The sequence below is a fragment of the Helicobacter winghamensis ATCC BAA-430 genome (assembly GCF_028751035.1).
GTDB lineage: Bacteria > Campylobacterota > Campylobacteria > Campylobacterales > Helicobacteraceae > Helicobacter_D > Helicobacter_D winghamensis.
In genome coordinates, this window is the sequence record NZ_CP063533.1 from 922742 (window position 1) to 1153427 (window position 230686).

Genomic DNA, 230686 nt, shown 5'->3' on the forward strand with positions numbered 1-230686 from the left:
GTTTTAACACAAGCACAAAAGGCAACAACACAAAAAAAGAAAGTTTTAAAAAATCAAGCAATTTATAGCCATTTCTCTTAGGGGGATTTTTGTTAATTAAATATGCCATCATTAAAATCAGTGCAGGCTTCATCGTCTCTGATGGCTGAAAGGTAAAATGCACAAAAGGTATCTCAAGCCACCTTTGCGCTCCCAAACGCGTATCGCCAAAAAATTCCACCGCCACAAGCAATAAAATATTAATCCAATAAAACCCAATAATTAACCACGATATTTTCTGCACTGGAATCAAAAATACCACTACAAAAACCAACAATCCCACAAAAATATAAATCAATACCTTATTGCCTAAAAATACATTATTTTCATTAATTAAATACCAAGAGAGCAAAATAATAGGCACAATCAATAAAGGCAGTGTAAAATCAAAATATGCTAAAATCTTGCGATTAAAACCAAACAAAACAAAACCTTGAAAAATAAAAAATTTTTAGAATTTTAACATAAAGAACCCCCCATGCAACAAGATTTTAACCAAAATCCGCAAAATTTAAACACTTTTGCAATAACAGATAAAAATCAAGGAATCCGCGCAGATATTTTTCTCTCTAAAACCTTAAATCTCTCCCGCTCCAAAGTGCAAAATTTAATCAGCAAACAAGCAATCCTTCTAAACTCCAAACCCCTAAAAAAATATGGAACCATATTAAACGCCAACGACACTTTGAAGCTAATCTCTCAAGCAAAAGCTAAACAAGATTCCAACTCGCAGCATTTGCAAGACTTAAATATCCCTATTATATACGAAGATTCTGATCTTTTAATTCTCAATAAACCCGCCAATCTCATTGTGCATAGAATTGATGAAAACGATACGCAATTTACCCTTGTAGATTATCTCAAGCAAAAAGGCTTTGCGCTTTCAAATTTAGGCGATTCTTATCGCTTAGGAATTGTGCATAGGCTAGATAAAAATACAAGTGGAGCAATAGTAATTGCCAAAAACAACGCTACACACGCACATTTAAGTATGCAAATTAAATCCAAGCAAATGGGGCGCTATTATCTTTGCATTATTAATCAACCTTTGAAAAACCCACAAACCGTAGAAATACCAATAATGCGTCACCCAAAACAACGCTTAAAATACATTACCACTACAAATAATGTTAATGCCAAAACTGCCAAAACAGCCTTTTTTATGATTCCAACACTTCTAGATTCCAATTTTTTAAAAACAGAAAATCCAAAAAAAGAGATTCCAACTTTAATAGGAGCGAAACTTTTCACAGGCAGAACTCACCAAATCCGCGTGCATTTAAACTCTATTAATCGCCACATTTTAGGTGATGGATTCTATGGTTATAAGGGCAATTACACAGGCAGAATTCTTCTCCACGCACATTTTTTACATCTCATACATCCTAAAACACAGAAACTTTTAGAATTTCATGCGCCCATTCCTGATGATATGCAAAATTTTATTAAGACGCATTTCAATCTCCCAATCCACCAAAATGCAGAATTTTTTAAGATTCCTCTACCCTATATTTACAAACAGCAATTTCACACAATTTAATGCAATTTTTGTGTATTTTATGCTAAAATCTCAAATTTCAAGCCCAAAATATCTAGGAATATATTATGCAAAAAATTTTTCCTTTAAACATTCTAGGTGGAATCCTAAGCTTATTTTTTTTTCTATTTAGTGGTTGTAGTAGTGCTGTTTTTAACACAAAAACAACCATTAATAGCAATATTAATCCCCCAAGTGATATTCGTGTTTTAAGTGATGTCAATACCATTGCTTTTGAATGGAAACTTGTGCAAGATCCAAGCGTAATGGGATATTACATTTATCGCAAAGAAACCAATGAACAAGACTTTAAAAAAATTGCCACATTAGAGTCTCGCTTCAATACACATTATGCAGACAATGATCTAAAAGCTGGCACACAATATATCTATTACTTTACCACTTTTGATAAAGATCGCAATGTTTCTTCATATTCTCCAGCAGTTAGCGCCACAACACTTTCAATTTCTGCCATAACTTATGTAGAAGCCATCAGTAATTATCCTCGTAAAGTCAAGGTGCTTTGGAATCCTCATCAAGATCCACGCGTTGTTGGCTATATTATTCAACGCAAAGATAAAAATGGAGCTTGGAAAGAAGTGGGAAATGTAAAAAGTCGCTTATTGGTAGAATTTTTAGATACAAAACTAGAAGATGGAACAACCTACACTTACCAAGTTTTAGCCTATAATGCAAAAAATTCTCTCTCTATTCCATCTTCAATTGTAAGTGCCACAACCAAACCAAAGCCAACACCTATTACAAACTTGCGTGCCACACTTAATGAGCCAAAGAAAATCACTCTAAACTGGGATTTACACCCAAACCAAGAGGTTACTTCCTACAAGATTCTACGCTCTGGATTTATTTCTAGTATATTTAGCACCATTGCAACAATCCCTAGCAATACAAACACCTATCAAGATATAATTAAAAAAGATGGGGAACGCTATCAATACAAAATCGTTGCCACTGATAAAGATGGAATTGACAGCCTTGAGAGCGAACCAATTACCGGAGCAACGCTGGCTATTCCAAATGCGCCAAGCATTACTTATGCACGCATTGAAAATGGCTCTGTTGTTCTTAAATGGGTTCCAACTGATGATCGTGCTAAAGAATACATTGTCTATAAAAAAGATTCTGTTTTCTTTGGCGAAACTTTGCGCTATAATCAAGTTCTAACGCCAGAATTCATAGACAAAGAAGTTAAAGCAGGCGAAAAATACTATTATCGTATAAGTGCCGTCGATGAAAATGGCTTGGAATCCAAACCTTCAGAAGAAGTTACACTCTCTTTACCAAAATAGTATGCCTCATTTTAAAACATCAAAGCTAATACTTCCAAATCTCCCCCATAAAGTTGCACATAGTGCGGGGGAATTTGAATTCCTAGAGCTTTTTATTTCTAAAAATCATCCAAATTTTTCTCTTTTACAACTCCGTTTCACTCCTAAAAACAGCACGCAAACCAAAGAGTTTTTTCTAGAAATTAAAAGAAATCAAAAAGAAATTCTTGTGCGATTTGACAAATACTCACGCATTGCGCCCATTGAAATTATTAAAAATGCCCTTGAAATCCTTATGCAAATGCAAGATTCCATTCTTACACACAATCTAAATCGCCGAGCAATTAGCCCAGAATTTAAACTCCCATTTATTAAAGAAATCAACGATTTTTTAGACTTTCATACGCTTTTTTCTAAAACCTGTCAAAAATCTAAATGTAACTTTAAAGAAATTTGGTTAGAAATCGGCTTTGGTAGTGGCAGACATTTACTCCATAATGCAAAAAATTACCCTGATATTTTGCATATCGGACTTGAAATTCATCATCCTTCACTAGAACAAGTTGCACGCCAAATAGGCATCCAAAATTTAGAAAATATCCTTATTTTAGCCTTTGACGCACGAATTTTCCTAGAGTTACTTCCTTCTAACGCACTCCATAAAATTTTCGTGCATTTTCCTGTGCCTTGGGACAAAAAACCCCATCGCAGAATCTTTAGTCAAGCTTTTGTTGCGCAATGTGCTAGAGTTTTAAAGCAAAATGGACACTTACAACTACGCACCGATAGCCTAGAATATTTCATTTTTGCCAAAGATTTAATGGAGCATTTCAAAAATTTCTTTAGAATAGAAACACGCAAAAATGCACAAGAAGCCATTGTTAGCAAATATGAAGCGAGATGGCTAAGAGAACAAAAAGATATTTATAACCTTGAATGCTATGCGCTTCAAATCTCCAAAAATCAAAGATTAGATTTTGATTTTGCATTTAATGCTACACTTTTGCCTAACAATCTAAGTCTTCAAAAAATACGCCAAAGCGACTATTTTCTAAACCTTGAAGATCTATTTTTAGGCAATAAAAACAAGCTTTTAAAAATTGCTTTTGGAGATTTTAACTACCCAGAAACACGCTATGTTTTACAAGATTCCAATTTACATTATTTCAAAAATAATCCACTGCCCACAGCAATTAATCACAGAGCGCACAACCTTTTAAATGCGTGCATTACGCACAATAAGGAATCCTTATGAATCCTGTCATACAAGCACAAAACATTAATCTAGGCTATAAAAACGAAATCATTATTAAAAATGCAAGTTTTAGTATCTATCCTAAAGAATTTGTGTTTGTTAGCGGACCTAGCGGAAGTGGTAAAAGCACTCTTTTGCGTTCAATGTATGGGGATCTACCCTTAAAAAGCGGCTCTCTTGAAGTCTGTGGCGTGGAAATGTTTAAGGCAAATAAAAAAAACATAGAGATTTTACGTCACCACCTAGGAATCATTTTTCAAGACTACAAACTCATTAAGGATTTTAATGTAGAAAAAAATGTAATGCTACCTATGGTTATAGGAGGCTTCACTAAAGAATCTTGCCAAGCCCAGACTGACAGACTGCTTGCACATATTAAACTTTCCCATAAAGGCAGTAAATATCCTATGGAGTTAAGTGGTGGAGAACAGCAACGCGTAGCAATGGCGCGTGCTTTAGCACATAATCCACTTTTAATCCTAGCTGATGAACCCACAGGAAACTTAGATGATTATTCCTCTGAAGTAATATGGAATCTCCTAAGGGGAGTTAATGTGCAGCTAGGCATAACCGTAGTTGTTGTAACACATAGAATCCCAGAAACATTAGGGATTAATTATAGGCATTTTCACATTGAAGAAGGGGTGATTTATGAACTCTCTTAAAAATCATTTAAGTCTAATTATCCCACTTGTTGCCTTACTTTTTGCGCTAGAGAGTATTTTGCTAGTTAATCGCACATTAAGTGATTATGAAAACAAACTTGGTAAAAACTACGCAATCATTCTAGCAAGCAAACAGGAATTATCTCTAGAATCCTTGCGCAATAAAATCACAGAAGCACAATCTTTAAGCAAAATTGATACGCAAATTGTCCTAGACAGGCTTAAAAACAACATAAGTCAAGCAAATTTAATTTTACTTAAAAAATCCTTACCATACTTCTATTCCCTAACACTTAATACCTATCCTAGCGATTCACGCTTAATTGCTATCCAAAAATCTTTAGAAAGCTTTGATGATATTGTTCGGATTGAAACCTTTACTAAAAGCCATAATCAAATCTACCAACTTCTACTTATCATCAATGGTAGCATTATGATTTTTTCAAGTCTTATTGCGTTAATTAGCCTGCTTTTAATGTTTAAACAAATTGAAATTTGGAAATTCCAACATTTAGAGCGAATGGAGATTATGACTCTCTTTGGCGCACCTTTATGGATGCGCTCCCAAGTGCTATTCCGCCTAGCTTGTATAGATACAATTCTTGCAACACTAATCGTTGCTAGTGGTTTATTTTATATTGCTCAAAATCCTTCCTTACTAATATTTTTTCAAGAGCTAGGATTAAATCCGGAGATTTTCTCCCCCATTTTAGATTCCATTGTTTTACTTCTTACAGGGCTTACACTCTCTTTAATCTCTGTATGGATTGTAAGTTTGCAACAAAAAGATTAACTAGGATATTAAATGCGTGCCTTTCTTATCGTATTTTTCTCTCTTGCATTGCTAAACGCCCAAACAGATATTCACAAAAAAATCTCACAAAACCAAACCGCACTAGAAAGCAAAAAGAAAAAAGAAGCGCAAATTAACGCCAAACTCCAAGAACTAGGCGACACAATCAACAAACAAGAAAAAGAAAGTAAAAATTTAGAACAAATCATTCTCTTAAGCGAAGAAAATATCTCCAAAAACCAAAAAGAATACGAAGCCAAAGAAGCCCTTATCAAAAATCTATCAAACAACCAAAACTCCCTTTTTCAAACACGCAAAAAAATAGAAACAGAGATTACTAACTTAATCTTAAAAGACATTTCTTTTGTGATTTTACTAAACGACTTTCAACCAGAATCCATTCAAGACTTCATCACAGAAGAAAGCTTTAAAACCTTAAGCAACGCCACAAAATCTCACCTAAAAGAACTAAGCATTAAACAAAGCGAAACAATCGCCACACTCCAAAATCTCCAAAAGGAAATCACTGCGCTAAAACGATTCATTGACACAGAAAACAAAAAGCGTCAAGAGTTAAAAGAACTTCAAAATAAGCAAACAACACTCATTGCAAACTATCAAAAAGAAATCACAAAATACAACAACGAACTTCAAAAAATCATCAAAGAACGCGATGCAGTGCAAGAAATCTTAGTTAATCTTAATATCCTAAAAAGTCAAGAAGAAGAAAAGCGCAAAAAACGCGAAGCCTTAGCACAAGCAGAAGCTAAACGCCAACAAGAAGCTAAACAAAAGTTGGAATCCAAAACCGCAAGCACAAGCGATAAAACCAAAAATACGATTCCAACTTCACAACCCAAATCTGCCACCAAACCTTCCACAAAAGAACCCATTAAATCCTCTGATGGCTTTGATGTCCGTCAAGTAGCAAACTCTTACCACGATATTAGCACCACAAAATACAAAGGCGCAAAAACCATCGCCCCCCTTGATAATTTCGCCATTGAAAAACGCTTTGGACCTTATTTTGATCCTGTGTATAAAATGAAAGTCTTTAATGAATCTATTACCCTAACCCCAAAAGGCGATGACAAGGTAAAAAGTGTGCTAGATGGCAAAGTTGTGTTTGCCAAAGATACTCCTATTTTAAAACGCGTTGTAATCATTGAACACAAAAACAATATGCACACTATTTATGCGCAACTTGATAAAATTGCCCCCACAATCAAGCCCGGACGATCAGTAAAAAAGGGCTACACCATAGGACGCGTAGAAAATGCACTCAAATTTGAAGTTACACTAAAAGACAAACACATTGATCCCCTTGAACTCATAAACACAAAAAATATTTAAATTTTATAAATTTTTTCCCCATCCCTTATCTTTTAAATAAAATATCCGATATACTACACAGATTAATATTTTTGCAAGGAGGCAATATGAATGTAAATGAACTTGGAATGAATCTTGCTAACACTCAAAATAGTGCAATGTATTCTAAGCAAAATCAAATGCAGGCTCCCACAAAAACACAAGCTATGCAAAAAGAAATGGAAAGCCTAAATGAAGAGCAAAAAATACAAGAGCAAAAAGAAAAGTTAAATGAACTTGCACAGCAGTTAAACAGAGAGTTAAACCCACTAAACACAAATGTTACATTTGGTTTTAGTGAAGATATTGAAGGGCTTTATGTAACTGTGAGCGAAAGAGATACCAACCGCATTATACGCAAGATTCCAAGCGATGAAGCAATGGAATTAATGGCAAAAATGAAAGAAGTTGTTGGCATTATCTTTAATAAACAAGCATAATTTTATAAGGAGATTGTTATGGCTTTAGGATCTATGGCTGTATTAGGTATTGGTAGCAACTTGAGCTGGGATGTTATCAACCAGATGAAAGACCAAGAAGTAAAATGGAGAATTGACCCAATCACTCAAAAAATAGAAGCAAATATGAAGCAACAAACAGAGCTTACTTCTCTTATGACAATGATGACTTCATTAAACTCTAGTTTTAAAACTCTCTCTGATTATAGTACCTATCAACAACGCAACACTTCCGTAGAAGGAAATGGCGTTAAAGCAACTGCAGGAGAAGGTTTAGCAATCCAAGATATTAAAATCAATGTTAATCAACTCGCACAAAATGATGTCAATCAATTAGGAATGCAGTTTGCCTCAAGGGATGCGGTTTTTACAAACAAAAACACAACAATTGATTTTTATCACGATGGCACAAATTATAGCATTGATGTAAAAGCCGGCGCAACACTCTCAGAAGTTTCCCAAAGTATTACTGACGCAACAGGCGGTAAAGTTGCAGGTATTATTATGAAAACAGGTGGGGATAATCCCTATCGTCTCATGATTCAAAGTAAGGATTCTGGAAAAAATAATAAAATCTATTTTGGTAGCACGCTAGAAAGTGCTGCAGCTCCGGGTGGTAAAATCACAAAAGGAACACTTGAGGTTGAAATTGGCGGGAAAAAGCTTTCAGTAGATTTAAGCAAAATTGGCAGTGATTTTGGCAATGAAGCAAAAGATAATGCGAAACTAATGCTGGATGCAATCAATAAAGAGTTAGAGAAACCAGAAAATAAAGATCTGAAAGACAAGATTGATAAAGGTGAGATTACTATTGACTTAAATAATAGCGGAAAGGGCTTGCTATTTAATGACTCAACCGGAAATCCCATCAAAGTGAAAGTAACTGATGCTATGGTGCAAGCAGCAGATGGAACAAGCGAAACAAAAACGGATTTAGGTTTTACTAAAACAGAAAGTAGCACAAAAGATTTAATCACGGGAAGCAAAAGTGTAACAGGTGGTAGTCTCAAAGGAACAATCACTATTAATGGTGAAAAAATTAATTTAAGCACTCTTGGTCAAGCAGGTGCTACAAGCGAGCAAAATGCTCAAAAAATTGCAGAAGAAATCAACAAAAATGCACAACTCAAAGATAAAGTTGAAGCCAAAGTAGAAAATGGCAAACTCATCTTAAATAGCAAAGATGGCAAAGAAATTAGAATCGGGGCAGAAGGTAAAGACGATAAAGAAAAGTCAGAAATTTTGGAATCTATCGGCTTAAAATCTGGAACATTCACTTCTTCTCAAAGCTTCTTAAGCGAGATGAAGATTGAAAATATCCAAAAAGCACAAAATGCAGAATTTACTTACAATGGAATCAAAATTGAGCGCGATAAAAACAATATTGATGATGTTGTTTCTGGATTATCCTTAGAACTTACAGCAGTAACTGAAAAAGACAAAGAAGTTACCGTGCGTGTCTCAAGAAATGATGAAGGAATCTCAGAGGCAATGGAAGCACTTGTAGAAAGCTACAATGAAATGTATAACAAAATTCAAGAGCTTGTAAAATACGATGAAGAAACAGAAATTGCTGGCGTGTTTAATGGAAATAGTGAAATCCGTAGCATTGTGCGTCAAATTAATACCTTAATTACTTCCAATGATGTCAATGGAAAAAATCTTGTGGGCTATGGAATCTATATGAATGAAGATGGCACATTAAAATTTGACAAAAGTAAGTTTGATACCGCTTACAAGGAAGATCCAGATGCGGCAATCTCTTTCTTTAGAAGCTCTACAAGCACCATTAAAGGTGAAAGCGTAGAGGTTGATGGCGTTTTTACAAAGTTGCGCAATACAATGGATGGATTAATCACAGGCGATAAATCCACGCTAAAAATCTTAGAAACAAAACTCATTGATGAGCAAAAAACTTTGGACAAAGACAAAACCTCTACACAAGAAAGTATTGATTTGCGCTATGAAACTATGGCTTCTAAGTGGTCAGCATACGATCAACTCATTGCAAAAACACAACAACAATCACAAGTTGTTACGCAAATGATCCAACAATCTATGAATTCATAAAGGCTTAAGTAATGAAGGGGAATTTGGCTTATAACTCATACCAACAAAACTCGGTTGCGGTAGAATCTCCCGCAAGACTTGTGGAGATGCTATATGAAGGAATCTTGCGCTTTGCTTCTATGGCAAAGCGTTGTATTGACTCACAAGATATTGAAAAAAAGATTTATTATATTAACCGCACCACAGACATTTTTGTGGAGCTATTAAACTCACTAGATTATGAAAAAGGTGGGCAAGTTGCGCATTATCTAACAGGACTTTATACGCACCAAATCAAACTTTTAACGCAAGCAAATATGGAAAATAGTAAAGAAAAAATTGATATTGTAATCAAAGTAACAAAAGGCTTATTAGAAGCTTGGAAAGAGGTAAATCATGAATTGGCTTAATGAGTTAAAAGTAGCATATTTAAATAAGAATGATAATAAAATGAGTGAATTATTAGATAATCTACCAACATTAAAAACGCGTGATGAAATGTTTGAAGCTCTAGCAATTATGGAGCAAATCACAGAATATGCAAAAGCGCAAAAAGAGAGATTAGGCGATGAAATGCGCAAACTCAAACAAACTAAAAATTTTCTCCCTAAAGAAGAAAAAATCTCTAGACTTAATTTATCTTTTTAAAGTTTTGGGTTAAAATTTCTCTTTTTTTGGAGAGATTTTATGCAATGGAAACCTATTGATATTGAAGATAAAGAATTATTAACAAGCTACTTCACTTCAAACCATATTTTAGTCTCAGATCTTACTTTTACAAACCTTTACCTTTGGCATTATGCAAGGCATATTAGCTATATGATTTTAAATGATTGCCTAGTGATTAAAACACAATACCCAGACCAAAATCCTTTCATTTTCTACCCTATCCACAAAAACAACAATTTAGATTCCAAAAAACAAACAATCTTGCAGATTATGGAATCCTGCAAGGGAAAGGGCTTAAAGTTTTCTATCCATTCTCTAAGCCAAGCAGATAAAACAGAACTAGAACAGCTTATGCCAAATATCTTTGATTTTATTTACAGGGAAGATAGGAGCGATTATATCTACTCTATTCCGGAACTTATTGAGCTAAAGGGTAAGAAATACCACAAGAAAAAAAACACATTTAAATCGCTTTATAGAACGCTATGCCTTTAGTTATGAAGCCCTAAGCGCGCAAAATGTTAATGAACTTATCAACACTTATCAAGCTTGGTTTGGAAAAATTAGTGATAACGCAAGCGATGGATTGCGCAATGAATATGTAGGAATCATAGAATCTTTAAAAGAATTTGAAAATCTTGACTTTCAAGGTGGAATCTTACGCGTAGATGAAAAAATCATCGCCTTTAGTTTTGGTGAACCGCTAAACAAAGATACAATCGTTATCCACATTGAAAAGGCAGATATTGAGTTTCAAGGCGCCTATCAAGCAATCAATAGAGAATTTCTAGCAAATGCGTGGAGTAACTATAAGCTTGTTAATCGTGAAGAAGACCTAGGCATTGAAGGCTTAAGAAAGGCAAAACAATCCTATCAGCCACTATATCTACAGGAAAAATTTGATGCCATCTTAAAAGAAAATTAAGAGTCTCTACTCTGTTAGAATCTAAAAAAATTTAGATTCTTTAAAACTTTTAATCCACTCTATCCTCTTTAACTGCTACAAAAATCACAGAGTGCAAAGTTCTTCTTGTGTATTCTGTAAATATGCTCTGTTGTGCATTGGAAAAGTCACTACAAACAAGATAATGTTTCTGTCCAATTTTCACAATTTGATTGATTTTTTTAAGATTTTTAAAATCAATCACATCATTATGCAAAAACTCATCAAAATTTAAATCACTTTTTGTAGTTGCCAAAACATTCTTATTATCATCAAACACGACACTAAAAATTTCACTTTCTTCTGAAATAATTTCAGATTCCTTAGGTAAGACTCCATTTAAAAACTCTTGAATTTTGGCAAAATCAAGCACAAATAAGATTCCACCCACAAAACGATGCGTAGAATCTTTTAAATAGCGATACATTAATATTGTAGGCTTATTCTCATATAAAGATGTTGATTCAAAATTTGATACAACTACTCCATCTGAACCTGTCGCGCCACAAAAATTAACCTTCTTTTTATTTAAAGTATTATCATCAAGCCCATTTAGCAAGATTGTGCCATCTTTATCAAACAAAATAATATTGTGAAAATAAGTAAAATCTTGTTCTAAAGATACTAAATGTGCCTTAATCTCAATATCTGTTGCATTTTCTTGTGCGCTAAGATATGTTACTAAATCCGCATTTTCACTAACTTGCTCCACATCTCTAATGGCTTTTGCAAAAAGTCTATCTAAACTAAATACGAGATACTTAGAGTAATACTCTACGATATTAAAAAGCGCATTATAGATTCCTTTTTGTAGTTCCCCTGTTGATTGAATACATAGAGTATTCATCTCTTCGCTTAAGATTCTAATGTTGTTTAAAATTGGATTTAGTGCGTAAGAATGGCTTTTTGAAGCAATAATTTCACCATTAATTACCACATCCCCAAGCTCTTCATTGATATTTTCACCTTCAGCAATTACGCGATCAAGTTCTTCTGTTACAAGCAAAGAATTCTCCAATAAAGAATCATTGATTTCTCTGCTAACTTGACGCTTTGCGTCAAATGCTGCGTATAAAGGCACAATCCTGCAAACACTGCACATTTTAATTGCACTCTCTAAATGTTCCAATCCATTGATTGCATTAATAGCTACCATACAAGTTTTAGAGCGATTCTCTAAAAAACTATATTCCCCGTGCTTGCTTAAAGATAAAATCTGACCGATAGGAAATATACGCACATTATCTGAAAAAACAACGCGCTCTCTCTCATTTATCACAACCAAATTCCCCTGTGGCAAACGATAAGGAAACTGCTCTAAAATCCCTTTGGCTTTCTCTTGGATATTTACAACTAATACTAATGTTATATTGGTAGCAGACTCTCTATTTGCACGCAATGGAACCACAAAAAACAATTCTGGCTTATCAGATTCTTCTGCTGTGTAATAAAAATCAACCTTCTGACAATATTCCGCATAAGATTCTATACTACCGGTTTCTAGCACATTTTGAAGCTTTGTTTTTGGATTATTCTCTTGATCTTCTGCATATTTTATACGCTCAAGCAAAGTTCCATCACTGCTATACAGAAAAATATCTTTATAAGATTGTTCAGAATTCTTACAAAATTTTTGTAAAATATTTAAAATCTTTTCTAAAGATTCTTTGGATTTTTCCTTTTCTGTTGCATTGGCAAAATCCACAGAAAGATTATGTAATATTCTGTTTTTAGAAAGCTCTAAAACACTTTCATGGCAACCCTTAACAAAACTTCCAATCATTCCCCCTACCAATTTTGCTGAAGTTAATGCCTCCTCATAAGCATTATGAAAATTTTGCTTCATAATTGTATGGATTAATTCATCTTGAAGATTTTCAAATTTTTCTTGAGTTTTCTCCATATAATCAAATAAATTTTCAGCAATATCAAGGGAGCTGATTTTTCCTGTTAAGGTTGTTTTACTTAACAAAGTGTTTAATGATGAAAATTGCGATTGATAGCGTTGCACCATTGGAACATAATTATTTAGAATACTAATGACAGATTGCTCCATTTATTAATCCTTATAATAAAATTCTGTAATTATAGCAACATATTTATAAATGATGCCTTTTTTAAAACTTCAATCTAATGCTAAAACTACAAGCAAAATCAATAAACTAAAAGAATACAAACAATATGAAACTAAAAAACAAAAAGGATTCCAACAAAGGGAATCCTTAAGTTAGAATTTTAAAGCTCTGGTTTTGGTGTTTTTTCCGTAGAAGCTGGAAGTTGTGGATAGATTATTTTTGGCTTTTCACCCGTTAATGCATTCAAGAAAGTTGCAATTTGCTTTGCTTCTTTATTAGAAATTTTAATCCCTAGTTGCGTACTTCCCATCTCTTTAATAGCATCTGTCAAGCTCCAAATTGCTCCATTATGAAAATATGGTGCAGTTTCAGCAACATTACGCAATGTTGGAGTTTTTACCATTCCATTTTCATCACCTTTAAAATTTCCAATATTTGCAAACTTGTATTTATTAACAACCTCAAATGCCTGCATTGTTCCACCGAGATTTGGACCTGAATGACAAGCTGTGCAACCCTTATCCATAAAGACTTCCAAACCCTTTTTCTCTTCCTTGCTTAGTGCATTTTCATTACCCTTTAAGAACGCATCATAACGCGAAGGAGTAATTAAAGTACGCTCAAAAGTTGCAATCGCATCAGCAATATTATCAAATGTTAATCCTTTTTTGCCATAGATTTTTTCAAACTCTGCTTTATATTCTGGCATAGAGAAGATTTTTTCCACCGCAAGTTTTGCAGGAGTTGCCATCTCAGGCTCCGCTTCAATAGGACCTTTTGCTTGATCCGCTAATGTCCCAGCACGCCCATCCCAAAATTGGACATTATTTAACACAGAATTATAAACCGTTGGAGAATTCAAATGGCTAGGATTTGCTGTCCATTTATGTCCAACAGCCGCTGAAATTCCATCCGCTCCACCCATACCTAGATTATGACAGGTATTACATGAAATTAAACCACTTTTAGATAAACGCGGCTCAAAATATAGCTTTTTACCAAGCTCTGCCTTTTCTTCAGAAAAAGGAGTAAATTTCAAATTCATCTCTTTAAAAATTGCTTCCACTTCATCTTGATTACTAGGCAATGGTGCAAGCCCATTATCCCTTGCACTTTGAAGCAAGCTAGAACCCGCTGCATTTAGCGTCAAGGCAGAGGCAACAACAAGCGTAGATAACGACATAGCAAATCGCTTCATCAAAAACTCCTTAATACAAATTAATTATCAAACAATCAGATAATCGGGTCAGTATTGTATAAGCTTTTCGCTTGAGAAACATTAATAAAAATGCCATTTAAAAGCCAAATTTTATAAAGAAAAAATAAATTTAACCAAAATGAGAAGTTTTGTAGCATTTTACCCACAGAGAGAATCCTCTTGGGTTAAATATTTTAAAGCGTGTAATCCTGTAAGAGATTAAAATTTAAATAGCGATAGATTTGCTTCCCTTTGCCTGCAATCTTTTTAGGAATTAAGTTTAAATACTCTTGCTTACTTGGAATCCTTCCCAGCAAAGCGCAAGCTGCTGCAAGTTCTGCACTCCCTAGATACACTTGCGCCCCTTTTCCCATACGATTATCAAAATTTCTTGTAGAAGTTGAAAACACCACAGCATTATCTCTAACGCGCGCTTGATTTCCCATACATAAGCTACAACCCGGAATCTCAATTCTAGCCCCAGCTGCCCCAAAAAGAGCATAATATCCTTCATCTGTGAGTTGTTTTGCATCCATTTTAGTAGGCGGTGCTACCCAAAGTGTTGTAGGCACCATTCCTTCTCCGCGCAAAACTTCACCAAGTGCGCGATAATGCCCAATATTTGTCATACAGCTTCCTACAAACACTTCATCAACTTTGTGAGAGCGTTTAGAGTCGCTTAAAATCTCACTAAGTGTTGCGACATCATCAGGATCATTTGGGCACGCTAAAATCGGCTCCGTTACTTCATTTAAATTAATCTCAATCACAGCTGCATATTCTGCATTAGAATCTGCTTGTAACAATACAGGATTATCAATCCACTCTTGCATTTTTTGCGCCCTTCTTTGAAGTGTTTTTGCATCTTGATAACCTGCTTCAATCATCGCATTAATGAGCGTAATATTAGACTTTAAATACTCAATAATAGGCTCTTTATTTAGCGCAACACTGCACGCTGCTGCACTTCTCTCTGCACTTGCATCACTAAGCTCAAAAGCTTGCTCGACTTTTAAATCTGGCAAACCTTCAATTTCTAAAATTCTACCGCTAAAAATATTCTTTTTACCCTTTTTTTCAACGGTTAATAATCCTTGCTTAATCGCATAATATGGAATCGCATTGACCAAATCCCTAAGTGTAATACCCGGTTGTAACTCTCCACTAAAGCGCACAAGCACAGATTCTGGCATATCAAGTGGCATAGAGCCTGTAACTGCTGCAAAGGCAACCAAGCCACTCCCTGCTGGAAAACTAATTCCAATAGGGAATCTTGTGTGAGAATCTCCACCCGTTCCAACCGTATCAGGTAACACCATACGATTTAACCAAGAATGGATTACCCCATCTCCTGGACGCAACGCAACTCCCCCACGACTACTCATAAATTGTGGCAAGGTTGCGTGCAATTTCACATCAGCAGGCTTTGGATAAGCGGCGGTATGGCAGAAACTTTGCAATACAAAATCTGCACTAAAACCTAAAGACGCAAGCTCCTTTACTTCGTCTCTTGTCATTGCTCCCGTTGTATCTTGACTTCCCACCGTGCTAACGCGTGGCTCACAATAAGTTCCAGGCAAAATTCCCTCTACCCCACAAGCACGCCCTACCATTTTTTGCGCCAAACTAAAACCTTTCGCACTAGAATTTGGCTGTGCAGGCTTTGCAAAAATCTCTTCTTTTGGCATACCTAACGCTTCTCTAGCCTTAGCTGTTAATCCGCGCCCAATAATAAGGTTAATTCTCCCGCCAGCACGGATTTCATCAGCCATTGTGTTTGGCTTTAAATCAAATTTAGAAACAACTACGCCATTTTTATGAATCTCCCCTTTAAAAGGATAAATCTCAATCACATCACCTTCATTTAGTTCCGTTACAGGAGCAACAATTGGCAAACAACCACTATCTTCACAGGTATTAAAGAAAATCGGTGCAATCACCCCACCAATCACTAATCCACCAGCCTTTTTGTTTGGAATATATGGAATCTCACGCCCCATATGCCACACAAGAGAGTTGCAAGCCGACTTCCTAGAGCTTCCAGTGCCTACAACATCACCCACATACACTAGTGGATAACCCTTTTCTTTAAGCTTTTCAATTCTGCTAAAAGCATTTTGCGTTCTAGTCTTTAGCATTGCTTGCGCGTGCAATGGAATATCGCTTCTTGTAAATGCATCTCCAGCCGGGCTTAAATCATCGGTGTTTGTTTCTCCGTCAATCTTAAACACAACTGCTGTAATTTTCTCATCTAATGCAGGTTTGCTTAAAAACCACTCCGCATTTGCCCAAGATTCCAAAACTTCCTTAGCATAGGCATTACTTTTAGAGATTTCCACCACTTCATTAAATGCATCATACACAAGCAAAGTATGCTTCAAGGCATCGGCTGCCGCTTTTGCAAGCGTGGAATTGCTAGACTTTAACGCTTTAATCAAAGGATTAATATTATACCCTCCAAGCATCGTGCCAAGCAACTTAATGGCTTCAACACTTGAGATTCCATCAATCTTTTCCTTGCCCTCAACTATGGAATCCAAAAATTCTGCTTTCACTTGTGCTGCTTCATCAACGCCAGGACTTACGCGATTTGATAGCAAATCTACAAGATCTTGCACCCTCTCACCCTTTTTTAACAATGCAATTACTTCTAGCGTTTGCTCCCTAGTTAATGGTAAAGGGGGAATGTTTTGTTTAGCTCTCTCTTGAACTTGTTTATTATATTCTTCAAAGAAACTCATACCTACTCCTTGCAAATATTTAAGTTTGTTAAATAATACAAAAATTCTATCTCATTTGCGTTAATTTAGATAAATATTTTTTAATCTTTTTTATGTAAATGTGTAAAATTGTATTTTATTCTACTTTTTTTAAATACTTTAGATTTTTTAAATTTACTGTAAGTTTTTGTATTTTACAAAAAGCATTTCATCTTTATTAACTTCAAGAAAGGAATTTTTATGAAAATTATCCATTCTATTACCGAAACAATTGGTAATACTCCACTTCTAAAACTAGAAAAACTCTCCAAAGAATGCGGGGCAAATATTTTTGCAAAATGTGAATTTTTAAATCCTACTAGCTCTATAAAAGACAGAATTGCATTAGGAATGATTGAAGATGCATTGCAAAGTAAAAGAATCACAAAAGATACAATCTTAATTGAACCAACAAGTGGTAACACAGGTATCGGACTTGCTTCAGTCTGTGCGGCAAAGGGTATCAAACTCATCTTAACAATGCCAGAATCTATGAGTATAGAACGCCGCCGCCTTATGTCAGCACTTGGTGCAGAACTTGTGCTAACTTCCAAAGAAAAGGGAATGAAAGGCGCAGTAGAGAAAGCTGCAGAAATTCAAGCAAGCACACCAAATTCTATGATTTTACAACAATTTCAAAATCCTTCAAACCCCAAAGCACACAAAGAAACAACTGCGATAGAAATTTTAGATGCATTGGAGAATCAAGTAGATATTTTTATTTCTGCAGTTGGAACAGGTGGCACCTTAAGTGGAGTTGGCTCCGTCTTAAAACAACGTAATCTCAATACAAAAATCATCGCTATCGAACCTATAAATTCCGCTGTATTAAGCGGAGAAGCACCAGGACCACACAAAATTCAAGGAATTGGAGCAGGATTTATTCCAGATACATTAGATAGAAGCCTAATTGATGATATTTTAAAAGTTGATGTAGAATGGGCATACAAAGAAGCACGCGAAATTGCCAAAAATGAAGGGATTTTAATTGGAATTTCAAGCGGTGCAAATCTATGGGCAGCACGCGAAATTGCCAAAAGCAATCCAGGAAAAAATATCGTAACCATTCTTTGTGATACAGGGGAACGCTATTTAAGCACTGAGCTTTATGAAGAATAATTTACAGAATAAAAATTTGAAAAATGGAATCTAAACTTTGTAACATTATCACAAAGCTTTATAAAAATCTTTTGTATAATTTCAATGCCCATTTGAAAAATATCACCAGTATTAAAGAATCTTTGAAAGCTGGCAAACTTCCTAAATGCCAGCTTAACTCTATAACTTAATATTATCATACCTAAATTCCAATCTCCATAATTTTTTTTAAGATTCTTAAAATAGCAATTTCTAACAGTAAACTTTTTATAATTATTATCTATAAAAATTTTATAAGGTATATACTCTTTTGCCTATTCAAAACTCAAAAAAATTAAGAAATTTAAAAAATCAAAAACTGCAAAAATTAAAGCCTAAAATATAGGTTAGTATTTTAAATACTAACTTTTAAAAAATCATACAAAGAAAAGCTAAAATTTATTTTTATTTTGTTACCTTACTGCCTTAATATAATCTAAAAATAATAAACCAACCTTTTTGTAAGCAAGGAGTATTTATGCGAAGTAAATGGGTGGAATCCCGACAAAACGATGCAATACGCACACAACTACATTATGCAAAAAAAGGCATTATTACACAAGAAATGGAATATGTCGCAAACATAGAACATTTAAATCCAGAAGTTGTGCGAAAAGAGATTGCCAAAGGACGATTGATTTTGCCTGCAAATATTAATCACACAAACCTAGAACCTATGGGCATTGGAATCGCAACGCGCACAAAAATTAATTCAAACATAGGAAGCTCTGCACTTGCAAGTTCTATTGATGAAGAAGTGCAAAAAACACTTATTTCTATCAAGTATGGAGCAGATACAATTATGGATTTAAGCACAGGGGGGGATTTAGATTCCATTAGAGAAGCTGTTATCAAGCACTCTAGCGTGCCAATAGGAACTGTGCCAATTTATCAAATTTTACATGATGTCAAAAACGATATTAACGCACTCACCATTGATAAAATGCTAGAAGTTATGGAGCGACAGGCAAAACAAGGAGTGAGTTATTTCACAATTCATTGCGGATTTTTACTAGAGCATATGCCGCGCCTTGCAAAGCGTAAAATGGGAGTTGTTAGTCGCGGTGGTAGTTTAATGGCGGCTTGGATGATGCACTATCATAAGCAAAATCCTTTCTATGAAGCCTTTGATGATATTTTAGCAATTTGTCAAAAATATGATGTATCCTTAAGCCTTGGGGATTCCTTACGACCGGGCTGTTTAGCCGATTCTAGTGATGAAGCGCAACTAGGCGAACTTAAAGTGTTGGGCGAACTCACACTTAGAGCTTGGGAAAAAGATGTACAAGTAATGATTGAAGGACCAGGACATGTGCCACTAAACGAGATTGAACGCAATGTGGAATTACAAAAAGAACTTTGCCACGAAGCACCTTTTTATGTGCTAGGACCACTTGTTACAGACATAGCCGCTGGATACGATCATATTGCTTCAGCAATAGGAGCAGCAATTGCCGCTTGGAAGGGCGTTGCAATGCTATGTTATGTAACTCCAAAAGAACATTTAGGCTTACCAAATGCAAAAGATGTGCGCGAAGGGATTATCGCTTATAAAATCGCAGCGCACGCAGCAGATATTGCAAGAGGTAGAACCAATGCAAGACTTAGAGATGATGCAATGAGTAACGCGCGCTATAATTTTGATTGGAATAAGCAATTTGAGCTTGCTCTAGATCCTGAAAGAGCGCGTGAATACCACGATGAGAGTTTGCCTCAAGAAGTGTTTAAAGATGCGAAATTTTGCTCAATGTGCGGACCTAAGTTTTGTAGTTACAAAATTTCACAAGATATTATAGAAAATACTAAAGAGAAGGAAGTAGTATGAACCAAGAACAACTAATTAATTGCTTAAAAGAAGTGATTTATCCAAATTTTGAAAAAGATATTGTAACCTTTGGATTTGTTAAAGAAACGCTTACAGAAGGTGATTCCGTGGCAATTCGCGTAGAAATTCCATCAGCTTCAAGTGAAGTTGCAGATAAGTTGCGTGAAGCCATCACGCAAAAGCTAAATGCACAAGGTGTTACGAAAATCAACTTAGATATTAAGCAACCAAAGCCGCAGGCACAAACACAAAAGCCACAAGGCACGAAAAATTTGGCTCCACAGATTAAAAATTTTATAATGGTAAGTAGTGGAAAAGGAGGTGTTGGTAAATCCACGACAAGCGTAAATCTAGCAATTGCTCTAGCTCAACAAGGAAAAAAAGTTGCATTGCTTGATGCAGATATTTATGGTCCAAATGTCCCTAGAATGTTAGGCTTAGAAAAAGATAAACCAGAAGTAGATCAAAAGCTTAAAAAACTCATTCCGCTACAAGCCTATGGAATTGAAATGATTTCTATGGGCGTTCTTTATGATGAAGGGCAAAGCTTAATTTGGCGCGGTCCTATGATTATTCGCGCGATTGAACAAATGTTAAGTGATGTTCTATGGGGAGAGCTTGATGTTATGGTGATTGATATGCCACCAGGAACTGGCGATGCACAACTTACTTTAGCACAAAGTGTGCCCGTAACAGCTGGCGTTGCTGTATCCACTCCACAAAAAGTCGCCCTTGATGATGGCGCAAGAGCCTTAGATATGTTTGCAAAACTTAAGATTCCACTTGCTGGGATTGTAGAAAATATGAGTGGTTTTATTTGTCCAGGCTGCGGTGAAGAATACGATATTTTTGGAAAAGGCACAACAAGTGAAGTCGCAAATGCGTTTAATACACAGGTGTTAGCACAGATTCCTATTGAACCTATTGTGCGTGAAGGTGGTGATAGTGGAAAGCCTATTGTGTATTTCCACCCAGAGTCCAAATCGGCAAAAGAATATTTAAAAGCTGCAAAATTATTATGGGATTTCATTGAAGAAGTCAATACAAAAAAACTTGCTGATAATGCAGAGATTCAGCCAATTAACACAGGCAAATCCGCCTGCTCATCTTAAGCTATCTTAAAAAAAAAGGGGGGGGGGGGAGAACTTAATCCCCCCCTTTTTTTTCTTAATCCTTATTATAGCTTTTTCACCACTTCACATTAAAAGCTAAAGAGCCCAAATGCGATGCTCCGTTATCTGCAAATAACGCACTATAATTTAAAGAAAAGTATATGTTTTCATTCACATCATATATAAGCCCTGTCTGTAAAAATCTATAATTATCTGGAACTTTAAAAGAGTCCTCATCTTCTCCATATCGAGCTTTAATCTCACTATTAAAAAGTCTATACATTCCAACTTCTAGCACACCTGAGATATTACCAATTTTATGAAGCGCACGCAAAGTCACATCAGCCCCATAAAAATTTTCACTCCTTTTTTGACTTTTTGTTTGAAGCTCAAATGCATCAACCCTTAAACCATCATACTTTACTCCAGCTCCTAGAGATAATATACTCTCTCCATAATCAGATTGCAAACTATAATCATAGTTTATAATGGACTCTACTGCATAATTCCATACTTTTGCACTATCTTGAAAATATTTATCATTAACGATTTTATGCATATCTGCTTTGTAACTACCAAACTTAACTTGATTATTCCAAGAAATCTTGTGTGAGCCATTCTCATAAAAATATCTCTTATAACGCAATCCAGCAAATACACCCTTGACATCTCCAGCAACATCACGGTACGCATTAGAGTCTGTAATATTAATATCCCCATTAGAATCTTCATATCCTAAAAATCCACCAATAATTCCATAATCACTAAAATAATGCCATCCTGTTACAATCCCATTGGTGGAAATTTCTGCATTTCCATTTCTAGAAGACAAATCAAAATCATCATATGCATAATAAGGAACAACAAAAATATGTGCAACATCTGTTGGCTTAGAGTGCATTTTTTCTTCTTCATATCTTATGAGTTGATTCATAGAGATATTGCGTCTTTGTAGATAATTCACAAGGTAATCTGCAAAAAATCCTCCAGCCATCGCCGTAGCAAGTGGATCAATAATAAAAGTACCAGCCTGTGGATTATAGATAACATTAAAAGTTCTAGTGCCACTTTTATCAACAATATCTTTTGGAGTAGCATTTGCGCTTGTTAAATTACCTTGTTCCTTTAACAACACAACATTATCAACCTTAAAATAAACATTCTTTTGATATTGATTTGCATCAATTAAAAGTGTGGCATCAGAAAAATCTACAACACTTGCTCCATCTCCCCCAAGAATAATCCTAGAATCTCCGTCATTCCCAACATTTCCTAAATTTTCGTGTTCTTTTAAAGTGATTTTTTGAGCACTTTTAACATACCATTTTTCAATTTTAATTATATCTTTTGTGTTATTATTAAATAAGTGAATTCCATTATTGTTGGTCTTGATTACTCCTGTATTCTCTACTCTCTCAATTTTACCACCATCATTTTGAATTCCATTCTCTAGCGTTCCAATATTCACAAAACTCTTTAAGTCTTTCGTATTTTTAAAATCTCCAACAATATCTTTATTGACAAAATTATCAATATTACCTATGTTTTCAAATTTATCAAGTCCAGCTGAATTTGTAATGGTTGTGATGATGCCATTCCTTGAGCTTGCGTTTCTAACGCTTTAATAGTGCCTGAATTTGTTAAGGAAGCAATGTTAGCAGAATCTTTTACAGAAATTATTCCAACTTCTCCAGTATTCTTAAAATCAGGAATCTTTGCGTTATCACCCAGTAAGACTTCGCCCACTTTTCCACCATTCATAACACTTGAAATCTCTGCATTGCCATCTAATTCAAGCTTACCCAACTCACCCCACGCCTCTTTCCATTTCCAGCAGCTTCTATTAAAATTCCATTATCTTTTCCACTAATTTTACCACTAGATTTTAAAATATTAATTTTTGTATCACCCTGGATTTGAATACCAGCCTTTCCTTCTCCTTCAATTGTCCCTGTATTACCCAACAGATTGATTGTGGATTTTCCAGCGACAACAATACCACAATCGTAACCCTTAATTTCTCCTTCATTTATAAATTCTTTCAAATTAGCATTATCCGCCATCCAAATCGCAAACTTGCCGCTAATTTTTCCAGCTTTTGCATTGTAAATCATCTCCGCTTCAACATTCTTTCCCAAATGAATCCCATCGTTACTATTGGTTGCCGTTGCGCTAATTGTTCCTGAATTTTGAATTTCACTAATTAAAATTTTACTATTGTTTCCTACAAAATTCATTCCATACTCTTGACTCTGTATCAAGCCAAAATTTTTAATTCCAACATTAATTGTTTTTCCTCCAGCATCCCCACCTACAATACTGACCCCAAACGCATCTACACTTTGGTTATCTGGTATAGCTGCAGCAGTACCCCTAATAGTTCCATAATTAACAAGAGAAACACTCCCTCCTATATTTGAATTTTTACTGCCAATTTCAACTCCGCCACCACCAATAGTTTCTGCATTTTTTTTGATTGATAAATTCTAGCTCAATATTACGATTGCCATTTGATAAAACAGCTCCGCCAGCATTTTTACTAATTATACCGCTATTATTTATACTTAAGTTTCCTTGATTTTCGACCTCTCCTGTTAATGTAACACCTTGTTTGATAGTCAGCTTTGCTTGGTTTTTATCATCATTTATAATATTTCCACTCTTATCAATATCAATAACGCATTCTATACCACCACTACACACACTTCCTGTAAAATCTGCACTTGCACTAGTTATCAAAACAGAAGCACAAGCAACAGAAATAAAAAAAACATCTTCATAAAACAAATCCCTTAAGGTTTTAAAATTTAATATTGAATTATAGAATCGTATTTAACTTTGACTGAGAGATAAGAATATATAGAAAATTTACTTTAAAAAATTAGTAAGACTTAAGCTTTATGGCTTATCACTACTTCCAATATTATCTAAAAGTTCTATAATAGCTGCTTCTAGCATTGTATAAACTTCTTCAAAGCCATCTAAATCTTTGTAATAATAAGGATCAGGTATATCTCTACCTTGCAAGCCAAAATCGCCCATTAAGGCGAGATTTTGGAATCCTAATCGCTTCAAATCGGTATAATTTTGCCCATCCATTGCCACCACCAAATCAAACTCCAAATCACTATACGCATTTACCCTTCTACCGCGCAAAGTAGAAATATCAATGCCGTGCCTTTTTCCAACAATAATAGATCTCTCACAAGGTGGCTCATCAATATGCCAACCACTAGTCCCCGCAGAATCAATTTTGAGATTTAAGTCTCTTTTTCTAGCTAACTCCCTTGCGATTCCTTCTGCTAATGGTGAGCGACAAATATTACCCAAACATACAAACAAAATGGATTCTATCACACTTGCATTCCTATCCACTTTTCTGCAATTCTTACTGCATTGGTTGCCGCCCCCACGCGGATTTGATCTGCGACACACCAAAGATGTAAAATGCTTTTATCATAATTATCTACACGAATTCTACCTACATAAGTTTCATCGGTATCTGTGGCAATCATAGGCATTGGATATTCCTTTGCTTGTGGATCATCTAATAACACGACAGATTCTGCATTTCTAAGCACTTCTTGTGCATCTTCTTTGCTTACTTCCTGCTTAAATTTAATCGTAATTGCTTCACTATGACTACGCAAAACAGGCACACGCACACAAGTTGCACTCACTGCAAAATCGCTGTGCATAATTTTATTTGTCTCATTAACCATTTTCATTTCTTCTTTAGTATAATCATTATCCATAAACACATCAATTTGTGGAATCAGATTTAACGCGATTCTGTGTGGAAATGCCTTTGGCTCACAAGAATCAAGACTAAAGTCGAAAAACTTCTGCATTTGCATAACAAGCTCTTCCATACCCTTTTTTCCAGCTCCAGATACCGCTTGATAAGTGCTAACATCTACGCGTTCAATTCCAAACTTCTCGTGCAATGGTGCTAAAACTTGCACCATTTGGATTGTGGAGCAATTTGGATTTGCAATAATTCCTGTTTTTTCCCATAACAAAATATCATTAGGATTGACCTCTGGCACAACTAAAGGCACATCTTTTTGCATTCTAAAATGACTTGTGTTATCAATCACTACTGCCCCAGCCTTTGCTGCACTAGATGCAAACTCTGCACTCACACTTCCACCTGCTGAAAAAAATGCAATCTCAATATTTTCTTCATCAAAAACAGAGTGTGTGAGTTCTTTAACCTTATATTTTTCACCTTTAAACTCAATCTCTCTCCCCACACTTCTAGCACTAGCCAATGGCACCAATTTATTTAGTGGCAAATTACGCTCTTCTAAGATTCTAAAAATCTCTTCACCTACGGCACCTGTCGCACCCACAACTGCAATATTATACTTTTTCATTATCTCTCCTTTAAAATTTAATATTATAGCGTTCCATCTTGCTTAATAAAATATCTTTTTTAAGCCCTAGCAACTCTGCTGCACCATCCACATCAGAATCACAACTCTTCAAAGCTTCACAAATAAGCTCTTCTTCTAAATTAGCGATTTTTTTCTTACCCCCACTCTCTCTTGAGCTTAAAAATAAATCTTCTGGCATAATTGTATCTTCTTCGCATAAAATTGCCGCTCTCTCTATCACAGATAGTAATTCCCTAATATTCCCGGGCCACCGATAAGAGAGCAATTGCTCTTTTGCCCCATTGCCCCATTTTTTAATTCCAATTCCATATTGTGTATCCACTTGTGCTAGTTTCCATTCACAAAGTGGAATAATCTCTTCCACGCGCTCACGCAAAGGTGGAATATTAATAGGAATGGTTTGCAATCTAAAATACAAATCCTCCCTAAACTCCCCTTTTTTAATCTTTTTTTTAATATCTGCATTTGTTGCTGCAATGAAGCGAATGTCTATTTTAATAGGCTTGCTACTTCCAAGTCGCACCACTTCCTTTTCTTGCAACACGCGCAAAAGCTTTGCTTGAAGCCCCATAGGCATTTCACCAATTTCATCTAAAAAAATGCTTCCACCATTTGCCGCTTCAAACTTCCCTGCTCTCCCCTCTGTTGCGTCTGTAAAAGCCCCTTTTTCATAGCCAAAAAGTTCAGATTCCAATAAATTTTCCGGAATTGCTGCCATATTTAATGCAATAAATGGTGCGCTAGCCCTTAGAGAATTTGCGTGGATAAAGTTTGCAAACAACTCCTTTCCTACTCCACTCTCCCCCAATAAAAGCACAGAAGCATCAGTTTTAGCAGCTTTACTTGCAAGTTTTAATGCACCTTCAAGCGCTGGAGAAGTTGCGATAAACTGCTTATTCTCTGCTGTTTTTATGGATTTTGGCTTTGCTTTAGTTAGCACCTCTTTAGCCTTTTTTGCTCTATAGATTGCTTCAACTAAAGTTTCAATCTCAAAAGGTTTGGTTAAAAAATCCTTAACACCAAGTCGTATGGAATCAATGGCTTTATTTAAAGTCGCATTTCCTGTGATTATCAAAGCTTCATAACGCCCATTTAGCGTGCGCAAAAATTCGATTCCATCCATTTGAGGCATATTAATATCAGTAATCACCAAATCAAAGGAATCATCAAGCTTTTTTAGTGCATCTTTAGCGCTTTTAAAGCTTACCACTTCAAATTCTTTATATTCCCCTAACGCGATTTCTAGGGATTTACGCATATTAATATCGTCTTCAACAACGGCTAATTTCATCTCTACTCCTTTGCTCCCTTAAAATCTTCTACTCTTTTTTAATAAGCGCGTAAATTGTTGCAATTCCATTTTCATACTCAATTTTAATGCGCGAAGGTGGAATTGCAAGCAAGGTTAAGGATTTACCTTGTAAATTCTGCACTTCACTTCGATCCTCTAAACGCACTCCCCAGTTAAAAAAGCATTCTAAAATCTCTTCTTTATAGTAAGCTAAAAACTCTCTTTCGCTTTTTGTTCCGTGTGGAATCTCACATTTTTTATAAGGATTTCGGACTTTATCTAGCATTTTAGCGCTTACCATTGCTGGAGAAAAATTATATTTTTCATTTAAAACAATTCCATTTTTAATTACAACTCTATAAGAGAAAAGATATTCTGAAGCCCACGCAGATAGCCCACAAAACACAATTCCCCATAGAATCCTAAGCATTATTCTAGCAACCCAAACTCATTCTCATCATCTTGCTCTTCTTCTTTAGGACATCTTGCAATGGAAACCACCTTATCATCATCTACATTAACAATAATCACGCCACTTGTTGCGCGTCCTGCTTTACGGATGCTTTGCATATCCACACGAATCATCTTGCCACTGCTTGTTAGCACCATTAAATCCATATTTTCATCTACATTAACAATCCCTACAAGCTTTCCTGTTTTTGGTGTAAGCTTCATTGCTATCACGCCTTTGCCTCCACGATTTGTAATGCGGTACTCATTGACTTCTGTGCGTTTTCCAATTCCTTTTTCGCTCACACTTAAAATCTCTTCATTTTCACTGGCAACAACCGTAGCGCCGATCACATAATCCTTTGGCATTTTAAATTTAATTGCCGTTACACCACGCGCTACGCGTCCAATCTCACGCACATTATCCACTCCAAAGCGCACGCACATTCCTTCATAAGTTACAACTAAAATTTCTTTAATATCAGAGCTAATAATTTTTGCAGTAACTAACGCGTCATTCTCATCTAAGTTAATCGCTCTAACTCCAACACTTCTAATGTTTTTAAACTCACTTAAATTTGTGCGTTTAATGATTCCATTTTTTGTAAAAAATGCAAGCGATTTGTTAGAATTAAAATCTTTTGTAGTAATGGTTGCCATAATTTTTTCATCAGGGGCTAAGTTGATAAGATTTACAACAGCCTTACCAATTGCTGTTCTGCTTGCCTCTGGTATCTTATACACTTTTAACCAATACAACTGTCCCTTATCTGTGATAAACAAAATCGTATCGTGTGTATCTGAGACAAAGAAGCTTTCAATAAAGTCATCATCATGTGTATTTGCCGAAATCTTACCCTTGCCTCCACGATTTTGCTTTTCATAAGTGCGCACTGGCACGCGTTTAACATAACCCCTATGACTCATTGTAACCACCACAGGTTCATTTGGGATTAAATCTTCTACATCAATGCTTTCATAATCTTCTTCAATGGTTGTTAAACGCTTGGTAGAAAACTTCTCTTTAATCTCTAACAATTCTTCTTTTATGATTCCATTTAACAAACTCTCACTTCTTAAAATCGCGCTTAAATGCTCAATTTCTTTTAGCAACGCTTGGTATTCATTCTCAATTTTATCACGCTCCAAGCCTGTTAAGCGTTGCAAGCGCATATCTAAAATCGCTTGAGCTTGAATCTCACTTAGGCTAAATTGCGTTATTAAACCTTCTTTTGCAACTTTTGGATCACTACTTGCACGGATTAATGCAACAATTGCGTCAATATTTTCTAATGCGATTCTTAATCCTTCTAAGATATGCGCTCTAGCTTTCGCTTTTTCTAACTCAAAAATTGTGCGGCGAATTACCACACTTTTACGATGCGACAGGAATAAATCTAGCAATTCTAAAAGCGTGAAAACCTTTGGCTCTTTATTGTAAATTGCAAGCAAAATGATTCCAAATGTGCTTTCCATCGGTGTAGATTTAAAGAGATGATTAAGCACAATTTCACTCATTGCCTCACGCTTAAGCTCAATTACAACTCTAATCCCCTCTCTATCAGACTCATCACGCACTTCAGCAATCCCATCAATTACCTTTTCTTTCGCAAGTTCAGCAATTTGCTCCACTAAACGCGCTTTATTAACTTGGTAAGGAATCTCATCAATAACAATAATATCTTTTGTTTTTGTTTTTTCAATATGCGTTTTTGCACGAATCTTAATGCGTCCCCTACCGCTCTCATAGGCTTCTCGGATTCCACTTTTCCCATAAATAATCCCACCTGTTGGAAAATCTGGTCCTTCAACAAATTGCAAAATCTCATCTAAACTTGCTTTTGGATTGTCAATTAAATACACAAGCGCGTCAATGATTTCATCAGTTCTATGTGGTGGAATATTTGTTGCCATACCAACAGCAATTCCATTAGAACCATTAATCAGCAAGTTTGGTAAGCGACTAGGTAAAATATCTGGCTCTTGCAAGGTATCATCATAATTTGAAAGAAAATCCACCGTGTCTTTATCAATATCACGCAAGACTTCTTCAGCAGCTTGTGTCATTCTAGCTTCTGTATAACGCATAGCAGCAGCACTATCCCCATCAATACTACCAAAGTTTCCTTGCCCATCAACAAGCTCTAAGCGCATAGAAAAATCTTGCGCCATTCTAACAAGAGCATCATAAACTGCTGTATCGCCGTGTGGATGATATTTACCAATCACATCACCCACAATCCTAGCACTTTTTTTATACGCCACGCGTGAAGTTACGCCAAGCTCATACATCGCATACAAAATCCGCCTATGCACAGGCTTTAACCCATCTCTTGCATCAGGCAATGCACGCCCAATAATTACACTCATAGAGTAATCAAGATAACTCTCTTTAATGGAATCTTCAATATTAACATTTTGAATATCTTGATTTAAATTTAGCAAGTCAGACATCACTTCCCCTTGATAAAAAATACTAAAATTCTATACAACTTTGACTTTAATCTTGCTAAGGCGTGCTTTGTAAATCTAAGGGAGTATTACAAAACGCTTCAAGAGCTTGCTTACCCTTTAAAACAGAAGTTTCCCGTTCTATTTGACACAAAAATCCTAAAATCTCTCTATGCGTTAAGATACCAAGAGGACGCGTTTTGGATTCCATTGTTTTAAGCCCTAAAAACTCATTCTCCACAAATAAGGGCATTCCACGCAACTTTTCCTTATCTTTTTGTGGTAATTCTAAAAACTCCTTAAAAGCAATCTTTTCTCTTAAAAATTGCGACCAATCGTGTTCGCTAAAATACGAAATTTCCAAGCGTTCATCAAGGGGCAAATCAAGAGGTAATAATAAAAAATTAAAATAACTCTCCTTAAAACTAAGTTCCCTAAAATTTGGCTCCGGCAAAACATTGCAATAAATATCTGTAAATCTCTCTGTTTCAAGCACGGCTAAATCTAAATTATCATCAATGGCTAAAATCCTAGCGTGCGATAAACACGCAATTGGCTGTCCGAGTACTTCTGTATGGTATAGTGTAATATCTTTTGCCTTTTTGCCTTCAAACACAATGCTAGCACTTGTTAGCACCAGCCCATCATTAATAATTAACCCATAGCCTTCATTGTATTGCTGGACACTTTTATTTGGCACATCAAATTCCGCAATAATCTTCACGCCATATTGCAACCAATCTGGATATTTTGCATTTGCATTAAGCAACATAAGCATTATTCCTAAAATTATCTTTGCCATTGCTATCCTTTTTGGGATTTTTTAAACCATAAAATACTACAATAAAAGCCTTAATTTTACACAAAGGTTTTAAAATATGGAATTAAAAGCATTCGATCTTACAAAAGAGGAATTAGAAAAATTACAATACGCACTTATTCGCACAGAAAAAGGTGAGATAAAAATTAAACTTTTTCCAAATGACGCTCCAAACACAGTGGCAAACTTCGCGCACTTAGCACAAAGTGGCTTTTATAATGGCTTAATTTTTCATCGTGTAATCCCCGGATTTGTCGCACAAGGGGGTTGCCCTGAAGGAAGTGGTAGAGGCGGACCCGGATATAAAATTGCTTGTGAGTTAGACAATAATCCACACAAGCACCTAAAAGGCACGCTTTCAATGGCACACGCAGGAAGAAATACAGGCGGAAGTCAGTTTTTCATCTGTTTTGCTCCACAACCCCATTTAGATGGTGAACATACGGTATTTGGACAAATTAAAGATAAAGAAAGTCTAGCCGTGCTTGATAGCCTAAAGCAAGGCGATAAGATTTTAGAAATAAATATTTCCAAACAATAAAAGGGTTATCCCTTTTATTGTTTATGGTTTTATCTCGCTAGAAACACACAATTTCTACATTATTGTTAATATTCTCTAAAATATCTTTTTTTATCTCATTATTATAAGCACCGGCGCATAAAACCACCAATGATATATCGCAATCTTTCAAAATTTTAGGAGAATATACCCTAAAATTTGTCCCATAAAGTCTTTTTCCTTGCTTGTTTGGATTATTATCCAATATGGCTACAACTTTAGAACTATCTAGCCCATTATAGAGCAGATATTGCGAAAATAAATGCGCCCCAAAGAGATAGATATTCTTGGAAGTCTCTTTAAAAATCTGATTTAATCCATCTATTGCACTTTCATAATACTTTTGCATTTGTTTAAACATTTGCTTATTTTTTTCAAATTCATTACCCAAGAAAATATCTTTTATATTTCCATTCTCCACCTTTTGCGTTGCATAAAATACAGAATGATCTTTGAAATATTTTTTCTCTAAAATTTTAAAAGAATTTTTAGCCAATAAAAATTCAATAACTTCTTCAGTTAAGAATATAGTATGTTCAAAATTTAAACAATTAGTCCATTTGTTTTCTAGCCATTTTTGCATATTGGGCAAAGTAAATATCATATACCCCCCCCCCACTAGAGATTTACAACAATCTTGTAAAAAACTATGTGGTTGATAAATATGCTCAAATGTATGGCTATGCACGATACAATCAAACTCTCCAATCAACTCCTGTTTGCCAAAAAATCCATCAATATACTCCACTCCTTCATTTTTAGAAGTTGAATTAGGCTCAATAATTGTCCATTTTGGCTTAGAATTAATATCTGTGTTTTTAAAAACCTCTAAGGAAAGCTTTCCGTGTCCGCCACCAATTTCAAGAATACTATTCGGTGAAAACTTTACGATAAATTTTGCAAACTCTCTATGATGCTCCTCCCATAAATCCCCAATAGCACCAGCATCATGTCCATTTTTATAAAGAATTTCCAGTGGAATAAGCTTAGATAGTGCAATCACACCACTTTCTTTGAAAATTACCCATTCTTGTATCGGCACCAAATCCAAATCCTTATTAGCATCATCCATACACCCAGCAAATAAAGGATAAGGTTTTGATGATAGCACTTCATAATCATTTGTATCTGTTATGGGGCATTTCTCTCTTTTTATGTATTGTAGCATTATTCACTCTCCTTAATATATTTTTCTAAATCCGTAGGCGTTCCAATGCCGTGCATTTGCTCAAATTCCATCAAAAAGCAACCAATTCTAGCACCATTTTTTATAGCATAATTATATGTTGGTGCTGTATAAAACTCATTATTAACGCGCTCATTTCTCGCTATCATATCTATAGCCGAATCCATAAACAAGCTTCCTTTAGAAAATAGATAAATGCCTACTGTGGCAATATCAGAGATAACTTCTTTTTCTTTTACTTCAGTGATTAATTCCCCATTCATCCTTACAAACGACCATTTAGGGCTTTTTTCCTTATCTTTAAAACATAAAATAGAGCCATCTAAATTGCGATTTTTGCAATCATTGATATACTCATTTATATCAATATCTATGATTTGATCAGAATTTGCTATCATTAGTGGCGTGTTATTATTGATTAGTTCCCTTGCATACAATACCGAGCAGGCTGTTCCTTCTGTTAATGACTCTACACTAACAAAGCTTACATTATAATCTTTAGATATCTTGTTGCAGAGTTCTTTTTCTTGTTCTAGGTGTGTTTTTTGCAATATAATTATATAATGTGCATTATCAACATTTAAATTTTCTAAAACTCTCACAATCATAGGCTTACCTAGCACATCTATAAATGGTTTTGGTTTTTCATATCCCTCTTTAGCAAAGCGACTTCCAGCACCTGCTGCTGGTATCAAAATATTTATTTTACCCATTATTTTCTCCATACTTTCCTAGATATTTATCATTTTTAACTGCTGGGATTTTTACTACTACATTTTGAGTATCTTCTAATGCTTCAAAATCTGTATCTTCAAATGGCTCTATAGTTATGATATCGCCTTCTTTATATATCGCACCATTCATTTTTACTTTTCCTTTGATGATTGCGGTAATTTCAGTGGCTACTTTATGGTAATGCCTCTCTTCATAATCACCCTTTTTGTAGCTTTTTACTCCAACTTCTACTTGATCTGTTTTTAATACATTTGGCTCAAAATCACCAATAAACCAACCACGAATCATATCGTTTAAATTATCCATTTTCATTTTTTGCCTTTTTGTTTTTATGTTCTTTTTTGATTTTTGCTATATCAAACCATAATTTTATATATCCGCCTTTATGCCAATTTTTATGAGCTTTTATTAAAGCTTCGCCAAGTTTATAGCTTAGATGATTTTTACATTTTAGTGCATCTTGATAATCGGAATAAGATTCAAGTGGTGGGAGTTTTAAATTTGAATATCTAGATAATAATTTTCTATACAATGCTTCATCTTTTTGATGTTCTTGTTTTATCTTTAATAATACAAAAGGTAGCTTAAATAAAGAATTCTCCACCATTGCTCTACCAAACTTATAAGAAAGTTGATTTTTTATGCGTTTTTTTGCAGTATCACTTTTTAAAATTTTCTCACAACGCAACACTTCAAAAAAATAACCAAAATCGCGTAATCCTATGTCTCTCCAATGTTTTTTGTCTTCTTCTAATGCTTTATCAAGAAGCACCATTTTAGGGTTCAATGAAATCCTAAAATAAGGCATTATAGGACGCCCATTGATAAGCTCTAAACCTAAAAATTTAAGGTATTCAGCTTGTAAAATATGATTCAAAGAACCATTAAATGCTCCAGCTTTATCTAAATTAAAGTAACAAAGAATAGCGCTTGGAAAAAATTTAAAAAACTCCAAATGCCTATATTGTTTTGCTTTATAAAACACACTTAAAAATTCTATCATTGCATAGCGCTTTCCTAGTGCAAAATACTCATGACTACTCATATTATTTCTCTTAGTTGGAATCACTAATTGCTTATCTGATAAAGTTTGTAAAAAACTAATACCAAAATTCTTAACATATTTTATATCAGGACGCACCATAATAATATAATCATAGTAGAAACAATTTTTCTTTTCATAATCTAACAGCAATTTCAAAATACGAGAATAATTAAACGCTAATTTTGTGCTAGTTTTACAATCCAGCTTCATTGGATATTTAGATGAAAATTCTTCTTCATTTGATAAACAGACGCCTTTTACATTAGGTAATTTTTTAATCTTTTTTAACATTTCATTTGTAATTTTTTTACCACACTCTCTATTTAAAATTTTATAAATATTTGGACATCTCTCTTTAAATTCAGAATTATTAGCCACAAACTCTTGCGGAGCAATATCTACAATATTTTTACTATACTGAATTCTAAACCATCCAGGAATTCCGCCAGTTAATCCCATCCAAGCTTTATAAGTATCCCATGAAGCAATAAATACATCTACTTTCAACGACTTAAACTCGCCAATAATATCTCTTAAATTATCTATAAAATCCTCACCTCTAAAAGCCCCACTTATACACAATGCAACTCTAGCCATTTGCCACCTCATACAAATATGCTCTAAGCTCTGAGATTTTATTATTTTCATCCCACTCTATGATATCTACACCCTCTAATCTTGTATTATCCAAAATCAATATAAACTCTATAAAACTAGTTTTATTATCAACATATATATTTTTAGCACTAAAGCTTAATTTTTCATAACTGGTAAATATATCACTGACCGCTTTTAAGCATTTATCCTTACTCTCTAATCTCTTTACCACCGGATCTTCTAATGCGAATTTATCGGCAAACATCTTACTTAGAGCTTCTAAATCCTTAGCATTGAAATTTTCAATATAATCTTGCGTTAATTGTTTAAGCATTTTTAATCCTTTCATATTCTCTAATTTTTTCAATACTATAAAAAGTGTGATATAAACTCTTATCTATTTTGTAAATCCCTACACTTTTATCCATCAAAATAAGCTCATTCAATGTTGGAGAAATAAAAAATTGTCCATTTAAATGGACATCTTTTTCTACCATCATTTGACTAGCTTTTACAAAATCTTTACCTTGTCTATAATAATAAAAACCAGCAATAGCGTTCTTACTAATAGGATTTTTTTCTAATGCTTCAATAACATTTCCATCCTTATCTAATCTAATATATGCCCATCTTGGATGAATCGATTCAAAAGTTATAACACCAGCATCATAATCTTTAAAATGCAAAATTGCTTGAGTTAAGTCTATTTCAAAAAACTGATCTGCATTTGCAATGATTAATTGCTCACCATTGTCTATATATTCAATTGCTAATAATGCACTACAAGCCATTCCTTGTGTCTGCTCTTTAATTGTTACAATTTTACTATCATCACCAGCTGAAACCTTAATGGCTTCATCTAAATGAAATTCTCTAACATCACTTTCTTTTAAAATAAAAATAAATCGCTTTTCTTTAAAAGCTTGATAATTCTCAATTAGCATCTCAATCATTGTTTTACCGCAAATTTCAGCAAATGGCTTAGGAAATACAATCTCATTTTCTTTAAAAAAACTACTCTTTCCAGCCAATGGTATTACGATATTTATCATAGCTCTTCCTTTTCAAATTTTGCAATATGTTCTTTAATATTTTCATAATTGACATCACTAACTTCTTTTACTATCATAACATTTGCCCCACTTGCCCTAGCCGCCTTTATACCATTTTCATTATCTTCTACTATCAAACAATCTTTAGGCTTTAATCCCATTTTTGCAATTGCTTTTTGATACATTTCGGGATCTGGTTTTCCATTTTTTACATCTTCATTAGATACATAAAAATCAAAATAATTATTCAAAGCAGCCTTTTGCATCATTACATCAATTGTATTAAAAATAGAATTTGAACAAACAGCCATTTTATAACCCTCTTTATACAATTTAGCAAGAGCATATTGATGATAAAATCTAGGCTTACAAGAACGATAAACTATCTCCATTGTATATTGCTGTTTCATATGATTAATAAAGTTATGCAGAGCTTTTGGCAAGTTTCTATCTATTGATAAAATTTCTAATTTCTTTTTTGTCGGCAATCCATCAAAAGTTGTTAAATGCTCAGCATAGCTAATCTCTAAACCAAATAACTTTAAAGCCCTATTGAGTGCTTCATAATGCCAATCTTTTGCTTCTATTAACACGCCATCCATATCAAAAATTACAGCTTTTATTTTATGCATTAAAAAACCTCCTAGCTTCTATTACTTTATCGGTGCATAACATTAAATTCGCTCCGTTTAATTTAACTTCAATCTCTTTATACTCTTGCCACTCTTTTTGATAATCTCTCTTATGAAGATCTGGCGAAACAATACAAATTTGTTTATTATTATTTAAATGCTCTTTAATAATTTGTTCATTAATCCAATGACTATGAAACTCATCTAACCATACACCTTTTGCTTCATTATAAAACGATGGATTTTTTTCATATTCACTTTGTCTAGTAAATAGATTAAAACCTAATTTAATATAACCAAGAGCGTCTGGAATAGACATATCAAAAACAAAATAATTTTGAATATTATATTTTTCAAGCATAGTTTTTAAAATACTTTGTAAGCCGTCTGATTTAATATTTAAAGCTAGGGTTGAGTTTGAATTAATATTATAACTAGAATATAGGTGAAAAAATTCTTCTAAACTTAGAGAATCTTTTGTAGCAATATCGTGTGAGATAACAAGTAAGCCATTATAATCTCTTATATCAGTTTCTACCCCCCCCCTACACCTACAAGATGATTATCAAGCGGTAGATTGGAGCAAAAATCAAACTCTTTCTTAAAGGCAACTATTTGATTTTTTTGCCATTCTGATTCCCACCACCCACGATGCGCTATAATTTGCATAATCACTTCCCAAATTAAAAACTTTCGCGCAAATTATAGAGTATTTTTATAAAAATAAACCTAAAATTTAGCGCAACACAAGAAAAAATTTGCTACTTTTCTTTTTCTATGGTGAATCTTAAAAATTTTATATAGGAACACAATGCAAGAAACAATTGATTTAATTGCAAAATATGGGTATGTTATTTTATTCCTTTACTCTTTAGGCGGTGGTTTTGTAGCACTCATTGGCGCAAGTGTATTAAGTTTTGCCGGGAAAATGGATATTACACTAAGTATCCTTGTAGCAAGTATTGCGAATTTTATAGGGGATTTAATGCTTTTTTATATGGCGCGTTACCAAAAGGTTATGATGCAACCCTATTTAGCAAAACACCGCAGAAAATTAGCCCTTGTGCATATCTTAATGCGCAAATACGGCTCTTTTATTATTGTGATTAAAAAATATATTTATGGGCTAAAAACGCTCGTCCCAATTGCGATTGCTCTAACGCCCTACTCTCTTGCAAAATTTAATCTCTACAACGCATTAGGTGCGATAATTTGGGGGATTAGTATTGGACTTTTAGGGTATTTCTCTGGTGGTATCTTAATAGAAACTTTCACAATGCTAGGGAAATATCCATTTCTAGCCCCTGTTTTTATTGCAATTTTACTCGGCGGTCTATGGCTTTGGCTAAGTCGCGCTACAAAAAGGAAATAAATGGTATTACGCAATTGTATTAAAGAAAGAGTTTTAATCCTAGATGGTGCAATGGGAACAGAAATCCAAAAGCACAATATACAAACTTGGGGTGTTAATGCAAAAGGTGAAAAACTAGATGGTTGCTCAGAAGCACTCAATCTTTATGCAAAAGACATAATAAAAGCGATTCATACAAGCTATTTACAAGCTGGTGCAAATATCCTAAAAACTAACACTTTTGGCGTAATGCCTTGGGTTTTAGCAGAATATGGATTAGAAGAGCATTGCAAAGAAATTGCAAAAACTGGAGTAGAACTTGCAAAAGAATGTATTAAAAAACACTCTCCTTTAAAAAATCAAAACAATGCATTATTTGTTGCTGCATCTTTAGGTCCCGGAACAAAACTTCCAAGTTTAGGGCATATTACTTATGATTCAATGGAAGAAGGCTATGCATTATGCGTAGAAGGCTTTAAAGAAGCGGACGCAGATGTGATTTTACTAGAAACCGCACAAGACCCCTTACAAATCAAAGCCGCCCTTAATGCAATAAAAAATACAGCACCAGAAATCCCTATAATGGTATCTGTAACCATTGAAACAACAGGCACAATGCTTATAGGCACAGATATTACAACGCTATTTCACATTTTAGAACCTTACGATTTACTTTCTTTGGGAATTAATTGTGGTTTAGGACCTGATTTAGCACACAAACATTTAGTTACCCTTAGCGAAGTTTGTAAATTCCCAATTTCCATACATACCAATGCTGGACTCCCTGAAAATCGTGGCGGTGTTACTTACTATCCGATGGATGCAGAAGAGTTTAGCACCATTGAAAAAAGCTTTTTAGAGATTCCGGGTGTCGCCTTTTTAGGGGGTTGCTGTGGCACAACGCCAGAGCATATACGCCAACTTGTGCAAAAAACACAATCCATAATCCCAAAAGCTCCAAAATGCACTTATCAACCAAGCATTACTTCATTATTTGAAGCAAAAGAGTTAAAGCAATTTCCCGCACCCTTGCTAATTGGTGAGCGTTCTAACGCAACAGGTTCAAAGGCTTTTAGAGAATTGCTTTTAAATGAAGATTACGAAGGAGCTTTAAGTGTTGGTAGTGCGCAAGTTAGAAGTGGTGCGCATTGTTTAGATTTAAGCGTAGCCTTTGCCGGCAGAGATGAAAGTAAGGATATGCAAGAGCTAATTACACGCTATGCAACAAAAATTACACTTCCATTAATGCCGGATTCCACACAAGTTAATGCGCTTGAAATTGCATTAAAGCATATTGGTGGTCGTGCGATTATTAACTCCGCAAACTTAGAAGATGGAATTACAAAATTTGACAAAGTCGCAAGTTTAGCAAAAAAATTTGGTGCAGCACTTATTTGTTTAACTATTGATGAAGAAGGAATGTGTAAAACCTTTGAGCGTAAAATTGCGTGTGCTAAAAGAATGATGGAACGCGCAATCACAATCCATAATTTACGCGAAGAGGATATTATTTTTGACCCTTTAACCTTTACAATTGGAAGTGGCGATGCGGAATATTTTGATGCGGGAATGCAAACACTAAATACCATTAAAGAATTAAGTAAGCTTTATCCAAAAGCTGGAACAACACTTGGTTTATCTAATATTTCTTTTGGACTTAGTAAAGAAGGAAGAATCTGTCTAAATTCTATTTTCTTGCACCACGCAATCAAAAATGGACTAACAAGCGCAATTGTCAATGTTTCACATATTATTCCTTATAATAAACTAGAAGCAGATGATATTAAAGTGTGTGAGAATTTAATCTTTAATACAGAACTCTCTAGCGCACCCCTTTATGCCTTTATTAAGCATTTTGAATCCAAAAACACCCTAGACCTACCAAAACAAGAACAAGATGTGCATTTAAGCATAGAAGAGAGAATCCAAAAATACTTAATAGATGGTGAATTAAATGCAATGCTAGAGCTTCTACCAAGTGCAAAAGATTCTATAAGCCCTGAAAAAATCATTAATGAAATTTTAATTGATGCAATGAAAATTGTAGGAGAACGCTTTGGAAATGGCGAAATGCAACTCCCTTTTGTCTTACAAAGTGCGGAAGTGATGAAAAAAAGCGTGGATTATTTAAATGCATTTCTACCCAAAAAACAAAGCACACACAAAACAACCATTGTTTTAGGCACGGTAAAAGGCGATGTGCACGATGTGGGTAAAAATCTCGTGGATATTATCCTAACAAACAATGGTTTTAGTGTGATTAACATAGGAATCAAAGCAGAGTTAGAAAAATTTTTAGAAGTTTTACAAACACAAAAGGTAGATTGTATCGGAATGAGCGGACTCTTAGTAAAATCCACACTTGTAATGAAAGAAAATTTAGAAGCACTTAAAAAACTTGATATTAAAATCCCTATTATGCTTGGTGGAGCAGCATTAAACCGCAATTTTGTAGAAGAATATTGTAAGCCAAATTATGATGGCGTAATTTTTTATTGCAAAGACGCCTTTGATAGTGTTGCGGCGATGCAAATTATCCAAAGTGGCGATTTTAGCGATTTAACGCTACCTAGCCAAAAAGGCACAAAAAATAAGGAAGACATAGAAGAAAACAAAATTACAAAACAAGAAGCAAGACTAAAAAAGAAACTAGATTCTACCCTAGATTCCAAAAAAGAATCTATCAATAAACCAACAAAATGCGAAATTACATTTGAATATGCAACGCATACCCCACCTTTCTTTGGCGTAAAATCTTTAGAGTTAAACGCTAATGATTTAGATTCTGTTTTTGACTATATTGATAAAGACTTACTCTTTAAACACCGCTGGGGATATAGCAAACTCAAAAAAGAAGAATACCAAATCCTAAAAGCAAAAGAATTAGAACCACTTTTAAAATCCCTAAAAGAAGAATTTATCACAAAAGAAATCTTTAAACCTGTTGTTTTATATGGCTATTTTCACACACGCACTATTGCGCCCAAAAACTTAGAGGATGGATTGATTTTAGAAGTTAGTGCTACAAAAGATTTTATAGATTCTGAACAATTTTTATTTCCTAGAAGCACGAAAAAGCCTTATTTATGTCTTAGTGATTATTTTAATCCACAGGGCGATATTTGCGCAATGCATTTAGTTTCTAGCGGAAACAACTTTGCTCCTTATGAAGCGGAACTTTACAAAAATGCACAATACCACAAATACTATTTAGCACACACTTTAGGAATGGATCTAGCTGAGGCATTAGCAGATTTTATCCACGCAAAAGTTAGAGACGCATTACAACTTGACGCAAAATGCGGACAACGCTACTCTTTTGGCTATCCTGCGTGCCCAGACCTTGCTTTAAGTGTGGGATTATTTAATCTCTTTAAACCAGAATCTTTTGGTATCACGCTAAGCGACACTTATCAAATGTCGCCAGAAGCGACAACATCCGCACTTATTGTTCCAAATAAGGAAGCAAAATATTTTGCAATCTAACCAAAAATTCCTTTTAAAGAACTAGGGTCAAAGTTTTCAAAATCAAAACTTTGTCCATTTGGTGCGCTAAATGGTAAGCTTGCTTTTTCTATTAATCCGCTAATTTGCCCCATTTTATCCATAATTTCTTGGTGCTTGTTTGCAAGATTTTCTCCCAAATCTCCTTCCATTTGGCTAGGAAGTGGCAAGGATAACGACACGCTCTCCCCGGCTAAAGAGGTTGTAAGCTCCTTTCCAAAAAGAGCTTCTCCCTTAAATTGCGCCGCCTTTGCACTTACATCTAGGGCATTTAAATCACTTCCACTGCTTTTAATTTGATTGCTTAGAGCATTTAGTGTAATATCAGCAATTTGCATTGCGCCTACCATTTCATTTGCACCTTTAATTCCATCGGTAAATTTGCGAATTTCTAATACATTTTGAGAAAGATTAGGAAGCTCTTGTGCTTCTTGTGTAGCTTGAGAAGCAACTTGTTCTTGCGTAATTTTGGATTCCACATTTAAAGTCGCTTCTGGCGTTTTATAGGCATTCCCTAATCCATAGGGATTGATTGTTGATAACATCATAACTCCTTTTAAGTTTTCTAGGAGTTAAGCATTTACTATTCCACTTTTTGTGCTTCCCTACTTTCTAATTCATTAATATTTAAGCGCACAAATTTATAACACAGAAAAATTACCAAAGGCCACAAAAGAATTAACAAAATTGTATAAAACATCTCAAAACCTCCTTAATAAGAATGCTCATCTAAATCACTAGTAGAAAGCTTTTTAGAATCCATAACTCTCCACACATACACAATATACCCAAGCACAAAAGGCACAAGCAAACTTACATAGCCCATCACACTAAGCGTGTAATAACTAGAGCTTGCATTTGCAATGGTTAGCGAGCTTTGTAAATCTGTAATTGAAGGATAAAATGCACTATTTCCCAAGCCTACATTTAAGAAAACTGCCATTACGCTAAACACCACGCCAATGCCTAGCAAAAAAATCCCTTTTGTGCATTTTAAACTTCCATAAATTCCACCAAGCACCAAAACAACACCTACAAGCAATAAGATTAAGAGTATAGGATTATCCAAAAAATTTTGCAAATACACATAAGGTTGCAAACTCACAACCCCGGCACTATCCACAAAAAACCCATCTTTTAAACAAATCCAAACGAGAAACCCTAAAAAGAAAGGTAAAAATAAAAGTGTATTAATCACAATATCTTTTCTTGCTTTTTCTACAATTTGCGCGTTATCAATAGCATTAATAAAATAACTCTCCGCTAAGATTCTACTTAAAAACACAAGCGCGATTCCTAAAAGATAGTTAAAAGGATTAGCAAGCTGCTCTAACCCCCTAAAAGCACCTCTCCATTCTACAAAGCGGTTTTCATCTAGCACAAATTCTGAGCCTGCAAAAAATGTGCTAACAGCTACACCTATCAAAAAAACACCCAAAATTCCATTGATTTTTAAAAATACTTCATAGGTTTTACTTCCTAAAAAATTGCCTTCTTTTTTTCTATATTCGTAACTAACAGCTTGTAAAATGAAGCAAAATAAAATTACCAGCCACACCCAATAAGCCCCACCAAAACTTGTGCTATAAAAGAGCGGAAATGCCGCAAAAGCTGCTCCACCAAATAACACAAGCGTCGTAAAACCAAGTTCCCATTTTCTCCCCAAGCAATTAATTAGAAGCGTTTTTTCTTGATCATTGCTTGAGAGCCTATCTATTAACCCCTGTCCTCCCTGCACAAAAAACATAAACACAAGCAATCCCCCAAGCAAACTTAAAATAATCCACCAATACACTTGCAAGCTAGCGTGTTCTAATCCAAAAAACATTGATTCTCCTTTTAGTGCGCAAAGCCTTTTTTGATTTGTTTTGCCATAATTCCAAGCTCCGCAATAAGCAAAGTGGTAAAAAGCACAAGAAAAATAAAAAATGAAATTTGCACATTAATATGTGAAAGCTTCGTTGCAGCAATATGCACAGGCATTAAATCTTGAATCGCCCAAGGTTGTCTGCCAACTTCAGCCACAATCCACCCTGCTTCTGCGGCAATATAACCTAATGGAATTGCTATCACGCATAACCAAAGGATTTTTCTAAATTTTTCTATTTTGCTTGCCATTGCCAAATACAACACTATAATAAATAAAATAAAAAAGAAGCTCCCAAGCGCAACCATTAAGTGAAAACTATAAAATGTTAAAGCAACTGGTGGCACTGCTTGTTCTTTATTCTCCAAATATCCATAGCCAAAGTTGTGCATATTTGCTTGTAAAATCTCTTTTGATTCTTGCATTAACACTGTGTTATTCTCTGCTTTTGCCGCCTTATAATCTTTGAGTGCTTGCACAGCTAATTGTCCGCTTTGAATCCTAGCATCCATTGGCGGAATCCCTTTTTCTTCATTTCCATAAAGCAAATCATCAATCCCCGCAATAAAGCCTTCTGTATCCCTTTGTCCTAGAATTGAGAGCGCATAAGGAATCGTAAAGTCAAACAAAAACACACTTTCGTCATCACCGGGCTTTTTGTTAGGATTTAAGATTCCAAATGCTACAAGCCCAGCTCTATGTTCTCCTTCATAAATCCCTTCCATTGCTGCTAATTTCATCGGCTGTTTCTGTGTAACTTGATAAGCACTCTCATCACCACTAAAGAATAAGAAAATTGAAGTTAAAAGCCCAAAAGAAGCCCCCACAACTAAGCTTTTTTTTGCTTCTATAAAATGCCTACCTTTTAGTAAATACCAAGCGCTAATCCCCATTACAAAAAGTGCAGAAATTACATATCCACTAGCAACCGTATGTAAAAACTTAGACACTGCCACAGGCGAAAGTGCTACATCTAAAAAGCTTGTCATTTCATTTCTAGCAGTATCTGGGTTAAACATCGTGCCAACAGGGTATTGCATCCAACCATTTGCCACTAAAATCCAAAATGCGCTTAAATTACTTCCAATTGCTACAAGCCAAGTAGAGATTAAATGGAATCTTTTTGAAACACGATTCCAACCAAAGAACATTACCGCAAAAAATGTCGCTTCCAAGAAAAAGGCTAAAATCCCTTCAACTGCCAAAGGTGCGCCAAAAATATCCCCCACAAACCAACTATAATTCGCCCAATTTGTGCCAAACTCAAACTCCATAATAATACCTGTTGCCACACCAATGGCAAAGTTAATTCCAAAAAGAGTTAGCCAAAATTTTGTAATCTTTTTCCACTCTTCATTGCCTGTTTTTACATAAATGCTCTCCATTATTGCGATGATAAAGGATAGCCCAAGCGTTAAAGGCACAAATAAAAAATGATAAATCGCAGTTAGTGCAAACTGCGCCCTGCTCCAATCCACACTTAATTCCATTTTATTCCTTTGTAAGATTTTCTAAAACAAATTTACTCTTTGCTTCTTGTGTTCCAAGGCTTCTCAATGAAGTATCGTAAATAAAAACTTTAAGCACGGCAAACATCACAAAGAGTTTAATAAAAATTACAAGCCACAAGGTTTTACCAAGCTTCATATTGCGGAATCCTTCCACATACATTCCTAAAATGTTTTTAAACATAGTAATCCTTAAGAGTTATCAAAAAACTTCGGATTTTAGAGAAAAGTAACTTTTTAACCGCTTAATACAAACAAAAATCAAAAAAATCTTGACTTTGTAAAATTTTTAGTTAAATTTTATTTGACTTTTTTGAAAAAATGCGTGAAATTTACCAAAACTAAAATTCCGATTCCAACTCCATAAATCACAAAAATAAACAACGCACACTCCGCCATTGTGCCAAACTTTAGCGATGGGATTAAATACCAACCATTAGCGTAAAGAGAAATCCACCATTCTTGCAAGGGGGATAAATTTTGGATTCCATTTAACACAGGAAAATCCACTCCGCAAAAACCACTAGGAGCAAAAAGACTTGGAAGCCAAGTATCAAGCGGCAAATTAAAATCAAATTTTGGATTTAACGAACACCCCTTTAGCCCAAAGATAAAAGTTTCACTCTCCAAGGCATTTTGGATTCCAATTAATCTAAATGCCGCTAAAATCCCATTAATTAGCCCATACACACAAAATGCGATTCCAACATATCTAAGCACGCAAAACATTGCAAGCAAACATCCAAAGCCCAAAACCACAAAAGCATAGCGGATATACACACATTGCTCACAAGGTTGTAGCATTAAATACTTTTGTAAAACAAAATGCGAAAATGCCACAAACAAGAACGCCAAAATCCCTAGAAAAAACCAAAATTTATTCTGTATCATTGTGTTTTTTTAACTCTTGGCTTATAAAGGTTGATTAAATAAGTGGCAAAAATTGCAATCGCCCCACCAATAAGCGTTAAAACACTAGGAATCTCTCCTAAAATAAAATAACTTGTTAATAGCGCAAACACAGGCACTAAAAGCGGATAAGAGCTTGCCTTCTCTGCACCAACTTGCGCAATCCCCATATAATAAATGCTTGTTCCAATGGCAGTTGAAAGCACAGCGATAATCAAAAGCATACACCAAAAGCGCAAATCAAAGTTAAAAATTTCTAGCATTTGTGGCTGAATCAAAAAAATAGGAGAAAACAACACTACACTAAAGAGTGTGATATAAAAATTAATCGCAATTGGATGGATTCTAATGCGCTGGCACACTAGCGTTAAAACTGCCCAATCTAGCGCACAAAGCACAAAAAAGACATTAAATTTACTAAAAAGTGTTTGTAGATTCCCTAAATCTAGCAAACAAATCCCGGCAACAATACCTAAAAACACCCCCAAAATCTCATTACCCTTAACACTCTTATTTACACCTTTTTGAATTTTGTATAATCCAAAGGTTAAAAGATACACAAACACAGGGGTAATTGTTGTTACAAGCACTCCGCCCTTACCCGCACTTCCATAATTTAAACCCACGAAAAACATTAAAGAATACAAGCAATTAAATACCGCTGCGGCAAGTAAATATTTAAAAGCCTTGCCATCAATTCTTAGTGGAATTTTAAGCATAACTACAAGTGGAATGGAAGCAAGAAGCGCTAGAAAAAATCGCCAGAAAGTTACTACATCAGCACTTGTATAAGTTACAAGCACCTTGCTACTAGGCCAAGAAGACCCCCAAAAAAACATCGCTATCACAAGCAAAATAGAAAATATAACTCCCCTAGACATTCGCTCTCTTAAAAATCAAATAGCGCATTATAACAAATCTAACGGAGCAAAGTTTGTGTAATGCGTTCAATTTGTGCCAAAAATTCCATAATTGCATAAGTATTAATTGCTACATTGCTTCTTGCTTGTGTGAGTGATAATTCCGCATCTAAAAAATCACTTGTGCTATCAATCCTTTGCGTGTAGCGATTTTTTGAAATCCTATAATTCTCCTCTGCCTGTTTTAGCGCAAGTTTAGCAATCTCTAGGGCATTAAGCGCTAGATTATAACTTTCTAAAGCGCTAAAGAGTTGCAATTCTAAATCCTCTATTAACGCTATGCGTTGTGATTCAAAGGCAAGTTTATTTGTCTTGGCGCTTTCTATATTGTATTTATCACTAAATCCATCAAAAAGATTAAGATTAAAGGCTAGTTGCACACTTGCTTCATCTTTATAGATTCCATCTCGCCCACGCAATGCATAATCATCTCCATAACGCGTATAATCCCCTATGAAATTCACTTCTGGCAAAAACTCTCCTTTAGCGCTTTGCACCAAATACCCCTTACTTTCAATAATTTTATCTATAAAAAGCAATTCTGCGCGCCTTTGAATCATCTCTTTTTTAAGATTTTCAAAATTTAGATTCCATCTTTTTGGCTCTAATTCTTCTAAATCCTTTAAAGTAATCTTTGTGCGCGTGTAACGCTCTAAATCCCTTAACGCATAGTTTAACGCACTTTGATAACTTAGTAAATTTTGCAAGGTGTTATTAAGCTCTACTTCAATTTTTAATAAATCGTTTTTTTGGATTAATCCTACACGATAAAACTCTGCATTCTCACGCCTTTGCTCTTCTAAAAGCACTTTTGATTGCTCGGCAATCTCTACATTTTTTGCTTGACGCAACACATTAATATAAGCGCTCTTAACAAGCAAAATCACATCTTCTTTTGTGGCTTCTAATTGATAATCTTGCGATTGCAACAATGCCTTAGCACTCTTTAAATTATATACATCGCTAAAACCATTAAAGAGATTATATTGCACACTTCCCCCTAAATTACCACTTGTTTTTTTATCCGCCCTTTGGAAGCGATTGCTTCTTTGTGTGCCATAAGTTAGATTAAGGCTGGGGTAAAAAGGACTTTGATAAGTTTTATAATTTGCCTTGCTCTCTTGTAATAAATACTCTTGCTCTTTAATGCTAGGATTATGGCGCAATGTTAAATCAATAGCTTCTTGCAAACTTAGCGCATTTAAGATTCCATAAAATAGCGATAAAACAATCAAAATTCTAAGCATTTTTTAGCTCCCTTTTAATAAAAAAAGAAAGTAAACAAGGAATCAAAAAGATGCTCAACACCGTAGAAAATCCTAGCCCTCCTAAAATCACAGCTCCAAGCCCCCTATAAATCTCACTCCCAGCTCCGGGTGCTACCACAAGAGGAAGCATTCCAAAAAGTGAAGTAAGAGTGCTCATATAAATAGGACGGATTCTAACACGCACTGCTTCTAAGATTCCACTTTGCGCATCCATTTCATACAAACGCACATTATGCAAACTCTGATACACAATTAAAATCGCATTATTTACAACAATTCCTACCAAAATGATAAAACCAAGCATTGTTAGCACATCTAAGGGCTGATACACCAAAAAAACATTTACCAACCAAAGCCCCAAAAATCCACCACCAACAGCAAGAGGAACGCTAAAGAGAATAATCAAAGGATAAACAAAGTCTTCATATAATGCCGCCATTAATAAGTAAATAATAAACACTGCCAACACAAAGCCCAAAATTAAAGAATCTTTAATTTTGGTTAAAGCATCTGCTGTCCCACTAAAGGAAATACTATTATTTCCTAATGCGCCACTTTCTTTTAAACGCGTTAAAATCTCTCCATTAACAAGCTCCATTGACTCTTGGATTGTAATATTTGCCGGAGGACTAAGCGTTAAAGTAATAGTGCGATTACGCTCATAATGGCGGATTTGATTTGTTCCATACTCTAGCTTTAAATCTGCAAGCGTGCTAATAGGAATAATACCTGCTGTGGAAGTATAAATACTTGCATTATAAAGCTCTTCTGGGGAGTAAATCGCACCATTTTGAGATTTTAAAACCAAATCAATCTTTTCTCTCCCTTCTTCTTTAAACTCACCAATCTTTCTTCCATCTAAAAGCACATCTAAAGCAACTCCAAAGCTATTTACATCAAGCCCAACAGCACTTATTCTCTCTAAGTTTGGATATAAATTTAACTCTGGATAAAGCAACTCCAAACTTGGGCGCGCTCGCATTTGTAAAGTTACAACCCTATTGGCTCCATATTTTTCCACAAAAACTTCTTTAATAATTTTTTCTAATGCGATTGCGCTAGCAATAAGTGATTCTATATTCTCTCCACTAAGATCAATATCCACACTACGACTTGACCCTCTACGCTCAAAAATCCCCGTTTGCAATGCTGTCCCACTCACTCCGGGGATATTTTGAATACAAGTTTTTGCAAGGGGAATTAAATCAGCCGCCCTTGTGATATCTAAAGCACGCAATCCAAAACTAAGATCAGAAGTTCCACCGATATAAAAAAGGTTATTGATTGCTGGATATTGCGCATTCCCTTCAAATCCATTACTTGCAAAATAAGGGCTTAAACACTCAAACACTTCCCGTCCTATGCTTTCTTTTTCTTGATAAGACAATCCCGGTGGTGGTGTCATTCTCCCAAAAACAAAGTTTTGATTTCCTTGTGGCAAATACTCCATTTTTGGCAACAAAACATAACTAAATGCAAAGCTTAAAAGCGTTAAACTAATAATCGTTAAGATTTTATTGCGCGAACTTTGCATAGATTTTTGGACAAAATACATTATCCAATCCACGCACCATTGTCCAAACTCTCTAATTTTCAAAGAAAAACTAGAACCACCATTATAAATTTCCTGTAAAATCTTATTTTCTTTTAAAATACTTTTCTTTGTGCCTAGCAATTTTGAACTTTGGTAACTCAAAGTTGGAATCACAATAATGGACACAAACAACGAAAAGCTCACCGCACTACTTGCAGCAATTGCAATATCCCTAAAAAGTTGCCCTGCTTCTTCTTGGATATTTAAAATAGGAATAAAAATCGCAACTGTTGTTAAGACAGAAGCAATCAACCCCCCAATCACTTCTTTTGTGCCATCAATCACTGCTTGCATTGCATTTTTTTGCATTTTTCTATGCCGATCAATATTCTCTAAAACAACAATAGCTGAATCTACAAGCATTCCCACCGCAAAAGAGATTCCCGCTAGCGAAACAACATTTAGTGTGCGATTTAAAAATGCCATCACAATAAATGTTCCAAGCACACTTAAGGGCATAGCTATGGCAATAATTAGCGTAGAGGTTAAAGAGCGCAAAAATACAAACAAAACCCCACAAGCCAAAAAAGCTCCAACAATAATATTTCCCTTAACCAATGCAATGGCTTGTTCTATATAATCCCTTTGATCGTTTGTCCATTCTAGCTTTAAACCTTTCTCTTTTAAGATTCCATTATTTAGCGTATCAAAAACGACTTCTACCGCATTTGTAAGTTCTAATACATTTGCATCAGCTGCTGGCTTAATTGCTACCATCAATGCTTCTTTGGATATCTTTTCATCACCGCGATAATAAGAAACAGTTGTTTTGTTTTCAAACCCTTCTTTAACCATTGCTACATCGCTAATCTTAACGCGCTTAACTCCATCGCTCCAAATTACCACATCTAAAATATCTTGAGGATTTTTAAACTCTCCAACTGTGCGCACACGATAAGATTTTCTTCCATAATCCAAACTTCCTGCTGATAAATTTACATTTTGCTTATCAAGCACATTTGCAACACTTGCAATATCTAGCTGATAAATTGCAAGCTTTCTTTCATCAATGATTATGTGCATCTCCCTATCATCACCACCGGGGAAATTTACCTCAGCAACCCCATCAATGCGTTCAAAATATTGAATCACATTTTCATTAAAAAATGTTCTTTGCTCCCGCACACGCACGCTATCATCAAGACTAACTAGCATCATTCTAACAACAGGGCTTGTATCTTCCCCTGTTGCACGAATTACAGGACGATCTATTGCATCTGGATAACCTTTAACTTCATTAAGTTTATTGCTAACATCAAGCATTGCTTTTGTTAAATCTGTGCCGATTTTAAACTCCAGTGTTACATTAGCACGCCCACTATTTGCAAAACCTTCCATTGTTTCAAGGTTATCAATCCCCTTTAACACTTGCTCTTGTCGCTCTAAAATCTCCCTTTCAATTTCATAAGGTGTCGCACCACTCCAAGTAGTATTAACAGAAATTACAGGGCGTGTAACTTGCGGTGTAAGCTGATAAGGCATTGTCCTTAAAGATAAGATTCCAAATAAACTTAGAAGAATCATTCCTACAATCACAACAACAGGGCGATGGATTAGCGTTTTAATCATTCTTTAACCTCAGTAACACTCTCTCCATCTCTTAAACGCTCCGCCCCTACAACAATCACTCTTGCTGTAGATTTTAAACTCTCGCCCAAAGGCTCTATATACGCATTTAAACCTTGATAGCCTTTGATTGCAATCTTTATCTTTTTTGCTCTTTCATTATCTAGCACAAAAATCACATTACCATCAATCTCTGGTAAAATCGCATCGCGTGGCACTAATAGCATTTCTTCCCCTTTTACACCAAAAGAAGCACGCACTTCTAAACCTTCAATTAATTCTCCCTTTGGGTCATTCACAGAAAGTTTTAAAGGAAAAGTTCTAGCCTTAGCATCTCCTAATGGAATTAAAGCACTAACCTTTGCTTGATAATTTTGATTTGCAATTTGCACTTGTATATCATCACCAACTTTTAAAGAGCGCAAAATCTCAAAAGAAACTTCAAATGTTGCTTCAAGTGGAGTTAACTTTGCAATATTAAACACACTTGCCCCAGCACTCACCCACTCACCTTGCTTTAAAAGTTTTTGTAAAATTACGCCATCATAAGGGGCGACAATAGTCTTTTTTTGCTTTTGCGTTTTTAATAATTCTAGTCCGTTGCCAATAGATTCCATATTTCCTTTTTGCGCTTGCATATCAAACAAAATGTCTTCATATTCTTTAAAAGAAATAGACTCACTCTCATATAAAGCCTTATAGCGTGCATAATCTTTTTTTATCTTTTCATATTGCGCTTTTGCTTGTTTTAAAGCTCCCTCTTTGGAAGCTATCTCATCACACAATAAATCACTATTTAAAATTGCTAATTCCTGCCCCTTTTTTACACGCTCTCCATCACTTACAAGCACAGAATCAATAACCCCAGAAATTTCAGAAGCAAGCATTCCCCTCTCACTAAAATACAGCGAACCTACATATTGATAAGTCGGATTAAACACTCCACTTTGTAGATTGACAGCCTTTACAAGCTTTGAAGAATTTTTAGATTCTATTTTTTTAGACTCTTTAGCAGATTCTATATTGTTAGATTCTAACTTTTGGGCAGATACAGCATTAAGCGCGGAATCCTTTTTAAGCCCATAAAACACACTAAAACCCACTCCAAGCACAGCCACACACAACCAAATCAAACTTTTTTTGCTAAAACGCACAAATTTCCTTTAAAGACTTTGTTTTATTGTAAAATAAATTTGTTAATTTTTTGTGAAATTTTTAAAAAATTCTCTCTATTTAGGAATAATTTTTGAGCCTTAAAGCCTATTTTTTAGCCAGCCTTTGCGTTTATATTTTCTGTGTTGCTTTACGCTTTTATTATCCCTTTGTTTTAGAATCTTTTCCACAATATTTTTACAACAACGCGTGGCTATTAAACACGCACGACGCTTACTTTTACGCACAAGGCGCAAAAGATATTTTAAACACAATGGAATCTTTTTTGGATTCCAATTTTTCTTTGAACAAATCCACACTAAACTCCCCCACACACGAATTACTTTCACTAATCACCGCTTGTATTGCCTTTTTCACACCCTTATCCCTAGAGCAAGTTTTCTTTTATCTACCCGGCTTTTTTGGCGCACTTATTGTTTTTCCTATGTTTTATATCACGCGGGATTTTGGAATGCTTCCAGCCATTTTAGCAAGCCTTCTAAGCGCACTTAGCGTAAGTTATTTTAACCGCACAATCTTTGGTTACTATGATACAGATATGTTAATTTTACCCCTAACACTTAGCGTTATTACACTTATTCTTTCAAACTCTCAGCGCGTTTTTGGGCTTTTGTTTATGTTAAGCGTGCTTGCCTTGCTATATTATCCAAACTTACGCTATGTGTTTTTAGGCTTTATTGTGATTTTGTGTTGCTTTAAGGACAAAAGAGAAGTAGCGATTCTTTTAATGTTTAGCCTTATTTTTGCGCTCTATGTGCCACTTTATTTATTCCCACTTTGGATTCTTTTTGGCATAGCATTAAGCATTTTTAAGATTCCACAATTTAAAGCCACACCCTTTATCATCACCTTCTGTGTTTTTTGGATATTAATCCTATATCCCTTAATCCCAAGCCTTTTGCGTTCCCCATTTTTAAGCCCATTCTTACCCTTTGTAGAATCCACACTTCAACAACCCTTGCCCACTTTAAATATCCTAGATTCCATTGCAGAGACTTCCAAGCTCTCTATTTTCTCCCTTGCCAAGCGCACAAGTGGCAACCTTGCGCTATTTCTTTTAAGCCTTTTTGGTTATGGATATTTGGTGTATAAAAGGCGGATTTTTTTGCTCTTTTTGCCCATTTTACTTCTAGGATTTTTCTCTCTTTTGCAAGGGCTTAGATTTAGTTTTTACGCCACTTGTGTATGTGCTTTGGGACTTGCTTATTTGCTAAGTTTTATAAAATGGATTCCATATTCACGCCTTTTTCAAACGCTCTTTATATGTATTGCTATCACGCCACATTTACAACATATTAAAAACTACACCCCAAAGCCCATTTTAGATTCCACAGAAGCGCAAATTTTAAAAGCGATTCCAACTAACAATGGAGATTTCGCGCTTGCGTGGTGGGATTATGGCTATATGATAAATTATTTTAGTAATCTAAATGTCTTTATTGATGGAGGCAAGCATTTAGAGAGTAAAGCCATTAGTCAATTTTTCATAAGTAGTGATACTCTTTTAAGCTATAAAATCGCCAAAGATTTAAAAGAAAAAACGCAGGCAAAAAACCTTTATATCATCTTGCCTTTAAGTATGCTTGAGATTTTTCCAAGTATTACCGCCTTTAATAAAACTCCCAAATTCTTTACAATCAGTCAAAAGTTGGAATCCAAAATTGCGTATTTTAACCACACAATCACGCTAAATTTAGAAAGTGGCATTCTAAACCAAAATCAACAAATCTCAAAATTTATAAGCCTAAAAACACAGCAAACACTACACTTTAACCACACAAGCTCGCTAAGTGCGTTAGAATTAAGAGATGGTAGAATCCTATTGTGCGATAATTCCTATCTTAATAGCCTGTTTTTTCAAGGATTATTTTTTGAAACATTAGATAAAAACTTATTCCAAAAAGTGCTAAAAAATGACAAAATTACGATTTACAAACTTCTTTAAAGGATAAAAATGGAACTCACACATTTAGACAAACGCCAAAATCCAAAAATGGTAGATGTTTCTTTAAAAGATTCCACACAGCGAGAAGCAATTGCTAGCGGCAAAATCACAATGGGCAAAGAAGCCTTTGGCGCAATAAAAGAACAAAGAGTAAAAAAGGGAGCAGTGCTACAAACAGCAATCATCGCTGCAATTATGGGAGCAAAACGAACTTCAGAGTTAATCCCTATGTGCCATCCGCTTTTTTTAAGTAGCGTTAAATGTAACATTACCGAACTTGAAAGCGAAAACGCCTTTATTTTAGAAGTGCGTGCTAAAACCTTTGGACAAACAGGCGTAGAAATGGAAGCATTAATGGGAGTTAATATTGGACTTCTAACCATTTATGATATGGTTAAAGCCATTGACAAAACAATGGTTTTAAGCGAAATTTGCTTGCTAGAAAAAAGTGGTGGCAAAAGTGGGCATTTTGTGCGATAAAAACCAATAGAATCTTATGTGAATTTTTGTAATACAAATCTTAAAGTTTTTTTATAGATTCCATTTTTTGTGTATTTGTAAGCCAAACTCTATTATCATAAAGGGCTTAATTTTTTAAAGGAGTGCAAAATGAAAAAGAATATTGTTTTCTTTGAAGCAGTTGGTGGAAGTGATAAAGGTGCAGATGGACACAGAAAAGACACAATGCCTATGGTAAATGCGCTAAAAGCTAAGGGTTGGAATGCAGAAGTTGTGTTTTTTAGCGACGATATTTTACGCAATGAAAATGAGCGCAATAAAATTTATGAACGCGTTAGGGAGAGTGCAGATGGTTATGTTTCACGCGTAAATCCGGGCAACTTAAAAGAAGAAAAACTTTACTTTGAAGTATTGCGCAAACTTTGTGCAGATGGACTTGTAGGTATGCCTCATCCTGATGCAATGATTGGCTATGGCGCAAAAGACGCTTTAACAAAGCTTGCAGATACTCCACTTGTCCCAGATGATACTTATGCGTATTATGATATTGAGACTTTTAAAAAGACTTTCCCAAAAAGCCTAGCAAAAGGCGAGAGAGTGCTAAAGCAAAATCGCGGCTCCACAGGGGAAGGGATTTGGCGTGTGAGATTAGCAGAAGGTTCTTATAATACTTGCGATTCTTTACCACTTGATACAAAAATCATTTGCACAGAAGCCAAGGATAATCATAGCGAAGAGCGCAAACTTGGAGAGTTTATGGACTTTTGCGAGCAATACATCATTGGCGATAATGGAATGCTTGTAGATATGACTTTCTTGCCACGCATTAAAGAGGGCGAAATTAGAATTCTAATGCTTTATAAAACACCCGTTTATGTTGTGCATAAAAAGCCAGCTGAAGGGGGCGATGCCTTTTCTGCAACTCTCTTTAGTGGCGCAAAATATCGCTATGATGAGCCAAAAGAGTGGCAAGGGCTTGTGGATTGGTTCTTAGGACAACTTCCTTCTATTAAATCCAAGCTTGGAAACTATGATTTACCACTAATTTGGACAGCAGACTTTATCCTAGACACTGATGAAAAAGGCGCAGACCGCTATATTCTAGGAGAAATCAACTGCTCTTGCGTTGGCTTTACAAGCCCAGAAGAATATATGGCAAAAATTGCTGTAATGGTAGGTGATAATATTATTGATATTGTCAGTGAAAAAAAGGCATAACTCTGCTGAATATGGAATCTTTTTTTGGGGGGGGGTTCCAACTTTTAGAAAATTTTAGTTAAGTCTTTTTAAATTTTATTTTTCATTACCTAAGAGATTAAAATTCTAAAAGACTTGCTTTAAGCAAACACAAGACCCAAAAAAATCCAAATACTCTTTTTCCTGCTAATCCATATACACTTTTATAGCATTTAAGCAATTATTAATGGGGGGGGGGGGCATAATAGAATGTTTAATTTTCATTAATAAGGAGAGAGAAAAATGCGTCTTTTAATTTGTATTTTTGTCCCTTGGATAGGATTTTTTACCATAGGACGACCTATTGCTGGACTTATTTGCTTTTTGTTGCAAATTACACTAATTGGTTGGCTTCCAGCTTCAATTTGGGCTGTTTATTCTCTAGGACAATACAAAACAGATAAAAAAATTCAAGAAGCATTAAAGCAAAAACAAGGAGATTAGTTATGTTAAAATTTATATCAAGTGTTGCAATAGCATTACTTTTAAGCGCGTGTGCATATAAAACAGGTGTAGAAGTTACTCAAGAAACACTCAATAAAGTGCAAGTGCATAAAACAACAAAAAGCCAAGTAGAAAGCATTGTAGGATACCCAACAAAAAAACAGACTTTAGGTAAAAATGAAATTTGGTATTATGATTTTACTTCTATTAGCCACAATCCATTTGGAGGAAATATTGATGAAGCAACAGTGATTGAATTCAACACAAAAGGCGTAGTAACCAAAAAATATAAAACAAAAAGCGCAGGTGGAAATCCTTTGCTTAAGTAGATAGCCATCTTTTTGATAGGCTATCTTGCTTGAAACCCTTTAAAAAATCGTGCAATTTATTATACTCTCCCCTTTCTAAAAACCTAACTTTCCCACTTGGCAGATTATTTAAATGCACAAAACCATACGCAATACGCTTTAAATCTAGCACTTCCAAGCCAAAATGCGCAAAAAATCTTCTTAGCTCTCTATTTTTACCTTCTTTAAGAATCACCTTAATCTTAGAATATTTAGGTGTGTTTTTAATGCAAGTATAACCCACAAATGGCGCAAATTCCATTGCTTTAATCTTGCTTTTGCTATGCCCCCCAGCACTTGCATCTTCTAATGTAATCCCACTCTCCATTGCATCAAAAACGCTATCCTTAATAAGCCCTGATAACTTTAGCAAATACACGCGCTCTAGCTCACTCTCCATTAAAGAGCGCACAACCTTAACGCTATCACTAAGCAACAAAAGCCCCTCACTTGCAAAATCCAATCTCCCAACAGGCTTAAAATGCGAAAATCGCTTTGGCAAGGAATCATAAATCACTCTGCGCCCCCTATCATCGCGCTTACTCACAAGCTCACCCTTAGGCTTATTATAAACAATCACAGAGTATTGATCTTGTTCTCTTAAACATTTACCATTAAGATAAACCTTTGTATTTTTATCCACTTGATAGGAAAAATCACTAACAACTTCCTTATTGATAGTTACCTTGCCTTCTTTAATAAGCCTATCAGCTTCACGCCTTGAAAATTTTGAGTGGTGTGCTATGTATTGATTTAATCGCATTTTTACTTCTTAAATTGAAATTTTTTTGCTTTTAAAAGCGTTTTTAACGCCTCTTTATGCTTTCCTTGCAAAATCAACCAAAATCCTTTGCTATCTTGTTCCAAACTTCCCCCGCAAGAGAGTTTTTTCTTGGCTTCTTTTAGGATTTCTTGCATTGTTTGCTTTGCCTCAAAAAAGATTCCACAGCGTGTAATATCCTTACCCCCTGCCCTTTCTTCATTAAGCCCTAAAAAATAACTCTCACGCTCTTTAATCTCTCCACTTTTACCACAAACACAAGCGCTCTCTAGTTCTCCACACTTCTTGCATACACAATCAAAATCATCACTAAACTTTGCACCTATACTAAAATCTAATCGCGCCATTGAAACTCACTTAATACATTTTTTATTTCACTATGCACCTTAAAGCCACTCACCATTTCCAATTCTTGCGTTTGCGTTCTAAAAAGGATTCTAAGCTCGCGCTTCCCACTATGCAAAATTGCATATTCTCTAAGTCTTTCTAAACTTTGGCTCTGCATATTTGCATCTAGCAACACAAGCAAAGGCTCACTAATATCAGCTTTTTCAACCACAAAATCTACCACTTCCTTTTTGGCTTCATCTAAGGTTAGAATCTTTTCTGCCTTTAACTTTTTGGTTTCATTTTGTTCTTGCACTTGGCACTTAATTGCCACTGGAAGTTCTTTATCTAGCATTTCAACCTTTGCTAACATTTGCTCAAAGATTGTTAGCTCCACACTTCCATACAAATCTTGAATCTTTAGCATTCCATACCGCTTACCTGTTTTAGAAAACTTCACAATAATATCTTCAATCTGTCCTAAAATCAAAATTCTACTATTTTCTGCTACATCTTTAACTTGATTGCTTGGTGTATAATCAATCTCTTTAAAGCTCTCTTTATATGCATCTAATGGATGCCCTGAAGCATAAAAACCTAAGCTTTCTTTTTCAAATTCTAAAATTTCTTTTTGACTATATTCTCCCAAATCTTGCAAATCTAACTGCACACGCATTAGCTCTTCATCGTTACCAAAAAGAGAACCAGCAGCTTCTTTTTGTGCAGTTTGTGAAAGCTTTGCCGCTTCTGTTAAACTCTCAACTTGTTCAAGTAGGGATTTTCTTGTGTAACCCATACCATCTAATGCACCACTTTTAATAAAGGCTTCTAGGGATTTTTTATTCACTTTTGAAGGATCAATACGCTTTAAAAAATCCTCCAAATCTTTAAAATTCCCATTTTGCTTGCGTTCTTCTAAGATAATATTAATCGCAATCTCCCCTGCTCCCTTTATTGCTCCAAGTCCAAATAATATGCTAGCTTCTCCATCCACTTCTGCAACACTAAATTCTAATTCTGATTTTTGAATGCTAGGAGGAAGCACTTTAATGCCCATTTGATTTGCTTCTTCAGTGTATTCTACAACTTTATCAGTATCATTTTTTTCTGAAGTTAGAAGGGCTGCCATAAATTCTTTAGGATAATAAGTTTTTAAATACGCTGTCTCAAAAGTAATCATAGCATAAGCAGCAGAATGGGATTTGTTAAACCCATAACCTGCAAACTTTACAATAAGCTCCCAAAGTTCTTCTGCTTTTGCCCTATCAAAACCTTGCGCAACTGCACCATCTGCAAATTTGCTTTTATTATCTGCCATAATTTGCGCATCTTTTTTACCCATTGCACGGCGGATTAAATCTGCTCCCCCCAAAGAAAACCCTCCAATTCTTTGCACGATTTGCATAACCTGCTCTTGATAAACAATCGTTCCATAAGTTGGGCGTAAAATAGGCTCTAACTCGTCAAACATATACACAATGGGTTCTTTTCCGTGTTTTCTGTTAATAAAATCATCCACCATTCCAGATTCTAATGGACCAGGACGCCCTAGTGCAATGGTTGCAATAATGTCTTCAAAAGTGCTTGGACGCATTCTTTTATTAATCCCTTGAAACATACTGGATTCTATCTGAAAAACACCTAGCGTATTTCCGCTCTGCAAGGTTTCATAGACTTTTTTATCATTTACATCAATATTTAAAAAATCAATGCGTTTCCCACTTCGCTTTTCAATTAACTTTAAAGCATCATCTACAACAGTGAGTGTTTTTAATCCCAAAAAGTCAAACTTAATTAAATCCACATCTTCAAGATATTTCATAGAATATTGTGTAGCAATGATCCCATCGCGTTGTGAGCGATAAAGAGGAGCTTTATGCCATAATTCTTGTGTAGAATCAATTACAACAGCAGCAGCGTGCGTCCCCGGATTTCGCTTTGTTCCCTCTAAAATTAGCGCAAACTCCCACACTTTTTTTGCCAAAGGATCTCTTGAAATCAACTCCGCAATTTTTGGCTCTTTATTAAAAGCATCTTCAAGCGTAATTTCAAGCTCTTTTGGAATCAATTTCGCAAAAGAATCCGCGTCATTATAAGGCATTCCCATAACGCGTGCTACATCTCTAATGACTGCCTTTGCTTTCATCATACCAAAGGTGATCACTTGTGCAACATTATGTCTTCCATACTTTTCTGTAACATAGTCTAAAATCTCTCCGCGCCGACTTTGGCAAAAATCCATATCAATATCAGGCATACTTACGCGTTCAGGATTCAAAAATCGCTCAAAAAGTAAATCATACTTTAAAGGATCAATGTTTGTTATCTCCAAACAAAATGCAACCAAACTTCCAGCAGCACTCCCTCGCCCCGGACCTACTGGAATTCCCCTTTCTTTTGCTGCACGCACAAAATCCCAAACAATTAGCATATACCCCGGAAACTTCATAGAATTAATAATTTCTATTTCCCTCTCCAAACGCTCTGCATATTCTGTGTGCTTTTCTTGTGGCACATTTAAAAGGCGTTTTTTAAGCCCTTCTCTACATTTATAAGCAAAATACTCACTATCTTGTGTGAAATCAAGCCCTTCAGCCTTAGCATATTCTTGTGTAAATTTAAAACTAGGTGGCGTTGGATCTCCTAGATGTAATTCTAAATTACATTTATTAGCAATCTCTTGCGTATGCTCTAATGCTTCTGGTAAATCCGCATAAAGCTCTGCCATTTGCTCTGGAGTTTTGATATAAAATTCTTGCACAGTGTGGCGCATACGATTAGGATCATCAAAATCCTTACCAAAACCGATACAAAACGCTACTTCTTGCGCTGTGGAATCGCTTTGATTTGCATAATGTGTATCGTTTGTTGCAATGATTTTAATTCCAGTTTCTTGTGAGAGTTTTAAGAGTTGATTATCAATTAACTGCTGCTCTTCAATGCCGTGGCGCATAAGCTCCAAATAAAAATCTTCCCCGAAGATTTCTTTATATTCTAAAGCAACTTCTTTTGCCCTCTCATAACCCTTGCGTCCTTTATTATCATCTTTTTTTGTATTTAAATGCCACTGCACCTCACCATTTAAACACGCGCTACTACAAATTAATCCCGCACTATGTTCCCTTAGCATTTTTTTGCTAATGCGTGGCTTCATATGAAATCCATACAAACACGCTTGCGAGCTTAGATACATTAGGTTTTTATAACCTTCTAAATTCTTTGCATATAAGCATAAGTGAAATCTTTGATTACTCTTATCACTAATTTCTTCTGCATTATGCAAATAAGCTTCCATTCCCAAAATAGGCTTAATTCCTTCAGCTTTCATTGCCTTATAAAACTCAATAGCACCAAACATATTTCCATGATCAGTAACTGCTACACTATCCATTCCGTATTCTTTAATTTTCTTAGCAAGCACTTTAACTTTATTTAATCCATCTAATAAAGAATATTCAGTATGTAAATGTAAATGTGTAAATTTAGGTGTTTGACTCATCATACAACCTTTTAAAAATTTTGTGAAATTCTAACCCAGCCTTGCTAATAGACATATAAGAAAACGCAAAAATTATCTTGGGAATTTCATTAAGAAAGCTTAAAAGTTAGAATCCTAAATGGATTCTAACTTTTAGGGGCGCAATGTTTTTAGTTCTTGTGTAATTTTCTCTAACTTTTGCTGCTGTTCGGCAAGTGTATTTTGGTTTGTCTCAAGCACTGCTTTTGGAGCATTTGCTACAAATTTTTCATTTTTTAACATTCCTTCAAGTTTTTCAATTTCTTTTTGTGTTTTTTGCGCTTGTTTTTCCAAGCGCATAATAATAGGTGATAAATCAATATCTGCAATAGGTAAATACGATTCTACTTTTTCAGCAATATCCACAATACAATTTGGAATCTTTTCTTGCACAATCTCTAGGGATTCCACCTTTGCAAGTTTGCAAACATAGCTAGTAAATAACGCGTGCATAGATTGTGGAATCTCCACATTCACATAGCCTTTAGCAATCTTTTGATTGGCTAAATCAATTGTCGCTTTTGCGCGGCGTAAAGACACAATAGAATCAATAATTTTTCCAAAAGTTGTAAAATTCTCCGCATTTGTGTAACTAAAACTAGGAAATTGGCGCACCATAATAGAGCCACTTTGTTCTAACTTAGTTCCATCAAGTTTATGCCACAAATAATCACTAATAAAAGGCATATAAGGATGAAGCAATAGTAAGGCTTCTTTAAAAATCGCCCCAAGCTCAAGTATAGAATCCTTATCTGCCTTACTTAGTTCAATCCCCCAATCGCAAAACTCATTCCACAAAAAGCGATACAGCGTGTTTGCGCCATCATTAAAACGATACGATTCTAAATGCTCACGCACTTCTTTAATATTTTGACTTAAAAGCTCGGCAAAATATTGTCCAAGAGGAGTTTTTGGAGCGCCAAGCTCACTTAAACTTGGAAAACTCTCTGCATTTAAAAGCAAGAAATTTGCTGCATTATAAAGTTTATTAGTAAAATTTTTAGAGACTTCCATTTGTTTAGATGAGAGTTTGACATCACGCCCCTGCGCACAAAGAATTGCCAAAGTAAAGCGCAACACATCTGCGCTATATTCCTCAATCTTCTCAAGAGGATCAATCACATTCCCCTTAGATTTACTCATTTTATTACCAAATTCGTCGCGCACAAGTGCGTGCAAATAAATATCAGGGTAAGGAAGCTCATTTAACAAATGCTCTCCCATCATTAACATTCTAGCCACCCAAAAAAATAAAATATCAAACCCAGTAATTAAAAGCGAGTTTGGATAAAATTCTTGCATATCACTAGGATTCCACAATTCTTCCTTACCAAACTCACCATTTGCATATCCAAGCGTTGAAAAGGGCCATAAAGCCGAGCTAAACCAAGTATCTAACACATCAGGATCTTGCATAATTTTATCACTTTGACAATGCTTGCACGCTTTGGGAATATCCACGCTTGCAAACTGCCCTCCACAACTCTCACAATAAAACACAGGAATTTGATGTCCCCACCAAAGTTGTCTTGAAATACACCAATCACGCAATTCACGCATCCAAGCATTGTAGTTATTTTTCCATTGCTGCGGATAAAAATTACTAATATTTGCATTGATTTTTTCTATCGCGCCTTGTGCTACTTCTTTTTTTAAAAACCATTGCTTAGAAATATAAGGTTCTACAACATTTCCACAGCGATAACAATGCCCCACTTGATTCTTATAATCTTCAATTTTTTCTACAAATCCAAGCGATTCTAGTTTTTCTATAATACTTTTTCTTGCCTCCAATCGTTCCAATCCAGCAAATTCCCCTGCATTTTCATTCAAGATTCCATATTTATCAAAAACCACAATTTGCTCTAAATTATGGCGTTTTCCTACTTCATAATCATTCACATCGTGTGCGGGCGTTACCTTAACCGCCCCTGTTCCAAACTCCATATCCACATAAGAATCCGCAATAACGGGAATCTTTCGTCCAAGCAGTGGCAACACAACGCTTTTTCCAATTAAATGCTTAAAACGCTCATCTTGCGGATTTACCATTACCGCACTATCACCAAAATAAGTCTCCGGACGCGTTGTAGCTACCACAACATAATCCTTGCTATCTTCTAAAAAGTAGCGGAGATAATACAACTTGCCATTGTTTTCTTTATACTCCACTTCAATATCTGATAATGCACCATCGTGTGTGCACCAATTCACTAAATATTCCCCTTGAACAATTAACCCCCCATCATAAAGCTTCACAAAAGCTTCTTTAACTGCATTTTGCAAGCCTTCATCCATAGTAAAACGCGTTCTACTCCAAGCAGGTGAGCTTCCAAGTTTGCGCATTTGATTTAAAATCATTCCCCCACTTTTTTCTTTCCACTCCCACACTTTTTTAATAAATTCTTCACGCCCCAAACTCTCTTTTTTAACACCCTGTGCTAAAAGCTGCTTCTCTACAACATTTTGTGTAGCAATCCCAGCGTGATCTAAACCCGGTTGCCACAGCGTTTTATAGCCATCCATTCTTTTAAATCGCGTGATAATATCAATAAGCGTATGATTTAGTGCGTGTCCAATATGCAAACTCCCTGTAACATTTGGTGGCGGAAGCATAATACAAAAGTTTTTGCCACTTTTTTGGATTGCCCTATTCCCATCAATCTCAAAATATCCTGACTTCTCCCAAAACTCATAATATTGCGTTTCTACTTCTTTAGGATCATAAGAAGTCGCCTTTTGTATAGATTCTGTTTTTTGCATAAAAGCCCTTTATAATAATTAGCAATTTTGATACATTTTAAAAACTGGAATGGTTTTTGCTAACTCGCTAAATGTATTTAATTTCAGAATTCTACCAAATTAGGCTTAAAACCAAAACTTTATGGTAGAATTAACCATATTAACAAATAAGGAGTGTGTTATGAAAAGTGAAAAATTTCAGGTAAAATCCCCAATTCTAGGATTTGACAATGCAAATGAAGTAAGTTTTGCAGAAGTAGATGATGGTGCATTAGCGTTTCTATCAATGGAGAATGGGGCAGAATTACTGCTTATTAACCCTTACAAAGTGCGTGAATATTCCTTTGAAGTTCCAACAGCAATCCAAACTCTATTAGAGATGAAATCTAACTCTAATGTAAAAGTTTTTTGTGTGTTTGTGCGCGAAAAAGAAGCAGAAGTGCGTATCAATTTCCTAGCACCTATTATTCTAAACTTTGACAACAACACACTTGCGCAAGTTGTGTTAAATGCAAAAGATTATCCAAATTTTGGCGTAGCAGAGTCTATTAAGAATTACATTAAAGCATAGTTTAATTGCCCTTATCAAATCTCAACCCCCAACAAAAAGAAGCTTGCCAAGCTCCAAGCGGGCATAATCTAGTTATAGCTTCAGCTGGTACTGGCAAGACTTCCACAATAGTTGGAAGAATCTCTTTTTTACTTCAAAATGGAATCTTACCTAATGAGATTTTACTCTTAACTTTTACCAATAAAGCCGCTTCGGAAATGCTCTCACGCCTTAGCACAAAGTTTGATGCAAAAATCGTCAAAACCATTGAAGCAGGCACTTTTCATGCTGTTGCTTATCGGTTTTTAAAGGCTAAGGATTCCATAGTTTTAAAACAACCACGAGAGCTCAAAGTGCTTTTTAAAAGCCTTTATGATAAACGAATTTTTTTGAATGCTTCAGAGACCACTCCTTATAGTGCAAACTATTTATATGATTTATTTTCACTTTATTTTAATGCGACGATTACCGAGAATTTCACAGACTGGCTAGAACGCAAAAATCCCCAACAACTAGAATATGTAGAGATTTATTTAGATGTTTGGGAAGAATTTAAGACTTTAAAGCAAGAATACCGCTATGTAGATTACAATGATTTACTGCTAAATTACAAAACAAGCTTATTGCAAAATACACAATCCCCTTTATTTAAAGAAGTTTTAGTTGATGAATATCAAGATACCAATCCCTTGCAAGATTCCATTTTACAGGCTTTAAACCCGCCTTCACTCTTTTGCGTTGGCGATTATGATCAGAGTATTTATGCTTTTAATGGAGCAGATATTAGTATCATAGGAAGCTTTAAAGAGCGCTACACAAATGGTAAAATCTTTAGTCTAACTAAAAATTACCGCTCCACAGAGCCAATTTTAAACCTTGCAAACCGCGTGATTGAAAAAAATCCACGCATTTACCCCAAAAAACTTGAAGTGGTTAAAGATAAAAACTTCGGCAATCCAGCACTTCTAGTTTATGATGAACTCTTTTTGCAATACGCTGGAATTGCAAACAAAATCAAACTCTCAAACCGCCCTTATAGTGAAATTGCTGTGATTTTTAGAAACAACTCAAGTGCCGATGGTATTGAAGCTAGCCTAAGAGAGCTTGGAATTCCATCTAAGCGTAAAGGTGGCGTAAGCTTTTTTGATTCTAAAGAAGTTGTGTATATGTTAAACCTTTGCACCTTGCTTTTTAATCCAAAGGATATGATGGCATTTATCCACACTCTAAGCCACGCAAAAGGAATCGGAAATGCCGTTGCTAAAGATATTTATGAAGCTTTGATTCTTTTAGGAAATGGGGATTTAAGGCAGGGGATTTTACACCCTGATAAAACAATCAAAGAACCCTATAAAAAAGGAATCCAAAACACACAATTAGGACTCTTTGATGATTTTTTAGAGTTTAACAACACAGCACGATTCCACACATTGCCTTTAGAAAACGACTTTAAAAGCAATGCTATTTTAAGCCATCCAAAGATCACCAAAGATGGAGCAGAGTTTTTAAACGCCTTATATTGTTTTTTTAAATTTTTCAATGCCTATGATAAACCTTATAATCTTATTGCAAAAACTCAAGCGCTCCCCATTTTTCAAATTGTTGCCCAAAAGCTTGCAAAAGAAAGAGCAATTACAAAAGAAGGCGTAATTCTAGAAGAAAAACGCCTAGAAGCCCTAGAAAAAATCAATCGCAAAATATCACTCTTAAGAGACTTAGCCACACATTATGAAGACATCGGACGCTTTTTAAATGCAATGATTCTAGGTTCTAGCGAGATGAGCGAAGGAGAAGGTGTGCATCTCCTTAGCATTCACGCCAGCAAAGGACTAGAGTTTGGCGAAGTGTATATTGTAGATTTAATGGAAGGTAGATTCCCTAATAAAAAGCTAATGCAGCAAGGTGGGAGCCTAGAGGAAGAGCGCAGACTCTTTTATGTGGCAGTAACCCGTGCTAAAGAAAATCTCTATCTAAGTTATGCCAAGAAAGATATTCTAAAAAACATTCACTATGAAGGCTCTATTTTTCTTTATGAAGCTGGACTCTTAAACAAGCGTTTAACTTAAATTTCAAATCATATTTCTTGTAATCCTAGCTAAAAACACTTATTATCCCCCCTACTCCATCTCCTTATGCCCTAAATCTGTAATATACTCTGCTAGTTGTTTGATTTCTTCTTTAGTGTATTGGTATTCATCCATTACTGCAAACATAATAAAGTTATTTCCCGGTGTTCCTCCTTTATCACTTGCATAATCAATAAGTCTTTGATACACATAATCTTTTAGCATTGCACCAATAAGTTGTGTTTCTCTACCTCCAGGTGGAGCTTTTAATCCATTTGCTCCATGACAGATAGAACAATTTTGTTTATATTCTTTACTAGGATTAAAATTGTCTTTTGCTTGTGCAAGATTTAAACTTCCTAATAAACATAATCCTAAAAAAGAAGTTAGTGTTGTTTTAAAGACTTCATAGGAAGTCTTTTTGTTTTGTTTGTTGATTTGTTTAACTTGTTTTATTTGTTGTTTGCTTTGTTTATTTTGTTGTAAAGCCTGCTGTATTTGATAGCTTAGACTTTTGTTTTGTTTTATTTGTTTCTCTTGTTGTAAAGTTAGTATTATTCTTTGCATTTTCTCTCCTTACCACCAATATCCAATTCTAGCAAAGGCAGTATGTCCTTGAATATCTTTTGCAAAGTTTCCTTGATAGTTTAGACTTAACTCTACATTATCTCCTAGAAGTTTAACAAGACCAAATTGCACATAATAAGAAGTATCTGGAAGTTTAATATCTCTTGTAGCAAACAAAGGATTTGCTAATGTCTCTCCTGCAATTTTCATTTGACTTTTTGCATCATCATAGAGTCTAAACTTAGCTCCTAGTGCTGCATTAAAGCGTGTAGTTTGATTATAAGCGTGATGGAATCTTAATCCTGCAACCCCTTCTAAGAGATTAATTGTTGTTTTATCATAATATTCTGTAAGCTTTGTATGTTTAATCTCATAAGAATCTACTGCCATTCCTGTATAGATTAAACCTAACTCTGGTGTCCAATAACTATTAGTTAAGACATTATAAATATTAACTCCAGCTCTTAGTTCTGCTCCATAATTTAATGAATCAAAGTCAAAATCATCTTTATAAGAATCACTATCTATCATAGAGACATCACTCTTTGTAGTTCCTAGCATTGTATTAAGACTAACATAGAGTTCTTTATTAGAAAATCTATGGAAGGCATTGTAATAAGTTAATCCTGCTAAATAACTTGTGCTATCTGTATCTGTGCTTGTTGTGTTGTTTTCTCTCTTAGAGTTTTCTAAATTAATATAAAAGCCATAAACTCCATAATTAGAATTTAATTGTCCTCCAGCTAGCAATCCATAACTATTTGTTTTTGTGGTGCCTAATCCTAAAGATTTATAACACCGCTTTAGAAATCAAAGTCATTTTGTGCTTAAAATCAAAGTGCCATTTTTCTCACTTTGATTTCTAACGCAATTTTTTCCTTTTTTTATCCTTTCATTTTAAAATCTATTTGCCCTTTTATTTCTTTTTATGATAAATTCCTTTTAAAGCAAAAGGACACACAATGGATATGGAAGAGATTATAGAGAAGCTAAAGGATATTCTAGCAAGCGAAGGACAAAAGAGTGTTAAAACCATTGATGTAGCCAAAGCATTAAATATACACCCTGATACTTTTAATAGTATGAAGTTTAGAAACTCAATTCCCTACAAACAGATTCTAAACTTCTTAGAAAAAAGAAACATTAGCATTAACTACTTTTTCTTTGGAAGTTCTCCTAAAGAATCCTTGCAAAGCGAGGATAAATACCGCATACTAAAGCTTTATAAAACTAATGCAAGTCTTGGTGGAGGCGGGATTAATGAGTTTGTAGAATGCCAAGAAATCATAATAGATAATGCACTGCTTCATTTCTTTCAAAGCCAAAATTGTGAATTAATTACAAGCTTTGGAGAATCTATGGAACCTATAATCAAAGATGGCTCTATTTGTGTGCTAGATAAGATAAAACCCTTTAAAGACAAAGGAATCTATGGAGTTAATACAAGAGAGGGGCTTTTTGTTAAACAAGTTTTTAAACAAGAAAATGGAGTGATTTTACATTCTTTAAATCCTATCTATCAAGATTTATTTTTTGAAAATGGAGAGTATTTAATAATTGGCAGGGTTATTGCAGAGATTAGAAAGATATGACAGCACGCACTAAGCTTAGGAAAGTTATCTTTGTCCCATTAAAAGACAAGGAAAAAGAATGCAAAACCTAATAAAGAAAGAAACACTAAGAGAGGATTTAGAAGGAATCCTTTTAACAAGATACGAAGAGATTGACGACACTCTTTTCACTTACAATCAAAATTTAAATGTCCGATTACAAACGCTAGAAGAGATGAAAGCTTTAATCACTGCCTTGCAAGAAGTCAATAAGGATATTAAGAATGCAAAAGTTAGCGATGGTTTTAAAAAAATTGAAATTGAAGTAGAAAATTGCTTTTGTAAAAGTGTGGTTTTAGTCTATGTAGAATCTAGCGATTATTATAGAGAATCTTTTAAGTAAGCAGGCACCATTAAAGTGCCTAAAAGTTTCTAATAATAAGCTCATTTCTCTTCACATTCTGTGTTTGCATATTAAACTTATAATGTGTCTCTAATACTTCTATTGTAAAGTCCTTATAAAGCTCTCTTACTAACTCACAATCATTATAGCTTAAGATGAATTTACCTTTGATATTTTTAAGGAGTTTGCATAAATCCTTATGGTCTTCTCTATCAAAGGTCTTCTTATTTTTGTAATAACTCTCTGTGCCAACATAGGGTGGATCTACATAAAACAAAGTAGAATCACTATCATAATGCTTGATAAACTCTCTAAAGTCTAAACTCTCAATACTCACAGGCTTTAATCTTTTAGAATACACCTGAAAACTCTTATAAATATTCTTTGGGCTTCTTGCTTTCTTGCACATTGCATAATGATTTCTAGCCCCTCCAAAGCTATGCACAATGGAATAATAATAAAGTGCAGCTTTTTCTATTGCATTGCGCGGCTTTTTATAAATGGAGTCTAAGAAAAATTCTCTCCCATTTAGCATTCTATTTAATTCTATTTGGAGGCTTTGCGGGCGTGTTTGAATGATTTTGTGCAAATTGATTAAATCCTCATTGGCATCATTGATTACCTCATTGTATTTTGAAAAAGGACGCTCTTTGGCATAAAGCACTGCTAAGCTTCCTCCAAAGACTTCACAATAACAAGTATGATGGGGCATTTTCCCTATAATCTCTTTTGCCAATTTAGATTTCCCACCTATCCAAGCAAATGGTGGTTTTAATGTGCTAGTTTTCATCTTAAAGTTTGCATTTTCCATTGCAACTCCTTTTAAAATGAAATTAATAAGCTTTAAATACAATTTTAAAGCTATAATGTTTTTGCTAGTTTTCTAGGGTTAGTGGCTTTTTGCTTCTAACCTTCAAAATTAACGCTTATCCTATATCCACTAGAATTTAACTCGTGCCTTACATCTTTAATACTAAAAGTTGCCTTTTCAGAAATGCCTTTAATGATTAAATTTGCTCCTGCTCTTATATTAGCTCCCTTAGTGCTAAATGAGCCTTCATATACGCCAATATTTAATTGATTTAATTTTGCCATTCCTTGCGCTAATGCTTCACTCTCGCTTTTAGCGGGTGCAATTTTTAGTTCATACACTAGGTGTTCTTTGCCACAAAGCACACTTTTAATTGTGCCACTTTGTATATCTTGATAGCTCACTCTAACGCCCGTGTAGTTATTGCGATTTTTGATATTAATCTGTAAATCAAACAAATCACCCAAAGTTAGTGTGTGAGTGAGATTTGACTCCCCTTTGGTTGCTGCTCCTTTTTCCCCATCTAATGCCGCACTTTTTTGCTCTATAATAATCAGTGTTTGCTCTTTAATGCAAGCTAAATAACCATATTTAGCGCACAAAGAATAGATAAACTCCATATCGCTAATATTATTTTGAAGTTCATATTTTATGAAAGTTTTAGCGCAAACTTCTACCTTGTGCCTTAGATTGTTTTCTTGTGCTATCTTTTTTGCAATTTCTGCTAGATTAGTATTTTCAAAAGCTCTATCTTTTTTCACCTTTACATTGCTTGCAAAATTTATCGCAGTTGCCCGAATTTCTGTTATATTGCTTGTATAATTTTTGCTAAAAGAATTAAGCGCGAAAGTTCCACATTTATTAAGTCTCTCTTCATACCCTAACCATAATTCTAAACTATCCCCAAAGGGCGCTCTTGCATACAATCCATTAAGCGTTAGGCTAATCTCATCGCTTTCATCTTTTGCCTTATCTTCAAAGCTAAGACTAATAAGGTTCTTTTGTATTCTTTGTGTAATATCCTTGCCTTTGGCTAGAAGTTTAAAGGAAGGCTTATTTACCATAATGCTACCTCTTTATTTTCTTTAATTTCTATTTTTGGAAAAATTACTTTATCTCCATTTTTTAAAAGTGGAGTGAGTTTAGGATTGACTTCAAGCACCGCATTAAAATACTCTAAATTTCCATAATGGTTATACACGACTTTATCCAATCTCTCTCCCTCTTTTGCAATATAGACTTTATTCATCAAAATCCCTTTCTAAACTTAGACTAAAGCTTTGCTCTAAAAATCCGCTTCCTTCTATAAAAGTGCTTTGTTTCTCTTCTATGCTCTTAATGGCAAATCTCCCGTGATAAATCCCATTTGCAGAACAAAGAGAAAAAGACTTACCACTTCTTCCCATCTCTTTTAATTTGCCCAAATAGTTGCTCCCATCTTTTAGTGGAATTGTTTTGCCACTTATATTTAAAGTTTGACTTTCTTTTTTGGCATTAAACAAACAAGGGTGATTATTGATACGCTCATTACTCCCTATGCCATAATCTAAACTAATACTAAGCTCATCTGTGTGTAATGCGCTAAATTTAAAATCCCCTAAAGAAAAAATCATATTACCCCCAAATTGTGGTTTGTTTTTGTTTGTCGTTGTTTTTAGAAATTGCGTCTATCACTGCCCTTTCTACTTCTTTTGCAAATGCTCCTAAATCAAATACGCCATTTTGAGTAGCAATGTTAAAAGTTCCATTGATATTCACACTTATAGAGCTATTTTTCACGCTTTGTTGAGTATTTTTTATAGGTGGGATACTTGCAGTTTTTAACTCTTTTGTATATCCTTTTGTGGAATTTAAAGCTTTTTCTTCCTTTTTCTTTTCTTGCTTTGTATTATTTTGCGATTCTTCCTCTTTTCCAAAGCCAAAAAAGTTTGCAATTTTGCCTCCAAGTCTTGTTAGCTTTCCTATTTGCTGGCTTACCCATTCTATTTTTTTAGAAAACCAATCAAATATGCCAGAAAATAAACCCACAAAAAAATTTCTAATAGGAGTAAAAACTGCTTTAAAAAAACTAGCCGCCCCACCACTTAAACTTTTAAAAATATTTACAAAATACTTAAACGCATTAACCCAGCCCATAAACACTGCTTTTACAAAATTTGCAACAGGTTGCCACAAGGGCTTTAACCAATTGATAAAACCTATAAACCAAGTTTTAACCCTTTCCCAATTTAACACCACCAAAGTTGCAATCCCAGCAATTGCTATTAAAATTAATCCAATAGGATTGGTTAAAAATGCTATTTTTAGAATATTAAAAGCAGCAGTGATTGCATTTAAAGAAAAAGCAAATTGTGCCATTGCAAGTCGTGCTATGAGCATTCCTGTCTTAAAAGCAGTCATTGCAACACTAGATGCAATAAGACCCACTACAAGAGTTCCAATTGCTGCGCTTAAATTTGGAAAAGTATCTACAAACCATCGTATTGCATTAACAACAACACTCAAAGTTTTAGCAATCATACTAATAGCTGGGGCTAAAGCAGCACCCAAACTTGCTGTTAGATTACTAATAGAAGTTGTCAGTTTTTCTAAGTTTGCATTAGTGCTAGAATTTAGCTTATTAAACTCAGAATTTAAGCCTCCCATTTTAGTAGCACTTAAAGACTTTAGGGCTTCTTCATATTTGCCTGTATTATCCACTAAATTTTGCATCATTCCTGCTGCACCTGTTCCAAAAACAGAATTTAAAAAATCAGTCATAGAATCTTTTGGCAAAGTTTTTATTTGGTTAAGAAGCACTTTTACAGCTTCCCCTGCATCTTGTTTGAAATAAGCACTTAGTTGCTCTGGCACAAGCCCTAAAGATAAGAATTGATTTTTTACATCATCGCTTGCATTATTTAAGGTAGATAGCACACCTGTTAATGCCTTAAAGGTTCTTCGTGCTTGAAGTTTTTGGAGAAGAACCTTTAGGGATTGCTATTAAAAGGAATCCCAATAATCCTTTTGCGGGCTTTGTGCATTTAGACACAAGAGGCAAAAAAGCAAGATGGGAATACAAATAAAGGCAATCTATGAATTTTTCTAATCTTTTTAGCGTGTTTCTTAAGCAAAGCAGTCTTGTTGTAGCTTTAGGCTTATTAAGTGGAGTTTTGTATTTTCACAATCAAAGCCTAAAAAATGAAAATGCAATTTTAAAATTAAAAGAATTGCACACCAAAAGCGAGCTAGAAGGATTAGAATTAAAACTGCAAGAGCAAAACAAAGCCATTCTTAAAGTGCGTTTAGACTTAAAAGAAAAAAATGAGGCTTTAGCGGAAGTTTCAAAGGTGCAAAAAGTCTTCTTAAAAGACACTAGCTGTGAGAGTAAATTGAAAGCTTACAAAGAACTTTTTAACATTTTAGGAACAAAAAATGAAAATCTATAAAACACTCCTTGTTTTAGTGATGACAGCTTTGCTGTTAAACGCTTGCGCCAATAAAGAGCTAGTTGTCAAAAGAGAGTATAAAGAAGTGCTAACACCAACACTTTGCCCTTTGAAGCTTCCGCTAAAGCCTACATATAAAGGCACACTAGAGAGCGCAAAAGAAATAAGCATTTATTATTTAGAAGTTGAAGACATTGCAAAGCGCTGCACTTCAAACAATTTAAAGGCTAAAAAATGATTTTAGCAAGTTTAATGATAGTTTGTATTAGTGCTAGGTTTTTAAATGATTTTAAATGCCTTTTAAAGACTTTTAAAGGGTATTAAATGGACAGATTAGAACTTGGAGTCTTAAAGGCGAGATTAAAGTCTTTAAAATTTAATCACAAAGAAGACAAAAAGGCTAGAGTTAAGAGAGTTTTAGAAGGTGGATTTAAAGCTTTTGTCTTTGAATATTTCCCACACCATATTAATTTTATCCAAAAAGAAAGCTCCAAATTTAGAAATTTTGTTTATGATAATATTGATAAACTCTCTAAAAAGAATAATCATTTATGTTTTAAGTCTTATCGTGGAAGTGCTAAAACAACACTTCTTGTGCGCCTTTATACGCTTTATGCACTCTTAAGCAATCAAAAACAATACGCAATTGTAATTTCTTCTACTCTTGATATTGCAAGCGAAAGCATTGCAACATTGAAATTAGAATTAGAAGAAAATGCAAAATTAATCTTTGATTTTGAAATCACACAAGGAGATCTTTGGAGTAGTGATTCTATAGTATTTAATACTTTTGGAGTTTATAAAAAAATTAAAGCCTTTGGAAGTGGCAAAAAGATTAGAGGGACAAACTATTTAGGAAAGCGTCCTGATTTAATTATTTGTGATGATATAGAAAACGATGAGAATGTTGAGAGTAAAACGCAAAGGGATAAACTCTATAAATGGTTCAATAAAGCCATTTTGAAATTAGTTGCTAGAACACAAAAGGATTTTCTCTATCTAGTGGTTGGCACAATCTTACACCAAGATAGCCTTCTTAATCGCTTAAATGGAGATAAACGCTTTTTGATTTATGATTTTCCTTTAGTGCTAAGTTTTCCAGAGCGTTTGGATTTAATAGATAAAGACAATATTTTAAAAAGTGATTTAAAAGGCTTTTTATTAGATGATGAAAACTTGGATAAAATAGAAGTTTTAAAAGAATATTTTGCAGATAAAGAAAGCTTTTATAGCGAATATCAAAACAAAGCTTTAAGCAGTGAAGCAGCTATCTTTAGCGAATATCAAACTTTAAGCGAAGAAGAATTAATTTATGATTCTGTGATTTTAGGGATTGATCCAGCTTTAGGTAAAGCCAAAGGAGATTATTTTGCAATTTCTGAACTCAAAAGAATAGATAAAAACAAATTCCACTTAAAAGCAAGTGGTTATAAAATAGCCCCCTCTAAAATGATAAATATCATACTAAAACTTTATATCAAGTATTTAAGTAAGGGTAAGGTTGTCAAAATTGCAATTGAAACCATAGCCTTTCAAGAGTTTTTTAAAGATAAGCTAAAAGAAGAAGCATTAAAACTTGGGATACTCTTAAGCGTTTGTGAGCTTAAAAACAAAGTTGCAAAAGAACTTAGAATTGATAGTTTAGCTCCTTATATTAACGATGGCACAATCTTAATAGATCCAAACTCCCACCTTTTAATAGAAGAAATGCTAACCTATCCAAAATCCGCACACGATGATTTGCTAGATTCTGCTGAAATGGCTTTTAGGATTGCTAGCTCTGCAGGAATTGCAGATTATAGAGCCATTAACCGCTTGCTCAAAAAGAAAAGCTTTAAAAAAGGATTTTTATGAGAATATTAAACAAAAACTCTAAAGCTAAGGTTGCTCCAAGCGTAGATTTTGAAAGTGTAGCAGGTGCTTTAAGCAGTGAAAACCTTTCGCAACTCATAGGGATTTATGATTACTTTAAGCGTTTTGATCCACAAATTGCTAGCGAAGTGAATAAAAGGCGCATAAAAATGTGTTCTTATCCTATGTATATAGAATGTGAAGATTTAACACAAAGGGAGTTTTTAAATCGCTATGTGTTAAGCAGTGATTTTAGGCATTTTATTTATGAGCTTAGTGCTGGAGTAGTGTATGGATTTAGCGCATTTTTAATAGAATGGAAAGTCAAAGGTGCCAATGTATTCCCTTGCTTAAAATACATTAACCCTAGATTTTTCAATCTAAATGACAAAGAAATTTTAGTGATTAAAAATGGCACAGAAGAATTAATCGTGCAAGATTGCAAAGATATCTTTTTACATTTGCACCCAAGTGATAGTGGTAATCTACTAGAAAGCGCACTTTTTTTAAATGTGGTTTCTATCGCAGTTTTAAAGCAGCTTGCTATGAGTAAAAATATTGCTTATTTGGACAATTTAAGTGTTCCCCCAATTATTGCAAAAACAGACAATGCTACCAATGATAAGGAGCTTGAAGAGCTATTAGAACAACTTTATAATTTAAGAAGCTCTTCGGTTGGAATTTTTGGCAAAGAAGATGTGCTAGAGCTTCTAAACTCTGGTTTATCCACTTCCACCTTTACAGAGTTTTTAAGATATTGCGATGAAATGATTTCAAAAGTTATTAGCGGACAAGTTTTAGCAGGAAATGCAGTGCAAAATGGCACACAAGCACTAGGCAATGTGCATGAAGAAGTCCGAAGCAGTGTAGGAGAAATGGACACACTTCTTTTAAGTGTTTCTGCTAATAAGCTTTTAAATGAAGTTTTAAAATTAAACTTTGCAAATCCTGCTCCTTTTAATTTTACCTTTGATACCAACAAAGAAGTAGATGAAGCATATCTAGCAGGGGTGTATAGCACTCTTTCTACTATGGGTTATGAAATCCCAGTGGAGTTTTTAGCAAAAACATTTAAAATTGATGGATTAAAGAAAAAAGAAATGCAAGTTGTGCAAAGTGAAGAATTTAATCAGCTAATTTTGGAGAAAAATAACTCTTTGACTAAGGATAAAATAGAAAGAGAGGGAGAAAATATAGAAGAAGACATCAGTGAAGAGATTTATAATAAAATTAAAAAGTTTTGGGAAGAATGTAAGAGTTATGAGGAGCTAGAAGAAAGAATTTTCAAAGAATATCCTAATTTAGACTTTGAAATTTTACGCAACGCTTTAAATAAAAAGATAGCTCTAGCTCACATACAGGCACTTTTGGATACTGGCAATGAATAATGTGTTTGGTTTATCCCCTAAGGAAGCTTATAGCTACCTAGAAAACAAAGGCTTAAAAACAAGCTTTAAATATCACGAGATTAAAAAAGAAGCGCACGACAAAGCATTTACAGCAGCAGGCATTATGAAAACTGATGTTTTAAATGATTTGCACGAAGAGATAAAAAAAGCAATAAAAGAAGGAATAAGTTTTGATGAGTTTAAAGGTAATTTAAAAGCAATTTTAAGCTCTAAGGGTTGGTATGGCAAAAAAGAGATTATAAACCCAAAAACAGGAGAAATAAGAACAATAAATATAAACCCACAAAGATTAAAAACAATCTACACTACAAATATGCAAAGTGCCTATGCAAAAGCTAGAGCAAAGCAACTTAGCACTTATTCTTATAAAACTTATTGGGTTTATAAATGCGCGCTTTTAGAAGATTCTAGAAGCGAACATAAAAAAATGCACAATTGCGCTATTCATCGTGATGATCCTTTTTGGAGAACCTCCTTTCCACCCAATGATTATAATTGTAAATGTAAAGTCATCGCAGTGAGTGAAAAAGAAGCAAAATCTAAATATAAAATTCTAAAAAATCCGCGTCCCATTGCTTCTAAAAATTTTAGCTATGACAAAAGAAGCTCCACACAAATCCCAAAAGAAACTAGAATAAGTTTAGATGAAAGCTTGGAGCATTTACCAAAGGTGCAAAGCTATGATAATTTAAGCGATAAACAATTAATCGCTAAAGTATATGAAGCCTTTGGGGTAAAGCAAGGGGATTTACTTGTAGATAAAATAGGCGATGTGATAAGCCTAGATGATGATTTTTTCTTTGATAAAAAGAAGCAAACCACTAAAATCAAAAAGCAAAACCGCCATTTTTATATTGATTATTTACCAAAGCTTGTAAATGATCCTGATGAAATTAGATTAAGTATGGAAAATGACCCTAGATATGAGGGCTTTACGTATATTATAAACTACGCAAATCAACTAATGGTAAAGCTTTTACAGCTAAACCCTTTTGATAATATTCTAGAAATCATAAGCGTAAATAAAGACTACAAAAGCTATCAGCTCCATATCAGCGAAACACAAGAATTGATGTTAATAAAAGGTAGAGTGTTGCGAGCAATTATCTAATTAAAATCTTTTAAATAGCGTTTAATAGGCTTTTAAAAGCTATTTGTAAAGTAAGTATCAAGCAAATGCAAAGCAAATATAAAGCAGACTATCAAGTAATGTAAAGCAAAATTACCCACTTTGATTTTTAAGAAAACCCAAACAAACTCCCACCCTATCGCTCTTTTATAATCTTTTTCCCCACTTTGATTCTTTACGCTACTTTTTATAAAGTTAGAAAAAGTAAATTATTATCTTCCACATTTATTTTTCCAGACATTTCTCCATTCCCTAAAAAAATGCTTGCTATACTCACATCATTAACATACGGAGAATTTACTGAACTAAAACCAATAGTTTTCTTGTTGTTTTCTAAAGATATATCGCCAGTAATTTTTCCTCCACCATCTAAAATTATTTTTATATCCGCAAGCCCACTATTATTTATTTTTGCAGAAATTATTCCTTCTTGAGTTTTTATATACATTGGAATCAAATCACAATGCGTTAAATTACAAGAAAGTTTTATTGGTATACCAATGTTTTCTCCCTTTATTTCTCCCTTTGTAAATTCAATATTAGTAGCCCCAGTACCATTGGTTATTATTCCTTCTTCTATATTAAGAGTATCAGCTTTAATTTCTATATAATTTTTATTATTAATTTTACCAATTGATAAAGCAGAATCCTTTTCACCTACCAACCTTAAGCCTTTAGCCCTTGCTTTTTCATTAGATTGACTATTTTCAAGCCAGTGCGTTATCTCATTTTTTACAGACTCTAAGCTATTCCAATCCTTAATCTCAATAATTGTATTTTCTATAGTCTTAATTTCGTTTATTGAAAGCTCTTTGCCAAATTTAATTGTTGTTGGAGATAAAGTTTCGTTTTCATCTTCTTCGACATACCCCGTTTTATTAAAAGCAAGGCTACCTAAATAAGTATTTTCTTTGAAAGTAGTTGTAGTCTTGTCTTTATCCTTTTCTTCAATAGAAAAATCAACAGGAGCATCCTTACTACCTATTACACCATTATGTGTTGCATCAAGACTAATATTATCTTTCAATATTGCCTGAGGTTTTGCTAAAGGATTTTGCGTAACATTTAAAGCAATAATTTGTGGAACAGATTTTTCATTATTTGATTGTGCATAAGCTTGTGAGTGAAAGATAAAAGTAGAAAGTGAAGTTGCAAGAACGCTATAATAAATTGCCTTGCTAGTAAATGGATTTAAATATCTCTTAAATGCCCCCCCCCCCGCAGGAATATCAATCATACTAGAATGATTATTCAATGTTTTTTCCATTGTTTTTCTCCTTTGTTTAAAGTGTGATTTTTATTTTAAACCCTGCCATTTTATAATAAATCCTTTTAAAATTTAAGTGATGTTGTTACTCTTTTTTTAGATTAAATAAAAATTATTTTTTATTATGTAAGGAATTAATTTTAAAATTATTCCATATTATAGGGATTTATTAAGTTTTATAAAAAAGATTAAGTATATTTTATAAATTTAATTTAGAAGTTACATTTGGTAACGAATTTAAAAAATAACAATATGAAAGATTGTAAGAGATGTGTTTAAAATCACGAGTCTAAGAAATGTATTTAAAAGAATGGCTAAAGTTAAATAATGGTGCCGAGAGTCGGAATCGAACCGACACGGGGTTGCCCCCACCAGATTTTGAGTCTGGCGCGTCTACCAATTTCACCACCCCGGCATTGAAAGCGAAATTATATCCAAGTAAAATAAAAGATTAACTTAAAAATTATCCAAAATAATAGAATCTACAAAATATCATACAAAAAAGCTAAAAAATGAAATCCAAAAAATTATTTCTGTATGCTTTCTAGTTTCTCTAGGCGTGCTTCTTGTACTTTTTGCATTTTTGTTAAGTTTGCAGTGGCAGTGATTTGGTTTAACAACACCCAAAGACTAAGCGTTGCAAACAAGATTGTAATCACACAAGCAATAAGTGCGATTTTGACCGCCCTTTTTGCAGTATTTTGCGCTTGTTCTATCTCTTGCATTTTAGATTCCTTGTTAAATATATTGTGCTTTGGCACTAAAAAAGCGATGATAAAATGCTAAAACAAAAGAAAACAATGCTAAAACCATAACAATACTTGCTCCAGCTTGCAAATCATAATAATACGCAATAACGATTCCACCTAGCATAGCAATAAAAGAAATCACACTCGCTAAAAGCATCATCTTAGCAAGCGAAGTTGTTAAAATCTCACTGCAATACGCCGGAATGCTTAAAAGCGCAATAATTAAAATAATCCCAACAGAGCGCATAGAAATCACGATTCCAATAGCAATTAATACCATTAGCATAATACTGAAAAAGCGCGTGTTAATCCCCTGAAGCTGCGTAAATTCATCATCATAAGAAATTCCTAAAATCACGCGATAATTTAACGCAATAAATGCCAGCAAAAATAAACTAAAGCTAGCCATTACTATAATATCACTTTGCGTGATACTTAAAATACTTCCAAATAAATATCCCATAAAGTCCTTACTATAGCCCGGCGTGAGTTCTACTAAAATCACGCCAAGAGCCATGCCAAAAGCCCACAAAGAGCCGATTAAAGAATCCAAACGTTCCTTAGCGTATAAAACCATATAAGCCAAAATCACAGCACAAAACACACTAAAGCCTGTCGCACCCACTAAAATAGGCAAGCCAAAAAATGCCGCAATTCCAACACCACCATACACACTATGCGCAATTCCACCTGCAATGAAAACCATACGATTTGCAACCGCAAGTGTGCCAATGATTCCACAAATTATACTTGTAAAAAATGCCCCAATAAACGCATTTTGCACAAAAATATAAGAAAGCGCACTAATCAACTAACCACTCCAAACTTTCTTCGTTTAGCTCTGCTTTAATTCTATCCATTTTTACTTCTGCGTTTAAATATTCTGTAATCTCTAGCATATCAATCAAGGCATTACGCATACAACTAGTAGCTCCCGGACTTGGAGTCATATTAAATGTGATCCCCTTGTTACTCTTAATTTTTTTCTCGCCTAACACAAGCTTTTTAAGATTTTTATCCAAAACTTGAGGTCTAATTCCACCAAATCCTTCTGCATAAGTTAAATCCTCGATTTGGATTGATGGAATAATCTTTTTAGCTTCTTCCCAAAAATACTTTTTACCAATGCTTGGAATCTCATATAAGAAATTTCTAAAGATATAATCGCGGATTTCCTTATCAGAGAATAAATCCCACATAATTTTTGTTGTTGCACTACCAAATCCAAAAACTTTCATAAAATCTAAATAAGTTCCGCTTTTGAAGCGTTCTAGCTTAGGTAAAGCAAGTGCTGTTGGTCCTAAGCGATTCTTCCCACTTGCTACAACATCAGGATCTCCGTGGATTGCTGCAAAAGGGAGTTTAGGATTTTGCACAGTATAAACTTTGCCTCTTAATTTATCTCCTGGTATAAAGTAAAAACTCCCAGAAACAGGCAAACAACCAAGATCTAATCCATAGCCCATATTTTGCGCTAAAAACAAAGAATGCGCTCCAGCATCAACTAGTACAAATGAAGCGCTAATGGCTTCTTTGCCTTGAGCGCGGATTAAATAGCGTCCATCATTTTGCAAGGTAATGCTTGTAACAGGATAATTAAAAATTACAGAATGCTCTCCACCTAAGGATTGTTCAATCATATGTGTTGCCACTGAACAAAAATTCATCGCACAGAAGCTCTTACGCATACCAGAACCTACGATATTTTCAGGTCTATCACTACCATCTGCCAGTTTAACAACATTTGGCTCAATCTCTTTTAAAGTCTCTTTTGTGAAAAATTCTAACTCTGGATAAATTTCTTTAAACTCTTCGTGGCGTTTTTGCATAAACTCTACCTCTTTATCTCCAACGCCAATTGCCATTTTTTGGTATTCAAAAATACTTTTATTTTGCAACTTATGATACAAAGCATAGGATTCTATGAGCTTTGCAGCGCGCGAAACCTTTTTTGCCTTTTCAAATGTATAATTTGTTTCAATATCCCCAGCATGAATTGTTTGGGAGTTATTATTTCCGCTAGAGCTTAGTGTTGCTGGTTGTGCGTATTTTTCTAAAAGTGCCACTTTCTTAATATCTGTATATTGTGTTAAGACATAAAACAACGCACTTCCAGAAATCCCTGCTCCAATTATCGCCACATCATAAGAATTGTTCATTATTTTTCTCCTAATTTAGAGTGCCATAAGCCCATAAGCATCTCCACCTCACAAAAATGCTCTTCATAAGCATTTGTATTGCAAGCGGTTTTTATGTTATTTGGCAAATCATGCACCGTAACTTCTTTATTAACATACAAAACTTTTTTTGCATACCCAAGCAAGACAGACACATCATGGCTTATCATTATTATAGTCTTTTCTTGATTGATTTGCTGCAACAAATGATAAATTTCTTTTTGACTTTTTGGATCAATACTTGCCGTTGGTTCATCTAAAACTAATAAATTTGGATTCCCACACAATGCTCTAGCAATCAAAACTCGCTGTCTTTGCCCACCGGAGAGTTCTCCAATCTTTTTATACGCAAAAGATTCCATTGAAAACTTTGCTAAAAGATCCATTGCGATTTTCTTTGCATTTTTTGGCAAACTTCCCCCAAAAAGTCCAGGTTTTAAAAATCCCATCATCACCACTTCAAGAGCGGTTATAGGAAAATGACGATTTAAAAAAGTGTTTTGAGGCACATAGCCTATGCGCAAGCTAGAATCCTTAATAATCTCTCCAGCGCTTGGCTTTAAAAGTCCTACTAAAAGGCGCGCTAATGTGCTTTTGCCACCGCCATTTGGACCAATAATTGCCCAAAAATCCCCTTTAAAAATCGTCCAATTCACATTATATAAAATTCTCTCTTTGGTAAAATAAAATTTAACATTTTTACATTCAATAATTTTTTCTTGTGCCATTTTATTTGCTCTCTTGCAACTCTTTTGAAAATAGATTCCGCATTCCATAAAGCCGATAAAGCAAGAGTTCATCTTGCTTTATATCTTTTGTGCCCTTACCAACTTCAAGTGAAGTTATTACAATTTTTCCTAAAACTTTTCTCCCTTCTTGTGTTTCATTTTGTAGCGTTCTTAATCCCCATATATCGTGCAAAACATAAATCTCCCCATTTTTTTCGCCCAAATAGAGCATAATATGCCCCTTCATTCCTAGCAAAGTTGCAAATGGGATTCCGTATTTTTTAATGGAATCCTTTTTTTCTTGTGGATTTTGTTTGCTAATATCCTTGTAAAGAATACTTTTTTGTTCTCTGTTTTGATGCATTTGCGCTTGTGAGTTTCTAAGCAAATAAAACCCAAAATTTCCTAACACATCGCGCAAAAACATTGAACAATCTCTATTTCCAAACATTCCGCCCCAACCATATTTCTCACCCATTAATCCTTGCGCTAAAGTCGCAACATTTGCGCTTGAAAACTCCATAGGAAACTTTGCAAAGTTTTTTTGCTCTAGCGCGATTCTTTGTGCGTGTGCATATCCGCGCTTATCACGCACATAAATTTCTGTTTCATACTCTGTTTTTGTGCTTCCAACTAGTGGCAAAAGCATTCCAATCCTTGCATTTTCCAAAAATTCCTTATGCGTGTTTTTAAGCGGTGTGTAATCTTGCTTTACAACCAAAAAATCCTTTATATTTTTAAAGTTCTTAATTTGTCTATTATCCAAGATTCCAACATCAAGCACATTCACCCAACCACTCACAAACCCACTCTCCACATAAGCCCACGCTTTAGAATGAGAATAATGCGTGATTAAAACAGGTGTGCCTAAATAAATATAGGAATTTTGCCAATAATCAAAAGGGAATCCCTCACCTGCAAGTTTGGGATTTAAAAAGCGTGGTTTATTCGTAGGTAGCACGCGTAAATTCGTGCTTCTTGTAATAATTGCAGGCTTTTTCACACTTGGAAATGTCTTAAAATTCGCTTCTAACTCTAATGCTTTAATTTCATTAATACTATAAGGATCTAAATTCTCCCCAAAGCCTTGCTTTGCATACGCTGCTTGTAATCCCCATTGCACATCTTTTGCTTTGAGGCGTACCTTTTTCTCCCAAGGGCTAAAGAAATGTTTTAAATATTCTTGCTTTTTGGATTCCATATTTTCTAAAACTTCAAAATCTTTAACAAACTCTCTTAAATCCTGCTTTGGCAAAACAAGACTAATAGGCTCTAAATCCTTTTTAGCGCAACCTAAAAAAACTAGCGCAAAGACAAAGAAAACAAAGAATCGCTTGTGCATTATTTACCCCAAATCTCTTTATAAAGATTTTCATCAAATCCCACAATAACCTTTGTATCATCATATTCAATAATCGGGCGTTTAATTAGCGTTGGCACTTCCGCCAAATAGCGTTTGATTCCTTTTTCGTCTAAATTTTTTTCTTTTAATCCTAGTTTTTTATAGGTTGTGCCTTTAGAATTACACAAAATATTTAAGGGAACAAATTTTAGCCAATGCTCTATTTTTTCAACACTTGGAAATTCTTTTTTAAAATCTATAAATTCATACTCTACCCCTTGAGATTCCAAAAATACCATTGCTTTTTTCACGCTTCCGCAATTTTTAATTCCATACATTTTTATCATTTTAGATTCCTTATTAAAAAAAATTTATCGTAACCATATAAACAATCATACCTGCAAACATACTTAAAATCACATTTTTACTCCACAAAAAACATACCACCACACAAGCAATTCCACCTAATTCATAGATTCCATAATGCGCACTCCACTCTGTATCTTTTAGCGTAAAAAACACTAAAAGCGCCATTATAAGCAAGGGCATTGTAAGTTGCAAATAACGCAAAAGCGGAGCATCTGTGCTGTTTTTTAACACAAAAAAGGGTAAAAATCTAGTCAAAGCCGTGCCAACTGCTGCTGCTAAAATCGCACCAAAAATATACCAATGGCTTAATTCTAATTCCATTTCCTAAACCCTTATCCAGCGCCTTAAAACAAGCAAAATCACAATTCCACAAAGAATACTTAATGGCAAAAAGTTCTCTTTTGGAAAGAAAATTAAACCAAAAACCCCAAGCACACAAGCAATATAAAAGGGGGCTTTTAATTTAGAATTTTGTATCAACGCAAGCGTTAGCACACTAAAAAGTGCCGTCAGTACAAACTCTATCCCCTTAGGATTTAACGCAAAATATCCCCCTAAAAAGATTCCAAGCCCACAGCCAATGATCCAATAAAAATGATCTAAAAGCGTGATATAAAAATAGCTTTTCTCCATTGTTTTAGGATTTAAACTTGCTTGATTACTCTTTAATAGCGCAAAAGTTTCATCTGTTAGCCCAAACAACACATAGTATTTGCTAAGTCCAAAATTCTTAATTTCATCTGTAATAGAGAGCGCATAAAAAAGATGCCTAATGTTTAACAAAAATGAAGCAATTGCTATCTCAAAAAGCCCAGCGTGCGCCGCTAAAAGCGAAACAAGCAAAAACTGCCCAGCTCCTGCAAAAATCACAATCGCACTTAAAATCCCATAATACCAAGGCAAATGCAAGTTTGCATACAAAATTCCAAAAGTAGCCCCAAGTGGCAAATACCCCATTAATACCGGTAAAGTCTGCACAAAACTTCTAAAAAACATTTACTAACAACCTAAAACATTTCAAACCCAAGCAAAATGCACTTATCAAAATAGGGCAAAACACACATTGCTCGGATTTTCTCACCCATTCCAATGTCTTTTAAAGTTTCATAATAAGCAATATCAAATTGCAAATGACTTCCCCTTTGCGTTGAAACTCCAACTCCACTTTGCTCATTAAAATAAATAAACCGATCTATCCTATCAAACACAAGCACCAAAGGATAAAATTGATTTAAAACTTCCTTCTCTTTTAAAGGAAGTAAATGATAAGCATCAACACTCACAAGCACACGATTCCTAAAACGCACAAAATTACGCTCTAAAGTTTGCTTATGCACTTGCTGATAAAAAGTCTCAAAATCCATTGCATTTGCTTGAAAAAACACACAACACGCAAAAAATCCGATTCTAACTTTTTGAAAATTCCTAAAGTGTTTCAATAATTTTTTCAAATGCTCCATAAAACATTTCTTTTGCTTCTTGTAATGGAATCGTAATTTCATCAAGAGCTAGATTTTCTCCTCCAAGCCTTGCAATCTTAATTAACTCTAAATTAGAATCCCCTAGCATTGCTTCTAGCTCTCCAATCTTTTTAGATTCCAATGCCACTAAAACCTGTGTGGGGGCTTCTCCTAAGAGTGTTTTAAAGCCTAAATTCCCTACTGCTTCACAGCCTATATTTCCACGCACACAAGCCTTAGCAAGTGCCACAGCAACGCCCCCTTGATACACATCAACAGCTGCATTTAGGATTCCGCGTTCATTTGCTAAATTTAGCACACTCCATAAATACAACTCATCACTTAAAGAAATCTCTGCAATCTCACTCTTAATGGAGTTTCCAAAGTATTTTGCCACCAAGCTTGCTCCAAAGTTAGGAGCAATGCTTTTAGATTTTAGCAAATACACTTCTAAGCCTTCTTTATTAAACTCTCCATGCAAAACACTATGGATATTATCCACAACCCCAACTGCGGCAATACTTGGCGTGGGATAAATATCCTTGCCGTTTGTTTGGTTATACAAACTCACATTTCCACTAACAACAGGAGTATTTAAAGCCTTACACGCCTCTTTTATCCCCTCGCACGCTTCTTTAAACTGCCACATTACTTCAGGGTTTTCTGGACTTCCAAAGTTTAAACAATCTGTAATCGCTAAAGCCCTACCAGAGCGTAATGCAATATCTCTCCCCACTTTTGCCACCGCTTGCTTTGCGCCCTCTTTTGGATTTAAATAACAAAGTCTTGGTTGGCACGCCACGCTCATTGCAAGCCCTTTACCATTTTCTTTAACGCGTATCACACTAGCCCCACCCGCGCCACTTGGCACAATAGTATTTGTCTGCACGCTACAATCATATTGTGAATACACCCATTCCTTATCGCACACTTCAGGGCTGCTAAAAAGCGTTTTAAACACTTCATTTTTATTTTTAGATTCTAATTTTTCTACATCTAATATTTCTATAGAATCCAAATAGCTAGGATTCTCACTTACAGGGCGTTTTAAAATCGGCGCTTTTTCGCTAAGCGGAGCAATAGGAATCTCTGCGCATTTTTCATTATGCCAAAATAACTCCATTTTGCCACTATTTGTAACTTCCCCAATAATCGCGCAATCAAGCTCCCACTTTTTAAAAATCTCCATAATCTGTGCTTCACAACCTTTTTTCGCACAAATTAGCATTCTCTCTTGACTCTCACTCAACATTAGCTCATAAGGCGTCATTCCACTCTCACGCATTGGCACTTTATCTAAATACATAATCATTCCACTGCCACTTCTGCCTGCCATTTCAAAGCTGGAGCTTGTAAGCCCTGCTGCTCCCATATCTTGGATTCCAACTATTAAATCTGCTTTAAAAAGCTCCAAACACGCTTCTAGCAAAAGTTTTTCTGTGAAAGGATCACCCACTTGCACGGTTGGGCGCAAAGCTTTTGAATCCTCACTAAAGGAATCACTACTCATAACAGCCCCCCCTAAACCATCACGCCCTGTTTTTGACCCCACATAAATCACCGGATTCCCCACCCCACTTGCCTTTCCATAAAAAATTGCATCATTTTTCACAATCCCTAACGAAAAGGCATTGACTAAAATATTGCCCTCATAACTTGGCTCAAAACTCATCTCTCCACCAATTGTCGGCACCCCCATACAATTCCCATAACCGCCAATCCCTGCTACAACACCGCGCAATAAATACCGATGTTTTGCACCTATGGAATCACGCCTTGTAATATCCCCAAAACGGATAGAATTTAAGCTTGCAACAACTCTAGCTCCCATTGTGAAAATATCACGCATAATTCCCCCAACTCCCGTTGCAGCCCCAGCATAAGGCTCAATAAAGCTTGGATGATTATGCGATTCCATTTTAAACACTGCACCATATCCGCCCCCAATATCAATTACACCTGCATTCTCGCCCGGACCTTGAATTACCCAAGGAGCGCGCGTTGGAAAACCATTTAAATAGATTTTGCTAGATTTATAACTGCAATGCTCACTCCACATTGCTGAAAAAATTCCAAGCTCTACAAGATTTGGCTCACGCCCTAAAATATCTAAAATCTTTACATAATCCTCTTGTGTTAGCTTGTGCTGCTTTAAAACTTGCGATAGGTTATCCATTTTTACTTCCTTATTTGTGTGTAAAATTTACAAAATAACTGAAAGTTTAACAAATGGCGTATAAAGTAGAGATAAACTAAGAATGCAATAAAGTTAAATTCTGTAAAATATGCGCGTTTTGCTTTATGGCAATTTAGAATTGTTTGGAAAAATTTAAGGAGAAAAGTAACAATGAAATACATCAAGTTTTTCAAAGAGTTAAACAATAGAGATGTTCCCATAGTTGGGGGAAAAAATGCAAGTATTGGCGAAATGTTTCAAGAGCTTGTGCCTATGGGAATCAAAGTTCCAAATGGATTTGCAATCACAAGTGAAGCCTATTGGTATTTGCTAGATAGTGCTGGGATTAGAGAAAAAATTAGAGAATTGCTTGATGGGATTGATGTAACAGAAATTGATGTATTAAATGTTCGCTCCAAAAAAATCCGCGATATGATTTTTGGAACACCACTGCCTGAAGATTTACGCAAGGAAATCTTAGAAGCATATAGAATCTTAAGCGAAGAATATAAAATGGAAGAGGCTGATGTTGCTGTTAGAAGCTCTGCTACCGCTGAAGATTTGCCTGATGCGTCTTTTGCGGGACAGCAAGATACTTATTTAAGCGTTCAAGGGCAAACAGAGCTTATCCATTATGTGAAATCTTGCTTTGCTTCACTCTTTACAGATAGAGCGGTAAGCTACCGTGCATCAAGAGGATTTGATCATTTTAAAGTTGCGCTTTCTGTTGGCGTGCAAAAAATGGTGCGTTCTGATAAAGGAAGCTCCGGGGTTATGTTTAGTATTGATACAGAAACAGGCTTTAAAGACGCTGTATTTATCACTTCAAGCTGGGGGCTTGGAGAAAATGTTGTGGGCGGAACGGTAAATCCTGATGAATTTTATGTCTTTAAACCGGCTTTAGAATTAGGAAAACGCCCGATTTTAAAGCGACAACTAGGTCATAAAAATATTAAAATGGTTTATGCAGCACCCGGAGCATCACACCCCACAAAAAACATTGAAACCACAGAAGAAGAGCTTAAAAGTTTTTCATTAAATGATGATGAAGTTTTAACACTAGCACGCTATGCAATTTTAATTGAAAAGCACTACTCTAAAGAGGCTGGAGAGTATCGCCCAATGGATATGGAATGGGCAAAAGATGGCAATAGTGGCGAACTTTTCATTGTGCAAGCACGCCCAGAAACCGTGCAAAGTCAAAAAATGAAAAAACAAAGCAATATGCTTGAAAAATACTTCTTTAAAGAAAAAGAGAAAAAAGAAATTATCCTTACTGGAAAAGCAGTAGGCGGTAAAATTGGCACAGGCAAAATCCGTGTGATTGATAATATCGCAAATATGGGAGAACTAAAGCAAGGCGAAATTCTTGTTACAGATAATACAGATCCAGATTGGGAGCCTGCAATGAAAAAGGCTTCCGCTGTTATTACAAATCGCGGAGGAAGAACTTGCCACGCAGCAATTGTTGCGCGCGAAATCGGTGTTCCAGCAATTGTAGGCGCAGTGGGTGCAACAGAAAAGCTAGAAACCGGAATGGAAGTTACTGTTTCTTGCGCAGAAGGTGAAGATGGCTTTGTGTATGCTGGAATCCATCCTTTTGAAATTGAAAAGATTGATTTAGCAAGCTTAGAGCAACCTAAAACAAAGATTTATATGAATATTGGAAACCCTGAAAAAGCCTTTGCTTTCTCAATGATTCCTAATAATGGCGTAGGGCTTGCTAGAATGGAGTTTATTATTAATAACTACATTAAAGCTCACCCTTTAGCACTCATTGATTTACACAATGGAAACAAAGAGTTTGACGGCGTTGAAGGCGTTAGAGAGATTATGTCTGGTTATGCTAATCCTAAAGACTTTTTTATTAAAAAAATCGCTGAAGGTGTAGGAATGATTGCTTCAGCTTTCTATCCAAAGCCTGTGATTGTCCGCACAAGTGATTTTAAATCTAACGAATATTGCAGAATGGTAGGCGGAAAAGATTATGAACCCCACGAAGAAAATCCAATGATTGGCTATCGCGGTGCGTGTCGCTATTATTCTGAACAATACCGCCAAGCTTTTGAATGGGAGTGTCAAGCCCTAGCAATGGCTAGAAATGAAATGGGCTTTACAAATATGAAAATTATGGTGCCATTCCTTAGAACACCAGAAGAAGGACGCAGAGTTTTAGAGATTATGCGCAAAAATGGTCTTGTTCAAGGTGAAAATGGTTTAGAAATCTATGTAATGTGCGAATTGCCTGTAAATGTGATTTTAGCTGATGAATTCTTACAACTTTTTGATGGCTTCTCTATTGGTTCAAATGACTTAACACAACTCACCTTAGGCGTAGATAGAGATGGAGAGCTTGTAAGCCATGTCTTTGATGAGAGAAATCCGGCATTGCTTAAAATGTTTAAAATGGCAATTGAAGCGTGTAAAAAGCACGAAAAGTATTGCGGAATCTGTGGGCAAGCACCAAGCGACTACCCAGAAATCGCGGAGTTTTTAGTAGAAAATGGTATCACTTCTATCTCATTAAATCCCGATTCCATTATTGAAACTTGGGATAGAATTGTAAAATTAGAGAAAAAACTAGGAATCTCTTAATTGATTGCATAATGCACATTTTGTGCGTTATGCAACTCTTCTCCGCATTTTATTCTTCATTATTTCACTTCCCTAAAAGCACAAAAGTCAATTTTAAAATCCATACAAAAATTTTATAAGCTAAAAAGATTTCAATTTTTTTTCATTTTGCCCTTGACTTTTCAGGGGGGGAGATAAAATTTCGTTTTCATTTTATTTAATAAGGAGAAAAAATGTCAAAAATTTCAATCAGTGTAAGTTGAGCTTTATTGGGCTTAGGGATTTTAGCAAGCCTAGGAAATGTAGCAAATGCAAGCACAACTTTAAACGAAAATATCACAATCAACTACGATTCTGATATTCATCAATACTTTAACCCAATGGATGATCAAAATATCATCAACTATAAAAACAACTGCACTACCAATTGTGAAGGAAGTGTAAATATAACCTTTGGAAACCGAAGTCCTTTTTGGGAACTTTCTGGAAAAGATGAAGGAAATGATAAAGAGCGCGTGCATATCAATATTGACAATGCTGATTTAACATTAATAGACGATGGAAGCTTTATTACAAATTTCAATTTTAACGCAAAAGATATTACAGCAACAGATATTAGATTACAATCCATATATGGGCAATCCTATACAGATGCTCGCAATTTTACTCTAACAGGAACTCAAAAACCAACAGGATCTGTTTATAGCGATGATGACAAAGCCAAAATTGCTTCCATTCTTTTAGTTAATGGCTATGACAATTTTAATGGTGGCTTAAATATAGATGATAGCGACAAGGGCGGTAAAGGTGAAGGTGGAAATTTTAGAGTATATGAAAAAGCAGATATTAAAAATTCTTTATTTGTAATTGAGTGCAATGATGTCTCTAAACTTGATCTAGGAAGCGAATTTACTTATATTAATGCTGGCAGTTTTAATACAGATATTACAACTTCTAATGAAGCAAAGCCATTTGTAAGAAAAACTTTATCTGAACTTCCACCAAACACAGATTTAAGTGGTGCAATGTATTTTCAACAAGGTGCATTTAACGCAACTGATACAAGTGTATTTGCAGAATATACACTCTCTGTTAAAAAAGGAGATAGAGAACTTTTAATTGCAACAAGCAAATTAACAGACAAAGTAACAGATTTAAAAGCAATTTTAGAGCTAGACAAAGCAATCCTTAACAGCAAACCGGATGAAAACTTGAACGCTTTTAAAGATGAAATTAACAAAAGAAAACAAGAAATTGATAAAAAAATTGCAGCATTAGGGACTTCTACTGGAAGTGGAAAAGACTTTATTGAAATTTTAGACCAGGGTTAAAAGATGATAAGCTTGCTGAAGGAATCCTAGGAAGCCTACTTAGCTCTGCTTTTGGCAATGCTGAAAAATCTAGCATTACACTCAATTTAGGAAAGCAATTAAAGCCACTTGTAGATTCCATCGAATCCTCTGCAAAATCTCAAACAGACTCTATGGGTGCAAATTCTAGTGCTAATACAGCTATGAATATCTCCAATGAAACTTCTATTACTGCAAGAAATGTGCAATATTCTAATCCTTATGCGCTTGCAAAACTCCTAAGAGACTCTAAACTTGCTGCCTTAGATTCTGATACAAAATTTGATTATTACGGAATCAATAATTCCGTAAATAGTGTTTGGGCTAATGCTTTTGGAGGAGCTAATATTATTGATGGAGATAATGGTTCTTTATATGGAGTTAGCATTGGTTATGATAGACAAATTACAGATGCTGTATTATTGGGAGTTTATGGAACTTATTCTAATTCTGAAATTAAAGATAGTGGCTCTACAAGCGAATCTGATAACTTCCAATTAGGATTTTATGCAAATTATAAATTTGCTCCAACTTGGGAATTAAATGCCAAAGCGTATGGACAACTCTCTAAAACAGATTTAGAAAATACATTGACAACAGGAATTGTTAATGCAGACTATACACAAAGATTTTTTGACTTAAGTGCAAATGAGCCTTTTGCGGGTGTTAATTATTATTATGGATATACTCCAGATTATACAGAAACAGGTGTATTAGCAAAACATATTCGCAGTATGTCTAGTAATTCCGTCTCTTTAGAAGCAGGAGCTGAGTTTAGAAAATATGTTAATGAAAATTCTTATCTTTTCATTACTCCAAAAATAGAGCAATATGTTATTAATAATGGTGATGATTATGTTGCGAAGTTTATAGGTTCAACTTCTAATTTTAGCATTGAAGGTTCTGATAAAAAGAAAACTTATGGGCAAATTATTATTGGTGGCAGTATGAATATCAATGATTCTTTAAGTCTTAATGCAGGAATTGGTGCTAAACACCTTTAGGTGGAAAAGTAGATTCCAAAGATGAAACTTATCTTAGTGGTAATGTGGGAATTAAATATAAATTCTAAAATTCTAATTTCTGCAAAGACTTAGCTATTTAATCTTAGAGCTTCGTTGTCTTCATTCTCCCTGCCTTTCTTTGGCAGGGGAACCTTTCAATCTTAAAAAAATATTTCAGAAATAATTTACTTTTTTATATTAGATTGCTTTTACAATAAAAATGTATAATGCTTGTTTTTTGAACAAAGGATTTTTGTGAAACTAGCTGTTTTTGATTTTGATTCCACTTTAATGGATGGAGAAACCATTGATTTATTAGCAAAAGCGCACGGAAGCGCAGATGCTGTGAGTGCTATCACAAAAGAAGCAATGGGTGGCAAAATGGATTTTCACCAAAGTTTAAAGCTCCGCGTTGCCACACTTAAAGGAATGCCACTCGCCAAAGTCCAAGAGATTTGTAACAACCTAACATATAATAATGGAGCAAAAGAGCTAATTAGTGAGCTAAAAGCCAGAAATTACAGAGTTGTTGTTTTTAGTGGAGGATTTGATGAGGGCGTGAGTGCTGGGCAAAAGGTACTAGGCTACCATATTCATTTTAGCAATAAACTTCACCATAAAGATGGAATCCTAACTGGCGAAGTAGGTGGCGAAATGATGTTTGGTTATTCCAAAGGGAGAATGATGGAAAAAATCCAAACACTTCTTAATGCAAGCTATGAAAACACCATTGCCATAGGAGATGGAGCAAATGATATTTCAATGTTTAAATGCGCCAAAAAAAAGGTTGCATTTTGCGCTAAGCCTATCCTTAAAGAAGCGGCAAATATCATTGTAGATGAAAAAGATTTAATGCAAATTGTGCAACATTTAGACTAAGGAGACTTTATGCAAGAAAATATTTCATTCTCGCTTTGGTGCGATTTTATTGAACGCAACTTTTTAGAAAATGACTTTATAAAAATGGTTCAAGATGGAATCATAAATGGTGCTACAAGCAATCCGACAATCTTTCAACAGGCTTTATTAAATGAAAGCTACCAAGCACAAAAAGATTCCTTAAAAGATTTAGATAAAAAAAGCATTTATGAAGCCTTAGCCAAAGCTGATATTCAAAGGGCAGCAGAGATTTTAAAGCCTCTTTATGATAACAATCCAAATGATGGTTATATTAGCATTGAAGTTGATCCTAATTTATGCGATAACGCCAAGGCAACCACTGAAGAAGGAATCCGTCTATTTAATGCTATTAATTATCCTAATGTAATGATTAAAATCCCTGCTACAAAAGCTGGATTTAGCGCAATGGAAGAGCTAATCACGCAAGGAATATCTGTAAATGCCACTCTTGTTTTTAACAAAACCCAAGTTATCGGCTGTATGGAAGCCTTTAAAAAAGGTTATGAAAAACTTAAGCAAATAAGCAAAAAAGAGTTAAAAGACTTGCCGCGCGCAGTGGTTAGTATCTTTGTATCACGCTTTGATCGCAAATGCGATTCCATCTTAAAAGAACACGGAATCCCAAGTGCCACACTAGGCATTAAAAACGCGCAATATCTCTACCATATTCTAAATAGCTACGCACTTCCGGGCGTGCGTGCGTTATTTGCTAGCACAGGAGTTAAAGGTGATGATTTAGAACCAGCATATTATATTAAGGAACTCTACCACCCCTATGCGATTAACACTGCTCCACTCTCGGCAATCTCGGCATTTAACTACAATGAAGCTAGTGAAGCGTATCTACCAAGCATAGAAGAGCTTGAAGAGTTTTTAAAAAGCGTCAAAGATGCAGGAGTGAATTTGGATTCCATCTCCCAAGAGTTGCTAGAACAAGGGTTGAATGACTTTAAGATAGCATTTTCTAAAATTTTAGAGAGTTTATAAAAATTTTAAACATAGTTTTTGCAAAAAGTGCTATAATAGCAATTTTTATTTTAATTTTAAGGACAACAAATGTTAAGTGGAATAATTAGAGAGAGTATTTCAAAGGCAGATACAAAAGCCCTAAGAAAAAATGGTTATCTAATTGCTAATATCTATGGAAAAGGCAAGGAAAATCTCCATTGCGCGTTTAAACGCAATGACTTTATTAGGGAAGTTAAGAAAAAAACAGATTTAATCTTTGAAGTAGAAGTTGGCTCACAAAAATATCCTGTTGTAATCCAAGAATACCAAAAAGATCCAATTACTAGCGAGATTATCCATGTGGATTTAATGCTAGCGCAAAAAGGGATTGAAGCAAAATATTCTGTGAAGGTTCGCACAATTGGCACTCCAAAAGGACTTAAAAATAAGGGTGTTTTAATGATGTCTAAAAAGCGCATTAAAGTTAAAGCAGCACCTGAAAATCTCCCTAAAGATTATGAAATTAATGTGAGTGACTTAGATGTCGGTGATGTTGTGCTTGTGCGTGATTTACCGGCATTTAATGGTGTAAAAATCGTTGAACGCGATGATGTTGCCATTGTTGGTGTAATTAAATCTCGCTAATGCTTAATGTTTAATGTTTCTAATAGTGGGTTTAGGAAATCCCGGGCAAAAATACCAAAATAATCGCCACAATATTGGCTTTAGGGTTATTGACTCCCTAGTCCAAAGCCTAAATGCAGTAAAACAAAGCGCAAAAGACTTCCAAGGAGAGCTTTATAAAAGCTCTCAAATGCTACTTTTAAAGCCCCAAACTTTTATGAATCTTTCTGGAAAATCTGTTCAAAGCGTGTTAAACTTCTATAAAATCACAGATTTTTTAATTATACACGATGATTTAGATTTGCCTTTTGGAGCAATAAAGTTTAAATTTGGCGGAAGCAGTGGCGGACACAATGGCTTAAAGTCTATTGACACACTTTGTGGAAATGCGTATTATAGAATCCGATATGGAATTGGAAAACCTACCATAAAATCACAGGTGATAGACTGGGTTTTACAGGATTTTAATACCACAGAAGAAGCACATAATCAAAACTTAATCACACACTCAGCAAACGCCGCTTTAGAGATTGCTAAACTCGAATCAAGCGATAATCTTTCTAGTCAAATTTCTAGCAAATGGACACTCACACCAAAAATGGATTCCAACTTTTTACCTTTTAAAAACCCTTCTAAAGAGGCACAATGAAACTCTTTTTTCGCTATGTTAGCTTTTTGTATTTAAAATATTTTTTCTATCTTTTTGTTTCTTTGGAATGTTTTTTTGTTGCTATTGATTTAGTTAAATTTCTTGATGATCTACCAAGCTCTGCAAATCTTTTTATTCTTCTGCTAGCCTATGATTTTATGTATGCTTCACAATTCATTTTGCCTTTATCTTTAATTCTTGCGCAAATTGTGCTTTTAATAAACTTATTAAAAAGCTCGCAATTTACAGCATTTTTAGCACTCGGATTTGCAAAAATCAAGATTTTTTATCCTATATTTTTACTAAGTTTTTGTATCACTCTTTTATTTATCGCTTTAAATGCCACCCCTTTTGCCTATGCAAAAGAACGCGTGGATTTAATCATTGATCAAGGTTTTGTAGGCAATTACAAAAGCGATTTATTTGTAAAATACAATCAAAATTATATTTATTTTAAAAAAATCTACCCCCTGCTTCAAAGAGCTGAAGGCGTAATTGTTTATGAGATTAATCCAACCCAAAACAGCCTGACACGCATTGTAGAATCCAAGATGGCACAATTTAATGGGCAAGACTGGATTTTAGAAAATGTAACTATCACTACACTTGATGATAACCTAGAGCTTGGCAAAAATCCACTAAAAATACAAAAAGAAACCACCTATAAAACCTTGCACGACTTTAAGCCAAAGATTCTAGATAATATTTATGAAAAGCAAGGAAGCATTTCAATACTTGATGCCTTTGAAGCTTTTATGCTTTTAAAAGAACAAAATGCAAACACACAAAAAGTGCGTGGTGCGCTTTACAATCTACTCTTTTTCCCTCTATTTGCACCTTTGATTATGATTTGCCTTGCTGTTTTTATCCCAAATTCCAATCGTTACGCAAACTTTAGCTTAATGACTTTAGCGATGATTTTAGGCGTTCTGATAACTTGGGGGATCTTTTTTAGTTTCTCAAAACTATCAATTAGTGGCTTTTTGCAGCCAGAATTTAGCGTGATAATGCCAATATTTACATTATTTTTAGCTAGCAGTTTTTGCTTTTATAAAATCTTAAAAACATAAGGAGTTACAATGACAGCATTATTAAGCGTGAGCGATAAAAGTGGGATTATAGAGTTTGCAAAGGGACTTGTTTCTCTAGGATACACAATTTTATCCACAGGTGGCACACTTAAAACACTAGAGCAAAACAATGTCCAAGCCCAAGATGTTAGTAGCTATACACAAAGCCCAGAAATGTTTGGTGGGCGCGTAAAAACTTTACACCCAAAAATCCACGGCGGAATCCTACATCGCCGCAACAACAGTGAAGATTTAAAAATCGCCAAAGAATATGGAATCGCAAACATTAACCTGGTATGCGTAAATCTCTATCCTTTTAAAGCCACCATTGAACACACTAATGATTTTGATACAATCATTGAAAACATTGACATAGGCGGTCCATCTATGGTGCGTGCCGCGGCAAAAAACTTCGCGTCTGTGCTAATTGTTACAAATCCTAGCGATTATACAAAGGTTTTAGAAAAACTACAAAACGATCAAAACACCTTGGAATTTCGCCAACAAATGATGATAAAGGCTTTTGAACACACCGCAAGTTATGATTGCATGATAGCAAACTATATGAATCAACGCTTTAATGGCGGTTTTGGTGAATCACATTTTATCAGTGGAAAACTTGTATCTCCTACACGCTACGGTGAAAATCCCCATCAAAAAGGTGCGTATTATGAGTTTGAAAACTTCTACTCTAGCACTTTTAAAACCCTAAAAGGCGAAGCAAGTTTTAACAATTTAACAGATATTAATAGTGCTGTTAAAATTGCCTCAAGCTTTGGGGGAGCCCCCTGTGTTTGCATTGTAAAACACGGAAATCCTTGTGGATTTGCACTAAAGAGTAATGCTCTAGACTCTTATAAAGAAGCATTAAAATGTGATAGCATATCTGCCTTTGGTGGCGTTGTAGCAGTAAATGCTCCAGTAGATCTTGCCCTAGCACAAGAAATTAATAAAATCTTTATTGAAGTGCTTATTGCCCCTGAAATCTCACAAGAAGCCCTAAAAGAATTTGACGCTAAAAAGAAAATCAAGCTTTTTGTTTGTGGAGGAAAAACCCTAAAATTCCCAAAAGATGCACAAGATTTTAAACATATTGAAGGGGGATTTGTTTTACAAGACTCCGATTATGTGGATAGCAACGAGGTTACAGGCGCGAAATGTGTTAGCCAAAGACAAGCCACACAAGCACAAATGCAAGACTTAGAGATCGCCTATAAACTTGCAAGCCTCGTGAAGTCTAATTGTGTTGTATATGTCAAAGATTCTGCAATGGTTGCTGTTGGAATGGGAATGACAAGCCGTGTGGATGCCGCAAAGGCAGCAATTAGAAAGGCACAAGATATGGGATTAGATTTAAAAGGTTGCGTGCTTGCAAGCGAAGCGTTTTTTCCTTTTAAAGATAGCATCGAAGAAGCACATAAAGTAGGCGTTAGCGCTGTGATTGAGCCTGGCGGAAGCATAAGAGACGATGAAGTGGTTGAGTGTGCAAATACAAATGGGATCGCATTGTATTTTAGTGGAAAACGCCATTTCTTGCACTAGATTAGTTTTTATAAAAATTTTTAACTATAAGCTAGAAGCGTAATTCTTTTTTAATTCCTTAGCAACTGCAAAAAATTCAAGGAATCCCCCCCCTTGTGAAAAGTTTTACAAGCTTTTATAAGTGCGCTTCCAAGCCTATAAGAAAAAGTTTGTTTTTCCCGTATTGCGCTTTTGTAATCCTCATAAGAACTCAAAGGAGGTAATTTTAAATGTGGCTCCTTTTGAATAATACATTCATAAAATTTTGCTTCTCTCTTATGCTTTAGCACAATCGCAATAAGAACAAAAGGTAACTTTAGGCATCCCCTAAAGCTTTTATAATTATTAATAATGGCATAACTAAGTTTATAAGACAGATGATAACGGACCCTTTCATAGCCATAAGTTGTCCTTGCTATAAATCCCTTTGTATTTAAACTACCACCAGCCTTTAACCATTGTTCATAGTAGAAATTCCATTGTTTCCAAATTTGATTACAAAGCCTATTATTCCAAAAGCGATTTTTTTTTACCATATGCGTGAATTAAAAACAGGATTGCAATTTAATAGCCATAGCACACTATCAGCATAACGGTTATTTAAATTTTTTATTTTTAATTTTTTTCAAAAATAAGCAAAGAAAAAATTGCCTGATCATTTAAAGTATTTAACGCACTTTGACGATAAATAAAATCATAGCATTCTAAAGGATTTTCTATTGTGTCATTAAACACTATAATTCCTGTTCTAAAAATATTCAAATTGGCAAATTCTTGTGGCGCAGAAGGCCAAACTTAATTTAAGAGAATTCTTTCCGCCATTGGCAGCTAGCATATAACCTTGCTTTCGCAAATCCTTTAAATGCCCAATTTCTTGAAGCAATAAGATATCAAAATCCAAATACACTATACATTCGCACTCATCTAAAAATCTAAATCCCTCAAAACAAGCATACACCATATGCGTCCAACGCGACAAGAAGCCATTATTATGCAGAGTAATGGAAGTTTTTGCAAAAGTATTTAATTTTTGCAAAAAATCCTCTTTGCTAAAGGATTCAAAATGCACCTTACTACTCCCAGTAACTCTAAGCAAAGCCTCTTGATCACTCAAACTAAAACCATCATGAATACAATAAAAAAATATCTATATCTTGCCCACTTTCTCGCATTTTTTGCTTAATATTTACTATTAGTGCTCCAATAACAAATGCAGAATCACAAAGTCGCACACAACAAAACTCCAAAGGAATGTTTTTTCATTTTTCTCTCCTCTTTGTGGGATATTAAATCTGCAACTGCACACTTTTAACTTTAAACTATAATTTATTCCTCAATATAATTCTTAAGCTTTCTTCCTACTTTTGGATGTTTAAGTTTTTTAATAGCACTAGATTCTATTTGTCTAACTCTCTCTCTTGTAACATTAAGTTCTTTTCCAATCTCTTCTAGTGTTCTATCAGATTCATCATCTAATAATCCAAAACGCATTCTAATTACTGCTTTTTCTCTTTCATTAAGTTGATCTAACACATCATCAATTTGACTTTTGAGATCTTCTTTTAAGATATGATCCATTGGACCTACTGCACTTTTATCTTCTACAAAGTCTCCAAACTTACCATCTTCTCCATTACCTATTGGAGCTTCAAGGCTAATAGGTTCTTTAGTGATTTTAATCACATTTTTAACTTTATCTAAAGGTAAGCCTACTTCTTCAGCAATTTTTTCTAAATCGGGTTCTTTTCCTTCTTCTTGTAAGCATTTGCGCATAATTTTATTAATACGATTAATAGTTTCAATCATATGGATAGGGATTCTAATAGTGCGGGCTTGATCGGCAATAGCTCTTGAAATTGCTTGTCTTATCCACCAAGTTGCATAGGTTGAAAAGCGATACCCCTTTTTATACTCAAATTTATCCACAGCTTTCATTAATCCAATATTGCCTTCTTGGATTAAGTCTAAAAAGGGAAGCCCTCTGTTTGTATAACGCTTTGCAATACTCACCACAAGCCTTAAATTAGATTTAGCCATTTTTGTTTTGGCTTTATCAGCAATATCTTTCCCCCTTTTAATTTGTTCTAGGATTTGTTTAAGCTTTTCTGGTTCTAAATCAAAGCTTCCCTCACTTGCAGCTTTCGTTTGAAAGAGTTTTTTAATTTCCATATAGGTTGAAACCATTGTAGCTTCTGGCACTGCTGCTGTGATTTCTGTTTTGTTCATTTCTGTGATATTTTCTAAAATCTTTTTATGGTTTTCTAAGAGCATATCATTAAAAAGGGGTAAACGGTATTCTAAACGCTTTAATTCCTTATCAAATCCTTCATCACTTTTAATTGTGTTTTCCATTGCTTTAACAAGCTCATTGATGAGCTTACTGGTTGGTCCTAAGTCTAAAAGCTTTTCTTTTAAGAATTGTTTTTTATGTGCTAGGGTTAAGAGATAGAGCATATCTTTAGAAGTTTCATCTCCATTTTCTAGCTCCCAAGTTTTTAACCAATCTTTTTTAGCTTTTTCTAGTGCTTTAAAACTAACAAGAACTTTTTCTACTCTTTTTTGATCTTTTTTAGAAATAGGTTTTTTAGAATCTTCCTCTTCTGTTTCTATTTCTTCATTTTCTTCATCTACTTCTTCACTCTCTTCTTCTTTATCTTCTTCATCATCAAAGCTTTTAAAAAGCTCTTTAACTCTTCTTTCTCTATTAATTAAAGCTTCTTTGTAATCTAAGATAAAATCTATTAAATAAGGCACAGAGCAGATTGCATCTAAGATAATATTTTCTCCAAGCTCTATGTTTTTGCTTAATTCTATTTCTTCATCTCTTGTTAGAAGTGGGATTTGTCCCATTTCTCTAAGATACATTCTAACAGGGCTATCACTTCTACTCCACTCTAAAAGCTCCCTTTCTTTCATAAAGTCAAATTCATCTTCTAATTCTTCATCTAAAAGGCGTTTTTTATCTTCTTTAATCTTTCTTGCATCATCTTGATTTAAAATTTTTGCAACCTCTGAAGCTGCCATTAATTGTTTTTTATATTTTTTTGCTAATTCACTTACTTTTTTTGCTTGGGCTGCTGTGGGAAGTTTAACTAAAACTTGTGCGATTTTTTCATAAGAAACATATTTGGTGGCATTTTTAAACAATTCATCAAGCTGTTGATTGATAGTTTTTGCAGACATAGAAACTCCAAAGAATAGAATGTAGAATCATCACTCAATTTAAATGATTAAAGATTTGAAAAATCACGCATTATAGCGAAATTTGTTGAAAGTAAGTTTATTATATAGTCTTTAAATTTTATTATATAGTTTTAAAATAGTTTTTAAGCAAAATGGGTAAATGATAAGTGTTGGTAAATATAAGGTAAAATGATAAGTAAGTAGTAGATAAATAAATTGAAAATGGAGCTAGTGGAATCTAAAATGTAAATACATTTTAGATTCACAGCTAATAACCAGCAACAAAGCCTGCAATCCTTTGGATTCCTTCTTCAATACTTTTTAAATCTGTAGCAAAAGAAAACCTAAAATACCCATCCATTCCAAAGCCAGTTCCAGGCACAACAGCCACCCCTGCCCGTTCTAACAAATCTTTACAAAACTGCATAGAATCTTTAGCAATACTACTGCAATCCACAAAAAGATAAAACGCACCATCAGGCTTAACTACGCTCAATCCATTAATTGCGTTTATTTTTTCACACGCAAAATCACGCCTTTGTTTAAATGCCATACGCATATTTTTAATATCCTCATCTGCACTTCCATTAAGCCCAGTAATTGCTGCTTTTTGTGTAATAGAATTGATATTAGATAATGATTGACTTTGAAAACCATTGATAAGCTTACAGAGTTTTTGATCTTTGGTAGCAAGATACCCCATTCGCCAACCCGTCATTGCAACAGCTTTACTTAAACCATTAATAGTAATTGTGCGCTCAAGCATATCACTGCTGATGCTTCCAGCAGATGTAAAAGCACCATCATACACAAGCTTTTCATAAATCTCATCACTTAACACCCAAATATTTGTCCCTTTTAACACTTCCCCTATTGCTTCTAGTTCTTGGCGAGAATAAACCATTCCGGTTGGATTAGAAGGTGTTGTTAAAATAAGCATTTTTGTTTTTGGAGTAATAACGGATTTGAGTTGCTCTATGGTGATCTTAAAATTGTTTTCTTGAGAAGTTTCAATAAAAATATTTTTACCATTGCTAAAAGTTACAAGTTCAGGATAAGTTACCCAATAAGGACTTGGAATTATCACTTCATCACCTTTGTCAATCAATGCTTGAAATATATTAAAAAGCGCGTGTTTTGCACCACTTGTAACAATAATTTCTTTTAGAGAATAGCTAAGATTATTATCCCTTGCAAGTTTATCACTAATTGCACTAAGCAAATCTGGAATTCCAATAGTCGCAGTGTATTTTGTAAAACCTTCATTAATTGCTAAAATTGCAGCATCCTTAACGACTTGCGGCGTATCAAAATCTGGCTCTCCAGCAGAAAAAGATAAAATGTCTTTGCCTTGCGCTTTTAGCTCTCTTGCTAGCGTGCTAATAGCAATTGTAATAGATTCTGAAAGATTAGTAACGCGATTTGCATAATAGGCTTGCATAATATCTCCTAAATGAAGTTAAATTTCAAAAAGAATATAGTTTTTTTCCTTTATTACTACTAAATTTTAAGAACAAAAAGAAAGCGGTGCTGTGATTTTAGATTCCGACTTTATAATCTCATAATCGCAAGTATTAGTAGTATAAACTAATTAATATTTAGTCAATAAGACTAAAGTATTATGAATTTTTTAACTAAAAGTATTGACAAGAGAGAAAAAACCTATTATAATTCTATGTTTTTAAAATAAATTAATTTGGAGGTAATTCTATGAATTTTAAACCACTTGGAGAAAGAGTCTTAGTAGAAAGACTTGAAGAAAATACAACAACAGCATCTGGAATCATTATCCCTGATAATGCAAAAGAAAAGCCACTTGAGGGGATTGTTAAGGCAATTGGTACAGAAGTGAAAGAAGTAAGCGTTAATGATAAAGTTGTATTTGGCAAGTATTCTGGCACAGAAGTAAAACTTGACAGTAAGGAATATTTGATTTTAAAACTTGAAGATGTTTTGGGCGTAATTGCTTAATTTATTAAAGAAAGGATAGAAAATGGCAAGTAAAGAGATTAATTTTTCAGATAGCGCGAGAAATCGTTTATATGAAGGTGTGAAACAACTCAGTGATGCAGTTAAGGTAACAATGGGACCACGCGGACGCAATGTGTTGATTCAAAAAAGTTTTGGTGCGCCAAGTATAACAAAAGATGGCGTTTCTGTGGCAAAAGAGATTGAACTAGCAGATCCTATTGCAAATATGGGTGCACAACTTGTTAAAGAAGTTGCTAGCAAAACAGCAGACGCAGCAGGCGATGGAACAACGACAGCAACCGTTCTTGCATATAGCATTTTTAAAGAGGGCTTAAGAAACATTACAGCGGGTGCAAATCCTGTACAAGTTAAACGCGGTATGGATAAGGCAGCAGAAGCAATTACAGAAGAGCTTAAAAAGATTTCTAAACCAGTTAGCGGTAAAAAAGAAATCGCACAAGTTGCTACAATCTCTGCAAATTCTGATTCCAAAGTTGGTGAGTTAATCGCTGAGGCTATGGAAAAAGTTGGAAAGGATGGCGTGATCACCGTTGAAGAAGCAAAGGGAATCAACGATGAATTAAGTGTTGTTGAGGGAATGCAATTTGATAGAGGATATTTAAGTCCTTATTTTGTAACAAATAGTGATAAAATGGAAACAGAATTAGAAAATCCATACATTTTATTAACAGATAAAAAAATCACTACAATGAAAGATATTTTACCACTTTTGGAATCCACAATGAAAAGTGGCAAGCCTCTATTGATTATCGCTGAAGACATTGAAGGAGAAGCACTAACAACTTTAGTTGTAAATAAATTGCGTGGTGTGTTAAATATCGCAGCAGTTAAAGCTCCGGGATTTGGCGATAGAAGAAAAGAAATGCTAAAAGACATTGCAACTTTAACAGGTGGCGAAGTGATTAGCGAAGAGCTTGGAAAAACTCTTGAAGCAGCAAGCATTGAAGATTTAGGGCAAGCAGCTAGGGTTGTAATTGATAAAGATAATACAACAATTGTAGATGGTGCAGGTAGCAAAGATGCGGTTAATGCGAGAGTTGGGCAAATTAAAACACAAATTGAAGCAACAACAAGTGATTACGACAGAGAGAAACTTCAAGAAAGACTAGCTAAACTTAGTGGCGGTGTAGCTGTTATCAAAGTTGGTGCAGCAAGTGAAGTTGAAATGAAAGAGAAAAAAGATAGAGTAGATGACGCATTAAGCGCAACAAAAGCAGCTGTTGAAGAAGGAATTATTATCGGTGGTGGTGCAGCATTAGTGCGTGCAGCAGCAAAGGTAAATCTAAGTTTAGAAGGCGATGAAAAAATCGGCTATGAAATTATTAAACGCGCAATCTCTGCTCCGCTTAAGCAAATCGCAAGCAATGCAGGATTTGATGATGGTGTAGTTGTAAATAATGTAGAAAAAGATTCTAATGCAAACAATGGATTTGATGCAGCAAGTGGGAATTATGTGGATATGTTTGAAGCAGGAATTATTGATCCACTAAAAGTTGCAAGAATTGCATTGCAAAATGCTGTGTCTGTTTCAAGCCTGCTTTTAACCACAGAAGCAACAGTGCACGAAATCAAAGAAGACAAGCCAGCTATGCCTGATATGGGCGGTATGGGTGGAATGGGCGGTATGGGTGGAATGATGTAATTCTCTCTCCCCTATTTTTAGAGTTGGAATCTAAATTAGATTCCAACCAAACTTATTTGCTAAACTGCCAACAATCTCTAATTTCTTGTAAATACTTTTTGTTAATTTCTGCAACTAACATTTCTTCTCTATCACCCAAACAGTCCATAATTTCACCATTTGGGGATACAAATAAAGAATCTCCGTAAAAACTCCATAAAGTCTGTGTTGGAGCATCTTGATACTGCCCGATACGATTTGCGCGCAAAATATAGCAATTATTTAAAAATGCACGCATCTTAATGATACTTCTCCAGCGCAAAGAAGAATCAAAAGTAGAAGCTGTAGGTAAAAGCACACAATCTACGCGTTGCCCTTTTAACTTCAACCAAAAATCATCAAAATGCAACTCATACCCAAATACCACTGAAAATCTAAATCCCCCCACATTAAAAATTGGTGGGGTTTTAGGATGTTTTGATAGAGTATTTGCGAAAAATTCCGCTTCATTCCAATGTGCATAGGGCATTAGCCTTTGCGCCCGATAGCTTAGTGCCTTACCTTTGTTTAAAATGAAAATCGTTTTATAAATCTTGTCTTTTATCACTTCAAAAACTGGCGCAACAATGATGATATTATATTTCGCTGATAATTCTAAAATCTTGTTAGTCTCTATTTTAATTCTCTCTAAAACACGCGTTTTCTGCCCCCTTTTAATCTCTAAATCCTTAAAAAATGGATTTAATAAATACTCACCAAGCAAAACTACCTTTGCTTTTGCGTCAATAGAAGCTTTAATGTAGGATTCTATCTCACTTTGCGTGCGTGTATTTGAAAGCTGTAATGCGACAATTTTCATTAAGATTCCTTTGTATATTGCATTTTGATCGTTTCACATTGCACTTGTGCAGTTTCTAGTAACTTTTGTGCTTTTTGAAGGTTTTCCATTCCTTTTTTATAAAGCTCTAAACTTTCATTTAAGCTAATATTTTCATCGCCTAACTTCTCTAACGCTTGTGTGGCACACTCTAAATACTCTTCAAAATTTAATGCTTGTTCCATTATCACTCCCTGTTGTCTAGCAGTTTTTTTGCATCAATACACAGATTTTTCCAAGCGGATTGCGTGTTGATAGCTTCGCATTTTTCATAAGACTCTAATGCTGTTTTTTTATCCCCTAGCTTATCATATAAATAGCCTTGCAAATAATAGATTTGTATCCTTTCTGTATCCTTGTTAGCGTGTGATTCTGCCATTTTTAACATTTCAAGCGATTCTTTAAATTTACTTTCACGATTTAGTGCTTCTACTACTGCAAGTTCCACCCAAGGGGAATATTCATAGCGTTGATACATTGCTTGTAGATCCATTAAACGCTTTGCATACACTTTAATTGCCGTATCATCTCTGCGCTCTAATGCATCTTGCAACATTATGCGATAAATTTCAATCATCTTATTGCTATTTTTAAGTACTTGTTCCAAAGTCGGTAGCAACTTAAAAGCTTCTTCATTATTGTCTTGTTTGGAAAGTGCCATAAAAAGCACCCAAGCACTATCATTATGCTTGCTATTATTTAATAATTTTAGCGTATCGCGCGCCGCAAGGGCTGCTTTAGGATAATTCTGTAAGGAATACTCAACCCAAGCCAAACGATAAAGCCATTCCTCCTTTTGATTTAGCGTTACTGCTTGTGTAGATTTCTCTTTGGCAATTTGCAACGCTGGAATAAACTGCTTATTAAAATACAAGCAATCAAAAAGTTTTAAAAACTCACTTTCTTCTAACATAAGCTTCACATCATACAAACTTCCATAAAACGCTGCTTCCTTACAATTATTGACTTTTAATGTCTCTTCAGTTAGCGCGCTTACTGCATGGATTAACACAGGGACATTTTCTCCCAACACTTTATTTAAATCTTCTCTTAAATTAAACACACTTAAATAATCGCCCAAATCATAATAGGTTTGCGCCTTCTTTTCTAGTGCAATTTTCTCTTCTTCCTTACCTCTGTAGCTTTCAATCACATAATCATAATGCTCTAAACGCTTTGTTGCATTACTTTCATTATCATCTAAAAGCAAAGCGTCATCAAGTTTTTTAATCTCTTTAAGATCACTTTGGTTTTCACTCTCATTTAAAAGCATTTGATAATACTTATGCGCCTTCTTCAAGTCTCTAGCCTTATCAAACCACATTGCCATATCTTTTAATATTGGTAAGTATAAAGGAACAGTCTTATCTTCAAAAGAATTAAACATCCCTTCTAACACTTTCGCTGGCGTTTCATAGATTCCAAACTCTGCCCAAGCTTGCATCATCGCATAATACTTAGGAATATCTTGCAAGAAAAAATTAGGATTTGCCTGCAAAATATCATTGAGATATTTTTCTGCTCTCTTTTTCTCTTCTGCCTTACGATAATAATCCCCCAAAAGCACAGAAGCAAGAGAGGCAACTTCTAAATCTTTTGATTCATTTAACACAGATTCATACAATTCAAGCACAATTTTGCGATCCCCCCTCTCATACAAATGCTCTCCATAATCAAGTCTTGCTAGAAGCTCGTATTTATCACCCTTGTATTCATTAAATAAGCGGTTATAATAATACTTTGCCTCTTCAAAAAATTTCATTCTTGCATAGGTTTTTGCTACAATAAACAACACTTGAGGCACATGGATATCTGTAGGATATGCCCCAAGCCAAGCCTTACTAAGAGCAATAATTTCTTCATAATTTTCTAAATTTTGCATTCCATCAAGAGCTACTAAGCGCAAATACAACACATCACGCTTAAATATTGTATTAGGATAGAGTGCCAACATTTCATCAATAGCATTTAAAGCTTCTGCATAAGAACCGCGCCCCACAAAAGATTGTATATTTAAAAAGTAATCTTTATCCCTACCAACATGATTATCCATAGGGCGCATTTGCGCATCAAGCACACCAATACTTGGAACTTCATCAAAGAGAATGGGAAAATTAATTCCATAACTTGGCTTATCATTTAAAAAAGGAATTTCGCCCTCATAACCTAAAATTTGCCAACGCTTAGATTTTGGATTATTCTCTACAGGAATACGCCGACTGCTAGATAAATCAAATTCTGTATTATAAAGTTTCATTTTTTTATTTGCTTTTGGGGTGATTCTTAGACTAAAGCCTTTTTCTTCATCTAGCACTTCAGGTGAGATTGAAAAAAACAAAGTTTCACTTCGCTGAAAACGCGAAAACAAAGGCTCTTCAAAACTACAAACAATACCACTCACTTGAGAGTCTCTATTTAACTCCTCATAGCATGCAAAAGGCTTTGTATCTCGCAAATTTAACACAGCAAAATTATGTCCTGCTTCCCTTCCGCTATCCACATAAAACTCAAGCCCAAAAGCTCTTGCAAACAATATCACCAAAAATAGTAAAGAATATCTAAAACGCCATTCCAACTTTTTTCCTAAATTTTAATCTTTGCATTATACTTTGTTTTATTTAAAACTGCATTTCACACACCAACAAACTCAAAACTTGTAATTTCCGCTCTTGATAGAATCCGCATAGGAGGTCCCCAAAAACCTGTGCCACGATTGACATAAATTTGTGTTGTTCGACTATGCTGATATAAGCCCTTCAAATAAGGCTGATCAAACTTTACAAACAAGCTAAAAGGGAATATCTGTCCTCCGTGCGTATGTCCACTCAAAATTAAATTCACATCGTGCGACTCTTTGACTTCAAAGGCAAATTTAGGTTGATGAGCCAATAAAACTAGCGGATAAGTTGGAATCCTTTTTTGTAAGGCTTGCTCCAAGTCTGGTTCTAGAGCATTAATGCGTCTACCAAATAAATCATACACACCAGCTAAATTCAACTTTGCTTCGCCCTTTTCCAACAATACACAAGCGTTTTCAAGCACGATAATTCCCTTATCCTTAAGCACTTCCAACAAGGAAGCAATGCCGTGAAAATACTCGTGATTTCCTAGTATAAAATACACACCAAGCGGAGCTTGCAACTTCGCTAATGCATCAATTGCCTTAGGGACCCTACTAACTTCTGCATCTATAATATCGCCTGTTAGCACGATAAAATCAGGTTTTAGAGCATTGACTTGCTTAACCACTGCTGCCACTACATTCTCCTCAATCAATCCGCCAATGTGTAAATCGCTAATTTGCACCGCTGTTATCTTGCCTTTAAGTCCATTTAATGAAATCTTAACCTTCTCTACAATAGGCACCAATCGCCCCTCTACCAAGCCTACTCCAAGATAACCAAGCGCAAAAACACCGCTTGTAAGATTTAACGCATTTTGAAAAAACCCACGCCTCTCTTGTGAAAACTTCGGAAAAAGGATTCCAATAAGATACAAAAATAACAACAATACTTGATAAAGCAGCATTACAACAAATAGCACAAATCCCACGCCAATAGAAAGTGAAGCTAAAAAATATACACTTTGAGGCAAATCCATCACATAACGCCCAAAAAAATACAACACCACACCAAAAAAATTAAAAACTAAAAAATATTTTAAGATTCTTAGCGGAATTTTTGGCTTTACAATGCGTTTAATAAATAAAAAATAGATTCCAATATGGAATCCAAAAAATACCAAAAGAGCCAAAACCGGAAACAAACTCTTCACAATAAACCTTATCTCCGTGCAACATTCCAAAGCAATAAAATTGCTTGTAAAACACAGATAAAAACACCAAAATACAAAAACCATTCCGTATTGCGTTCTTGCTCACGCAAAAATGTCTGTCCATAAATTTGCTGACTCAAAGTTGCAAGCTCCAAACTCATTAACAATCCATTGTCACCTTCAAGTTGTTGCAATAATGATTGATTAATTTGTAAAATATCATTAAAATTTGTTAAATAAAATATTTGATTGACATTATCTAAAAACTTTTCCATTTTTAGCATTAATCCTCCACTTCCAAAATACACATCATTTAATGTAAAATATTCTTCACTTCCTACAATTGTAGAAACAACAAAATTTTGTAAGATTTGATGAAAAGAACTGAGCTCATTAATACAATGTCTAAGCTCTAAAAGAGTTTCTTGGTTATTACGCTTTAGAATAAAATTTGTCGAAATAATTTGTGATAAAAATACAATTCTTTGCGCCAAGAAGCGTTGCTTGCCACTAATATTTACATAATAAAGTGCTGTGTGCTGCTTTTGTGTAATTTCTTGATTGCTTTGTGTATAACACACAATTCCAACTCCTAAAACCACACATAACAAAATTTCTAAAAAAATAAACTTTCTACTTTGAAAAATACCCAATGATAGCCCTTATAAATAATCCGCGTATTGTAGTATCTTTGATAAAAATTATCAATAAAATTGTGTTAAAATTAGTCTCTAAGAAATCTACAAATAAGGACAACTTGTGAAAAAGAAATTCTTAAAAAATGCTTGCATTATCAGCGTTTTAGCTCTTGGTGGAATCCTTAGCGGTTGCGCACAAAAATACGACTCACTTCCAAACACGCGTGTCAAACAAGCTTGCACTACACCCATTATAACTTATGAATTTGGCTTTTTAAAAGAAGGGGAGCATAATGACTTGCAAATTGCAAACGCACTTGTAAAAGATATTGTAGAAAAATCACTTATGCAAAGTGGTTGCTTCACACAAGCAAACACAAACAATTATAAACACTATCAGCTAGATATTGTCTATGGAAGTATTAATAAAAAAAATGCACAAGGCGGTTTTTTTCACTCCACAACAAGCGATGCTTTGATTTTTGAGATCCAACTCTCTTTTAATAATAAAATGGATGAAACGAGAATTTTTCAAGGAAAGTCTAGCTTAGAAAATGCAAACGAACAATATCTCAAAGTCTTTGGTAAATCTTCTGAGTTAGATAACAACCAAATTCAAATCACATTACAAAATGCAATAAACTCTGCGATTAACGAGACGACAAGAAGTTTTTCCGACAATAAGCAATAGTTGGAATCCATTTTTGGATTCCAACTATTAAGCTATAATGCACTGCTTCCTACAAGCCCAAAAATTCCAAGCAATAAGCCATCTACAAAAAATACAGAAAGACATACATAAAGCGTTGCAATTCCAACTACAATTTTAAGCGGTAGCGTGGCGTTTTGCAGATAAATGTTGCCATCGCTAATAAGCGGATCTTTTAAGAACATATACACAACAAGCTTCAAATAATAATATGCTGCAATTGCGCTATTTAACACCATTACAATCACTAAAAACAAATAACCATTATTCATAGCAACACTCATTAAATACACCTTTCCCCAAAACACAGAAAAAGGTGGAATCCCCGCCAAAGAAAACATAAATAATCCCATAATCACCGCTGCCAAAGGACACAACCTAATAAGTCCTGAAAACTTCTCATAAGAATGATCATAGCGTTTATCCCACATTTGCTCTTTTGTGCGTGAAATCCAAAGCATAGAAAAAATCCCAAGATTTGTAAAAAGAAACAAAATCCAATACACAAATAACGCACTATAAGCCTGTGTTCCTCCAATTAAAATGGCACTAAAGGCAAATCCAGCGTGTGAAATAGAACTATATGCTAGCATTCTTTTCACATCTTTTTGCACCAACGCCACAAGATTTGGTAAGGTAATTGTTAACACAATAAGCAAATAAAACACATTATGCACCCACACAATATCCATAAAAAAGCTAAAAATTCTAATTGCTACCACAAGCACTGCAATTTTTGGCACAATAGACATAAAGCCCGCCAAAAAAGAATTTGAACCCTCATACACATCAGGTGTCCAAGTATGAAATGGCACTAAAGAAGCTTTAAAACCAAGCGAAGCAATAAAAAACACAACTCCACCAAGCACCAAATAGGAAGGCTGGTAGCTATTTGTCTCTAAAATCGCTTTCATTCCCATTAAATCTAAATGTCCGCTTGCCGCATACAAAAGCATTGCGCCAAAGGCAAAACAACCTGCTGATAATGCCCCCATTGTGAAATATTTAATTGCTGCTTCAAATGCTGTTGCGCGATTGTGCATTGCAATAAGCGCATAAAGCGCAAGTGATGAAGTTTCAAGCCCTAAGAAAATCACAATCAAATGATCACTGCTTACCATAAACTGAAACCCAGCACACATCAGTAAAAATAATGCGTAATACTCAGAATATTGAAACTCGTGAAATTTATTGTAACTTAGCGTTAAAGGCACAAATAAAATCGCTGCTATCAAAATAATTAGCTGTCCAATTAACGCCACTCCATCAACTAAAATCAAATCAAAAAACGCTCTTTGCATTCCGTCAATGCTAAAAAACATAATATAGCCCAAATCTAAGCCCAAAAACAAAATCGCAAGCATTGTATAAAGCTGTTTATTTACGCTTTTTAGGCACATATCCACCACTAAAATAAGAATCGCTCCACAAATTGCAATGAGCATAGGAAAAATACTAAAAAGATTCAAACTTTCAAATGATACACTAAATGGTTCTAACATTTACTTCCCCTCCCCTTGTGTGCTATCTTGTGGAGATCGCAACCCTTCTTGCGTATGCGGAATCTCTTGTAATGTTTCTTTTGAAAATGTTTCTTGCATAAGTTCTAGCCCAAAAAAGTCGAGACTTGTTTTTGTAACAATTCTTGATTGCATAATTGCTAGCGTGTTTTCCACGCCCTTATTAATTGGCTCTAAAATGGGCTTTGGATATACACCAAGCCAAATCACAATTGCAACCAAAGGCAACAAAGCACTCCATTCGCGCGCATTTAAATCACTAAGTTTTAGATTTTGAACATTAACCACTTTTCCAAAAAATGTTTTGCGATACAAATGCAGCATATACACCGCACCTACAATAATGCTAATCCCAGCAATCCCAGCCATTATAGGCGAAACTTGAAAGAATCCAAGCAGGGATAAAAACTCCCCAACAAATCCCATTGTTAAGGGTAATCCCGCCGAAGCCATCGCCATAATTCCAAAAATTGCCGCATAATTTGGCATAACCTTTGCAATTCCTCCAAACTCAGCAATCATCTTTGTATGTCGCCGCTCATAAAGCATTCCTACAAGCATAAACAACGCCCCACTAATAATTCCGTGACTTAACATAAAAAACACAGAACCTGTAATCCCTTCTACATTAAGCGCGAAAATCCCAACCATAATCACACCCATATGTGAAATAGAGCTATATGCAATCACTTGCTTAATGTCTTCTTGTGCGAAAGCTACAAATGCCCCATAAATAATCATTATAAGTGATAAAATCGCTACAGGCATTAAAAAGAATATACTAGCATCAGGAAATAGTGGCAAAGAAAAACGCACAAAGCCATAAGTTCCCATTTTTAATAGCACAGCCGCTAGGATAATAGAACCAATTGTTGGTGCCTGTCCATGCGCGTAAGGCAACCAAGTGTGAAATGGAAACATTGGCACTTTAACAGCAAGTCCAGCAAAAAAAGCAAGGAATAGCCATAGTTGCACACCCTTTGGAATCGCACTTAAGCTATACCATTCTAATAATGAAAATGTCCAAATGCCACTCACCTCAAAATAATAATAGGCTAAAAATAGGATTCCAACTAGCATTAGCATTGAACCTAAAAAAGTGTATAAGAAAAACTTAACCGCTGCATAAATCCTGCTACCACTCCCCCAAGCACCGATAATATAAAGCATAGGCACCAAAGAAAGCTCCCAAAAAATATAAAATAAAATCATATCTAAAGCACAAAAGACACCAATCATAATGCTTTCAAGACATAAAAGAGAGATGATTAACTTTTTTGCTTCATAGTTTTCATTTAAATAAATAAATCCAATTAGACCAATAAACGCGCTTAATAAAATTAAAAACAAAGAGATTCCATCAACCCCCACAAGATAGCTCACGCCAAAGCCCTCCACCAAAGACAAAGCCGTTATAAACTGAAACCCATCAGCACTTTTATCAAATCCATACCACAACAAAAGCGCAAAAGCAAGCTCTATTGCACTAATTACAATAGCATAAGTTTTAAGATTTTCTTTAATTCCAATTGCTAAAAGCGCACCAAACAACGGAAAAAAGATAAGTAAGGTTAAAAGGTAATCCATACACCCTCCCTATAAATAAATACAAGCAACAATAACACGACCACACCAAAGAACATAACCTTTAGCATTTTTGAAAGGCTACCTCCTTGAATCCAGCGCATACTCTCACCGCTACTATTGAGTAATTTTGCAATTAAATCCACAATAAAATCTATGATATTTTTATCCGCAAACCACGCAATTTTTGCAACTCTAAAATAATTTTGAATAAAAATCTTATCATAGAGCGCTGGGATAAAATACTGATTGCTTAAGAGTTTATAAACAAAGCTTTCTTGCCACTTCGGAGAAAACCCACCATTTTTATATTTAAAGATTGCAAATCCGATTCCACCTAAAGCAACACAAGAAGTAACCACAATCAAAGTCCAAATCGTTTTGGAATCCAAATTTACCTTAAAATCCGGAAGTGTTTGTAAAATAAAATGGTGAAAATAGCTTTCAAACATTCCTGCAAAAACCGCCAAAATCCCTAAAGGCAACATTGCATAAAGCATATAAGGATAAGCTTCGTGCGGATGTTCTTCGTGCTTTTTCCCTCCAAAAAACACAAGCATAATCAACCTAAAGCTGTAAAATGCCGTTAAAAACGCTCCAAGTAATAATACTCCCCACAACACATAAGCCCCACTTCCAAAGGCGGCTTCTAAGATTTTATCCTTAGAAAAAAATCCCGAGAAAGGATAAATTCCAGCAAGGGCAACAGAAGCTAAAATCATTAAAATTGCCGTATATCTTAAAGATTGATACAACGCGCCCATTTTAGAAATATCCAATTTATCATTCATTGCATGCATTACATTCCCTGCCCCCAAAAATAGCAAGGATTTAAAAAATGCGTGTGTTGCAAGATGAAATAACGCAATCCAATACGCTTCTAACCCAGCTGCAACAAACATATAACCAAGTTGTGAAAGTGTAGAATAAGCAATAATGCGTTTTAAATCCTTATTTACAAGTGCCATTGTAGCAGCAAATACAGCTACAAAAGCCCCTAAACAAGCAATAGCAAGCCCTACTTCTGGAATAATAGAATATAAAGGATTTGCACGAATGACTAAATATACCCCTGCTGTTACCATTGTAGCAGCATGGATAAGTGCAGAAACTGGTGTGGGACCCTCCATTGCATCAGCAAGCCAAGTGTGTAAAGGAAATTGAGCGCTCTTGCCCATTGCTCCAACAAAGAGTAACACGCCAATAGCAATTAAAACCCCCTTAGGTGCTTCATAAATATTGCTTAAAACTTCTTCATAATTTAAACTTCCAAAAGTCCAATAGATTAAAAAGATTCCAAGTAGCATTCCTAAATCTGCAATACGATTCATAATAAATGCTTCATTTGCCGCAAAAGAAGCAGAATCTCTTTCATACCAAAATCCAATAAGCATCCAAGAACACAGCCCAACGCCTTCCCAGCCAATAAATAACCCCACAAAATTATCACTCATCACAAGAATAAGCATAGAAAACACGAAAGCGCTCAAATACACAAAAAAGCGATTAAAGCTAGAATCGTGGCTCATATAACCAATGGCGTAAATATGCACACACAAGGATACTAATGTTACTACAAGCATCATTGTAGCACTCACACTATCTACCAAGAATCCAAAAGGAATATAAAGCCCACCAGCTCCAATCCAATCCATTAGCGCAACCTTTAACGCCCCACCACCTTGAAAACTATAGATAAAGAGTAGCAAGGAAGCAAAGAAAGACACCGCAAGCATTAAAGAAGCAAAAATTCCAACACTTACAAACTTCTTTTTAGATGCAAAAGGGATTCCAAAAATTGAACCAATTAAAGGCGCAAACAACGCACTATACAAAATCACTTCCATTCTTAGCCTTCCATAATTTTTAAGCGGTCTAAATCTAGCGTGTGATGCTTTTTATACCAAGCAATTAACAAGCCTACACCAATCGCAACTTCGCTTGCGGCAACCGCTAAGAGAAAAAATGCAAACATTTGTCCATTTAAATCTCCAAGATACCTACCGACAGCCACAAATCCCACACTCACAGAGCTTAAAATAATCTCTGTTGCAAAAAATAGCATTAGCAAGTTTTTGCGCCTAAGCATTCCAAAAACACCAATTATAAACATAAGGCTTGATAGCATCAAATAATGATTAAGCGTTATCATCACTTTTCTCCTTTAGGTGCTTGTTCATTTAAAGTTAGTGAATAGTTCATTCCCTTACCTGCTAGCACAATCCCAGCAATCATTGCCACAAGCAGCATAACCGCTGCAATCTCAAAAGGAATCAAAAACTTAGTAAAAAGCACATAACCCACCATTTGCACATTTCCAATTTCCTCTTTTATCGGCGTTGTTGCTTGCAAACTTGCAAGATTTTCTGCAATCACAGGGGCCACTACAATTAACACAAGTAACAAAGCCCCCATACCACTTAAGAAAAAGAGCATTTTAGGGCTTTGCACCTTCTCATTTTCTAGCTTTTGCGCATCAAAAAACATCATCGCAAAGGCATAAAGCGCGATTACAGCTCCTGTATAAACCACAATTTGCACTACACCCAAAAATTCAGCTCCCAACAAAAAGAAAAAAGCCGAAACAAACATCATTCCAGCAGCAAGCGCACTTAAAGCATAAAGAATATTTTGCGTGGTTACCACAACCAAAAACATTGCTAAAGTTAAAGCGCAAAAGACATAAAACGCGATTGCTTCAAACATTACTCCGCCTCCATTTTTTGAGATTCCACTTCTTTGGATTCTAAATTTTCAATTTTGGATTCCATATTTTTTTCTAAATACTTTAGCGGTGTTGCTTTAATGCGCCTATCCGCATCCACACTCACACTTCCCACACCATCAAATTCACAATCATTACCACTTAAAACCTTCTCAATAGGCGTTAGCATATCCTTTTTAAGCGCAAAAGAAGCGCGTTGCTCACAAGCATTTTCATATCTCCCTCCGTGAACAATCGCAAGCTCTGGACACACCTCAGCACACAATCCACAATAAATACAACGCCCAAAGTTAATGCTATACTCTGTTACAGCCTTACGCTTATCCTCCCCATAGCTTGTTTCCATCCTAATACAATTTGCCACGCAAATTTTCTCACACAATCCACAGCCAATGCACCGCTCATTCCCACTATCCAGCAAACGCTTTAACTCATGAACTGCACGATAACGCGAACTTAAGGGCAATTTTTCTAAAGGATATTGCACCGTGTGGATTTGCGCCTTACATAACTCTTTAAACACAAGCCAAAGCCCAACAAAAAGCTCACCTTTTAAAGCACGATTCCAAAATCTTACAAATTTTTGCGCTTGTGTTAAAGGCGGAGTTTTTTCAAAAATTTTTACATATCGACTCAATTTCCACCTCCTAAAACTACAATTCCTGTTACAAAAACATTTAAAAGTGCTAGCGGAAATAATACTCTCCAACACAGCCCCATTAATTGATCCGGTCTAATGTGTGGATAAGCTGCCCTAGCCCACATAAATAAAAAGATAAAAAACATTACTTTTAAGAGAATTGCAATTCCACCGGGGATAAACCCTAATGGATTAAATCCACCAAGAAAAATCAAAGACACCACAAAAGAAAGCGAAATCATACTTGCATACTCACCAATAAAAAACATCCCCCAGCGCATTCCCGCATATTCTGTGGCATATCCAGCAACAATTTCTGCTTCATGTTCTAGTAAGTCAAAAGGCGTTCTATTTAACTCTGCATAACCTGCAAATAAAAAGAGCAAAAACGCCAAAGGCTGTGAGAAAATCAGCCAATTTGTAATTCCACCATTTTGGTAATTATTAATATCAATTAAAGAAAGAGATCCTACAAGCATTAAAGGCGCAAGCAAAGATAAGCCCGAAACCACTTCAAAACTAAGAAGTTGCACTGCCGTTCTTGCCGCCCCCAAAAGCGACCACTTACTATTTGCACTAATTCCAGCAAGCAAAGGACCATAAAGCCCAGCCGCTCCAACACCTAGCACAAATAAGATTCCAACATTAATATCAGAAACAATAGGTTGAATCGTGCGCCCAAAGAGTTCAAACTCCGGAAAAAATGGAATCGGAGCCATTGCAATAAACGCCGTTGCTGCTGTAATTGTAGGAGCGATTCTAAAAATCAAGCGATTTGCTCCACTTGGAACAATATCTTCTTTAGTAAAGAGTTTAATCCCATCGGCTAAAATTTGCAACACACCAAAAGGACCAACAATCGTAGGACCTAAACGCCTTTGAAAAAACGCCAAAACCTTGCGTTCTACATAAGTGGTAAATCCTGCAAGAGCCGAAAAAATCAGCACCAAAAGCAAAATTTTAATTAATGTTTCAATCACATAAGCCATCATTTTAAAGCCTTTATAGAAGCATTAACATAGCGTGAGTTTTGGAAGCCACCTTCCATTCCACACACACCAAGCGCGGCAAAATCACCTTGCATTCCACTATCAATGCTTACTACAGAATGCACTATCACTCCATTTAAAAAATCAATCTCCACCTTATCGCCTTGTTCTAACTCAAGCCTTTGTGCATATTCTTTGCTCACTTGTAAGCCATTTTTGGAATCTAAATGCAAAGATGCCAAAGTACTTTTTGAAAAATGTGCCACACTATTGCGCGCATAGAGATTATAAGTTTCTAAGGATTCTAAAGTTATAGGCGCAATCTCTGTGTTTTCGCTAGGATAATCAGCATCCAAAAGATAGCCGCGAATCTCTGTGCCATCGTTTGCAAAACCAAAACCCAAGTCATCATAAGCAATACTTTTAAAGCCTTTAGTTAGAGGTAATTCTTGCGTGTAATCAATGGTATATTCATTCTCTAGCCCTAACGCCCTTGCAATATCATTAAGTTCATATCCATAATAAGGCGTAGCTGGAGCAATCGGCACAACGCGCTTATCCACATTTACCAAACTTCCTTCTTGCTCACTTAAATATGGCATTTGCAAGGCATTCTCTGCTTGAGTACCAATTTTATACTTCCCTTCTACATTATAACCTATACTATATCCTAAGCTTTCTTTATCTAAATTACAGATTAAAGCCACGCCAAGCGCATTTGTCTGTGGCGGCAATAGCATTAACTTTGTTTCACTCAACACCTCAATATAACCTAAAATCTTGGCAATATTGCTTGCATTTCTTGCACTATATACATCAGAACCCACTATTAAAACAGGGCTTCTTGCATCATTTAACACAACTTTGACACTTTCTATTGCTTCTCTTATAGACTCTCCACAATATGCGTATAACTCACTTGTTACCACTTCTATTTCTTCACTAATCTTTTGAATCTCTTCTTTTTCTATGAAGATTGTCTCGCCTTTTTCATCTAAAATCACATTGCCATTCTCATCTAGAGCTTCTTGCTTAATCTTTTTCTTAATCTCTTTTATGAGCGTTTTGGATTCCAACTTTTCGTATTTTTCAATCTGTTTTTTTAAGGATTGTGGCATTTTCTCTCTTGGAATACAAGCACTTGCTAGCAATAATGCAATTGCTTCTTCGCTATCTGGCTTATAAATCCCTTTAATAGGAGTTTTGACGAAGTTATTTAGCGCAATATCTTCCATTGTGTGAAAAGTTGCGAGATTTGCACCCTTATTTTGCTTCATCGCATTATTAATGCTATGCGTTACTACTGGCATATCATAACTCAACGCACCACCAAAGGTAATTACAAGCGTACTTTGTGTGATTTGCTTTTGCGTAACACTTCCTAGATTGCCAGCAACCTTGCTAAAGGAATCCAAAAACTCCTTAAAAGGATACACACTTTCACATACTAATTTATAACCAAACTTTTCCTTGAGTCTTTGTAAAATCAAAGCTTCTTCATTGCTAATATCGCCCGAAAATTTAATACTTTGTGCTTCCTTAAAAGCCGCAAGAGTCTTATTAAAGGCTTCTAAATCTTTTTTAATATGTTGATTATTTGTATCAAAGGCTAAACGACCCGCTGGGCAAAGTGTGGAAAAATTCCAATCACTCACCACACGATACACTTCCTTTTCTCCCCCACCAATTCCTTTCTGCTTTACTTCATAAGTTAAGGCGCAACCATTAGCACAATGCACACAAGTGCTATCAATCTTATCTAACTCCCAAGCATTTGAGCGATATTGAAAATGCCCAATACTAAGCGCACCTACAGGACATACACTCACGCACTCCCCACAATCTCCACACGCATCAGCTTCCACATTATTTAAGCCAATCAGAGATTTCTTAAATTTAGTCCAAACTCCATAAGCGTCCTTTGGCATACTTTCTTTATAAGCTTTATCAGGCATTTCTCCATCATATTTTAAAGCCTTAATGTGTGATTTTCCAATCTTATCTTTACATAGTGTTACACAACGCTCACACACAATACAAAGATTAGGATCATAAACCGCTTTACCCCATTTCCCAAAGGGCTTACAAGTATCTTTTAAAGCATATTTTTGCTCACTTACACCCACATAATGCGTATAATTTTGCAACTCACACTCTCCGCTTTTATCGCAAACTCCGCATTGTAAAGGATGATTCACATCATAAGCTTGCATAATCGCCACACGCTCTTCTTCAATCTCTGGCGTATGCACCACAATCTGCATTCCATCTTTAACCTTCGCATTGCAAGCATACACGCGCTTTCCATCGGCTTCTACCATACACATTTTACATGCAAGTGTAGGAGATGCACAGGAAAGATAACAAATTGCTGGGATAAAAATAGAATTTGCACGCGCAACATTCAAAATACTCTCACCCTCATTACAAGTTACTTCACAACCATCAATGATTACTTTTATTTTTTCCATTACGCCACCTTGCTTAAACTTACAAGTTGATAACAAAAACTATTCTGCAATACTTCCCTTGAAGCCCAAAGAATTCCAACCATCCCTTTCAACATTACATTACATCGCATTTGCGCTAAAACCTCTTGATTGGATTCCAACTTCACCTTAACTTTCGCACCATCTTGCATTTTGCTAACCTTGCAAAATTGTTGAGAAACTTCTAAGACATTTATTTCTTTAGACTCCTTTGGCACATACACAACCAAACCATCATAACTTTTTAAATCCCCCAAAGGCTTAATCTCTTCACGCGATAAAGGAATCCCATTAACTTCGGAATTTAAAAAAACAATTTTTAAATCCCTTAGCGTTACACTAAGTAAGGCTAGGATTTTTGCAATATTGCTTGCATTTTTATGTGTAGCTAAATCTAAGCCAACAACTAGCACCAAACCACGCTCTACATAGCCTTTAACAATCTCTTCTAACTCTTCTTCGGCAAAATTACACTCTGATGCGAGATAACCAACATCAAGCATTTTTACAAACTCTTGCAATGCTTTATCCTTAATTGATTGATTGCTGCAACTCAAACCATAAGCAAGCAACGCAATCACAGCTTCTTCTGACCCTACTTCATAAACAAATTGCGTGAAATTATAAGGATTAAAATGCAAGGGACTTAGCAAAAAAACATTGCTTTTAGATTCCAACTTTTCTAAAACACCTTTGAAACTCTCCACAAATCCTCCAAAAAGTAGAATATCCTGCCCCATATCTAAAACATTCTTTTCACAAGCAATTCCACCATTTTTAAAAAATGTTTGCATTAGCGCATTCATAAGCTAGCCTTTTGTGTTTCTAAATTTTTAGATTCCATATTTTCTTTTCTAACAATAATTGTCCAATCTACTTCATTAAAGCGCAAAGAATTTAAAAGAGTGTCCCCATTTTTTTTCACCATATCAGCACTTTTTTGCACATTTTCAAAATCTCCCACTTCAAATAAAAAAATTCCAACTTCACCTACTTCTAATCCTGTTTGTAAAATCTCCTCCAAACGCCCACAAAAATTACTTTTCAAATGCCGTAAATCAAAGCGTTTCATCTATCAATCTCCCCAAAGACTATGTTTGTATTTCCAATAATTGTTACTACATCTGCCAAATAATGTCCAGGCAATAAATCTTGTAAAACCCCTGTATGAAAAAAGCTAGGCGTTCGCATTTTCACGCGATAAGGATAAGGCTCACCTCTAGAGCAGATAAAAAATCCAAGCTCCCCTTTTGGTGATTCTGTTGGCACATAAATCTCGCCAACAGGCGGTCGCATTCCTTGAGCAACTAAAACAAAATGTTGCATTAAAGAATAATTTTGTGTCATAATCTGTTCTTTTGGCGCAGAAAAATAGCGCGTATTCTCACACATCAAAAGCGTATCTGTATCTTTATATTTATCAATAAGTTGGTGCAAAATCCGAATACTTTGGCGCATTTCTTCCATATACAAAAGATAACGCCCATAACTATCGCAACTCTCACTAACTGGAACATCAAACTCTAACTCATCATAAAGCTCATAAGGCTCTTCTTTTCTAATATCCCAAGCAATCCCACTTCCGCGTAACATTACACCACTCAAGCCCCAACTTTTTGCCATTTGTGCACTCACCACACCCACATTTTCTAAGCGCATTCTCCAAATTCTATTCTCACTCAAAATCCCTTCATAAAGCTCAATCTGACTAGGCAACGCTTCTAAGAATACTTTCAATTTTGCAATCCAATCTTTTGGCAAATCAAGCGGAACTCCACCAATTCTAACACTAGAATGCGTTAAACGCGCTCCACAATAATCTTCAATTAAATCAATAGCAAACTCTCTCTCTCTAAAGCAATATAAAAAAATACTCATAGCCCCCACATCAAGCGCGTGTGTTGCCAGCCAAAAAAGATGCGAGATAATGCGATTTAACTCCAAAAGCATTGTGCGAATCACCTTAGCGCGTCTTGGGACATCAACCCCCAAAAGTCGCTCCACCGCTAAAGCAAACCCATAATTGTTAGAGCTTGCGGCAATATAATCCATTCTATCTGTTGTCGGCAGAAACTCATTGTAAATCATATTTTCTGCCATTTTTTCCATTCCGCGGTGCAAATACCCAACATCGGGCGTGGCTTTAATAACTTTCTCCCCTTCTAGCTCTAAAATCAAGCGCAATTGTCCGTGAGCACTAGGGTGCTGGGGACCAAAATTTACCACCATCACATTATTGCTAATGCGGTCAAAAGCAACATTTTCATAAAAGGGCATTAGTTTATTAGGCTGTTGCATTCTACTTCCTTTCTTTAAGCTCTTTTGTAAATTCTGGTTTTAGTTTTTTCACAAATAGCACACCATCTTCTTCTTGGTACATAATAGGGCATGGCTTTTCTTTATTTTCTTTAACCTTTTCTCCATATCCCACTTCATAGCCTAAATGCGAAAAACGCGTAGAATCATAGCGATCTATGCGCGCAGGATCTCTTTGTTCTGGACCAATAACATCACGATATTCCTTGCCAAAAATAGTATCCACTTCATACCATTGTGCCGCTTCATCACCTTGTAAAGGATAGCTTTTTAAAAGCGGATATCCCACCCAGTCATCAGGCATTAGAATGCGTTTTGGATAAGGGTGATTTAAAGGCAGAATCCCAAACATATCATACATCTCCCTTTCACTCCAATTTGCACTACTAAAAAGAGAGCTAACTGATTCTATTTTTTCTCCCTTTTTTAAAAAAGTTTTAACGCGCAATCGCTTCACTTTTTGCAAAGATAGCAATTGATAAAAAATTTCAAACCCGCCCTTGCTTTCTAAAAAATCCATTGCACTGAGCTCACTTAAAATCTCATAACCCATTGTTTTTAGGGCTTCTAAGGCTCTAAAAATAGAATCTTTTTCCACCCACACCACAAGCATACCGCGTTCAATATAAGATTCCATTATCTTAATTTGCTCTCCTAAAACTTCCACATCAGCGCAATAAATGCTGTCATTTTTCACACTCTCTTTTGGAATACTAGGAGATACATAAAATCTATCTTTATAATTTACCTGCTTTTGCGCATTTTTCTTTGGCTTGTATTCACGCATACACTTCCTTTACACTAAGCGTTTTGGGGCAACTGCACGGCTTGCCTTTTGTTTGCGGATTTTTTGCTGCAATACCATTAGTGCATATTGCAAAGTCTCTGGGCGTGGCGAGCAGCCAGGCAAATAAATATCTACAGGAATAATTCTATCCACTCCTTGCACCGTCGCATAAGTATTAAACATACCGCCTGTATTTGCACAACTTCCCATAGAAATCACCCATTTGGGCTCTGGCATCTGATCATAAAGCCTACGCACAAATTGAGCGTGTTTTTTAGTAACAGTTCCAGCAATAATCATTACATCGCTTTGTCTAGGACTTGCCCTAAAAATCGTACCAAAACGATCAAAATCATAACGACTAGCCCCTGTTGCCATCATCTCAATCGCACAGCACGCAAGCCCATAAGTCATCGCCCACAAAGAATTGCTACGCCCCCAATTTAGAAGCTTATCTACACTTGTTAAAGCAATGGGCAATCCCCCACTTTTAAAATAATCTACTTCATGCTCTGCCATTGCAACGCTCCTTTTCTCCACGCATACACAAATCCAATAAGCAATAAAAAGATAAATAAAATCATCTCAACAAATCCAAACATACCCAAAACCTGGAAATCAACCGCCCAAGGAAACATAAAAATAATCTCTACATCAAACAAAATAAACAACAATGCCATAATATAAAATTGCGAAGAAATGCGATTAGGCTGTTTTGTTGGTGCTAAACCGCATTCATAAGGGGCTAATTTTAATTTTTGATTGTTTTTATTTGCGAGCTTTCTTCCTACAAAACGCGACAAAAAAGTTGTTGCCAAAAACGCTACAAAAGTAAAAACAAAAATCACAAACACACCAAAATAAGGGTGTGCTATATCCAAATGAGACACAACGCTATCCTTCAAATTTTTTGGTTATCTTAGCGTAGTTTTCTTAAAAAAATAATGTTTTAGATTCCATATTCTAAGCATTTAAAAGGATATTGCAAACTTGTAACAATAGCAATAAAGTAAAGTTTTTATTAATCTTTTTAATAAAAATACGAAACTTCCAAGTGATAGGTTTGAACTACACGTATTTTTAGGACTTAAACATTATTAATAGAGCAGAAATATCAGTAAAAAATAACACTTATGCAAAGAAAAAAATCAAGATAAAAGTTAGAATCCAAAATTAAAAAAGGGGTAGATTTGTAACATCTTACAAAGATTCTATGATATGTTTTAGAGAATTGGAATCCAAAAAGGATTCCATATTTTGCATTATTTTACAAATAGCACAGATTGAAGTTGATCTTCTCCATAGATAGGTGCAAGTGTTTTTGCATAAGCTTCTTTCATAAAGCCATTTTCATTAAGCTTTTTAATCTCCAAATTTACCCATTCCAAAAGTGCCTTATCACCTTTTTTAACTGCTGGAGCAATCACATCTTCATTTCCAAGCTTACTAATTGCAACTGCAAAATTAGGATTTTCTTTTGCCCAAGCAAAAAGCAATAAATTATCATGCGCCAGAGCATCACCTCTGCCGTCTTTAAGAGCTAAAAACGCCTCTGTGTTTTGATCAAATTTCACAAGCTCAATTTCTGGGTGATTTTTTGTGAAATAAAAATCTGCCGTTGTGCCTTTATTAACAATCAGCTTTTTGCCCTTTAAATCGGCAACATCTTTAATTGCCCCTTCTTTTGAAACAATACCTAGTGCAACCTTCATATAAGGCGTTGCAAAATCTACAACTTCTGCTCTTTCAGGAGTCTTTGTAAAGTTTGCCATAATCAAATCTACTTTACCACTTTTTAAAAACTCCACACGGCTTGCAGCTTCAACAAGTTCAAACTTCACTTTACTTGCATCACCTAGCAAACTTTTTGCCAACTCCCTTGCAACATATACATCAAAGCCATCATTTTCCCCCTTATCATTTACAAAACCAAAAGGTGGTTTATCACTAAATACACCAATTGTAATCACGCCTTTTTGTTTAATTTTAGCAAGCCTATCTTCACTAGTGCTTTGTGTATTATTTTCACAACCCGCAAAAATACCTGCTACAAAAATTGCTAAAAATATTTTAAAAATTAGGTTTTTCATTAATTTTTCCTTACAAAAATTTTGCATAAAAGCATTGTGATTTTATCACTTGAAGTTTTTAAAAAATATTAAAATTAAAATTATTTTTAAAGATTTTATAAGAAAGATTAAGAATGCTAGAAAAAAATCCCCAAAAATGGGGAAATGAGTTATTTTTTGTTTTTAATGTATTCCATCACTATTGCATATGCTTCATCTTTAAGCTCTAGCTTTTTACGCTTAAGCTCAGAAAGCTCCATATCCGTTGCGTGCTCTCTACCTTCTGTAATATCTTGAATTTTTTGATCTAGATCATTATGCTCATCAAAAATCTTAGCAAAATGTGCATTTTCTTGTTTTAAAACGCTGATTTCATCTCTATACTCGTGTAACATTAGATTCTCCTTTTGGATAAATTAATCTCGGGATTATAGACAAACTTGCCTTAATTCTTGCAATTCTTTTAAAATTTAAGTGCGATAATCTGCATTAATTTTTACATACTCATAGCCTAAATCGCAGCCATAAGCAGTAAATGAACCCTCAGCAACCCCAAGCTCACAAGTAATTTTAAAGGAATCTTGCTTTAAAATCTCTGCAGCTTTTTGCTCATTCTCTTTATCAAAATAAATCACACCTTTTTTATAAACACACACATCACCAAAATAAATTTCTAACTTTTTTGAATCGCAAAAAATCCCACTTGCGCCAATAGTTGAAGCAATTCTCCCCCAATTTGGATCACAACCAAAAAGCGCAGTTTTCACAAGCAATGATTGGCTAAGTGCCTTTGCGCATTTTTGTGCCTCTAAATCATCCTTTGCTCCATTAACTTCAAAAGCGACAAGCTTTGTAGCTCCCTCTCCATCGCGTGTAATATCCATAGCAAGTTTATGCATAACTTTTTCTAACGCAAATAAAAATGCTTCCCTTTCATATGCACCACTTTTGCCATTGCTTAAAAGTAGAATTGAATCATTTGTGGAAGTATCCCCATCTACACTAATGGCGTTAAATGTGGAATCTGCAGCCTTTAAAAGTAACTCTTTCATATCGCTTTTTGGAACATCTGCATCAGTTGTAATAAAACACAGCATCGTAGCAAGGCTTGGATTTATCATTCCAGCCCCCTTACACATTGCGCCAATTTTAAAGCTTGCTTTATCATCAAGCACCACTTCAAAAGCGATCGTTTTCTCAAACCTATCTGTTGTCAAAATTGCATTTGAAGCATTTTTATGATTTTTTTGACTTAAATCAAACTTACTAAAACTTGCTACAATCTTTTCTTTAGGAAGTTGCACGCCAATTACGCCAGTAGAACTCATAATGGGATTTTGGATTCCATTAAAGCGACTTTGTAGCTCCCCTAGCACTTCTTTAACATTCTCTATGCCTTCATTGCCTGTTAGAGCGTTTGCATTTTTGGCATTAATTAGCACAAAATTTGTCTTAAAATCCTTTGGATAGCTTTGAAAATGCACAATCGGAGCTGCGCAAAACTTATTTTGCGTAAAAACCCCTTCAACTTCGCATAAAGAATCTGCATAAATAAATGCCACATCAAGCCCACAATCTTTCTTTAATCCCGCACTCACACCATCACAATAAAACCCTTGTGGCGCAACAATACCCCCATCAATTGGAAACACACTAAACATATTTTAACTCCTCTGGTTTGTCTTTCTTAGACACTAATTGTTTGATCAAACGCACTCCATGCGAAGTTCCAATAACTAGTAATTTACACTCACTTGTTACTAAAGCATCTCCATTTGGCATCGAAATAAACTTCCCATCTTTTTGTGTAATCCCCACAACAGAAGTTTGCGTAATTTCACGCAAATGCGCTTCTTTAAGTTTCTTTAAAACAAGCCAAGAATAACGCGGCACAACGATTTCTTCTAAATCAAGCGGAGTATCTTTTTGGTAAGCAAATCGCTCTAGCAAATTCTCCATATCTGGACGCGTTGCCATTGCATTAACTCTTTGCGCAAAGAGTTTTGCAGGTGACACCACACAATCTGCACCTAGCTTTTTTAGTTTTTCTTCATCTTCATTTGTATTTGCATTACCGATAATAAAATAAGGCTTTCTCCCAAGCTCTCTTTCATACAAACGCACAGAAGCAATTTGTGCGATATTATCTGCAATGCTATTTGAAAGCGTAATAACTCCTCTAGCGCTTGATAAATGGCATTTCAACATTGCAATCTCCGTATGCGGATCTTCATTGATAAAAAATGGGTAGCGATATTTTTGCGCAATATCCTCTAAAGCTTCGTTATTATCCACCACCACAAAGGGAATATGCGCTTCTCTAAATTGCTGAGAGAGCTGGATTGTGTATTCGTTATGATAACAAATAATAAAATGGTTTTTCAAACGCGCAATTCTATAAATCATATTGCGTTCCTTAATAATTGGAATAAGCTTACCTCTATTTAAAACATCAATCACACTAATTACACAAAAGCTAAGAACCGCTGAACCTGCCATCATTACAAGAGCGGTGTAAAACACATCTAGCCCATCAAATTCATCTTCTTTTAATGCGCCAAAACCTGTTGTTGTAAAAGTATAAGAAGCCTGAAAGAATGCATCAATTAAGCTATAATCTGTAACAACAACATAACCTAATGTGCTAAGAAGTAAGCCTGCAAAAAGCAGTAAAAAAGGTGCTCGGAAAGGCTTTAATTGCTCATAGAGCAACCCAGACATATCAATATCTGGCTTTTGTGTTCCTTCCCAGTGAAGAAAATTTTTGAGCTTATTAAAAGCCACAGCCCAACCCTAACAAGGATTAAGAGCGTTTCTTCATCGTGCGTAGCGTAGAAGCAGCAATTCTAACTTTCATTGTTCTGCCATCTTCTAACTTGATTCTTACCGTTCTTAAATTTGGCAAAGTTCTCTTTTTTGTCTTGTTATTTGCGTGGCTTACATTATTGCCAACCATTGGACCTTTGCCTGTAAAAAAACATTTTCTTGCCATTTTTTATCCTTCAAATATTACTTTAAAATTTGTGATTCTATCTAAAGCTAGATAATAGAAAGTTTAAATCAATCAAGCTTTTCTTTAATCTCTTGCACAATATGGAATCCGTGATTTAACGCTGCTGCAATAGAACCGCCATTTTTATACAAAATATCCCCTGCAATATAGATTCCTTCAACAGAGCTATGATGATTTTCATCAGTTATTGGCACACCATCGCTATCAAGTGCGATTCCACATTTGCGTAAAAAATCTACTGGTGCCATTCCGCCAATTGCATAAATTACTCTATCAAATACTAAGCTTGTAGAATCTGTAAAATTCACTTTTACCTTGCCATTTTCATCCTCTAAACTCTCAATATCCACGCCAAGTTTTGGAGTGATTTTGCCACTCTCAAAGCATTGTGTTAAATTCTCTTGATTGGTTTCATTAATGCGCGAAAACTCACTTCTACGATAATTTAGTGTTACAGGACTATTTTCACTTAACACACAAGCATATTCCACAGCGGAATTTCCGCCCCCAACAACTAGGATATTCTCCCCATCTACACAGCTATTTGCATTAAAATTTACCACCGATTTAATACTGCTAGGAATTGGATAGCTAGGCTTATTTGGTTGTCCCATTTTACCAATGGAGATAATGATAAACTTTGCCTTTATTATAAGATTATTTGTTGTGTGAATCACAAAATAATCACCCTCTTTAATAATGGATTCCACCTCTGTTTTAAACCTTGCATCAACACCATTTTCTTGGATTATCTTATCAAACAAATCTAGCGTGCTTTCCTTTGTTCCATCACAAAAATAAATGTTTCCGTTTAATTCAATTTTTTGCCCTTTATAGTCCTTATCTACACGCTTTTTATCTTTATAAAATTTACGGATTGTCGTAGAATGCCCTTCACCCTTTTCAAATAAAATCACATCTTTAATTCCAAGAATCAGCGATTCCACCGCCGAGGCAATTCCACCCGGACCACCACCAATAATTGCTATTTCATACATTTCTTTCATTTTTATCCTTTATTTCTTGATTTACTCTATGGCGCAAGTCTTCTTCGCTATCAAACAAAACGCCTTGCATCATTTTCTTCTCATCATCAAACTGCCCATTTTTCAAACCCCACAAAAATGCAATAAGCCCAATTAATCCAATCACAATAGAAGTCGCAAGCATCACTGCAACCATTGTAGTATTCATTTTAATCCTTTAAAAATGGTAATAAGACTTCAATTTGCAACCCCATTGCATTGTGCGTTGAACCAATTTGTTGTTTTATGAAGTTTTTATGAAATCCTTCCACCATTACAGCCCCAGCCTTGCCCCGCCAAAGCCCACTTTGCAAATATGATTCCATTACTTCTTTATTAAAATGATCCAACACATAGTGTGTGGCACTTAAATCTATACAATAGAACGCTTCAGAGTGCAAAATCGCACAACTTAACACACTTAAAACTCCTCCACTTTGCGCCTTTAAAAACTCCAATGCTTCTGCTTCACTTTTAGCCTTGCGTTGCAAAACTCCATCACAGCTAACAACGCTATCTACAATAAGTAGAGGAATCTCTAACCCATAACGCTCTAATGCACTTTGGTATTTACCAAGAGCTGCCATATAAGCGAAATCTCTTGGTGATTTAGTCTTTAATTCTAAAATTTCTTCATCAAAACCATTATCACTTACAATAAAAGGGATTCCAAAGTTTCTTAAAATCTCTTGACGCACCTTAGAAGTTGAGCATAAGCGCAACATAAACTCCCTTTAAACTTAAGTAATTTAAGCTAGCATTATAGCTTGTTTAATATTAAAAATGATAATGCTTCTATAAATATAGCCCATCTACTAATCATCTTAATTCTCACTTCTCAATATAAAATCCATAAAATACGCCTGTCCAATGCTAATTCCGCCATCATTGCAAGGGATTTTTTTATTAAGATATACCTTTTTACCTTTAAGCTTTTCTAAAGTAAGTTGCGTTAGAAGCGCGTTTTGAAAGCACCCACCACTTAGCGCAACACAAGGGTAATCTTCTGCGACTTTTGCAATCACGCTAGCAAGAGTAATATGAAATCGTAATGCAATCTCGCACGCTTCTACGCCCAACTCTAACTCTTTGCAAATCCCTCTAATCATCGGCTGATAATTTATCACTCCTTCTTTAATTTCATAAGAATACGCACCTAAATTTTGGGATTCCAACTTTTTAAAAGCCTTTAATGCAAGGGATTCTAGCACCATTCCACCTTCCCCCTCATAACTTGCTTGCAAACACACCCCACACAATGCACTAACACCATCAAAAAGCCTACCCGCGCTATTACAAAGCACTTTTGCGCTTTCTTTTAGGTTATAAAAAATCTCTAAATGCTCTTTTGAAAACTCCCTAAACAAAGGTAAATCAAGCTCTTTATGCCCTTCCTTAAAGCTCTCAAAAACTAAAGATAACCCAAGTCGCTTAATCTCTTTAATCGCCTTTTCTCCCCCTAAAAGCGTAAAATCATCAAAATGCGCCACGCGTTTAAACTCTAAGGGCATTTTTGGATTCCAACTTAAAAACTCGCCTCCCCAAATTTTACCATTCTCCCCATATCCTGTGCCATCAAAAATCACGCCAAGCACAGGCTCATTAATCTCATTTTCAGTAATGTTTGAGAGCAGATGTGCGAAGTGGTGTTGCACACGCTGCGCTTTATTTGAACCTTCAATAAACTCCCTTTGTGTGTAATTTGGATGCAAATCTAGCACAAAATCCTTAAGCGCGCTTTGGTATCGCTCAATAAAAAGCTTTTGCGTGTTTAAAAAATTCTCCACACTTGCAACGCTATCTAAATCCCCTAAATGCGGACTAAGTAGAACTCTATCTTGTGTTTTTAGGCAAAAAGTTGCCTTTTGTTGCGCTCCTAGTGCTAGAAAATCTTGCTTGCTTTTAAAAGGCAGATTTAAATCGCATAAAAATCCACGAGCACGGCGTAAAACTTGCATTTGCTCCTTACCATTGTATAAAATTGTGCGAACCAAACTATCATCAATAGGATTTAAAATCTCTCTATCATACAACAGCACGCCATCACACACATCCCCTAAATTCTCTACAATTCCAGAAAAATCCTTAATAATCGGCTCTCCACTTAAATTTGCACTTGTAAAAATCAATGGAAAATCAATGGCTTCAAAAAGCAAATAATGCAAGGGCGCATAGGGTAAAATCACTCCTAAAGTTTCAAGGTTTGGGGCGATAACAGAGTGCGGCAAAGGAGATTTATCCTTAAAATCACACAATAAAATTGGAGCAATGTTTGAATCTAAAATCTCCTTTTGAAATGCGCTTAAATGCACATAAGATTCTGCCATTTTTAAGTCTTTACACATTAAAGCAAAAGGCTTTCTAGGACGATTTTTGCGCATTCTTAATACCATAATTGCTTCTGTGTTTAAGCCATTACACACAAGTGCGTAACCGCCAATTCCTTTAACGGCTAAAATTTTTCCTTGTTTTAAAAATTCCACAGCTTTATCTAATGGATTTTGAGTAAATTCTTTTATAAATTTTTGACACAAAGCAAAATCACTCTGTGAAATCTCTAATTCCTTAAAAAAGCCCAAATTCCCTGTAAAAAAAAGTTTTGGACCACATTTCTCACAGCAATTAATTTCAGAATGAAACCGCCTAGAGTCAGGATTTTCATATTCTTCTAAACACTCTTTACACATTCTAAATTGCGCCATTGCCGTGCTTTTTCTATCATAAGGTAAAGCGTGAATTAAGCTATATCTCCCTCCACAATTTGTGCAACTAATAAAGGGATAATGAAAGCGACGATTTTTAGGATTCCACATTTCTTCTAAGCATTCTTTACACAACGCAATATCCGCTGGGACAACCGCATTTAAAGCACTCTCTTGCGTACTTTGTAAAATCTTAAAATCCAAAAAAGATTCCGTCTTTTTACTCTCTGTTTTAGTGATTTTTGTGATTTTTGCAACCTTAGGCGGAGTTTGTAAAGCCTTCTCAAAGCATTCTAACGCCTCATTTGTGCCTTGTGCTAAGATTGTTACGCCAGAAGTTGTGTTGCGCACATAACCAACAATCCCACATTTCTTAGCAATTTTATACACAAAAGGACGGAATCCAACGCCCTGCACAACGCCTTCTAACGCATAAGTTACACACAAATCCTTTAACATTTCAAACTCTCTTTATAGATTAAAGTATAAAATTTTAAAATATTTTTGATTAGGATTTACCAAATGTTTCACGGAATCTACGCCATCAGCGACACAAGGTTAACCCCCTACCACGCTCTAAAAGATATGCTAAAACAAGCAATCAGAGGTGGAATCACACTTTTTCAACTCCGCGATAAAAACACTCCAGATTCCACCCTAGCCCCCTTGTGCCTGCCTTTAATGGATCTTTGCCACTTGCATCAAATACCCTTTATCCTAAATGATCGCATAGAACTTGCAATATCCTTGCAAACTCAAGGCTTACACATCGGCAAAAAACAAGATAATACCCCCTATAACCTTGATGAACTCAGACAAATCCGCACTAAATTTCAAGGAATCTTAGGAATCTCTTGTTATGGTGATTTAACTTTAGCTAAAAACGCAAAGCTTATAGGCGCAGATTATATCGCCTTTGGATCGTGTTTTAAATCCACTACTAAACCCAGCGCAAAAACGATTCCACTTGATATTTTCACGCAAGCCAAACCACTAAACATTCCAATGTGTGCCATAGGTGGCATCCAAAAAGACAATATTGCACAACTAAAAAACGCTCAAATGGCAGCCTGTATTAGTAGTATTTGGCAAAATGACATTCCAAGCAATGTCAAAGAACTTCTAAAAAACTTTAAACAAGGATAACAATGGATTTAGATGCATTAAGACAAGAAATTACTCAAGTCTTACAAACTTTAGAAAAACTCAAAAACATCATCACAATCTTTGGCGGAGCGCGTGTAGATTCCAAACATCAAGCTTATATCAGCACTCAAGAGCTTGCATATACATTAGCTTCACACAATTATTCCATTATGACAGGAGGCGGACCTGGGATTATGGAAGCAGCAAATCGCGGATTAATACAATACAAGCAAGAATCCAAAAGTGATTCCATCTTTTCCATTGGACTAAATATACAACTCCCACTTGAACAAAAAATGAACCCATATGTTGAAATTCCCTTAGAATTTCAAAACTTCTTTAGCAGAAAACTTGTTTTTAGCTACAATTCTACAGCTTTTATTGTGGCAATGGGCGGCTATGGTACACTTGATGAACTAAGTGAGGTTTTGGTGCAAATCTCTACAGGCAAGCAAAAAAAGATTCCAATTATTCTTTATGGAAAAGATTACTGGAGCGGATTTTTAACTTGGCTAGAAACCACGCCTTTAAAGAAAGCTTCCATTACAAAGGCTGAGTTAGAACTTCTTACCATAGCTGATTCCCCAAATGAAGTCTTAGAGATTTTAAAACGATTTAAAAAATCGGATTCCCTACTCCATACATCATAAAAAGCACCATAAATGCAGCAAATATACCTAAAAGCAATGGAAGAAACTTTGCCATATACACATCCTTAAAGTGAGAAAAAATGAAAGACTTAGCATACAATAAAAGACCTAAAAACTTTCAGCAATTCATCGGACAAACACATCTTTTTGGGGAAAACGCACCATTTATGCGTTTAATTTTAAACAAAAAGATTCCACATTCCTTCTTCTTCGGACCTCCCGGAAGTGGTAAAACAAGTGCCGCAATGCTCATTGCTAAGACTATGGATTATCCCTTTTACTCCCTAAATGCGACAAATTTTAAAACAGAAGATTTACGCAATATCCTTAAAAACTATCAAAATACCTTGCAAAAGCCCATAATTTTCATTGATGAAGTGCATAGACTCAATAAATCACAGCAAGAATTATTGCTTCCTATTATGGAAAATCACATTGCTTTAATCTTGGGAGCTTCTACAGAAAATCCTTATTTCGCACTTACTCAAGCAATTCGTTCGCGCTCCATGGTGTTTGAATTTAAGCCCTTAAACAAACAAGATTTAGAGCAAATTTTAGAGCCTTTTGCTCTAGAAAAGGAAGTACAAGAGTTTCTTATAAGCACAAGTGGAGGCGATGCAAGGGCTATGCTAAACTTGCTAGATTGCGCACAAAGCACGCAATTACCACTCAATGTAGAATTACTAAAATCCTTGCGCAAAACTTCATTAAGCGGCACAAGTGAACTAGATACGCATTACGATTTAACCTCAGCAATGATTAAAAGTATCCGCGGAAGTGATGAAAATGCGGCAATTTATTATCTTGCTTGCTTAATCCAAGGAGGAGAAAATCCAGAATTTATCGCAAGAAGGCTTGTAATTTTAGCTAGCGAAGACATCGGCAATGCAAATCCAAATGCACTAAATCTAGCAAATTCCACAATGCAAAGCGTTGCAAAAATCGGCTACCCAGAAGCTAGGATTATTCTTAGTCAATGCGTGATTTACCTTTGTGCAAGCCCTAAGTCAAATTGCGCGTATCTAGCAATCAATACCGCCTTAGATTATGTAGAAAAACACCCAAACATCACAATTCCGCCACACATCAAACAATTTCACAGAGACTATCTCTACCCTCACGACTTTGGTGGTTATGTAAAACAAAACTATTTAGACAAAGAACTAAAATTTGTTAAATGGCTTCCCAAGGGTTTTGAAAAAACCCTAAAAGAATGGCTAGATAAAATTAAAGGAATCACAAACAGGAATAATTAAATAAATTTCTACTTAAAATCTTTTTTTATTTACTTCATTTACAATTTGACTTACAATTGTTTCAAGCTCCATTGTAATTTGATGAGAATTCTGAGCAACCGATAGATTTTGCTGTGTTTGTTCATCAACATTTGCAATTGCTTGATTAATTTGACTAATTGCTTGTGTTTGTTCGCTAATTCCCTCACTCATCTCACTAATGCCTTGCGATAAGATATTAACATTTGCTTCAATCTCTGTTAAAGATTTTTCTGTGCGTTCTGCAAGCTTTCTCACTTCATCTGCAACGACTGCAAACCCCCTGCCATGCTCTCCCGCTCTTGCTGCCTCAATGGCAGCATTTAGTGCTAGTAAGTTTGTCTGCTCCGCAATATCTCTAATAATATTAATAATGTTTTTAATATCTTCACTTTGTCTAATAACTTCACTTGCTTTATCGTTTATATTGCTCATTGAACTACTCATATGTTCAACTGCTGCTGCACTCTCTTGAACAGAAGCGGCTTGAGAATTCGCACTTGCATTTAATGTCTGCACATAATCTTTTAGATTATTTGCCTTACTTTGAAGCAAATTTGCCTGCTCTAAATTACTCTTTAACATTTTTGTAATCTCATCGCCTAACAAATTTGTAATCATCTCCACATCACCGCTAGCGTTTGGAACTCTTGAAGTAAAATCTAACACCTTAAAGCTATCAAATGTTTCTTGTATTATGCATATATCACTCCCAACCCTTGATTGAAGTGCTGAAATCATTTGGTTAAGGGTTTTGCGCAGTTGCTCCAAACCTGGATTTGATGGAATCGTATTAATTCTAGCTGTTAGATTACCATTTTCAACTTCTGTAGCCTTGACAAAAGATTCATCAAGTGCTTTTTTATCCTGTTTTAAGCCTTCTTTAATATTTGTAATATTTGTATTAATTAAATTTGCCATAATCCCAAATTCATCTTTAGATTTAATAGCTATCGCTTTTGGATTATCATTTTTATGATTAAGAAAGTCAAAGAAATCAACTAAACCAAACTCTATTGCTCTTATGGAATTTACAAGATACGACTTTGAAAACCACAAAATCAAACTAGATAAAATAACTATACTAGCAATAATGGCGATTGAATAAAAAGACAAAACATTGACAGAATCCAAAAAGTCTGCTCTGCTTTGCTCTGAAATCTTGCCTGTAAGCTCCATCTCACTTTGAAATACATCTTTAAGTCCTCGCCAAATTTTTGTTGTGTCTTTTATATCTTGCGTTGCTATCGGTACATTAGCCTTTATCTTTTTAAGCAAAGTTTCATTCTGCACCCTAAAAGCATTCACAATTTGTTGAAACTGTTCTCTTTTTCCAACCGCCTCCACATATTTATCTGTATTGCTAATAAAGTTATTTAATGCTCTTTCAAGGTTCTTAATAGCCGTTTCTTCATAGCCAAAAATATTAAGATTCCTAATTGCGACACTTGTCTGAAATCCTTCCATTAAGCCATCATCCAAATAATTGTATTTGCGCACAGAATCTGAATAAGCATCAAATGATGAACTCACTTGATTTAAGAAAATAGAAATTGCTATTAGTAGCGCAACTAGCAATGCACCAATCACAGATATTATAACAATAACCTTAGTGTTAAGCGACTTCATAGATTTCACCTCCTTATCTAAAAATCAAAAATTCTGACTTGACTAAGCAATCTAAAATTAAACCGCATTTATTTTAAATCTGCAAATATTACAGAACAAAATCTAATCTAACTCCTTATCCAGCTAAAATATCACAACTCCATTTCAACTTATTTAATTTCCTTAATAAAAGCATCCTTATTAATTTTTTCTCTAATCTCACCAAGTTTATTTTGTGCTTCTTGCTTACTTGCAAAAGGACCAATTAACAAGCGATTATTATCCCCAGCCTTTTGCATTCTGTAACTTAACTTTTCTGCTTCAATAAGCCCCATTAACTGCTTATTAGGTGAAAATTTACTAAAAGAACCCACTTGCACATAAAATCCTTTTGTTGCTTCACTGCCTTGTAATGCCGGATCACTTGCTTTGACATTCTTAAAAGAATCTGCTGGATTTTGCTTAATGGATTCTATCTTTGGAGTTTCAGGTTTTACAGCTTGCGGTTTTGTAGGTGCTGTTGGCATTGCAGATTCTATTGGTTTTGACTCTGGCGCACTTGGAAGATTTTGTCCACCTTGCTTTGCTTGTTCAGCCTTAATTTGTTCAATAATTCTCTGGAATTGATCATCGGCATTTCCACTTCCTTGAATTGGCTCTTGACCAAAATCATTTGATTGGGTATTTGATGCTTGCGAATTTGATGCTTGGTGTTCAACACGCTCTAATGGCTTTTGAGCCTCCATTTGCACTTCTTCTTGTTTAGAATCTCCTTGAAGCATATACACAACCAAAATCACAACAGCAAATAATAGCACGCCAATCGCACTCAACAGGATAATTTTCTTACTGCCACTTTCTTTCAATTCATCAGCATCATCACTGCCGCTAATTAATAAATCATCTAACTCTAGCTCTTTTTGCTCTTTTTTAGATTCTAATTCTGTCATTTTTTCTCCTTTACATATGTCTTGACCAAGATGCTCCGCGTTCTTTCTGATAAACCTCATAAGGAATCGCTAAAATATTAAAACTACGCGGAATATCAATAGATGGGAACATCTTCCACTCTGTAGGCATTTTTTGTGCAAGTTTCGCACCAAGCATTTTAGCCAACTGACAAGCTTCTTGAAAAGTCGTGTGTCCCTTATGTACATACAAATGCAAATGCCCTGGCGTCTTTGTTTCATAAGCAGTAAAATTAATAAACCCCTCTTCTCGCAATAATAACTGGGCTCTATGCCAAAAACGCTCTGCATTAAATCCATTATAGTCAAACACAATATTTTCCACCTTATCTTGTGCGTTAATCAATGAGTGAGCAATGGTAATTTCCTTTTTAAAATGACTTTGCAAAAGATTTCTAGTAATGGGCTCATCTACTTTCTTAAACTTATCATAAAAGATTTTCCCATTGTGCTGAATCTTCGTACCTAGTCCATGCTCTTTAATCCAATAATGCGAAGTGATCATTTTGATTAATTTTAAGTCCATATCAGTTACCACTGCATTACTCCTTTAAAAAATTGCTTTATTGTAAATTGGAAATTGTAGCGCAAGTTCCTTTAATTCCATTTTTATTTTTTCTTGCTTTTGTGTATTTTGAATATCATCTAATACATCGGCGATTTTATTTGCCACAATGTCAAATTCTCTCTCTTTAAAACCCCTAGCGGTTAATGCTGGAGATCCAATTCTAACACCACTTGTTACAAATGGACTTCTAATCTCCCCTGGAACAGTGTTTTTATTAACAGTAATCCCAGCATTTCCTAAGGCTAAATCTGCCTCTTTTCCGCTAAATTCTTTATCAAGAAAGGACAATAAAACCAAATGATTATCCGTGCCATCACTTACAATTTTATATCCCCTTTGCATAAGCACATTTGCCAAAGTCTTTGCATTAGCCTTAACTTGTTTTGCGTATCCCTTCCAAGAGGGCTTAAGATTCTCTCCAAAGCCTACCGCCTTACCTGCAATCACATGCATTAGCGGTCCCCCTTGCATTCCTGGAAACACTGCTTTATCAATTTTCTTTGCATATTCTTCGTTATTAGTCAAAATTAATCCACCCCTAGGACCTCTTAGTGTTTTATGTGTTGTTGTGGTAACTACATCTGCATAAGGAAAAGGATTTGCATATTCACCCGCTACCACAAGCCCTGCAATATGAGCAACATCTGCCATTAAAACTGCCCCTACACTATCGGCAATCTCTCTAAACTTAGCAAAATCTAGCACTCTAGAATACGCACTAAACCCACACACAATTAAATTTGGCTTCACTACTTTTGCAATTTCAGCAACTTTATCATAATTAATATATCCATCGAGCTCTACACCATAAAAAAAGCTCTGATACATTTGCCCTGTAATGCTAACCTTTGCTCCGTGTGTCAAATGCCCTCCATGGCTTAAATCCATTCCTAAAATCTTATCATAAGGTTTTAAAAGCGCAGAATACACCGCTGTGTTTGCTTGACTTCCTGCGTGGGGTTGCACATTTGCAAAAGCACAACCAAAAAGCTCTTTTGCTCTCTCGATTGCGATTTCTTCAATCTTATCTACAAACTCACAACCTCCATAATAACGCTTATAAGGATAACCTTCAGCATATTTATTTGTTAAAACACTCCCCATTGCCTCCATTACACTAGGGAAAGTAAAATTCTCACTTGCAATCATCTCTAAATGCGTATTTTGACGCTCTAGCTCTTGATTGATTAACTCTAAAATCTTTGGATCAGTCTGCTCTAAAATATAATTCATTTTTCTTCCTTTATTTCTTTTTTCTGCGGTTTTAAAGCGGGGAATAAAATCACATCTTTAATGCTTATATTGCCTGTTAATAGCATTACAAGCCTATCAATCCCTATCCCTTCCCCGGCAGTTGGTGGCATACCATAAGAAAGGGCGGTGATATAATCCTCGTCCATATATTGTGCCTCCTCATCACCCGCTTCTTTGGCGGCAACTTGCGCCTTAAAACGCTCTAGTTGATCTAGCGGATCATTTAATTCACTAAAACCATTAGCAATCTCACTTCCACCAATAAACAGCTCAAATCTATCCGCGATATAAGGATTTGTATCATTGCGCCTTGCTAAAGGACTAATAGCAATAGGAAAGTCTGTAATAAATGTGGGATTAATCAACTTTTCTTCTACAAATGCGTCAAATGCTTCACTTTGTAGCTTCCCTAGCTCCATTTTAGATTCCAACTTTACATTATTTTGCAACAAATATTCATACAATGCATTTTCATTTGTTGCTACCCCTCTAGGGATTCCACCAATCTCGACAAGTGCATCTTCATAACTAATTTCTCTAAATGTGCTAAAATCAATGCTTTTACCATTAAATTCTAATTGCTTAGGCAATTTTAGCATTTCTAATAAAAAATAAAATAATTCTTTAGTTAATGCGATTAAATCCTTATAATCCTTATACGCCCAGTAAAATTCAATCATCGTAAATTCCGGATTATGCGAGTGATCCATTCCTTCATTTCTAAAATTACGATTAATCTCAAAAACCGCTTCAAATCCCCCAACAATCAGTCTTTTTAAATAAAGTTCCGGTGCAATTCTAAGGTAGCGTTCCACATTGAGCGCATTGTGATAGGTTACAAAGGGTTTAGCATTAGCACCACCGGGAATGGGATGCATCATTGGCGTTTCTACTTCTAAAAATTCCTTAGATTCAAAGAATTTACGCACACAAGACACAATGCGCGAGCGTAAAATAAAACTATCGCGCACCTTGCTATTCATAATTAGATCCAAATATCTTTGACGATAGCGCAACTCAATATCCACTAATCCGTGAAATTTCTCAGGTAATGGAGAAATGGCTTTAGTGAGAATCTTAAATTCCAAAGCATGCAGGCTTAATTCTCCTGTTTTAGTTACAAAAGGAAAGCCCTTTGCTACCACAATATCACCCACTTCAATATATTTTTTAAACACTTCAAAATTTTCATCTAATTCATTTTTAGAAAGATACACTTGTAGCACGCCACTATAATCTTCAATCTTAATAAACGCAGCCTTGCCCATTAAGCGGATAAACTTAATTCTCCCTGCAACTTGCGCGCTTTTACTAGTATCTTTTCTCTCTTCTAAGTCTTGCACATCTTTAAAAGTTTGCAAAAACTCTTGTGTGCTACTTTCTTTTATAATTCCATTGCCATAAGGATTAATCCCTATCTGGCGTAACGCATCAGCTTTTGCAATGCGTCCTGCCACATACATATCATTTTCAAACATTGCCGTTTCCTATTTTGTCTAATTTTTCTAATACAGGCTTTGTATCTTGCACAAAATCAAGCTTAATAATAGTCTCTCCCGTGCTTTTTAACATAGGATATAAATAACTATTTTGCGTTTTTCTTTCAATAAAACTTCTTGCAAATTGAATATTTGTAAGTGCTGCAATAATGATTGCAAACACCATAAAAACCTTTAAAGCCCCAAAAGCAAAGCCTAGCAACCGATTTACAACACCTAATGCACTTAGATTGATTAATTTTTGTAGTACTTCAGCAATTAATAATGCAATCACCCAAATCCCAACAAGTAACACCAAAAAGCCAATAAGTGTTATCGCTGAAGGATTTTTAAAGGCATACACATTTGCACTAATCCAACTCCCAACACTCTCCGCATACACAGAAGCCACATATACCCCACCAACGATTCCAACAAGCCCTAAAAACTCCCGAACAAACCCATTAATTACACCCCGTATCGCAAGCAGTAAAATTAAGATTCCAACTACAGCATCAAACCAACTAAAATCCATTATACACCTTATATAGAAATAAATAAATGCTTATTTTACACAAACCAAAATAAAATAAAAATTTATGCTACAATGTTTTTGCACATAATTTTTAAGATTTTTTGAAAAAAGGACAAAAATGGCAGCAAAAGAGCATAGTTTTGACATTTCAGCAAAAATAGATATTCAAGAGTTTAAAAACGCACTAGAGCAAGCAAAAAAAGAGATTAATAACCGCTTCGACTTTAAAGACGACAAGGCAAAAGAGTTAAACTTCAACGAAAAAGACAAAGTTTTAAGTATTTTAGCCACAAGCACAAATAAGGCAAAGACAATTAAAGATATTCTAGACTCTAAACTCATTAAACGCAATCTCTCTTTAAAGATCCTAAAAGAGCTAAAAGAAGAATCAGTAAGTGGCGGCAACACTAAAATCACCTACAAACTCAATGATGCTTTGGACGATAAAAGTGCAAAAACAATCAATACAGCAATCAAAAACGAAAAATTTAAAGTCAGCACACAAATCCAAGGTAGTGAAATCCGAGTTAAAGCAAAGGATATTGATGAATTACAAAAAGTTATTGCACATTTACGCAAAATGGAATTAGAAGTTGCATTAAGTTTTGGAAACTTCGCGTGAGCACAAAATGTATCTCCACAGACCTTAAGATTACGCAATCCAAACACAAAAAAGATTCCATAAATCAAAAGTTGGAATCCAAAATACAAGTGGGATTTTTTAGAGCAATTTTAGGCCAAAAAGTGCTAGCAAATAGGCTTCATGGAATCCTAGCGGGCATTTTATGCGCATTGTTTTTAAGTGCGTTTATTTATTTAGAGCATTTTTTAGACAATAAAAACTTCCCACTTTACTCCACTCTTTTTGCGATTCTTGGATTATTTTTGTATTTTAAACTCTCTCGTTTAGGAGCGTTTGTTTGTGGAGGAATTTTAGGGATTTTATGGTTTTATTGGGTAGGATTTAGCTTTAGATTTTATGACTTATCACATTTAATTCCACTTGTTTGGATTGTATTTTTTGTAGTGTATGGCGCGCTTTTTTATCTCTTTTGTTTTTTTTCAAGCCCTTTTTATCGCCTTGTAGCACTTACTTTATCAAGTTTTATCCACCCCTTTGGCTTTAATTGGTTTATCCCAGAAGTTATTTTAACTAAAAGCTACTTTTTTCCTTCTAAATTCACACTTTTTTTGCTTCTTTGTTCAATACTTATTTTAAGCGCATTTTTGGCCAAAAAACTCTACAAAACAAGCCTAATTTGGCTTTGCTCTTTTGCTCTTTTGCTCCCACACAATACAGAAATCAAAAAAGATTCAAACATAATGCCATTAAGAATCAAAACTACACATTTTGAAGTCCCTCAAGATGAACGCTGGCAAACAAACCAAATGCCAAACATTCTCACACAAAATTTTGAAACAATTTTAAAAGCTAAAAATGCAGGCTACGACCTTGTTATTTTACCAGAAACAGCCTTTCCACTAAGCCTAAACCTACAATCCGCACTTTTAGAAAAATTAAAAGAAGAGAGTAAAGAAATCGCAATTTTAACCGGAGCAATTTTTCAAGACTCCATACAAGAAAAGCCACGCTTTTTTAACAGTGCGTATTTGTTTCAAAATGGAGAGATGCAAGTCTTTCACAAACTAATCTTAGTGCCTTTTGGAGAGAAGATTCCTTTGCCAAACTTTATTGCAAAGTGGATGAATGCATTTTTTTTTGATGGCGCACAAGATTTTATAGCACAAGATTTTATAGCACCTAATTTTGCTTGGATTAAAAACCAAAAATTCCAAATTGCCATTTGCTATGAAGCAACAAGAGATGAATTTTACGCAAACTCCCCTAGCAATCTTATCGCCATTAGCAACAATGCATGGTTTGTGCCAAGCATTGAACCAACCTTACAAAAACTTCTAATGCTCTATTTTTCTAAAAACCACAACACCACAATCTACCACTCCAGCAACGCTTCAGAAGATTTCACACTCCACTAACCACAATATTTTTGAGAAATCACGCGTTTGCTGGGCCACTCTAGCGCGCTAAGTGCTGCATTTTCAAACTTTTTATAATACACACAACCTGTATCAATAGCAGCAAAATTTTTAGCTAAAAACACACCATCTTTTTGTACATCGTGTCCAAAAACATTAAAAACAGAAGTTTCCCTTCCTGTATATTCTATTACATTATGATTTCTAAGCCTACTCCAGCAAAGTTTAGATGAAATCTCCCTGCCATAAAAAGGTAATCCAAAGCCATGCGTTACAAAAAGATTCCGCCCTAACTCGTCTTTATAATCAAATTCCAAGCAATATGGCAAACTTCTAAAAAACTCCAAATGTTCCTTTAAATGTTCTACTTTCCCATCATTTGCGTAACTTTGTATAGTTTCACGCCCGCCATTTACCATCCAAACTCCATCATTTTGTGGTATCGCATATTCATAATACTCAAGCATTAATTCTTCATGATTTCCAAGCACGCAAGGATACTTTCCATTCTTAACAAACTCCACAACCCCAAAAGATTCTGCCCCTCTATCCACCAAATCCCCTACAAAAATTATTTGTGAATCTTCTTTATAAGGCAATTTTTCAATAAGTGCGCACAAAGTCTTATAGCAACCGTGTATATCACCAATGATATACAAGGGGCGATTATAATCTAAATTAATCTCCATTACATCCCAATAGCGACAAGAATAAAGTAACACACCGCACCAAATACCGCAGAAACAGGGACAGTGATTAGCCATGCTGCAAGAATTTTATTAATTGCAGATCGTTTAACAAGCTCTTCTTGATACACTTTTTTTAGCTGCTTTTGATCTTTTTTCTTAAACTCTGGAATTGCTTTATCTTCTATTACCTTTGCTTCTTTTTTCTCTTTTTTGCGATCAATACTTTTAATCATAGCAGCTTTTTTGCGCACAGATGATTTACGGAATCGCTCCAAAAATAACTTTACCATCTCCGCATTTTCCCCTTTGTGCGATTCTAAAATCTTAAGCTCCATTTCTTTATAGCGTTTTTTTAGATATTCTCTTAAAAACCCCACACCAAACACCGCACCAACAGCAATATGCGTAGAACTTACAGGCATTCCAAGCTCACTTGCAATAAGCACTGTTAATGCAGCACTCATCGCAATACAAAATGCACGAATTTGATCAAGCTCTGTTATCTCACTTCCCACAGTGCGAATTAGCTTTGGTCCATAGAGTGCCAGCCCAATAGAAATTCCAAGCCCACCTAAGAGCATAATCCAAAAAGGCACACTAGCCTTTTCACCCATCACAAAGCTTTCCTTTAGTGCATCATTAATTGCCGCCAATGGACCAATCGCGTTTGCCACATCATTTGCACCGTGAGCAAAACTCAAAAGTGCCGCAGCAAAGATTAATGGAATCGTAAAAAGCTTATTAATTTCTTCTTTTTTATTCTCCAGCTTTTCTAATGTTTTATTAATTATAGGCTTAACTGCAAAAAATACAATAATTGCGATTCCAACACTAATACCAAACGCCACAATCGGCTCTAGTTTAATAATCTTCTTAAGCCCCTTGCCAATCAAATACAAGCTAAACGCCCAAGTCATAAACGCAATAAGATAAGGCACAATGCGCCTTGCGGCAGCTTTTTTATCTTGTTTATAAGTGATTGCATTTTTAATAAAAAATAATAACAATGCTGCAATAACTCCTCCACTTACTGGAGAAATCACCCAACTTGCCGCAATTCTACCAAGCTCCTCCCAATTTGCCACGCCAAATCCCCCTGCAGCAATTCCAGCTCCCAAAATTCCACCTACAATAGAATGCGTTGTAGAAACAGGTGCACCAATTGCTGTTGCAGCATGTAGCCAAATTGCCCCAGAAATTAATGCTGCTAACATTAATGTTACAAATGTCCTTGCATCTCCTATGGAATCCATTGAAATAATGCCAGAACGCACTGTATCTACAACTTCACCTCCAGCAATTAATGCCCCAGAAATCTCACACACAGCAGCAATCACAATAGCACCTGTCATTGTAAGAGCCTTTGAGCCTACTGCTGGTCCTACATTATTTGCCACATCATTTGCGCCAATATTAAGCGCCATATAACCACCAACAATTGCTGCAAATCCTAATAAAAGCGGTTTTGTTACATCATCGCTTGCAAGCATTACCATTGAAATAATTGCCAACACAAAAGTGATAATAACCCCAATTTTTCGCAAATCATCCTTGTTTATTCTAAGCCAACTTTCATCATATTGTAAAAAATCTTTCATTTGATCTCTCCCTTTATTTTCTTAAAATATATTAAACAGAATATATTATTAAGAATCTCTAATTCTACTTTTACTTTAATTTAATATCCCTTTAATATTATCAATTAGCAGAAGTAAATAATATTAATTGCCACTTAAGGTAACTTTTCTAAAAATCGCATTACAATTTGCAATCGTTTCAAAAAAGGATTAAACATAGAAACAGCACTTTGGGAGAAAACAGCCCTATTTCACGGACATAAATGCCCCGGACTTGCCATAGGTTATCAAGCTGCCTTGCTTGCAAAGGAAGTCTTAGAAATTGATGATTTAATAGATGATGAAGATATTGTGTGTTTATCTGAAACAGACGCTTGTGGAGTTGATGCCATTCAAGTAATTTTAAAAGCTACTCTAGGCACAGGCTCTCTACATATCAATTACTTAGGCAAGCACGCCTTTAATATTTATAATAGAAGAAATGGTAAAAAGGCACGCTTTGTGTTTTGCGACTCCACACAATTCTCTAGCAAAGAAGAAAAACTAGCCTATATCCTATCTAAAGAACCAAAAGATTTGTTTCTCATCAAAGAAACAATTAGTGATTTCCCTCAAAAAGCACGACTTTATGATGCGATTCCTTGTGCAATTTGTGGAGAGCAAACCGCAAAAAATACGCTTATTTCAAAAAATGGAGAGCAAATTTGTAAAACCTGCCAAAATTTATAAAAAGGATTCCAAAATGCAAATTTTTCTCAAACTTCTTATTGCAATGATTTTTAGCGCATTGATTGCCCACTCACATACAATTACAGATATGCGTGGTAAGCAAATAGAGATTCCAGATAACCTAGAGCGTGTCGCCACAATTAGCGATGGCTTTATAGAAGGTGTGATGACACATTTAGGCGTAGTGGATAAAATCAATGCCATTGGCTCTTGGTCAATGAAGCGTGATTATAAATATTCTTTTGAAAGCGTTGATGGCAAACCTTACACTACTAGGGGCTTACATACAATGAAGTATTTACACCCTTGGCTAAATGATTTACCTTGCTTTAATTCCCCACAAGGCGATATTATCAATTACGAAACACTTGCAAAGGCAAATCCACAGGTTGTAATTTTAAGAGTGGGCGATTGCACAATTTCTGGTGGATCATACTTTAGGGGCGGTGATCCAAAGGCGCTAGAAAAAACCATCGCAATGATAGAATCCCTTGAAATTCCACTTGTTGTGCTATATTCCCCAACTTATTATGGTAAGGCGGAACTTAACACAATGCAAGAAGAAATGCGCATTATTGGCGATGTGTTTAAGCAAAGAGAGAAAGCACTCAAGCTTTATGACTACCTTCACTCCACAGAACTGCTTGTGCGTGAGAGAACAAAAAATATCCAAGACAAAGACAAGCCAAGCGTGCTTTATTTTGGTTTAAATTCCGCCGCTAGAAAGCAAGGTGGCTCAGGAATGGCATCTGGTATCACAACTCCTGAATCTTATATTATAGAAAATATCACAAATGCTAAAAACGCATTCCGTGGCAAAGGCAACAATATTATTTTAAGCGGGGAGCAAGTGTATGCAATTGACCCTGATGTGATTTTGCTCCCAACACAAAATGGCTATCACCCAGCAAACGAACTATTAAGCGCGCCTTATTATCAAAACTTAAAAGAGTTAAAAGCTATTAAAAACAAGCGCGTTTATGCGCTTCCTTGGACTCCAATGAATTGCTCTAGACGCGTGGAATATCCCCTTGATATTTTAATTATTGCAAAAGCAACTTACCCTAATTTGTTTAAAGATATTAAAGTGCATAGTTTTGCGCTCAAGTTTTACCAAGATGTGTATGGCGTTAATGAAAACACTGCAAAAGCCTTAAGAAGCGAACAACTACTTGATTGGACTGTGGAAAATGATTTTTAACCCGCTAGGTGATGTCCGCAAAATCATTATACTAATACTTCTTGGAATATTATGCGTGGCAATGTTTTTTGCAATCACTTCCGGGAATTCTGAGCTATCCTTAAAAGTTGTTTTAGATATTATTTTGTTTAAACTTACAGGTTATCATTTAGATTCCATCTCTCCGCGTGATATGGCAATTGTGTGGAATATGCGCCTACCACGCATTTTAATGGCAATTTTAGCTGGGATTGCCCTAGCAACTGCCGGTGCGCTTTATCAAAGTTGCTTTAGAAACCCCATTGTAGAACCATTTATTTTAGGGGCGTCATCTGGGGCTAGCTTTGGTGCTGCTCTTGCTATTGTTTTTCCAGCACTCTTTTTGCCCACGCAAATTTCCGCCTTCCTTTTCGCACTTCTTGCGGTGGTAATTGCCTACACGCTTGCACGCCAAAAAAGCGAGATAAACACCGTGGGGCTCGTGCTATCTGGTGTAATTATAGGTTCTGTGTTTTCCGCGCTTGTTTCTATTATTAAATATCTCTCAGAAGATACACAACTAAGAGAAATTACATTTTGGATGATGGGCGGACTTTACCACGCTAGCTGGAGTGATATTTCTATTAATACCATTGTGATTTTATTTTGTTTTATTGTGGCTTGGATTTTTGCTTGGAAGCTTAACTTGTTATCTATTGGCGATGAAGAATCTAAAAGCCTAGGTATCAACCCTGATAAATACAAAACACTCTTTATTATAACCGCAACTTTAATGACGGCAATTTGTGTCTCAAGTGTGGGAATTATCGCTTGGGTAGGCTTAATGATGCCACACGCCGCAAGATTGCTTGTAGGACCTGATAACCGCTTTGTGATTCCTATTGCCTCACTTTGTGGTGCAATTTATTTGCTTATTTGTGACACAATTGCAAGAACGCTCACCACTGGAGAAATTCCTATTGGAATCATAACTTCAATCATCGGTGCGCCCTTTTTGATTTGGATTTTACGCGCAAAAAGTGGGCGTTTATTTACATAGAGAACACAAAATGCTAAAGATTGAAAATTTAAGTTTTTATTATGAAAACAACCACATTTTAAAAAATCTATCCTTTAACGCACAAAAAGGCGAACTTTGGGGATTAATGGGACCAAATGGTAGCGGAAAGACAACCTTTTTAAAATGTATAATGGCTTTACTTCAGCCCTCATCTTGTAATATTTTAATAAATGGAGAAAACTACCACTCTCTAACCACTTCAAAAATGGCAAAACTAATTGCTTATGTTCCACAAGAACACAAGCCTCCTTTTCCTTTTAGCGTCAAAGAGATTGTTTTAATGGGAAGATCCCCACATATGGGAGGAATCTTTGGACTTAAAAAAGAAGATTTTGACGCAGCTTATAATGCAATGGAACTTTTAGAAATCCTAGATATTGCCGAACGCCCTGTTACTTCATTAAGTGGAGGACAACGCCAACTCACACTAATCGCGCGCGCCCTAGCACAAAATGCACCAATAATGATACTAGATGAACCAACAAGTGCGTTAGATTTTCACAATCAAATCTCCATTTGGAAAATCTTAAAAAAAGTCGCAAAGTTTGGTAAACTTGTTATTGCTTGCAGCCACGATCCTAACCACTTACTTTGGTTTGCCAGCCACACACTTGTGCTAAAAAATGGTGAAATTATCGCTTCTGGAAAAACAGAATCCATTATCACCCCAAAACTCTTAAAAGAAATCTATAACAGCAAATACTCTATCTCAAAAGTCAATGATAAAAGCATAATCCAACCCATTTTGGATTCTAACTTTTAAAACACAAAACTTACACTTCCAATCTCTCCATATAAAAACTAAGACTTTCACAATTTTAAAGAAAAAAAAAAAAAATAAGTGGTATAATTTTCTCTCACTTAAAAAAACAAAAACCTTAACCTTACAAGGATACCATAATGTTTGGCAACAAATACAAAGAACAATTGCAACGCACTTTAGAGGAAAATAAACTCTTAAAAGCAAAATTGCAAGAAATGACAGAAAAAAATAAGTCTCTTGAAGAAGCATTGCAAGCAACTCAAACTCAAAACTCTGATACAGGAGACTGCATTGGAACTTTTAGAAATATGACACTTTCTTTAGCTAAAGGCTGTGGTGTTAATCTTAAAGTCTTACAAGACGATTTTGGTAAATCCATTGATTTGCTGTATAACGCAAGAAGAATTGCTGAAGAAAACAAACAAAATACTTCAGAAACACAAAACACCTTAGTAGAGGGGCTTTCTAGTATGGGAGCTAGACTTTCTGAATTTGGCGATATGATTACACAAGTACAAAATGATTTTACAGCAATTTCTGGTGTTATTGCATTAATTACAGATATTTCTGATCAAACAAACTTGCTAGCATTAAATGCCGCCATTGAAGCAGCAAGAGCTGGGGAACACGGAAGAGGATTTGCAGTCGTTGCAGATGAAGTAAGAAAACTAGCAGAGCGCACACAAAAAGCTACAAAAGAAATTGAAATGAACATACAAGTAGTCAAGCAAAATTTCTCTGAAGTGCAGACTTCCACAGAACATATTATCAAAGATATGGAAACTCTTGGTGCACAAAATGATACGCTAGAAAAAATTAATTGTTCTGCTGATGAAATCTATAATGATACTTACCAAATTCTTGTTACAACATTTATAGGACTTGTAAAACTTGATCATTTACTTTTCAAAACAAATGGCTATCGTGCAATTTTCAATGAGGATTTAGAGGCGAAATTTGTAGGACATCACGATTGTCGTTTAGGTAAATGGTATGATAGCGGAAATGGAAAGCAATTCTTTTCAATGCTTCCAAGCTACGCGAAATTAGAGCCATTCCACAAAGAAGTGCATGATAATATTGTTGCTGCACACGAGATCTTAAAACAACATGGAAACACACGCGACTGCCTAGATCAAATCTATGATTACTTCAAAAAAGCTGAAGAGGCAAGCGATGGTGTTGTCTTATGCTTAGATAATCTAGTACAAGAAAAACTCTCTTCCCTCTCTTAAAAATGGATTCCTTTTTGGAATTCCAACTTTTAAATCTTGCTACCATTAGCACTTTTTAGCTCCGCTTCCTCTGCTTCAATGGATTCTAAAATCTCCGCATAAGTTTCTAGTGATAGCTTTGCTTGCTCTTCATCAATCTTTCCCATCACATAGCCAATATGCAAAAGCACATAATCTCCAATATTAACTTCTTCTTGCATTAAATCCAAACTTGCTTCACGCATAACACCAAGTGTATCAAGCATTACCATATTATTTTCTTTATCAACAGAAATCACTTTAGAAGGTATGGCTAGACACATAATTTTGCTCCTTTTTTTGCTGTAAAAATGCGCAGAATTTCTTCAAAGATTCCTTGTTTTTGGAGGATAGCAAAAACAATGGAATCTCTTTTTTAAGTTTTGCTAAATCCTCTCTAACGCGCTCTATCTTAAAGTTAAAAATTTCTATTAAATCCGCTTTAGAAATCACCACCGCATCAGCGCACAAAAACATTGTAGGGTATTTTAGCACCTTATCATCGCCTTCTGGAGTGGACAGCAAAACAATATTCATATTTGCCCCTAAATCATAGCTTGCAGGACAAACAAGATTTCCCACATTTTCAATAAACATAAACTCTTTCAAATCTCCTTGATTGCGCAATTTTTCAAGTGCGTCTTTAATCATTAAAGCTTCTAAATGGCAAGCTTCTCCTGTGGTAATTTGATAAGCATTTACCCCAAAGCGTGCTAAACGCTCCGCATCACGATTTGTTTGCAAATCCCCTTCCACCACGCTAAAGCCTAACAACTTCTCTTTTGCGATATGCTCTAATAGCGTTGTTTTGCCACTTCCTGGGGAACTCATAAGATTTACCACAAAAACGGAATCCTTTTTGTAAATCTCGCGCAACTCCATTGCCACTTTATCATTTTTAGAAAGAATCCTCTGCCCAACTTCTATGCTTTTTATAGAGTTTTTCATCGCTATTTCCTTAGCAAAAATTACTGCATAATAGCGCATTTTTCTTTAAAGACTTGCTAAACTTTAAGCACTTCTTACTGCAAATGCGCTATTATGCGCCATTTATTTTTAGGATTATCCATGCAAAATGTTATAGAATTTTCTAATGAAGCAACACTGCCCACGCAATTTGGAGAGTTTAAAATCCGCTCTTTTAGAGAAAAAACTCATAATCACATCCTAGAACATCTTGTGATTAAAACGCAAAATTTACCACAAAATCCCCTTGTGCGTGTGCATTCAGAATGTCTAACAGGAGATGCACTTCTTAGCCTAAAATGTGATTGCGGAGACGAGTTGCACGCCACTCTAAAAAGAATCCAAAAAGAGCAAGGAATGGTGATTTATCTCCGTCAAGAAGGCAGAGGTATTGGGCTTTTTAACAAAGTTAATGCTTATGCCCTGCAAGATACAGGGCTTGACACAGTGGAAGCAAATTTAGCATTAGGCTTTAAAGAAGATGAACGCGATTATAGCGTGGTAAAATTCATCTTTGATTTTTACAAACTCACACAAATTCGCTTGCTTACCAATAATCCTAGCAAAATCAATACTTTTAAAACAATGATAAAAGTTATAAGAGAGCCAATCTTGACACAATGCAATCAACACAATTCCCACTATCTTGCTATTAAAAAAGAAAAAATGGGGCATTTACTCTAAGGAATCCAAAATGCAAACAAAAATTGATTTTAAAGAAGCCAAAGAAATTTTATACTCCCAAAACATCGCTCCATTAGGAATTGATCGCGTGTTTTTACATGATGCTTTAGGACGCATTTTAGCAAATACTATTTTAGCCCCTTCTAATATGCCAAATTTTCCGCTATCAAGAATGGATGCTTATGCGTTTAACTCCACTTTTAAGGACGCTAAGTGCTTTCAAATCCTAGCAGAAAACCCCGCTGGAAATGCGATTCCAACTTTACCCCTTGATGCCCCCTTTGCCATTAAAACTTTCACAGGAGCTAAAATTCCCAAAAATGCCGATATGCTAGCTCCCATTGAAGATTGTCAAGTGGAACAAAATAATCTCAAGCAAAATTTTCTCAAAATACACGCACTGCCACACATCGGACAACACATTCGCCAAGTGGGAGAAAACTATAAAAAAGGCGAAATGCTACTTCAAAAAGGCACACGCCTAAACGCTCATCATATAGGACTTTTAGCAAGTTTAAACCAAGTCTTTGTAGAAGTTTTCACACGCCCAAAAGTGGGAATCCTAGTAAGTGGCAATGAACTTTTAGAATTAGGCGAAATCCCAAGCAATACCCAAGATCTCTACAATACAAATGGACATTTACTGCTGGCTAAAGTGCTAGAAAATGGCGGAATCCCAAAACTATACCCCATTTTAAAAGATGACAAAGCACAAATAGAATCTAATGTGCAACTAGCCTTAGATGAATGTGATATGGTAATAAGTAGTGGTGGAGCAAGCGTTGGAGATTACGACTTTATCACAGCACTTTGCAAGAAAAGAGAAAAAGAAGTGATTTTTAAAGGAGTGCAAATCAAGCCTGGACAGCATATTATTTATGCGCATTTTAATCAAAAGCATTTTTTTGCATTACCCGGCTTTCCAAACTCCACGCTAGTAACCTTTGAACTCTTTGCTAAAGAGATTTTACTCCGTCTCTTAGGCACAAAACCAACAATCACAGCGCTTAAGATTCCACTTAATCAAAATATTAACAAAAACGATACACGCCTAGAATTTCGTGTGTGTAATGTGCGCAATCTCAATGGAAGTTTTAGCATTGATTTTCAGGGAAAGAAGGACTTCCAAAGCGCGATTTTAAATAACTTCTGTCCCCTTGATAACGCACAAGTGGGACTTTGCATTTTAGATTCCAACAAACAAAGTGGAGAGATTGTAGAAGTAATTTTGCTCTAGTGTTTTTGTGCTACTAGCCTTGCTACAAGTGCAAGGTTGGAATCTTTTTTGCGTTCTATCAATGCTTCTTCATAAAATAAAATCTCTAGATCCAAAAACGCCTTTAATAACTCATTCTTTCGCAACAAATGGTTAGAATCGCTAGCAAAGGCATTTTGCGATTCCACATTGCTTAAAGCAAAAGTTTCAAAAACCAAAATTCCACCCCTTTTTAACCCTTCAATCATATAAGGAAACAAACGCCTATCCAAAAAATAACTATTACAAATCAAATCATAACTACAAATTGGAATCCTAAATGTATCCAAATCTACACATTGTGTGTTAATCCCACTCTCGCCTTGCAACGCGTTAATTGCATAACTTGAAATATCCACACTCTCCACGCTAAAGCCACAATCACGCATAAATCTAGAATTTCTCCCCATTCCGCAAGCAATATCCAACGCCTTGCCAACTTTCGCCTTTGCAATATGCACCCTTAAAAGCTCCAAAGGCTTAATTGGAACTGGGCTTTCTTTGTGACGCATATCCCACTTTAGCGCATCACTCTCCATTAATCACAATACCGCTTCAAAATATCCCCATACGCGTCAATGCGCCTATCTCGCAAAAAGGGCCAAATGCGGCGCACATCTTCACTGCGCTTTTTATCCCACTCAAAATACAAAATCTCTTCCTTCTCCACACTTCCTAAAGCTAGCAACTCCCCTTGCGCGCCATATGCAAAGCTAGAACCCCAAAAACGGATTCCATCTATCACACCGCTAGAATCTCTCTCAAACCCCACGCGATTAATTGCTACCACAGGAATTCCATTTGCAACGCTATGCCCTCTTTGCACCGCTATCCAAGCTTTCCTTTGACGCTCTTTTTCTTCCTTGCTATCCACATCAAACCAGCCAATAGCCGTGGGATAAATCAAAATTTCAGCCCCCTTTAACGCCATAATTCTTGCCGCTTCAGGATACCACTGGTCCCAACACACAAGCACCCCAAGTTTTCCAAGGCTTGTTAAAATCGGCTCAAACCCTAAATCCCCAGGAGCGAAATAAAACTTCTCATAAAATCCCGGATCATCAGGTATGTGCATTTTGCGATACTTTCCAGCTATACTGCCATCATTTTCAAATACCACCGCAGTATTATGATACAGCCCAGCACTACGGCGTTCAAATAGCGAAGTTACAAGCACTACTCCACATTCTTTTGCCACCTTAGAAAAATATACACAATCCTTTTCAAATTCTAAAGCATAGTCAAAAAACTCCACATTCTCACTTTGGCAAAAATACTCTCCACTATGCAACTCTTGCAATAATACAAGTTTCGCACCAAGAGCTGCCGCTTCTTTAACCTTTTGCGCGGTAAAGTCTTGCGTTTTTGCCTTATTTTCCTTATATGCGTGCTGAACCAAAGCCACCTTAATCATTCTCTCCCCCTAATAATCATCGCCTTCATAGTCGCTATCATTGTTACTATAATCATCTTCATCATACAAAAATCTATCGCTATCTTCATATTCTGAACCATAACCATCATACTCTTCTTCTTCAAAATCTTCAATCTCATCTTCTTCAAAAGGTTTTGCTATTATTTTCATTTTTTATTCCTTTTTTAAAATTAAAGCAACCGCTTCACTTGCTAAACGCAATCCAAAGCTAGCTGTTACACCACTAAAGCTTCCAAGCTCCTTGCATTTAGGGACTTCTGGGCTAAACGCCACCATAAAATCCCCCTTAAATTCTCGTTTCTTAAGCTCTTCTCTAAACTTCCTTGCAAACTTATCACCATAGCTTTTCCAAATAGAAGCAAACTGAATCTCTGAAGGATCAAGTTTTTTTGCGCTCCCAGTGGAAACAAGTAAATGAGGCATTTTCTCCTTTATAAGCATCTTTTTAGGCTTGTTTGCAATCTTTAGCGCTAGAGCAACCTTTGCATCAATATCATCAATGGCATCAATTACAATATCATACACACTAAAGTCAAAATTATCAATAAAATCCTGCGTAACTTTGGAATCCAAACTTAAAATCCCCTGATATTCCTGTGATAAAACTTCCACTTTTTTACGCCCTACACCTTCAAAAGAACCAATTTGCCGATTTTGATTGCTTTCATCAAACACATCATAATCCACAATGCAAATTTTCCCAACACCTGTGCGATACAAGCAATCTAGCGCGAAACTCCCAACGCCCCCAACACCAAGCAATAACACACTAGAATTTTGTAATTTTTGGAATCCATTTTCCTTAAAAAGCAACAAAGTCCTAGCAAAACGCTTATTTTGCATCTAGCCACTCCTTAAGCCCACTTAAACGCGTGCGTGCAGTAAAATCAAGCGTGATAGGCGTAATAGAAACATAGCCTTGATTAATCGCGCTAAAATCAGAGAGTTCCCCATTTTCTCGCTCACTCCAAGCAAGCGGATGTAAGCCTAGCCAATAATACTCTTCCCCGCGTGGATTCCTATGCAAATGCGCATCATTCCCATAAGTGCGGATTCCAAGCTCTGTTATTTGCATTCCTTTGCAATCTTGTGGCTTTAATTGCGGAATATTCACATTCAAAAACTCCCTAAAGCCCAAAGGATAAGAGCTTTCAAGGATTTTTTTTGCAAGCGTATAAATGCTCTCTTTTGCAAGCGCAAAATCAAAGCCAAAATGATTTTTATCCTTTAACACTTGCGAAACTGCTAAAGATGGAATCCCGTGCAAAACACCTTCCATAGCTGCACTTGCTGTGCCAGAATAACTTACATCTTCTCCCATATTTGAGCCAATATTAATTCCACTTACAATTAAATCAGGCTTTACTCCTTCATCATAAAGCGCATTAAGTGAGAGATAAATACAATCTGTTGGACTTCCATCATCTAATTTATAAAAATCATCTTCAAGCTTAATAAAGCGCAAAGGGCGGGTTAGCGTCATTCCATGCCCGCAAGCGGATTTTTCACTTGCTGGAGCTACAATTACACAATGCCCCAAAGGGCTTAACGCTTCTTTTAGTGCTAGTAATCCCGGGGATTCATAACCATCATCATTTGTTATTAAAATGCGTTTCAAAATTTTCCTTTAAATATCAAAATAATTGCTTAAAAGTCTGTTTAAGTGCTTTTTAGCAGGCTTATTTAGAGCTTCAATCTGTCTTAATATGGAATCTTGTAAGAGCTTTGCATTCTCTCTTGCACCATCTAAACCTAGCAAATTCACATAACTATTTTTCGCGCTATCATTATGCGTAGGCTTCCCCGCTTCTTGCGTGCTTTGCGTGGAGTCAATCACATCATCACGGATTTGAAAAAACAATCCCAAATCTAAACCTAACTGATACAAGCTTCTGCGCGTTTTTTTATCACACTCTGCAATCATCGCTCCCATTTCAAAAGAAGCAGCGATTAACTTTGCTGTTTTATTTAAGTGGATAACCCTAAGTTGTTCCAAAGGCAGTTTTTCTCCTTCAAAGTGGCAATCTAACGCTTGTCCTAGCACCATTCCATAGATTCCACCATTATAGCTTAAGGACTCTATAAGTTTAATCTTTATCTTTGGCTTTAACTTAGAAGTTGCAATTAAATAAAACGCTTGTGTATTTAACCCATCGCCTGCTAAAATTGCTAAAGCTTCATCGTATTTTTTATGCAGAGTCACACAACCACGCCTAAATGGCGCATTATCCATTGCTGGCAAATCATCATGTATTAAAGAATAAGTGTGCAAAATTTCTAGCGCAAGTGCTGGCGCGAAGGCTAACTTCACATTTTCTACCTTATAACTTGCTACAATGCTTAAAAGTAACTTAGGACGGAATCGCTTTCCACCATTTAGCACAATTTCCCAAAGCGCGTTTTCATAATTTGGATGAAAATTTGGAATTTTTGGAGAACTCTCCTTTAAATACACTTCAAATTCTTTAAAAACTAAATCTAGTGTCTTCACTTAAAAGCCCCTGTGTTAGAGAAATTTGCGACTCCCCCACTCCTTTATCATTTACATCAATAAAAAACTGAAAATCATCGCGTGAGATTAACCAACGCTGTTTTTTATCTGCATATTCCCCCAACAAGTGGATAATCGCGTCATTCCCCCTTGGTGCATCGTGCTGATTTACACGCAACACCCTATCGCCAACCCTCAAGCGTTCAAAGCCGTCCTTGGCGTCCCTACCCACATAAGTAATCACAAAATTATCACTCACACCAATATGCACGCGTGAGAAAAAATTATCAGGCAGCAGCATTCCACCACGCAGCTTATCTACTTGCGCTTGCACTTCCATACTTACACCATTACGCTTAATTTGCACAGGCACAACTAAGCCTTTTTTTAAGTCAAACACCACACGCCGAAAACTTGCTAAATTTGAAATCATCTCCCCATTAATAGAAGTAATCACATCACCATATTTAAAAGGATTCTTTTTAAAGAAGGGATCAACTACACTCACTTCTACACCACTTGCATTTTCCACCACACGCACGCCAATATCCCCATAATAAACAGAATCGCTATTAACAAATCTATCCAAATACGCCTTTTCTATAAAGGCATTTCCACCAATTCCGATTCCATATATATGATCGCAAATCGTGCTAATTAAGCTATTTTGAAAAGTCGGAGTATTAAGCGTTGCAAAATCAATAGGGCTTTGCATTCTTGTTGCAATCTTACCACTTACGCTATCTTTTGGATTCACACTTGCCATTTCATCTTCTAAAATTTCTTTATTAATTATCTTAAGATTTATCGGCTCTAACGCCCCTTTAGATTCTAAAAGATACATTCCTACAAAAGGATCGTGCTTTAGCACCTTATAGCCACGCGGCTCTTGCTTGGGAGAATACACAAACAACACCGCCTTTGTTCCTAAAGAATCAATCGCAACTCCATAAGTGCTTCCCACACGCTCCATAGACAAAGCCGCCCTTTTTTCACACGCCTTAAAATCATATGCAAAACTAGAAACACCAAAACACAATAACCCAGCAATAACACTTTTAAAAACTCTCATAATCACCCCTTTAACGGAAAATCGCCCAAGTTTCCAAGCATTTGCATTGCCATATTTTTGCGATTAGATTCCACACTTTTTAGCACATCATTTAACGCAATCATTAACAAAATCTGCAAAGATTCCTTATCCTCAAATAAGGAATCATCAATGCTAATATCAATAATTTCACCTTCACCATTTGCGCTTACACTCACCAAACCACCACCACTTTTAGCACTTAGCACAACTTCTTTATTTGCTTCTTGTGCATTTTGAAACTTTTCTTGTAAATCGCCTAGCGTTTTTGCCAGCTCTTTTGGATCAAACATTTCCTAACTCCTTTTTAATCGCTACAATTTGATTATTTTCATCTACTAAAACAACTTTGGGCTCATAGCCTTTAAGCTCATCTTGCGTGTATTGCGCATACGCCATTACAATAATCTTATCCCCCACTTGCACCTTGCGTGCTGCTGCTCCATTTAAGCACATATCTCCACTTTTACCTGTGATTACATAAGTAGAAAACCGCTCTCCATTATTAATATTAACAATATCCACCTTTTGCCCCTCTACTAATCCTGCTGCTTGCATCAAAGCAATATCAATTGTAATAGAACCCACATAATTCAAATTTGCATCACTCACACTTGCGCGATGGATTTTGCTATATAACATCGTAAGATTCACAACTCATTCCTTGCTTAACTTCAAAATTTCAGTATTTTAGCACAAGAAGCAACCACAACGCAAACAAAAAGCATAACCACTTCACATTTATTTTAGCTTTTCAAAGTAAAATACACCCCAAGTTTTCAAGGAGAATCTTTGCAATATTATCTAAAAGCCCTTTTAAAATATGGAATCTTAAATGCACTAAGCCTTGTGTTTTTAGCCTGTTCAGCCACTCTCCCGGATTCAAAATCCCTAACAAACTCTTTACAATCAGAGTTTAACAACACTAGCTTAATTAGTCTAAATAACTCTAATGCTAAAAAACTAACCACAAACCCAAAGGAACAAATAGAACTTTTATTTTTAGATTCCAACTTAAATGCACTTTTTGATCTTGCTCTAAGCAAAAATTTAGATTTACAAATCGCGCAAGCAAGAATTTTGCAAGCGCAATCCCAACTAAAAAGCGCTTGGGGCTCTTTATTCCCACAAATTAATAGCACACTTAATACAAGCACAAACCACACACGCACAGACACAACCCCCACTCTAAAAACCCACACAAACAACACACAAATAGGTGCGACACTCTCTTGGGAGCTTGATCTTTTTGGCAGATTAAGACACACCAAAAACGCTAAAGAATCTCTTTACCAAAAATCCATACAAGACTTAGAAAACGCTAAAATCACTCTATTTGCCGATATTGCTACACTTTATTTTACCCTACTTGAAACACAGCAAAATTTAATTTTAACCAAAGAAAACATAACCCACTACCAAGAAGCCCTAGAGCTCACGCGCCTAAAAGTAGAAAATGGCTTGCTTGATAGCACAGAACTTTTTGAAAAACAAGATTTATTAACACAAGAACAAAACACACTAGAAACACTAAAAAGCCTTGAAGTAGAGAGCAAAAATGCGCTTTTAATTCTTTTAGATTTAGATTCCAACCTTCTACCCTTTAAAATCTCCCAAACTCTACCCACGCCAAAAATATATTTTAACCTTACAAATCTCCCAGCAGATACGCTACTTTCTCGCCCTGATATTAAGGCTTCACTCTTAAGTCTCCACGCACAAATCTACACAAAGGCAAACGCAAAGGCAAGTTTATTTCCTATTATTTCCATTAGCGCAAATATTAATGAAATTTTAGATTCTAGCACACAAGCAAGTGGTAATCTCGCTTGGGGGCTTGCAAGCTCGCTTAGTGCGCCTATTTTAAATCGCACACAACTCACCCAAAACTACTTTTTGCAAGATGCGCTTTTAAAAGAATCTTATTTAATACTCCAAAAATCCCTAAAAAATGCATTTTTTGAAATTGAAAATGCAAGCTTTAATGTAAAGAGCGCACACACCCAGCTCCAAAACAGCCAAAAACGCCTAGAAAATGCACAAAATTACTATAATTTTTCCCTAAATCGCCACTCCATAGGCTTAATTGATTTAAGAGAACACTCCCTAAATAGCGCTTCTTTAAACAATGCCAAAAAATCCCTAAACACAGCACATAGTGAGAATCTAAAAACACTCATTAGCCTTTATAAAGCCTTTGGAGGAAACTTAAATTTACAAAAGGATTTTAATGCAAACCCCTAAAGAAATCTTAAACACACTAAATCCCAAGCGTAACTACAAAAAGCTTTTCATTATCATCTCAAGCACAGCTTTAAGCGCACTTTTGCTTATAATGCTTTTATTTTGGCTAAAAAACAAAGAGCCAAATTACACCTACACTACACAGCCTGCTAAAATTGGGGATATACAAACTTCCATTAGCGCAAATGGCACACTATCCCCCACACACGAAGTTTCAATTGGTTCTGTGATTTCTGGGATTGTGCTTGAAGTGCTTGTTGATGTAAATGATGAAGTCAGCAAAGGGCAAATCTTAGCAAAAATTGATAGTGAAAGCATTGAGCAAAACTTATTACGCCTTGAAGCACAGCTTGCAAGCGCCAAAGCCCAACTAAAAAGCGCGCAAGTCAATTTAGATGAAAAAAAATGGCAATACCAGCAACTCCAAACACTCCATCAAAAAACACAAGGTAAAACTCCTTCAAAGCTAGATCTACAAAGCGCCAAAACCGCTTATAACGCAGCGCTTAGTGAAGTTGGAATCAAAGAAGCAAGCATCACAGAGATTGAAACTTCTATCCGCTCCACACAAGTAGATTTAAAAAACGCCCATATCACAACTCCCATTGATGGGGTAGTGCTTAGTCGCTCCATTGAAGTGGGGCAAAGTGTAGCAGCTAGTTTTCAAGCTCCTGAATTTTTTATCATCGCAGAAAGCTTAGAAGAAATGGAGCTTAATGTTAGCATCTCTGAAGCAGATATTGGCAAGGTTGCAATAGGACAGGAAGTGCATTTTAGCGTAGATTCCTATCCAAATAAAACCTTTAGCGCTAAGGTTGATCGCGTGAATTTTGGCGCAAATGAAAGCACAGATAATATTGTATCCTATGAAGCACGCATTAGTGTAGATAACAAAGACTTGCTATTACGCCCAGGAATGAGCGCCACTGCTGACATCACAACAAAAAGTGTCAAAAACGCTCTACTTATTCCAGCAAGCGCATTATACTTTTCCCCTAGCACACAAGAAATAAAAAAACAAAAAAGTAGCTTTAATCCCTTTGGTTCAATGCGCCGCCCAAAAAGCAACACCACACAAAAGCAAGCAAACTCTAGTGTATGGATTTTAGAAAACAAAATCCCAAAAGAAATCCCCATTGAAGTTGGTATTAGCGATGGAATTTTCACACAAATCTTTAGCGATTCTATCACACAAGGCACAGAAATTATTCTCTCCCAAAGAATAGAAAAATGACAGAATTTATCACCTTAGAAAATCTCCATAAAACCTATGGCAAGCCACCAAACACCTTTGAAGCCTTGCGTGGCGTGAATCTTTCCATCACACAAGGAGAGTTTGTAGCACTTATGGGACCTAGCGGAAGCGGCAAAAGCACGCTAGCAAATATTCTAGGTTGCTTAGACAGCCCTACAAGTGGAATCTATAATTTTTGTGGCGTAAATATAAGCACCCTAAACCTTAAGCAAAAAGCACTTTTGCGCCGCAATTACATCGGCTTCATCTTTCAAGGCTTTAATCTACTTCCACGCACAACAGCCCTAGAAAATGTAGAACTCCCCTTGCTTTATCGCCAAATCCCAAGAAAAGAAAGGCTAAAAAGCGCTATGGAAGCTCTAGCAATGGTAGGCTTAGAACAATGGCACAACCACCAAAGCAACGCCCTAAGTGGTGGGCAACAACAGCGCGTAGCAATCGCAAGAGCCATTGTTTCTAAGCCCTTATTCTTACTTGCTGATGAACCCACAGGAAACCTTGATACAACGCGCAGTGTAGAGATTATGGAAATCTTAAAGCAGCTAAATATGGAATCTAAAATCACAATTTTAATGGTAACACATGAGCCAGAAATGGCGCAATACTCCACACGCAAAATTGAATTTTTAGATGGTAAAATCAAAAGTGATTCTTCTACAAAATCCAATCCAAGGGGAATCTAATGCTTCTAAATGCTTTTTTTCTAGCCTTCCGCCAAATCAAGCGTAACTTTTTGCGCTCCCTTCTAACAATGCTAGGAATCATCATTGGAGTTAGCGCAGTGATTATTATGATAACACTTGGTAATGGCACAACACAGGTTGTAACACAACGCATTAGTAGCCTTGGTAGCAATATCTTGTTAGTTTTTCCCGCACGCACGCAAAACATCGGTGGAATCGGTAGAAAACAATTTAGCCTAAATGAAATTAAAGCCCTAAATCTACAAATAGCGCATCTAGCACGCGCCATCGCCCCACTATCTTCTACTTCAGCTCTTGCGCAATTCCACAAAGAAAACACTCAAACACAAATCCAAGGCATAGATTCCGCCTATTTTCTAGCCACAAACTGGGCAATCACTAGCGGAAGGGAATTTGAAGCAAGTGATTATAGAGCAGGAAGTAATGTTTGCATTATTGGAAAAAGCGTGCAAAAAAATCTTTTTGACAAAAGCTCTACAAACCCCCTAGGAAGCAGAATCAAACTTAATAATATCGTATGTGAATGTATAGGAATCCTAGAAGAAAAGGGGCAAGGCGCTATGGGCAACGATCAAGATGATGTGATTTTACTCCCCTTAAAAACCTATCAAAGAAGCATTTTAAAATCAAGCTCACTTTATAATATCTCACGCATTATGATTTCCCTAAAAGATAATGTAGATTCCACACAAGCACTCGCACAAATCACAGACACATTACGCCAAATCCGCAACATTAGAAGCGGGCAAAAAGACGATTTTGAAATAATGGACACTAAGCAAATTATAAATATTATGCAAAACACCACTTCCACACTCACATTATTTTTAAGCGCGATAGCAGGTGTTAGCCTAATTGTAGGTGGAATTGGGATTATGAACATTATGCTAGTTTCTGTAACAGAGCGCACAAAAGAAATCGGCACGCGCATAGCCATAGGCGCATTACAAAGTGAAGTGCTTTTACAATTTTTAATAGAAGCTCTAACCCTAAGCGCGCTTGGCGGAATCGTAGGGATTATCTTAGCATTCTTTCTTGCATTTGGAATTTGCCAAATTATGGACTTACCCTTTGTCTTTGATTACACAATTGCATTTATTGCCTTTTTGTTTTCTGCCTGCATAGGGATTTTATTTGGCTATCTCCCAGCAAGACGCGCTTCAAGGCTAAACCCTATTGATGCCCTAAGACATGAATAAATAAATTAAACATCGTAACAACATCACTTTTATCTTGTAAATTATGTGTTTATAAATATCCTTATAGATACTTGCATACAATGCCCATCTATATCGCACACCCGACATAATATGCCTTGTCGCATAAGCCTCATACAGTTACTTTCAATCCAGTGCTTTTTATTATCCAAAACCTAAGATTATCAAAATTTAATAGTTACATTATTTCTCATTGACTAATTTACTGTAAATAATGTGCCTTTTTCGTGAATATTGTGCATTAAAAAATCATATAAAACAGATAAATCCTTACCACTTGATAAAAACATTTCCTTTTGATTTTCTAACAAAAACTTTGCTGCTTTAAGTTTTGTTACGATTCCACCTGTAGCAAAAGCGTTATTTGGCGATGCTTCTGCACAAAGCTCATCATTAGAGATTTCTGTTACCACTTTTCGCATTTTTGCATTAGGATTCTCTTTTGGATTTTCTTCAAAATATGCATCAATATCACTTAAAATTGCCAATAATCGCGCACCAAAAAAATGTGCTACATGCGCTGAAAGTTGATCATTATCCCCAAAACCTAGATATTTTAGCTCCCCTGTTGCAATCACATCATTTTCATTAATGATAGGCAATACCTTATTTGCAAGCAAAACTTCCATTGCATTGCGCGCATTATGGGTATGTTTTCTAGAGTCAAAATCATAAGCAGTAAGCAGCATTTGTGCAGTTATAATATTATATTTCCTAAAAATATCTGCATAAATTTCCATCAATAAAGGCTGTCCAATAGCCGCTAAGGCTTGTTTATTACTAAGATTTTCTTTATCTAGTTTTACTTCTGTATATCCAGCAGCTACTGCACCAGAACTTACCAAAATCACTTCATAAACACTTCTAAGCTTTGCAATTAATTGTGCCAAAGCTTTAATCCGCTCTAAATTAATGCTTTGGTTTTCTACCAAAATCGCACTGCCAACCTTAATAACTATTCTATTGTTTTTTTTATTTTCTTCTATTTTATTTTTTTGCATTTTTCATTCTTTAGATTCTCTTAGGCTTGCATAAAGCAAATGCTTTAGGGATTCTACATTTTCGCCACTAACACTTGAAGCTCCTAGCACAAAAAGCGGTTTTGAAAAATCAAATTTCACACTAAAATCATTTGCTTCTTTTTGAATAAAACAATTTGGAATTTGAGCGTGTTTTTTAAGATTGCATTCTAAGTGCTTTACAAAAGACTCTACAAGCTCTCCTGCATTCTCCACTGCATCACTTTTTGAAAACATAATACCAAAAGGGCGATTTTCAAGCTTTTTGCTAAACTTACTCACTTCTAAGCGCAACACACTAAATTGCTCTTGTATATCTCTATAATTTGCCAAATCCAAAACAAAAAGCAAAAATTGTGTTCGCTCAATATGGCGCAAAAACTCAATTCCTAATCCCTTCCCTTCACTTGCACCACCGATAATCCCAGGAATATCAGCAATCACAAAAGATTGATAATCCCCTACATTTACAATACCAAGACTTGGAATTAAAGTAGTAAATTCATAATTTGCAATTTCTGGTTTCGCATTAGATAGCACCGATACAAGCGTGGATTTGCCAACATTTGGAAATCCCACAAGTCCAACATCTGCAATAAGTTTTAGCTCCAAGCGGAGAATTTTTTCAATCCCGGGTAAGCCTTTTTGTGCATAAGTTGGGCGTTGATTTGTAGCACTTTTAAAATGCACATTCCCTAGCCCTCCTTTGCCACCTTCTAAAAATAACACTTTTTGTGATTCATCCAATAAATCTAAAAGCAACTCACCACTTTGACTATCAAAAACTTGAGTTCCAGGTGGCACAACAATAACTAAATTCTCACCCTTTTTTCCATACTTATTGCGTCCCTCTCCTGGGCGTCCATTTTGCGCCTTAAAATGTTTGTGTCCTCTAAAATGCGAAAGTGTATCTGTATTTCTATCTACTTGAAAATACACATTTCCGCCCTTGCCACCATCGCCCCCATCAGGACCTCCATTAATGACAAATTTTTCACGGCGAAACGAAACTGCACCTTCTCCACCTTTACCAGAGGATACAAAGATTTCAACACGATCAACAAACATTAAATTACCTTAAAAACGAAAAATTTAAGATTCCAACTTTGGAATCTTAAAAATGTAGAAAGCTTAAGAAGCTGGGAGAATAGAAACTTTTTTGCGATTTCTATCTTTTCTTTCAAAAGAAACAATTCCATCAATTAATGCAAAAATTGTGTGATCCTTACCCATTCCTACATTATTTCCGGGATGCACTTTTGTCCCTCTTTGACGGATAATAATATTTCCCGCACGCACAAACTGCCCTCCAAACTTTTTAACACCTAAACGGCGTCCCGCAGAATCGCGGTTATTCTGGGTGCTACCCTGACCTTTCTTGTGTGCCATTCTAACTCCTTAAATGCTGCAATCTAGCCTGAGATTTTAACAACACGCACACGCGTAAAATCTCTTCTAAAACCGCGCTTAGTTTTGCTGTCTTTTCTACGGCGTTTCTTAAAAGTAATGACTTTTTTGCCTCTGCCCTCATTGATAACCTCAAGCTCAACTTTTGCACCACTCACATAAGGCGCACCAAGCTTAATATCATCTCCATTACAGATGGCTAAAACTTCAGCTACTTCAACTTTTGACTTTGGCTCAAGGTTTAAGCAATCTAGCAAAATAATATCACCTTCGCTCACCTTGTATTGTTTGCCTCCATTCGCAATGATTGCATACATATACAATTCCTTAAAATTTGAAGTTATTTTTATTAAGAACTAATAAAAGGCTGGATTCTATCTTAATTTTTATTAATAAAACTTTAATCTACAAGCGCAATACATTCAATCTCTACAAGTGCATTTTTTGGCAAAGTTTTCACTCCAATAGTGCTTCTAGCTGGCTTATGCTCCCCAAAAAATTCCGCATAAATTGCATTTACAATTCCAAAATCATCCATATTGCTTAAAAAAATCGTTGTTTTAATAACCTTATCCATACTACTATTTCCAGCTTTTAGAACTTCTTTTAGATTATTTAGCACTTGTTTTGTTTGCGTGCTAATATCGCCTTGCAACTCCCCTTGTGGAGTAAGCCCAATTTGCCCCGAAGTATAAAGCATTCCATTTGCCTTAATTGCCTGAGAATAAGGACCAATAGCTTGTGGCGCATTTTGCGTTGTGATAATTTCCATTAGATTTTCCTTTACTTTTTAACATAATTTATTATAGAATTATAGCTCATTTCATTTTTAAGGATTCCTTTATGCAATCACTTTTAAAAATTTTTACTGCTGGCATTCTTAGTCTTAGCACAACAGCTTTATATGCTGATAATTTTGTCTCTCCAAAGCCACCTAAAAAACACGCATCCATTTCACCTTTAACACCTTTTGATGAAGCATTAAAAAGAGAGATGCAAAAATATCCTAAGGATTCTGCGTTTTTTATTGATGGGAGAACAGGCAAAATTATTTCCGTAAATAAACTTCCCAAAAAATTATCAAAACCAGCTCTAAAACCGGCTCCAAAACATCCGCACAAAGTTGCACCAAAACCCAAAAAAGCACCAAAAATTCCTTATGAGATGCAAGAAGAACGCATTGAGCTTTTACAATAGGCACTTTTATGGTAGAAGTTGAATTTTTAGGTCCACTTGGCAATCAAACCCACACAAGCAACGCCACAACCTTACACGCCTTAAAAGAGGAACTTCAAGCAATCCCAGAGATTAATGCTTGGCTAAAAGACTGCGCAATTGCTCTTAATAATACAATCATCTCTTCTTTGGATACTCCCATTAAAGATGGCGATAAAATCGCCCTACTTCCTCCAGTGTGTGGCGGATAATGCAAGATTCTTTATTAATCTTTGAGGGCGCATTAAACACAACAGAAATCTATACAAAATGGTGTGCTTTTGGAGCGGAGAATAACTTCGGAGCAAATGCGATTTTTACTGGAATTGTGCGTGCTGAAAATGATTGTGAAGGCTTGAGCTTTGATATTTACACTCCCCTTTTAGAACAATGGTTTAATGCGTGGTGCAAAAAAGCGCAAAAGCACGATACTTATCTAAAAATGGCGCATTCAAAAGGTGATGTCCTTAATCACCAAAGCTCTTATATGGCGGGAGTTTTTAGCTCCCAAAGACGCGCAACACTAGGGATTTTTGAAGATTTTATTGAAGATTTTAAGCACAATGCGCCCATTTGGAAATATGATTTAAAAAACAATCAACGCATTTACGCAAAAGAGCGCAGCCATCATCTCCCACATAGCGGACTTTTAAGTGGCTAATATGGAATCCAAAAAGGCATTATAATGCGTGCAATTGCATTTACGGGAAATTCCAATAGTGGCAAAACAACTCTTATTGAAAAACTTGCCCTTTACCTAAGAGAAAATGCGCCATACAAACGCATAGCAATCATTAAACACGATCCAAAGGATAAGGCACAGCTTGACACACAAGGAAAGGATTCCGCGCGTTTTTTTGAAAGTGGCGCAGATGTGGTAATTCTAGGAAACACACAAACAACTTTGCGTTTTCATAAAGCCTTAAGTATAGAATCCATAAAGACACAATTTAGCAGTTATGATTATCTTTTTGTAGAGGGCTTAAAGGAATTGCCTTTACCTAGGATTTGCGTGGCTAGAGATTTTTTTGATACACGCTTTTTACCCTTTATTCAAGCAATTGCTATAGATTCTAGCATCAAAAAAGAATCACTAGCTTCCTATAAACTTCAAATTCTAGATTTAGACAACCCTTTAGCAATACTAGAATGGATTAATACTTTTATCAAGGATATAGAATGAAACAAGCAAAAATAGGAATCCTAACTCTATCAGATCGCGCAAGTGCAGGGATTTACGAAGATATTTCAGGTAAGGCAATTTTAGAAACTCTACAAGAATATCTTATCACTCCATTTACTTATAGTTACTGCGTGATTGCTGATGATTTAGAACTCATTAAAGAGCAACTCATTGCACTTGCAGATAAAGAACAATGTGATTTGATTGTAACCACAGGTGGCACAGGTCCCGCTCCACGCGATGTTACACCAGAAGCCACAGAAGCGGTATGTGAGAAAATGCTCCCCGGATTTGGCGAACTTATGCGCCAAACTAGTCTAAAATATGTCCCAACAGCAATTTTATCACGCCAAAGTGCAGGAATTTACCACAAAAGCTTAATTATCAATCTCCCGGGCAAACCAAAATCCATCAGAGAATGTTTAGACGCAGTTTTTCCTGCTGTGCCTTATTGCCTTGATTTAATCGGTGCAGCGTATTTGAAAACAAATCCAGAAGTTATTAAAGCATTCCGCCCGAAGTCTTAAGGGCTAGTTTGCAATAATGTATGCTTTTAAAATTTTTTGCTCTTTTATAGGTTTATCTGCATAATCTGTTGGTGTATATTCTATTTTGCGCAATGTCTTAAAACTCTCTTCTTGGTGCTGTTTGCTAATCTCTCCAAAAATTGTATGCTTTCCATTTAAATGAGAAGCGCGTTTTGTAGTAATAAAAAATTGACTTCCATTGGTATTAGCCCCTGCATTTGCCATCGCTAAAATCCCGGCTCTATCAAAGGCATATCCCTTTGTAATTTCATCTTCAAAATCTTTTCCCCAAATAGACTCACCACCAAGCCCTGTTCCTGTTGGATCTCCTCCTTGAATCATAAACTGACGAATTACGCGATGAAAAAGAATTCCATTATAATATCCATTGTTAATATGTGTAACAAAGTTTTCCACTGCTTTTGGCGCAACTTGCGGAAATAATTCTAAAGTGATTTTGCCAGAAGTTGTCTCTAACACCGCTTGAATAACTTTAGCTTCTTGTGTATTCTTAATTTCTTGATCATTTTTAGCTTCTTGTGCATTTAAAAATACTGCACTAAAAACACTAAGCAAAAAGAGAATTAACGCTCTCATCATTATTTATCCTTCTAATCACTTCAGCAAACAAAGGCGCAACGCTTAAGATTTTAATCTTTTCACAACTCTGTTGCAATGGAATTGTATCTGTAACAATCACCTCATCAATCTCACTATTTGCAATTCTATCATAGGCTGGACCACTAAAAACAGCGTGTGTGCCAAGCGCAATCACACTTGTTGCACCCTTTTGTTTAAAGGCGCTTGCAGCCTTAACCATTGTGCCAGCAGTATCAATCATATCATCAATTAAAATTACATCCTTACCTTCCACACTTCCAATAACATTCATTACTTCACTTTCGTTTGCTTTTTCGCGTCTTTTATCAACTATAACAATATCAAGCCCTAAAAGTTTTGCAAAATATCTAGCACGCGCAACGCCTCCAATATCAGGACTTGCTACAATTGGATTTTTCAGATTTTTAGCAACAATATGCTCCTTAAATACAATAGAACCATAAAGGTTATCCACGGGAATATCAAAAAAGCCTTGGATTTGCCCAGCGTGTAAATCCATCGTAATTAAACGCGTAATTCCAGCGCATTGCAATAAGTCTGCAACGAGTTTTGCAGTAATTGGCACGCGTGGAGCTGCCTTTCTATCTTGTCTTGCATAGCCAAAATAAGGCATAATCGCATAAATGCTTTTTGCAGAACTTCGTTTTAGAGCATCTACCATTATTAATAATTCCATTAAATTATCGTTTGTTGGCGCACAAGTTGGCTGAATAATAAAAACATCTTTACCGCGCACACTCTCACATAAACGCACACTAATCTCTCCATCACTAAAACGCGCAACTTCCGCTTTAGATAACTCAATATCTAAAACTCTAGCAACATTATTAGAAAACTCCTTATGCGCACTCCCCGTAAAAACTCTAAAATCTTGCATAAACAAGCCCTTTTGTGTGAAATAAAACGCAAATTATAAACTTTAAAAACTTAAATGTTTTGCCTTTTCGTAAAAGGTTTTAAAAATTCTGCTAAAATTACTACTTTTAAATTTTTGAAGGACAAAAATGCACACACCCCCCAAACAAAGTATCATAGAAACATTACAAAACAGCTCCCCACAAGAGATAGAAGCTTTTTGCAATGCGCGTTTTCAAAACAATCTAAATTTTTTTAAAACAGCAAACTATACTAATCTTTTTGAAGCGTTGCAAACTCCAGCTAAAGAATATCAACTCTATATTGGACAAGAAGGCGTTAATATTTTAAATTTCAAACAAAACACCTTTATGTATGCGATGACTGATGGCAAATCCTCAATGCTAGAAACACACAAATATTGCGCTTATAATCCTCCAATCAATGAAAAATGGAATCGCATTTTTGGAGATAAACCTTCTTTTGTGGATGATACATTTCCCTATAGTCAAATACTAGTAAATGGAATTTTAAACTATATGCTTGAAAATAGTAGCATTGCTGACTATCACCTACCTAGTGATTTTCTGCCAAGCTTAAATCTTTTTGGCTTAGGTGGCGGAATCTTTTTGCAAATTTTAATTGAAAATTATGCAACAATCCATAATTTTTTCATTTTTGAAGAATCTTTAGATTTATTTAGAATCGCTTGTTTTTTTGTGGATTTTTCCTTGCTTTTTAGTAAAACGCAAAATCAAGCTGGCTATATTTTTTTAGAAAGCATAATGAAAAAAGAATATATCCAAAACTTTTTTTTAACGCGCAAAATAAGCACTTCTTTGGTAAGATTTGAATTAATGTTTTACCAAACACCCATAACACAAAATGCGCGTGATATTGTTTTTGAAGTGCATTCTCAAACAATGCGTGGTTGGGGAACTTTTGAAGATGAAATGCGCGGGATTACTAATAAACTTGCCTTTCCTATTAAAAAAATACTTACCAAGCCAAAGAGAGTTAATGCTCCAATTTGCGTGGTTGCAAATGGACCAAGTCTTGATTTTTTGCTTCCTTTTATTAAGGAAAATAAAAACAAAATGATTATTTTTAGTTGCGGAACCGCGCTTAAACCTTTGTTAAACTATGGAATCAAGCCAGATTTTCAAATTGAAATTGAACGTCACAATTATCTAGCTGAAGTTTTAAAATCTGCCCCATTAGATGATATTCCTTTAATTGCTGCAAGTGTGCTTGATGAAAACGCAAAAAAAGTTGCCAAAGAGCTTTATTTGTTTGAACGAGATGGAAGCAGTGCGGCAAATTTAAACGCGCCAAGCTTTAAAGTGCAATTTACTGCACCTCTTGTGGGTAATGCTGGAGCAGCGTTAGCAAGTTATTTAGGCAGTGATGTGATTTTATGCGGATTAGATTGTGGCTATAAAAAAGGTTCTAGCAAGCACGCTCAAAACTCTTATTATGGAGAAGAAGAAAAAGAAATCCCAAAAGACGCTTATCTTGTTAGCGGAAACTTTAGCGATGATATTTATTCAGACGCGCTATTTTCGCTCTCAAAGGCAGCCTTAGAAGAGGCATTTAGAGCTTTAAAACCTTTTCATATTTTAAATTTAAGTGATGGAGCAAGGATTAATGGAGCGCTCCCTACCCATCACGAAGAATTTGAATTAAAAACCATTGACAAAAAAACTGCCCTAAAACAAATCAAATCCCTTTTTAAAGATCCCAAAAAAGAAAGTTTCTACACAAAAGAAACGCAAAAATACATTTTTGAAATTCTTGCTTTTAAAAACAAAATGCACGATATTTTTAAGATTCAAGTTACTTCCAAACAAAACTTATTTACAGCCCTAGATAAAGCTTATGGCGTAATGGCAAAAGAAACACTTAATAACCCTTTTATTAGCATACTTTTTGGCGGAACTCTAAGCCACTTTTTATACGCTCTTGCCTTTTGCGCCTTGCATATTCCGCATAACAATATGCAAAACCTTTGGGAAAAGGGTGGCGAACTTTATCTTATAGCAATGGATAAAATGCTAGAATCTTTGCGCGAAACACTTTTTGCAAAAAGTGGAACACTGATTGCTTAAAACACAAGTATCTTATGTCAAAAAGGATTGAAATGACAAAAACATCAATTTCGTTAGTTTTAGCAGGAATGCTTTTAGGAAGTAGTTTATTTGCAGCTCAAGTAAATTCAACAACAAGCAGTGCTTCTGTAAGTCCCGTTGGTAATGCAGGATTTCAAAGCACATCTTATGGGAGAAACTCAAACACTCCATCAAACTTACAAGGAACAGAAGTTGGTGGTGATGATATTGTGATTCCAAATGCTCCAATTATCACACCATCAAGCATTATTGAAATTAGCGCCATTGGTATGGGTGTAGCACCAGAATCCACAGTTTCACCAGCACAAGCTCTAGCGCTTGCAAAGCGTGCAGCAATCGTAGATGCTTATCGCCAAATTGGTGAAAAAATGTATGGAATCCGCGTAAATGCACAAGATACAGTGCGTGATATGATGCTAAAGAATTCAACCGTTAAAACAAAAGTTTTGGCAGTAATTCGTAACGCTGAAATTGTAGAAACTGTTTATAAAGATGGTCTTTGCCAAGTAAGTATGGAACTTAAACTTGATGGAAAAAGATGGTATCGCGTATTAACTGGCGAGCAGTTTTAAGCGCTATTTTTGTAGTGCTTTTTGCATTTGGGTGCGCCAAAGCACCTAGTGCTTTACAAAATTCTACAACCAAAACATTTTTTTTTTCCACTAAAGATTTTAGATTCTATGATTTAGGTTTTATTAAAACTTTCACAAACCACACTAGCCTAGAGATTTTTAACGCTGGAGCAGTGCTACTTAAAATGGATTGCTATAAAGATAAGATTTGCCTAAACACAAAATGCTATGCCAAAGATTCTGTTATGCGTAATTTTTTTGGAAATGATGCCTTTAGGGGATTAGACTTCCAAGCAGTTTTAAAAGGAAGAGAAATTTTTAATGGGGAAAATAAAGTTAGAATCCAAAATGGCTTTTTGCAAAAAATCACAAAAGAAGGGCTAGAGTTAAACTACACTTCCACACAAAATTCCATCGCCCTAGAGATTAAAAACTTACAGAAAAAAACGATTTTTTCACTACAAATTAACTAGGATTCTTATGCAAATTTACCAACCAAAAGACGGATATTGCTACAATAGCGACACTTTGTTTTTGCATCATTTTGCAATGCCTTTTTTAAAAAAACACCACGCAGTATTAGAAATTGGCGCAGGCTGTGGAATCTTAGGAATGTTGTGTGCTAGGGATTTGCCACTACAGCTTACGATGATTGAAAAAAATCCTAAAATGGCTGAACTTTGCGCGCATAATTTACGCGTTAATCAAATTCAAGCGGATTTAATTTGCGCGGATTTTTTGGAATTTGATTTTTTAGATTCCAAACTTGATAAAAAGTTAGAATCCAAAATGCAAACTTTTAATACAATTTTAAGCAATCCGCCCTTTTATCACGATGGCGTGATAAAATCCAAAAACTCCGAAATTTCTAGCGCGCGTTATGCCCAGAACCTTCCGTTTTTTGACTTAGTAAAAAAAGTCAATACACTTTTAAAGCCACAAGGGGAGTTTATTTTTTGCTACGATGCAAAGGCGGTTTTTAGCCTTTTTAGCACTCTAGAACATTTTAAGATTCCACCCATTTGTGTGCGCTTTGTTTATCCAAAGATAGAAAAAAGCGCAACTTTGGTATTATGTCGCGCTAAGAAAAATTCAAAAAGTTTGTGCGAAGTTAAGCCCCCGCTTTTTACGCATCAAGGAAGCGATTTTACACAAGAAGTGCAAACAATCTATCGCCACGCTAATACTTGGAGCATTAAATGTTAGAACATTCTAATTTTCCATACCACTTTAATCCTAACAAATGCGAAGAATGTGGCGGGAAGTGCTGCACAGGAGAGAGTGGCTATATCTTTGTTTCCCCAAAAGAAATTGAAGAGATTGCAAAGTTTTTGGGATTAGATTTTGAGAATTTTTGTAACAATTATGTAAAAAAAGTTGGCTACCGCTATTCTTTATTGGATATCACACAAGATAATCAAACTTACTCTTGCATATTCTTTAAAGATGGAATCTGTCAAATCTATCCTAAACGCCCAAAACAATGTGTTACTTTTCCTTTTTGGGATTACTATAAAGAACATTTTAATGAATTAGAAAAGGAATGTATCGGTGTGGTTAAAAAATAAATCTTTTATTCTTTTAAGTGCAGTTTTTCTATTTATAGGGATTGTAGGCTGTTTTAAACAAGATTTTATCACTTTTGAAAATCACAATTATAAAGAAGTGGAAAATCTTGAAGATATTTTCATAGCGCAAGGTTATGCGGCTCTAGATTTAGGTGATTATGAGAGCGCAAAAGATGCCTTTAATAACGCATATAAAGTTAATCCAAGTCCAAGCTACCTTAAAGAAATCTTAGGAATCCTAGTAGCTCAAAACAATCTCCAAGAAGCACAAAAGCAAGCCTATGCGTTTTTAAAGCAATATCCAAAAGATGAAATGGTGCGTAGTGTTCTTATTGGAATCCTAACCAACACTAAGCAATTTGATTTAGCTCTAAAAGAAGCAAAATTACTTTTAGCACAACACAAAAACGCTGAGAGTTACGAGCTTATCTCATCTGTATATTTTTTGCACCAAGATTACAAAAATGCCGCTAAATACTTGCGCCTTGCTTATAATCTAAATCCAAACCCCATTTTATTAGACAAACTTGCTGCCACATATCTTTTATTTTTAAAAGATTCCAAAACTGCCATATCCCTTTATGAAACCCATATCAAAACGCAAGAAATCACAAAACCTATCGGGGATAAACTTGCAGCAATCTACCTAGAATCTAAACGCTATTTTGACGCCGCGCGCATTTACACAATGCTCTTTGAAGAAACAAATTTACAAGATTATGCACGCTTTGTGTTGGAGATTTATGCCAAAAGCAAACGCCTAGATTTAGCAGAATCCTTTTTGCTAAAACATCCTAGCGTTGATGGACGCGATGCTATTCTTTTTGAAATTTATCGCCTACAAAAAGACAATCCAAAAAGCATCAAACAAGCAGAAATCATTTATCAAAACACGCAAGATATTAATTTTTTAGCCTATAAAGCAATGCTCTCTTATGAAAACTCCAAAACACGCTCAAAAACTTCTCTCCAAGCCCTAGAAAAAGATTTAAAACAGGCTGCGCTAAAAACAAATGAGCCTTTGTATCTAAATTATCTAGGTTATTTAATGATTGACCACGATTTTAACAGCAAAAAACGCATAGAAGAAGGCATAGAATATGTGCAAAAAGCCCTAGAAAAAGACCCCAACAACGCATATTATTTAGACTCACTTGCTTGGGGATATTTTAAACTTAAAGATTGCGAAAATGCTAAAATCACCATAGAAAAAATCCCAAAATCACAGATTCAAAAAGAAGAAGAGATAAAAACACATTATGAAAAAATCTTACAATGCAAGGAAAATTAATGATTGTATTAGTTACAGGAGCATCTAGTGGTTTTGGGCGTGCTATTGCAAAAAAATTTGGAGAGAATGGACATAAAGTTATCGCACTTGCAAGACGCAAAGAAAGACTGCAATCCTTACAAAAAGAGATTCCTTATTGTGAAATTTTACCCTGTGATATTTGCGATAAAAAAGCTGTAAAACAGGCTTTAGAAGCGCTGCCGCAGGATTTTAAAAGCATTGATATTTTAGTAAATAATGCGGGGCTTGCTTTAGGGATTGAGCCTGCACAAATGTGCGATTTTAAGGATTGGGAGAGAATGATTAGTGTTAATGTCACTGCTCTTAGCTATCTCACACATCTTGTGTTGCCTCAAATGGTAGAGCGTAAAAGCGGGCATATCATCACCTTAGGTTCAATTGCTGGGAAATATCCCTATCCGGGTGGAAATGTTTATGGTGCAACTAAGGCTTTTGTTAAGCAGTTTGCGCTAGGTTTGCGTGCAGACTTAGCAGGCACAAATGTAAGAGTGAGCGATATACAACCCGGGCTTGCAGAGAGTGAGTTTTCACTTGTGCGTTTTAAAGGTGACAAAAAACGCGCTAATGCACTTTATGAAGGGAGTAATGCCTTGCAACCCCAAGATATTGCAGAAGCAGTTTATTGGGTGGCAACCCTACCTAAACATATTAATATTAATACCTTAGAGATGATGCCAACTAGCCAAAGCTTCAGCACGTTAGCAGTGCATAAGGAATATTCTTTTCTTACAAAATAATTACATTCTTAAATTGCAAGCTTTTCATTTTGGAATACTCTTTGCTTAAAACTTTTATAAATTTACACAAGGATGTGTCAAAAGGAATCTTAAATGGAAAATCCAAAATCCCTAAATGCGCTGTTTATCGCGTTTTTTACTCTTACAATAACGACTTTTTTCACCGCTTGCGCTACTACAGAGCCACAAATCTCTTTTAAGCCACCAGCATATGTTGAAGAATTGCCACCAAAAGAAGAAGAAGATAATTTTGGAAATCCCGGAAGCATCTTTGGAAGGGGGGATAATTTACTCTTTTCAGATCGCCGTGCTATGCAATTAAATGATTTAGTAACCGTAATTATCAATCAAACCGCGCAAGCAACTTCAACGGCAAATAAAAATTTAAATGAAACTTCAAATGCCACACTAACAGGTCCAGGAATTACATTCGGGGGTCCAAGCCAAACAATAGGAAATATTACAAACCAACTCAATAACATTACAGGCTTTGGAATCTCTACAGGGCAAAATACTTCCACTTTTCAAGGGGCTGGCTCACAAAATCGCCAAGAAGCTTTTACCACAACAATTGCGGCACGCATTATAAAAGTGCTTCAAAATGGCAATTATTTCATTGAGGGAAGTCGTGAAGTTTTAATCAATGGCGAAAAGCAAGTAATCCATTTAAGCGGTGTTGTGCGTCCTAATGATATTGCACGCGATAACACAATTGAATCACGCTTTATTGCTGATGCAAAAATTATGTATGATACACAAGGAGAGCTAAAGCGCAATACAGAAAAAGGCTGGGGAACAAAACTTCTTGAATCAGTTTGGCCTTTTTAAAGGCATATTTAGGCTAGATTAAGATAGAATACGCAAGTTTCTTTTAACTTCTTAAGACAAAGGACTTGCGTGCAAACTCAATATTTTACAGGCACTCGTGGCGGAGAAGACTTAGGTGTTACTTTTGAAAATGCCATTCTTAATCCAACTGCCTCTTATGGTGGATTATACACATTAGAAAAATTTCCAAAATTTAGTAATGATGAAATTAAAGAATTTGCGAAACTTAACTATGAAGAACTAGCGCGTATTATACTTAATAAACTTGGCTTAAATATCCCAAAAGAACTTTTGCTTGAAGCTTTGAGCCTTTATAAAAATTTTGATGATAAATCTTCTCCGGCACCAATGTATCTAATGACCCCCTATTTAAATATCCAAAAGCTTTATTGCGGTCCAACACGCGCCTTTAAAGATATGGCATTACAACCCTTTGGTTCACTATTTAGCGGATTTTTACATACACATAAAAGCGCACATAATTATTTAATTTTAGTAGCAACTAGTGGCGATACAGGTCCTGCGACTCTACAAAGTTTTGCCAATCAACCCAATATTAAAGTAGTTTGCATCTATCCAAATGGCGGAACAAGTGATGTACAACGCTTGCAAATGACAACAATTAATGCGGATAATATCGCTGTTTTTGGAATCAATGGAGATTTTGATGATGCGCAAAGCTTGTTAAAAAGCTTACTAAAAGATGTGCAATTTAACGCTATTTTAAAATCTAAAAACATTTCACTTAGCGCGGCAAATAGCGTAAATTTTGGAAGAATTGCTTTTCAGATTATTTACCACATTTACGCAAGCTTACAAGTGTATAAAATCAATGGTGAAAAAGTCCATACTATCGTGCCTAGTGGGAATTTTGGCAATGCACTTGGTGCATTTTATGCTAAACTTATGGGATTTCCAATTGAGCGCATTTGGATTGCTTCTAATGCGAATAATGTCTTAACAGAATTTATTAACACCGGTATTTATGATATTTCCAATAAAACACTAAAGAAAACTTACTCTCCTGCAATGGATATTTTAAAAAGCTCCAATGTTGAGCGAATGCTCTTTGCACTTTTTAGCTCTTACCGCACAAGGGAATTTATGGAATCTTTAGAGCAAAACGGTAAATATTCATTAAATAAAGAAGAATTGCTTTGGGTGCAAAGCTATTTTAGCGCAACAAATTGTGATGATAATTTCTGTTTAGAAACTATCAAAAAATACGCCAAACAAAGTTATATTATAGATCCACACACAGCTTGTGGCATTAAAGCCTATGAAACTATCCAAATTAAATATCCCCACGCAAAATGTGTGCTTTGCTCTACTGCAGAATGGACAAAATTTGCCCCAACTCTTGCAAAAGCACTTGATTTAGGGAATTTAGGCGATAAAGAAGCCTTAGAAATAATTTCCCAAAATTATAAGATTCCAATTCCCAAGCAAATTGATTCCCTATTTAATCAAAAAGAAATCCATAATAAAGTAATCAATAAAGAAGAATTACTTGAAAATATTTTACAATGGTTATAAGGACTTACAATGCTTTATTTTTCTGATTTACTCTTAAAATTGCAAGAATTCTGGCATAAACAAGGTTGTCTTATCATACAACCCTATGATATTCCAGCAGGAGCTGGGACATTTCACCCAGCAACACTACTTAGAAGTTTAGATTCCAAACCTTGGAGTGTAGCTTATGTAGCCCCTTCACGCCGTCCAACAGATGGTCGCTATGGGGAAAATCCAAACCGCTTAGGAAGCTATTATCAATTCCAAGTTTTAATTAAACCTAGCCCAAATAATATCCAAGAACTTTATTTAAAAAGCCTAGAATATTTAGGTTTAAGCCTAAAAAATCACGATGTGCGCTTTATTGAAGATAACTGGGAATCCCCAACACTTGGTGCTTGGGGACTTGGCTGGGAAGTATGGCTTGATGGAATGGAAGTTACACAATTTACTTATTTTCAACAAGTTGGTGGAATCCCTTGTGAGCCTGTAGCTGTGGAAATTACCTACGGAACAGAACGCCTTGCAATGTATCTACAGGGTGTAGAAAATGTCTTTGATATTAAATGGAATCCAAATTATACTTATGCAGATGTTCATTTAGAAGGTGAATTTGAGTTTTCAAAATACAATTTTGAAGTGGCAGATACCACAATGCTTTTTGAGTTTTTTGCCAAAATGCAACAAGAAGGGAATCGTGCCTTGGAAGCTGGATTGCCGCTACCTGCTTATGATTGTGCAATGCTTGCTAGCCATCTGTTTAATGTGCTTGATGCAAGAAAAGCGATTTCAGCAACAGAACGACAAAACTATATTTTAAAAATCCGCGAACTTGCAAAGGCTTGCGCAACGCTTTACAAAGAGCAAGAGCCTTTGCGTCAAGAACGCTTAGAAAAAATTAAAGCATAATGCAAAGACTTTTAGAAATTTTAGATTCCATTAGCCCCTTTGAACTCCAAGAAAAGTGGGATAACTCCGGCTTGATTCTAGGTGCTTTAAATAAAGGATTTTCTCAGATTTACCTAAGCCTTGAAGTAACTTTAGACATCCTAGAAAAAATGGAATCCCATTCTGTTCTTATTACACATCATCCTTTAATTTTCTCCCAACTTAAGCAATTGGATTTTGCCACTTATCCCGCTAAACTCTTAGAACTTGCCATTAAAAAGAATATTCAACTCATAGCAATGCACACAAATTTTGATAAAACGCATTTTGGGAAATCTATTGTTCAAAAACTTGGAATCCAAACTTACACACAAGAAGATTTTGCTATGCGCTTTTTGTGGGAAGATTCCATAGAATCACTAATAGAGCGTGTCAAGGAAAAATTAAAAATCGCTTTTGTTAAATACACACAAGGCAACCTTAAAACACCACAAAGAGTTGCTTTAGTTACAGGAAGTGGTGGGAGTTTTATTAGAGAGCTTAGAACAATAGATTGCCTAATTACAGGCGATGTGAAATACCACGAGGCAATGGAGGCACAAGCACTAGGAATAAATATTATTGATTGTGGGCATTATGAGTTAGAATGCTATTTTGGGGAAATTTTATCTCCAATTTTGACAAATTATGGCTATAAAGCTATAATTTTACCTTCACAAAATCCCTTTAATTTTGTCTAAATTTTAAACCTTTGGAGCTATTTAATGAATAAGCATTTAAACCAACTTATAGAAATTGCAAACTTGGATAAAGAAATTGATTCTTTTGAGCCACGCATCAAAGAAGCAAAAAAAGAATTAAGCGCGATAGAAGAAGAAGAAACTAAGCTAAACAATCAAGCCGAAGAACTTAATACAGCTTCTAGTGATATTTCTCTCTCTATCCAAAAAAATGAAAATCACTTAGAAGATTTATCGCTAAAACTTGAAGAAATTGCCAATAAAACAAAACTTATTAAAACTGAAAAAGAGAGCAAAGCTTTGAGCCTAGAAGAAGAATTAGCAAAAGAACAAATCACTTTTGCTAATGAAGAAATTGCGCGCCTAAATGGAATTCTAGAAAGCAAAAAAGAAGCTTTAAAAGGGCTGGAAAATAATATTAAAACACTACAGGAAAATAAAAAAGAAGTTGCACAAAAAGTGGAAGTAGAAGTGCAAAAAGTTAAAGATGAACAAAAAGAAATCTTTAAGCAAAAAGAAGTTTTAGTTAGCAAGATGGATCAAAAAATCATCTCTTTTTATGAAAAAATCCGTAAGTGGGCTAAAAACACAAGTGTTGTGCCAGTAACACGCCAAGCTTGTGGAGGTTGTTTTATTCGCTTAAATGACAAAATTTACTCTGATGTTATTCGGTCTGATGATATTACCACTTGCCCACATTGTGGTAGAATTCTCTACAATCAAGATGAACATTAATGTATGGTTTATGGCTACTATCTCTTAATTTGTATAGCGCATTTTTGCGCTTTACCACTTCTTTTTCTTTTAAGTTTTAAACGAAAATACAAAAATTCCATAAAAAAGCGTTTTTTTACCCCAACTCCCTTGCCAAATGGAAAATACCATTGGATTCACGCTTGCTCTTTTGGTGAAGTCAAATCCCTTCAAAGCATTATTGACACACTAGAAAACAATCTTGAAAACTCAACACAAATCCTGCTCACCACCACCACACAAACAGGCTTCACACTTGCTAAAACACTCTATCCAAAGTGCTTAATTGCCTATTTGCCTTTTGAGAGTTTTATCCCCTTTTGGCTAAAAGGCAAGGACATTCTCACACTAACCTTAACAGAAGCAGAGCTTTGGCTAATGCCACTTTTTTGCGTGCATTCAAAGCGCGCAAAAACACTCTTAATCAATGCCAGAATCTCTGCACGCTCTTATCCACGCTATTTGCGATTCCGCTTTTTTTATGTAAAACTCTTTAGTTATCTCCAAAAAATATTTTCTCAAAGCCAAATTGACAAAGAACGCTTAGAATCTTTGGGGGCTAAAAATGTAGAAATTTTTGGCAATCTTAAGCTTGCTGAAATTCCGCAAGTTAGCATACATTACACTGCTCCAAATGCCCCTTTATGGGTAATTGCAAGCACGCATTGCAAAAACAATAAAAGCGAAGAAGTGTTAATTTTGCAAAGCATTTTGGAATCCTTTTTTAAAAATCCGATTCCAACTTCACAAATCTCACATAACACGCCACATTTTCTCTTTGCTCCACGCCACCCAGAACGCTTTTTAGAAGTCGAACAAACACTAAATGTAATTTTAAAGGAAAATCATCTTCCACCTTTAATCAAAACTTCAACAAAAGGCATACAAAACGCGCTTGATGCGCCCTTTATTTTGCTAGATTCTTTGGGGGAGCTTAACAATATCTATGCAATAGCAGATCTTGTGATTTTAGGCGGAAGCTTCTTGCAAGGCATCGGCGGACACAATCCTATTGAACCAGCCTATTTTCATACAAAATTAATCAGTGGTCCTTATATTTTCAATCAACAAGCACTCTTTGTAAGTATCAAAAATTGTGCCATTTGCGAGATAGAATCGCTTGCTGAAATTTTAAAAACCCCATTAGAAAACTCTTGCATTACACAAAAACTAAACCTTACAAAAATTATTCAAACACTAAAGGATTCCTAATGAAACCCAACAAATTCAAAAAAACACTAAAAAATCAAAAAAAAGATTCCAACTTTTCCAAAAAGCCCTTAAAAAATAAACCACCAAAAAGCAACTTTGCACCACAAACCCCACCAAAACTTCCTAAAAATGCGCAAAAAGCCTATAAACTTCTAGCTTTGCAAGAAAATATTTCCAATAACGAAGCCAAAGCCCTAATTGACAGAGGCTTAGTAAATGTTAAGGGCAAAAAGATCTTAATTGCACGAGGACTTCTTGCTCCAAACACACGCTTTAACATTCAACAAATCCAAACAATTAAAGAGATTTTTTGCAATGAAAACATCTTAGCTCTTGAAAAACCCGCTTTTTTAACGAGTGAAGAAATTGTTAAAAGCTATCCACAATGGACACTTTTACACCGCCTTGATAAAGAAACAAGCGGAATCTTATTACTTGTAAAAGAAAATAGCTCATTTCATCTTAAAGCAAAAGAAGCTTTTAAACAGCTCCAAGTCCTAAAGCAATACACCGCTATTGTAGAAGGAATCTTGGATGAAGAATGCGAAATCACAGCTCCTCTAATTATTAAAAAAGGCAAAAGCGCAAAGGTAAGTATTAGCAAAACAAATGAAGGGCAAAAGGCAATCACACATATAACTCCCCTTGAAATTTTCGGCAAAAAAACAAAATTAGACATAGAAATAAAAACAGGCAAAACCCATCAAATCCGCGCCCATCTAGCTCATATTAAGCACCCAATTATTGGCGACACTCTCTATGGAGCAAAACCTGCAAATCGCATTTTGCTCCACGCACGCCATATCGCTTTATTAGGCTATAACTTCACTTCTAATGAACCAAAAGAATTTATCTTTAAAGATAATCTCTAAGAATCCTTTTTGGATTCCGCATTTTCATCTTCTGTAATCCCTAAAGTGCGCGCTGCAAATCCCAAACTCATTCCTTGCACCAACACAGAAATAAACACCATAAAAAACACTACATTAAAGATAAGTTGAGCCTGCTCTAAATGATACACAAAAGGGTAAGTCGCTAAAATAATAGGCACGGCTCCACGCAAACCAACCCAAGAGATAAAGACTTTTTCTCTATTATCATAACGACTCTTTGCAAGTGAGATAAAGACACCCAAAGGGCGCGCAACAAACATTAGCACAAACACCAATGCTAATGCCTGCAAGGCAACATCTGGAAGTTGTGATGGAAATACAAGCAATCCAAGCACTAAAAATACTACAATTTGCATCATCCACGCAACAGCATCGTGAAATGCAATAATATGCGATTTATAAGGAAAAGCAAAACGATTCGTCATAATCCCAGCAATATAAATACTTAAATATCCATTACCACCAAGCAAGGCAGATAATCCAAATACCATAAACAACCAAGCAACACTAATAAGGGGATAAAGACCTGGTTGTGAAATATTAACTTTTGCACAAATCTTTGGAAACACATACCCACACAAAAGCCCAAGCGCACCGCCAATAGCAAACTGCCCTACAAATTGCACAAGCCATTCCCATATATTTGAGTTTCCCTGCATTACGATAAGCTGCAACACTGTAATGGTTAAAAATATCGCCATAGGATCGTTGCTTCCAGATTCCAATTCCAAAAGTGGTTTAATATTATTTTTTAATTGTATTTTTTGAGAACGAAGCACCATAAAAACAGCTGCTGCATCAGTGGATGATACAATAGAGCCAAGCAATAATGCCTCTAAAAATGTTACATCCCACATTAGATAAAAAAACAAAGCAAGAATAATAGCAGTCATCAAAACACCAAGTGTAGCCAACATAACACCACTAACAACTACAGGTTTAATCTGATCCCAATATGTATCAAGCCCACCACTATACAAGATAAAAATCAATGCGATAGAGCCAACGGCTTGTGCTAAAAGTGTATTATCAAAGTTAATCCCAACAATTCCATCGCTCCCTAAAAGCATTCCTAAAATAAGAAAAATTAATAATAAGGGTAATCCAATTTTTTCTGAAATCTTACTTGCATACACGCTAGCAAACAAAATCACACCAATAACAACAATATACACATTTAAATTATTAATAATTTCTAGCATACTCATCCTTTAAATCTTCACGCGCGATTGCAAAGCTCGGATAATAGAAAGTTGATCAACATTCTCCAAACTAACTCCCGTTGGAATACCTTGCGCAATTTTGGTAAAACGCAATCCAAAATTCTCCAATTTATCCTCCAAATACAGCATTATACTATCGCTTCCAAGCGATGGACTGAAGGCAAAAATAATTTCTGTGATACCAAATTTTGTAACACTCCGTTCTAATTGTTCCAAATTAAGCTTATCAAGGCTATCTAGCACGAAATATTTACCAAAAAACTCTCCACTTTCTTCTAACAAAAAAATCTCTCTAGGATTTGCAACAATGCAAAGCTCTCCATTATTGCGTGTAGCATCTAAACAAATCTCACAAACCGCTTGATTTGTGATCCCTCCACATTCCTCGCAAGTGCGTAATTCTTGGACACAGCATTCTATATTATGCGCAACTTGCAATGCACTAAACTTGTCTTCAAATGCTAAAAAATATGCTAAACGCATTGCAGACTTTCTCCCAACACTTGGAATTCTCTCTAGTGATTCTACAAGTTTTGCAAAACTCTCAGGATAAGATTTCATAGGCCTACCACCATATTTTAATGAAAAATAATTATAAATAAGTTTGGTTTAAGAATTCATAAATCATATTTTTATGAAATTAAACTTTCCAAAAATACAAAATTTAACCACTTATAAAACTTTATTACACTAAAATTTAAAATTCTATTTTGCAATTTTAGGAGTTGTTTTGGAAGAGTTTGACTACTATGAAGTTTTAGAAGTTGAGCGTACAGCAAGCGGAGATGAAGTTAAAAAAGCTTATCGTAAAATGGCACTCAAATATCATCCTGATAGAAATCCTGATGATAAAAATGCTGAAGAAATGTTTAAAAAAATCAATGAAGCTTACCAAGTTTTAAGCGATAAAGAAAAACGCCAAATTTACGACACTTATGGCAAAAAAGGCTTAGAATCTAGTGGCTTTGGCTTTAACGATATGGAAGGAAGCATTTTTGATATTTTCAACTCTGTTTTTGGCGGTGGATTTAGTGGATTTAGTGGATCTTCAAGGCGTAGAAGCAATGAAAAATATCCACGCGATTTAGCAATAGAACTTGAACTTAGCTTTGAAGAAGCTGTTTTTGGATGCAAAAAAGAAATTGAAATCACTTACAAAAATGCGTGTTTAGCCTGCAAAGGGAGCGGTGCAAAAGATGGTAAGGTTACCACTTGTAGTGCCTGCAAGGGAAGCGGTAGAGAAACCTTCTCTCAAGGCTTTATGACTTTTGCACAAACTTGCTCTAAATGCCACGGAAGTGGACAGATGGTAGCTGAAAAGTGCGACAAATGTTCTGGAAAAGGATTTCAACAAGAAAAAGAAAAGTTTGAAGTTAAAATCCCTGAAGGTGTAGATAGTAACAATCAAATTCGCGTACAAGGGCGTGGAAATAAAATGCCAGATGGCACACGCGGAGATTTATATGTAGAAATTTTTGCTAAAGAAGATGCGCATTTTATCCGCCACCACAACGATATCTACCTTGAAGTGCCTGTGTTTTTTACTCTTGTTATGCTTGGAGGTAATATTAAGATTCCAGCACTCACAAAAGAATTAGAACTTAAAATCCCAATTGGAGTTAAGGATAAACAACAATTTGTATTCTATGGAGAAGGGGTTAAAAGTGTCAATAGCGGGAAAAAAGGTAATTTTATTGCCGTTATTAATATCATTTACCCGGAAAAATTAGATGAAAATCAACGCAATCTCCTTACACAACTTCACGAATCTTTTGGCTATGAATATTCTAAGCCAATCTCCTGCCATGAAGGCTTAATGGATAAAATCAAAAACTGGTTTAAATAATGCAATATACTGGAATCCAAAATTCCCCCTTAGGGGAGATTCTAGTAGTTGATGATGGGAAGGCAATTTTAGAAGTACGCTTTCTAGATTTTACACTTAGTCCCCACAATAAAAATTTCTCTATCAAAACCCAATTTAAGAAAAGTGCTTTTTTGCAATCCAATTTAGCCAAAGAATCCTGCAAGCAAAGCTCTTTAACACTTACCGCTTTTTCACAGATTGAAGAATATTTCGCCCAAAAACGCAAAGTTTTTACCTTGCCACTTAATCCAAAGGGAACAGCATTTCAAAAAAGTGTTTGGGAGATTTTACGCACCATTCCCTATGGGGAAATCTTAAGTTATGGGGAAGTTGCAAAAAGATTAAATAAACCAAACTCAGCACGCGCCATAGGCGGTGCAAATCACAACAATCCCATTGCGATTTTTATTCCTTGCCACAGAGTGATTAACGCTAATGGTTCAATCAATGGCTATGCAAGTGGAATCCAAAAGAAAATAGAATTACTAAAGCTAGAAGGATACACGCCCAAAAAGGGCTTGAGGAAATTATAAAATAGCGTATTTAATAGAAATGCACGCTTCTAGACTGGCAAGCTCATCAAGCACGCTTTGAGAGATTGCATCATCAACAATAATTAACGCTAATGCTTCCTTACCATAACGCCCTAAACGAAAATCTGCAATATTAATATTATGCTTTGCCAAAGTCGTTCCTACAAATCCAATAACACCGGGAGTATCATCATTTCTAAAAAGAATCATTTTGCCCTTTGGTTCAATATCAAGAGCAAAATTATTAATATTAACAATTTTTGGCGTATTTTCATTAAATACTGTTCCGCTTACACTAAATTTACCTTCTTGTGTAAGGAGTGTTAGTTTAATTTGATTTTTGTAAATTCCTTGAGATTCTTTGCCTTCTAATTTTACTTCAATCCCTCTCTCTTGTGCTACATAAGGTGCATTGACATAATTTACCTTATCACCAACTGTCGCATTTAAGATTCCAACAAGAGCGAAAGTAGAAAGCGAAGCAAGATATTTCTTAATCTCTCCTTCTGCTTCTAGAGTAATAGAACGCACCTCATCTTTATTAACTTGAATGGCAAAAAATGCCATTTTTTGCACAAGTTCCAAATAAGCCTTCATAAAATTTGGCAACTCATTTTCTTTAATTGGTAAATTTAGTGCATTAGGGAAGCTTGAACCTCTTGCTGCTTCAAGCGCTGCTTGCGCTGCTTGAATTGCAATCTTCTCTTGAGATTCCAATGTATTGGCTCCAATATGAGGTGTAACATAAATATTTTTTAAATCTAAAAGTTTATTGCTAGTTCCCGGCTCTTTTGTAAAAACATCAATCCCAGCCCATCTAACCTTTCCAGATTCTAACGCCGCATACAACGCATCTTCATTATATAATCCACCACGCGCACAATTAATCAAAATCACGCCATCTTTCATTTTCGCAATCTGTGGCGTATCAATCATATTAATAGTTTCTTTATTTTTTGGCGTGTGGATTGTAATAATATCACAGCTTAAAATCTCATCAAAATTTCTTGTATATGCAATGCCAACATCAGTAGCTTTAGCAGGATTTATATAAGGATCATAAGCAATAACTTCCATTTCAAAAGCTTTCATACGCTTTCCAACACGACTTCCGATATTTCCAAATCCAATAATCCCTAGCTTCTTATCTTTAAGTTCTGTTCCATACCAGTCTTCGCGCTTCCATTTTCTTTCTACTTTTAGCTGTGCATTTGCATCTGGAAAATTACGAATCGCACTTAAGATATGTGCGCAAGTTAGCTCCACAGCAGCAATGGTATTTGCCGTTGGCACATTCATCACAACAACACCTTTTTTACTAGAACCTTCAATATCTACATTATCCACACCAACGCCAGCACGCACAACAGCACGCAATTTAGATGCAGAATCCAAAAAACTAGTATCCACATCTGTGGAGCTTCTAGTAATTGCAACATCTGCTTTATGCAACTCCTTTTTTAACGCATCTTTTGGTAAATCTGCCAAATTTAGCATTGTTACTTCAGAATCTTTCTCTAATAAATCCAAACCACTCTTGTGGATATGATCACAAACAATAATTGTATATTTTGACATAAACTCCTCCGTTAAGCTTTAGATAAAGTGTAATTAATTGCGTAGTGTTTAAGTTTCTCCAAAACGCTACGCAAATAATTTTCATCTTCAATGGCAACAACCAACCAAATATTTTCACCAATTTTATAGTAAGAATACTCAATATTATGCGCCCCAAACACTTGATTAATGCAAAAAAACTGATAATCATTAATCACACCAACAGAAACCCTAAATACTTCTTTTGTATTATTTTTAGCATTATTTGCATAGAGAAGCTTAACTTGCAATTCAGAAGCAGGGTAAATAAACTCTCTCTCATTTTGCCCAGATAGGCGATCTAGCCAATCTGGCAAAGCGATATGATCTAAATCACTGGGTTTTGCAAGCTCATAAGGGCTAATCTCTGGAAGCTCATAAATATTCATTGCACCAATATAATTACGAATTAGCACAAACAGCAATATGCAAGTAAAGATTGAAAAAATGCCAATCAACAATCTTATTTGCATATTTAAGCCTTAATTTTAAGAGATTTGATCCTTAATAATATCACCCAAAGTCATTTTATCGCTTGCATTATCATTGAAGCTTTTAAGATTTGCTTTTTCTTTTTGTCTCTCTAAACGGCGAACAGATACACGGATTCTATTATTCTGCGCATCAATGAGAGAAATCACGCCATTTATTTTATCACCAATTTTGATTTCTTCTTTTTTAAGTGGTGGCAAATCTTCATTACGAATTAATGCGTCCATCTCATCATCAATTTTAATAAACACGCCAAAATCTTTCACATCTCTAACAGTTCCAATTACAGCATCATCTATGGAATATTTTTTAGCAAACTCATCTACAGGAGATGCAATCAACCCCTTACGTGTTAAAGAAACGCGCTCTTTTTGGCGATCAATCTTAGCAATTTTCACCTCAACGCTTTCACCAATTTTCATCAAATCCTTGCATTTTTCGTTTTTATTCCAATACGCATCTTCATTGTGCAATAAACCATCAATTCCATCAAGTTTCACAAATGCGCCAAAGTCCGTTAAGGTTGCAACAACACCTTTTAACACTTCACCTTCTTTGTGTTTTTTAGCAAATTGTTCAAAAGGCTTATCTAAAAGCTTTTTCAAAGATACTCTTAAGCGACGATCTTTAGAATCAATCTCTATAACTTCTACATCAATTTCTTGTCCAACCTTTAAAAACTCTTCTGGATTCTGAATATTTTTATTCCAAGAAATTTCAGAGATATGCAAAAATCCTTCAATATCATTTCCTAAATCCACAAATACACCATAAGGCTCAATATTGCTAACTGTAACCTTAATCGCATCACCTACTTCAAGTTCATTTTCCACTTCTCTCCAAGGATCTTCTGCTGTTGCTTTGATGGAAAGAGCCAAGCGACGCTTATCTTTATCATAGTTTAAAACCTTAATAGGCACAATATCATCTTCTTTATAAAGCTTAGAAGGATTAACTGGACCTTTATAGCTAATCTCAGTGTAATGCACCAAGCCCTCTACACCATTAACATCAACAAACATTCCAAAACTTGTGATTTTCTTAACCTTGCCTTCTAAAGTCCCATTCTCTTTTAGAAGATTCTCTACAGCATCTTTTCTTACTGTATTTTCAAGCTCAAATAAACGCTTACGTGAAATTACAATGCTATCTTCTTCTGGTTTAACATTAATAATGCAGGCTTTGATTTTCTTGCCTTCAATCTTGCTACCTTCTTTAAAAGCTGCTGTAAACTTAGGCATAAAAAACTCAATATCGCCACTTTCAACAACATACCCTCCTTTATTACGCCTAACAACAACGCCTTCTACAATTTTATCTTTATAATCATCGCCTAAACTTTGAATATACTGACGCACTTTTTCTTTACGAATCGCTTTTTTATAAGAAACAATAGGTTGCTCATTGCGTCTTCCTGTAATAACAATTGGTAAAGTATCACCTACTTTAAAAAGTAAATTCCCTTGTGCATCTAAAATTTCATCAAGCGCTACAATTCCTTCTTTCTTTTCTCCTGGAACTGCAATAACAACTTGATTATTCTCAATAGCAACGATATTTCCTTCAGAAACACGCGTACTTTCCTTTTTCTCAAATTGCTCAAACATTGCAGCAAAATCTTCATTATCATCAATGATGATTTTTTCTAATTCTTGTGTATTAATTCCTACAACAGCCATCTATGCCCTTTTTTAAAAAATAAATCTTGTAATTCTAATCAATCTAGCCTTTTAAAAGTATAAAATTAATAGCTTTTAATTGTATTGACCACCTTATCAATAATCCAATTTGGAGTAGAAGCTCCAGCAGTAACCCCACAGAGTTGCTTTTCCAAAAACCACTTGGAATCTAATTCTGAAAAATCCTCTATCAAATAACAATCCTTGCAATATTCCTTAGAAATATTATAGAGTTGCTTTGTGTTTGATGAGTTTTTGCCACCGACAATCACCATTACATCCACTTCTTTTGCCAAATTTCTTGCAGAATCTTGGTTGTCAAATGTTGCATTACAAATCGTGTTAAACACTCTACACTCCGAACAACGACTGATTAAATAATTTGCAATTTCTAAAAACAAATTAATATTTTTTGTAGTTTGTGAAACTAGAGCAACTTTATCGCGCAATTTAGCCTTTTTTAGTGATTCTAAATCTTCTACCACCAAAGGCTCATTGTCGCAATAACTCATTACTCCTTTAACTTCGGGATGTTTCATGTCTCCAAAAATTACAATTTGATAGCCTTTAGCACTCATATCCTCGCAAATCTTTTGTGGCTTTGTAACATAAGGACAAGTTGCATCAGTGATATTATTAGTTTTTTCTTTTAACTTTTGTAAATCTTGCTTTGGGATTCCGTGTGTGCGAATAATCACTTCCGCTTTTTTTGGAATCTCTTGAATATTCTCATTAACTACAACATTAAATTTTTCTTTTAAACGATTAATCTCTTTATCATTATGGATTAGAGGACCTAGAGTTATACCATTTGGTTTTTTTTCTGCTAACTCAATCGCGCGTTTTACTCCAAAACAAAATCCATAGTTTTTTGCTAATTTTACTTCCACGCTTACCCTTTTTGGCAAATTTTTGTAAGAGATTGTAAAATTTCCAAAAAATTTGGAAAGGACACATTAATACACTCAGCATTTTCAATCTCCATTCCACTTTTCAATCCAGCAACTGCAAAACTCATCGCAATTCTATGATCCCCAAAGCTATCCACACAAGCTTTTTTTAACATTCCACCCACAATGTAAAATCCATCGTCTAACTCTTGCGCTTCAATCCCACAAGCCCTAAGATTTTCTACAACTGCCTTGATTCTATCTGTTTCTTTAACACGCAATTCTTTCGCGTTTTTAACTACACTTTTCCCCTTGGCACAAGCCATTGCAATGGCTAATGCTGGAATCTCATCAATCAACCAAGAAATTTTCTCACTCAATTCCACAGCCTTTAGACTCTCTGGTGCATTTATGATAATATCGCCGATACTTTCATAAGTTTTTGAAGTTTCTTTATAAGTTATTGTAACGCCCATTTTTTCAAGCACACTAAAAGCTTCAATGCGTGTTTTATTAAGTAAAACATTGCGCAAAATTCCTCTAGAATTTGGCGTAATTGCAACTGCCACCGCAAAGAAAAATGCACTAGAAGGATCTGCTGGAATTTCTAAATTCAACGGTTCTAATTTACTTTTTAATGGCTTTATTTTAATCTCAACTGCACCATTTTTATCTATTGCAGATTCTATCTCCGCTCCCATTCCTTTTAGCATTTTTTCACTATGATCACGGCTTAATTCTGGTTCTTGATAAACACTCTCACCCTTGGCAAAAAGCGCGCTTAAAAGCATAGCAGATTTAATTTGCGCACTTGGAATCTTGCTAGTATAAAAAAAGGATTCCAACTTTGGATTCCCTTTAATAACCAAAGGCGCAAACTCACCACTGCTTCTCCCTAAAATCTCCGCACCAATACTTCTTAAAGGCTCAACAATTCGCTTCATAGGGCGTTTATTAAGATACATATCCCCACTTAAAACAAAGATTCCATTTTGCGCACTTAATAGCCCAAGATACAGGCGCATTGCTGTCCCTGCATTACCACAATACAGAATCGTATTGGGCTCTTGAATGTTTTTTGGCGGTGTTAGCAACAATCCCCCATGACATTTTTCAACGCTTAAACCTAGTTTTTTTGCAATCTCTAGCGTATCTAGCGTATCTTCGCCCTCTAAATAATTCTTTACAAAACTAGGCTTATCACTAAGAAGCGCGAACATTGCGCAACGATGTGAAATAGACTTATCAGAAGCAATCTTGTCTGTTTCTAGCTCAAAACCTTGTGTTTTGCTAACTTCTAACTTCATCGCAATTCTACTCCAAAGGAATTTTTAAGCTCTTCTAACACAACCTCCAAAGCTGCATTAATATCCTTTTCTTCCAGTGTTTTGACATCTGATTGCAAAGCAAAGCGAATCGTCAAACTCATTTTATCTTGCAAGGTGGAATCCTCATAAATATCAAGCGGATAAAATCCAACTATGCTAGGCACTTTTAAGCTTTCAATACATTTTCTAATCTCATAATATGGAATCTTTTTATCCAAAACTACGCTTAAATCTCTCTGTGCTTTTTGAAACTTTGAATACATTTGCACTTGTGGAATCGCTTCGGTTAGCAAGTCCAAATCTAACTCACAAAGATAAGTTTCATCTAATCCAAACTCGCTAGCAAATTGTGGATGCAAGGTTGCAATCACGCCCACTTCTTTGCCATTTTGAAGCACCTTTGCACATTGTCCGCTATGAAATAGCTTAATTTTAGATTCCAATGGTTCTAAGCTAAATTCTCCTATTACACGCGCAATTCTATCGCAAAAGCCAAAATACCCCTCTCTTATACCCTTTGCATTTGGGTAGCGTTCTTCACACAGTAAACCACTTTGGATAAAGCCAAGACTAGCCCTTTGTTCGCGCTTCTTATCATACACAGCCCCCATTTCAAAAAGACTGACCGCATTAAAGCCATTGTTGCAATTATGCACAACAGCCCTTAAAAGTCCAAGCAATAGCGTGCTACGCAAAGTATTTAAATCCTGCGTGATAGGATTTAGCAAATCCAGCGTGTCTTCTAACACTTCAAACCCACAACTTTGAAGCTTCTCCCTATCCTCAAAGACAAAATGCACCGCTTCGTTAAAGCCCACTCCAATAGCTTTTTGTGCGATTTTTCTCTTAAAATAATATTCTCTTAAGGCATCATCACTCTGATGATTTTGCACAAACACAAGCGGTGCGCTAGGCACATTATCAATCCCATAAAAACGGATAATTTCCTCTGCTACATCTTGCGCACTTACAATATCGTGGCGAAATAAAGGTGGCTCTGCGATGATAAAATTCTCATCACTTGCAATCTCCACGCCAAAGCCAAGCCCTTTTAAAATATTAATCACCTTTAACTTTTCTAAACACACACCAATAATGCGCCCCATTAACTCTAAATCAATCGTAATAGGATCTTTTGGCGGTATTTCAATAAACCCTTGCGTATCTGTATATAAAACTCCCTCTTCTCCTAAAAGTAAGCCTGAAAGCACAGATAGCCCAACTTTTAAATCCGGGCAGCTCCCACGCGAAGTGCGTTGAAACACCTTAAGATCTACCTTTGTTTTTGTTTCCATTACCTTTTGTGCGATAATCTCTGGTGCAATATAACTTGCTTCAAGCACGATAAATTCTTTTTCTTTTACTAAAGATTCCTTACTTTCATAAGCGCAAAGCTCCACACCAATAGTAGATAGTTTCTCATTTTCGTGATAAATACTCTCAAGTCCGCGTTCATCTTTTTTAAGCGTTAAAACAACCTTTTGTCCATCAAGCTGGCAAAAACTTTGCGGATACGCATTTAAAATCACTCCACTAAAAAGTGTGCTAAAACTTAGTGCATCTTTGAGCCAAGAATTTTCTAAGATTCCATTATGCGCTAAAAGCAAATTCACACATAAAGGCAATGCACTAGGTTTTATTTCCATTGCTTGAAAAAGCAAAGACGCATCATGCTTATCATTGGCAACAATTTGAAGCACTCTCCCAATTCCTGGAGCATTGTCAGAAACTTTTGGCGGATTAAGTGGCTTTAATTCCAAATCAAACGCCACGCTTAAATCCCTAGCAACCCCCATTAAGCTCATACAATCCCCACGATTTGGCGTGATAGAAATCTCATAGATTTCATCATTAAACACAGGATATTCACTAATTTCCTTGCCGATAACCAACTCGCCAATACTAGAATCTAATTCTACAATTCCATCATTAACCTTTGGAAATCCAAGCTCTGCTGTAGAACATAGCATTCCACAACTCTCCACCCCCCTAAGCATAGCTTTTTTAATGGTAATACCGGGGAGTTCAGCTCCTTCAAGTGCAACTGCAACATAAATCCCTTCTCTTGCATTTGACGCACCACACACGATTTGGCGTGTTTCATAACTTCCTTCTGTGCCACTAATTGCCACTTGTGTAACATTTAGCTTTGTTGCATCTGGATGCTTTTGACACTCTAAAATCTTACCTACAACCACTCTCTTTGGTGCAACCACCGCACAAAAAGATTCCACCTCTAGCCCAATCTTATTTAAAGTGCTATACATCATCGCGCTGGTGATATTCTTTAGTGGTAAAATATGACTTAAAATACTGCGTGTAAAAATCATTTAAATTGCTCCAAAATTCTTAAATCACTCTCAAAAAATGCCCTTAAATCTGGCACACTATATGCTAGCATTGCAAATCTTTCTACTCCAAGCCCAAAGGCATAACCGCTCACATTTTCATAACCAACTGCCCTAAAAACATTCTCATCTACAACGCCACATCCAAGCACTTCTAGCCACCCTGTGTGCGAACATACACGACAACCTTTACCTTGACAAAAAATACAGCTCATATCCACTTCGGCACTTGGCTCTGTAAAAGGAAAGAAGCTAGAGCGGAATCGCACTTTTACATCTCCGAACATATATTTCAAAAAGTCTTCTAAAATAAACTTTAAATGCGCAAAACTTACAGAATCCTTGCCACTCTCCACTACAAGCCCTTCTACTTGATGAAACATAGGTGTATGCGTTAAATCATAATCACATCTAAATACATTTCCCGGACAAATCATACGGATAGGCGGCTTTTGCGATTCCATTGTGCGGATTTGCACAGGTGAAGTGTGTGTGCGCAAAAGTTTCCCGTCTTTAAAATAAAAGGTATCTTGCATATCTCTTGCAGGGTGATATTTAGGCAAATTCAAGGCTTCAAAATTATGAAAATCATCTTCTATCAAAGGTCCCATTTTAAGCGCGAAATTCATTCCTACAAAATATTCTACAATCCTATCTAACATCAACATTACAGGGTGATTTGCTCCCTTTAAATTACTTGGACTAAAAAGAGAAACATCAATTTTTTCTGCGCTTAATTTTGCTTCTAATTCTTTTAAGCTTAAAGCTTCTTTTTTATCAGCTAATGCCTTTTCAAAACGCATTTTTAGAGTGTTTAGCTCTTTTGCAAGTGTTTTTTTGCTCTCCCCATCGCAAGTTTTAAGCTCCGCAAACTTTGCTGTTAAACTCCCCTTTTTTCCCATTACTAAAATGCGGATTTCTTCTAATTCTGCAGTAGTTTGCGCATCATCAATCTTAGAAAATATAGCTTCCATTGTTTTCCTGCTTTTATAAAATAATGATGAGATTGTATTAAAAAATATTTTTACTTTGCTTAATATTTAGGTAAAATTATAGAATTCAATCAATAAAAAGGTGAAAAAATGAGCGTATTTGAAAAAATTATCAAAGGCGAAATTCCTTGCAATAAGGTGCTAGAAAACGATGATTTTTTAGCATTCCACGACATTGCGCCAAAGGCTCCAATCCATGTTTTAGCAATCCCTAAAAAGTTTGCAAAAGATTTTCAAGAACTAGAACCGCAAGAAATGGCAGGTTTAACAAGCTTCATTCAAGAAGTTGCTAAACTCTTAGGGCTTGATAAAAGCGGTTATCGCATTATTAGCAATGTAGGTGTTGATGGCGGACAAGAGATTCCTTATTTGCACTTCCACATTCTAGGCGGAGCAAAATTGCGTTGGGATAATTTAGCACAAAATATCTCTGAAAAACAACGCTTAGAAGAAGCTAAAAAGGGAATGTAAGGGGAGAAGCAATGAAAAATCTGTTTGTAATTTTAGTTACCTATACAAAGCCACTAGAAATTATTGAAAGTATTTTGCAAGAACATCGTGCCTTTCTGCAAAAGGGCTATGAAAGCGGACATTTGCTAGCTAGCGGACCACAAAATCCCAAAAAAGGTGGAATCGTTATAGGAAAATTTGATTCTAAGGAATCTGTCGAAACATTTTTTAAATACGATCCTTACGCTCAAAACAATGTCGCCACTTATCAAGTCTTAGAATTTACCCCAGTGCTACATCATACACTTTTGAAAGACTTTTTAGAAGTTTAGCATTTTAGATTCCAATTTATGGAATCTTAAACTTTAAAAAACTCTCTATACCAAGCTATGAAGTTTTTAATCCCAGTTTCTATACTTGTGTTTGGCTTGTAATCAATCTCTTTAATTAAATCATCAACATTTGCATAAGTTGCTGGCACATCTCCGGGCTGAAGTGGAAGCATATTCTTTTGTGCTGTGATACCTAGCTCTTTTTCAATTGCTTCTATAAAATCCATTAATCGCACAGGATTATTATTTCCAATATTATAGATTTTATAAGGTGCTTTTGAGCTATGCGGATCTGGGGCTTTGCCACTCCACTCTGCATTTGGTTCTGCATTATTATCAATTACACGCACAACACCTTCTACAATATCATCTACATAAGTAAAGTCTCTTAGCATTTCTCCGTGATTAAACACATCAATAGGCTTGCCTTCTAAAATCGCCTTTGTAAATAAAAACAACGCCATATCCGGACGCCCCCAAGGACCATAAACCGTAAAGAAGCGCAAACCCGTTGTTGGCAATCCAAAAAGATAAGAATAAGTATGCGCCATAAGCTCATTACTCTTTTTGCTTGCTGCATATAAACTAATAGGATGATCCACATTATCACTTGTGCTAAAAGGCATATTTTCATTTAAGCCATACACTGATGAGCTTGAAGCATAGGCTAAGTGCTTAATATTATGGTGCCTACACGCCTCTAGGATATTCACAAACCCCACAATATTACTATCCACATACGCATAAGGATTCACTAAAGAATATCTCACACCTGCTTGTGCAGCAAGATTGCAAACCTTATCAAACTTTTCTTTTTCAAAAAGTTTAAAAAGATTCTCTCTATCCTCTAAATTTAATTTAATAAAGCGATAGTTTGGATATTTTTCACTCTGAACCAACGCATTATACGCAATTGCATTTTGCGCAATCCCTGCATTTTCTAAACGCCCATATTTAATACGCACATCATAATAATCATTAATACAATCAAGTCCTACAACTTCATCACCACGCTCTAGCAAGCGTTTTGCAAGAAATGACCCAATAAACCCTGCTGTTCCTGTTACTAAAATTTTCATATTATTGCTTTAAAACTCTAAAATATTGTTCCATAAAAATCTGATTTGCTAGCCCGTTAAACTTACGGATTCCAAGCATATCAAGACTTAACTCCACTGCATTAACTACCCAAGAAATCTCACTAATTCCAACCATTCCCATATGGTTGATTCTAAAAATCTTGCCCTTTAAGTCATCTTGACCGCCAGCAATATTAACTTCATAGGTATTTTTTAATACTTTTCTTATCTTATCGCTCTCTTCATGATACACGCAAGTCATACTTAATGCTGGAATTGTAGGATAAATCTTAAGTCCTATTCCTTCCATAGCAGCATCACAAGCTAAAGAGCGTGCCTTTGTTTGATGATAAATTGTATCATAGCCTATCTCTTTTGCACGCTCTAAAAAGGCACAAAGCCCTATAATAATAGTCGTTGGTGCAGTCCAAGCCGTTGTATTTTTAACTTGATTTTTAAGCTCTGTTTTTAAGTTAAAATAAAACCCCACATCGCGTTCTTGAATTTTTTCCACCGCTTTTTGGCTAAGCCCAATAATACTAAGTCCAGGCGGTAGCATAAAAGCCTTTTGTGAGCCACCAATAAGCGCATCAACATAAGTCATATCCAAAGGTTCTACACCCATTGCAGTGATTCCATCTACAATCACCATTATTTCAGGATTATACTCTTTTACTGCTTTTGCAAGCACTTCATAAGAATGTCTCAAGCCCCCAGCACTCTCGCACGCTTGGATACAAAACGCATCAATCTCTGGATTTGCTTTAAGCGCATCTATAACCTGCTCTAGGCTTGCTGGAATATCCCAAGGATTCTTAATTTCCACATTTGGAATCTTAAATGCTCTAGCAATCTTGCCAAATCTCTCTCCAAATTTTCCACTATTAATACTTAAAAGCTTTTTTTCACATAGCGAAGTTACGCAAGCTTCCATTGCTCCACTTCCAGAGCTTGCAAGCATTAGCACTTCAGGCAAACCAATCACTTCTTTAAGCAATGCGCGTGTTTTTGCAAAAATCTCTTCAAACTCTGGAGTGCGATGATGGATTGTAGGCTCACTCATTGCCACACGAACAAACTCTGGCACAGGCGTTGGACCGGGAGTAAAAAGCAACATAAAATCTCCTTGCAAAATTTAATGCCCGCAATTATATCGCAAGTTTTACTAACTTTTCATTAACAAGCCTAACTAAAAAAATTCTAAATTTTGTTATAATCACAGATTTATTTCACTTTAAAGGCTAACTTTGAATTCTAAGGATTCTCCACTAGATAACATCATCATCACAAATGCCAAAGAAAACAATCTTAAAAATATTAATCTTAGCATTCCTAAAAACAAGCTTGTTGTGCTAACAGGGCTTAGTGGAAGCGGTAAAAGCACACTAGCCTTTGATACACTCTATGCAGAAGGGCAACGCAGATATATAGAATCGCTCTCAAGCTATGCAAGGCAGTTTTTAGATAAAATTGGCAAGCCTGATGTGGATAAAATTGAAGGGCTAACTCCAGCTATTGCCATTGATCAAAAAACAACAAGCAAAAACCCTCGCTCAACCGTTGGCACAATCACAGAAATTTACGATTATTTTCGCTTGCTTTTTGCTCGCATTGGTATGCAACATTGTCATTTATGCGGTAAGCTTATCTCACAAATGCACGCAAGTGATATTATTTCTGAAGTGTTAAAAATCAAAGAAGATTCTAAGATTCTAATCCTATCCCCCATTATCCGCGAAAAAAAGGGAAGCTTTCAAGAAAAGTTGGAATCCTTACGCCAAAAAGGCTATATTAGAGCGCAAATTAATGGCGTTTTAGTGCGATTAGATGAAGAAATCAATCTTGCAAAGACAAAAAAGCACACCATTAAAGTTGTAATTGATCGCGTTGTGGTTAAGGCTAATAATAAAGAAAGAATCGCTCAAGCCATTGAAAAAGCGCTCAAAGAATCCTATGGTGAAGTAGAAATTGAAATTTTAAATGACGATAAAGAAAAGCCCACACTTGTGCATTTTAGCGAACATTTAGCTTGCTTTGATTGTAAAGTTTCTTTCACTCCCTTAGAACCCCTTAGCTTTTCGTTTAACTCCCCAAAAGGTGCTTGCCCAAAATGCGATGGCTTAGGAATCCGCTACACCATTGATACCAAAAAAATTATTGATAAAAGCCTACCCCTAGCAGAAGGTGGAATCAAAATTTTTTATGGCTTCAATAAAAGCTACTATAACGAGCTTTTTCGCGCTTTCTGCCTTGCAAATTCTATCAATCCCAAAACAAGTTTTGAAGATTTAGAAGAATACCAACAAAAGTTAATTCTTTATGGAAATAGCGATGAAGTAGAATTTAGCTGGAAAAATACAAAGCTTAAACGCCCTTTTGCAGGCGTGATTGCTATTGCTTATGATATGTTTAAAGACAATAAAGACTTAGGCGATTATATGAGTGAAAAAACTTGTGAAGCCTGCAATGGACACCGCTTACTTCCACAAAGTCTAGCCGTTAAAGTCTCTAGTAAAAATATCGGAAATTTACTAGATTTGCCCATTGAAGAATGCTATGGATTTTTTGCAAACCCTAAAAACTTCGCACATTTAAACACACAAGAAAAAATGATTGCCGAGCCGATTTTAAAAGAGATTTGCGAGCGTTTATACTTCCTTTATGATGTGGGCTTAGGGTATTTAAGTCTAGGGCGTGATGCAAGAAGTATTAGCGGTGGGGAATCCCAGCGCATTAGAATCGCAAGTCAAATAGGTAGCGGACTTACAGGGGTAATGTATGTGTTAGATGAACCTAGCATTGGACTTCACGAAAGAGATACGCTAAAGCTCATTAAAACGCTAAGAAGCTTGCAACAAAAGGGTAACTCTGTAATTGTTGTAGAACACGATAAAGAAACCATTGAACACGCGGATTTTATCGTAGATATTGGACCCGGAGCTGGGAAGTTTGGCGGAGAAGTTGTTTTTAGTGGAAATCTCACACAACTTTTAAAGAGTAAAACCCAAACCGCACAATATTTAAATGGAGAAAAAAAGATTGAATACTTTATGCGCAGAAAGCAAGATTCTTGGATTGAAATTTGCAATGTCAATATTAATAATATCCATAATCTAAGCGTGCAACTTCCTTTGGGAAATTTTGTTTGTATCACAGGCGTTAGTGGAAGTGGCAAAAGCTCTTTAATCTTACAAACCTTGCTTCCAGTGGCACAAGAACTACTAAACAATAGCAAAAAGGTTAAAAAAGTTGATGGTGTGGAAATCATCGGCTTAGAAAAGCTTGATAAAGTGATTTATCTTGATCAAAGCCCAATAGGACGTACTCCGCGCTCAAACCCAGCAACTTACACAGGTGCAATGGACGAAATTAGAAATATTTTTGCACAAACCAAAGAAGCGCAAATTAGAAACTATGGAATCAGTCGCTTTAGCTTTAATGTTAAAGGTGGGCGTTGCGAAAAGTGTATGGGGGAAGGTGAGATAAAAATTGAAATGCACTTTTTGCCAGATATTTTAGTCAAATGTGATGCGTGTAATGGCACGCGCTATAACGCACAAACCCTAGAAGTTGTTTATAAGGGCAAAAATATCGCCGAAGTGCTTGCTTTAAGCGTTGATGAAGCTTGTGAGTTTTTTGCCAAGATTCCAAAAATTTACCAAAAGCTAAAAACTCTCCAAGATGTAGGGCTAGGCTATATCACACTAGGGCAAAATGCCATTACTCTAAGTGGCGGAGAAGCCCAAAGAATCAAGCTTGCCAAAGAATTAAGTCGCAAAGATACAGGCAAAACGCTCTATATCTTAGATGAGCCCACCACAGGCTTACATTTTGCTGATGTAGATAGACTTGTGCGCGTGTTGCACCATTTAACAGATTTAGGTAATAGCGTGATTGTGATTGAACACAATTTAGATATGATAAAAAATGCTGATTTTATCATAGATATTGGACCAGAAGGCGGAAATAATGGGGGCTTAGTGGTAGATAGTGGCACGCCAGAGAGAATTGCTAAAAGATACAAAAAAACAGGCAGCCACACAGGTAAATTTCTAGCAAAAGAATTAGGAATCCATTAAAAACAAATTCCTTTTTCTTAAGGGTATTCCTTTAAGAATTCTTCCCTTAACTTACCACCAATAACCAAGCTTCACAAATCCGCTATTATGAGCTGATGATTTATTTGAAAAATCACCATTATATATTACAGAAATATCCCAAGAATCACTAAGCGCATAGTTTAATCTTAAAGTTACATAATAATATGTGTTACCAAGCTCTGTTTTTGTGTTAAAAAGCTGGTTATTAACAATCACACCTTGTTCAAAATCATCTTTGAAGTTAAATCTAACTCCACCCCCTAAAATAGTGCTTAAATTTTCATTCCATTGCGCTTGCCAACTTGCACCTAATTTTCCCATAAAGAGATTAATATTATTATCTTGATAAATGTTGCATCGCATTGTAAAACCATCTACATTGACTCTATCATAACTAATTGCCAATTCCGGCGTTAATGTATGATTAGCCACATAAAAATTCGCCCCAAACCCAGCTTCAAACCCATAAGAGTTAGAATCTGATTCCACACTCTCCCCTAAGCTTGCAATATCACTAGAAGTCAATACACCCCTTAACATTCCCTTAGCAAAGTAATCATAATCTGTTGTGCCACCTAAAGTTTTATAATAATTAACTCCCACATAAAATGTCGTATCATCAATACCTAAATCCACAGCATTAACATCTGCCTTTTCTGCCCCTACAAAGAATCCCAAAACTCCAAAACATTCCCCAAACTCTTTTGCATTCCACTAATAATTCCATAAGTATCACCCTCTAGGTTATCTCCTGTTGCCAAATCCACACTTGTGCTTGTGTAATATGGCATAACAAAGGTATGAGAATCTTTTGCGTATGTTTGATCTAATACATTAGAATCTGCTACCAAAGAAGCATATTTTTCTAGCTTTGGAATATCAACTTCTGCGCGATGATTCATTCTATCGTGTGCATTAAAGTTTGTTAGAGTAACATTTACCGCAGTTCCTACAACATTCCCTATAAAAGCAGATCTTGTTACAGAATTATTAACAGCATTTTGCGTAGAAGCTGCCGCAGTTGAACGCGAAGAATCCACCTTAATTTTAAAGCCGTCTGCAACTTCACTTCTTCCTGCTGCCATAGCTTCATCTTTTGTAAGAGTAGCTTTTTCAATGATAAAAATATCATCAGTTGTTTTAAGATGTTCAAACTCCAACCCAGCAAATCCGCTTAAATCTTGAGAATTTAAGCCTTTAATCACAGCTAAATTGTCTATATTATACACCTTATTAAGTTCAAAATCTGCGCTTTTTGCAGGATCAATCATCACAGCATTATTTTCAAACTTCAATCCCACTTCCCCACCATTTGCAATTACGATTCTATTATCAAAATCCACTTGCGCACTATCATAACTTTTAGCATTGCCTAAATTAGTTAAATGCCATTCTTTAATATTGATATTTCCCTCTTTTGCATCTAAATGCGCAGCATTTCTAGCACCTGTGATTTACCCCTATTAATCACATTAATCATCGTATCCACCCCACTCTTAATTACAGAGCTTGAAGCACTAGAATCTATATGCAAGAGACCTGTTTGTTCATTTCTAAAGTCAAAGATATTCTTAGCCCCTGCTGCTTTTATTGTGCTAAAAAGATTTGTATCCTTTGCAGTGATATTTCCAGAGTTTATAAAAGAATTAGATTCCACAGCATTACTTGCATAATCTAAAGACGCGCTAGTTAAGCTAATACCAACTTCATCTAAAGTTACTTTTCCTGTATTTGTGAAGTTATGGATTGCCCCCTCATTGGCATTATCATTTTTATAGGTAAATTCTCCTGTATTAATAAAATGATAAATAATGCCACTATTATCAACTAACCCACCTTTCATTACAGACATTTTTCCTGCATTTATTAGCTCGCCCACAACAGAATTATATGTAACAACGCCGATTTTTCCCTGATGTGTTACAGATCAATCACGCCAAAATTTCTTAAAAAATCGTTGTTTGGGTCTGTAAGATTCCATACTCTCCTACATTAGCTATAAGCTCAAAATTCTCCGCTAGCACCACTTCCTTTGTCCAGCCGTTCCCATTAAGCAAACCCACAACGCTATTAGAATCTAAATTTCCAGTGATTTTTCCACCAAAGATAACTCTACCATTAATGCCCTTATTATCCGCCTTTTTACCCTGACTTCCAATAACAGCCCCAACATTAGAAACACTAGACTTTGAAAAATCTATACCCCCTAAAAAAGCAATATCCCCATCAATTAATCCACTATTATTAATAACATATTGATCATAAAGCGCAATGTTTAAGACTTTATCAAATACGATTCCATCCTTTAAAAGGGCTTCATTTAAAATCAAATTTCCACTAATATCACTCGTAACAATCTCTCCAAATACGATTCCACCCTTTAAAGTGCCTGTATTTTTTATAAACGCTTCACCACTTATTTCATTATTTGCTTTGCTATAAGCAACTTCACCTTGGAATCTAATGCCACCATTTAAAACAGAGTGATTGCTAATTAAATGCCCTCCTCTTTGTGGGATAGAGATATGCTTAACCACACCTTTAAATGTGATTCCACCATTAATTTCCCCCTCATTAATAATTCCTGTTCCACCACTATAAATTTCACCAACCTTAGCCCCATTAAAAACCATACCAGAAAGAATTTTGCCTTGATTTTTAATCCCCCAATTATATTCTGGACCAAATGGAACAGCAAAAACAAATAAATCATTTGCCAAAACTTGATTCACATTAGCTTGTTGGGCAATCACAATACCCACATTCATACCACCTGCTTCATTGAAGCTAAGATCTTTATCCAATGCACCAAGTGACTCTGTAATATCTGCATTAATCGTTGCAACACCGCTGTAAAAAGTAGAATCAAAAATAAGTTTTTTTAAAGAATCATTAAGATTAAAATTAACCATTGTAAATTTTTGATTTTTATCCCCAAATATTAGCTCTTCTAAACCCTCTGTATTATTAACTTCAACCAATCTAGTGTTATTAGCGCTATCTGTAAGAATTGTTAAGGTTTTGTTGTGATTATTCTGCGCCCCCGCCTTATCTTTTTCAATTGTTACATTCCCTTCTGCATTAATCACAGCATCGGTAATATCTACTTTAGAATCATCTGAAACATACACAGCATTTGCACTACTTGCCAATAAACTTGCGCACACTAAAGAAAGCGCGAAACCCTTTGTGAAACCTTTGTTTTCTTTCATTCTCTCTCCTTCAAATAGCAATACGCGAATTCTACTCAAAAAAAACGCAAGCCACTTAAAACTAAAAAATTATTAAAAATTTGGGAAGATTTGAAACACTTAAAGACTTGCTTGGCGGATTCCTTCATAAAGCACGATTCCAACACTTGTCGCAAGATTTAAACTTCTTGCGTTATTTTGCATAGGGATTGTGTAGCAATACTCTTGATTTGCGCTTAAAATCTCTTGAGATAATCCCGCGTCTTCTCGCCCAAAGTGGAGATATGCACCTGCTTGCATAGGGGCTTTATAATAAGGAATTTTCGTTTTTGTGGTTAGAAAAAAATGTGGCAAATTAGAATCAATAAAATAGGATTTAAAAAAGGATTCCGTATCAGCATATTCATAGACTTCTAAATGCTCCCAATAATCCATACCAGCGCGTTTTAACTCTTTTTGAGTAAGAGAAAAGCCAAGTGGATAGATAAGATGCAAAATTGTATTGCTAGCAAAGCATAATCTACCTATATTTCCTGTATTTTGTGGAATACGCGGCTGATGTAGAACAATATGGAATTGCATAATTATCCTTCTAGGTTTAATGGCGACTTGAAAGTAGAATCTTTTTTAACTTCTGTTGTTTTAAAATCTTTTGGATAATGTTTAGAGCCTTGCAAAAGGGCTTTTAACACAAGCGCGATTGCATAAGTATTGCGCTTGCAAAACTTTGAAAATTGATATTTTATAATGTTATGCTTAATTTCTGCTTCTTGTGTATTTTGTGTACTTTGCACGCTTTGCATAACTCCCCTTTATGCTTGCTTTAGCTGTTAGATTTCTTTTTTTGCTAATTCTATGCGCGCAGCTTTGCGCTTTTTAGCATTTTCATAGCGGCGTTTTTCTACGGGAGTTTTTGGCTCTAGTGGTGGGACTTTTGTAGGTTTGCCCGCGCTATCTACGCACACCATATTAAAATACGCGCTATTTGTGTGCATGACGGTGCGCTTTTGAATATCTTCAGCGATAACTTTGATTCCAACTTCCAAGGAACTATTGCCTGTATAATTGACAGAAGCAAGAAAGGTAACAAGCGAACCTACTTCAATAGGATATTTGAAATTTACGCTATCAACAGAAAGTGTAACGCAATAGTTTCCACAATAGCGTGCAGCACAAGCATATGCAACTTGATCTAAGAATTTTAAAATATCACCGCCATGAACGCGTCCTTTGAAGTTTGCAACTGCAGGCGTCATTAAGATAGACATTGTTAAAGACTTGGTATCAAAGACATTTTCTAAATCATTCATTTTAGATTCCTTTTTTGTGGATTTGGCGTTATCTTAGCATTTTTTTGTAGGATTTTTGCAAAAAGGGATAAAAATCTTTAACTTTTTATGCCATTGTTACGATTATGGGCTATAATGCGCAGAATTATTTTGCTAAGGTGATTTTATGCGTGTGGTAATAACTGGCGGTGGCACTGGGGGACATTTAAGTGTAGCTAGAGCATTTTTGCGCGCCTTTGTGGCTAAAGGCTGGGAATGTGCTTTTATTGGCTCTAGTGGCGGACAAGATAGAATGTATTTTGAAAAAGAATCAGATTTTAAGCAAAAGTGGTTTTTGCAAACGCACGGAGTTGTTAATCAACGCGGAATCGGACTTTTAAAATCACTTTGGAAACAAGCGTGCGCGCTAAAAGAAGCGTGTAGAATCCTAAAGGAGTTTCAAGCCGATTTTGTGCTATCTGTGGGAGGATACTCTGCTGCACCAGCAGCTTTTGGGGCGTGCTTGTTTAAAATACCTTTAATAATCCACGAACAAAACGCAGAGATTGGGCGATTAAATAGACTTTTAAAGCCCTTTGCTAAGGTGTTTTTTTCATCATATTTAGAAAACTCACCGATTAAATTTTATCCCATAAGTAGTGTATTTTTTGAAAAAGCTAGGGTTAGAAATAAGATTGAAAATGTGCTATTTATGGGAGGCTCACAAGGCGCAAAAGCGATTAATAACTTTGCTTTAAGTGTGATTGGCACACTAAAAAGACGCGGAATTAAAGTATTTTTACAAAGCGGAAAGGCAGATTTTACACGCGTTATAGAAGAATGCAAGAAAGAAAATCTAAGCATTGGAGTGCTTGGGGAGCTAGAATTAAAAAAGCTAGATTCTAAAATCAAAAAAGTCAATTTAGATTCCATAAATAGCGTTGATATTGTGGTGTTTGACTTTTATGATGATATGGCTAGCGTGTATGGGCTATGTGATTTTGTTGTGTGCAGAGCTGGGGCTAGCTCGCTGTGGGAATTATGCGCTAATGGCTTGCCAGCGCTTTTTGTGCCTTATCCCTATGCAGCGGGAAATCATCAATATTATAATGCGAAGTTTATTGAAGAAAAAGGGCTTGGATTTTTATGCTTAGAGAAAGATTTATTTAATGAAGTGCTATGGGAATGCTTGGAGCTTTTAGAAGATAAAATCACACAAATAAGTGAAAATCTACAAAAAGAATGTTCCCTAAATGCAACCAAGCAAATGTGTGAGATTATAGCAAGAAAGCTTTGTTAAAACTTTCTTATCTCTTAAACTATAAATCCAACAAACTATACACTTTAGTGCGCTCACGCATTGCCTCTGCGCCTTTTAAATCTTGGAGATTAATAATAAAACAAGATTCCACGCATTTTGCGCCTGCTTGCTTAATAAGATTTGCCGCGGCAAGTGCTGTGCCACCTGTGGCAATTAAATCATCAATTAATAAAACATTTGGAATCTCTTTTTGCGCGTTTTTAAAAGCGTCAATATGGATTTCAATCTAACTAAAGCCATACTCTAGTGTGTATTTTTCTGAAATTGTTGTGTAAGGAAGTTTTCCTTTTTTACGGATTGGCACAAAACCAATATTTAGCGCATATGCTAAAGCCGCCCCAAAGATAAAACCGCGACTTTCAATCCCTGCAATAAAATCTAAATCATAGCTTTCATAACGCTCTTTTAAATGGTTTATAGTAAGCGCAAATGCTTCTTTATTGTTGATGAGCGTAGTAATATCGCGAAAAACGATTCCGGGCTGTGGATAATCGTGGATTATGCGGATTGAGTCTAGCAAGAACTTCTTAATTTCTGGCTGTAACATTAGGATTCCTTTATTTAAATGGTGTAAGTGCTGGTATTTTACACTATTTGCCACACAAATACACTTAAAAATCCTAGAAACAAAAACGGCACAAAGGGAATCATTATCTCTTTATCCTTGCGTAAAATCCGTAATGCTAGGATAAAAACTAACGCGTAAAATGCGGAGAGAAAAATCGCTACCGCTCCATAAAATACGCCAAGCATGCAACCTATCGCGCCAAAAAGTAGCAAATCGCCCTCCCCTAGCGTTTCCTTACCTGCAAGATAGCTAACAAAAAGTCTTAAAAGTGTGGCAAAACCAATAAAACTTAAACAAACAATGCACACAAATAAAGGCTCATCAAAATACAAAATGCCAAAGGTTAAACCAAAAGCTAGAGTTAGGAAGTTTAGAGAATCTGGGATTGTTAGAAAATGTGTATCAATTACACTTAATACATAAAAAAGCAACACGAAAAAAAAGAGTGCTAGCGCGCTTGGTGTAGCAAGAAAATAAAAATAACAAAAAAATGCTAAAACCGCTCCAAAACACTCACTTAAAAAATAAAAAGTTGGAATCTTTTTTTGACAATGGCGACATTTCGCCCTTAAAATAAAAAAGCTAAAAAGCGGAATCTTATCGCGCCAAAGTAGCGGTGTGTTACACTCTATGCAAAAAGAGTTTGGGAGAAAAATGCTAAGATTGCGCGGGATTCTGTGGATTAAAACATTAGCAAACGCGCCAAAACTCGCCCCAAAAGCTAGGATAAAAAACCAAATTATTATTTCGCTTAACGCTTGCATTTTACGCTCTTTTTGCTAGAATTTTAGCCAAAAAAGGCAGGATATGCAAAAGCGCGTTGGAATCTTTGGTGGTTCATTTGATCCTCCACATAATGGGCATTTAGCAATTATTCAAAGCGCGATAAAACAACTTGCGCTAGATACGCTTTTTATTGTGCCTAGTTTTTTAAATCCTTTTAAAAATGCGTTTTATTTTACTCCAAATACGCGTTTAGCTTGGTTAGAACAAATAACAAAGAATATAGATAGCAAAAAATGCGCGCTTAGCGTGCTAGATTTTGAAGTGCGGCAAAATGCGCCAACGCCTACTTTTAAAACACTAAAACACATTTTAAATTCCTATGATTTTGGAACAAATGCGCGATATTTTTTGCTTTTAGGTGCGGATAATGTGGAATCCCTGCCAAAATGGGCGGAGTTTTCTTGGCTAGAAAAAAATGTAGAATTTGTTATAATTCCACGCAACAACTACACAATCCCTAAAAATTACGCAACTTTGGAGTTTAAAGAGATTGCAATTAGCGCAACAGAGCTTCGCAAAATGCTAGAGCTTAGGGAGTATGCGACATTAAAAAAATGGATTCCACAAGAGATTTTGGAATCTGTAATAAAGGAAGCAAATTGCAAGAAAGAAAAGCATTAGTGCAAGAAATTTGTCAAATCTTAGAAGATAAAAAAGCAGAAGATATAGAAGTTTTTAATCTCATTGGAACAGATTATTTTGTAGATTTTGTAGTGATTACAACTGCTCTTATTGATCGCCACGCATTAGCGCTTTTAGACGCGCTTAAAAAACCGCTTAAAGAAAAAGGTGAAAGTTTTTATCATATTGATGATGAAAATCCAGATTGGATTGTGGCAGATTTAGGCGATATTATCGTGCATATTTTTACAGAAAATCAACGCAAGAAATTTAACTTAGAAGAATTTTTACAAAAACTTCTTAAAGAAAAGGAAAGTGTTAATGTATAACACGCTTAGCCTAGAAGAACAAAGAGTGATTTTACACAAAGGCACAGAAGCCCCTTTTAGTGGCAAGTATGAAAACCACTTTGAAAAAGGTATATATGCTTGTAAGCAATGCAATGCACCATTATACACTTCAGAGAGCAAATTCCATAGTGGTTGTGGGTGGCCCAGCTTTGATGCATGCATTCAAGGCGCAATAAAAGAACAACCAGACGCTGATGGCAGGCGCACAGAGATTGTGTGTGCCAAATGCGACGGACACTTGGGGCATATCTTTTTAGGTGAAGGTTTTACAGAAAAAAACACGCGCCATTGTGTCAATTCCATCTCACTAAATTTCATTAAAAAACAAGTCTAAAATAAAATAATTTCATACAAAGGAGAATCCTATCGATCCGCTACTTATAATCATTTGCGTTTTAGCTATGGCTGTTGTCTCTGGAATTATTTTAAATCGCTTAAAAATTCCTGCAATAATCGGATACATTGTAACAGGAACACTAACAACTTATATTTTTGGATTCCGCTTAGAAGATTCTGTGGATTTAAATGAAGCTGCCGAACTTGGAATTGTATTTTTAATGTTTATGATTGGGCTTGATTTTAGCTTTAAGAAAATCACACAAATGAAGCAAGAAGTTTTGCTCTTTGGTGGCTTGCAAATTGGAATCTCTATCGGAGCATTTTTTGCAATTTGCTATTTTTTATTACGCTTTGATTTTAACACTTCTATTATCATTGCAAGCGCTGTGAGTTTATCATCAACTGCGATTGTATTAAAGCATTTAAATGAAACCAATGAAACTAGAACGCCTTATGGTGCAGCTTCTGTTGGGATTTTAGTCTTTCAAGATATTGCTGTAATTCCTATTTTACTTATTATTAAACTCTTAAGCGATACGAGTTTAAGTATGGGAGAGATGCTTTTAAGCACAGGAATATCAGCCGTGGCTGTGCTTTTACTTTTAATCTTGCCCGGACGCTTTTTGGCTAGAATCGCACTGCGTTCAAGTGCTAAAATGAAAACAGATGAAATTTTTGTAGGAACTGTGTTTTTAATCGTTTTAGGCTCTGCGTATTTAAGCAAGCATTTTGGATTCTCACTTTCTCTTGGGGCATTTTTGGCAGGAATGATTGTATCTAACTCGCCTTTTAAATATCAAGTGGCAAGCGTTTTAGTGTATTTTAGAGATTTATTACTTGGAGTATTTTTCATCACTATTGGAATGCAAGTTGATGTGGTTTTTGCGGCAAAATATTTCATTGTCGTATTAATCTTATGTGCATTAATGATTTTAGTAAAAACTCTAATTATGTTTGCTTTTCTAAGTTTATTTAGAGGGGCAAGAATTGGTATGCGCATCGCACTTTCTCTCTCGCAGATTGGGGAATTTTCCTTTGCGATTTTCTTGCTTGCAAGCCAACATAAAATTTTAAATTTAAAACTTGATGGCGGAATCTTAAGTTGGATTTTTGGACAAGAATTTTTAGCAAAACTCACACCACACGATATTTATCAATTCCTAACACTAATGGTAATTTTCTCAATGGTTGCCACACCTTTTATCTTAGAGCGACTAGATACTTGCACAGACTTTATGCTGCGCTTACTTAGAATTCCAACGCAAACACACCTTAGCAATGAAACCTATAAAATGCAGCAAGAAGAAACTTCAAATAATATCGTTGTGTGTGGTTATGGGCTTTTAGGAAAGAAAGTTGTGAAATTCCTTGCAGGTTGCAATATCAACACACTAGTTGTAGAATCTAATTATGATCGCGTAAGAGACGCCCAAAAAGAAGGGATTAACATTGTCTATGGAAACATTACAGATAAGATGATTTTTAAAGAAATTGAAGTGCAAAACTCTACAGCGGTAATTTTATGCGTGGAATCCACAAATGCAATTTCTCAAGCTTGCCACCATATTATGGATATTTCACACCACACTAGAATTATCGTCCAAACTGATGATGATAGTTTAGAAGAAATGTTAAAAGGAATGGGGCTTTATGGAGTAATCAATAATTATCAAGAAAGTGCTGTGATTCTCTCAAACCTTGCCTTAAAAGCCATAGAAGAGCAAAAAGAAGTAATAGGCGAAGAAAAGGAAGAAGAACCAACCTCTTAAAAGCTAATTAAAAAACATTTTATTAAACATTATTGCAAGCACAATAGCATACATTATAAGCAAAGTTGCTTTGTGCTTTTTAGCGTCAATTTTTGAGAGCAAAAAGATTCCAATCCTTACGCCAATTAGCGATGCAATCCCAACGATAATCCCCCCTTTAAAGCTTGCATAGCCGTGTAATGCTAAAGAAGTAAAGCCAGAAACCGATGAAAAAATCACAAAAAATAAAGAAAGTGGAATAATCTGCTTACTACTATACCCCAAATAATACGCCAAGAGTGGTGCTAGCATCATACCCCCACCAATACCAAGCGAAATCGCAAACACACCCACAAAGCACCCACAAAGCACCAAAAACACCTTAGAAGCTATACCCTCTCCTATGCGCTTTTCACCCCCATAAGCACTTGCCCCAAAAAGCTTCACAAAAGAATACATAATAAAAATACTAAAAACAACTTCTAGCGTTTTTGAACTCACATAATCAATCACAAACCCGCTAAATGCCGCCCCTATAAGCCCGCCAATCCCTACATAGATTCCATCTCTTGCATCTAATAGCTTACGCTTATAATTTACATAAGAGCCATAAACTGATGAAAAAATCATCTGCATAATAGAAATTCCAATAGCGATTTTGATATCGTGCCCTAACATCATCACAAGCGGAACTAAAATCGCTCCACCACCAATTCCAAAAAACCCTGCCAAAATCCCAGTTAAGATTCCAATGCCAAAAAGTGCAAGACTATAAAATGGTTCAAAAATCAAAAATTCCATAATTTTACTTTTCATTCTAAAGAATATTAAAAAAGCAATTCTACCAAAACAAGCGATAAATAATTCAAAAAGTGTTAGAATTAAAAAATTTCACACAATAGAAAGAAACCAATGGAAAAATCAACAAAAGAAGAAATTAAAATTACAAACTTTGTAAAAGTTGCAGGTTGAGCAGGCAAAGTAGGTCTGGAAGATCTCTCACATATTGCCAAATCTCTATGCAACACTCCAAATCCTGACATTTTAGTAGATTTTAAAGGTAGCGAAGATGCTGGAATTTACCGCTTAAGCCCTACACTTGCTTTGGTGCAAACTGCAGACTTTATTACTCCTGTGGTTAATGATCCTTTTATCTATGGGCAAATCGCTGCTGCTAATGCACTAAGTGATGTTTATGCAATGGGCGGTATTGTCAAATGCGCTCTTAATTTAATGATGTGGGATATGTGCAGAATCCCAGAAGACTATGCGCGCGCAATTTTAGAGGGGGGACTATCTAAGATTAAAGAAGCTGGAGGCGCTCTTATTGGAGGACACACAATAGCTGATAGCGAACAAAAATATGGCTTAAGTGTAAGTGGAATCATTAATCCGCAAAAAATTTGGCGCAATAATGGCGCAAAAGTTAATGATGTGCTAATCCTTACAAAACCCATTGGAATGGGAGTTTTAACAACTGCGCTAAAAGCAAACTTGCTAGATTCCAACACACAAGAAAAAATCTCTAAGATTATGGCAGAACTTAATCGCTATGCTTGCGAGATTGCAAGCGCATTTGAAATCCACGCCTGCACAGACATTACAGGTTTTGGGCTTTTAGGGCATTTAAGCGAAATGCTAAATCCAAGCATTAATATCCGTTTAAATAGCAATGCAATTCCAATTGTAAAAGAAGCGATTCCATTTGCGCGTGATGGAATTATTCCAGGCGGAAGTTGTGGAAACCAAAGAGCAACAGAACATTTGTGCAAATTTAATCTTGACAAAAATGCAAAATACAAAGATTTAGAAATTTTACTCTATGATGCGCAAACTTCTGGCGGACTTGTGTTTGCCCTAGATAAAGCCAAAGCAAAAGATCTCTGCAAAGCTTTACAAGATAAGGGCATAGAAGCTGCAGAAATCATTGGAGAAGTTGAACCTTATAATCCAAACTGCCCCATTAGAATTTTTGTGGAGTAATCACAAGGGAAGTAATCCCCCCTCCCCTACCACCACCAAGCAAACTTCACAAACACACTATGAGAGTTTGCTTTGCTTGAGAGTGTAGAGATTCCATTATAGTTTAATGAGAGATTAGCATTTTCTAAGAAATCATAAGATAATCCCATTTGCACAAATGCATACCATCTTGCAACATCAATTTCACTTGTAAGGATATTTCTATCTAGCTTTAATCTTCCTTCTGCATCTTTATAAACATTGTATAAACCACCTACACTAAAAGATGTTCTTAAACGATTACTATAAGGGGATTCTATTTTTATAGAAGCAACTGTATCTATAAAGTTAAAATATTGTGCCTTATAATGTTCATTTGTTCCACCTAAGTGTTGTAATGTAAAGTCTTTAGAATGCATTCCTAAATAATTAAATCCTATCTCTGGAGTTACTCTTAAATAGTTATGCAACATATAATGGCTTAATCCAACTCTTGCATTTACTCCATATCCATAAATCTTTGCAGTAGAATCTACTTTTGTAACACCATCTGTATAAGTTTTGCTAACATCTGCATTAGTGTAATCAAGATTTGTTGTAAGACTCACAAAATATTGTGTTAAACCTTTTCTATAAAAAATATCATAATAAGATAATCCCCCAAAGTAAGATTTATTATCAAACTCTAATCTTTGGTTAGAAACATCTTGATCTGCACTTTCAAATCCGCCATAAACACCTAAGATTCCATAATCATTTGGAAGTAGTCTTTGTGTTCCTATTAGCATTCCTGCAGAATTAGATTTTAGTTTTCCACTGCCCCCTTCCATATCTGCACTAAAGTATTGATAATAAGGAATTACAAAGGAATGGTTTTTAGATTCTAAGTTATTATGGTTAATATAGAGTTTTTCAAACTCTGATAAAACATCTGCATCTGTTGGTGCTTCTCCTTCTTTAGAGAGTTCCATATCTTCTATGGCATTAAAGTTTGTTGCAAAGTTCTGTGTGGTGGTAGCTCTTAAAAGATTTGAAACGCTCATATTTCTAAGTCTTGAAGAATACACAACAGATTGTGCTAAGGTTTTACCACTTAATTCTGCACGATTAATTTTTGCTCTATATCCCCCATTATTGTTTGCACTCTCAAAGGTATAAATTCCAGAGATAGAATGGATATTATTAGCATCAATTCCTTGATTAGTATTAATTTGCTCTCCTACTGCATTTCCATCTTTATCTGCAAAGAAAGTATTAGAATCATAGATTTTATCTATATCTAAATCTTCAGTGTTAATATAGACTTTCTCTAAAGAGATTCCAGCAATATTATCTCCACCTACAAGTAAAGAGCCATCTTTTCTTTCATCATTAGTTGTAAATTCGGGTGCTTTAAAATACCAATCTTTAATAGAGAGTTTAGCATTTACTCCATTGTTTTCTAATTGCACACCATTATTGTTTTTACCAATGATTCCATTTGCAAGATTACTTACTGCTCTTGTTATACCATTATCAAGGTTATTAGCAAGAGTCATAGTTCCACTATTAGTAATACCTTGAGAAATATTTCCAGTATTAGTAAGAGTTAATTCACCAGAGTTAGTGATATTTTCAGTAATTGTTCCAGAGTTAGTTAGAGTTAAATTACTATTAGCATTATTAGTAACTCCCTTAGAAATATCTCCAGTATTAGTTAGAGTTAATTCCCCAGAGTTAGTGATACTTCCTGTGATGTCTTTGTGGTTATCTAAGGTAAGATTTGCATTGGTATTGTTAGTAATATCTCCTGTAATGTTCTTTTGATTAACTAAAGTGAGATTTGCATTAGTGTTGTTAGTAATACCATTAGTGATAGTTCCACTATTAGCTAGAGTTAGTTTTCCAGTTCCATTATTAGTAATACCATTTTTAATGTTTCCAGAGTTTATTAAAGTGGTATCTTTTTTACTCTCACTTTCAAATCCATTTTCTAATGTCCCAGAGTTTGCTAATTGTGCAAGCTCTCCTTTGTTTGTGAGTTTATCATTAATAGTTCCTTCATTAATTAGAGCATCAAGTTTAGCAGTATTGGCAAGTTCTACTTCTTTAATAGTTCCTTCATTACTTAAAGCTTTTAGAATAGAATCTACTTTAATAGTTCCATTAAAGTTTCCTTTATTAGAGATTCCACCTACTTCCCCTTTTATATCTAGTGTTCCATTAAAGGTAGAACCCTCTTCATAAGAAATATATCCTACTTCTCCACCTTTATCTACTGTAAGACTACCTGAAAATGTTCCTTTATTAACAACTCCGCCTAAACTTGCATTGTTTTCTACTTTGATTGCGTCATTAAAGGTTGAATTTTTTTCATTAATAAAAGCTCCTGCTACTTTACCACCATCTTTAATAGTAAGATTTCCTTTAGCGTTATTGCTATAAGTAATATTACCTGTGATGTTTCCACCATTATTAACATCTATTTTAGAAAGATTTCCAGAATTTGTAATATTACCTTCTAAGCTTGCTTTATCAATTGTGATACCATTTGTGATTGTGCCTTCATTAGTAATATTACCTACTTTAGAATTATTAGTAATACTTACTTCTTTAATGGTTGCATTTTTAGCATTGCTTAGAGCAGTTAGGATTCCACTATTTAGTCTAATAGCTTCTTGAATTGTTCCAGAGTTAGAGATTGCTCCAACCTTAGCATTAGAGCTTATATTAATTTCTTTAGAGATTGTTCCACTATTAGTAATATCGCCTATTGTTCCATTGTTTTCTAATTTAATAGCTTCTTGAATTGTTCCTTTGTTATCAATGCTTGTTAGTGTAGCATTATTTACAGAAATGTTTTTTGCAATGATTGCACCAACAGCATTAGAGATTGTTCCAACCTTAGCATTAGAGTTTATACTAATATCTTTAGAGATTGTTCCGCCATTGTTGTTAATGGCTTGAACACTCGCACCATTACTAAGATTTAAATCTCCATTGAAATCTTTAGAATTGTTAATTGTATTAACACTAATGTTATTAAGATTTAAATCACTATTAAATGTTCCTTCATTAGAGATTGTTCCAACATTGCCTTTTAAATCAAGATTGGCACTAAAAGTTGAGTTTGCTCCTTTGTTTTGAATACCACCTAGGCTAGAGCCTTTATCTAGTGTAATTGTATTTGTAGCTTCATAATTTGCACCATTTTCATTGATGATAGAACCACCAACACTTCCACCATTGTTAATAGTAATGTTTCCTGTTTTTGCATTGGTTCCGCTGTTTTTAATGTCGCCACCTACGCTACCGCCATTGATGGAGATTTTACTAATTGTGCCGGAGTTTTGGATATTACCGCCTACATTTCCACCATTAACGGCAATACCCTCTTTGATTTCGCCATTATTGCGATTATCAATATTTCCTGTAACATTACCATTTGCACTTATTTCTATACCTTTTCCAATTGTTGTGCCAGTGTTATTGCTACCCACACTTCCATTATTAATATTTCCATTAACTTTCCCATCAACTTCAATTTTTCCATTAATTTTTCCCCCATATCTATTCCAAATATCCCCAGTTATGTTAGCAGTATCTTTAACAAGAATATTTCCGTTGATATTTGAATTCCAATTTAAAACAGCGGTGTTATTAGTCCCATTTAATTTTCCTCCTATTTCAATATTTCCAACTATTGTTCCCCTGCCTGATGTGCTATGATTTACAATCGCTCCATTTAAAGTGGCTTTTTCTCCAACTTTTATATCACCTTGAATTGTCCCGTGATTTCTCATAACGGCTTGAAATTTATAATTACCCCCCGGAGTTCCACCCGTTACAACACCCTCTTTTATATCAATAGAGCCACCAATTGTTCCTTCATTAAATATGGCATAATCGTTATTTCTGCCAACAATAGAAGCACCTTTATCTACTACAATTCCCCCCATACTTGCGTGCGATTGATTAAAAACTTTACCATTTTTTAGCTCTCCCTCAATTACAACATTACCCAAAATTTTACCACTATTTGCATTATTGTTTCTGTTTAACTCATTAAGAATATCACCCGTTACAGAACCACCCTGATTAATAGTGATATTTTGACTAATTGTTCCCTTATTTGTAATTCCACCCTGTGTTACAGAACCATTGATGATAATATTGTCTTTGGTTACTCCAGTGGTATTTGTAACTCCAGTGCTAGCGCCATCAACAACAATATCATCTGCATTGACATTTGTAAGTAAGGTTGTTAAAACTAATGAACCATAAAAGAATGAAGAAGTAAGTCGTTTTAGTGGCTGATAACTAGGATTTGCCCCCCCCCCCCGCTGGGTTAATTGAACATTGTTTTGCATTTATTTCTCCCTTATTTGTAAAAATAAAAATGTGTAATTATACTTCTTTGCATAAGAAAAATAAATAAAACATTTTTAATTTACTTTTTTTTATTACTTTTTATGCCACTTTTTATATCCAAGCCTTTATGTTTAGGCTTGAAAAAGAAACTAAGATACTGATATAATTTATATAATTTAAAATTATGGAGTTTATCTTGCAAATACGCATTTATTATGAAGATACAGATTGTGGCGGAATCGTCTATCATACAAATTATTTAAAATATTGTGAAAGAGCGCGTTCTGAAGCTTTTTTCAAAGCTGGAATTCCACCATTAAAAGACGGAATCGGATTTGTAGTTAAAGATATGCAAATAGAATTTTTATCTCCTGCAAAGCTTGGTGATTTACTAGAAGTAAAAACAACACTTTTAGAGCAAAAAAGCGCTTCTTTAAGATTAAGTCAAAGCATTTTGCTAAACAATAAAGAAATCTTTAAAGCACAATTAACACTTGTTTGCTTGGATTCTAAAACACAGAAAATTACCAAAATTCCACTTTGGGCAAAAAGTATTTTCACATCATTTTAAAGGATTTCTATGAAAGAAAATAAAGAAAATCATAAAATACAATATCCTTGCACTTGGCATTATAGAATCATTGGCTTTGATAAGAAAACCTTACATTTAGCAGCCTTAGAAACAATCAACAAAGAGTTTATCCATACGCCCGGAAAAGAAAGCAGTGGTGGAAAATACCATAGTATAAATATTGAAATACAAGTAGAAAATCAAGAAGAAAGGGATTTAATCTTTCAAGCCTTACAAAAAGATCCTAGGGTAAAATTTGTTTTATAGATTTTTGATTTGCTTTTTCTTTGCAATTCCTTACGCAGTTGCAAATCCTAGCCTAGCTTTGCAATGCTTAAAAGAAAGCTATCCTAATCATACTATCTCAATAACTTTTAGTAAAATCCCAAAACACAACACTTTACAAGAATATGAAAACGCGTTAATAAAAGGAAGCCTAATAGAAAGCTTTGCCTATGTGTATCCCTTGGGATTCCATACTTTAGAACCTTTTAAGGATAGTTCGCGCATTAGAGATTATAGATTTTTAGCTAGTATTTATGGAGAAAATCAAAACGCAGTGGAATCACATTTAAAATCTATGACTTGGATTGACGGAAGTCAAATTCTATTTAATAGTAAAAATGACGCATACAAGGCACTTGAGCGTGTGAAAACTCACTTAGAGCAAGCAATCAAAAAAAATCCAAGCCTTTTAATATATCTACAAAATATCGGTGGCACTTATAAGTGGCGCAAAATCGCCAATACAGATCGCCTAAGCGCACATAGCTTTGGCATTGCCATTGATATTAATGTTGCTAAATCGCGCTATTGGCTTTGGGATTTAAAGCAAAAAACATTTAAAGATTTTACTCCAAAGATTCCATTAGAAATTATCTTGGCTTTTGAACAAGAGGGTTTTATTTGGGGAGGACGCTGGTGGCATTATGATACAATGCATTTTGAATACCGCCCAGAGATTCTTTGCTATGCAAAGGCTTTAAAAGATAGAATCTAATTTTTAATTTTAGATTCCAATTTCAAAGCAAATTCTAGCGTTAGCTTTATATCTAGTTTTGGGGATTGCAAGATTTTTGCATTTTTTAAAAGTTGTTCTGCTACTTTTTTCGTGCTTGCTCCAAGACAAAGCGCGCAAAAACTATCTCTCCAAGTGAAATTTAACAAAAATGCGCGTATATGTGAAGGTGCGCTAAAAACAATTATGGAATCTTTTTGTAACTCTGGTGGATTTTCTAAAATCTTTAAAATATTTTTATAAACAATTATTTCTTGCAATGCGATTCCATTTTCTCTTAAAATTTCTGGAATCTTTGAAGCAATTTTTTCTGCACGCACAAACAAGGGTTTTTTGCCTTTTAATAAGGGAATCAACTCTTGCGCAAACACATCTCCATACGCACTTGAAGCAATAAAATCCGCCTTTAAACCTAATGCTATCAAGGCATTTGCACTTCCTTGCCCTATCACAAAGTTTGGCAAACTCTCCCAAAGATTTTTTAAGCCTTTGGATTGCAAATTTTCATTAAGCGCAATAATTGCGTTTTTGGAAGTAAAAATTAAGGAATCACAAGCTTGTAATTTTTCCTGTAAATTCTCTATAAACTGCGTTTGCAAAGTGATTAAAGGTAAAATCAAAACACGCTTATCTAGCGGCAAATGTGCTAAATTTGGATTTGTTTTTGTGATATAATAGACCATTTTTTATTCTAGCTAATTTTGGCAAATAAAGGCATAAAATGTATATTAAAAACAAAAGTCTAGCCAAACCTGCCCCTTTAAACTCTCTTAATATTAATGATTTTATTGTAATTGATTTACGCTCGCGTGGTTATTTTCTAATTAGCCACATTAAAAGCGCGCTAAATATTGAATCCTTACAACGCATTATTTATATTGCGCAAGAAAATCCACAAAAAAAGATTCTACTTTATTGCCATAGTGGAGCAACAGCAGCAGATTTTGGAACACAGCTTGTAGAAAAAGGATTTAAAAATATTTACTACATTGATGAAAACTATTTTGCCATTAAAAAACATAATATTGCTTTAGAGGGTAAAGGGCTAGAGTAATTAAGCAAATTTTTGCTAGAATTCCGCATTTAACTTCAGTTAGGCAGATAGAGTTATGGAAGAGTTATTTACGCAGTGGCTACAAGATTATGGTTATATTATTTTATTTATTTGGAGCACACTAGAGGGTGAGCTTGGGCTTATAATGGCTGGAATTATGTGCCACACAGGGCATATGACAATCCCTATTGCAATCCTTGTTGCTGGACTTGGAGGGTTTGTAGGCGATCAAATTTATTTTTATATTGGGCGTTATAACAAACAATTTATTTACAAAAAGCTCCAAACACAGCGCAGAAAATTTGCTCTTGCTCATCTGCTTTTACAACGCTATGGCTGGCCCATTATTTTCGTGCAACGCTACCTTTATGGAATGCGCACCGTGATTCCTATGAGCATAGGTGTAACGCGTTATAGTGCTAAAACTTTTGCTTTTATCAATCTCATTAGCGCGTTAATTTGGGCAGGGATTACAATTATTTTAGCGTATTATTTTGGCGAAGAGCTTTTAGCGATTGTGCATTATGCTAAAGAACACTATTACATTGCCATTCCTTTTGCAATCATTCTAGGCGGTGGAATCTACTATTATTTACATAAAGTAACACAGAAAGTTGAAAAAAAGATTATAGGAGAATCAAATGCAAATTCTAGCAAATAGCAAAAAAAGTGATTTAGAAATCATATTAGTTTTTGATAAAAAACTTCCAAAAACTCTAACAAAGACGCAAAAAGACGCGCTAGCGCTTAGGGATTACAAAGGCGAAGGAAGTTGCTTTATCGGGGAGCAGTTTTTTATCGGAGTAGATAGCCATAATTACCCTTTTCCAAACGCCTTGCGTGATGCAGTGGCAAATGCGATTCCAACCATAAAAAAGCTAAATATCGCCACAGCTAGCATTAATATAGAAAATCTACAAAGCGCAAAAGAAGTGTGTGAAGGCTTGCTTTTAGGGGATTACAACTTTGAAACATTTAAAAGCAAAAAGTCTCAAAGTAAGCTAAAAACTATTTATTTGCAATCTAAAAAAATAGATTCCAAAGCTTTGCAAACTATCATCACAGAAGCCGAACATATTTGCTCTAGCATTAATTTTGTGCGCGAGCTTATCAATACTCCTCCAGCAATTGCTACGCCAAAGTATATCGCCAATCTTGCACAAAAAAGAGCAAAAGATTTAAAAATCAACTGCGAAATCTATGATCAAAAGTTTTTAGAAAAAGAAAAAATGGGAGCGTTTCTAGCTGTGGCAAAGGCAAGTGCAAATCCACCTTTTTTGGTGCATTTAACCTATAAACCTAAAGGCTCTAAAAATAAAAAACTTCCAAAAATCGTGCTTGTTGGCAAAGGTTTAACCTATGATTCTGGCGGACTTAGTTTAAAGCCGGGCGATTATATGACTACAATGAAAGCTGATAAAAGCGGAGCTTGCGCTGTGCTTGGAATCTTAGAAGCTGTGGCAAAGCTAGAATTAAATGCTGAAATTCACGGAATCTTAGGATTAGCAGAAAATATGATAGGTGGCAATGCCTATAAACCAGATGATATTTTAATTGCGCGCAATAAAAAAAGCATAGAAGTGCGCAATACAGATGCTGAAGGGCGTTTGGTGCTTGCAGATTGTCTAAGCTATGCAAGCGATTTAAAGCCCGACTTTTTGTTAGATCTTGCTACGCTAACAGGAGCTTGCGTGGTAGCGCTTGGGGATTATAGCACAGGTGTTATGGGATATAATCCAAAGCTTGCAGAATCTTTTAATAAGGCTGCATTTAGCGCAGGTGAGCTTAGTGCGACACTTCCTTTTAATCCCTATTTACGCAAACTTTTCAACTCTGATGTAGCAGATTTATGCAATATTCCCTCAAGTCGCTATGGAAGCGCAATTAGCGCAGGAATGTTTTTAGGCGAGTTTGTGGAAGAATCTTTACATCAAAAGTGGTTGCATTTAGATATTGCAGGACCTGCCTATGTAGAAAAGGCTTGGGGAGTTAATCCCTTTGGCGCAACGGGAGCTGGAGTGCGCGCTGTTGTAGAATTTATCAAACAAAACACAAAGGAATAATATGGGCTTATCCATCGGTATTGTAGGGCTTCCAAATGTCGGAAAATCCACAACTTTTAACGCATTAACCAAAACGCAAAATGCACAATCTGCAAACTATCCTTTCTGCACTATTGAACCAAATAAGGCTATTGTCCCAGTGCCAGATACACGCCTTGATGCGCTAGCTAAAATTGTCAATCCGCAAAAAATCCAACATTCAGTGGTAGAGTTTGTAGATATTGCAGGGCTTGTAAAAGGGGCTAGCAAGGGTGAGGGACTTGGAAATCAATTTCTAGCAAACATTAAAGAAACAGAAGTAATTTTACACATCGTGCGTTGCTTTGAAGATTCCAATATTACGCATGTAGAAGGTGATATTAATCCTTTGCGCGATGTTGAGATTATTGAAACAGAGCTTTTAATTGCCGATATGCAAACTTTGCAAAAACGCGTAGAAAGACTAATTAAAAATGCAAAAAGTGGAACAGATAAGGAAGCAAAAGCACAACTTGAAGTCGCGCAAGCCCTTTTAAAGCACATTGAAGAGGGTAATGCTGTGCGCACATTTAGCAACAAAGACAACGATTATTTTTTGCTTTTGGATAAGGAATTACGCTTTTTGACCAATAAAGATATTATTTATGGTGCAAATGTTGATGAAGATAGCTTAAACACGGACAATTCCCTTGTTACAACACTGAAAGAATACGCTACAAAACAAGGTGCGGAAGTTATCAAGCTCTGCTCTAAAATTGAAGAAGAGCTTGTAGGCTTAAGCGATGAAGAAGCAGCGGAGTTTTTAAAGGAATTAGGCGTGCAAGAGAGTGGCTTAGATGCTATTATTCGCTTAGGATTCCAAAAACTTGGGCTTATTAGCTATTTTACAGCAGGGGTTAAGGAAGTGCGTGCTTGGACGATTCATAAAGGCGATAAAGCACCAGTTGCTGCTGGGGTAATTCACAAAGACTTTGAAAAAGGATTTATCCGCGCAGAAGTTATTGCATATAATGATTTTATTAAATATGGCGGCGAAGCAAAATCCAAAGAAGCTGGCGCAATGCGCGTAGAAGGCAAGGATTATATCGTGCAAGATGGCGATATAATGCACTTTAGGTTTAATGTTTAGTTAGAATCCAAAAAAAAGGATTCTAACTTTTAATGCAATGCTGCGTTTAATTCAATCTTGCGATTAGAACGGAATGCAATCATCTCCCCTGTTTTAGCATTTTGTCTAAAATGCACGCCGTTTTTGCCTGATAAATCTCTCCCTTTATAAAGCCCTGTTGCATTCACTACAAAGCCCGGATTAATCTCGGCAAGCTTCTTTGCTTCTTCTTCTGTGATTTTAAACACGGTCCCAGCAAGAACAGCAATTCCACCATCTACAATACAACCATCACCTAGTGAAATCCCTGTTGAGCTATTCACGCCCAAAAGGCAATTCTTACCAATGCTAATAGGATCACTATTCCCCCCACTTAGCACTCCTAAGATACTAGCACCACCACCAACATCACTACCTTCACCTACAATAACACTTGAGCTAATACGCCCCTCATTCATACACGCGCCCATTGCACCTGCATTAAAATTCACATAGCTAGCCCCGGGCATTTGCGTATAACCACCTGTCCCAAGATACGCTCCAAAGCGCGTTTTTGCCGTATCAAGCAAGCGGATATTATCAAATTGCGGAATCACTTGCATTAAATAGCGCGGAAACTTATCCACAAAATCAATCGCTGGAAACTCCCCGCGCATCTTTAGAGCAATCTCATTATCTCTTAACCAATCAAGCTCATAAGGCACATTGCCACTCCAAGCAACATTGCTAAGAAGCCCAAAGATTCCGTCTAAATACAAACTTCTAAGCGGTGCTTTTCCAAGTGAAAGCGCAAGAAGCTTCATATAGGCTGATTCCACGCTTTTGCATTGCACATCTTCATAAATCGCGCAAAATCTGTAACGAAAATCCCCATTTTCTGTATAAATTCTATCTTCTTGCAAAGCGCGTTGAAGTTCAAGCACAATCGCAACATTTTTATGCGCATTCGGATTGGCTTGTGTTTCTGCAATAAAAGGCGCGAAATCTTTTAATGCTTTAATCACAAACTCTTCTGTAATCCCAAGCACAAGCTCACTTGCGCTATCTTCTAGTACTTCACATTCTTCACGCAATGCTGAAAAAATTGCATAACTGCCAAAATTCTCACCCCAATTTAACACAGGATAAGTCGCCTGCAATACCTTATTGCTCACTACACCAACATCGGCAAAACAGATTCCAAATCCTATAGGCTGCTTATAATTTGGGCTACTTTGGATTGCTTCAACTTTTGCTTTAAATTGATTCATAAAATCTCCTTAATAATTAATATTAAGATTATAACGCATTGTCAATAAAAAACTATAAAATCCGCTATAATTTGCATTTTCAAAGGTTATTTATGGAAAGCTGGATTTTTACTTTAATACTCTGTGTGTGCATTGTTTTGCTAGTTGTGTTTGGATTTGCTTTATGGAGTGGGCAAAAAACAAAGGAATCTAAAAATAATAAAAAAGCGATTCCAACTGCAAAGGAACTTTTAGAGCTTTTGCGAGATAAAAACAACACTTTAGAAGATCTTCAAACATATAGCAACACAGCCTATACATATTATGAACGCTATATGCAAGAAAATAACGATTTTGATTTAGAATTTATTGCGATTCTAACCGCGCATAAAAGCGTCAATGCAAAGCTAATTTTAGAGATAGAGCGTAAGTTTAAAAGTATCAACCCAGCGCGTAAAGCACTGCTTGATCAAGCACTAACGCTAGGTTTAGGACACCGCTAACTATTGCGGTGCTTATAGTCTTCATAGCCATAAGTTTTAAAAAGCTCAAAACTCCCATTTTTTCTAATTACACCAATGCTAGGAAGTGGAATCCCATTAAAAGTATTATTTTTTACAATCGTGTAATGCACCATATCTTCAAAAATGATTCTATCCCCAATTTTTAGCGGTGCTTTAAAACTATAATCCCCAATCACATCACCAGCCAAACAAGTAGGACCGCCAAAGCGATAACTATAAGACTTCTCCCCTTTTAAGCGTAATTTTTCGTTTTTAAAATGCGCTTTTGCAAGGTAGCTATTGCGAACATTTGGACGATAAGGCATTTCAAGACAATCTGGCATATGCGCTGCTGCACTCACATCTAAAATTGCAATATCAATTCCATTTTTTACAATATCAATCACACTTCCAAGCAAAAAGCCACACTGCCAACCCACTGCTTCACCCGGTTCTAAATACACTTCAGTTTTATATTTTTTCTTGAAATCTTTGATGATTTTAACAAGCAAATCCACATCATAATCTTTGCGTGTAATATGATGCCCACCACCAAAGTTTATCCAGCGCATTTGTGGAATTATCTCCCCAAAATGCTTTTCAAAATGCTTCAATGTGCGTTTTAGCGCATCGCTATTTTGCTCACAATGCGTATGAAAATGCAATCCACTAATCCCATCTAAACCATATTTTTTGATACCCTTTTTGAATTCTTTTGGCGTAATCCCTAAGCGCGAGCCTTCCACGCAAGGATTATAAATTGCTGGAGTAACTTCACTATATTTTGGATTTACGCGCAAGCCTACTTCAATCTTGGCAAGCCCTTTGCGCTCTCTTAGAGAATTTTGCGTATCAATTAAATCCTTAAAAGTTTGCCATTGAATAAAGGAATTAAAAATAATATGGTTAGAGATTTGCACAAGCTCACGCATCTCTTCAAGCTTATAAGAAGGGCTAAACACCGTTACTTCCTTACCAAACTCCTCATAACCAAGCCTTGCTTCATAGATTCCACTTGCTGTTACCCCACTTAAATATTGCTTTGCTAAATCAAAGCTTCTCCACAGCGCATAGCCTTTAAGCGCTAGCAATATCTTAGCTCCGCTACGCTTTTGCACGGAATCTAAAAGTTGTAAGTTTTTCTCAAATTTCTCTTCTTCAAGCACATAGCAAGGGCTTGGAATATCCTTGAAACATTGTGGATAATTTCGCACTAAAGAGCTAGGGCGTGGCGTTTTTTTTAGATTCCGTATTTGCTGTTGCATACTTGACCTTTGGTGTATTTTTGACAAATTCTAGCAAATCCTTGCTTGTGTAAAGATTTTTTGGAATCTTTTTTAAACAAATCTTAAAAATCTCTAAAGCCGTTTTGGAATCTTGCAAAGCGCGATGTAAATTTTGATGATTAATCCCTAAAAACTCATTTAAAAAACCTAAAGAATAACGCGGTGCTTGCAATACTCTTTGTGCAAGTTTAATGGTGCAAAGGCGTGGATTATACAAATACCCAAACCCACATTTTTCTAGCGATTGGCTAAGAAAGTTATAGTCAAAATCCACATTATGCGCCACAAAAATACTATCACCTAAAAAGAGTTTAAATTTCTCTAGCACACTTGCAAGCTTTGGGGCGTTTTCTAGCATTTGTGCGTTGATTCCTGTGATTTTTGTGATATATTCTGGAATCTCAGCATTAAACACAAAGGATTCAAAGCAATCAACAACTTTTCCATTACGCACTTTTAATGTGCCAATTTCAATAGGTGTATGCACACAAGGATTATGCCCATTTGTTTCGATATCCACAATACAAAATGTTTCTTGCGCAATGGGCGTAATTTTTGGGCGAAAATAGATATTTTTATGCGCAATTTCAATAGGGATTCCGCTATTTTTAAAAATCTCTAGCTCACTCTCCACATCACCAAATAGCCCAGCCACAGGCGATAGCAAAGTTAAAAGTTCATTTTTGCTTAAATGGCGTTTATTAAGAATTGCAAGGATTTTATCATAGCGTTTTGGCATAAAATTCCATTTTTAAGAAAGTTTAAATGTAGAATTGTAGCAAAATGCTTTGTATCCATAAAACTTATGGCTTTTGCTATCAGCATTTATTGCGCCCTGCACCATATTTAGCTTCCATTGCTTCTTTAAAAAATTCCTTTTGAGATTTTGGAATCTTATCTGGATGATTTTTCTTAAAATGCTCTAAGTATTTATCATAACTTGGCATTCCAACAAGCAAATGAAAAAAACGATCGGAACGCTGATAAAGCTTGTATAGACTAGAGAAAATCTTATCTCTCAGCCTATAATGCTTTTTATCCGTGTGTTGCAACCTGTCCTTCATAATCGCTAGCCTTTAAATAAGGGGATTCTGCAAGTGGAATCGTATTTTCACCCTTTGTGCATTGAATGCAAATTCTAATGGTTTGGATTAAAATCAAGCAAGTCACAAACATAAAAAACGCACACAAACTTGCGTTAATTAAATTATTTGTAGCAATGGTTGCAAATTTTTCCGCCAAG

Annotated in this window: 239 protein-coding genes, 1 tRNA gene and 3 pseudogenes (2 of these 243 cut by a window edge); 101 read left to right on the plus strand and 142 right to left on the minus strand. The window is 35.5% G+C overall.

The annotated features are described in order from the left end of the window. A protein-coding gene (locus IP358_RS04750; protein WP_006802441.1) for an FtsW/RodA/SpoVE family cell cycle protein crosses the window boundary here: on the minus strand, positions 1-463 show its 5' portion. Its footprint begins 653 nt before the window's first position; only the first 463 of its 1116 coding nucleotides appear in the window; the start codon lies at positions 461-463; its stop codon lies off the left edge, out of view. Positions 464-517: 54 nt separating this feature from the next. On the opposite strand from IP358_RS04750, the gene IP358_RS04755 reads away from it, so the two are divergent. The 12 genes from IP358_RS04755 (at position 518) to IP358_RS04810 (ending at position 11050) form a co-directional block, all read left to right on the plus strand. Beyond that, entirely contained in the window at positions 518-1579 is a 1062-nt protein-coding gene (locus tag IP358_RS04755) for an RluA family pseudouridine synthase (RefSeq protein ID WP_006802442.1), read from the plus strand. A 65-nt stretch (positions 1580-1644) separates the two neighbouring features. Continuing rightward, positions 1645-2886, plus strand: coding sequence for a fibronectin type III domain-containing protein (locus tag IP358_RS04760; RefSeq protein WP_006802443.1), 1242 nt, complete (start codon positions 1645-1647; stop codon positions 2884-2886). After that, on the plus strand, positions 2828-4120 hold the full coding sequence (trmB, locus tag IP358_RS04765; protein ID WP_248613384.1) for a tRNA (guanosine(46)-N7)-methyltransferase TrmB: 1293 nt from the start codon (positions 2828-2830) through the stop codon (positions 4118-4120). The genes IP358_RS04760 and trmB overlap by 59 nt, the downstream gene beginning before the upstream one ends. After that, entirely contained in the window at positions 4117-4785 is a 669-nt protein-coding gene (locus IP358_RS04770) for a cell division ATP-binding protein FtsE (RefSeq protein WP_006802445.1), read from the plus strand. Before trmB ends, IP358_RS04770 begins: the two co-directional genes overlap by 4 nt. Next, positions 4772-5578, plus strand: coding sequence for a hypothetical protein (locus IP358_RS04775; RefSeq protein WP_006802446.1), 807 nt, complete (start codon positions 4772-4774; stop codon positions 5576-5578). Before IP358_RS04770 ends, IP358_RS04775 begins: the two co-directional genes overlap by 14 nt. Before the next feature lie 12 nt (positions 5579-5590). Further along, a complete protein-coding gene (locus tag IP358_RS04780) occupies positions 5591-6931 on the plus strand; it encodes a murein hydrolase activator EnvC family protein (RefSeq protein ID WP_006802447.1) in 1341 nt (446 codons plus the stop codon). A gap of 86 nt (positions 6932-7017) precedes the next feature. Further along, positions 7018-7389 (plus strand): FlaG family protein, encoded by a 372-nt coding sequence (locus IP358_RS04785; protein WP_040498505.1) that lies wholly within the window; start codon positions 7018-7020, stop codon positions 7387-7389. An 18-nt stretch (positions 7390-7407) separates the two neighbouring features. Then, positions 7408-9477: a flagellar filament capping protein FliD gene (gene fliD, locus IP358_RS04790; RefSeq protein WP_006802449.1), complete on the plus strand. Its 2070-nt coding sequence runs from the start codon at positions 7408-7410 to the stop codon at positions 9475-9477. An 11-nt stretch (positions 9478-9488) separates the two neighbouring features. Further along, positions 9489-9866, plus strand: coding sequence for a flagellar export chaperone FliS (gene fliS / locus IP358_RS04795; protein WP_006802450.1), 378 nt, complete (start codon positions 9489-9491; stop codon positions 9864-9866). 40 nt (positions 9867-9906) lie between these two features. After that, positions 9907-10104, plus strand: coding sequence for a hypothetical protein (locus IP358_RS04800; RefSeq protein ID WP_232086809.1), 198 nt, complete (start codon positions 9907-9909; stop codon positions 10102-10104). A gap of 39 nt (positions 10105-10143) precedes the next feature. Further along, complete coding sequence (locus IP358_RS04805; protein WP_262349145.1) at positions 10144-10620, plus strand: phosphatidylglycerol lysyltransferase domain-containing protein; 477 nt, start codon at positions 10144-10146, stop codon at positions 10618-10620. Further along, the gene (locus IP358_RS04810) at positions 10601-11050 is read left to right on the plus strand and encodes a phosphatidylglycerol lysyltransferase domain-containing protein (RefSeq protein ID WP_262349148.1); all 450 of its coding nucleotides are present in this window, start codon (positions 10601-10603) and stop codon (positions 11048-11050) included. The genes IP358_RS04805 and IP358_RS04810 overlap by 20 nt, the downstream gene beginning before the upstream one ends. 49 nt (positions 11051-11099) lie before the next feature. Here IP358_RS04810 and IP358_RS04815 read toward each other — a convergent pair whose 3' ends face one another. Continuing rightward, positions 11100-13124: a cache domain-containing protein gene (locus IP358_RS04815; RefSeq protein WP_006802453.1), complete on the minus strand. Its 2025-nt coding sequence runs from the start codon at positions 13122-13124 to the stop codon at positions 11100-11102. A gap of 49 nt (positions 13125-13173) precedes the next feature. On the opposite strand from IP358_RS04815, the gene IP358_RS04820 reads away from it, so the two are divergent. Further along, positions 13174-13299: a hypothetical protein gene (locus IP358_RS04820; RefSeq protein WP_257534903.1), complete on the plus strand. Its 126-nt coding sequence runs from the start codon at positions 13174-13176 to the stop codon at positions 13297-13299. Between the two features lie 4 nt (positions 13300-13303). Here the strand turns inward: IP358_RS04820 and IP358_RS04825 are convergent, their stop codons facing one another. Together IP358_RS04825 and acnB are read right to left on the minus strand one after the other, a co-directional pair. Further along, positions 13304-14326: a cytochrome-c peroxidase gene (locus IP358_RS04825; protein ID WP_040498623.1), complete on the minus strand. Its 1023-nt coding sequence runs from the start codon at positions 14324-14326 to the stop codon at positions 13304-13306. A gap of 209 nt (positions 14327-14535) precedes the next feature. After that, the gene (gene acnB, locus IP358_RS04830) at positions 14536-17082 is read right to left on the minus strand and encodes a bifunctional aconitate hydratase 2/2-methylisocitrate dehydratase (protein ID WP_040498506.1); all 2547 of its coding nucleotides are present in this window, start codon (positions 17080-17082) and stop codon (positions 14536-14538) included. 219 nt (positions 17083-17301) lie between these two features. Here acnB and cysK point away from each other — a divergent pair, with 219 nt between their 5' ends. From cysK to IP358_RS04845, 3 genes are all read left to right on the plus strand, one after another. Beyond that, a complete protein-coding gene (gene cysK, locus IP358_RS04835; RefSeq protein ID WP_006802457.1) occupies positions 17302-18219 on the plus strand; it encodes a cysteine synthase A in 918 nt (305 codons plus the stop codon). Positions 18220-18715: 496 nt separating this feature from the next. After that, a complete protein-coding gene (gene thiC, locus IP358_RS04840) occupies positions 18716-20062 on the plus strand; it encodes a phosphomethylpyrimidine synthase ThiC (protein WP_006802458.1) in 1347 nt (448 codons plus the stop codon). Next, entirely contained in the window at positions 20059-21174 is a 1116-nt protein-coding gene (locus tag IP358_RS04845; RefSeq protein WP_006802459.1) for an Mrp/NBP35 family ATP-binding protein, read from the plus strand. The genes thiC and IP358_RS04845 overlap by 4 nt, the downstream gene beginning before the upstream one ends. Before the next feature lie 76 nt (positions 21175-21250). Here IP358_RS04845 and IP358_RS04850 read toward each other — a convergent pair whose 3' ends face one another. The 10 genes from IP358_RS04850 to IP358_RS04895 all read right to left on the minus strand — a co-directional run bounded on the left by IP358_RS04850 (position 21251) and on the right by IP358_RS04895 (position 30568). Further along, positions 21251-22642 (minus strand): autotransporter outer membrane beta-barrel domain-containing protein, encoded by a 1392-nt coding sequence (locus IP358_RS04850; protein ID WP_006802460.1) that lies wholly within the window; start codon positions 22640-22642, stop codon positions 21251-21253. A gap of 71 nt (positions 22643-22713) precedes the next feature. Continuing rightward, positions 22714-22980 carry a hypothetical protein gene (locus IP358_RS04855; RefSeq protein ID WP_006802461.1) on the minus strand — a complete coding sequence of 89 codons (267 nt, stop codon included), beginning with the start codon at positions 22978-22980 and terminating at the stop codon, positions 22714-22716. Then, on the minus strand, positions 22962-23411 hold the full coding sequence (locus IP358_RS04860; protein WP_040498508.1) for a hypothetical protein: 450 nt from the start codon (positions 23409-23411) through the stop codon (positions 22962-22964). Before IP358_RS04860 ends, IP358_RS04855 begins: the two co-directional genes overlap by 19 nt. 199 nt (positions 23412-23610) lie before the next feature. After that, positions 23611-23961 (minus strand): hypothetical protein, encoded by a 351-nt coding sequence (locus tag IP358_RS04865; RefSeq protein ID WP_006802463.1) that lies wholly within the window; start codon positions 23959-23961, stop codon positions 23611-23613. Between the two features lie 111 nt (positions 23962-24072). Continuing rightward, positions 24073-24528 carry a low molecular weight protein-tyrosine-phosphatase gene (locus tag IP358_RS04870; protein WP_040498625.1) on the minus strand — a complete coding sequence of 152 codons (456 nt, stop codon included), beginning with the start codon at positions 24526-24528 and terminating at the stop codon, positions 24073-24075. Next, positions 24528-25553 carry an aspartate-semialdehyde dehydrogenase gene (locus tag IP358_RS04875; protein WP_006802465.1) on the minus strand — a complete coding sequence of 342 codons (1026 nt, stop codon included), beginning with the start codon at positions 25551-25553 and terminating at the stop codon, positions 24528-24530. Before IP358_RS04875 ends, IP358_RS04870 begins: the two co-directional genes overlap by 1 nt. A gap of 10 nt (positions 25554-25563) precedes the next feature. Continuing rightward, complete coding sequence (locus IP358_RS04880; RefSeq protein WP_006802466.1) at positions 25564-26865, minus strand: sigma-54-dependent transcriptional regulator; 1302 nt, start codon at positions 26863-26865, stop codon at positions 25564-25566. A gap of 28 nt (positions 26866-26893) precedes the next feature. After that, entirely contained in the window at positions 26894-27271 is a 378-nt protein-coding gene (locus IP358_RS04885; protein ID WP_248613385.1) for a hypothetical protein, read from the minus strand. A 23-nt stretch (positions 27272-27294) separates the two neighbouring features. Continuing rightward, positions 27295-29769, minus strand: coding sequence for a DNA topoisomerase (ATP-hydrolyzing) subunit A (gyrA, locus tag IP358_RS04890; protein WP_040498509.1), 2475 nt, complete (start codon positions 29767-29769; stop codon positions 27295-27297). A gap of 55 nt (positions 29770-29824) precedes the next feature. Next, positions 29825-30568 (minus strand): hypothetical protein, encoded by a 744-nt coding sequence (locus IP358_RS04895; RefSeq protein ID WP_006802469.1) that lies wholly within the window; start codon positions 30566-30568, stop codon positions 29825-29827. Between the two features lie 76 nt (positions 30569-30644). Between IP358_RS04895 and IP358_RS04900 the strand changes: the two genes are divergently transcribed. Further along, a complete protein-coding gene (locus tag IP358_RS04900) occupies positions 30645-31127 on the plus strand; it encodes a peptidylprolyl isomerase (protein WP_006802470.1) in 483 nt (160 codons plus the stop codon). Positions 31128-31164: 37 nt separating this feature from the next. On the opposite strand, the gene IP358_RS04905 is transcribed toward IP358_RS04900, so the two are convergent. The 9 genes from IP358_RS04905 to IP358_RS04945 form a co-directional block, all read right to left on the minus strand. After that, positions 31165-32313, minus strand: coding sequence for a methyltransferase domain-containing protein (locus tag IP358_RS04905; protein WP_370521393.1), 1149 nt, complete (start codon positions 32311-32313; stop codon positions 31165-31167). Continuing rightward, positions 32313-33035 (minus strand): glycosyltransferase family 2 protein, encoded by a 723-nt coding sequence (locus tag IP358_RS04910; RefSeq protein WP_040498629.1) that lies wholly within the window; start codon positions 33033-33035, stop codon positions 32313-32315. The genes IP358_RS04905 and IP358_RS04910 overlap by 1 nt, the downstream gene beginning before the upstream one ends. A gap of 1 nt (position 33036) precedes the next feature. Next, the gene (locus IP358_RS04915) at positions 33037-33378 is read right to left on the minus strand and encodes a hypothetical protein (RefSeq protein WP_040498512.1); all 342 of its coding nucleotides are present in this window, start codon (positions 33376-33378) and stop codon (positions 33037-33039) included. Continuing rightward, entirely contained in the window at positions 33365-34759 is a 1395-nt protein-coding gene (locus tag IP358_RS04920) for a hypothetical protein (protein WP_143440572.1), read from the minus strand. The genes IP358_RS04915 and IP358_RS04920 overlap by 14 nt, the downstream gene beginning before the upstream one ends. Then, positions 34701-35042, minus strand: a complete 342-nt coding sequence (locus IP358_RS04925) for a nuclear transport factor 2 family protein (protein WP_006802475.1) — start codon at positions 35040-35042, stop codon at positions 34701-34703. Before IP358_RS04925 ends, IP358_RS04920 begins: the two co-directional genes overlap by 59 nt. Continuing rightward, entirely contained in the window at positions 35035-35760 is a 726-nt protein-coding gene (locus IP358_RS04930; protein WP_006802476.1) for a glycosyltransferase family 2 protein, read from the minus strand. The genes IP358_RS04925 and IP358_RS04930 overlap by 8 nt, the downstream gene beginning before the upstream one ends. Next, a complete protein-coding gene (locus tag IP358_RS04935) occupies positions 35757-36392 on the minus strand; it encodes an HAD family hydrolase (RefSeq protein ID WP_006802477.1) in 636 nt (211 codons plus the stop codon). The genes IP358_RS04930 and IP358_RS04935 overlap by 4 nt, the downstream gene beginning before the upstream one ends. After that, positions 36385-36753, minus strand: a complete 369-nt coding sequence (locus IP358_RS04940; protein ID WP_232086808.1) for a PI-PLC domain-containing protein — start codon at positions 36751-36753, stop codon at positions 36385-36387. Before IP358_RS04940 ends, IP358_RS04935 begins: the two co-directional genes overlap by 8 nt. A gap of 173 nt (positions 36754-36926) precedes the next feature. After that, positions 36927-37061, minus strand: a complete 135-nt coding sequence (locus tag IP358_RS04945; RefSeq protein ID WP_262349146.1) for a hypothetical protein — start codon at positions 37059-37061, stop codon at positions 36927-36929. A 142-nt stretch (positions 37062-37203) separates the two neighbouring features. On the opposite strand from IP358_RS04945, the gene IP358_RS04950 reads away from it, so the two are divergent. Both IP358_RS04950 and IP358_RS04955 read left to right on the plus strand, forming a co-directional pair. After that, positions 37204-37764 carry a DedA family protein gene (locus IP358_RS04950; RefSeq protein ID WP_006802479.1) on the plus strand — a complete coding sequence of 187 codons (561 nt, stop codon included), beginning with the start codon at positions 37204-37206 and terminating at the stop codon, positions 37762-37764. Beyond that, complete coding sequence (locus IP358_RS04955; RefSeq protein ID WP_006802480.1) at positions 37765-41229, plus strand: methionine synthase; 3465 nt, start codon at positions 37765-37767, stop codon at positions 41227-41229. Here the strand turns inward: IP358_RS04955 and IP358_RS04960 are convergent. The 9 genes from IP358_RS04960 to IP358_RS05000 form a co-directional block, all read right to left on the minus strand. Further along, a complete protein-coding gene (locus tag IP358_RS04960; protein WP_040498513.1) occupies positions 41226-41792 on the minus strand; it encodes a flagellar FLiS export co-chaperone in 567 nt (188 codons plus the stop codon). The genes IP358_RS04955 and IP358_RS04960 overlap by 4 nt on opposite strands. A 167-nt stretch (positions 41793-41959) precedes the next feature. Further along, entirely contained in the window at positions 41960-43075 is a 1116-nt protein-coding gene (cydB, locus tag IP358_RS04965) for a cytochrome d ubiquinol oxidase subunit II (RefSeq protein ID WP_006802482.1), read from the minus strand. Positions 43076-43086: 11 nt separating this feature from the next. Beyond that, positions 43087-44604 (minus strand): cytochrome ubiquinol oxidase subunit I, encoded by a 1518-nt coding sequence (locus IP358_RS04970; RefSeq protein ID WP_006802483.1) that lies wholly within the window; start codon positions 44602-44604, stop codon positions 43087-43089. Between the two features lies 1 nt (position 44605). Further along, positions 44606-44806: a DUF4492 domain-containing protein gene (locus IP358_RS04975; RefSeq protein ID WP_006802484.1), complete on the minus strand. Its 201-nt coding sequence runs from the start codon at positions 44804-44806 to the stop codon at positions 44606-44608. A gap of 116 nt (positions 44807-44922) precedes the next feature. After that, positions 44923-45513 (minus strand): disulfide bond formation protein B, encoded by a 591-nt coding sequence (locus tag IP358_RS04980; RefSeq protein ID WP_006802485.1) that lies wholly within the window; start codon positions 45511-45513, stop codon positions 44923-44925. Beyond that, on the minus strand, positions 45510-46412 hold the full coding sequence (locus IP358_RS04985; protein WP_006802486.1) for a DMT family transporter: 903 nt from the start codon (positions 46410-46412) through the stop codon (positions 45510-45512). The genes IP358_RS04980 and IP358_RS04985 overlap by 4 nt, the downstream gene beginning before the upstream one ends. A gap of 38 nt (positions 46413-46450) precedes the next feature. Next, positions 46451-47698 (minus strand): TolC family protein, encoded by a 1248-nt coding sequence (locus tag IP358_RS04990; protein ID WP_006802487.1) that lies wholly within the window; start codon positions 47696-47698, stop codon positions 46451-46453. Next, positions 47691-50882: an efflux RND transporter permease subunit gene (locus IP358_RS04995; protein ID WP_006802488.1), complete on the minus strand. Its 3192-nt coding sequence runs from the start codon at positions 50880-50882 to the stop codon at positions 47691-47693. Before IP358_RS04995 ends, IP358_RS04990 begins: the two co-directional genes overlap by 8 nt. After that, complete coding sequence (locus IP358_RS05000; protein ID WP_006802489.1) at positions 50879-52033, minus strand: efflux RND transporter periplasmic adaptor subunit; 1155 nt, start codon at positions 52031-52033, stop codon at positions 50879-50881. The genes IP358_RS04995 and IP358_RS05000 overlap by 4 nt, the downstream gene beginning before the upstream one ends. A 92-nt stretch (positions 52034-52125) precedes the next feature. On the opposite strand from IP358_RS05000, the gene IP358_RS05005 reads away from it, so the two are divergent. The 5 genes from IP358_RS05005 (at position 52126) to IP358_RS05025 (ending at position 56465) form a co-directional block, all read left to right on the plus strand. Continuing rightward, the gene (locus tag IP358_RS05005; RefSeq protein WP_006802490.1) at positions 52126-53997 is read left to right on the plus strand and encodes an STT3 domain-containing protein; all 1872 of its coding nucleotides are present in this window, start codon (positions 52126-52128) and stop codon (positions 53995-53997) included. A 9-nt stretch (positions 53998-54006) separates the two neighbouring features. After that, positions 54007-54477 carry a cyclic pyranopterin monophosphate synthase MoaC gene (gene moaC / locus IP358_RS05010; RefSeq protein ID WP_006802491.1) on the plus strand — a complete coding sequence of 157 codons (471 nt, stop codon included), beginning with the start codon at positions 54007-54009 and terminating at the stop codon, positions 54475-54477. A 129-nt stretch (positions 54478-54606) separates the two neighbouring features. Continuing rightward, complete coding sequence (locus IP358_RS05015) at positions 54607-55674, plus strand: Cj0069 family protein (RefSeq protein ID WP_006802492.1); 1068 nt, start codon at positions 54607-54609, stop codon at positions 55672-55674. 261 nt (positions 55675-55935) lie between these two features. Then, a complete protein-coding gene (locus tag IP358_RS05020; protein WP_006802493.1) occupies positions 55936-56136 on the plus strand; it encodes a YqaE/Pmp3 family membrane protein in 201 nt (66 codons plus the stop codon). A 2-nt stretch (positions 56137-56138) separates the two neighbouring features. Then, complete coding sequence (locus IP358_RS05025) at positions 56139-56465, plus strand: outer membrane protein assembly factor BamE (protein WP_006802494.1); 327 nt, start codon at positions 56139-56141, stop codon at positions 56463-56465. Here the strand turns inward: IP358_RS05025 and IP358_RS05030 are convergent. The 4 genes from IP358_RS05030 to IP358_RS05045 all read right to left on the minus strand — a co-directional run bounded on the left by IP358_RS05030 (position 56458) and on the right by IP358_RS05045 (position 63871). Continuing rightward, the gene (locus tag IP358_RS05030) at positions 56458-57246 is read right to left on the minus strand and encodes a pseudouridine synthase (RefSeq protein ID WP_006802495.1); all 789 of its coding nucleotides are present in this window, start codon (positions 57244-57246) and stop codon (positions 56458-56460) included. The two genes, IP358_RS05025 and IP358_RS05030, sit on opposite strands and share 8 nt — an antisense overlap. A 2-nt stretch (positions 57247-57248) precedes the next feature. Then, positions 57249-57611 (minus strand): hypothetical protein, encoded by a 363-nt coding sequence (locus IP358_RS05035; protein ID WP_006802496.1) that lies wholly within the window; start codon positions 57609-57611, stop codon positions 57249-57251. After that, positions 57599-61093, minus strand: a complete 3495-nt coding sequence (dnaE, locus tag IP358_RS05040; RefSeq protein ID WP_006802497.1) for a DNA polymerase III subunit alpha — start codon at positions 61091-61093, stop codon at positions 57599-57601. The genes IP358_RS05035 and dnaE overlap by 13 nt, the downstream gene beginning before the upstream one ends. Before the next feature lie 129 nt (positions 61094-61222). Next, positions 61223-63871, minus strand: a complete 2649-nt coding sequence (locus tag IP358_RS05045) for a valine--tRNA ligase (RefSeq protein WP_006802498.1) — start codon at positions 63869-63871, stop codon at positions 61223-61225. A gap of 160 nt (positions 63872-64031) precedes the next feature. Between IP358_RS05045 and fliW the strand changes: the two genes are divergently transcribed. Both fliW and IP358_RS05055 read left to right on the plus strand, forming a co-directional pair. Continuing rightward, positions 64032-64421, plus strand: a complete 390-nt coding sequence (gene fliW, locus IP358_RS05050) for a flagellar assembly protein FliW (protein ID WP_006802500.1) — start codon at positions 64032-64034, stop codon at positions 64419-64421. A 5-nt stretch (positions 64422-64426) separates the two neighbouring features. Then, positions 64427-66466: an ATP-dependent helicase gene (locus IP358_RS05055; RefSeq protein ID WP_006802501.1), complete on the plus strand. Its 2040-nt coding sequence runs from the start codon at positions 64427-64429 to the stop codon at positions 66464-66466. Between the two features lie 51 nt (positions 66467-66517). On the opposite strand, the gene IP358_RS05060 is transcribed toward IP358_RS05055, so the two are convergent. Together IP358_RS05060 and IP358_RS05065 are read right to left on the minus strand one after the other, a co-directional pair. Continuing rightward, on the minus strand, positions 66518-67033 hold the full coding sequence (locus tag IP358_RS05060) for a c-type cytochrome (protein WP_040498942.1): 516 nt from the start codon (positions 67031-67033) through the stop codon (positions 66518-66520). Between the two features lie 9 nt (positions 67034-67042). Further along, positions 67043-67783, minus strand: coding sequence for an autotransporter outer membrane beta-barrel domain-containing protein (locus IP358_RS05065; protein WP_006803329.1), 741 nt, complete (start codon positions 67781-67783; stop codon positions 67043-67045). A gap of 212 nt (positions 67784-67995) precedes the next feature. Between IP358_RS05065 and IP358_RS05070 the strand changes: the two genes are divergently transcribed. Together IP358_RS05070 and IP358_RS05075 are read left to right on the plus strand one after the other, a co-directional pair. Then, positions 67996-68625, plus strand: a complete 630-nt coding sequence (locus tag IP358_RS05070) for a S24 family peptidase (protein ID WP_006802502.1) — start codon at positions 67996-67998, stop codon at positions 68623-68625. Positions 68626-68683: 58 nt separating this feature from the next. Then, positions 68684-68986, plus strand: coding sequence for a hypothetical protein (locus IP358_RS05075; RefSeq protein WP_006802503.1), 303 nt, complete (start codon positions 68684-68686; stop codon positions 68984-68986). Positions 68987-69005: 19 nt separating this feature from the next. Here the strand turns inward: IP358_RS05075 and IP358_RS05080 are convergent, their stop codons facing one another. The 5 genes from IP358_RS05080 to IP358_RS05100 form a co-directional block, all read right to left on the minus strand. Beyond that, positions 69006-69797 carry a DNA adenine methylase gene (locus IP358_RS05080; RefSeq protein ID WP_006802504.1) on the minus strand — a complete coding sequence of 264 codons (792 nt, stop codon included), beginning with the start codon at positions 69795-69797 and terminating at the stop codon, positions 69006-69008. 95 nt (positions 69798-69892) lie between these two features. Beyond that, the gene (locus IP358_RS05085) at positions 69893-70861 is read right to left on the minus strand and encodes a phage late control D family protein (RefSeq protein ID WP_006802505.1); all 969 of its coding nucleotides are present in this window, start codon (positions 70859-70861) and stop codon (positions 69893-69895) included. Then, entirely contained in the window at positions 70855-71046 is a 192-nt protein-coding gene (locus IP358_RS05090; protein ID WP_006802507.1) for a tail protein X, read from the minus strand. The genes IP358_RS05085 and IP358_RS05090 overlap by 7 nt, the downstream gene beginning before the upstream one ends. After that, the gene (locus IP358_RS05095) at positions 71039-71410 is read right to left on the minus strand and encodes a phage tail protein (RefSeq protein ID WP_006802508.1); all 372 of its coding nucleotides are present in this window, start codon (positions 71408-71410) and stop codon (positions 71039-71041) included. Before IP358_RS05095 ends, IP358_RS05090 begins: the two co-directional genes overlap by 8 nt. A gap of 1 nt (position 71411) precedes the next feature. Next, positions 71412-72713 carry a phage tail tape measure protein gene (locus tag IP358_RS05100; protein ID WP_006802509.1) on the minus strand — a complete coding sequence of 434 codons (1302 nt, stop codon included), beginning with the start codon at positions 72711-72713 and terminating at the stop codon, positions 71412-71414. Between the two features lie 23 nt (positions 72714-72736). Between IP358_RS05100 and IP358_RS05105 the strand changes: the two are divergent. From IP358_RS05105 to IP358_RS05130, 6 genes and pseudogenes are all read left to right on the plus strand, one after another. Continuing rightward, a pseudogene (locus IP358_RS05105) lies at positions 72737-72862 on the plus strand (peptidase M15 family protein); the annotation flags it as partial. Between the two features lie 9 nt (positions 72863-72871). Beyond that, a complete protein-coding gene (locus IP358_RS05110) occupies positions 72872-73225 on the plus strand; it encodes a hypothetical protein (protein ID WP_006802510.1) in 354 nt (117 codons plus the stop codon). Continuing rightward, positions 73212-73463 (plus strand): hypothetical protein, encoded by a 252-nt coding sequence (locus tag IP358_RS05115; protein WP_006802511.1) that lies wholly within the window; start codon positions 73212-73214, stop codon positions 73461-73463. Before IP358_RS05110 ends, IP358_RS05115 begins: the two co-directional genes overlap by 14 nt. Before the next feature lie 86 nt (positions 73464-73549). Then, positions 73550-75079 (plus strand): phage terminase large subunit, encoded by a 1530-nt coding sequence (gene terL, locus IP358_RS05120; RefSeq protein WP_006802512.1) that lies wholly within the window; start codon positions 73550-73552, stop codon positions 75077-75079. Next, on the plus strand, positions 75076-76464 hold the full coding sequence (locus tag IP358_RS05125; protein ID WP_006802513.1) for a phage portal protein family protein: 1389 nt from the start codon (positions 75076-75078) through the stop codon (positions 76462-76464). The genes terL and IP358_RS05125 overlap by 4 nt, the downstream gene beginning before the upstream one ends. After that, positions 76457-77596 carry a phage minor head protein gene (locus tag IP358_RS05130; protein WP_006802514.1) on the plus strand — a complete coding sequence of 380 codons (1140 nt, stop codon included), beginning with the start codon at positions 76457-76459 and terminating at the stop codon, positions 77594-77596. The genes IP358_RS05125 and IP358_RS05130 overlap by 8 nt, the downstream gene beginning before the upstream one ends. A gap of 205 nt (positions 77597-77801) precedes the next feature. Here the strand turns inward: IP358_RS05130 and IP358_RS05135 are convergent, their stop codons facing one another. The 12 genes from IP358_RS05135 to purL all read right to left on the minus strand — a co-directional run bounded on the left by IP358_RS05135 (position 77802) and on the right by purL (position 87882). Next, the gene (locus IP358_RS05135; RefSeq protein WP_370525612.1) at positions 77802-78881 is read right to left on the minus strand and encodes a hypothetical protein; all 1080 of its coding nucleotides are present in this window, start codon (positions 78879-78881) and stop codon (positions 77802-77804) included. A gap of 328 nt (positions 78882-79209) precedes the next feature. After that, positions 79210-79296: transfer RNA gene (locus IP358_RS05140), tRNA-Leu, on the minus strand. Positions 79297-79408: 112 nt separating this feature from the next. Next, a complete protein-coding gene (locus IP358_RS05145) occupies positions 79409-79606 on the minus strand; it encodes a DUF5408 family protein (protein WP_006802516.1) in 198 nt (65 codons plus the stop codon). A 13-nt stretch (positions 79607-79619) separates the two neighbouring features. After that, complete coding sequence (locus IP358_RS05150; RefSeq protein ID WP_006802517.1) at positions 79620-80441, minus strand: metal ABC transporter permease; 822 nt, start codon at positions 80439-80441, stop codon at positions 79620-79622. After that, positions 80434-81789: an FAD-dependent oxidoreductase gene (locus tag IP358_RS05155; RefSeq protein WP_006802518.1), complete on the minus strand. Its 1356-nt coding sequence runs from the start codon at positions 81787-81789 to the stop codon at positions 80434-80436. The genes IP358_RS05150 and IP358_RS05155 overlap by 8 nt, the downstream gene beginning before the upstream one ends. After that, positions 81789-82535 carry a metal ABC transporter ATP-binding protein gene (locus tag IP358_RS05160; RefSeq protein WP_006802519.1) on the minus strand — a complete coding sequence of 249 codons (747 nt, stop codon included), beginning with the start codon at positions 82533-82535 and terminating at the stop codon, positions 81789-81791. Before IP358_RS05160 ends, IP358_RS05155 begins: the two co-directional genes overlap by 1 nt. 1 nt (position 82536) lies before the next feature. Then, the gene (locus IP358_RS05165; RefSeq protein ID WP_006802520.1) at positions 82537-83877 is read right to left on the minus strand and encodes an SH3 domain-containing C40 family peptidase; all 1341 of its coding nucleotides are present in this window, start codon (positions 83875-83877) and stop codon (positions 82537-82539) included. After that, complete coding sequence (locus IP358_RS05170; RefSeq protein ID WP_006802521.1) at positions 83877-84224, minus strand: arsenate reductase family protein; 348 nt, start codon at positions 84222-84224, stop codon at positions 83877-83879. Before IP358_RS05170 ends, IP358_RS05165 begins: the two co-directional genes overlap by 1 nt. A gap of 13 nt (positions 84225-84237) precedes the next feature. Beyond that, positions 84238-84567: a branched-chain amino acid transporter permease gene (locus IP358_RS05175; RefSeq protein WP_006802522.1), complete on the minus strand. Its 330-nt coding sequence runs from the start codon at positions 84565-84567 to the stop codon at positions 84238-84240. Between the two features lie 3 nt (positions 84568-84570). Beyond that, the gene (locus tag IP358_RS05180) at positions 84571-85242 is read right to left on the minus strand and encodes an AzlC family ABC transporter permease (protein ID WP_006802523.1); all 672 of its coding nucleotides are present in this window, start codon (positions 85240-85242) and stop codon (positions 84571-84573) included. A gap of 11 nt (positions 85243-85253) precedes the next feature. Beyond that, complete coding sequence (locus tag IP358_RS05185) at positions 85254-85697, minus strand: hypothetical protein (RefSeq protein WP_232086724.1); 444 nt, start codon at positions 85695-85697, stop codon at positions 85254-85256. Beyond that, positions 85672-87882: a phosphoribosylformylglycinamidine synthase subunit PurL gene (gene purL / locus IP358_RS05190; RefSeq protein ID WP_006802525.1), complete on the minus strand. Its 2211-nt coding sequence runs from the start codon at positions 87880-87882 to the stop codon at positions 85672-85674. Before purL ends, IP358_RS05185 begins: the two co-directional genes overlap by 26 nt. Before the next feature lie 171 nt (positions 87883-88053). Here purL and ppsA point away from each other — a divergent pair, with 171 nt between their 5' ends. The 9 genes from ppsA (at position 88054) to purH (ending at position 98542) form a co-directional block, all read left to right on the plus strand. After that, the gene (gene ppsA / locus IP358_RS05195) at positions 88054-90477 is read left to right on the plus strand and encodes a pyruvate, water dikinase (RefSeq protein ID WP_006802526.1); all 2424 of its coding nucleotides are present in this window, start codon (positions 88054-88056) and stop codon (positions 90475-90477) included. 248 nt (positions 90478-90725) lie between these two features. Continuing rightward, entirely contained in the window at positions 90726-91787 is a 1062-nt protein-coding gene (locus IP358_RS05200; protein WP_006802527.1) for a hypothetical protein, read from the plus strand. Between the two features lie 152 nt (positions 91788-91939). Next, entirely contained in the window at positions 91940-92809 is an 870-nt protein-coding gene (locus IP358_RS05205) for an autotransporter outer membrane beta-barrel domain-containing protein (RefSeq protein WP_006802528.1), read from the plus strand. A 255-nt stretch (positions 92810-93064) separates the two neighbouring features. Beyond that, positions 93065-93688, plus strand: coding sequence for a phosphoserine phosphatase SerB (gene serB, locus IP358_RS05210; protein WP_006802529.1), 624 nt, complete (start codon positions 93065-93067; stop codon positions 93686-93688). 9 nt (positions 93689-93697) lie between these two features. Further along, on the plus strand, positions 93698-94696 hold the full coding sequence (locus IP358_RS05215) for a transaldolase (RefSeq protein WP_006802530.1): 999 nt from the start codon (positions 93698-93700) through the stop codon (positions 94694-94696). A gap of 69 nt (positions 94697-94765) precedes the next feature. Then, entirely contained in the window at positions 94766-95302 is a 537-nt protein-coding gene (locus IP358_RS05220; RefSeq protein WP_006802531.1) for a 50S ribosomal protein L25/general stress protein Ctc, read from the plus strand. 13 nt (positions 95303-95315) lie between these two features. Then, on the plus strand, positions 95316-95930 hold the full coding sequence (gene pth, locus IP358_RS05225; protein WP_006802532.1) for an aminoacyl-tRNA hydrolase: 615 nt from the start codon (positions 95316-95318) through the stop codon (positions 95928-95930). Continuing rightward, positions 95927-97000 (plus strand): LptF/LptG family permease, encoded by a 1074-nt coding sequence (locus tag IP358_RS05230; RefSeq protein WP_006802533.1) that lies wholly within the window; start codon positions 95927-95929, stop codon positions 96998-97000. Before pth ends, IP358_RS05230 begins: the two co-directional genes overlap by 4 nt. 9 nt (positions 97001-97009) lie before the next feature. Next, complete coding sequence (purH, locus tag IP358_RS05235) at positions 97010-98542, plus strand: bifunctional phosphoribosylaminoimidazolecarboxamide formyltransferase/IMP cyclohydrolase (protein ID WP_006802534.1); 1533 nt, start codon at positions 97010-97012, stop codon at positions 98540-98542. Between the two features lie 50 nt (positions 98543-98592). On the opposite strand, the gene IP358_RS05240 is transcribed toward purH, so the two are convergent. From IP358_RS05240 to IP358_RS05255, 4 genes are all read right to left on the minus strand, one after another. Beyond that, positions 98593-99057, minus strand: coding sequence for a hypothetical protein (locus tag IP358_RS05240; protein WP_006802535.1), 465 nt, complete (start codon positions 99055-99057; stop codon positions 98593-98595). A 212-nt stretch (positions 99058-99269) separates the two neighbouring features. Then, positions 99270-99635, minus strand: a complete 366-nt coding sequence (locus tag IP358_RS05245; RefSeq protein WP_006802536.1) for a glycosyltransferase — start codon at positions 99633-99635, stop codon at positions 99270-99272. Between the two features lie 212 nt (positions 99636-99847). Next, the gene (gene rpoD, locus IP358_RS05250; protein WP_370521198.1) at positions 99848-101704 is read right to left on the minus strand and encodes an RNA polymerase sigma factor RpoD; all 1857 of its coding nucleotides are present in this window, start codon (positions 101702-101704) and stop codon (positions 99848-99850) included. A gap of 268 nt (positions 101705-101972) precedes the next feature. After that, positions 101973-103145 carry a pyridoxal phosphate-dependent aminotransferase gene (locus IP358_RS05255; RefSeq protein WP_006802538.1) on the minus strand — a complete coding sequence of 391 codons (1173 nt, stop codon included), beginning with the start codon at positions 103143-103145 and terminating at the stop codon, positions 101973-101975. A 269-nt stretch (positions 103146-103414) separates the two neighbouring features. On the opposite strand from IP358_RS05255, the gene groES reads away from it, so the two are divergent. Both groES and groL read left to right on the plus strand, forming a co-directional pair. Continuing rightward, positions 103415-103675 (plus strand): co-chaperone GroES, encoded by a 261-nt coding sequence (gene groES, locus IP358_RS05260; protein ID WP_006802539.1) that lies wholly within the window; start codon positions 103415-103417, stop codon positions 103673-103675. Between the two features lie 22 nt (positions 103676-103697). Continuing rightward, positions 103698-105338, plus strand: coding sequence for a chaperonin GroEL (groL, locus tag IP358_RS05265; RefSeq protein WP_006802540.1), 1641 nt, complete (start codon positions 103698-103700; stop codon positions 105336-105338). Between the two features lie 52 nt (positions 105339-105390). Here the strand turns inward: groL and IP358_RS05270 are convergent, their stop codons facing one another. The 5 genes from IP358_RS05270 to IP358_RS05290 are packed head-to-tail and all read right to left on the minus strand — an operon-like array spanning position 105391 to position 110621. Continuing rightward, positions 105391-106176 (minus strand): carbon-nitrogen hydrolase family protein, encoded by a 786-nt coding sequence (locus tag IP358_RS05270; protein WP_006802541.1) that lies wholly within the window; start codon positions 106174-106176, stop codon positions 105391-105393. Beyond that, on the minus strand, positions 106176-106379 hold the full coding sequence (xseB, locus tag IP358_RS05275) for an exodeoxyribonuclease VII small subunit (RefSeq protein ID WP_006802542.1): 204 nt from the start codon (positions 106377-106379) through the stop codon (positions 106176-106178). Before xseB ends, IP358_RS05270 begins: the two co-directional genes overlap by 1 nt. Before the next feature lie 2 nt (positions 106380-106381). Then, complete coding sequence (locus IP358_RS05280; protein WP_232086725.1) at positions 106382-108769, minus strand: tetratricopeptide repeat protein; 2388 nt, start codon at positions 108767-108769, stop codon at positions 106382-106384. 56 nt (positions 108770-108825) lie between these two features. Further along, positions 108826-109968, minus strand: coding sequence for a metallophosphoesterase (locus IP358_RS05285; protein ID WP_257534886.1), 1143 nt, complete (start codon positions 109966-109968; stop codon positions 108826-108828). A gap of 8 nt (positions 109969-109976) precedes the next feature. Then, the gene (locus tag IP358_RS05290) at positions 109977-110621 is read right to left on the minus strand and encodes a hypothetical protein (RefSeq protein ID WP_006802545.1); all 645 of its coding nucleotides are present in this window, start codon (positions 110619-110621) and stop codon (positions 109977-109979) included. Positions 110622-110727: 106 nt separating this feature from the next. On the opposite strand from IP358_RS05290, the gene IP358_RS05295 reads away from it, so the two are divergent. Then, entirely contained in the window at positions 110728-111297 is a 570-nt protein-coding gene (locus IP358_RS05295; protein WP_006802546.1) for a hypothetical protein, read from the plus strand. Positions 111298-111329: 32 nt separating this feature from the next. Here IP358_RS05295 and nuoN read toward each other — a convergent pair whose 3' ends face one another. From nuoN to hypF, 23 genes are all read right to left on the minus strand, one after another. Further along, positions 111330-112817 (minus strand): NADH-quinone oxidoreductase subunit NuoN, encoded by a 1488-nt coding sequence (gene nuoN / locus IP358_RS05300; RefSeq protein ID WP_006802547.1) that lies wholly within the window; start codon positions 112815-112817, stop codon positions 111330-111332. Then, positions 112818-114422, minus strand: a complete 1605-nt coding sequence (locus IP358_RS05305; protein ID WP_006802548.1) for an NADH-quinone oxidoreductase subunit M — start codon at positions 114420-114422, stop codon at positions 112818-112820. Further along, positions 114407-116266 (minus strand): NADH-quinone oxidoreductase subunit L, encoded by a 1860-nt coding sequence (gene nuoL / locus IP358_RS05310; RefSeq protein WP_006802549.1) that lies wholly within the window; start codon positions 116264-116266, stop codon positions 114407-114409. Before nuoL ends, IP358_RS05305 begins: the two co-directional genes overlap by 16 nt. A gap of 2 nt (positions 116267-116268) precedes the next feature. Next, positions 116269-116571 carry an NADH-quinone oxidoreductase subunit NuoK gene (gene nuoK, locus IP358_RS05315; protein ID WP_006802550.1) on the minus strand — a complete coding sequence of 101 codons (303 nt, stop codon included), beginning with the start codon at positions 116569-116571 and terminating at the stop codon, positions 116269-116271. Then, positions 116571-117125 carry an NADH-quinone oxidoreductase subunit J gene (locus tag IP358_RS05320; RefSeq protein ID WP_006802551.1) on the minus strand — a complete coding sequence of 185 codons (555 nt, stop codon included), beginning with the start codon at positions 117123-117125 and terminating at the stop codon, positions 116571-116573. The genes nuoK and IP358_RS05320 overlap by 1 nt, the downstream gene beginning before the upstream one ends. Next, positions 117125-117781 (minus strand): NADH-quinone oxidoreductase subunit NuoI, encoded by a 657-nt coding sequence (gene nuoI, locus IP358_RS05325; RefSeq protein ID WP_006802552.1) that lies wholly within the window; start codon positions 117779-117781, stop codon positions 117125-117127. Before nuoI ends, IP358_RS05320 begins: the two co-directional genes overlap by 1 nt. Next, entirely contained in the window at positions 117778-118776 is a 999-nt protein-coding gene (nuoH, locus tag IP358_RS05330; RefSeq protein WP_040498515.1) for an NADH-quinone oxidoreductase subunit NuoH, read from the minus strand. Before nuoH ends, nuoI begins: the two co-directional genes overlap by 4 nt. Next, on the minus strand, positions 118773-121244 hold the full coding sequence (locus tag IP358_RS05335; RefSeq protein WP_006802554.1) for an NADH-quinone oxidoreductase subunit G: 2472 nt from the start codon (positions 121242-121244) through the stop codon (positions 118773-118775). The genes nuoH and IP358_RS05335 overlap by 4 nt, the downstream gene beginning before the upstream one ends. Continuing rightward, positions 121244-122068 carry a hypothetical protein gene (locus tag IP358_RS05340; RefSeq protein WP_006802555.1) on the minus strand — a complete coding sequence of 275 codons (825 nt, stop codon included), beginning with the start codon at positions 122066-122068 and terminating at the stop codon, positions 121244-121246. The genes IP358_RS05335 and IP358_RS05340 overlap by 1 nt, the downstream gene beginning before the upstream one ends. After that, complete coding sequence (locus IP358_RS05345; protein ID WP_006802556.1) at positions 122065-122334, minus strand: NADH-ubiquinone oxidoreductase subunit E family protein; 270 nt, start codon at positions 122332-122334, stop codon at positions 122065-122067. The genes IP358_RS05340 and IP358_RS05345 overlap by 4 nt, the downstream gene beginning before the upstream one ends. Continuing rightward, on the minus strand, positions 122331-123560 hold the full coding sequence (gene nuoD / locus IP358_RS05350) for an NADH dehydrogenase (quinone) subunit D (RefSeq protein ID WP_006802557.1): 1230 nt from the start codon (positions 123558-123560) through the stop codon (positions 122331-122333). The genes IP358_RS05345 and nuoD overlap by 4 nt, the downstream gene beginning before the upstream one ends. A gap of 1 nt (position 123561) precedes the next feature. Continuing rightward, a complete protein-coding gene (locus IP358_RS05355) occupies positions 123562-124365 on the minus strand; it encodes an NADH-quinone oxidoreductase subunit C (protein WP_006802558.1) in 804 nt (267 codons plus the stop codon). Positions 124366-124374: 9 nt separating this feature from the next. Continuing rightward, positions 124375-124884, minus strand: coding sequence for a NuoB/complex I 20 kDa subunit family protein (locus IP358_RS05360; RefSeq protein ID WP_040498517.1), 510 nt, complete (start codon positions 124882-124884; stop codon positions 124375-124377). Continuing rightward, on the minus strand, positions 124866-125255 hold the full coding sequence (locus tag IP358_RS05365; protein WP_006802560.1) for an NAD(P)H-quinone oxidoreductase subunit 3: 390 nt from the start codon (positions 125253-125255) through the stop codon (positions 124866-124868). Before IP358_RS05365 ends, IP358_RS05360 begins: the two co-directional genes overlap by 19 nt. A gap of 372 nt (positions 125256-125627) precedes the next feature. Continuing rightward, entirely contained in the window at positions 125628-126455 is an 828-nt protein-coding gene (locus tag IP358_RS05370) for a cysteine ABC transporter substrate-binding protein (protein WP_040498518.1), read from the minus strand. Positions 126456-126604: 149 nt separating this feature from the next. After that, positions 126605-126829 (minus strand): YdcH family protein, encoded by a 225-nt coding sequence (locus IP358_RS05375; protein ID WP_006802562.1) that lies wholly within the window; start codon positions 126827-126829, stop codon positions 126605-126607. Positions 126830-126904: 75 nt separating this feature from the next. Continuing rightward, complete coding sequence (gene argJ / locus IP358_RS05380; protein WP_006802563.1) at positions 126905-128095, minus strand: bifunctional glutamate N-acetyltransferase/amino-acid acetyltransferase ArgJ; 1191 nt, start codon at positions 128093-128095, stop codon at positions 126905-126907. Beyond that, positions 128088-129218, minus strand: a complete 1131-nt coding sequence (locus IP358_RS05385) for a potassium channel family protein (protein ID WP_006802564.1) — start codon at positions 129216-129218, stop codon at positions 128088-128090. Before IP358_RS05385 ends, argJ begins: the two co-directional genes overlap by 8 nt. Positions 129219-129237: 19 nt before the next feature. After that, positions 129238-129426, minus strand: coding sequence for a 50S ribosomal protein L28 (gene rpmB / locus IP358_RS05390; RefSeq protein ID WP_006802565.1), 189 nt, complete (start codon positions 129424-129426; stop codon positions 129238-129240). Between the two features lie 68 nt (positions 129427-129494). Then, the gene (locus IP358_RS05395; protein WP_006802566.1) at positions 129495-130454 is read right to left on the minus strand and encodes an NAD(P)-binding domain-containing protein; all 960 of its coding nucleotides are present in this window, start codon (positions 130452-130454) and stop codon (positions 129495-129497) included. After that, positions 130438-130641, minus strand: coding sequence for a cbb3-type cytochrome oxidase assembly protein CcoS (gene ccoS / locus IP358_RS05400; protein WP_006802567.1), 204 nt, complete (start codon positions 130639-130641; stop codon positions 130438-130440). The genes IP358_RS05395 and ccoS overlap by 17 nt, the downstream gene beginning before the upstream one ends. Position 130642: 1 nt before the next feature. Continuing rightward, positions 130643-131197, minus strand: a complete 555-nt coding sequence (maf, locus tag IP358_RS05405; RefSeq protein WP_006802568.1) for a septum formation inhibitor Maf — start codon at positions 131195-131197, stop codon at positions 130643-130645. A gap of 99 nt (positions 131198-131296) precedes the next feature. Then, positions 131297-133633: a carbamoyltransferase HypF gene (hypF, locus tag IP358_RS05410; RefSeq protein ID WP_006802569.1), complete on the minus strand. Its 2337-nt coding sequence runs from the start codon at positions 133631-133633 to the stop codon at positions 131297-131299. Between the two features lie 63 nt (positions 133634-133696). On the opposite strand from hypF, the gene IP358_RS05415 reads away from it, so the two are divergent. The 3 genes from IP358_RS05415 (at position 133697) to IP358_RS05425 (ending at position 136226) form a co-directional block, all read left to right on the plus strand. After that, positions 133697-134320 (plus strand): thiamine phosphate synthase, encoded by a 624-nt coding sequence (locus IP358_RS05415; protein WP_040498519.1) that lies wholly within the window; start codon positions 133697-133699, stop codon positions 134318-134320. 2 nt (positions 134321-134322) lie between these two features. Continuing rightward, entirely contained in the window at positions 134323-134970 is a 648-nt protein-coding gene (locus tag IP358_RS05420) for an LOG family protein (protein ID WP_006802571.1), read from the plus strand. A gap of 80 nt (positions 134971-135050) precedes the next feature. Then, on the plus strand, positions 135051-136226 hold the full coding sequence (locus IP358_RS05425; RefSeq protein ID WP_101357115.1) for a replication-associated recombination protein A: 1176 nt from the start codon (positions 135051-135053) through the stop codon (positions 136224-136226). Between the two features lie 12 nt (positions 136227-136238). Here the strand turns inward: IP358_RS05425 and IP358_RS05430 are convergent, their stop codons facing one another. From IP358_RS05430 to IP358_RS05455, 6 genes are all read right to left on the minus strand, one after another. Then, on the minus strand, positions 136239-137591 hold the full coding sequence (locus IP358_RS05430; protein ID WP_006802573.1) for a methyl-accepting chemotaxis protein: 1353 nt from the start codon (positions 137589-137591) through the stop codon (positions 136239-136241). A gap of 431 nt (positions 137592-138022) precedes the next feature. Next, the gene (locus IP358_RS05435) at positions 138023-138802 is read right to left on the minus strand and encodes an SPOR domain-containing protein (protein ID WP_006802574.1); all 780 of its coding nucleotides are present in this window, start codon (positions 138800-138802) and stop codon (positions 138023-138025) included. A gap of 10 nt (positions 138803-138812) precedes the next feature. Further along, positions 138813-139358, minus strand: a complete 546-nt coding sequence (locus IP358_RS05440; protein WP_006802575.1) for a DUF1882 domain-containing protein — start codon at positions 139356-139358, stop codon at positions 138813-138815. Between the two features lie 12 nt (positions 139359-139370). Beyond that, positions 139371-140621, minus strand: coding sequence for a serine hydroxymethyltransferase (locus IP358_RS05445; protein WP_006802576.1), 1251 nt, complete (start codon positions 140619-140621; stop codon positions 139371-139373). Continuing rightward, positions 140618-142120, minus strand: coding sequence for a lysine--tRNA ligase (gene lysS, locus IP358_RS05450; RefSeq protein WP_006802577.1), 1503 nt, complete (start codon positions 142118-142120; stop codon positions 140618-140620). Before lysS ends, IP358_RS05445 begins: the two co-directional genes overlap by 4 nt. Further along, a complete protein-coding gene (locus IP358_RS05455) occupies positions 142113-142655 on the minus strand; it encodes a CvpA family protein (RefSeq protein ID WP_006802578.1) in 543 nt (180 codons plus the stop codon). The genes lysS and IP358_RS05455 overlap by 8 nt, the downstream gene beginning before the upstream one ends. Before the next feature lie 118 nt (positions 142656-142773). Between IP358_RS05455 and IP358_RS05460 the strand changes: the two genes are divergently transcribed. Continuing rightward, positions 142774-143277 (plus strand): YajQ family cyclic di-GMP-binding protein, encoded by a 504-nt coding sequence (locus IP358_RS05460; RefSeq protein ID WP_006802579.1) that lies wholly within the window; start codon positions 142774-142776, stop codon positions 143275-143277. Next, positions 143274-144653, plus strand: a complete 1380-nt coding sequence (locus IP358_RS05465) for a nitrilase-related carbon-nitrogen hydrolase (protein WP_248613388.1) — start codon at positions 143274-143276, stop codon at positions 144651-144653. The genes IP358_RS05460 and IP358_RS05465 overlap by 4 nt, the downstream gene beginning before the upstream one ends. Here IP358_RS05465 and IP358_RS05470 read toward each other — a convergent pair. Continuing rightward, positions 144650-145342, minus strand: a complete 693-nt coding sequence (locus IP358_RS05470) for a metallophosphoesterase family protein (protein WP_040498524.1) — start codon at positions 145340-145342, stop codon at positions 144650-144652. The genes IP358_RS05465 and IP358_RS05470 overlap by 4 nt on opposite strands. After that, complete coding sequence (locus tag IP358_RS05475) at positions 145342-146940, minus strand: inorganic phosphate transporter (RefSeq protein ID WP_006802582.1); 1599 nt, start codon at positions 146938-146940, stop codon at positions 145342-145344. The genes IP358_RS05470 and IP358_RS05475 overlap by 1 nt, the downstream gene beginning before the upstream one ends. Positions 146941-147216: 276 nt before the next feature. On the opposite strand from IP358_RS05475, the gene IP358_RS05480 reads away from it, so the two are divergent. From IP358_RS05480 to IP358_RS05505, 6 genes and pseudogenes are all read left to right on the plus strand, one after another. Beyond that, positions 147217-147648 (plus strand): FmdE family protein, encoded by a 432-nt coding sequence (locus IP358_RS05480; RefSeq protein ID WP_006802583.1) that lies wholly within the window; start codon positions 147217-147219, stop codon positions 147646-147648. A 13-nt stretch (positions 147649-147661) separates the two neighbouring features. Then, positions 147662-148849: an ABC transporter substrate-binding protein gene (locus tag IP358_RS05485; RefSeq protein WP_040498526.1), complete on the plus strand. Its 1188-nt coding sequence runs from the start codon at positions 147662-147664 to the stop codon at positions 148847-148849. Then, the gene (locus IP358_RS05490; protein WP_040498528.1) at positions 148839-149867 is read left to right on the plus strand and encodes a FecCD family ABC transporter permease; all 1029 of its coding nucleotides are present in this window, start codon (positions 148839-148841) and stop codon (positions 149865-149867) included. Before IP358_RS05485 ends, IP358_RS05490 begins: the two co-directional genes overlap by 11 nt. Before the next feature lie 10 nt (positions 149868-149877). Continuing rightward, positions 149878-150651 carry an ABC transporter ATP-binding protein gene (locus IP358_RS05495; RefSeq protein ID WP_006802586.1) on the plus strand — a complete coding sequence of 258 codons (774 nt, stop codon included), beginning with the start codon at positions 149878-149880 and terminating at the stop codon, positions 150649-150651. 470 nt (positions 150652-151121) lie between these two features. Then, positions 151122-151436 (plus strand): annotated as a pseudogene (locus IP358_RS05500) (methyl-accepting chemotaxis protein); the annotation flags it as partial. Beyond that, positions 151428-151886, plus strand: a complete 459-nt coding sequence (locus IP358_RS05505; protein WP_248613401.1) for a CZB domain-containing protein — start codon at positions 151428-151430, stop codon at positions 151884-151886. The pseudogene IP358_RS05500 and the gene IP358_RS05505, both read left to right, overlap by 9 nt. A 29-nt stretch (positions 151887-151915) precedes the next feature. Here the strand turns inward: IP358_RS05505 and IP358_RS05510 are convergent, their stop codons facing one another. After that, the gene (locus tag IP358_RS05510; RefSeq protein WP_006802588.1) at positions 151916-152188 is read right to left on the minus strand and encodes a HypC/HybG/HupF family hydrogenase formation chaperone; all 273 of its coding nucleotides are present in this window, start codon (positions 152186-152188) and stop codon (positions 151916-151918) included. Continuing rightward, positions 152166-152852: a hydrogenase nickel incorporation protein HypB gene (hypB, locus tag IP358_RS05515; RefSeq protein ID WP_040498529.1), complete on the minus strand. Its 687-nt coding sequence runs from the start codon at positions 152850-152852 to the stop codon at positions 152166-152168. Before hypB ends, IP358_RS05510 begins: the two co-directional genes overlap by 23 nt. Before the next feature lie 120 nt (positions 152853-152972). On the opposite strand from hypB, the gene ribA reads away from it, so the two are divergent. After that, entirely contained in the window at positions 152973-153554 is a 582-nt protein-coding gene (ribA, locus tag IP358_RS05520; RefSeq protein WP_006802590.1) for a GTP cyclohydrolase II, read from the plus strand. Positions 153555-153564: 10 nt separating this feature from the next. Then, on the plus strand, positions 153565-154791 hold the full coding sequence (locus tag IP358_RS05525) for a molybdopterin molybdotransferase MoeA (protein ID WP_006802591.1): 1227 nt from the start codon (positions 153565-153567) through the stop codon (positions 154789-154791). Here IP358_RS05525 and IP358_RS05530 read toward each other — a convergent pair. From IP358_RS05530 to panD, 9 genes are read right to left on the minus strand one after another with little or no spacing between them, the layout of a single operon-like run. Beyond that, positions 154788-155321: a class I SAM-dependent methyltransferase gene (locus IP358_RS05530; protein ID WP_248613390.1), complete on the minus strand. Its 534-nt coding sequence runs from the start codon at positions 155319-155321 to the stop codon at positions 154788-154790. The genes IP358_RS05525 and IP358_RS05530 overlap by 4 nt on opposite strands. Before the next feature lie 26 nt (positions 155322-155347). Further along, positions 155348-156223, minus strand: coding sequence for a carbon-nitrogen hydrolase (locus tag IP358_RS05535; protein WP_006802593.1), 876 nt, complete (start codon positions 156221-156223; stop codon positions 155348-155350). A 9-nt stretch (positions 156224-156232) separates the two neighbouring features. Further along, positions 156233-156394 carry a hypothetical protein gene (locus tag IP358_RS05540; protein ID WP_006802594.1) on the minus strand — a complete coding sequence of 54 codons (162 nt, stop codon included), beginning with the start codon at positions 156392-156394 and terminating at the stop codon, positions 156233-156235. 3 nt (positions 156395-156397) lie between these two features. After that, on the minus strand, positions 156398-157087 hold the full coding sequence (locus tag IP358_RS05545) for a tRNA cyclic N6-threonylcarbamoyladenosine(37) synthase TcdA (protein ID WP_006802595.1): 690 nt from the start codon (positions 157085-157087) through the stop codon (positions 156398-156400). Then, the gene (gene surE / locus IP358_RS05550; protein WP_006802596.1) at positions 157077-157862 is read right to left on the minus strand and encodes a 5'/3'-nucleotidase SurE; all 786 of its coding nucleotides are present in this window, start codon (positions 157860-157862) and stop codon (positions 157077-157079) included. The genes IP358_RS05545 and surE overlap by 11 nt, the downstream gene beginning before the upstream one ends. 9 nt (positions 157863-157871) lie before the next feature. Continuing rightward, complete coding sequence (locus IP358_RS05555) at positions 157872-158735, minus strand: polyprenyl synthetase family protein (protein WP_006802597.1); 864 nt, start codon at positions 158733-158735, stop codon at positions 157872-157874. Continuing rightward, on the minus strand, positions 158710-159807 hold the full coding sequence (locus IP358_RS05560; RefSeq protein ID WP_006802598.1) for a DUF7488 domain-containing protein: 1098 nt from the start codon (positions 159805-159807) through the stop codon (positions 158710-158712). Before IP358_RS05560 ends, IP358_RS05555 begins: the two co-directional genes overlap by 26 nt. Positions 159808-159809: 2 nt before the next feature. Further along, a complete protein-coding gene (locus IP358_RS05565) occupies positions 159810-160118 on the minus strand; it encodes a YbaB/EbfC family nucleoid-associated protein (protein WP_006802599.1) in 309 nt (102 codons plus the stop codon). Beyond that, positions 160111-160479: an aspartate 1-decarboxylase gene (gene panD / locus IP358_RS05570; RefSeq protein ID WP_006802600.1), complete on the minus strand. Its 369-nt coding sequence runs from the start codon at positions 160477-160479 to the stop codon at positions 160111-160113. Before panD ends, IP358_RS05565 begins: the two co-directional genes overlap by 8 nt. A gap of 138 nt (positions 160480-160617) precedes the next feature. Here panD and IP358_RS05575 point away from each other — a divergent pair, with 138 nt between their 5' ends. From IP358_RS05575 to IP358_RS05590, 4 genes are read left to right on the plus strand one after another with little or no spacing between them, the layout of a single operon-like run. After that, positions 160618-162069 (plus strand): TolC family protein, encoded by a 1452-nt coding sequence (locus tag IP358_RS05575; RefSeq protein ID WP_006802601.1) that lies wholly within the window; start codon positions 160618-160620, stop codon positions 162067-162069. Beyond that, positions 162056-163303 carry an efflux RND transporter periplasmic adaptor subunit gene (locus tag IP358_RS05580; protein WP_006802602.1) on the plus strand — a complete coding sequence of 416 codons (1248 nt, stop codon included), beginning with the start codon at positions 162056-162058 and terminating at the stop codon, positions 163301-163303. Before IP358_RS05575 ends, IP358_RS05580 begins: the two co-directional genes overlap by 14 nt. Next, entirely contained in the window at positions 163300-164007 is a 708-nt protein-coding gene (locus tag IP358_RS05585; protein ID WP_006802603.1) for an ABC transporter ATP-binding protein, read from the plus strand. The genes IP358_RS05580 and IP358_RS05585 overlap by 4 nt, the downstream gene beginning before the upstream one ends. Then, complete coding sequence (locus IP358_RS05590; protein ID WP_006802604.1) at positions 164007-165227, plus strand: ABC transporter permease; 1221 nt, start codon at positions 164007-164009, stop codon at positions 165225-165227. The genes IP358_RS05585 and IP358_RS05590 overlap by 1 nt, the downstream gene beginning before the upstream one ends. Positions 165228-165442: 215 nt before the next feature. On the opposite strand, the gene proB is transcribed toward IP358_RS05590, so the two are convergent. The 5 genes from proB to IP358_RS05615 all read right to left on the minus strand — a co-directional run bounded on the left by proB (position 165443) and on the right by IP358_RS05615 (position 168443). Beyond that, complete coding sequence (gene proB / locus IP358_RS05595; protein ID WP_006802605.1) at positions 165443-166246, minus strand: glutamate 5-kinase; 804 nt, start codon at positions 166244-166246, stop codon at positions 165443-165445. A gap of 3 nt (positions 166247-166249) precedes the next feature. Further along, positions 166250-167332, minus strand: a complete 1083-nt coding sequence (gene obgE, locus IP358_RS05600; RefSeq protein ID WP_006802606.1) for a GTPase ObgE — start codon at positions 167330-167332, stop codon at positions 166250-166252. A 63-nt stretch (positions 167333-167395) separates the two neighbouring features. Then, complete coding sequence (rpmA, locus tag IP358_RS05605) at positions 167396-167653, minus strand: 50S ribosomal protein L27 (RefSeq protein WP_006802607.1); 258 nt, start codon at positions 167651-167653, stop codon at positions 167396-167398. A gap of 23 nt (positions 167654-167676) precedes the next feature. Continuing rightward, on the minus strand, positions 167677-167988 hold the full coding sequence (gene rplU / locus IP358_RS05610; RefSeq protein WP_006802608.1) for a 50S ribosomal protein L21: 312 nt from the start codon (positions 167986-167988) through the stop codon (positions 167677-167679). A gap of 83 nt (positions 167989-168071) precedes the next feature. Then, a complete protein-coding gene (locus IP358_RS05615; RefSeq protein WP_006802609.1) occupies positions 168072-168443 on the minus strand; it encodes a RidA family protein in 372 nt (123 codons plus the stop codon). A 71-nt stretch (positions 168444-168514) separates the two neighbouring features. Between IP358_RS05615 and IP358_RS05620 the strand changes: the two genes are divergently transcribed. From IP358_RS05620 to mog, 5 genes are read left to right on the plus strand one after another with little or no spacing between them, the layout of a single operon-like run. Further along, on the plus strand, positions 168515-168868 hold the full coding sequence (locus IP358_RS05620; RefSeq protein ID WP_006802610.1) for a hypothetical protein: 354 nt from the start codon (positions 168515-168517) through the stop codon (positions 168866-168868). An 8-nt stretch (positions 168869-168876) separates the two neighbouring features. After that, on the plus strand, positions 168877-169098 hold the full coding sequence (locus IP358_RS05625; protein ID WP_006802611.1) for a MoaD/ThiS family protein: 222 nt from the start codon (positions 168877-168879) through the stop codon (positions 169096-169098). Next, complete coding sequence (locus tag IP358_RS05630; RefSeq protein WP_006802612.1) at positions 169098-169547, plus strand: molybdopterin synthase catalytic subunit; 450 nt, start codon at positions 169098-169100, stop codon at positions 169545-169547. Before IP358_RS05625 ends, IP358_RS05630 begins: the two co-directional genes overlap by 1 nt. A gap of 24 nt (positions 169548-169571) precedes the next feature. After that, positions 169572-170069, plus strand: coding sequence for a molybdopterin-guanine dinucleotide biosynthesis protein B (gene mobB / locus IP358_RS05635; RefSeq protein WP_006802613.1), 498 nt, complete (start codon positions 169572-169574; stop codon positions 170067-170069). Beyond that, a complete protein-coding gene (gene mog / locus IP358_RS05640) occupies positions 170066-170596 on the plus strand; it encodes a molybdopterin adenylyltransferase (RefSeq protein ID WP_006802614.1) in 531 nt (176 codons plus the stop codon). The genes mobB and mog overlap by 4 nt, the downstream gene beginning before the upstream one ends. A gap of 3 nt (positions 170597-170599) precedes the next feature. On the opposite strand, the gene IP358_RS05645 is transcribed toward mog, so the two are convergent. Together IP358_RS05645 and IP358_RS05650 are read right to left on the minus strand one after the other, a co-directional pair. Beyond that, positions 170600-171193 carry a peptidylprolyl isomerase gene (locus tag IP358_RS05645; protein WP_040498663.1) on the minus strand — a complete coding sequence of 198 codons (594 nt, stop codon included), beginning with the start codon at positions 171191-171193 and terminating at the stop codon, positions 170600-170602. Continuing rightward, positions 171165-172094 carry a ribose-phosphate pyrophosphokinase gene (locus IP358_RS05650; protein WP_006802616.1) on the minus strand — a complete coding sequence of 310 codons (930 nt, stop codon included), beginning with the start codon at positions 172092-172094 and terminating at the stop codon, positions 171165-171167. The genes IP358_RS05645 and IP358_RS05650 overlap by 29 nt, the downstream gene beginning before the upstream one ends. Positions 172095-172221: 127 nt before the next feature. Between IP358_RS05650 and IP358_RS05655 the strand changes: the two genes are divergently transcribed. The 14 genes from IP358_RS05655 (at position 172222) to IP358_RS05720 (ending at position 185198) form a co-directional block, all read left to right on the plus strand. Next, positions 172222-174180: a motility associated factor glycosyltransferase family protein gene (locus IP358_RS05655; protein ID WP_006802617.1), complete on the plus strand. Its 1959-nt coding sequence runs from the start codon at positions 172222-172224 to the stop codon at positions 174178-174180. A gap of 32 nt (positions 174181-174212) precedes the next feature. Further along, positions 174213-174773 (plus strand): LPP20 family lipoprotein, encoded by a 561-nt coding sequence (locus IP358_RS05660; protein ID WP_040498531.1) that lies wholly within the window; start codon positions 174213-174215, stop codon positions 174771-174773. Beyond that, the gene (locus IP358_RS05665) at positions 174740-175246 is read left to right on the plus strand and encodes a hypothetical protein (RefSeq protein ID WP_006802619.1); all 507 of its coding nucleotides are present in this window, start codon (positions 174740-174742) and stop codon (positions 175244-175246) included. The genes IP358_RS05660 and IP358_RS05665 overlap by 34 nt, the downstream gene beginning before the upstream one ends. Positions 175247-175253: 7 nt before the next feature. After that, entirely contained in the window at positions 175254-175979 is a 726-nt protein-coding gene (locus IP358_RS05670) for a tRNA1(Val) (adenine(37)-N6)-methyltransferase (protein WP_006802620.1), read from the plus strand. Continuing rightward, complete coding sequence (locus tag IP358_RS05675) at positions 175973-176341, plus strand: YkgJ family cysteine cluster protein (protein WP_006802621.1); 369 nt, start codon at positions 175973-175975, stop codon at positions 176339-176341. Before IP358_RS05670 ends, IP358_RS05675 begins: the two co-directional genes overlap by 7 nt. Continuing rightward, positions 176325-177632, plus strand: a complete 1308-nt coding sequence (locus tag IP358_RS05680; RefSeq protein ID WP_006802622.1) for a tetratricopeptide repeat protein — start codon at positions 176325-176327, stop codon at positions 177630-177632. Before IP358_RS05675 ends, IP358_RS05680 begins: the two co-directional genes overlap by 17 nt. Further along, a complete protein-coding gene (locus IP358_RS05685) occupies positions 177632-178390 on the plus strand; it encodes an SDR family oxidoreductase (RefSeq protein WP_006802623.1) in 759 nt (252 codons plus the stop codon). Before IP358_RS05680 ends, IP358_RS05685 begins: the two co-directional genes overlap by 1 nt. 93 nt (positions 178391-178483) lie before the next feature. Beyond that, complete coding sequence (flgH, locus tag IP358_RS05690; protein ID WP_083781385.1) at positions 178484-179218, plus strand: flagellar basal body L-ring protein FlgH; 735 nt, start codon at positions 178484-178486, stop codon at positions 179216-179218. A 69-nt stretch (positions 179219-179287) separates the two neighbouring features. Then, complete coding sequence (thrC, locus tag IP358_RS05695; protein ID WP_006802625.1) at positions 179288-180754, plus strand: threonine synthase; 1467 nt, start codon at positions 179288-179290, stop codon at positions 180752-180754. Between the two features lie 9 nt (positions 180755-180763). Continuing rightward, a complete protein-coding gene (gene glyQ / locus IP358_RS05700; RefSeq protein WP_006802626.1) occupies positions 180764-181642 on the plus strand; it encodes a glycine--tRNA ligase subunit alpha in 879 nt (292 codons plus the stop codon). Next, positions 181642-182361 (plus strand): Nif3-like dinuclear metal center hexameric protein, encoded by a 720-nt coding sequence (locus IP358_RS05705; RefSeq protein ID WP_040498532.1) that lies wholly within the window; start codon positions 181642-181644, stop codon positions 182359-182361. Before glyQ ends, IP358_RS05705 begins: the two co-directional genes overlap by 1 nt. 24 nt (positions 182362-182385) lie before the next feature. Continuing rightward, positions 182386-183096, plus strand: coding sequence for a zinc ribbon domain-containing protein (locus tag IP358_RS05710; RefSeq protein WP_040498534.1), 711 nt, complete (start codon positions 182386-182388; stop codon positions 183094-183096). Between the two features lie 3 nt (positions 183097-183099). After that, positions 183100-184326, plus strand: coding sequence for a lipid IV(A) 3-deoxy-D-manno-octulosonic acid transferase (gene waaA, locus IP358_RS05715; protein WP_006802628.1), 1227 nt, complete (start codon positions 183100-183102; stop codon positions 184324-184326). Then, positions 184326-185198, plus strand: coding sequence for an RluA family pseudouridine synthase (locus IP358_RS05720; RefSeq protein ID WP_006802629.1), 873 nt, complete (start codon positions 184326-184328; stop codon positions 185196-185198). The genes waaA and IP358_RS05720 overlap by 1 nt, the downstream gene beginning before the upstream one ends. Here the strand turns inward: IP358_RS05720 and IP358_RS05725 are convergent. Then, a complete protein-coding gene (locus IP358_RS05725; protein WP_040498535.1) occupies positions 185195-186421 on the minus strand; it encodes a potassium/proton antiporter in 1227 nt (408 codons plus the stop codon). The two genes, IP358_RS05720 and IP358_RS05725, sit on opposite strands and share 4 nt — an antisense overlap. Before the next feature lie 9 nt (positions 186422-186430). Next, positions 186431-187003: a recombination mediator RecR gene (gene recR, locus IP358_RS05730; RefSeq protein ID WP_006802631.1), complete on the minus strand. Its 573-nt coding sequence runs from the start codon at positions 187001-187003 to the stop codon at positions 186431-186433. A gap of 169 nt (positions 187004-187172) precedes the next feature. On the opposite strand from recR, the gene dnaJ reads away from it, so the two are divergent. Together dnaJ and IP358_RS05740 are read left to right on the plus strand one after the other, a co-directional pair. Then, on the plus strand, positions 187173-188288 hold the full coding sequence (gene dnaJ, locus IP358_RS05735; protein WP_006802632.1) for a molecular chaperone DnaJ: 1116 nt from the start codon (positions 187173-187175) through the stop codon (positions 188286-188288). Next, positions 188288-188842 (plus strand): methylated-DNA--[protein]-cysteine S-methyltransferase, encoded by a 555-nt coding sequence (locus IP358_RS05740; protein WP_006802633.1) that lies wholly within the window; start codon positions 188288-188290, stop codon positions 188840-188842. The genes dnaJ and IP358_RS05740 overlap by 1 nt, the downstream gene beginning before the upstream one ends. Here the strand turns inward: IP358_RS05740 and serA are convergent. The 7 genes from serA to pheS all read right to left on the minus strand — a co-directional run bounded on the left by serA (position 188837) and on the right by pheS (position 198149). Beyond that, a complete protein-coding gene (gene serA, locus IP358_RS05745) occupies positions 188837-190420 on the minus strand; it encodes a phosphoglycerate dehydrogenase (protein WP_006802634.1) in 1584 nt (527 codons plus the stop codon). The genes IP358_RS05740 and serA overlap by 6 nt on opposite strands. Before the next feature lie 11 nt (positions 190421-190431). Further along, on the minus strand, positions 190432-190911 hold the full coding sequence (locus IP358_RS05750) for a hypothetical protein (RefSeq protein ID WP_006802635.1): 480 nt from the start codon (positions 190909-190911) through the stop codon (positions 190432-190434). A 15-nt stretch (positions 190912-190926) separates the two neighbouring features. Then, complete coding sequence (locus IP358_RS05755; RefSeq protein WP_006802636.1) at positions 190927-192609, minus strand: 30S ribosomal protein S1; 1683 nt, start codon at positions 192607-192609, stop codon at positions 190927-190929. 65 nt (positions 192610-192674) lie between these two features. Beyond that, positions 192675-193499 carry a 4-hydroxy-3-methylbut-2-enyl diphosphate reductase gene (locus tag IP358_RS05760; RefSeq protein ID WP_006802637.1) on the minus strand — a complete coding sequence of 275 codons (825 nt, stop codon included), beginning with the start codon at positions 193497-193499 and terminating at the stop codon, positions 192675-192677. 2 nt (positions 193500-193501) lie between these two features. Next, positions 193502-194806: a 3-phosphoshikimate 1-carboxyvinyltransferase gene (gene aroA / locus IP358_RS05765; RefSeq protein ID WP_006802638.1), complete on the minus strand. Its 1305-nt coding sequence runs from the start codon at positions 194804-194806 to the stop codon at positions 193502-193504. Further along, positions 194803-197157: a phenylalanine--tRNA ligase subunit beta gene (gene pheT / locus IP358_RS05770; protein ID WP_006802639.1), complete on the minus strand. Its 2355-nt coding sequence runs from the start codon at positions 197155-197157 to the stop codon at positions 194803-194805. The genes aroA and pheT overlap by 4 nt, the downstream gene beginning before the upstream one ends. Next, on the minus strand, positions 197154-198149 hold the full coding sequence (pheS, locus tag IP358_RS05775) for a phenylalanine--tRNA ligase subunit alpha (RefSeq protein ID WP_006802640.1): 996 nt from the start codon (positions 198147-198149) through the stop codon (positions 197154-197156). The genes pheT and pheS overlap by 4 nt, the downstream gene beginning before the upstream one ends. A 108-nt stretch (positions 198150-198257) precedes the next feature. On the opposite strand from pheS, the gene IP358_RS05780 reads away from it, so the two are divergent. Beyond that, the gene (locus IP358_RS05780) at positions 198258-198638 is read left to right on the plus strand and encodes a histidine triad nucleotide-binding protein (protein ID WP_006802641.1); all 381 of its coding nucleotides are present in this window, start codon (positions 198258-198260) and stop codon (positions 198636-198638) included. Between the two features lie 11 nt (positions 198639-198649). Next, a complete protein-coding gene (locus IP358_RS05785) occupies positions 198650-198949 on the plus strand; it encodes a YciI family protein (protein WP_006802642.1) in 300 nt (99 codons plus the stop codon). Positions 198950-198975: 26 nt separating this feature from the next. Here the strand turns inward: IP358_RS05785 and IP358_RS05790 are convergent, their stop codons facing one another. Further along, positions 198976-200028 (minus strand): NAD-dependent epimerase, encoded by a 1053-nt coding sequence (locus tag IP358_RS05790; RefSeq protein ID WP_006802643.1) that lies wholly within the window; start codon positions 200026-200028, stop codon positions 198976-198978. A 1-nt stretch (position 200029) separates the two neighbouring features. Beyond that, positions 200030-201145 (minus strand): pyridoxal-phosphate-dependent aminotransferase family protein, encoded by a 1116-nt coding sequence (locus IP358_RS05795; protein WP_006802644.1) that lies wholly within the window; start codon positions 201143-201145, stop codon positions 200030-200032. A gap of 130 nt (positions 201146-201275) precedes the next feature. Between IP358_RS05795 and uvrA the strand changes: the two genes are divergently transcribed. Further along, positions 201276-204107 carry an excinuclease ABC subunit UvrA gene (uvrA, locus tag IP358_RS05800; protein ID WP_006802645.1) on the plus strand — a complete coding sequence of 944 codons (2832 nt, stop codon included), beginning with the start codon at positions 201276-201278 and terminating at the stop codon, positions 204105-204107. Between the two features lie 51 nt (positions 204108-204158). Here the strand turns inward: uvrA and IP358_RS05805 are convergent, their stop codons facing one another. From IP358_RS05805 to IP358_RS05835, 7 genes are all read right to left on the minus strand, one after another. Next, on the minus strand, positions 204159-204806 hold the full coding sequence (locus IP358_RS05805) for an autotransporter outer membrane beta-barrel domain-containing protein (protein ID WP_006802646.1): 648 nt from the start codon (positions 204804-204806) through the stop codon (positions 204159-204161). After that, the gene (locus IP358_RS05810) at positions 204791-205471 is read right to left on the minus strand and encodes a hypothetical protein (protein ID WP_006802647.1); all 681 of its coding nucleotides are present in this window, start codon (positions 205469-205471) and stop codon (positions 204791-204793) included. Before IP358_RS05810 ends, IP358_RS05805 begins: the two co-directional genes overlap by 16 nt. An 80-nt stretch (positions 205472-205551) precedes the next feature. Beyond that, the gene (locus IP358_RS05815) at positions 205552-205980 is read right to left on the minus strand and encodes a hypothetical protein (RefSeq protein ID WP_006802648.1); all 429 of its coding nucleotides are present in this window, start codon (positions 205978-205980) and stop codon (positions 205552-205554) included. A gap of 94 nt (positions 205981-206074) precedes the next feature. Next, on the minus strand, positions 206075-207340 hold the full coding sequence (locus IP358_RS05820) for a hypothetical protein (protein WP_040498536.1): 1266 nt from the start codon (positions 207338-207340) through the stop codon (positions 206075-206077). A gap of 99 nt (positions 207341-207439) precedes the next feature. Next, positions 207440-207901, minus strand: coding sequence for a tRNA (cytidine(34)-2'-O)-methyltransferase (locus IP358_RS05825; RefSeq protein ID WP_006802650.1), 462 nt, complete (start codon positions 207899-207901; stop codon positions 207440-207442). 2 nt (positions 207902-207903) lie between these two features. Next, on the minus strand, positions 207904-208122 hold the full coding sequence (locus tag IP358_RS05830; RefSeq protein WP_006802651.1) for a hypothetical protein: 219 nt from the start codon (positions 208120-208122) through the stop codon (positions 207904-207906). A gap of 27 nt (positions 208123-208149) precedes the next feature. After that, on the minus strand, positions 208150-208629 hold the full coding sequence (locus IP358_RS05835) for an acyl-CoA thioesterase (protein WP_006802652.1): 480 nt from the start codon (positions 208627-208629) through the stop codon (positions 208150-208152). 145 nt (positions 208630-208774) lie between these two features. Here IP358_RS05835 and IP358_RS05840 point away from each other — a divergent pair, with 145 nt between their 5' ends. Further along, the gene (locus tag IP358_RS05840; protein ID WP_006802653.1) at positions 208775-209887 is read left to right on the plus strand and encodes a UDP-N-acetylglucosamine--N-acetylmuramyl-(pentapeptide) pyrophosphoryl-undecaprenol N-acetylglucosamine transferase; all 1113 of its coding nucleotides are present in this window, start codon (positions 208775-208777) and stop codon (positions 209885-209887) included. 19 nt (positions 209888-209906) lie between these two features. Here the strand turns inward: IP358_RS05840 and IP358_RS05845 are convergent. Then, a pseudogene (locus tag IP358_RS05845) lies at positions 209907-210461 on the minus strand (adenine phosphoribosyltransferase). 32 nt (positions 210462-210493) lie between these two features. Then, the gene (locus IP358_RS05850) at positions 210494-211240 is read right to left on the minus strand and encodes a prepilin peptidase (protein WP_006802655.1); all 747 of its coding nucleotides are present in this window, start codon (positions 211238-211240) and stop codon (positions 210494-210496) included. Positions 211241-211283: 43 nt separating this feature from the next. Between IP358_RS05850 and nadD the strand changes: the two genes are divergently transcribed. The 4 genes from nadD to IP358_RS05870 all read left to right on the plus strand — a co-directional run bounded on the left by nadD (position 211284) and on the right by IP358_RS05870 (position 214341). Further along, on the plus strand, positions 211284-211883 hold the full coding sequence (gene nadD, locus IP358_RS05855; protein WP_006802656.1) for a nicotinate (nicotinamide) nucleotide adenylyltransferase: 600 nt from the start codon (positions 211284-211286) through the stop codon (positions 211881-211883). Continuing rightward, positions 211862-212212: a ribosome silencing factor gene (gene rsfS / locus IP358_RS05860; RefSeq protein ID WP_040498538.1), complete on the plus strand. Its 351-nt coding sequence runs from the start codon at positions 211862-211864 to the stop codon at positions 212210-212212. Before nadD ends, rsfS begins: the two co-directional genes overlap by 22 nt. Then, positions 212205-212567 carry a methionine-R-sulfoxide reductase gene (locus IP358_RS05865; protein ID WP_006802657.1) on the plus strand — a complete coding sequence of 121 codons (363 nt, stop codon included), beginning with the start codon at positions 212205-212207 and terminating at the stop codon, positions 212565-212567. Before rsfS ends, IP358_RS05865 begins: the two co-directional genes overlap by 8 nt. Positions 212568-212634: 67 nt before the next feature. After that, positions 212635-214341, plus strand: coding sequence for an NAD-binding protein (locus IP358_RS05870; protein ID WP_006802658.1), 1707 nt, complete (start codon positions 212635-212637; stop codon positions 214339-214341). A 3-nt stretch (positions 214342-214344) separates the two neighbouring features. Here the strand turns inward: IP358_RS05870 and IP358_RS05875 are convergent, their stop codons facing one another. Beyond that, positions 214345-215121: a sulfite exporter TauE/SafE family protein gene (locus tag IP358_RS05875; RefSeq protein WP_040498540.1), complete on the minus strand. Its 777-nt coding sequence runs from the start codon at positions 215119-215121 to the stop codon at positions 214345-214347. Positions 215122-215325: 204 nt separating this feature from the next. On the opposite strand from IP358_RS05875, the gene selD reads away from it, so the two are divergent. Further along, entirely contained in the window at positions 215326-216303 is a 978-nt protein-coding gene (gene selD / locus IP358_RS05880; RefSeq protein ID WP_248613403.1) for a selenide, water dikinase SelD, read from the plus strand. A gap of 26 nt (positions 216304-216329) precedes the next feature. Here the strand turns inward: selD and IP358_RS05885 are convergent, their stop codons facing one another. After that, the gene (locus tag IP358_RS05885; protein ID WP_370525613.1) at positions 216330-220631 is read right to left on the minus strand and encodes a hypothetical protein; all 4302 of its coding nucleotides are present in this window, start codon (positions 220629-220631) and stop codon (positions 216330-216332) included. A gap of 197 nt (positions 220632-220828) precedes the next feature. On the opposite strand from IP358_RS05885, the gene IP358_RS05890 reads away from it, so the two are divergent. The 3 genes from IP358_RS05890 to IP358_RS05900 are packed head-to-tail and all read left to right on the plus strand — an operon-like array spanning position 220829 to position 222203. Continuing rightward, positions 220829-221203, plus strand: coding sequence for a YbgC/FadM family acyl-CoA thioesterase (locus tag IP358_RS05890; protein WP_006802661.1), 375 nt, complete (start codon positions 220829-220831; stop codon positions 221201-221203). A gap of 9 nt (positions 221204-221212) precedes the next feature. Next, positions 221213-221470, plus strand: a complete 258-nt coding sequence (locus IP358_RS05895) for an HP0495 family protein (RefSeq protein ID WP_006802662.1) — start codon at positions 221213-221215, stop codon at positions 221468-221470. Further along, positions 221460-222203: a M15 family metallopeptidase gene (locus IP358_RS05900; RefSeq protein ID WP_006802663.1), complete on the plus strand. Its 744-nt coding sequence runs from the start codon at positions 221460-221462 to the stop codon at positions 222201-222203. Before IP358_RS05895 ends, IP358_RS05900 begins: the two co-directional genes overlap by 11 nt. Here the strand turns inward: IP358_RS05900 and IP358_RS05905 are convergent. Next, complete coding sequence (locus IP358_RS05905; protein WP_006802664.1) at positions 222200-222904, minus strand: uroporphyrinogen-III synthase; 705 nt, start codon at positions 222902-222904, stop codon at positions 222200-222202. The two genes, IP358_RS05900 and IP358_RS05905, sit on opposite strands and share 4 nt — an antisense overlap. A 38-nt stretch (positions 222905-222942) precedes the next feature. Between IP358_RS05905 and IP358_RS05910 the strand changes: the two genes are divergently transcribed. From IP358_RS05910 to ychF, 4 genes are read left to right on the plus strand one after another with little or no spacing between them, the layout of a single operon-like run. Next, on the plus strand, positions 222943-223275 hold the full coding sequence (locus tag IP358_RS05910; protein ID WP_006802665.1) for a rhodanese-like domain-containing protein: 333 nt from the start codon (positions 222943-222945) through the stop codon (positions 223273-223275). Positions 223276-223330: 55 nt separating this feature from the next. Further along, the gene (locus IP358_RS05915) at positions 223331-223936 is read left to right on the plus strand and encodes a DedA family protein (protein WP_006802666.1); all 606 of its coding nucleotides are present in this window, start codon (positions 223331-223333) and stop codon (positions 223934-223936) included. After that, positions 223917-225338, plus strand: a complete 1422-nt coding sequence (locus tag IP358_RS05920) for a leucyl aminopeptidase (RefSeq protein WP_006802667.1) — start codon at positions 223917-223919, stop codon at positions 225336-225338. The genes IP358_RS05915 and IP358_RS05920 overlap by 20 nt, the downstream gene beginning before the upstream one ends. A gap of 1 nt (position 225339) precedes the next feature. Then, on the plus strand, positions 225340-226446 hold the full coding sequence (gene ychF, locus IP358_RS05925; RefSeq protein WP_006802668.1) for a redox-regulated ATPase YchF: 1107 nt from the start codon (positions 225340-225342) through the stop codon (positions 226444-226446). Positions 226447-226475: 29 nt separating this feature from the next. Here the strand turns inward: ychF and IP358_RS05930 are convergent, their stop codons facing one another. Then, positions 226476-227675: a 2,3,4,5-tetrahydropyridine-2,6-carboxylate N-succinyltransferase gene (locus IP358_RS05930; RefSeq protein WP_006802669.1), complete on the minus strand. Its 1200-nt coding sequence runs from the start codon at positions 227673-227675 to the stop codon at positions 226476-226478. Between the two features lie 92 nt (positions 227676-227767). Between IP358_RS05930 and IP358_RS05935 the strand changes: the two genes are divergently transcribed. After that, positions 227768-228157, plus strand: a complete 390-nt coding sequence (locus IP358_RS05935; protein ID WP_006802670.1) for a hypothetical protein — start codon at positions 227768-227770, stop codon at positions 228155-228157. Here the strand turns inward: IP358_RS05935 and nspC are convergent. The 5 genes in view from nspC to IP358_RS05960 are tightly spaced (at most 13 nt apart) and all read right to left on the minus strand, a layout consistent with a single transcriptional unit that may run on beyond the window. Further along, entirely contained in the window at positions 228154-229422 is a 1269-nt protein-coding gene (nspC, locus tag IP358_RS05940; protein ID WP_083781387.1) for a carboxynorspermidine decarboxylase, read from the minus strand. The genes IP358_RS05935 and nspC overlap by 4 nt on opposite strands. Further along, entirely contained in the window at positions 229379-230182 is an 804-nt protein-coding gene (locus IP358_RS05945; protein ID WP_006802672.1) for a 3'-5' exonuclease, read from the minus strand. The genes nspC and IP358_RS05945 overlap by 44 nt, the downstream gene beginning before the upstream one ends. After that, positions 230131-230268, minus strand: a complete 138-nt coding sequence (locus tag IP358_RS05950) for a hypothetical protein (protein WP_370523233.1) — start codon at positions 230266-230268, stop codon at positions 230131-230133. Before IP358_RS05950 ends, IP358_RS05945 begins: the two co-directional genes overlap by 52 nt. Beyond that, positions 230262-230465, minus strand: coding sequence for a KCU-star family selenoprotein (gene kcuS, locus IP358_RS05955; protein WP_006802673.1), 204 nt, complete (start codon positions 230463-230465; stop codon positions 230262-230264). Before kcuS ends, IP358_RS05950 begins: the two co-directional genes overlap by 7 nt. A 13-nt stretch (positions 230466-230478) precedes the next feature. Beyond that, positions 230479-230686, minus strand: the 3' portion of a protein-coding gene (locus tag IP358_RS05960; protein ID WP_006802674.1) for a carbon starvation CstA family protein. Its footprint extends 1910 nt past the window's final position; the window shows 208 of its 2118 coding nt (coding positions 1911-2118); the start codon falls outside the window, past its right edge; the stop codon is at positions 230479-230481.

What these genes read in the sequence shown, in the direction of transcription:
- IP358_RS04755 (WP_006802442.1), top strand. Translation starts at nt 518, where the DNA reads ATGCAACAAGATTTTAACCAAAATCCGCAAAATTTAAACACTTTTGCA.
- IP358_RS04760 (WP_006802443.1), top strand. Translation starts at nt 1,645, where the DNA reads ATGCAAAAAATTTTTCCTTTAAACATTCTAGGTGGAATCCTAAGCTTA.
- trmB (WP_248613384.1), top strand. Translation starts at nt 2,828, where the DNA reads ATGAAAATGGCTTGGAATCCAAACCTTCAGAAGAAGTTACACTCTCTT.
- IP358_RS04770 (WP_006802445.1), top strand. Translation starts at nt 4,117, where the DNA reads ATGAATCCTGTCATACAAGCACAAAACATTAATCTAGGCTATAAAAAC.
- IP358_RS04775 (WP_006802446.1), top strand. Translation starts at nt 4,772, where the DNA reads ATGAACTCTCTTAAAAATCATTTAAGTCTAATTATCCCACTTGTTGCC.
- IP358_RS04780 (WP_006802447.1), top strand. Translation starts at nt 5,591, where the DNA reads ATGCGTGCCTTTCTTATCGTATTTTTCTCTCTTGCATTGCTAAACGCC.
- IP358_RS04785 (WP_040498505.1), top strand. Translation starts at nt 7,018, where the DNA reads ATGAATGTAAATGAACTTGGAATGAATCTTGCTAACACTCAAAATAGT.
- fliD (WP_006802449.1), top strand. Translation starts at nt 7,408, where the DNA reads ATGGCTTTAGGATCTATGGCTGTATTAGGTATTGGTAGCAACTTGAGC.
- fliS (WP_006802450.1), top strand. Translation starts at nt 9,489, where the DNA reads ATGAAGGGGAATTTGGCTTATAACTCATACCAACAAAACTCGGTTGCG.
- IP358_RS04800 (WP_232086809.1), top strand. Translation starts at nt 9,907, where the DNA reads ATGAGTGAATTATTAGATAATCTACCAACATTAAAAACGCGTGATGAA.
- IP358_RS04805 (WP_262349145.1), top strand. Translation starts at nt 10,144, where the DNA reads ATGCAATGGAAACCTATTGATATTGAAGATAAAGAATTATTAACAAGC.
- IP358_RS04815 (WP_006802453.1), bottom strand. Translation starts at nt 13,124, where the DNA reads ATGGAGCAATCTGTCATTAGTATTCTAAATAATTATGTTCCAATGGTG.
- IP358_RS04820 (WP_257534903.1), top strand. Translation starts at nt 13,174, where the DNA reads ATGATGCCTTTTTTAAAACTTCAATCTAATGCTAAAACTACAAGCAAA.
- IP358_RS04825 (WP_040498623.1), bottom strand. Translation starts at nt 14,326, where the DNA reads ATGTCGTTATCTACGCTTGTTGTTGCCTCTGCCTTGACGCTAAATGCA.
- acnB (WP_040498506.1), bottom strand. Translation starts at nt 17,082, where the DNA reads ATGAGTTTCTTTGAAGAATATAATAAACAAGTTCAAGAGAGAGCTAAA.
- cysK (WP_006802457.1), top strand. Translation starts at nt 17,302, where the DNA reads ATGAAAATTATCCATTCTATTACCGAAACAATTGGTAATACTCCACTT.
- thiC (WP_006802458.1), top strand. Translation starts at nt 18,716, where the DNA reads ATGCGAAGTAAATGGGTGGAATCCCGACAAAACGATGCAATACGCACA.
- IP358_RS04845 (WP_006802459.1), top strand. Translation starts at nt 20,059, where the DNA reads ATGAACCAAGAACAACTAATTAATTGCTTAAAAGAAGTGATTTATCCA.
- IP358_RS04860 (WP_040498508.1), bottom strand. Translation starts at nt 23,411, where the DNA reads ATGAATTTTGTAGGAAACAATAGTAAAATTTTAATTAGTGAAATTCAA.
- IP358_RS04875 (WP_006802465.1), bottom strand. Translation starts at nt 25,553, where the DNA reads ATGAAAAAGTATAATATTGCAGTTGTGGGTGCGACAGGTGCCGTAGGT.
- IP358_RS04880 (WP_006802466.1), bottom strand. Translation starts at nt 26,865, where the DNA reads ATGAAATTAGCCGTTGTTGAAGACGATATTAATATGCGTAAATCCCTA.
- gyrA (WP_040498509.1), bottom strand. Translation starts at nt 29,769, where the DNA reads ATGTCTGACTTGCTAAATTTAAATCAAGATATTCAAAATGTTAATATT.
- IP358_RS04895 (WP_006802469.1), bottom strand. Translation starts at nt 30,568, where the DNA reads ATGGCAAAGATAATTTTAGGAATAATGCTTATGTTGCTTAATGCAAAT.
- IP358_RS04900 (WP_006802470.1), top strand. Translation starts at nt 30,645, where the DNA reads ATGGAATTAAAAGCATTCGATCTTACAAAAGAGGAATTAGAAAAATTA.
- IP358_RS04905 (WP_370521393.1), bottom strand. Translation starts at nt 32,313, where the DNA reads ATGCTACAATACATAAAAAGAGAGAAATGCCCCATAACAGATACAAAT.
- IP358_RS04915 (WP_040498512.1), bottom strand. Translation starts at nt 33,378, where the DNA reads ATGAAAATGGATAATTTAAACGATATGATTCGTGGTTGGTTTATTGGT.
- IP358_RS04920 (WP_143440572.1), bottom strand. Translation starts at nt 34,759, where the DNA reads ATGAAAATAATAAAATCTCAGAGCTTAGAGCATATTTGTATGAGGTGG.
- IP358_RS04925 (WP_006802475.1), bottom strand. Translation starts at nt 35,042, where the DNA reads ATGCTTAAACAATTAACGCAAGATTATATTGAAAATTTCAATGCTAAG.
- IP358_RS04930 (WP_006802476.1), bottom strand. Translation starts at nt 35,760, where the DNA reads ATGATAAATATCGTAATACCATTGGCTGGAAAGAGTAGTTTTTTTAAA.
- IP358_RS04935 (WP_006802477.1), bottom strand. Translation starts at nt 36,392, where the DNA reads ATGCATAAAATAAAAGCTGTAATTTTTGATATGGATGGCGTGTTAATA.
- IP358_RS04940 (WP_232086808.1), bottom strand. Translation starts at nt 36,753, where the DNA reads ATGCTTGAAAAATATAATATTCAAAATTATTTTGTTTTTGATATGTCT.
- IP358_RS04945 (WP_262349146.1), bottom strand. Translation starts at nt 37,061, where the DNA reads ATGCAAATTATAGCGCATCGTGGGTGGTGGGAATCAGAATGGCAAAAA.
- IP358_RS04950 (WP_006802479.1), top strand. Translation starts at nt 37,204, where the DNA reads ATGCAAGAAACAATTGATTTAATTGCAAAATATGGGTATGTTATTTTA.
- IP358_RS04955 (WP_006802480.1), top strand. Translation starts at nt 37,765, where the DNA reads ATGGTATTACGCAATTGTATTAAAGAAAGAGTTTTAATCCTAGATGGT.
- IP358_RS04960 (WP_040498513.1), bottom strand. Translation starts at nt 41,792, where the DNA reads ATGTTATCAACAATCAATCCCTATGGATTAGGGAATGCCTATAAAACG.
- cydB (WP_006802482.1), bottom strand. Translation starts at nt 43,075, where the DNA reads ATGTTTTTTGGATTAGAACACGCTAGCTTGCAAGTGTATTGGTGGATT.
- IP358_RS04970 (WP_006802483.1), bottom strand. Translation starts at nt 44,604, where the DNA reads ATGGAATTAAGTGTGGATTGGAGCAGGGCGCAGTTTGCACTAACTGCG.
- IP358_RS04975 (WP_006802484.1), bottom strand. Translation starts at nt 44,806, where the DNA reads ATGTTTAAAAACATTTTAGGAATGTATGTGGAAGGATTCCGCAATATG.
- IP358_RS04980 (WP_006802485.1), bottom strand. Translation starts at nt 45,513, where the DNA reads ATGATACAGAATAAATTTTGGTTTTTTCTAGGGATTTTGGCGTTCTTG.
- IP358_RS04985 (WP_006802486.1), bottom strand. Translation starts at nt 46,412, where the DNA reads ATGTCTAGGGGAGTTATATTTTCTATTTTGCTTGTGATAGCGATGTTT.
- IP358_RS04990 (WP_006802487.1), bottom strand. Translation starts at nt 47,698, where the DNA reads ATGCTTAGAATTTTGATTGTTTTATCGCTATTTTATGGAATCTTAAAT.
- IP358_RS04995 (WP_006802488.1), bottom strand. Translation starts at nt 50,882, where the DNA reads ATGATTAAAACGCTAATCCATCGCCCTGTTGTTGTGATTGTAGGAATG.
- moaC (WP_006802491.1), top strand. Translation starts at nt 54,007, where the DNA reads ATGGAACTCACACATTTAGACAAACGCCAAAATCCAAAAATGGTAGAT.
- IP358_RS05015 (WP_006802492.1), top strand. Translation starts at nt 54,607, where the DNA reads ATGAAAAAGAATATTGTTTTCTTTGAAGCAGTTGGTGGAAGTGATAAA.
- IP358_RS05020 (WP_006802493.1), top strand. Translation starts at nt 55,936, where the DNA reads ATGCGTCTTTTAATTTGTATTTTTGTCCCTTGGATAGGATTTTTTACC.
- IP358_RS05025 (WP_006802494.1), top strand. Translation starts at nt 56,139, where the DNA reads ATGTTAAAATTTATATCAAGTGTTGCAATAGCATTACTTTTAAGCGCG.
- IP358_RS05030 (WP_006802495.1), bottom strand. Translation starts at nt 57,246, where the DNA reads ATGCGATTAAATCAATACATAGCACACCACTCAAAATTTTCAAGGCGT.
- IP358_RS05035 (WP_006802496.1), bottom strand. Translation starts at nt 57,611, where the DNA reads ATGGCGCGATTAGATTTTAGTATAGGTGCAAAGTTTAGTGATGATTTT.
- dnaE (WP_006802497.1), bottom strand. Translation starts at nt 61,093, where the DNA reads ATGATGAGTCAAACACCTAAATTTACACATTTACATTTACATACTGAA.
- IP358_RS05045 (WP_006802498.1), bottom strand. Translation starts at nt 63,871, where the DNA reads ATGCAAAAAACAGAATCTATACAAAAGGCGACTTCTTATGATCCTAAA.
- fliW (WP_006802500.1), top strand. Translation starts at nt 64,032, where the DNA reads ATGAAAAGTGAAAAATTTCAGGTAAAATCCCCAATTCTAGGATTTGAC.
- IP358_RS05060 (WP_040498942.1), bottom strand. Translation starts at nt 67,033, where the DNA reads ATGCAAAGAATAATACTAACTTTACAACAAGAGAAACAAATAAAACAA.
- IP358_RS05070 (WP_006802502.1), top strand. Translation starts at nt 67,996, where the DNA reads ATGGATATGGAAGAGATTATAGAGAAGCTAAAGGATATTCTAGCAAGC.
- IP358_RS05075 (WP_006802503.1), top strand. Translation starts at nt 68,684, where the DNA reads ATGCAAAACCTAATAAAGAAAGAAACACTAAGAGAGGATTTAGAAGGA.
- IP358_RS05080 (WP_006802504.1), bottom strand. Translation starts at nt 69,797, where the DNA reads ATGGAAAATGCAAACTTTAAGATGAAAACTAGCACATTAAAACCACCA.
- IP358_RS05085 (WP_006802505.1), bottom strand. Translation starts at nt 70,861, where the DNA reads ATGGTAAATAAGCCTTCCTTTAAACTTCTAGCCAAAGGCAAGGATATT.
- IP358_RS05090 (WP_006802507.1), bottom strand. Translation starts at nt 71,046, where the DNA reads ATGAATAAAGTCTATATTGCAAAAGAGGGAGAGAGATTGGATAAAGTC.
- IP358_RS05095 (WP_006802508.1), bottom strand. Translation starts at nt 71,410, where the DNA reads ATGATTTTTTCTTTAGGGGATTTTAAATTTAGCGCATTACACACAGAT.
- IP358_RS05110 (WP_006802510.1), top strand. Translation starts at nt 72,872, where the DNA reads ATGAATTTTTCTAATCTTTTTAGCGTGTTTCTTAAGCAAAGCAGTCTT.
- IP358_RS05115 (WP_006802511.1), top strand. Translation starts at nt 73,212, where the DNA reads ATGAAAATCTATAAAACACTCCTTGTTTTAGTGATGACAGCTTTGCTG.
- terL (WP_006802512.1), top strand. Translation starts at nt 73,550, where the DNA reads ATGGACAGATTAGAACTTGGAGTCTTAAAGGCGAGATTAAAGTCTTTA.
- IP358_RS05125 (WP_006802513.1), top strand. Translation starts at nt 75,076, where the DNA reads ATGAGAATATTAAACAAAAACTCTAAAGCTAAGGTTGCTCCAAGCGTA.
- IP358_RS05130 (WP_006802514.1), top strand. Translation starts at nt 76,457, where the DNA reads ATGAATAATGTGTTTGGTTTATCCCCTAAGGAAGCTTATAGCTACCTA.
- IP358_RS05135 (WP_370525612.1), bottom strand. Translation starts at nt 78,881, where the DNA reads ATGGAAAAAACATTGAATAATCATTCTAGTATGATTGATATTCCTGCG.
- IP358_RS05145 (WP_006802516.1), bottom strand. Translation starts at nt 79,606, where the DNA reads ATGCAAGAGATAGAACAAGCGCAAAATACTGCAAAAAGGGCGGTCAAA.
- IP358_RS05155 (WP_006802518.1), bottom strand. Translation starts at nt 81,789, where the DNA reads ATGAACAATTCTTATGATGTGGCGATAATTGGAGCAGGGATTTCTGGA.
- IP358_RS05160 (WP_006802519.1), bottom strand. Translation starts at nt 82,535, where the DNA reads ATGGCACAAGAAAAAATTATTGAATGTAAAAATGTTAAATTTTATTTT.
- IP358_RS05165 (WP_006802520.1), bottom strand. Translation starts at nt 83,877, where the DNA reads ATGCACAAGCGATTCTTTGTTTTCTTTGTCTTTGCGCTAGTTTTTTTA.
- IP358_RS05170 (WP_006802521.1), bottom strand. Translation starts at nt 84,224, where the DNA reads ATGATAAAAATGTATGGAATTAAAAATTGCGGAAGCGTGAAAAAAGCA.
- IP358_RS05175 (WP_006802522.1), bottom strand. Translation starts at nt 84,567, where the DNA reads ATGGAATTAGAATTAAGCCATTGGTATATTTTTGGTGCGATTTTAGCA.
- IP358_RS05180 (WP_006802523.1), bottom strand. Translation starts at nt 85,242, where the DNA reads ATGTTTTTTAGAAGTTTTGTGCAGACTTTACCGGTATTAATGGGGTAT.
- purL (WP_006802525.1), bottom strand. Translation starts at nt 87,882, where the DNA reads ATGGATAACCTATCGCAAGTTTTAAAGCAGCACAAGCTAACACAAGAG.
- ppsA (WP_006802526.1), top strand. Translation starts at nt 88,054, where the DNA reads ATGAAATACATCAAGTTTTTCAAAGAGTTAAACAATAGAGATGTTCCC.
- IP358_RS05205 (WP_006802528.1), top strand. Translation starts at nt 91,940, where the DNA reads ATGGGTGCAAATTCTAGTGCTAATACAGCTATGAATATCTCCAATGAA.
- IP358_RS05215 (WP_006802530.1), top strand. Translation starts at nt 93,698, where the DNA reads ATGCAAGAAAATATTTCATTCTCGCTTTGGTGCGATTTTATTGAACGC.
- IP358_RS05220 (WP_006802531.1), top strand. Translation starts at nt 94,766, where the DNA reads ATGTTAAGTGGAATAATTAGAGAGAGTATTTCAAAGGCAGATACAAAA.
- pth (WP_006802532.1), top strand. Translation starts at nt 95,316, where the DNA reads ATGTTTCTAATAGTGGGTTTAGGAAATCCCGGGCAAAAATACCAAAAT.
- IP358_RS05230 (WP_006802533.1), top strand. Translation starts at nt 95,927, where the DNA reads ATGAAACTCTTTTTTCGCTATGTTAGCTTTTTGTATTTAAAATATTTT.
- purH (WP_006802534.1), top strand. Translation starts at nt 97,010, where the DNA reads ATGACAGCATTATTAAGCGTGAGCGATAAAAGTGGGATTATAGAGTTT.
- IP358_RS05240 (WP_006802535.1), bottom strand. Translation starts at nt 99,057, where the DNA reads ATGGTAAAAAAAAATCGCTTTTGGAATAATAGGCTTTGTAATCAAATT.
- rpoD (WP_370521198.1), bottom strand. Translation starts at nt 101,704, where the DNA reads ATGTCTGCAAAAACTATCAATCAACAGCTTGATGAATTGTTTAAAAAT.
- IP358_RS05255 (WP_006802538.1), bottom strand. Translation starts at nt 103,145, where the DNA reads ATGCAAGCCTATTATGCAAATCGCGTTACTAATCTTTCAGAATCTATT.
- groES (WP_006802539.1), top strand. Translation starts at nt 103,415, where the DNA reads ATGAATTTTAAACCACTTGGAGAAAGAGTCTTAGTAGAAAGACTTGAA.
- groL (WP_006802540.1), top strand. Translation starts at nt 103,698, where the DNA reads ATGGCAAGTAAAGAGATTAATTTTTCAGATAGCGCGAGAAATCGTTTA.
- IP358_RS05270 (WP_006802541.1), bottom strand. Translation starts at nt 106,176, where the DNA reads ATGAAAATTGTCGCATTACAGCTTTCAAATACACGCACGCAAAGTGAG.
- xseB (WP_006802542.1), bottom strand. Translation starts at nt 106,379, where the DNA reads ATGGAACAAGCATTAAATTTTGAAGAGTATTTAGAGTGTGCCACACAA.
- nuoN (WP_006802547.1), bottom strand. Translation starts at nt 112,817, where the DNA reads ATGTTAGAACCATTTAGTGTATCATTTGAAAGTTTGAATCTTTTTAGT.
- IP358_RS05305 (WP_006802548.1), bottom strand. Translation starts at nt 114,422, where the DNA reads ATGGATTACCTTTTAACCTTACTTATCTTTTTTCCGTTGTTTGGTGCG.
- nuoL (WP_006802549.1), bottom strand. Translation starts at nt 116,266, where the DNA reads ATGGAAGTGATTTTGTATAGTGCGTTGTTTGCGCCTTTAATTGGTTCA.
- nuoK (WP_006802550.1), bottom strand. Translation starts at nt 116,571, where the DNA reads ATGATAACGCTTAATCATTATTTGATGCTATCAAGCCTTATGTTTATA.
- IP358_RS05320 (WP_006802551.1), bottom strand. Translation starts at nt 117,125, where the DNA reads ATGTTTGAAGCAATCGCGTTTTATGTCTTTTGCGCTTTAACTTTAGCA.
- nuoH (WP_040498515.1), bottom strand. Translation starts at nt 118,776, where the DNA reads ATGATGGCTTATGTGATTGAAACATTAATTAAAATTTTGCTTTTGGTG.
- IP358_RS05335 (WP_006802554.1), bottom strand. Translation starts at nt 121,244, where the DNA reads ATGGAAAAAATAAAAGTAATCATTGATGGTTGTGAAGTAACTTGTAAT.
- IP358_RS05340 (WP_006802555.1), bottom strand. Translation starts at nt 122,068, where the DNA reads ATGAATGCGCTAATGCAAACATTTTTTAAAAATGGTGGAATTGCTTGT.
- IP358_RS05345 (WP_006802556.1), bottom strand. Translation starts at nt 122,334, where the DNA reads ATGAAACGCTTTGATTTACGGCATTTGAAAAGTAATTTTTGTGGGCGT.
- nuoD (WP_006802557.1), bottom strand. Translation starts at nt 123,560, where the DNA reads ATGCAACAGCCTAATAAACTAATGCCCTTTTATGAAAATGTTGCTTTT.
- IP358_RS05355 (WP_006802558.1), bottom strand. Translation starts at nt 124,365, where the DNA reads ATGCGTGAATACAAGCCAAAGAAAAATGCGCAAAAGCAGGTAAATTAT.
- IP358_RS05360 (WP_040498517.1), bottom strand. Translation starts at nt 124,884, where the DNA reads ATGGCAGAGCATGAAGTAGATTATTTTAAAAGTGGGGGATTGCCCATT.
- IP358_RS05370 (WP_040498518.1), bottom strand. Translation starts at nt 126,455, where the DNA reads ATGAAAAACCTAATTTTTAAAATATTTTTAGCAATTTTTGTAGCAGGT.
- IP358_RS05375 (WP_006802562.1), bottom strand. Translation starts at nt 126,829, where the DNA reads ATGTTACACGAGTATAGAGATGAAATCAGCGTTTTAAAACAAGAAAAT.
- argJ (WP_006802563.1), bottom strand. Translation starts at nt 128,095, where the DNA reads ATGTTTAGTGTGTTTCCAATTGATGGGGGTATTGTTGCGCCACAAGGG.
- rpmB (WP_006802565.1), bottom strand. Translation starts at nt 129,426, where the DNA reads ATGGCAAGAAAATGTTTTTTTACAGGCAAAGGTCCAATGGTTGGCAAT.
- IP358_RS05395 (WP_006802566.1), bottom strand. Translation starts at nt 130,454, where the DNA reads ATGAAAGAAATGTATGAAATAGCAATTATTGGTGGTGGTCCGGGTGGA.
- ccoS (WP_006802567.1), bottom strand. Translation starts at nt 130,641, where the DNA reads ATGAATACTACAATGGTTGCAGTGATGCTTGCGACTTCTATTGTGATT.
- maf (WP_006802568.1), bottom strand. Translation starts at nt 131,197, where the DNA reads ATGTTGCGCTTATGCTCAACTTCTAAGGTGCGTCAAGAGATTTTAAGA.
- hypF (WP_006802569.1), bottom strand. Translation starts at nt 133,633, where the DNA reads ATGTTAAAGGATTTGTGTGTAACTTATGCGTTAGAAGGCGTTGTGCAG.
- IP358_RS05415 (WP_040498519.1), top strand. Translation starts at nt 133,697, where the DNA reads ATGTTTCACGGAATCTACGCCATCAGCGACACAAGGTTAACCCCCTAC.
- IP358_RS05420 (WP_006802571.1), top strand. Translation starts at nt 134,323, where the DNA reads ATGGATTTAGATGCATTAAGACAAGAAATTACTCAAGTCTTACAAACT.
- IP358_RS05425 (WP_101357115.1), top strand. Translation starts at nt 135,051, where the DNA reads ATGAAAGACTTAGCATACAATAAAAGACCTAAAAACTTTCAGCAATTC.
- IP358_RS05435 (WP_006802574.1), bottom strand. Translation starts at nt 138,802, where the DNA reads ATGACAGAATTAGAATCTAAAAAAGAGCAAAAAGAGCTAGAGTTAGAT.
- IP358_RS05445 (WP_006802576.1), bottom strand. Translation starts at nt 140,621, where the DNA reads ATGAATTATATTTTAGAGCAGACTGATCCAAAGATTTTAGAGTTAATC.
- lysS (WP_006802577.1), bottom strand. Translation starts at nt 142,120, where the DNA reads ATGTTTGAAAATGATATGTATGTGGCAGGACGCATTGCAAAAGCTGAT.
- IP358_RS05455 (WP_006802578.1), bottom strand. Translation starts at nt 142,655, where the DNA reads ATGGATTTTAGTTGGTTTGATGCTGTAGTTGGAATCTTAATTTTACTG.
- IP358_RS05460 (WP_006802579.1), top strand. Translation starts at nt 142,774, where the DNA reads ATGGCAGCAAAAGAGCATAGTTTTGACATTTCAGCAAAAATAGATATT.
- IP358_RS05470 (WP_040498524.1), bottom strand. Translation starts at nt 145,342, where the DNA reads ATGGAGATTAATTTAGATTATAATCGCCCCTTGTATATCATTGGTGAT.
- IP358_RS05475 (WP_006802582.1), bottom strand. Translation starts at nt 146,940, where the DNA reads ATGAAAGATTTTTTACAATATGATGAAAGTTGGCTTAGAATAAACAAG.
- IP358_RS05485 (WP_040498526.1), top strand. Translation starts at nt 147,662, where the DNA reads ATGCAAATTTTTCTCAAACTTCTTATTGCAATGATTTTTAGCGCATTG.
- IP358_RS05490 (WP_040498528.1), top strand. Translation starts at nt 148,839, where the DNA reads ATGATTTTTAACCCGCTAGGTGATGTCCGCAAAATCATTATACTAATA.
- IP358_RS05495 (WP_006802586.1), top strand. Translation starts at nt 149,878, where the DNA reads ATGCTAAAGATTGAAAATTTAAGTTTTTATTATGAAAACAACCACATT.
- IP358_RS05505 (WP_248613401.1), top strand. Translation starts at nt 151,428, where the DNA reads ATGGAAACTCTTGGTGCACAAAATGATACGCTAGAAAAAATTAATTGT.
- IP358_RS05510 (WP_006802588.1), bottom strand. Translation starts at nt 152,188, where the DNA reads ATGTGTCTAGCCATACCTTCTAAAGTGATTTCTGTTGATAAAGAAAAT.
- hypB (WP_040498529.1), bottom strand. Translation starts at nt 152,852, where the DNA reads ATGAAAAACTCTATAAAAAGCATAGAAGTTGGGCAGAGGATTCTTTCT.
- ribA (WP_006802590.1), top strand. Translation starts at nt 152,973, where the DNA reads ATGCAAAATGTTATAGAATTTTCTAATGAAGCAACACTGCCCACGCAA.
- IP358_RS05525 (WP_006802591.1), top strand. Translation starts at nt 153,565, where the DNA reads ATGCAAACAAAAATTGATTTTAAAGAAGCCAAAGAAATTTTATACTCC.
- IP358_RS05530 (WP_248613390.1), bottom strand. Translation starts at nt 155,321, where the DNA reads ATGCGTCACAAAGAAAGCCCAGTTCCAATTAAGCCTTTGGAGCTTTTA.
- IP358_RS05535 (WP_006802593.1), bottom strand. Translation starts at nt 156,223, where the DNA reads ATGATTAAGGTGGCTTTGGTTCAGCACGCATATAAGGAAAATAAGGCA.
- IP358_RS05540 (WP_006802594.1), bottom strand. Translation starts at nt 156,394, where the DNA reads ATGAAAATAATAGCAAAACCTTTTGAAGAAGATGAGATTGAAGATTTT.
- IP358_RS05545 (WP_006802595.1), bottom strand. Translation starts at nt 157,087, where the DNA reads ATGCAAAATAAGCGTTTTGCTAGGACTTTGTTGCTTTTTAAGGAAAAT.
- IP358_RS05560 (WP_006802598.1), bottom strand. Translation starts at nt 159,807, where the DNA reads ATGAGAGTTTTTAAAAGTGTTATTGCTGGGTTATTGTGTTTTGGTGTT.
- IP358_RS05565 (WP_006802599.1), bottom strand. Translation starts at nt 160,118, where the DNA reads ATGTTTGATCCAAAAGAGCTGGCAAAAACGCTAGGCGATTTACAAGAA.
- IP358_RS05580 (WP_006802602.1), top strand. Translation starts at nt 162,056, where the DNA reads ATGCAAACCCCTAAAGAAATCTTAAACACACTAAATCCCAAGCGTAAC.
- IP358_RS05585 (WP_006802603.1), top strand. Translation starts at nt 163,300, where the DNA reads ATGACAGAATTTATCACCTTAGAAAATCTCCATAAAACCTATGGCAAG.
- IP358_RS05590 (WP_006802604.1), top strand. Translation starts at nt 164,007, where the DNA reads ATGCTTCTAAATGCTTTTTTTCTAGCCTTCCGCCAAATCAAGCGTAAC.
- proB (WP_006802605.1), bottom strand. Translation starts at nt 166,246, where the DNA reads ATGCAAAAAAATAAAATAGAAGAAAATAAAAAAAACAATAGAATAGTT.
- obgE (WP_006802606.1), bottom strand. Translation starts at nt 167,332, where the DNA reads ATGTTTGTTGATCGTGTTGAAATCTTTGTATCCTCTGGTAAAGGTGGA.
- rpmA (WP_006802607.1), bottom strand. Translation starts at nt 167,653, where the DNA reads ATGGCACACAAGAAAGGTCAGGGTAGCACCCAGAATAACCGCGATTCT.
- rplU (WP_006802608.1), bottom strand. Translation starts at nt 167,988, where the DNA reads ATGTATGCAATCATTGCGAATGGAGGCAAACAATACAAGGTGAGCGAA.
- IP358_RS05615 (WP_006802609.1), bottom strand. Translation starts at nt 168,443, where the DNA reads ATGGAAATTATCACAACGCAAAATGCGCCACAAGCTATTGGTCCTTAT.
- IP358_RS05620 (WP_006802610.1), top strand. Translation starts at nt 168,515, where the DNA reads ATGCAATCACTTTTAAAAATTTTTACTGCTGGCATTCTTAGTCTTAGC.
- IP358_RS05625 (WP_006802611.1), top strand. Translation starts at nt 168,877, where the DNA reads ATGGTAGAAGTTGAATTTTTAGGTCCACTTGGCAATCAAACCCACACA.
- IP358_RS05630 (WP_006802612.1), top strand. Translation starts at nt 169,098, where the DNA reads ATGCAAGATTCTTTATTAATCTTTGAGGGCGCATTAAACACAACAGAA.
- mobB (WP_006802613.1), top strand. Translation starts at nt 169,572, where the DNA reads ATGCGTGCAATTGCATTTACGGGAAATTCCAATAGTGGCAAAACAACT.
- mog (WP_006802614.1), top strand. Translation starts at nt 170,066, where the DNA reads ATGAAACAAGCAAAAATAGGAATCCTAACTCTATCAGATCGCGCAAGT.
- IP358_RS05645 (WP_040498663.1), bottom strand. Translation starts at nt 171,193, where the DNA reads ATGAGAGCGTTAATTCTCTTTTTGCTTAGTGTTTTTAGTGCAGTATTT.
- IP358_RS05650 (WP_006802616.1), bottom strand. Translation starts at nt 172,094, where the DNA reads ATGCAAGATTTTAGAGTTTTTACGGGGAGTGCGCATAAGGAGTTTTCT.
- IP358_RS05655 (WP_006802617.1), top strand. Translation starts at nt 172,222, where the DNA reads ATGCACACACCCCCCAAACAAAGTATCATAGAAACATTACAAAACAGC.
- IP358_RS05660 (WP_040498531.1), top strand. Translation starts at nt 174,213, where the DNA reads ATGACAAAAACATCAATTTCGTTAGTTTTAGCAGGAATGCTTTTAGGA.
- IP358_RS05665 (WP_006802619.1), top strand. Translation starts at nt 174,740, where the DNA reads ATGGTATCGCGTATTAACTGGCGAGCAGTTTTAAGCGCTATTTTTGTA.
- IP358_RS05670 (WP_006802620.1), top strand. Translation starts at nt 175,254, where the DNA reads ATGCAAATTTACCAACCAAAAGACGGATATTGCTACAATAGCGACACT.
- IP358_RS05675 (WP_006802621.1), top strand. Translation starts at nt 175,973, where the DNA reads ATGTTAGAACATTCTAATTTTCCATACCACTTTAATCCTAACAAATGC.
- IP358_RS05685 (WP_006802623.1), top strand. Translation starts at nt 177,632, where the DNA reads ATGATTGTATTAGTTACAGGAGCATCTAGTGGTTTTGGGCGTGCTATT.
- flgH (WP_083781385.1), top strand. Translation starts at nt 178,484, where the DNA reads ATGGAAAATCCAAAATCCCTAAATGCGCTGTTTATCGCGTTTTTTACT.
- glyQ (WP_006802626.1), top strand. Translation starts at nt 180,764, where the DNA reads ATGCTTTATTTTTCTGATTTACTCTTAAAATTGCAAGAATTCTGGCAT.
- IP358_RS05705 (WP_040498532.1), top strand. Translation starts at nt 181,642, where the DNA reads ATGCAAAGACTTTTAGAAATTTTAGATTCCATTAGCCCCTTTGAACTC.
- IP358_RS05710 (WP_040498534.1), top strand. Translation starts at nt 182,386, where the DNA reads ATGAATAAGCATTTAAACCAACTTATAGAAATTGCAAACTTGGATAAA.
- waaA (WP_006802628.1), top strand. Translation starts at nt 183,100, where the DNA reads ATGGTTTATGGCTACTATCTCTTAATTTGTATAGCGCATTTTTGCGCT.
- IP358_RS05720 (WP_006802629.1), top strand. Translation starts at nt 184,326, where the DNA reads ATGAAACCCAACAAATTCAAAAAAACACTAAAAAATCAAAAAAAAGAT.
- IP358_RS05725 (WP_040498535.1), bottom strand. Translation starts at nt 186,421, where the DNA reads ATGCTAGAAATTATTAATAATTTAAATGTGTATATTGTTGTTATTGGT.
- recR (WP_006802631.1), bottom strand. Translation starts at nt 187,003, where the DNA reads ATGAAATCTTATCCTGAGAGTTTTGCAAAACTTGTAGAATCACTAGAG.
- IP358_RS05740 (WP_006802633.1), top strand. Translation starts at nt 188,288, where the DNA reads ATGCAATATACTGGAATCCAAAATTCCCCCTTAGGGGAGATTCTAGTA.
- serA (WP_006802634.1), bottom strand. Translation starts at nt 190,420, where the DNA reads ATGTCAAAATATACAATTATTGTTTGTGATCATATCCACAAGAGTGGT.
- IP358_RS05750 (WP_006802635.1), bottom strand. Translation starts at nt 190,911, where the DNA reads ATGCAAATAAGATTGTTGATTGGCATTTTTTCAATCTTTACTTGCATA.
- IP358_RS05755 (WP_006802636.1), bottom strand. Translation starts at nt 192,609, where the DNA reads ATGGCTGTTGTAGGAATTAATACACAAGAATTAGAAAAAATCATCATT.
- aroA (WP_006802638.1), bottom strand. Translation starts at nt 194,806, where the DNA reads ATGAAGTTAGAAGTTAGCAAAACACAAGGTTTTGAGCTAGAAACAGAC.
- pheT (WP_006802639.1), bottom strand. Translation starts at nt 197,157, where the DNA reads ATGATTTTTACACGCAGTATTTTAAGTCATATTTTACCACTAAAGAAT.
- pheS (WP_006802640.1), bottom strand. Translation starts at nt 198,149, where the DNA reads ATGGAAGCTATATTTTCTAAGATTGATGATGCGCAAACTACTGCAGAA.
- IP358_RS05780 (WP_006802641.1), top strand. Translation starts at nt 198,258, where the DNA reads ATGAGCGTATTTGAAAAAATTATCAAAGGCGAAATTCCTTGCAATAAG.
- IP358_RS05785 (WP_006802642.1), top strand. Translation starts at nt 198,650, where the DNA reads ATGAAAAATCTGTTTGTAATTTTAGTTACCTATACAAAGCCACTAGAA.
- IP358_RS05790 (WP_006802643.1), bottom strand. Translation starts at nt 200,028, where the DNA reads ATGAAAATTTTAGTAACAGGAACAGCAGGGTTTATTGGGTCATTTCTT.
- IP358_RS05795 (WP_006802644.1), bottom strand. Translation starts at nt 201,145, where the DNA reads ATGTTGCTTTTTACTCCCGGTCCAACGCCTGTGCCAGAGTTTGTTCGT.
- IP358_RS05815 (WP_006802648.1), bottom strand. Translation starts at nt 205,980, where the DNA reads ATGTCTGTAATGAAAGGTGGGTTAGTTGATAATAGTGGCATTATTTAT.
- IP358_RS05820 (WP_040498536.1), bottom strand. Translation starts at nt 207,340, where the DNA reads ATGAAAGAAAACAAAGGTTTCACAAAGGGTTTCGCGCTTTCTTTAGTG.
- IP358_RS05825 (WP_006802650.1), bottom strand. Translation starts at nt 207,901, where the DNA reads ATGCAATTCCATATTGTTCTACATCAGCCGCGTATTCCACAAAATACA.
- IP358_RS05830 (WP_006802651.1), bottom strand. Translation starts at nt 208,122, where the DNA reads ATGCAAAGCGTGCAAAGTACACAAAATACACAAGAAGCAGAAATTAAG.
- IP358_RS05835 (WP_006802652.1), bottom strand. Translation starts at nt 208,629, where the DNA reads ATGAATGATTTAGAAAATGTCTTTGATACCAAGTCTTTAACAATGTCT.
- IP358_RS05840 (WP_006802653.1), top strand. Translation starts at nt 208,775, where the DNA reads ATGCGTGTGGTAATAACTGGCGGTGGCACTGGGGGACATTTAAGTGTA.
- IP358_RS05850 (WP_006802655.1), bottom strand. Translation starts at nt 211,240, where the DNA reads ATGCAAGCGTTAAGCGAAATAATAATTTGGTTTTTTATCCTAGCTTTT.
- nadD (WP_006802656.1), top strand. Translation starts at nt 211,284, where the DNA reads ATGCAAAAGCGCGTTGGAATCTTTGGTGGTTCATTTGATCCTCCACAT.
- IP358_RS05865 (WP_006802657.1), top strand. Translation starts at nt 212,205, where the DNA reads ATGTATAACACGCTTAGCCTAGAAGAACAAAGAGTGATTTTACACAAA.
- IP358_RS05870 (WP_006802658.1), top strand. Translation starts at nt 212,635, where the DNA reads ATGGCTGTTGTCTCTGGAATTATTTTAAATCGCTTAAAAATTCCTGCA.
- IP358_RS05875 (WP_040498540.1), bottom strand. Translation starts at nt 215,121, where the DNA reads ATGGAATTTTTGATTTTTGAACCATTTTATAGTCTTGCACTTTTTGGC.
- IP358_RS05885 (WP_370525613.1), bottom strand. Translation starts at nt 220,631, where the DNA reads ATGCAAAACAATGTTCAATTAACCCAGCGGGGGGGGGGGGCAAATCCT.
- IP358_RS05895 (WP_006802662.1), top strand. Translation starts at nt 221,213, where the DNA reads ATGAAAGAAAATAAAGAAAATCATAAAATACAATATCCTTGCACTTGG.
- IP358_RS05905 (WP_006802664.1), bottom strand. Translation starts at nt 222,904, where the DNA reads ATGGTCTATTATATCACAAAAACAAATCCAAATTTAGCACATTTGCCG.
- IP358_RS05910 (WP_006802665.1), top strand. Translation starts at nt 222,943, where the DNA reads ATGTATATTAAAAACAAAAGTCTAGCCAAACCTGCCCCTTTAAACTCT.
- IP358_RS05915 (WP_006802666.1), top strand. Translation starts at nt 223,331, where the DNA reads ATGGAAGAGTTATTTACGCAGTGGCTACAAGATTATGGTTATATTATT.
- IP358_RS05920 (WP_006802667.1), top strand. Translation starts at nt 223,917, where the DNA reads ATGCAAATTCTAGCAAATAGCAAAAAAAGTGATTTAGAAATCATATTA.
- ychF (WP_006802668.1), top strand. Translation starts at nt 225,340, where the DNA reads ATGGGCTTATCCATCGGTATTGTAGGGCTTCCAAATGTCGGAAAATCC.
- IP358_RS05930 (WP_006802669.1), bottom strand. Translation starts at nt 227,675, where the DNA reads ATGAATCAATTTAAAGCAAAAGTTGAAGCAATCCAAAGTAGCCCAAAT.
- IP358_RS05935 (WP_006802670.1), top strand. Translation starts at nt 227,768, where the DNA reads ATGGAAAGCTGGATTTTTACTTTAATACTCTGTGTGTGCATTGTTTTG.
- nspC (WP_083781387.1), bottom strand. Translation starts at nt 229,422, where the DNA reads ATGCAACAGCAAATACGGAATCTAAAAAAAACGCCACGCCCTAGCTCT.
- IP358_RS05945 (WP_006802672.1), bottom strand. Translation starts at nt 230,182, where the DNA reads ATGCCAAAACGCTATGATAAAATCCTTGCAATTCTTAATAAACGCCAT.
- IP358_RS05950 (WP_370523233.1), bottom strand. Translation starts at nt 230,268, where the DNA reads ATGCTGATAGCAAAAGCCATAAGTTTTATGGATACAAAGCATTTTGCT.